This is a genomic window from Burkholderia sp. NRF60-BP8 (assembly GCF_001522585.2).
Lineage (GTDB): Bacteria > Pseudomonadota > Gammaproteobacteria > Burkholderiales > Burkholderiaceae > Burkholderia.
Genome location: NZ_CP013374.1, coordinates 171,551 through 402,236 on the forward strand (window position 1 = coordinate 171,551; position 230,686 = coordinate 402,236).

At 68.1% G+C, this 230,686-nt stretch carries 195 protein-coding genes and 3 pseudogenes (2 of these 198 cut by a window edge); 97 read left to right on the forward strand and 101 right to left on the reverse strand.

The window, feature by feature from the left end:
- The 10 genes and pseudogenes from WS54_RS30405 to WS54_RS30450 form a co-directional block, all read left to right on the forward strand.
- On the forward strand, nt 1-50 hold the end of the coding sequence (locus WS54_RS30405; RefSeq protein WP_059780005.1) for a Rieske 2Fe-2S domain-containing protein. Its footprint begins 1,309 nt before the window's first position; the window shows 50 of its 1,359 coding nt (coding positions 1,310-1,359); its start codon lies beyond the left edge, outside the window; it ends in the stop codon at nt 48-50.
- Complete coding sequence (benB, locus tag WS54_RS30410; RefSeq protein WP_059779950.1) at nt 47-535, forward strand: benzoate 1,2-dioxygenase small subunit; 489 nt, start codon at nt 47-49, stop codon at nt 533-535. Before WS54_RS30405 ends, benB begins: the two co-directional genes overlap by 4 nt.
- 39 nt (nt 536-574) lie before the next feature.
- Entirely contained in the window at nt 575-1,597 is a 1,023-nt protein-coding gene (gene benC / locus WS54_RS30415) for a benzoate 1,2-dioxygenase electron transfer component BenC (protein ID WP_059779949.1), read from the forward strand.
- Entirely contained in the window at nt 1,594-2,370 is a 777-nt protein-coding gene (gene benD / locus WS54_RS30420) for a benzoate diol dehydrogenase BenD (RefSeq protein ID WP_059779948.1), read from the forward strand. The genes benC and benD overlap by 4 nt, the downstream gene beginning before the upstream one ends.
- Nucleotides 2,371-2,478: 108 nt before the next feature.
- Entirely contained in the window at nt 2,479-2,877 is a 399-nt protein-coding gene (locus WS54_RS30425; protein WP_059779947.1) for a RidA family protein, read from the forward strand.
- Between the two features lie 196 nt (nt 2,878-3,073).
- Nucleotides 3,074-3,259, forward strand: a pseudogene (locus tag WS54_RS30430) (porin); the annotation flags it as partial.
- Between the two features lie 130 nt (nt 3,260-3,389).
- Nucleotides 3,390-5,237, forward strand: a complete 1,848-nt coding sequence (locus tag WS54_RS30435) for a tannase/feruloyl esterase family alpha/beta hydrolase (RefSeq protein ID WP_059780004.1) — start codon at nt 3,390-3,392, stop codon at nt 5,235-5,237.
- A gap of 102 nt (nt 5,238-5,339) precedes the next feature.
- Nucleotides 5,340-5,546, forward strand: a pseudogene (locus WS54_RS30440) (TolC family protein); the annotation flags it as partial.
- A gap of 151 nt (nt 5,547-5,697) precedes the next feature.
- Nucleotides 5,698-5,994 carry a type II toxin-antitoxin system RelE/ParE family toxin gene (locus tag WS54_RS30445; protein WP_059779944.1) on the forward strand — a complete coding sequence of 99 codons (297 nt, stop codon included), beginning with the start codon at nt 5,698-5,700 and terminating at the stop codon, nt 5,992-5,994.
- A gap of 2 nt (nt 5,995-5,996) precedes the next feature.
- Nucleotides 5,997-6,368, forward strand: coding sequence for an addiction module antidote protein (locus WS54_RS30450; RefSeq protein ID WP_059779943.1), 372 nt, complete (start codon nt 5,997-5,999; stop codon nt 6,366-6,368).
- A 94-nt stretch (nt 6,369-6,462) separates the two neighbouring features.
- Here WS54_RS30450 and WS54_RS30455 read toward each other — a convergent pair whose 3' ends face one another.
- Genes WS54_RS30455 through coxB form a run of 4 tightly spaced genes read right to left on the reverse strand, consistent with a single transcriptional unit; the run spans nt 6,463 to nt 12,173 of the window.
- Complete coding sequence (locus WS54_RS30455) at nt 6,463-8,073, reverse strand: cytochrome c (RefSeq protein ID WP_059779942.1); 1,611 nt, start codon at nt 8,071-8,073, stop codon at nt 6,463-6,465.
- Complete coding sequence (locus WS54_RS30460; RefSeq protein ID WP_059779941.1) at nt 8,064-8,465, reverse strand: hypothetical protein; 402 nt, start codon at nt 8,463-8,465, stop codon at nt 8,064-8,066. Before WS54_RS30460 ends, WS54_RS30455 begins: the two co-directional genes overlap by 10 nt.
- Complete coding sequence (gene ctaD / locus WS54_RS30465; protein ID WP_059779940.1) at nt 8,462-11,101, reverse strand: cytochrome c oxidase subunit I; 2,640 nt, start codon at nt 11,099-11,101, stop codon at nt 8,462-8,464. Before ctaD ends, WS54_RS30460 begins: the two co-directional genes overlap by 4 nt.
- 13 nt (nt 11,102-11,114) lie before the next feature.
- The gene (gene coxB, locus WS54_RS30470) at nt 11,115-12,173 is read right to left on the reverse strand and encodes a cytochrome c oxidase subunit II (RefSeq protein WP_059779939.1); all 1,059 of its coding nucleotides are present in this window, start codon (nt 12,171-12,173) and stop codon (nt 11,115-11,117) included.
- Between the two features lie 304 nt (nt 12,174-12,477).
- Here coxB and WS54_RS30475 point away from each other — a divergent pair, with 304 nt between their 5' ends.
- Nucleotides 12,478-13,461: an SDR family oxidoreductase gene (locus WS54_RS30475; protein WP_059779938.1), complete on the forward strand. Its 984-nt coding sequence runs from the start codon at nt 12,478-12,480 to the stop codon at nt 13,459-13,461.
- A gap of 5 nt (nt 13,462-13,466) precedes the next feature.
- Nucleotides 13,467-15,245, forward strand: coding sequence for a glycoside hydrolase family 15 protein (locus WS54_RS30480; RefSeq protein WP_059780003.1), 1,779 nt, complete (start codon nt 13,467-13,469; stop codon nt 15,243-15,245).
- A gap of 25 nt (nt 15,246-15,270) precedes the next feature.
- Here the strand turns inward: WS54_RS30480 and WS54_RS30485 are convergent, their stop codons facing one another.
- On the reverse strand, nt 15,271-17,106 hold the full coding sequence (locus WS54_RS30485) for a thiamine pyrophosphate-requiring protein (protein ID WP_059779937.1): 1,836 nt from the start codon (nt 17,104-17,106) through the stop codon (nt 15,271-15,273).
- A gap of 131 nt (nt 17,107-17,237) precedes the next feature.
- Between WS54_RS30485 and WS54_RS30490 the strand changes: the two genes are divergently transcribed.
- From WS54_RS30490 to WS54_RS30530, 9 genes are all read left to right on the forward strand, one after another.
- Nucleotides 17,238-18,338 (forward strand): enolase C-terminal domain-like protein, encoded by a 1,101-nt coding sequence (locus WS54_RS30490; protein WP_059779936.1) that lies wholly within the window; start codon nt 17,238-17,240, stop codon nt 18,336-18,338.
- A gap of 18 nt (nt 18,339-18,356) precedes the next feature.
- Nucleotides 18,357-19,208, forward strand: a complete 852-nt coding sequence (locus WS54_RS30495) for a hypothetical protein (protein ID WP_059779935.1) — start codon at nt 18,357-18,359, stop codon at nt 19,206-19,208.
- On the forward strand, nt 19,205-19,870 hold the full coding sequence (locus tag WS54_RS30500) for a gluconate 2-dehydrogenase subunit 3 family protein (RefSeq protein WP_059779934.1): 666 nt from the start codon (nt 19,205-19,207) through the stop codon (nt 19,868-19,870). Before WS54_RS30495 ends, WS54_RS30500 begins: the two co-directional genes overlap by 4 nt.
- A complete protein-coding gene (locus WS54_RS30505) occupies nt 19,857-21,527 on the forward strand; it encodes a GMC family oxidoreductase (protein ID WP_059779933.1) in 1,671 nt (556 codons plus the stop codon). Before WS54_RS30500 ends, WS54_RS30505 begins: the two co-directional genes overlap by 14 nt.
- Nucleotides 21,528-21,625: 98 nt before the next feature.
- A complete protein-coding gene (gene copM / locus WS54_RS30510) occupies nt 21,626-22,009 on the forward strand; it encodes a CopM family metallochaperone (RefSeq protein WP_059779932.1) in 384 nt (127 codons plus the stop codon).
- Nucleotides 22,010-22,120: 111 nt separating this feature from the next.
- Nucleotides 22,121-22,861 carry an FRG domain-containing protein gene (locus WS54_RS30515; RefSeq protein WP_059780002.1) on the forward strand — a complete coding sequence of 247 codons (741 nt, stop codon included), beginning with the start codon at nt 22,121-22,123 and terminating at the stop codon, nt 22,859-22,861.
- A gap of 160 nt (nt 22,862-23,021) precedes the next feature.
- Nucleotides 23,022-23,525 (forward strand): low affinity iron permease family protein, encoded by a 504-nt coding sequence (locus tag WS54_RS30520; RefSeq protein ID WP_059779931.1) that lies wholly within the window; start codon nt 23,022-23,024, stop codon nt 23,523-23,525.
- 181 nt (nt 23,526-23,706) lie between these two features.
- On the forward strand, nt 23,707-24,186 hold the full coding sequence (locus WS54_RS30525; RefSeq protein WP_059779930.1) for a BON domain-containing protein: 480 nt from the start codon (nt 23,707-23,709) through the stop codon (nt 24,184-24,186).
- Between the two features lie 111 nt (nt 24,187-24,297).
- Nucleotides 24,298-24,780, forward strand: coding sequence for a hypothetical protein (locus WS54_RS30530; protein ID WP_059779929.1), 483 nt, complete (start codon nt 24,298-24,300; stop codon nt 24,778-24,780).
- A gap of 10 nt (nt 24,781-24,790) precedes the next feature.
- Here the strand turns inward: WS54_RS30530 and WS54_RS30535 are convergent, their stop codons facing one another.
- Both WS54_RS30535 and WS54_RS30540 read right to left on the reverse strand, forming a co-directional pair.
- Entirely contained in the window at nt 24,791-25,228 is a 438-nt protein-coding gene (locus tag WS54_RS30535; protein ID WP_059779928.1) for an NUDIX hydrolase, read from the reverse strand.
- Between the two features lie 200 nt (nt 25,229-25,428).
- Entirely contained in the window at nt 25,429-25,629 is a 201-nt protein-coding gene (locus WS54_RS30540) for a hypothetical protein (RefSeq protein WP_059779927.1), read from the reverse strand.
- Between the two features lie 159 nt (nt 25,630-25,788).
- On the opposite strand from WS54_RS30540, the gene WS54_RS30545 reads away from it, so the two are divergent.
- The 3 genes from WS54_RS30545 to WS54_RS30555 all read left to right on the forward strand — a co-directional run bounded on the left by WS54_RS30545 (nt 25,789) and on the right by WS54_RS30555 (nt 30,494).
- Nucleotides 25,789-27,171, forward strand: a complete 1,383-nt coding sequence (locus tag WS54_RS30545) for an HlyD family secretion protein (protein ID WP_059779926.1) — start codon at nt 25,789-25,791, stop codon at nt 27,169-27,171.
- Nucleotides 27,172-27,256: 85 nt separating this feature from the next.
- On the forward strand, nt 27,257-28,849 hold the full coding sequence (locus WS54_RS30550) for a DHA2 family efflux MFS transporter permease subunit (protein WP_034209189.1): 1,593 nt from the start codon (nt 27,257-27,259) through the stop codon (nt 28,847-28,849).
- Between the two features lies 1 nt (nt 28,850).
- On the forward strand, nt 28,851-30,494 hold the full coding sequence (locus WS54_RS30555) for an efflux transporter outer membrane subunit (protein ID WP_059779925.1): 1,644 nt from the start codon (nt 28,851-28,853) through the stop codon (nt 30,492-30,494).
- A 67-nt stretch (nt 30,495-30,561) separates the two neighbouring features.
- On the opposite strand, the gene WS54_RS30560 is transcribed toward WS54_RS30555, so the two are convergent.
- A complete protein-coding gene (locus tag WS54_RS30560) occupies nt 30,562-31,272 on the reverse strand; it encodes a response regulator (protein WP_034209187.1) in 711 nt (236 codons plus the stop codon).
- 587 nt (nt 31,273-31,859) lie between these two features.
- Here WS54_RS30560 and WS54_RS30565 point away from each other — a divergent pair.
- Together WS54_RS30565 and WS54_RS30570 are read left to right on the forward strand one after the other, a co-directional pair.
- Nucleotides 31,860-32,192 (forward strand): hypothetical protein, encoded by a 333-nt coding sequence (locus WS54_RS30565; protein WP_059779924.1) that lies wholly within the window; start codon nt 31,860-31,862, stop codon nt 32,190-32,192.
- A gap of 23 nt (nt 32,193-32,215) precedes the next feature.
- Nucleotides 32,216-32,437, forward strand: a complete 222-nt coding sequence (locus tag WS54_RS30570; protein ID WP_034209185.1) for a hypothetical protein — start codon at nt 32,216-32,218, stop codon at nt 32,435-32,437.
- 21 nt (nt 32,438-32,458) lie between these two features.
- Here the strand turns inward: WS54_RS30570 and WS54_RS30575 are convergent, their stop codons facing one another.
- From WS54_RS30575 to WS54_RS30585, 3 genes are all read right to left on the reverse strand, one after another.
- The gene (locus WS54_RS30575; RefSeq protein ID WP_059779923.1) at nt 32,459-33,025 is read right to left on the reverse strand and encodes a GNAT family N-acetyltransferase; all 567 of its coding nucleotides are present in this window, start codon (nt 33,023-33,025) and stop codon (nt 32,459-32,461) included.
- A 335-nt stretch (nt 33,026-33,360) separates the two neighbouring features.
- Nucleotides 33,361-33,582 carry a hypothetical protein gene (locus WS54_RS30580; protein WP_034209183.1) on the reverse strand — a complete coding sequence of 74 codons (222 nt, stop codon included), beginning with the start codon at nt 33,580-33,582 and terminating at the stop codon, nt 33,361-33,363.
- Between the two features lie 64 nt (nt 33,583-33,646).
- Entirely contained in the window at nt 33,647-33,955 is a 309-nt protein-coding gene (locus WS54_RS30585) for an HPr family phosphocarrier protein (protein WP_236872844.1), read from the reverse strand.
- Between the two features lie 312 nt (nt 33,956-34,267).
- Here WS54_RS30585 and WS54_RS30590 point away from each other — a divergent pair, with 312 nt between their 5' ends.
- On the forward strand, nt 34,268-34,621 hold the full coding sequence (locus tag WS54_RS30590; RefSeq protein WP_442861327.1) for a zinc ribbon domain-containing protein YjdM: 354 nt from the start codon (nt 34,268-34,270) through the stop codon (nt 34,619-34,621).
- Between the two features lie 67 nt (nt 34,622-34,688).
- Complete coding sequence (locus WS54_RS30595) at nt 34,689-35,525, forward strand: hypothetical protein (RefSeq protein WP_059779921.1); 837 nt, start codon at nt 34,689-34,691, stop codon at nt 35,523-35,525.
- Between the two features lie 57 nt (nt 35,526-35,582).
- On the opposite strand, the gene WS54_RS30600 is transcribed toward WS54_RS30595, so the two are convergent.
- Both WS54_RS30600 and WS54_RS30605 read right to left on the reverse strand, forming a co-directional pair.
- Nucleotides 35,583-35,768 carry a ribbon-helix-helix protein, CopG family gene (locus WS54_RS30600; protein WP_006489181.1) on the reverse strand — a complete coding sequence of 62 codons (186 nt, stop codon included), beginning with the start codon at nt 35,766-35,768 and terminating at the stop codon, nt 35,583-35,585.
- A gap of 89 nt (nt 35,769-35,857) precedes the next feature.
- A complete protein-coding gene (locus tag WS54_RS30605; protein ID WP_059779920.1) occupies nt 35,858-36,616 on the reverse strand; it encodes a YoaK family protein in 759 nt (252 codons plus the stop codon).
- Nucleotides 36,617-36,851: 235 nt separating this feature from the next.
- Here WS54_RS30605 and WS54_RS30610 point away from each other — a divergent pair, with 235 nt between their 5' ends.
- The 3 genes from WS54_RS30610 to WS54_RS33810 all read left to right on the forward strand — a co-directional run bounded on the left by WS54_RS30610 (nt 36,852) and on the right by WS54_RS33810 (nt 38,704).
- A complete protein-coding gene (locus WS54_RS30610; protein ID WP_059779919.1) occupies nt 36,852-37,202 on the forward strand; it encodes a hypothetical protein in 351 nt (116 codons plus the stop codon).
- Nucleotides 37,199-37,411, forward strand: a complete 213-nt coding sequence (locus WS54_RS30615) for a twin transmembrane helix small protein (RefSeq protein WP_059779918.1) — start codon at nt 37,199-37,201, stop codon at nt 37,409-37,411. The genes WS54_RS30610 and WS54_RS30615 overlap by 4 nt, the downstream gene beginning before the upstream one ends.
- 903 nt (nt 37,412-38,314) lie before the next feature.
- On the forward strand, nt 38,315-38,704 hold the full coding sequence (locus WS54_RS33810; protein WP_156447918.1) for a hypothetical protein: 390 nt from the start codon (nt 38,315-38,317) through the stop codon (nt 38,702-38,704).
- Nucleotides 38,705-38,780: 76 nt separating this feature from the next.
- Here WS54_RS33810 and WS54_RS30625 read toward each other — a convergent pair whose 3' ends face one another.
- The 3 genes from WS54_RS30625 to hmpA form a co-directional block, all read right to left on the reverse strand.
- The gene (locus WS54_RS30625) at nt 38,781-40,085 is read right to left on the reverse strand and encodes a HipA domain-containing protein (protein WP_059779917.1); all 1,305 of its coding nucleotides are present in this window, start codon (nt 40,083-40,085) and stop codon (nt 38,781-38,783) included.
- Nucleotides 40,075-40,359, reverse strand: a complete 285-nt coding sequence (locus tag WS54_RS30630) for a helix-turn-helix domain-containing protein (RefSeq protein ID WP_059779916.1) — start codon at nt 40,357-40,359, stop codon at nt 40,075-40,077. The genes WS54_RS30625 and WS54_RS30630 overlap by 11 nt, the downstream gene beginning before the upstream one ends.
- Before the next feature lie 316 nt (nt 40,360-40,675).
- Nucleotides 40,676-41,887 (reverse strand): NO-inducible flavohemoprotein, encoded by a 1,212-nt coding sequence (hmpA, locus tag WS54_RS30635; RefSeq protein WP_059779915.1) that lies wholly within the window; start codon nt 41,885-41,887, stop codon nt 40,676-40,678.
- A 337-nt stretch (nt 41,888-42,224) separates the two neighbouring features.
- Between hmpA and WS54_RS30640 the strand changes: the two genes are divergently transcribed.
- The 9 genes from WS54_RS30640 to WS54_RS30680 all read left to right on the forward strand — a co-directional run bounded on the left by WS54_RS30640 (nt 42,225) and on the right by WS54_RS30680 (nt 49,343).
- Nucleotides 42,225-42,935 (forward strand): MgtC/SapB family protein, encoded by a 711-nt coding sequence (locus tag WS54_RS30640; protein ID WP_059779914.1) that lies wholly within the window; start codon nt 42,225-42,227, stop codon nt 42,933-42,935.
- Between the two features lie 71 nt (nt 42,936-43,006).
- Nucleotides 43,007-43,432, forward strand: a complete 426-nt coding sequence (locus WS54_RS30645; protein ID WP_034209175.1) for a CBS domain-containing protein — start codon at nt 43,007-43,009, stop codon at nt 43,430-43,432.
- A 26-nt stretch (nt 43,433-43,458) separates the two neighbouring features.
- Entirely contained in the window at nt 43,459-43,728 is a 270-nt protein-coding gene (locus tag WS54_RS30650; protein WP_179950239.1) for a DUF2934 domain-containing protein, read from the forward strand.
- A gap of 122 nt (nt 43,729-43,850) precedes the next feature.
- Nucleotides 43,851-44,132, forward strand: coding sequence for a hypothetical protein (locus tag WS54_RS30655; protein ID WP_059779912.1), 282 nt, complete (start codon nt 43,851-43,853; stop codon nt 44,130-44,132).
- Nucleotides 44,133-44,190: 58 nt separating this feature from the next.
- On the forward strand, nt 44,191-45,195 hold the full coding sequence (locus WS54_RS30660) for an SDR family oxidoreductase (protein ID WP_034209172.1): 1,005 nt from the start codon (nt 44,191-44,193) through the stop codon (nt 45,193-45,195).
- 200 nt (nt 45,196-45,395) lie between these two features.
- Complete coding sequence (locus WS54_RS30665) at nt 45,396-46,322, forward strand: TauD/TfdA dioxygenase family protein (RefSeq protein WP_034209171.1); 927 nt, start codon at nt 45,396-45,398, stop codon at nt 46,320-46,322.
- Between the two features lie 48 nt (nt 46,323-46,370).
- Nucleotides 46,371-47,402 (forward strand): ABC transporter substrate-binding protein, encoded by a 1,032-nt coding sequence (locus WS54_RS30670; RefSeq protein ID WP_034209170.1) that lies wholly within the window; start codon nt 46,371-46,373, stop codon nt 47,400-47,402.
- A 67-nt stretch (nt 47,403-47,469) separates the two neighbouring features.
- On the forward strand, nt 47,470-48,459 hold the full coding sequence (locus WS54_RS30675; protein WP_059779911.1) for an ABC transporter ATP-binding protein: 990 nt from the start codon (nt 47,470-47,472) through the stop codon (nt 48,457-48,459).
- Nucleotides 48,456-49,343, forward strand: coding sequence for an ABC transporter permease (locus WS54_RS30680; protein WP_059779910.1), 888 nt, complete (start codon nt 48,456-48,458; stop codon nt 49,341-49,343). Before WS54_RS30675 ends, WS54_RS30680 begins: the two co-directional genes overlap by 4 nt.
- A 245-nt stretch (nt 49,344-49,588) precedes the next feature.
- Here WS54_RS30680 and WS54_RS30685 read toward each other — a convergent pair whose 3' ends face one another.
- The 3 genes from WS54_RS30685 to WS54_RS30695 all read right to left on the reverse strand — a co-directional run bounded on the left by WS54_RS30685 (nt 49,589) and on the right by WS54_RS30695 (nt 51,632).
- On the reverse strand, nt 49,589-50,773 hold the full coding sequence (locus WS54_RS30685; RefSeq protein ID WP_034209485.1) for a porin: 1,185 nt from the start codon (nt 50,771-50,773) through the stop codon (nt 49,589-49,591).
- A gap of 36 nt (nt 50,774-50,809) precedes the next feature.
- The gene (locus WS54_RS33815; RefSeq protein WP_159086714.1) at nt 50,810-51,037 is read right to left on the reverse strand and encodes a hypothetical protein; all 228 of its coding nucleotides are present in this window, start codon (nt 51,035-51,037) and stop codon (nt 50,810-50,812) included.
- A gap of 274 nt (nt 51,038-51,311) precedes the next feature.
- Nucleotides 51,312-51,632: a hypothetical protein gene (locus tag WS54_RS30695; protein WP_034209167.1), complete on the reverse strand. Its 321-nt coding sequence runs from the start codon at nt 51,630-51,632 to the stop codon at nt 51,312-51,314.
- Between the two features lie 473 nt (nt 51,633-52,105).
- Between WS54_RS30695 and WS54_RS30700 the strand changes: the two genes are divergently transcribed.
- Complete coding sequence (locus tag WS54_RS30700; protein ID WP_059779909.1) at nt 52,106-53,368, forward strand: glycosyltransferase family 9 protein; 1,263 nt, start codon at nt 52,106-52,108, stop codon at nt 53,366-53,368.
- A 117-nt stretch (nt 53,369-53,485) separates the two neighbouring features.
- Here the strand turns inward: WS54_RS30700 and WS54_RS30705 are convergent, their stop codons facing one another.
- Nucleotides 53,486-54,328 (reverse strand): hypothetical protein, encoded by an 843-nt coding sequence (locus WS54_RS30705; RefSeq protein WP_059779907.1) that lies wholly within the window; start codon nt 54,326-54,328, stop codon nt 53,486-53,488.
- A gap of 464 nt (nt 54,329-54,792) precedes the next feature.
- Between WS54_RS30705 and WS54_RS30710 the strand changes: the two genes are divergently transcribed.
- The 5 genes from WS54_RS30710 (at nt 54,793) to WS54_RS30730 (ending at nt 59,614) form a co-directional block, all read left to right on the forward strand.
- Entirely contained in the window at nt 54,793-55,392 is a 600-nt protein-coding gene (locus WS54_RS30710) for a hypothetical protein (RefSeq protein ID WP_159086715.1), read from the forward strand.
- 578 nt (nt 55,393-55,970) lie between these two features.
- Nucleotides 55,971-56,177, forward strand: coding sequence for a type II toxin-antitoxin system VapB family antitoxin (locus tag WS54_RS30715; protein ID WP_059780000.1), 207 nt, complete (start codon nt 55,971-55,973; stop codon nt 56,175-56,177).
- Nucleotides 56,174-56,557, forward strand: coding sequence for a type II toxin-antitoxin system VapC family toxin (locus tag WS54_RS30720; protein WP_082725006.1), 384 nt, complete (start codon nt 56,174-56,176; stop codon nt 56,555-56,557). The genes WS54_RS30715 and WS54_RS30720 overlap by 4 nt, the downstream gene beginning before the upstream one ends.
- 564 nt (nt 56,558-57,121) lie before the next feature.
- On the forward strand, nt 57,122-59,167 hold the full coding sequence (gene tkt / locus WS54_RS30725; RefSeq protein ID WP_059779903.1) for a transketolase: 2,046 nt from the start codon (nt 57,122-57,124) through the stop codon (nt 59,165-59,167).
- A 132-nt stretch (nt 59,168-59,299) separates the two neighbouring features.
- Nucleotides 59,300-59,614, forward strand: coding sequence for a hypothetical protein (locus tag WS54_RS30730; protein ID WP_034209161.1), 315 nt, complete (start codon nt 59,300-59,302; stop codon nt 59,612-59,614).
- 374 nt (nt 59,615-59,988) lie between these two features.
- On the opposite strand, the gene WS54_RS30735 is transcribed toward WS54_RS30730, so the two are convergent.
- Entirely contained in the window at nt 59,989-60,276 is a 288-nt protein-coding gene (locus WS54_RS30735; protein ID WP_236872845.1) for a winged helix-turn-helix transcriptional regulator, read from the reverse strand.
- Between the two features lie 187 nt (nt 60,277-60,463).
- Between WS54_RS30735 and WS54_RS30740 the strand changes: the two genes are divergently transcribed.
- Nucleotides 60,464-61,318, forward strand: a complete 855-nt coding sequence (locus WS54_RS30740) for an SDR family oxidoreductase (RefSeq protein WP_059779902.1) — start codon at nt 60,464-60,466, stop codon at nt 61,316-61,318.
- A 209-nt stretch (nt 61,319-61,527) separates the two neighbouring features.
- On the opposite strand, the gene WS54_RS30745 is transcribed toward WS54_RS30740, so the two are convergent.
- The 10 genes from WS54_RS30745 to WS54_RS30790 all read right to left on the reverse strand — a co-directional run bounded on the left by WS54_RS30745 (nt 61,528) and on the right by WS54_RS30790 (nt 70,269).
- Nucleotides 61,528-62,424, reverse strand: coding sequence for an amidohydrolase family protein (locus tag WS54_RS30745; protein WP_059779899.1), 897 nt, complete (start codon nt 62,422-62,424; stop codon nt 61,528-61,530).
- A gap of 88 nt (nt 62,425-62,512) precedes the next feature.
- A complete protein-coding gene (gene rhaM / locus WS54_RS30750) occupies nt 62,513-62,827 on the reverse strand; it encodes an L-rhamnose mutarotase (protein WP_034209484.1) in 315 nt (104 codons plus the stop codon).
- 17 nt (nt 62,828-62,844) lie between these two features.
- Nucleotides 62,845-63,633: an SDR family NAD(P)-dependent oxidoreductase gene (locus tag WS54_RS30755; RefSeq protein WP_034209157.1), complete on the reverse strand. Its 789-nt coding sequence runs from the start codon at nt 63,631-63,633 to the stop codon at nt 62,845-62,847.
- Nucleotides 63,634-63,728: 95 nt separating this feature from the next.
- The gene (rhmD, locus tag WS54_RS30760; protein WP_059779897.1) at nt 63,729-64,907 is read right to left on the reverse strand and encodes an L-rhamnonate dehydratase; all 1,179 of its coding nucleotides are present in this window, start codon (nt 64,905-64,907) and stop codon (nt 63,729-63,731) included.
- A gap of 104 nt (nt 64,908-65,011) precedes the next feature.
- On the reverse strand, nt 65,012-65,947 hold the full coding sequence (locus tag WS54_RS30765; protein ID WP_052100410.1) for a dihydrodipicolinate synthase family protein: 936 nt from the start codon (nt 65,945-65,947) through the stop codon (nt 65,012-65,014).
- Between the two features lie 78 nt (nt 65,948-66,025).
- Nucleotides 66,026-66,910, reverse strand: coding sequence for a glycosyltransferase family 2 protein (locus WS54_RS30770; protein ID WP_034209155.1), 885 nt, complete (start codon nt 66,908-66,910; stop codon nt 66,026-66,028).
- A 154-nt stretch (nt 66,911-67,064) separates the two neighbouring features.
- Entirely contained in the window at nt 67,065-67,766 is a 702-nt protein-coding gene (locus WS54_RS30775; RefSeq protein WP_034209154.1) for a GntR family transcriptional regulator, read from the reverse strand.
- Between the two features lie 90 nt (nt 67,767-67,856).
- The gene (locus tag WS54_RS30780; protein WP_059506131.1) at nt 67,857-68,654 is read right to left on the reverse strand and encodes a maleate cis-trans isomerase family protein; all 798 of its coding nucleotides are present in this window, start codon (nt 68,652-68,654) and stop codon (nt 67,857-67,859) included.
- A complete protein-coding gene (locus WS54_RS30785; protein ID WP_059779895.1) occupies nt 68,651-69,895 on the reverse strand; it encodes a D-amino acid dehydrogenase in 1,245 nt (414 codons plus the stop codon). Before WS54_RS30785 ends, WS54_RS30780 begins: the two co-directional genes overlap by 4 nt.
- A gap of 23 nt (nt 69,896-69,918) precedes the next feature.
- Nucleotides 69,919-70,269, reverse strand: a complete 351-nt coding sequence (locus WS54_RS30790) for a RidA family protein (protein ID WP_179955230.1) — start codon at nt 70,267-70,269, stop codon at nt 69,919-69,921.
- Nucleotides 70,270-70,588: 319 nt separating this feature from the next.
- Between WS54_RS30790 and WS54_RS30795 the strand changes: the two genes are divergently transcribed.
- The 13 genes from WS54_RS30795 to WS54_RS30855 all read left to right on the forward strand — a co-directional run bounded on the left by WS54_RS30795 (nt 70,589) and on the right by WS54_RS30855 (nt 81,577).
- Nucleotides 70,589-71,689: an ABC transporter substrate-binding protein gene (locus WS54_RS30795; protein WP_059779893.1), complete on the forward strand. Its 1,101-nt coding sequence runs from the start codon at nt 70,589-70,591 to the stop codon at nt 71,687-71,689.
- Between the two features lie 36 nt (nt 71,690-71,725).
- Nucleotides 71,726-72,619, forward strand: coding sequence for a branched-chain amino acid ABC transporter permease (locus WS54_RS30800; RefSeq protein ID WP_059779891.1), 894 nt, complete (start codon nt 71,726-71,728; stop codon nt 72,617-72,619).
- Nucleotides 72,612-73,499 (forward strand): branched-chain amino acid ABC transporter permease, encoded by an 888-nt coding sequence (locus tag WS54_RS30805; RefSeq protein WP_082725005.1) that lies wholly within the window; start codon nt 72,612-72,614, stop codon nt 73,497-73,499. Before WS54_RS30800 ends, WS54_RS30805 begins: the two co-directional genes overlap by 8 nt.
- Nucleotides 73,496-74,281 carry an ABC transporter ATP-binding protein gene (locus WS54_RS30810; protein ID WP_059779887.1) on the forward strand — a complete coding sequence of 262 codons (786 nt, stop codon included), beginning with the start codon at nt 73,496-73,498 and terminating at the stop codon, nt 74,279-74,281. Before WS54_RS30805 ends, WS54_RS30810 begins: the two co-directional genes overlap by 4 nt.
- Entirely contained in the window at nt 74,278-74,997 is a 720-nt protein-coding gene (locus tag WS54_RS30815; RefSeq protein ID WP_059779885.1) for an ABC transporter ATP-binding protein, read from the forward strand. Before WS54_RS30810 ends, WS54_RS30815 begins: the two co-directional genes overlap by 4 nt.
- Nucleotides 74,994-76,391 carry an MFS transporter gene (locus tag WS54_RS30820; protein ID WP_034209146.1) on the forward strand — a complete coding sequence of 466 codons (1,398 nt, stop codon included), beginning with the start codon at nt 74,994-74,996 and terminating at the stop codon, nt 76,389-76,391. Before WS54_RS30815 ends, WS54_RS30820 begins: the two co-directional genes overlap by 4 nt.
- Before the next feature lie 109 nt (nt 76,392-76,500).
- Nucleotides 76,501-77,397, forward strand: coding sequence for a glucose-1-phosphate thymidylyltransferase RfbA (gene rfbA / locus WS54_RS30825; RefSeq protein WP_034209145.1), 897 nt, complete (start codon nt 76,501-76,503; stop codon nt 77,395-77,397).
- The gene (rfbC, locus tag WS54_RS30830; protein WP_059779881.1) at nt 77,394-77,975 is read left to right on the forward strand and encodes a dTDP-4-dehydrorhamnose 3,5-epimerase; all 582 of its coding nucleotides are present in this window, start codon (nt 77,394-77,396) and stop codon (nt 77,973-77,975) included. Before rfbA ends, rfbC begins: the two co-directional genes overlap by 4 nt.
- Nucleotides 77,972-78,856 carry a dTDP-4-dehydrorhamnose reductase gene (gene rfbD / locus WS54_RS30835; protein WP_059779879.1) on the forward strand — a complete coding sequence of 295 codons (885 nt, stop codon included), beginning with the start codon at nt 77,972-77,974 and terminating at the stop codon, nt 78,854-78,856. The genes rfbC and rfbD overlap by 4 nt, the downstream gene beginning before the upstream one ends.
- Entirely contained in the window at nt 78,853-79,869 is a 1,017-nt protein-coding gene (gene rfbB, locus WS54_RS30840) for a dTDP-glucose 4,6-dehydratase (RefSeq protein ID WP_059779877.1), read from the forward strand. Before rfbD ends, rfbB begins: the two co-directional genes overlap by 4 nt.
- A gap of 355 nt (nt 79,870-80,224) precedes the next feature.
- Complete coding sequence (locus WS54_RS30845; RefSeq protein ID WP_034209141.1) at nt 80,225-80,668, forward strand: Hsp20/alpha crystallin family protein; 444 nt, start codon at nt 80,225-80,227, stop codon at nt 80,666-80,668.
- 36 nt (nt 80,669-80,704) lie between these two features.
- Entirely contained in the window at nt 80,705-81,130 is a 426-nt protein-coding gene (locus tag WS54_RS30850; protein WP_034209481.1) for an Hsp20/alpha crystallin family protein, read from the forward strand.
- Between the two features lie 150 nt (nt 81,131-81,280).
- Nucleotides 81,281-81,577: a hypothetical protein gene (locus tag WS54_RS30855; protein WP_059779875.1), complete on the forward strand. Its 297-nt coding sequence runs from the start codon at nt 81,281-81,283 to the stop codon at nt 81,575-81,577.
- Between the two features lie 195 nt (nt 81,578-81,772).
- Here the strand turns inward: WS54_RS30855 and WS54_RS30860 are convergent, their stop codons facing one another.
- The 5 genes from WS54_RS30860 to WS54_RS30880 all read right to left on the reverse strand — a co-directional run bounded on the left by WS54_RS30860 (nt 81,773) and on the right by WS54_RS30880 (nt 86,866).
- Nucleotides 81,773-82,771 carry a transketolase family protein gene (locus tag WS54_RS30860; RefSeq protein WP_059779872.1) on the reverse strand — a complete coding sequence of 333 codons (999 nt, stop codon included), beginning with the start codon at nt 82,769-82,771 and terminating at the stop codon, nt 81,773-81,775.
- On the reverse strand, nt 82,768-83,613 hold the full coding sequence (locus WS54_RS30865) for a transketolase (RefSeq protein WP_059779870.1): 846 nt from the start codon (nt 83,611-83,613) through the stop codon (nt 82,768-82,770). The genes WS54_RS30860 and WS54_RS30865 overlap by 4 nt, the downstream gene beginning before the upstream one ends.
- Nucleotides 83,614-83,653: 40 nt before the next feature.
- Nucleotides 83,654-84,979, reverse strand: coding sequence for an MFS transporter (locus WS54_RS30870; RefSeq protein WP_059779868.1), 1,326 nt, complete (start codon nt 84,977-84,979; stop codon nt 83,654-83,656).
- Nucleotides 84,980-85,053: 74 nt separating this feature from the next.
- Nucleotides 85,054-85,803 (reverse strand): SDR family NAD(P)-dependent oxidoreductase, encoded by a 750-nt coding sequence (locus WS54_RS30875; protein ID WP_059779866.1) that lies wholly within the window; start codon nt 85,801-85,803, stop codon nt 85,054-85,056.
- A gap of 136 nt (nt 85,804-85,939) precedes the next feature.
- Nucleotides 85,940-86,866, reverse strand: coding sequence for a LysR substrate-binding domain-containing protein (locus WS54_RS30880; RefSeq protein WP_059779863.1), 927 nt, complete (start codon nt 86,864-86,866; stop codon nt 85,940-85,942).
- Between the two features lie 246 nt (nt 86,867-87,112).
- On the opposite strand from WS54_RS30880, the gene WS54_RS30885 reads away from it, so the two are divergent.
- Both WS54_RS30885 and dctA read left to right on the forward strand, forming a co-directional pair.
- Nucleotides 87,113-88,045 carry a LysR family transcriptional regulator gene (locus tag WS54_RS30885; RefSeq protein WP_059779861.1) on the forward strand — a complete coding sequence of 311 codons (933 nt, stop codon included), beginning with the start codon at nt 87,113-87,115 and terminating at the stop codon, nt 88,043-88,045.
- Nucleotides 88,046-88,079: 34 nt separating this feature from the next.
- Nucleotides 88,080-89,411: a C4-dicarboxylate transporter DctA gene (dctA, locus tag WS54_RS30890; RefSeq protein WP_059779998.1), complete on the forward strand. Its 1,332-nt coding sequence runs from the start codon at nt 88,080-88,082 to the stop codon at nt 89,409-89,411.
- Between the two features lie 24 nt (nt 89,412-89,435).
- Here dctA and WS54_RS30895 read toward each other — a convergent pair whose 3' ends face one another.
- Both WS54_RS30895 and WS54_RS30900 read right to left on the reverse strand, forming a co-directional pair.
- Complete coding sequence (locus WS54_RS30895; protein ID WP_034209133.1) at nt 89,436-90,218, reverse strand: substrate-binding domain-containing protein; 783 nt, start codon at nt 90,216-90,218, stop codon at nt 89,436-89,438.
- 55 nt (nt 90,219-90,273) lie between these two features.
- The gene (locus WS54_RS30900; protein ID WP_059779859.1) at nt 90,274-91,569 is read right to left on the reverse strand and encodes an MFS transporter; all 1,296 of its coding nucleotides are present in this window, start codon (nt 91,567-91,569) and stop codon (nt 90,274-90,276) included.
- Nucleotides 91,570-91,894: 325 nt separating this feature from the next.
- On the opposite strand from WS54_RS30900, the gene WS54_RS30905 reads away from it, so the two are divergent.
- Nucleotides 91,895-93,403 (forward strand): GGDEF domain-containing protein, encoded by a 1,509-nt coding sequence (locus tag WS54_RS30905; protein ID WP_059779997.1) that lies wholly within the window; start codon nt 91,895-91,897, stop codon nt 93,401-93,403.
- Between the two features lie 109 nt (nt 93,404-93,512).
- Here WS54_RS30905 and WS54_RS30910 read toward each other — a convergent pair whose 3' ends face one another.
- Nucleotides 93,513-94,412 carry a LysR family transcriptional regulator gene (locus tag WS54_RS30910; protein WP_059779857.1) on the reverse strand — a complete coding sequence of 300 codons (900 nt, stop codon included), beginning with the start codon at nt 94,410-94,412 and terminating at the stop codon, nt 93,513-93,515.
- 110 nt (nt 94,413-94,522) lie between these two features.
- Here WS54_RS30910 and WS54_RS30915 point away from each other — a divergent pair, with 110 nt between their 5' ends.
- On the forward strand, nt 94,523-95,386 hold the full coding sequence (locus WS54_RS30915; protein WP_059779855.1) for an SDR family oxidoreductase: 864 nt from the start codon (nt 94,523-94,525) through the stop codon (nt 95,384-95,386).
- Between the two features lie 263 nt (nt 95,387-95,649).
- Nucleotides 95,650-96,048: a cupin domain-containing protein gene (locus WS54_RS30920; RefSeq protein WP_034209128.1), complete on the forward strand. Its 399-nt coding sequence runs from the start codon at nt 95,650-95,652 to the stop codon at nt 96,046-96,048.
- Between the two features lie 28 nt (nt 96,049-96,076).
- Here WS54_RS30920 and WS54_RS30925 read toward each other — a convergent pair whose 3' ends face one another.
- The 13 genes from WS54_RS30925 to WS54_RS30985 all read right to left on the reverse strand — a co-directional run bounded on the left by WS54_RS30925 (nt 96,077) and on the right by WS54_RS30985 (nt 111,997).
- A complete protein-coding gene (locus WS54_RS30925) occupies nt 96,077-96,979 on the reverse strand; it encodes a GNAT family N-acetyltransferase (protein ID WP_059779996.1) in 903 nt (300 codons plus the stop codon).
- A 196-nt stretch (nt 96,980-97,175) separates the two neighbouring features.
- Complete coding sequence (locus WS54_RS30930) at nt 97,176-98,363, reverse strand: M20 aminoacylase family protein (RefSeq protein WP_059779852.1); 1,188 nt, start codon at nt 98,361-98,363, stop codon at nt 97,176-97,178.
- A gap of 69 nt (nt 98,364-98,432) precedes the next feature.
- Nucleotides 98,433-99,890, reverse strand: a complete 1,458-nt coding sequence (locus tag WS54_RS30935; protein ID WP_059779851.1) for an aldehyde dehydrogenase family protein — start codon at nt 99,888-99,890, stop codon at nt 98,433-98,435.
- On the reverse strand, nt 99,887-101,164 hold the full coding sequence (locus WS54_RS30940; protein ID WP_059779848.1) for an NAD(P)/FAD-dependent oxidoreductase: 1,278 nt from the start codon (nt 101,162-101,164) through the stop codon (nt 99,887-99,889). The genes WS54_RS30935 and WS54_RS30940 overlap by 4 nt, the downstream gene beginning before the upstream one ends.
- A 137-nt stretch (nt 101,165-101,301) precedes the next feature.
- Nucleotides 101,302-102,627, reverse strand: coding sequence for an NAD(P)/FAD-dependent oxidoreductase (locus WS54_RS30945; protein ID WP_034209124.1), 1,326 nt, complete (start codon nt 102,625-102,627; stop codon nt 101,302-101,304).
- A gap of 2 nt (nt 102,628-102,629) precedes the next feature.
- Complete coding sequence (locus WS54_RS30950) at nt 102,630-103,364, reverse strand: cupin domain-containing protein (RefSeq protein WP_059779846.1); 735 nt, start codon at nt 103,362-103,364, stop codon at nt 102,630-102,632.
- A gap of 126 nt (nt 103,365-103,490) precedes the next feature.
- Nucleotides 103,491-103,922, reverse strand: coding sequence for a helix-turn-helix domain-containing protein (locus WS54_RS30955; protein ID WP_034209122.1), 432 nt, complete (start codon nt 103,920-103,922; stop codon nt 103,491-103,493).
- 23 nt (nt 103,923-103,945) lie between these two features.
- On the reverse strand, nt 103,946-105,223 hold the full coding sequence (locus tag WS54_RS30960; RefSeq protein ID WP_059779844.1) for an NAD(P)/FAD-dependent oxidoreductase: 1,278 nt from the start codon (nt 105,221-105,223) through the stop codon (nt 103,946-103,948).
- A gap of 194 nt (nt 105,224-105,417) precedes the next feature.
- The gene (locus tag WS54_RS30965; protein WP_059779842.1) at nt 105,418-107,292 is read right to left on the reverse strand and encodes an ABC transporter ATP-binding protein; all 1,875 of its coding nucleotides are present in this window, start codon (nt 107,290-107,292) and stop codon (nt 105,418-105,420) included.
- On the reverse strand, nt 107,292-108,251 hold the full coding sequence (locus tag WS54_RS30970) for an ABC transporter permease (RefSeq protein WP_059779840.1): 960 nt from the start codon (nt 108,249-108,251) through the stop codon (nt 107,292-107,294). Before WS54_RS30970 ends, WS54_RS30965 begins: the two co-directional genes overlap by 1 nt.
- A gap of 31 nt (nt 108,252-108,282) precedes the next feature.
- The gene (locus WS54_RS30975; protein ID WP_034209118.1) at nt 108,283-109,236 is read right to left on the reverse strand and encodes an ABC transporter permease; all 954 of its coding nucleotides are present in this window, start codon (nt 109,234-109,236) and stop codon (nt 108,283-108,285) included.
- Nucleotides 109,237-109,315: 79 nt separating this feature from the next.
- On the reverse strand, nt 109,316-110,899 hold the full coding sequence (locus WS54_RS30980; RefSeq protein ID WP_059779838.1) for an ABC transporter substrate-binding protein: 1,584 nt from the start codon (nt 110,897-110,899) through the stop codon (nt 109,316-109,318).
- Between the two features lie 429 nt (nt 110,900-111,328).
- Entirely contained in the window at nt 111,329-111,997 is a 669-nt protein-coding gene (locus WS54_RS30985; protein WP_059779835.1) for a haloacid dehalogenase type II, read from the reverse strand.
- A gap of 483 nt (nt 111,998-112,480) precedes the next feature.
- On the opposite strand from WS54_RS30985, the gene WS54_RS30995 reads away from it, so the two are divergent.
- From WS54_RS30995 to WS54_RS31015, 5 genes are all read left to right on the forward strand, one after another.
- Nucleotides 112,481-113,341 (forward strand): GNAT family N-acetyltransferase, encoded by an 861-nt coding sequence (locus WS54_RS30995; RefSeq protein ID WP_059779832.1) that lies wholly within the window; start codon nt 112,481-112,483, stop codon nt 113,339-113,341.
- 12 nt (nt 113,342-113,353) lie between these two features.
- Nucleotides 113,354-114,280: a 2-hydroxyacid dehydrogenase gene (locus WS54_RS31000; RefSeq protein WP_034209113.1), complete on the forward strand. Its 927-nt coding sequence runs from the start codon at nt 113,354-113,356 to the stop codon at nt 114,278-114,280.
- 160 nt (nt 114,281-114,440) lie between these two features.
- Entirely contained in the window at nt 114,441-115,841 is a 1,401-nt protein-coding gene (locus WS54_RS31005) for an aspartate aminotransferase family protein (protein ID WP_059779830.1), read from the forward strand.
- Between the two features lie 85 nt (nt 115,842-115,926).
- Entirely contained in the window at nt 115,927-116,418 is a 492-nt protein-coding gene (locus tag WS54_RS31010) for an Lrp/AsnC family transcriptional regulator (RefSeq protein WP_006749694.1), read from the forward strand.
- A 109-nt stretch (nt 116,419-116,527) separates the two neighbouring features.
- Nucleotides 116,528-118,000 carry an NAD-dependent succinate-semialdehyde dehydrogenase gene (locus WS54_RS31015; protein ID WP_059779826.1) on the forward strand — a complete coding sequence of 491 codons (1,473 nt, stop codon included), beginning with the start codon at nt 116,528-116,530 and terminating at the stop codon, nt 117,998-118,000.
- A gap of 306 nt (nt 118,001-118,306) precedes the next feature.
- On the opposite strand, the gene WS54_RS31020 is transcribed toward WS54_RS31015, so the two are convergent.
- Complete coding sequence (locus WS54_RS31020; RefSeq protein WP_059779824.1) at nt 118,307-119,020, reverse strand: DUF4396 domain-containing protein; 714 nt, start codon at nt 119,018-119,020, stop codon at nt 118,307-118,309.
- 388 nt (nt 119,021-119,408) lie between these two features.
- Here WS54_RS31020 and WS54_RS31025 point away from each other — a divergent pair, with 388 nt between their 5' ends.
- Complete coding sequence (locus WS54_RS31025; RefSeq protein WP_011549124.1) at nt 119,409-119,642, forward strand: hypothetical protein; 234 nt, start codon at nt 119,409-119,411, stop codon at nt 119,640-119,642.
- 173 nt (nt 119,643-119,815) lie between these two features.
- On the opposite strand, the gene WS54_RS31030 is transcribed toward WS54_RS31025, so the two are convergent.
- A complete protein-coding gene (locus tag WS54_RS31030) occupies nt 119,816-120,478 on the reverse strand; it encodes a GntR family transcriptional regulator (RefSeq protein WP_059781809.1) in 663 nt (220 codons plus the stop codon).
- A 41-nt stretch (nt 120,479-120,519) separates the two neighbouring features.
- On the opposite strand from WS54_RS31030, the gene WS54_RS31035 reads away from it, so the two are divergent.
- The gene (locus tag WS54_RS31035; protein ID WP_059781807.1) at nt 120,520-121,686 is read left to right on the forward strand and encodes a pyridoxal phosphate-dependent aminotransferase; all 1,167 of its coding nucleotides are present in this window, start codon (nt 120,520-120,522) and stop codon (nt 121,684-121,686) included.
- A 173-nt stretch (nt 121,687-121,859) separates the two neighbouring features.
- Here the strand turns inward: WS54_RS31035 and WS54_RS31040 are convergent, their stop codons facing one another.
- Nucleotides 121,860-123,206: an MFS transporter gene (locus WS54_RS31040; protein WP_059781806.1), complete on the reverse strand. Its 1,347-nt coding sequence runs from the start codon at nt 123,204-123,206 to the stop codon at nt 121,860-121,862.
- Nucleotides 123,207-123,503: 297 nt separating this feature from the next.
- Between WS54_RS31040 and WS54_RS31045 the strand changes: the two genes are divergently transcribed.
- The 3 genes from WS54_RS31045 to WS54_RS31055 all read left to right on the forward strand — a co-directional run bounded on the left by WS54_RS31045 (nt 123,504) and on the right by WS54_RS31055 (nt 127,724).
- On the forward strand, nt 123,504-124,541 hold the full coding sequence (locus tag WS54_RS31045; RefSeq protein WP_082725097.1) for a LacI family DNA-binding transcriptional regulator: 1,038 nt from the start codon (nt 123,504-123,506) through the stop codon (nt 124,539-124,541).
- A 190-nt stretch (nt 124,542-124,731) separates the two neighbouring features.
- Nucleotides 124,732-126,513, forward strand: coding sequence for an IlvD/Edd family dehydratase (locus WS54_RS31050; protein WP_059781802.1), 1,782 nt, complete (start codon nt 124,732-124,734; stop codon nt 126,511-126,513).
- Nucleotides 126,514-126,545: 32 nt separating this feature from the next.
- The gene (locus WS54_RS31055; protein ID WP_059781799.1) at nt 126,546-127,724 is read left to right on the forward strand and encodes a fumarylacetoacetate hydrolase family protein; all 1,179 of its coding nucleotides are present in this window, start codon (nt 126,546-126,548) and stop codon (nt 127,722-127,724) included.
- Between the two features lie 208 nt (nt 127,725-127,932).
- Here the strand turns inward: WS54_RS31055 and WS54_RS31060 are convergent, their stop codons facing one another.
- Nucleotides 127,933-129,750: a methyl-accepting chemotaxis protein gene (locus tag WS54_RS31060; RefSeq protein ID WP_059781797.1), complete on the reverse strand. Its 1,818-nt coding sequence runs from the start codon at nt 129,748-129,750 to the stop codon at nt 127,933-127,935.
- 252 nt (nt 129,751-130,002) lie between these two features.
- Between WS54_RS31060 and WS54_RS31065 the strand changes: the two genes are divergently transcribed.
- Both WS54_RS31065 and WS54_RS31070 read left to right on the forward strand, forming a co-directional pair.
- Nucleotides 130,003-131,589: a methyl-accepting chemotaxis protein gene (locus WS54_RS31065; protein WP_059781794.1), complete on the forward strand. Its 1,587-nt coding sequence runs from the start codon at nt 130,003-130,005 to the stop codon at nt 131,587-131,589.
- Nucleotides 131,590-131,778: 189 nt separating this feature from the next.
- A complete protein-coding gene (locus WS54_RS31070; RefSeq protein ID WP_059781792.1) occupies nt 131,779-133,740 on the forward strand; it encodes a phosphatase PAP2 family protein in 1,962 nt (653 codons plus the stop codon).
- Here WS54_RS31070 and WS54_RS31075 read toward each other — a convergent pair.
- Genes WS54_RS31075 through WS54_RS31115 form a run of 9 tightly spaced genes read right to left on the reverse strand, consistent with a single transcriptional unit; the run spans nt 133,721 to nt 143,319 of the window.
- A complete protein-coding gene (locus WS54_RS31075) occupies nt 133,721-134,017 on the reverse strand; it encodes a hypothetical protein (protein ID WP_059781789.1) in 297 nt (98 codons plus the stop codon). The genes WS54_RS31070 and WS54_RS31075 overlap by 20 nt on opposite strands.
- A 55-nt stretch (nt 134,018-134,072) precedes the next feature.
- A complete protein-coding gene (locus WS54_RS31080) occupies nt 134,073-135,596 on the reverse strand; it encodes a UxaA family hydrolase (protein ID WP_059781788.1) in 1,524 nt (507 codons plus the stop codon).
- A complete protein-coding gene (locus WS54_RS31085) occupies nt 135,593-136,771 on the reverse strand; it encodes a D-mannonate oxidoreductase (RefSeq protein WP_059781786.1) in 1,179 nt (392 codons plus the stop codon). Before WS54_RS31085 ends, WS54_RS31080 begins: the two co-directional genes overlap by 4 nt.
- Before the next feature lie 31 nt (nt 136,772-136,802).
- On the reverse strand, nt 136,803-137,813 hold the full coding sequence (locus WS54_RS31090) for a zinc-binding alcohol dehydrogenase family protein (protein WP_059781784.1): 1,011 nt from the start codon (nt 137,811-137,813) through the stop codon (nt 136,803-136,805).
- A 22-nt stretch (nt 137,814-137,835) separates the two neighbouring features.
- Nucleotides 137,836-138,711, reverse strand: coding sequence for an amidohydrolase family protein (locus tag WS54_RS31095; RefSeq protein ID WP_059781782.1), 876 nt, complete (start codon nt 138,709-138,711; stop codon nt 137,836-137,838).
- Nucleotides 138,708-139,724: an aldo/keto reductase gene (locus WS54_RS31100; protein ID WP_059781781.1), complete on the reverse strand. Its 1,017-nt coding sequence runs from the start codon at nt 139,722-139,724 to the stop codon at nt 138,708-138,710. The genes WS54_RS31095 and WS54_RS31100 overlap by 4 nt, the downstream gene beginning before the upstream one ends.
- 36 nt (nt 139,725-139,760) lie before the next feature.
- The gene (locus WS54_RS31105; RefSeq protein ID WP_034209095.1) at nt 139,761-140,708 is read right to left on the reverse strand and encodes an ABC transporter substrate-binding protein; all 948 of its coding nucleotides are present in this window, start codon (nt 140,706-140,708) and stop codon (nt 139,761-139,763) included.
- 42 nt (nt 140,709-140,750) lie between these two features.
- On the reverse strand, nt 140,751-141,782 hold the full coding sequence (locus tag WS54_RS31110; RefSeq protein WP_011549867.1) for an ABC transporter permease: 1,032 nt from the start codon (nt 141,780-141,782) through the stop codon (nt 140,751-140,753).
- Nucleotides 141,775-143,319, reverse strand: coding sequence for a sugar ABC transporter ATP-binding protein (locus WS54_RS31115; protein WP_059781779.1), 1,545 nt, complete (start codon nt 143,317-143,319; stop codon nt 141,775-141,777). Before WS54_RS31115 ends, WS54_RS31110 begins: the two co-directional genes overlap by 8 nt.
- 233 nt (nt 143,320-143,552) lie before the next feature.
- Here WS54_RS31115 and WS54_RS31120 point away from each other — a divergent pair, with 233 nt between their 5' ends.
- A complete protein-coding gene (locus WS54_RS31120; RefSeq protein ID WP_034209092.1) occupies nt 143,553-144,254 on the forward strand; it encodes a FadR/GntR family transcriptional regulator in 702 nt (233 codons plus the stop codon).
- Between the two features lie 67 nt (nt 144,255-144,321).
- Here WS54_RS31120 and WS54_RS31125 read toward each other — a convergent pair whose 3' ends face one another.
- The 5 genes from WS54_RS31125 to WS54_RS31145 form a co-directional block, all read right to left on the reverse strand.
- Nucleotides 144,322-146,976, reverse strand: coding sequence for a glycoside hydrolase family 3 N-terminal domain-containing protein (locus WS54_RS31125; RefSeq protein WP_236872846.1), 2,655 nt, complete (start codon nt 146,974-146,976; stop codon nt 144,322-144,324).
- Nucleotides 146,897-148,063: an ABC transporter ATP-binding protein gene (locus WS54_RS31130; protein ID WP_059781775.1), complete on the reverse strand. Its 1,167-nt coding sequence runs from the start codon at nt 148,061-148,063 to the stop codon at nt 146,897-146,899. Before WS54_RS31130 ends, WS54_RS31125 begins: the two co-directional genes overlap by 80 nt.
- 72 nt (nt 148,064-148,135) lie before the next feature.
- The gene (locus WS54_RS31135) at nt 148,136-148,981 is read right to left on the reverse strand and encodes a carbohydrate ABC transporter permease (RefSeq protein WP_059781773.1); all 846 of its coding nucleotides are present in this window, start codon (nt 148,979-148,981) and stop codon (nt 148,136-148,138) included.
- Nucleotides 148,982-148,983: 2 nt separating this feature from the next.
- Nucleotides 148,984-149,904, reverse strand: coding sequence for a carbohydrate ABC transporter permease (locus WS54_RS31140; RefSeq protein ID WP_236872847.1), 921 nt, complete (start codon nt 149,902-149,904; stop codon nt 148,984-148,986).
- Nucleotides 149,905-149,938: 34 nt separating this feature from the next.
- Entirely contained in the window at nt 149,939-151,234 is a 1,296-nt protein-coding gene (locus WS54_RS31145; RefSeq protein WP_059781816.1) for an extracellular solute-binding protein, read from the reverse strand.
- 314 nt (nt 151,235-151,548) lie between these two features.
- On the opposite strand from WS54_RS31145, the gene WS54_RS31150 reads away from it, so the two are divergent.
- Nucleotides 151,549-152,607: a LacI family DNA-binding transcriptional regulator gene (locus WS54_RS31150; protein ID WP_034209088.1), complete on the forward strand. Its 1,059-nt coding sequence runs from the start codon at nt 151,549-151,551 to the stop codon at nt 152,605-152,607.
- A 300-nt stretch (nt 152,608-152,907) separates the two neighbouring features.
- Nucleotides 152,908-155,013 carry a TonB-dependent siderophore receptor gene (locus WS54_RS31155; RefSeq protein WP_059781771.1) on the forward strand — a complete coding sequence of 702 codons (2,106 nt, stop codon included), beginning with the start codon at nt 152,908-152,910 and terminating at the stop codon, nt 155,011-155,013.
- A 31-nt stretch (nt 155,014-155,044) separates the two neighbouring features.
- On the opposite strand, the gene WS54_RS31160 is transcribed toward WS54_RS31155, so the two are convergent.
- Both WS54_RS31160 and WS54_RS31165 read right to left on the reverse strand, forming a co-directional pair.
- Entirely contained in the window at nt 155,045-156,298 is a 1,254-nt protein-coding gene (locus WS54_RS31160; RefSeq protein ID WP_059781769.1) for an arsenic transporter, read from the reverse strand.
- 37 nt (nt 156,299-156,335) lie between these two features.
- Nucleotides 156,336-156,515: pseudogene (locus tag WS54_RS31165) on the reverse strand (MFS transporter); the annotation flags it as partial.
- 239 nt (nt 156,516-156,754) lie between these two features.
- Between WS54_RS31165 and WS54_RS31170 the strand changes: the two are divergent.
- Nucleotides 156,755-157,711 (forward strand): mannuronate-specific alginate lyase, encoded by a 957-nt coding sequence (locus WS54_RS31170; protein WP_059781766.1) that lies wholly within the window; start codon nt 156,755-156,757, stop codon nt 157,709-157,711.
- Here the strand turns inward: WS54_RS31170 and WS54_RS31175 are convergent.
- The 6 genes from WS54_RS31175 to xylA all read right to left on the reverse strand — a co-directional run bounded on the left by WS54_RS31175 (nt 157,609) and on the right by xylA (nt 164,785).
- Nucleotides 157,609-157,992 (reverse strand): hypothetical protein, encoded by a 384-nt coding sequence (locus tag WS54_RS31175; protein WP_059781764.1) that lies wholly within the window; start codon nt 157,990-157,992, stop codon nt 157,609-157,611. The two genes, WS54_RS31170 and WS54_RS31175, sit on opposite strands and share 103 nt — an antisense overlap.
- 39 nt (nt 157,993-158,031) lie before the next feature.
- A complete protein-coding gene (locus tag WS54_RS31180; RefSeq protein WP_059781762.1) occupies nt 158,032-159,243 on the reverse strand; it encodes a sugar ABC transporter permease in 1,212 nt (403 codons plus the stop codon).
- On the reverse strand, nt 159,240-160,799 hold the full coding sequence (xylG, locus tag WS54_RS31185) for a D-xylose ABC transporter ATP-binding protein (protein WP_059781760.1): 1,560 nt from the start codon (nt 160,797-160,799) through the stop codon (nt 159,240-159,242). The genes WS54_RS31180 and xylG overlap by 4 nt, the downstream gene beginning before the upstream one ends.
- A 65-nt stretch (nt 160,800-160,864) precedes the next feature.
- A complete protein-coding gene (gene xylF / locus WS54_RS31190; RefSeq protein WP_059781758.1) occupies nt 160,865-161,893 on the reverse strand; it encodes a D-xylose ABC transporter substrate-binding protein in 1,029 nt (342 codons plus the stop codon).
- Between the two features lie 86 nt (nt 161,894-161,979).
- The gene (gene xylB / locus WS54_RS31195; RefSeq protein ID WP_059781757.1) at nt 161,980-163,458 is read right to left on the reverse strand and encodes a xylulokinase; all 1,479 of its coding nucleotides are present in this window, start codon (nt 163,456-163,458) and stop codon (nt 161,980-161,982) included.
- A 4-nt stretch (nt 163,459-163,462) separates the two neighbouring features.
- Entirely contained in the window at nt 163,463-164,785 is a 1,323-nt protein-coding gene (xylA, locus tag WS54_RS31200) for a xylose isomerase (protein WP_059781815.1), read from the reverse strand.
- A gap of 250 nt (nt 164,786-165,035) precedes the next feature.
- Between xylA and WS54_RS31210 the strand changes: the two genes are divergently transcribed.
- Both WS54_RS31210 and WS54_RS31215 read left to right on the forward strand, forming a co-directional pair.
- A complete protein-coding gene (locus tag WS54_RS31210; protein WP_034209079.1) occupies nt 165,036-166,229 on the forward strand; it encodes a XylR family transcriptional regulator in 1,194 nt (397 codons plus the stop codon).
- Nucleotides 166,230-166,256: 27 nt separating this feature from the next.
- Nucleotides 166,257-167,345 carry an aldose epimerase family protein gene (locus WS54_RS31215; protein WP_059781755.1) on the forward strand — a complete coding sequence of 363 codons (1,089 nt, stop codon included), beginning with the start codon at nt 166,257-166,259 and terminating at the stop codon, nt 167,343-167,345.
- Nucleotides 167,346-167,499: 154 nt separating this feature from the next.
- On the opposite strand, the gene WS54_RS31220 is transcribed toward WS54_RS31215, so the two are convergent.
- Nucleotides 167,500-168,738, reverse strand: a complete 1,239-nt coding sequence (locus tag WS54_RS31220; protein WP_034209077.1) for an SfnB family sulfur acquisition oxidoreductase — start codon at nt 168,736-168,738, stop codon at nt 167,500-167,502.
- A 303-nt stretch (nt 168,739-169,041) separates the two neighbouring features.
- Between WS54_RS31220 and WS54_RS31225 the strand changes: the two genes are divergently transcribed.
- The gene (locus tag WS54_RS31225; protein ID WP_059781753.1) at nt 169,042-170,325 is read left to right on the forward strand and encodes an acyl-CoA dehydrogenase family protein; all 1,284 of its coding nucleotides are present in this window, start codon (nt 169,042-169,044) and stop codon (nt 170,323-170,325) included.
- A complete protein-coding gene (locus tag WS54_RS31230) occupies nt 170,322-171,722 on the forward strand; it encodes an LLM class flavin-dependent oxidoreductase (RefSeq protein WP_059781751.1) in 1,401 nt (466 codons plus the stop codon). Before WS54_RS31225 ends, WS54_RS31230 begins: the two co-directional genes overlap by 4 nt.
- Nucleotides 171,723-171,855: 133 nt before the next feature.
- Here WS54_RS31230 and WS54_RS31235 read toward each other — a convergent pair whose 3' ends face one another.
- The gene (locus tag WS54_RS31235) at nt 171,856-173,283 is read right to left on the reverse strand and encodes an MFS transporter (RefSeq protein ID WP_059781750.1); all 1,428 of its coding nucleotides are present in this window, start codon (nt 173,281-173,283) and stop codon (nt 171,856-171,858) included.
- A gap of 617 nt (nt 173,284-173,900) precedes the next feature.
- Between WS54_RS31235 and WS54_RS31240 the strand changes: the two genes are divergently transcribed.
- From WS54_RS31240 to WS54_RS31250, 3 genes are read left to right on the forward strand one after another with little or no spacing between them, the layout of a single operon-like run.
- Nucleotides 173,901-174,893 (forward strand): aliphatic sulfonate ABC transporter substrate-binding protein, encoded by a 993-nt coding sequence (locus tag WS54_RS31240; RefSeq protein ID WP_059781748.1) that lies wholly within the window; start codon nt 173,901-173,903, stop codon nt 174,891-174,893.
- A gap of 11 nt (nt 174,894-174,904) precedes the next feature.
- Entirely contained in the window at nt 174,905-175,762 is an 858-nt protein-coding gene (locus WS54_RS31245; protein ID WP_059781813.1) for an ABC transporter permease, read from the forward strand.
- Complete coding sequence (locus tag WS54_RS31250; RefSeq protein WP_236872848.1) at nt 175,759-176,643, forward strand: ABC transporter ATP-binding protein; 885 nt, start codon at nt 175,759-175,761, stop codon at nt 176,641-176,643. Before WS54_RS31245 ends, WS54_RS31250 begins: the two co-directional genes overlap by 4 nt.
- Here WS54_RS31250 and WS54_RS31255 read toward each other — a convergent pair.
- Entirely contained in the window at nt 176,597-177,505 is a 909-nt protein-coding gene (locus WS54_RS31255) for an alpha/beta fold hydrolase (RefSeq protein WP_108042046.1), read from the reverse strand. The two genes, WS54_RS31250 and WS54_RS31255, sit on opposite strands and share 47 nt — an antisense overlap.
- A gap of 86 nt (nt 177,506-177,591) precedes the next feature.
- Here WS54_RS31255 and WS54_RS31260 point away from each other — a divergent pair, with 86 nt between their 5' ends.
- Together WS54_RS31260 and WS54_RS31265 are read left to right on the forward strand one after the other, a co-directional pair.
- Nucleotides 177,592-177,978, forward strand: a complete 387-nt coding sequence (locus WS54_RS31260; RefSeq protein WP_059781744.1) for a MerR family transcriptional regulator — start codon at nt 177,592-177,594, stop codon at nt 177,976-177,978.
- A gap of 111 nt (nt 177,979-178,089) precedes the next feature.
- The gene (locus WS54_RS31265; protein ID WP_059781742.1) at nt 178,090-178,629 is read left to right on the forward strand and encodes a toxin; all 540 of its coding nucleotides are present in this window, start codon (nt 178,090-178,092) and stop codon (nt 178,627-178,629) included.
- A 22-nt stretch (nt 178,630-178,651) separates the two neighbouring features.
- Here the strand turns inward: WS54_RS31265 and WS54_RS31270 are convergent, their stop codons facing one another.
- Nucleotides 178,652-179,059 (reverse strand): VOC family protein, encoded by a 408-nt coding sequence (locus tag WS54_RS31270; RefSeq protein WP_179955231.1) that lies wholly within the window; start codon nt 179,057-179,059, stop codon nt 178,652-178,654.
- Nucleotides 179,060-179,406: 347 nt separating this feature from the next.
- Nucleotides 179,407-183,000 carry a YadA family autotransporter adhesin gene (locus WS54_RS31275; protein WP_059781740.1) on the reverse strand — a complete coding sequence of 1,198 codons (3,594 nt, stop codon included), beginning with the start codon at nt 182,998-183,000 and terminating at the stop codon, nt 179,407-179,409.
- 1,128 nt (nt 183,001-184,128) lie between these two features.
- Between WS54_RS31275 and WS54_RS31285 the strand changes: the two genes are divergently transcribed.
- Nucleotides 184,129-184,944: a response regulator transcription factor gene (locus WS54_RS31285; RefSeq protein ID WP_059781738.1), complete on the forward strand. Its 816-nt coding sequence runs from the start codon at nt 184,129-184,131 to the stop codon at nt 184,942-184,944.
- 22 nt (nt 184,945-184,966) lie between these two features.
- On the opposite strand, the gene WS54_RS31290 is transcribed toward WS54_RS31285, so the two are convergent.
- On the reverse strand, nt 184,967-187,138 hold the full coding sequence (locus WS54_RS31290; RefSeq protein WP_059781736.1) for a TonB-dependent siderophore receptor: 2,172 nt from the start codon (nt 187,136-187,138) through the stop codon (nt 184,967-184,969).
- Between the two features lie 275 nt (nt 187,139-187,413).
- Here WS54_RS31290 and WS54_RS31295 point away from each other — a divergent pair, with 275 nt between their 5' ends.
- From WS54_RS31295 to WS54_RS31300, 3 genes are all read left to right on the forward strand, one after another.
- Nucleotides 187,414-188,325 carry a DUF72 domain-containing protein gene (locus WS54_RS31295; RefSeq protein ID WP_034209063.1) on the forward strand — a complete coding sequence of 304 codons (912 nt, stop codon included), beginning with the start codon at nt 187,414-187,416 and terminating at the stop codon, nt 188,323-188,325.
- Nucleotides 188,326-188,496: 171 nt separating this feature from the next.
- On the forward strand, nt 188,497-188,667 hold the full coding sequence (locus tag WS54_RS34065) for a hypothetical protein (RefSeq protein ID WP_179949065.1): 171 nt from the start codon (nt 188,497-188,499) through the stop codon (nt 188,665-188,667).
- Nucleotides 188,668-188,942: 275 nt separating this feature from the next.
- Complete coding sequence (locus tag WS54_RS31300; protein WP_059781811.1) at nt 188,943-190,103, forward strand: glycoside hydrolase family 53 protein; 1,161 nt, start codon at nt 188,943-188,945, stop codon at nt 190,101-190,103.
- 42 nt (nt 190,104-190,145) lie between these two features.
- Here the strand turns inward: WS54_RS31300 and WS54_RS31305 are convergent, their stop codons facing one another.
- From WS54_RS31305 to WS54_RS31330, 6 genes are all read right to left on the reverse strand, one after another.
- Nucleotides 190,146-191,459: a sugar efflux transporter gene (locus tag WS54_RS31305; protein ID WP_059781733.1), complete on the reverse strand. Its 1,314-nt coding sequence runs from the start codon at nt 191,457-191,459 to the stop codon at nt 190,146-190,148.
- A gap of 4 nt (nt 191,460-191,463) precedes the next feature.
- Nucleotides 191,464-193,434 carry a beta-galactosidase gene (locus WS54_RS31310; protein ID WP_059781732.1) on the reverse strand — a complete coding sequence of 657 codons (1,971 nt, stop codon included), beginning with the start codon at nt 193,432-193,434 and terminating at the stop codon, nt 191,464-191,466.
- A 36-nt stretch (nt 193,435-193,470) separates the two neighbouring features.
- On the reverse strand, nt 193,471-194,322 hold the full coding sequence (locus WS54_RS31315; protein WP_034209473.1) for a carbohydrate ABC transporter permease: 852 nt from the start codon (nt 194,320-194,322) through the stop codon (nt 193,471-193,473).
- 11 nt (nt 194,323-194,333) lie between these two features.
- Nucleotides 194,334-195,251: a carbohydrate ABC transporter permease gene (locus WS54_RS31320; protein WP_034209060.1), complete on the reverse strand. Its 918-nt coding sequence runs from the start codon at nt 195,249-195,251 to the stop codon at nt 194,334-194,336.
- 79 nt (nt 195,252-195,330) lie between these two features.
- Nucleotides 195,331-196,569, reverse strand: coding sequence for an ABC transporter substrate-binding protein (locus WS54_RS31325; RefSeq protein ID WP_034209059.1), 1,239 nt, complete (start codon nt 196,567-196,569; stop codon nt 195,331-195,333).
- Nucleotides 196,570-196,632: 63 nt separating this feature from the next.
- The gene (locus WS54_RS31330) at nt 196,633-197,787 is read right to left on the reverse strand and encodes an ABC transporter ATP-binding protein (protein ID WP_059781730.1); all 1,155 of its coding nucleotides are present in this window, start codon (nt 197,785-197,787) and stop codon (nt 196,633-196,635) included.
- A 235-nt stretch (nt 197,788-198,022) separates the two neighbouring features.
- Here WS54_RS31330 and WS54_RS31335 point away from each other — a divergent pair, with 235 nt between their 5' ends.
- Nucleotides 198,023-199,036, forward strand: coding sequence for a LacI family DNA-binding transcriptional regulator (locus WS54_RS31335; RefSeq protein ID WP_059781727.1), 1,014 nt, complete (start codon nt 198,023-198,025; stop codon nt 199,034-199,036).
- 343 nt (nt 199,037-199,379) lie between these two features.
- Here the strand turns inward: WS54_RS31335 and WS54_RS31340 are convergent, their stop codons facing one another.
- Together WS54_RS31340 and WS54_RS31345 are read right to left on the reverse strand one after the other, a co-directional pair.
- Complete coding sequence (locus WS54_RS31340; RefSeq protein WP_108042063.1) at nt 199,380-204,602, reverse strand: beta strand repeat-containing protein; 5,223 nt, start codon at nt 204,600-204,602, stop codon at nt 199,380-199,382.
- Between the two features lie 298 nt (nt 204,603-204,900).
- Nucleotides 204,901-217,617, reverse strand: coding sequence for an autotransporter-associated beta strand repeat-containing protein (locus WS54_RS31345; protein ID WP_059781666.1), 12,717 nt, complete (start codon nt 217,615-217,617; stop codon nt 204,901-204,903).
- Nucleotides 217,618-218,350: 733 nt separating this feature from the next.
- On the opposite strand from WS54_RS31345, the gene WS54_RS31350 reads away from it, so the two are divergent.
- The gene (locus WS54_RS31350; RefSeq protein WP_034209056.1) at nt 218,351-218,809 is read left to right on the forward strand and encodes a (2Fe-2S)-binding protein; all 459 of its coding nucleotides are present in this window, start codon (nt 218,351-218,353) and stop codon (nt 218,807-218,809) included.
- Nucleotides 218,810-218,830: 21 nt separating this feature from the next.
- Nucleotides 218,831-221,323, forward strand: coding sequence for a xanthine dehydrogenase family protein molybdopterin-binding subunit (locus WS54_RS31355; RefSeq protein WP_059781669.1), 2,493 nt, complete (start codon nt 218,831-218,833; stop codon nt 221,321-221,323).
- A 314-nt stretch (nt 221,324-221,637) separates the two neighbouring features.
- Here WS54_RS31355 and WS54_RS31360 read toward each other — a convergent pair whose 3' ends face one another.
- The 9 genes in view from WS54_RS31360 to WS54_RS31400 are tightly spaced (at most 36 nt apart) and all read right to left on the reverse strand, a layout consistent with a single transcriptional unit that may run on beyond the window.
- A complete protein-coding gene (locus WS54_RS31360; protein WP_059781671.1) occupies nt 221,638-222,612 on the reverse strand; it encodes a type II secretion system F family protein in 975 nt (324 codons plus the stop codon).
- 36 nt (nt 222,613-222,648) lie between these two features.
- Nucleotides 222,649-223,626, reverse strand: coding sequence for a type II secretion system F family protein (locus tag WS54_RS31365; RefSeq protein ID WP_034209053.1), 978 nt, complete (start codon nt 223,624-223,626; stop codon nt 222,649-222,651).
- Between the two features lie 33 nt (nt 223,627-223,659).
- Nucleotides 223,660-225,027, reverse strand: a complete 1,368-nt coding sequence (locus WS54_RS31370) for a CpaF family protein (protein ID WP_034209052.1) — start codon at nt 225,025-225,027, stop codon at nt 223,660-223,662.
- An 18-nt stretch (nt 225,028-225,045) separates the two neighbouring features.
- Nucleotides 225,046-226,254 (reverse strand): AAA family ATPase, encoded by a 1,209-nt coding sequence (locus WS54_RS31375; RefSeq protein WP_059781673.1) that lies wholly within the window; start codon nt 226,252-226,254, stop codon nt 225,046-225,048.
- A 22-nt stretch (nt 226,255-226,276) separates the two neighbouring features.
- Complete coding sequence (locus WS54_RS31380) at nt 226,277-226,720, reverse strand: TadE/TadG family type IV pilus assembly protein (protein ID WP_059781675.1); 444 nt, start codon at nt 226,718-226,720, stop codon at nt 226,277-226,279.
- On the reverse strand, nt 226,717-227,250 hold the full coding sequence (locus WS54_RS31385) for a TadE/TadG family type IV pilus assembly protein (RefSeq protein WP_034209049.1): 534 nt from the start codon (nt 227,248-227,250) through the stop codon (nt 226,717-226,719). The genes WS54_RS31380 and WS54_RS31385 overlap by 4 nt, the downstream gene beginning before the upstream one ends.
- Before the next feature lie 13 nt (nt 227,251-227,263).
- Nucleotides 227,264-228,535, reverse strand: coding sequence for a pilus assembly protein TadG-related protein (locus WS54_RS31390; protein WP_059781677.1), 1,272 nt, complete (start codon nt 228,533-228,535; stop codon nt 227,264-227,266).
- 25 nt (nt 228,536-228,560) lie between these two features.
- On the reverse strand, nt 228,561-228,857 hold the full coding sequence (locus WS54_RS31395) for a hypothetical protein (protein WP_059781679.1): 297 nt from the start codon (nt 228,855-228,857) through the stop codon (nt 228,561-228,563).
- A 20-nt stretch (nt 228,858-228,877) separates the two neighbouring features.
- Nucleotides 228,878-230,686, reverse strand: partial view of a type II and III secretion system protein family protein gene (locus tag WS54_RS31400; RefSeq protein ID WP_059781680.1) — the 3' portion only. The gene runs 126 nt beyond the window's last position; only the last 1,809 of its 1,935 coding nucleotides appear in the window; the start codon falls outside the window, past its right edge; its stop codon occupies nt 228,878-228,880.

Below are 230,686 nucleotides of genomic sequence, written 5' to 3' on the forward strand. Positions count from 1 at the left end.
ACGTGATGCGCGATGCGCTGAAGAAGGAACGCGGGGAGGTGGCGGCATGAGCTTCGATTACCGGACGATTTGCGCGGCGCTGTATCGCGAAACGCGCCTGCTCGACGATCGTGCGTGGGACGAATGGCTGACCTGCTACGCCGAGGACGTCACGTACTGGATGCCCGCGTGGGACGACGACGATCGCCCGACCGACGATCCGACCAGCCAGATCTCGCTGATGTACTACGCGGATCGCGGCGGTCTCGAGGATCGCGTATTCCGGATCAAGACCGAGCGCAGCGGCGCGTCGACGCCCGAGCCGCGCACCAGCCACAACGTGACGAACGTCGAGGTGCTGGCCGAACGCGACGACGAGGTGGACGTGCGCTACAACTTTCACACGCTGAACCACCGTTACCGCGTGACCGATCACTTCTTCGGCACGATGTTCGTCACGTTGCGCAAGGTGGACGACGCGCTGCTGATCTCGAACAAGAAGATCGTGCTGAAGAACGATTACATCCGGCAGGTGCTCGACGTGTACCACGTCTGACGCCGATCGTTTCGACAGGAAGGAAAGGGAGGCGACGTCATGTCCACCTACAAGATTGCACTGAATTTCGAAGACGGGGTCACCCGCTTCATCGACTGCAAGGCCGGCGAGAAGGTGCTCGACGCGGCCTTTCGCGCGAAGATCAACCTGCCGATGGATTGTTCCGACGGCGTGTGCGGTACCTGCAAGTGCCGCGCCGAAAGCGGCCGCTACGACCTCGGCGACGATTACATCGACGACGCGCTCACCGAGGACGAGAAGGACGGCGGCCTCGTGCTGACCTGCCAGATGGTGCCGCAAAGCGATTGCGTGATCGCGGTGCCGACGTCGTCGGTCGCCTGCAAGACCGGGCAGAGCAGCTTTGCGGCGACGGTCGCGAAGATCGAGCAGCACAACGATGCGGCCGTCGTGCTCGAACTCGACGTCGGCGCGAGCGCGCCGGTGTTTCTCCCGGGCCAGTACGTGAACATCGGCGTGCCGGGCAGCGGCCAGCACCGCTCGTATTCGTTCTCGTCCGCGCCGGGCGACGCGAAGGTCGGCTTCCTGATCAAGAAGATTCCCGGCGGTGTGATGAGCACATGGCTCGAATCGGCGCGGCCGGGCGACACGCTCGAGCTGCACGGGCCGCTCGGCAGCTTCTATCTGCGCGACGTGCAGCGGCCGCTGCTGTTCCTCGCCGGCGGCACGGGCCTCGCGCCATTCCTGTCGATGCTCGACGTGCTCGCGCGAAGCGGCTCGCAGCAGAAGGTGCACCTGATCTACGGCGTCACGCGCGACCTCGATCTCGTGCTGGTCGACGCGATCGAAGCGCTCGCGGCGAAGCTGCCGAACTTCAGCTTCGCGACGGTCGTCGCCGACGCCGCGTCGAACCATCCGCGCAAGGGCTGGGTCACGCAGCACATCCCGGCCGACGCGCTGAACGACGGCGACGTCGACGTGTATCTGTGCGGGCCGCCGCCGATGGTCGATGCGGTGCGCCAGTATTTCGACGACGCAGGCGTGAAGCCGAACAGTTTCCACTACGAGAAGTTCACCCCCAACGTCACGGCAAAGGCGGCATGACCATGCAACGATTCTCCGGCAAGGTCGTCGTCGTCACCGGCGCGGCGCAGGGCATCGGTCGCGGCGTCGCACTGCGCGCGGCGGCCGAGGGCGGCAGGGTGCTGTTCGTCGATCGCGCGGATTTCGTGGCCGAGGTGGCCGCGCAAGCGCCGGGCGGCGATACGGCCGGCTTCGTCGCGGATCTCGAGACATACGAAGGCGCGCATGCGGCGATGGCGTACGCGGTGCAGGCCTTCGGCGGCATCGACATCCTGATCAACGGCGTCGGCGGCGCGATCCGCATGCGGCCGTTCGCCGAGTTCGAGCCCGCGCAGATCGACGCGGAAATCCGCCGCTCGCTGATGCCGACGCTTTATGCGTGCCATGCGGTGCTGCCGCATCTGATCGCGCGCGGCGGCGGCACGATCGTCAACATCTCGTCGAACGCGACGCGCGGCATTCGCCGCGTGCCGTACTCGGCCGCGAAGGGCGGCGTGAACGCATTGACGTCGGCGCTCGCGATGGAATACGCGGAACACGGCATCCGCGTCGTCGCCACCGCGCCGGGCGGCACCAGTGCGCCGCCGCGCCGCGTGCCGCGCAATGCGGCCGGCGATACCGAGCAGGAACAGGCGTGGATGGCCGAGGCCGTGCGGCAGGTGACCGAATCGACGTACTTCAAGCGCTACGGCAGCCTCGACGAGCAAATCGCGCCGATCCTGTTCCTCGCGTCGGACGAGGCGAGCTACATCACGGGTACGGTGCTGCCGGTCGCGGGTGGGGACACGGGTTGAAGAGCGCGCCCGCCGAGCTGCTTGCCTCACGGGGCAGGTGCCGCGGCCTGGCGCACGACGACCATGACATAACAGGCCGGCGCGGCAAGCCCGGCCATGGAGACACTCATGAGCAAACGCGAAGCGATCATCCCGGCCGGCATGGAGGCCGTATACGAAAAAATCGGCTATGCGCCGGCGATCAAGGTCGGCGATACCGTTTACGTATCCGGCCAGATCGGCCGCGACGCGGCGATGCAGTTGGTCGAGGGCCGCGAAGCCCAGATCGTGCAGGCGTTCGAGAACCTCAAGCGCGTACTGGACGCCTGTGGCGCGTCGTTCGACGACGTGGTCGACCTCACGACCTTCCATACCGACATGCGCGACCTGCCGCTGTTCATGCAGGTACGCGACCGCTATTTCCATGCGCATCCGCGGCCGGCGTGGACCGCGACCGGCGCGCACATGCTCGGCGGCTCGCCCGGCTATATCGTCGAGATCAAGGCGGTGGCGGTGCTGCGGCCTTAGTCGCGGCGGCGCATCGCCCGTCCGGTCGGTCGATGCGATCAATCAGCTCTACATATAAACAGAATCGACCATCAACAGGTTTGGAGACAGCATGAGACTTCGGCATCTCGTCGGCGGAGCATTGTTCGGAATCGCAACGACCGGTTTCGCGCAAGGTTCGTCGCCGATGACAGCGTTTGTCACGTGAACGTGTCCTGCCGAGATGCGCGCGCTGCGCGGCACCTATTTCCTGTCGAAACGAACCGCCGTGTACCTGCAGGGTGCGTACCTCGCCAACAGCGCGCACGCGGCATTCACGGTCAGCGCCGGCGGGGGCGGCACGACGCCCGCGCCGGGGCAAAACCAGGTCGGCGTGATGGCCGGAATCCGGCACATGTTCTGACCGGACGTGTCGGGCGACGCATGAGCGGCCCGGCATGCGATGCAATGCGATGCCCGCGGTTTTCGTGCGGGCATCGGCTTTCCCTGTACGCAAATCGATCGAGAGACAACGGAGGGATGCAATGGTGTCGATGCTCAACGGTAGAACCCGTCGTGGTGGATGGTGTTGCGGCATGGCTGTCGCGGCGTCCGCGGCCGCCATGCTGATTGTGTCCGGTTGCAACGATAACGAGGTCCGGAATGCTGGAGGCGGCACGGCCGACGCCGCGTTGACCTGCGATCAGACGATGAAGGCGCGATTCGCGCCGGATGCGAACACGACGGTGATCGCGGTGAAGTCGTTCAAGGCGGGCGATCCGCTGGCGCTCGATGCGTCCGCCGTCACATCGGCGACGCCCGTCGCCGGCAACGATCTGTGTCTCGTCAAGCTGAACGTCGGCCCCGGTAACACGGGCCCGTCGGGCGCGCCGTCGACGTCGGCCGGCATCGGAATGGAAATCTGGCTGCCCGCGCCGTCGAACTGGAATCGCAGGATTCACAACCTCGGCGGCGGCGGGTGGCAGGGCGGTGCGTACGGCGACCCGAAGAAGATCGCCAGCGCGGGCGGCACGCCGAGCGCCGCGACGATCGCGGCGTCCGAGGGCGCGGTGGTCGGCACGACGGATACCGGGCACACGATCCAGAACGGCTCGTTCGCGATGAATCCCGACGGCACGATCAACACGACGCTGTGGACGGACTTCGCGCAGCGCAGCCTGCACGAGCTGGCGCTGAAGACCAAGGCGCTGGCCGCCGCCTATTACGCGGCGCCGCAGAAGTATGCGTACTGGGACGGCTGCTCGACCGGCGGCCGGCAGGGCTACAACGAAGCGCAGAACAACCCGTCCGACTACGACGGCTACCTGACCGGCGCCCCCGCGTTCAACTGGTCGAAGTTCATCACCGGCGAACTGTATCCGCAGGTCGTCGCGCAAACCGATCTCGGCGGCGCGACGTTGACCGATGCACAACAGGCGTTGCTGTCGGGCGCGGCCGTCAGCGCATGCGATGCGGTCGCCGGCCAGCACCTCGGCTACCTGATGGATCCCGCGCAATGCCGCTACGATCCGACGCAGGATGCGAGCGTGCTGTGCGCGGGCGTGACGGTCGGCACCGTCACCGGAACGAATACGACTGCCGCGTGCGTGACGGCCGCGCAGGCGAGCGCGATGAACAAGACCTGGTACGGGATGACGCGCGACGGCTCGGTGCCGAGCCCGGCGCTCGACACCGGCACGGCGACGTCGCTCGCCGGCAACCAGATGTGGTTCGGGCTGATGCGCGGCACGGGCACCGGCGCGCTGGCCGGCGCGACCCCGTTCAGCATCTCGACCGACCTCGTCGCGCTGGAGCTGCAGGATCCGACGATCGCCGGCGCCGGCTTCGCGAACGCGACCGGCAACGGCGCGAACCAGTGGAAGCGCCTCGGCTATGCGGGTCTTGCGCATGCGTACGATCAGGGTATCGCGCTGCAGCCGTCGTTCGGCAACATCAATACGGACAACCCGGACCTGTCGGGGCTCGTGCGGGCCGGTGCGAAGGTCCTGCACTATCACGGTCTTGCCGATCCGCTGATCACGCCGTCGGGCAGCATCAACTACTACGAACGCGTCGCGAGCCGGATGGGCGGCATACCGGCGGTGCAGCAGTTCGACCGGCTGTTCCTCGTGCCAGGCATGGGGCACTGCAGCGGCTACGGGGGAGTGAACGGCACGGCCGGCCCCGCGCAGACGGCGAATACGGTGCCGCTGCCGCATGCGGACCGTCAGGATCTGTACGCGCGGCTGGTCGACTGGGTCGAGCACGGGCAGGCGCCGGCCCGCATCGACCTCACATCGGCGGACGGCAGTGCGAGCCAGCCCGTGTGCATGTATCCGACGAAGGCCACGTACAACGGCTCGGGGTCGATCAGGGACGCGGCGAACTACTCGTGCAAGTGACGGACGGGGGTGCCGCGGTGTGTCGCGGTTGCAGGTGCGTGTCGATGCGGGCGGCGCAGGCCGCCCGCGCCGCGTCAAGCGAGCCGGAATTTCTTGCGCAGGCTCGAATCGGCGCGGACCGCATCGTTTGCGGCTTACCAGAAAGGGGGCAGCCCGATCGAAGTGTTGCAGGCCGACGAAAGCCAGCTGCGCGCATCGGACGAACGCGTGCAGGCGCGAACCGAAGCGGCGCGCGCGGCGGTCGCCGCGTTCAAGGCGCTCGGCAGCGGATGGGAGTCGCCGCAAGCGCAGGCCGTTGCGAGCCGGTAGCGGTGGCATCGAAACCTGGTCGGTCGGGCCGGACAAGCGTCGAATGATCGCGGGTCGTGACGCCTTGTGCTGGGCGCGTTCACACTGCCAACGGATAGGGGGAGCAACGCAGAAAGTAGCGGCGATGTCCCCTATGGGTTACAATCGCTTCATGTTCAAAGTCCTGACCACTCCCCAATTTGACAAATGGCTCGATGGTCTTCGCGACCCGGTCGGCAGCGCCGCGATCAGCCTACGCATCGAGCGGGCGAAGCTCGGCAATCTTGGCCAGTGGCGTGCGATCGGCGACGGCGTCAACGAAATGAAGATCGATGTAGGGCCGGGGTACCGGGCCTACTTCGTGCGACGCGGAAAGATAATCGTCGTGGTGTTGTGTGGCGGGGACAAGTCGACGCAGAAGAAGGACATCAAGACGGCGAAGCAAATCGCCGCCGAACTGGAGGATTGAAGATGAAAATCAGCGAACTGGCCGAATTCGACGGCGCAAAGTACCTGAAGGACGAGGAAGCGATTCGTCACTACCTGGCGCAGGCGTTCGAAGATGGGGATCCTCGACTGATCCAGGTCGCGCTCGGAAACGTCGCGAAGGCGCGTGGCATGACGGCGCTGGCGCGCGAGTCCGGTGTGAAGCGTGAAGCGCTCTACCGTGCGCTGTCGGAAGGTGGGAACGCGGAGTTTGCAACGATCATGAAGGTGGTCGCCGCGTTGGGATTGCATCTGACCGTTGCGCCGACCACGCAGACCGCCGAAGCGGCAGCCGCGCCTGAACCGACCTCGCGCACGCGTTCGCGTTCGCCAGCACGGGCGGTGGCCCACGGGTGATGTCGTCAGGGCCGGGCGGGAACTTTCGCGCCGGGCCTGCCCGTATCGATCCGGCCGGCATCGCGCGAAGCCCTGCGCGCAGCGCAGCTCGACGCTACCGCTTGATTGCCCCCCGCAACCGCCTCACATCCCGCTCCGACACCGGCGCAGCCCGATTTCCCCACGCACCGCGCACGTAGCTGACCACCGCGGCGATCTCGCCGCTCGTCAGCGCGCCGCGCATCGCCGGCATCCGCTGCACCGGCCCTGGCTTCCCCGGCGTGGGCCGCGCACCTTCGACCACGATCCGGATCGTGCTGGTCGGATCGGCTGCGAGCACGATCGAACTGCCCGCGAGCGCCGGCCCGCGATCGGGGACGCCTTGACCTTCGGCCCCGTGGCAACGCGCACAGAACCCCGCATACACGCCGGCTCCCGGCGCCTGCTGGCCGCTTTCCGGACGCGGGCCGGCCACCGTCAGCCGCGGCACGCCGACCGCGAGCGGATTCGTCGCCGCAGTCGGTTGCGCCGGCAACGACTTCAGGTACACCGCCATCGCATGGCGGTCGGCATCGGTCAGCAACGCGGTGCTTTCGCCGACGACCGGCGCCATCGCGCCGAACACCGCGCCGCGCGCCGCATGGCCGCTGCGCAGGAACGCGGCGATGTCGTCGGCCGACCAGCGGCCGAGGCCGTCCGGGTCCGCGCCGGTCAGGTTCGGCGCGAACCAGTGATCGTTGATGCCGCCGGTGAGGAACGCGGGGCTGCGCTCGTCGTAGCCGCGTTCGTTGTAGGCCGGCCCGCGCGGCGTATGGCACGCGCCGCAATGGCCGAGCCCCTGCACGAGATAGGCGCCGCGATTCCACTCCGCCGATCGCGACGGCTGCGGCGCGAACCGCTCGCGGTTCGCGAATGCGAGGCTCCACAGTCCGAGCGCCCAGCGCTGGTTGAACGGAAACGGCAACTGTGTGAGTTTCGCCGCGTTCGGGGAGGGCGAGACGCCGCGCATGAAATACGCATACAACGCGCGCACGTCGTCGTCGCTCAGGTGCGCGAGCGACGGGTAGGGCATCGCTGGATACAGCCGGCTGCCGTCCGCGCGTACGCCGCGCCGCAACGCATCGTCGAACTGGCGCAGCGTGTAGTGGCCGATTCCGTGCGTCGGGTCCGGCGTGATGTTCGGCGCGTAGATCGGCCCGAACGGCGAATTCACCGGCTGGCCGCCCGCGTACGGCGTATGGTCGGCCGCGTCGTGGCACGCGGCGCAGTCGCCGGCGAGCGCGAGGTAGCGGCCGCGCGCGAGCGTCGCGGCATCGGCGCTCGCGGCAGCCGCGACGATCGCCGGGCGGCCGGCGGTCGAAGCGGATGCCGCATGCGGCGGCTGCGCGGCCGCGCCAGATGCGCCAGATGCGCCAGATGTGCCAGATGCGCCGGAATCCGCCGCCCCCGCCTCCCGCGACCGGGAAAGGCGTGGGTCGTTTCGCACACGAGCGGACATCGACGCGCCGGCATCGGCCGCCGCCGTGCGAATCCGCACGAACCGCCAGCCCGACGCGGGTTCAGGCGCTTGCGCCGCCGACGCGGTGTCGGCCGCATCGGCGGGTGCGGCGGTGTTGTCGTCATGCTGCATGTCGCATCCGCCGAGCGCGACGCATACCGCGAACGCGACCCCTGCGCGGTGGCCCGGAGCCCGGAACGGGAACGAAGCGAACGAGATCAGCGCCATGGGCTGCAAGGCCCCACGAAAGCGGTGACGATCCCCGTAAACACCAGACCGATCACGAAGCCGAGCGCGGCGAGCATCCCGCAGCGCGCGAGAAAGCGCGTACTGTCGTCGCGCGTCGCGGCGGGCGCTTCGGCATCGTGCCGGCGCCGCCACGCGTGCGCGAGCCACGTCGCGCAGGTCGCGGCCAGCGCGAACGCGCCCGCCGCGATCAGCGCGAGCCACACGCCGACGTGCGCCCAGCGCGGCGCGGCCTGCGCGACGCCGAGCGGATAGCACGCGGTGGACGCGAGCGTCTCCGACACGAGCATCTGCGCGAACCACAGCGCGGGCGCGCCGACGAGGCCGGCCGCGATCGCGAGCAGCGGTGTCCACGCGCGGCGTGTGTCGTTCATCCGGTACTCCTCAGCCAGAACGGCGATACGTACAGCGCGGTGAAGATGAACAGCCACACGATGTCGACGAAGTGCCAGTAGAGCCCGCCGACCGTCAGCGCGACGCGTCGCTCGCGGCCGAAGAAACCGGCGGCCGTCCACCCGGCGAGCAGCGAGAGGATCGCGAGGCCGGCCACGACGTGCGCGAGGTGGAACCCGGTGATCGTGAAGTAGAGGCTGCCGTACAGATGCGCGGTCGGGCCGTACGGATGGTCGCGCCATTCGTGCCACTGGACCAGCGCGAACGCGGCGCCGAGCACCAGCGCGACGACGAGCATCGCCACCGCGCGCGCCTGCCTGTCGGCGCGCACCGCGCGTTCCGCGAGCCACACGAACACGCTGCTCGACAGCAGCACGACCGTGTTGGCGGCTGCGAGCCCGATCTTCGGCATCCCTTCCGGCGGCCACGGTGCGGACCATTGCGACTGCAGGTAGAAATAGCAGAACAGCAGGTAGCCGAACAGCCCGGCCTCGGTCACGATCAGCGTGAGCACGCCCCACCAGCCGCCCGCGCGCTCGCCGCAACTGCCGACCGGCAGCGGCTCGATGCACGCAGCCGGCGCGCCGGCCGGCGCCGTCGCCGACGGCGGCTCGTCCGGATGCGGCCCGGCGGCCGCGGCGGGCGCCTGCGTGTCGGCGCGGGCCGGCAGGCGCGCGCGCTGCCCGAGCGTGCGGCGCGGCCATAGCCACGCGGCGGTGGCGATCGCGCATCCGGCGACGGCCGCGCAGACGAGGGTCGGCGAGCGCGCGAGCATCGCCGCGAACACGCCGGTCGCCAGCAGCGCGAGCATGAACGGCACGCAACTGTCTTCGGGCATCTTCAGGATCGCGCTGGGCGCCGCGGCGAGCGGCGTGACCGCGAGCGCCTCGCGCCCGTCCGCGAGCCGGTAGCCGACCCGCAGGCTGGTGCGCGCCGGATCGTCGCGCGTTTCCCACAGCGGATGCCGCGACGCGACGAGCGGCAGCACCGCGAAGTTGTACACGGGCGTCGGCGACGCGACCGACCATTCGAGGCCGGCGCCGCCCCACGGGTTGTCGCCGGCGCGCGCGCCGCGCCGCGCGCTCACCAGCGCATTGACGACGAACATCGCGATGCCGATCCCGAACACGAACGAGCCGATCGTCGTCAGCAGGTTCGACGTATCCCACCCCATCCCGGACGGATAGGTATAGATGCGGCGCGGCATCCCGAGCAGTCCGGACACGTGCATCGGGAAGAAGCCGAGATTGAAGCCGACCAGCACGACCCAGAAGGTCCAGCGGCCGAACCGCTCGCTCATCATCCGCCCGGTGAATTTCGGGAACCAGTACGCGACGCCGCCGAGCACCGGAAACACGTTGATGCCGAGCAGCACGTAATGCAGGTGCGCGACGACGAAGTACGTATCGGTGAGCTGCCAGTCGAGCGGCACGGCCGCGGTCATCACGCCCGACACGCCGCCGATCACGAACATCAGCACGAAGCCCGCGAAATACAGGAACGGCGTGCGGAACACGGGGCGGCCGGTCCAGATCGTCGCGATCCACGCGAACACCGCGACCGCGCTCGGAATCGAGATCAGCATGCTCGCGGCGCCGAAGAACGCGAGCGCGAGCGGCGCGATGCCCGTCGCGAACATGTGGTGGACCCACACCTCGAAGCCGATCAGCATCGTCGCGACGGTCGACACCGCGACGGCCTCGTACGCGACGAGCGGCCGCCGGCAGAACGTTGGCAGCGCGTCCGACACGATCCCCATTGCGGGCAGCACGACCACGTAAACCCACGGATGCGCGAACATCCAGAACAGGTGCTGCCACAACAGCGGCCGGCCGCCGTGCGCGACGTCGAAGAAATGCGTGCCGGCATTGCGGTCGAGCCACAGCAGCAGGAACGCGAGGCTCACCGACGGCACCGCGACCAGGTTCGCGACCGACGCGGTCAGCGTGCCCCACACGATGATCGGCAGCCGGTCGATCGACATGCCGTGCGCGCGCATCCGCAGCAGCGTGACGACGAAGTTCGCGGCGCCGCCCGTCGTCGAGATGCCGAGCAGGATCATCCCGAGCGCGTAGATGTCGATGTTCGCGCCGGCGCTGTAGTCGAGCGACGTGAGCGGCACGTAGTTGAACCAGCCGCCGTCCGGCACCGCGCCGAGCGGAAAGCTCGCGTACAGGAACAGCCCGGCGAACAGGAACGCCCAGTACGAGAACGCGTTGAGCCGCGGAAACGCCATGTCGCGCGAGCCGAGCATCAGCGGCCACAGGTAGTTCGCGAAACCGGACAGTACCGGCAGCGCGTACAGGAAGATCATCGTGACGCCGTGCATCGTGAACAGCGAATCGTATTGCGCGGGCGTGAGCAGCGTCGCGTTCGGCCGCGCGAGCTGGATGCGCATCACGAGCGCCTCGACGCCGCCGAGCAGCAGGAACGCGAACGCGGTGACGATGTAGCGCAGCCCGATGCGTTTGTGATCGACGGTGCCGAGCCAGCCGCGCCAGCCGGGTTCCGATTCCCACTGCTCGGCCAGCGCGCGCTCGTGCGCGGAACCGGGCGGCGCTTCGCCGAGATCGGGTACGCGGCTGAGCGGGGTGGGCGTGTCGCGGGCGATGGCCATCGGCATCCTCGGTTCAGTGCAGCGTCGCGAGATACGCGGCGAGATCGTCGGCGTCGCGCGGCGCGAGCGCGATCGACGGCATCAGCGATTGCGGCTTGAGCTGCTGCGCATGCGCGATCCAGCGGCGCAGGTCGTCGGGCGTGTTGTCGAGCGTGCCGGCCGCGAGCAGCCGGCGCGTGCCGACGTGCGTGAGATCGGGGCCCGCGTCGCCCGTTGCGTCGGTGCCGCGCACCGCGTGGCAGCCCGCGCAGCGCGCGGCGAACACGCGTTGGCCGCGGCGCTCGGCGCCGGCCGCGGGCGCCTGCGCCGGTTGGCGTTGCGCGGCGAGCCACGCACGAAACGCGGCCGGCGGCTCGGCCACGACTTCGAACGCCATGTGCGCATGCTGCGCGCCGCAGTATTGCGAGCACTGCCCGCGATAGACGCCCGGCCGGTCGGCCTGCAGCCACTGGCGATTGGTCTGGCCGGGAATCGTCTGGGTCTTGCCGGCGAGTTGCGGCACCCAGAACGCATGGATCACGTCGGCGCTCTTCAGTTCGATCGCGACCGGCTCGCCCACCGGAATATGGATTTCGTTCGCGGTGACGAAGGCCGGGCCGTCGGCATCGTCGGGATAACGAACGGCCCACCACCAGTCGTGCGCGGTTACCGCGATCGTCAGCGCGGGCGGGCGCGGCGGCGTCGCGATCGCGCCGAGCACGCGCAGCATGTAGACGAGCGCGCCGAACAGCAGCAGGATCGAGATCGCCGAGCCCACGGTCACGATCGTCAGCCCGCTGCCGTGGCCGCCGCCCGCCCGCGCGCGACGGCGAAACAGCGCGATCAGCAGCAGCACGGCGATCGCGACGCAGACGAACAGGCACAGCGCGAGCAGCGCCCAGCCGAGCACGAAGACCGGCTGCGCGGCGGGGCCGGCCGCGTGCACGACGTAGGCGAGCGGCAGCGGCGCGGTCGGATTATTGCCGGGCGCCGCAGGCTCGGCGGCCGCGCGCGCGACGAGCGGCGCGACCGCCCACGCGAACGGTGCGATGCATGCGATACGACGCGTTTTTCTGGACAACGGAACGAGCAACGCGACTCCTTGCCGATGGTGGCGGCATGACCAAAGCCGTTCGCGGCGGAGCAAGTTCCGTGCGTACGCGGCTCGCACGCAGGCGGCTGCGGCAACGCGCAATGGCGCACGCAACGCGCCGGTGCGTTACAGCCGGTTTGTAAATCGGGCGGCCGTTCACGGCGCGCGCCGGCGCGGTACGGTCCGCATGGGTCCGCATCGCCGGCGGCATGTCGTTTGCTGCGCCGATCGCGTTCCGGCACGCTGCGGCGCAAAAGCTGCGTCGGCATGCCGGCCCCTCATCGGAAAACGGGAGGAACCGACCGTGAAGACCGTCGCGATCACCGGCGCGAGCGCCGGCGTCGGCCGCGCGACCGCCCACGCGTTCGCGCGGTGCGGCGCGAACGTCGCGCTGCTTGCTCGCGACCCGGATGCACTGCACGACACCGCGTGCGAGGTGCGGGCGTACGGCGTCCGGGCGCTGCCGATCGCCGTCGACGTCAGCGATGCGGCCGCGCTCGACGCGGCCGCCGAGCGGATCGAACGCGAGCTCGGGCCGCTCGACGTGTGGGTCAACAACGCGATGGTCACCGTGTTCGCTCCGTTCGACGCAATTTCGCCGGAAGACTATGCGCGCGTGACGGCCGTGACCTACCTCGGCTGCGTATACGGCACGCGGGCCGCGCTTGCGCGGATGGGGCCGCGCAACCGCGGCACGATCGTACAGGTCGGCTCCGCGCTCGCGTACCGGTCGATTCCGCTGCAAGCGCCGTACTGCGGCGCGAAACACGCGATCCGCGGCTTTACCGACGCGCTGCGCTGCGAGCTGCTGCATGCGCACAGCCGTGTGCGCGTGACGATGGTGCAATTACCTGCGATCGACACGCCGCAGTTCGACTGGGCCGAATCCGCGCTGCCGCACGCACCGCGTCCGGTCGCGCCGGTCTATGCGCCGGAGGTGGCGGCCGATGCGATCGTGCATGCCGCGCGGCATCCGTGCCGCGAACGCTGGGTCGGCTGGTCGTCGCTCGCGGCGATCGTTGCGAACGGTATCGCGCCCGGCTTGTTCGACCGCTATCTCGCACGCACGGCGGTGCGCGGCCAGCAGCGCGCCGCGCCTGCCGGCCAGCGCCCGTCGAACCTGTGGACGAGCGTGCCCGGCGGCCATGCGACGCGCGGCGCGTTCACCGACGAAGCGTGCCGCACCGGCGTCGAGGCCGGGCTCGGCGCGTCGCGTGCGCTCGCGTTCGGCGTCGCGGTCGCCGTGCTCGCGACCGCGGTTGCCGTCGCGCGCAAGCGGAACCGGTGAGCGCGATGCGGATCGAGGATTACGCGCTCGTCGGCGACGGCCGCAGCGCGGCGCTCGTCGCCCGCGACGGCAGCATCGACTGGCTGTGCTGGCCGGACTTCGATTCGCCGCCGTGCTTCGCCGCGCTCGTCGGCACGCCGGACAACGGCCGGTTCCGGATCGCGCCGAGCGAGCCGGATGCGCGCGTGACGCGGCGCTATCTGCCGGGCACCGCGATACTCGAGACGACGTTCGACACGCCGTCCGGCTGCATCGCGATCACCGACTGGATGAGCTGGAACGCACGCGATCCGTGCCTGATCCGCAGCGTGTGCGGCGTGCGCGGGACGGTCGACGTCGACGTCGATCTCGGCGTGCGCTTCGACTACGGCGGCGCGCTGCCGTGGTGCCGGCGTTTCGGCCGGCGCTGGCGGATGATGACGGGCGGCGACGCGATGTGGCTCGACACGGATGCGCGGCTCGACGTGCAGAGCGACCGGCTCGTCGGCACGCGCCGGATCTCGGCGGGCGAGCGGACGGATTTCTGCATCAGTTACGCGCGTTCGTTCGACCCGGCGCCGGCCGTGCCCGACGCGTATGCGTCGCTGCGCGACACGCAGGCATTCTGGCGCGTCTGGTCGAATTGCAACGCGGCCGACGGCCCGTATCGCGACGCGGTCGAACGTGCGCTGATCACGATCAAGCTGCTGTCGAGCCTGCGCACCGGCGGCATCGTCGCGGCGCCGACCAGTTCGTTGCCCGAGCGCTTCGGCGGCGCGCGCAACTGGGACTACCGGTTCTGCTGGCTGCGCGACGCGAGCTTCACGCTGCGCGCGCTGGTGCGCTGCGGCTATCGCGACGAAGCCGCGCGCTGGCGCGATTGGCTCGTGCGGGCGATCGCCGATCATCCGTCGCAGCTGCAGGTGCTGTATGCGGCCGACGGCGGGCGGCGCGCGTCCGAATGGGAGGCCGCGCATCTGGCCGGCTACGAAGGCGCGCGGCCGGTGCGTTTCGGCAACGCGGCGGCCGACCAGTTGCAGCTCGACGTGTACGGCGAGGTGCTCGGCGCGCTGTATCAGGCGCGCCGGCACGGGCTGCCGCCCGACGACGACGCGTGGACGCTCGAGCGGCGCCTGCTCGAACATCTCGCGACGATCTGGCGCGAGCCGGACGAAGGCATCTGGGAGGTGCGCAGCGGGCGGCACCCGTTCACGTCGTCGAAGGTGATGGTGTGGGCCGCGGTCGAAAGCGCATACCGCTCCGCGCGCGCGTTCGGCCACCACGCGCCGCTCGACGTGTGGCGGCGCTGGGCCGACGCGGTGCGCGCGGAGGTGCTCGAGCGCGGCTACCACGCGCAGCTCGGCCGCTTCGTCGACCGTTTCGACGGCGACGGCATCGACGTCAGCCTGCTGCTGATTCCGCTCACCGGGATGCTCGACGCGACCGACCCGCGCGTGGTCGCGACGGTCGCCGCGATCGAGCGGGAGCTGGTCGACGACGGCTTGCCGTTCCGCTATCGCCCGCCGCGTTTCGCGGACGGCTGCGAGGGCGACGAAGGCGCGTTTCTCGCGGCCGGTTTCTGGCTCGTGCAGGTGTACCGGCTGCAGCGGCGCGACGACGACGCGCGCGCGCTCTTCGAGCGGCTGCTCGGCTTGCGCAACGACGTCGGGCTGCTGTCCGAGGAGTACGACGTGAACGCGCGGCGCCTATGCGGGAATTTTCCGTTCACGCTCGCGCAGGTCGGGCTCGTGAATGCGGCGCTCGCGCTGCACGGCGACGGGCGGGACGACGTCGACATCGACTAGCCGCGTCGTCCCGCGCGTGCCCGCCTTACGATTCGCCTTTCCCTCCGTTGCCGGCCTTGCCGCCGTGTTCGCCGTTGCCGGGCAGCACGGCCGACAGCACCTGCCGCGCGGTCTCGACGATCACGTTGGCTTCGCGCGCGTCGCCTTTCACCAGCATTTCGGCGAAATGCTTCGCCTGCTGCAGCGTCACGTGCGGCGGCAGCGGCGGCACCTCGGGGTCGCTCTTCACTTCGAGCACGACCGGCCGGTCGGACGCGAGCGCCTCGTCCCACGCGGCGCCGAGCTGCTCGGGATCGTCGACGTAGATGCCCTTGAGGCCGAGCAGCGTCGCGAAGCGGTAGTACGGCACGTTCGGGATCTGCTGCGACGCGTCGAACTTCGGGTCGCCCTCCATCACGCGCTGCTCCCACGTGACCTGGTTCAGGTCCTCGTTGTTCAGCACCATGCAGATCCAGCGCGGGTCGGGCCACTGGCGCCAGTATTTGGCGACCGTGATCAGCTCGGCCATGTTGTTCATCTGCATCGCGCCGTCGCCGACCATCGCGATCACCGGGCGCACCGGATGCGCGAATTTCGCGGCGATCGCATAGGGCACCGCGGCGCCCATCGACGCGAGCCCGCCGGACAGCGAGCCCATCATCCCGCGCCGCATCGTCAGGTCGCGTGCATACCAGTTTGCGCAGGAGCCCGAATCGCTCGTCAGGATCACGTCGTCGGGCAGGCGCGGCGACAGCTCGGTAAACGCGCGCTGCGGATTGACGCCACGCCCCGCGCTGGCTTTCGCGGCCGCGCGGGCCGCGAGCGTCTCGTGCCAGTCGTGGTTCCATTTCGCGATCCGGTCGCGCCATGCGGTATCGCGCCGCTCGTTCAACAGCGGCAGCAGCGCGCGCAGCGTCTCGGCGCTGTCGCCGACCAGATTGACTTCCATCGGGTAGCGCAGGCTCAGCATGTCGGCCTTCAGGTCGATCTGCACGCCGCGCGCCTGGCCCTCCTTCGGCAGGAATTCCGAATACGGAAAACCGGAGCCGACGATCAGCAGCGTGTCGCATTCGGTCATCAGCTCGTAGCTCGGCTTGGTGCCGAGCAGCCCGATCGAGCCGGTCACCCACGGCAGGTCGTCCGGCAGCGCGGCCTTGCCGAGCAGCGCTTTCGCGGCGCCCGCGCCAAGCCGGTCGGCCACCGCGATGACCTCGTCGGTCGCGTGCAGCGCGCCGGCGCCGACCAGCAGCGCGACTTTCGACCCCGCGTTGAGCACGTCGGCCGCACGCCGCAGGTCGTCCGCATACGGCACGACTTTCGGCGCCGTATAGCCGACCCCCGAATGCACGGTGCCGTGCGCGCGTTTCGGCGGCGCATAGTCGAGCTCCTGCAGGTCGTTCGGCAGCACGAGCGCGGTGACCGTGCGCGCGCCGAGCGCGGTGCGCACCGCGCGATCGACCAGATGGCGCACCTGGCCGGGCACCGTCGCAAGCTGAACGAATGCGCCCGCAACGTCCTTGTAAAGCGCCGGCAGATCCACTTCCTGCTGATAGTGGCCGCCGAGCGACGCGCGCGCCTGCTGGCCGACGATCGCGAGCACCGGCATGTGGTCGAGCCGCGCGTCGTACAGGCCGGTCACGAGGTGGGCGGCGCCGGGCCCCGACGTCGCGACGCATACGCCGAGCTCGCCTGTAAATTTTGCATGCGCGGACGCCATGAAGGCCGCCATCTCCTCGTGGCGCGCCTGGATGAATTCGATCTTGCCGTCGGCGCGGTTCAGCGCGCCGAAAAAGCCGTTGATGCCGTCGCCCGGGTAGCCGTAGATGCGGCGCACGCCCCACTCGTAGAGCCGCTCGACGATGAAATCCGCCACTGTCGCCATGCCGTTTCTCCTTGGTTCGGGATGAGTCGATGCGAGGCAGCCGCGCAAGGCACGTGCCGCGTCGCGTGCGTCGGGCACAGCGGTTGCACGGGTTCTCCGCAAGCAAAAAGCAAGCAGACCGGAGCGCAAAGATGGCCCTTTCCACCGCGCCGGCGATCGACGCCGTGCGCGCTCGCGCGTACCGCGTGCCGACCGACCGGCCCGAAGCCGACGGCACCTATGCATGGACCGCGACGACGGTCGTCGTCGTCGAGATCGACGCGGGGCCCGTGACGGGGCTCGGCTATACGTACACCGATGCGAGCGCCGTGCCGCTCGTCACGTCGCTGCTGGCCGGCGTGCTGCGCAACCGGCCGGCGGTGGACATCCCGGCCGCCGTCGACGCGCTGTGGCGCGCGGTGCGCAACGTCGGCCGCAGCGGGATCGCGGCGACCGCGATATCGGCGCTCGACGCCGCGCTGTGGGACGCGAAGGCGAAGCTCGCCGACGTGCCGCTCGCGCTGCTGCTGGGCCGCCTGCGCGAACGCGTGCCGGTGTACGGCAGCGGCGGGTTCACGACTTACGATGCGCCGACGCTCGCCGCGCAGCTCGACGGATGGCGCGCCGAGCGCGTGCACGCATGCAAGATCAAGATCGGCGTGCAGGATGCGCGCGATCCGGCGCGCGTGCATGCGGCGCGCGATGCGCTCGGGCCTGACGTCGACCTGTTCGTCGATGCGAACGGCGCGTACGCGCCGCGCACGGCGCTCGCGTTCGCGCAGGCGGCCGCCGATTGCGACGTTCGGTGGTTCGAGGAGCCCGTCAGCAGCGACGACGTCGCCGGGCTGCGATTCGTGCGCGAGCACGTCGGCGCGCGCATCGACGTCGCGGCCGGCGAGTACGCGTATACGCCCGACGATTTTCGGCGCTTGCTGGAAGGGCGGGCGGTCGACGTGCTGCAGGCCGACGCGACGCGCTGCGGCGGCGTCAGCGGTTTTCTCGCGGCCGCCGCGCTCGCCGATGCGCACCACGTCGACCTGTCCGCGCATTGCGCGCCCGCGCTGCACCGGCACATCGGTTGCGCGGCGCCGCGCCTGCGCCACGTCGAATGGTTTCACGATCATGTCCGCCTCGAGCGGATGCTGTTCGACGGCGCGCCGACGCTCGTCGACGGCGCACTGGAAATCGACGCGACGCGCGCCGGGCTCGGCCTCGAATTGCGCACCGCCGACCTGCTGGATTTCGCGCTTTAACCCCGACGAGGAGGAACGATGCGACACCGCCGACATCGCGCCGCCGAGCGCGACAGATTGCTGGCCGACGCCGCGCGGCTGCTGAATCGCAGCGCGTTGCTGCTGGCCGGCTCGGTGCTCGCCGACAGCGGCGTCGAACACTATCGCGGCACCTTTCACAATCGCGCGATGCTCGCGCCGCTCGCGATGTCGACGCTGTCGGTGATCGCGAGCGTGCACGGCCACGCGGACGATACGCCCATGCGTCACCGGCTGCGCGACGCGGTGCACGTCGCATCGGCCGCGGTCGGCGTCGCCGGTTCCGCGTTCCACCTGTACAACGTGACGAAGCGGCCGGGCGGTTTCAGTTGGCACAACCTGTTCTATGGCGCACCGCTCGGCGCGCCGTTCGCGCTGCTGCTGTCGGGCGCGCTGGGCGCGGCGGGCGAGCGGTTGCGCGAGAGCCCTGCCGATGCGCCGCGGCTCGCGGGGCTGCCGGCCGGGCGCGCGCTTGCCGGGCTGGTCGCGGCGGGGCTCGTCGGCACGCTCGGCGAAGTCGGGTTGCTGCATTTTCGCGGCGCGTTCCAGCATCGCGCGATGTTCGCGCCGCTCGTCGTGCCGCCGCTCGCCGCGCTGGCGACTGCCCGGCTCGCGCTGTCGCGCCCGCGCGCCGACCGGTGGCTCTGCCGCGGGTGGCTGCGCGCGACGGCCGTGCTCGGGTTCGTCGGCGTCGCGTTTCATGCGCGCGGCGTCGCGCGGCAGATGGGCGGCTGGCGCAACTGGTCGCAGAACCTGCTGTCGGGGCCGCCGCTGCCGGCGCCGCCGAGCTTCACCGCGCTCGCGATCGCGGGGCTGGCCGCGACCGCGCTCGCCGAACAGGAGGCGCCATGAACGATGCGAACCGCAAGCCGGTCGCGCTGCCGCGCTATCCGGGCTATGACGTGCTCGCCAAGCGCGACACGCCGTCGTGGAACGATGCGACGCGACGCGCGATCGATGCGCGCCTGCGCGTCGCGGCGAATGCGCCGCGTCATCTGGATGCCGAACGATTCGCGACGCTCGGTGCGTTGTGCGCGCGCATCGTGCCGCAGCAGCCGGGCGGGGCCGGCGCGATTCCGACCGCCGCGTTGGTCGATGCGCGGCTCGCGGCCGACGACGGCGACGGCTATCGCGATGCGCGTCTTCCGCCGCTGCGCGCCGCGTGGCAGACGGGTCTCGCCGCGCTCGACGCAATGGCGCGGCACGCGCACGGCTGCCCGTTCGCGGCGCTCGCCGCGCGCGACGCCGACGCGTTGCTGCACGCGGTGCAGAAAGGCGACGTCGATCGACAGGTGGAACCGGCTTGGGCCGGCATGGACCCGCGCACGTTCTTCGCGAAGCGCGTGCTGATGGATATCTGCGGCGCGTATTACGGCCATCCGTTCGCGTGGAACGAGATCGGCTTCGGCGGCCCCGCGAGCCCGCGCGGCTACGTGCGGATGGACTTCAACCGGCGCGACCCGTGGGAAGCGGAAATGCGCGTGGAGGAGGGCGATCGCGATGGCCGCCGATGAACCGCTGTCCATCCCGTCGCCGCGCGGCCGCGACGGCCGTGCGCCCGATCCGTTGCGGGTCGGCGGCTGGTCGCCGATGCGGATGTTCCGCGACGACGACGCGGTCGACTTCGTGATCGTCGGCACCGGCGCCGGCGGCGGCACGCTCGCGTGCAAGCTCGCCGAATACGGCTTCTCGGTCGTCGCGCTCGACGCGGGCGCATGGTGGCGGCCGCTCGAGGAATTCGCGTCCGACGAGACGCATCAGCACAAGCTGTTCTGGACCGACGAGCGGATCTGCGACGGCGCCGATCCGCTCACGCTCGGTACCAACAACAGCGGTCGCGCGGTCGGCGGCAGCACCGTGCATTTCGCGATGGTGTCGCTGCGGTTCCGGCCCGAGTGGTTTCGTTCGCGCACCGCACTCGGCTACGGCGTCGACTGGCCGCTCGACTGGCGCGAGATGTGGCGCTACTACCGCGAGGTCGAACAGGCGTTGAAGATCAGCGGGCCGGTGAACTACCCGTGGGGGCCGCCGCGCCCGCGCTATCCGTATCGTCCGCACGAACTGAACGCGGCCGCGCTCGTGCTGGCGCGCGGCGCCGAGGCACTGGGCATCGACTGGACGCCGACGCCGCTCGCGACGCTGTCCGCGCCGCGCGGCCGCGCGCATCCGTGCGTGTATCGCGGCTTCTGCATCGCCGGCTGCGCGACCAACGCGAAACAGAGTGCGCTCGTCACGTGGATTCCGCGGGCGGTCGCGGCCGGCGCCGAAGTGCGCGATCTCGCGATGGCGCTGCGGATCGAGGCCGACGGCGATCGCGTGACCGGCGTGCACTACGCGCGCGACGGCCGCACGCGGTTCCAGCGCGCGCGCAACGTCGTCGTCGCCGGTTATGCGATCGAGACGCCGCGCCTGCTGCTGCTGTCCGCGAACGGACGGCATCCGCAGGGGCTCGCCAACCGCTCGGGGCTCGTCGGCCGCTACCTGATGGCGCAGCTCAACCAGGCGTCGTGGGGGACGATGGACGACGAAGTGCGCTGGTACAAGGGGCCGCCGTCGCTGTCGATCACCGAGCACTGGAACTACGCGGACGAAGGCAAGGATTTCTTCGGCGGCTATTGCTGGATGAGCCAGGGCCCGCTGCCGATCGAATGGGCGCGCAAGGTCGCCGCGCGCGGGCTGTGGGGCGACGCGCTGAAGCGCGAGATGGCGCGCTACAACTTCCAGGCCGGCTTGAAGATCGTCGGCGAGACGCTGCCGCGCGCGGACAACCGCGTGACGCTCGCCGACGAACGCGACGCGTTCGGGCTGCCGGTCGCGCGCGTGACCTATTCGTACGACGACAACGATCGCCGGATGATCCGCCATGCGCTCGCGCAGATGGAGCGTTCGCTGGAGGCGGCCGGCGCGCGCGACATCTGGCACGAGGAGGACGACACGTGCCATCTCGCCGGCACCGTGCGGATGGGCGACGACCCGGCGACGAGCGTCGTCGATGCCGATTGCCGCAGCTGGGACATTCCGAATCTGTGGGTGTGCGACGGCTCGGTGTTTCCGACGGTGGGCGGCGTGAATCCGTCGCTGACGATCCAGGCGATCGCCTGCCGCACCGCCGACCGCATCCGGGCGCTGGTCGCACGCGGCGATGCGCATGCGCGCGGGCGATGGCGGTGAATCGCGCGGCGCGGCTCCGGCGGCGACCGATACGGCGTGTGCTTGCGCGCGAGGATGCCGCAAGCGAACCATTCACTTTCTTGTCGAGGAATCGTCTCATGCCAGCATTCAACCGTTCATTCCCGCGCCGTTGCGCCGCCTGCGCACTGCTCGCGGCGTGCGCGTCGACGCTGCCCGCGGCCGGGCAGTTGCGCCCCGCCAATCCCGTCAGCGTGCCCGACACGTCCACGCAGGCGTTCAAGCGCGCCGACCGAAAAATGATGGAAGCGATGGAGAGCGCACCGTACACGGGCGACGCCGACCGCGATTTCGTCGCGCACATGGCGCCGCATCACCAGGGCGCGATCGACATGGCGCAGGTCGAGCTCAAATACGGCAAGGACCCGACGCTGCGGCAACTCGCGAGCCGGATCGTCGCCGCGCAGCGCGACGAGATCGCGTTGATGGAGCGCTGGCAGAAGGAGCACGGCAAGACGCCGTGAGCCGCGATGCGATACGGCGATACGCAGCCGGCCGTACCGGTCGCGACGCCGTCGGACACGAGCCGCCGCGACGGCCGCGAATACGGGCAAAAGCGACAGGAGGCGCGAGACATGGACGGTGAGCACGAGGCGGCAGACCGCTCGGTCGACAGCGTGGCCGACTACATGGCCGTGATCGGTGCGCAGCGCCGGACGATGGCGCTGCGACTCTTTCGCGGCCAGTGCAACGCCGGCTGGCCGCTCGTGCCGGGCATCGCGCGGCAGCGCGCGTCGCCCGACGTCGAAGCGCGGATGCTCGACGAATTCACGCGGCGCGCGCTGCCGCATCTCGAACCCGGGCAGAGCCTCGATGCGTGCGACTGGCTGGCGCTCGCGCAGCAGCACGGGATGCGCACGCGCCTGCTCGACTGGTCCGGCAACGCACTGGCCGCGCTGTGGTTCGCGGTCCGGCGCGCGGGCGAATCGGGCGGAGACGGCGTGGTGTGGTGCCTGTCGCACGACGCCGACGACATCGCGACCGCCGCCGAACGGCGCGCCCCGCTGCAGGTCACGCGCACCAAGGTGTTCCGGCCGCGCCACGTGATGCCGAGGATCACCGCGCAGGACGGCTGGTTCACGATTCATAGTTACGACGCCGGCGCCGAGCGTTTCGTGCCGCTCGACGCGCACGCGGACCTCGCCGGCCGTCTCGTGCGCATCGTCGTGCCGGGCGCCCGGTTCGCGACGATCCGGCAGGAGCTTGCCGGCGTCGGCGTGAGCGTCGCGACGATCTTTCCGGATCTCGACGGCATCGCGCAGCTGACCGACACGCGCTATTTCCCGGACGACGAGGATACGCACGCGCCGCGGTGAAGACGCGGCCGCATGGGCGTGCGGGCCGGGCACGCGCGATGCTCGTCTCGACGGCGCGCGGCCGGGGCCGACCCGGCGGCCCACGCTTGCGTCCGCTTCGCGGCGGGCGCGACGCGCTTCATGCCTATTCAAACAAACCATCGAATCGGAGGAGGCTTTCATGCGCGAACCCAACGAACCACCGAGCGACCGTCGCGATACGGCGTGCGAGCCCGGCGCGAGTTCGAGGCCGGCCGGGCACGCCGTCACCCGCGCGTTCGAACGTTTTGCGTCGAGCGTGACCACGTGGGCCGGTTCGCCGGTGGCGTTCGGCAGCGCGGTCGCCATCACCGTGCTGTGGCTCGCGAGCGGGCCGGTGTTTCATTACTCCGATGCGTGGCAGCTCGTCATCAATACCGGCACCACGATCATCACGTTCCTGATGGTGTTCCTGCTGCAGCGCAACCAGAACCGCGACAGCGTGGCGTTGCACCTCAAGCTCGACGAGTTGCTCGCGGTCACGCGCGCGGCGAGCGACCGGCTGATCGGGATCGAGGATGCGTCGGAGGAGGAGTTGCGCGCGCTCGCGCAGACCTACGTCGACATGGCGCAGCGCGCGGCCGAGCGCGGCGAGGACGAGCCGGGCGGCAAGCGCGCGGAAACGGCCGGCACGCCCGAGCCCTGAGCTTCCGATTCTCCGATTTTCAGGTCGAGCGATGCGCGGCCCGATGATTTTTCAAACGCTTGTCGTTTCCGGCGGCGCATCGCGACGCGACGGCTTGCACGCGACGCTCGCACCGGGGAACGGCACGTGCTGCATGCCGAAACGAAGCCCGGCTGTCCCGGGTATTGCCTACGGTGCCTCCATGAACTCCAGAACCCCTTCGAATCCGTTGTTGAATCTTGCGGTGGCCGTTGCGTGCGGGGCGGCCGCGATGTACTTCCTCGATCCTTCGTCCGGCCGGCGGCGACGCGCTTATCTGCGCGACAAGGCGGTTGCGGGCCGGCATGGCGTGGTCGATTATGCGAATACGCAGGCGAAGCGGGCGGCCGACCATGCGCGCGGCGCGATCGCCGGCCTGCGGGCGGACTGGCTCGCGGGCGATGCGAGCGACGTGCAGGTCGCCGAGCGCGTGCGTGCCGCGCTCGGCCGGCTCGTCGGTCGCCCGCGCGACATCGACGTGAGCGTCGAGCGCGGCAACGTGTGCCTGACCGGGCAGGTCGAGGAGTCCGAACGGCAGGCATTGATCGACGGCGTCGCCGCACTGCATGGCGTGCATCACGTCGAGGACGCGATGGGCGCGCGCAGCGAATACAAGGCGCCGCCCGGCGGTCATGCGCACTGACGTGGCCGCGGCTGCCCGCACCGGCGGGCCGGCGAACGAATACGACACGCATTCGGCGCACGCACGGCTGCCGGCACGACGGCGGCCTGGCGCCCCAACCGGAGCAAGCCCATGACCGAACGCCAGCCCCCCGACACGACGCCTCCGCATCCGGAGCCCGGCGCGCATGACGCGCTCGAACACCTGCTCGGCAGCCTGCATCGGCACGGCTTCCTGCGCTTCGCGAACGAGGTGGTCAGCGCGAACGCGCGGCTGGCCGACACGTTCGTCGACGCGCTCGACAAGCCCGGCATGCAGAGCGGCATGCAGAATCTCGCGATGCTCGTGACGGCGCTGTCGCGCATTCCGCCGGAACAGTTCGGCCGCGCTGCGTTTGCGGCAGCCGACGCACTGCGTCACGTCGGCGCATGGCAGCCGGCGCAGCACGCGCACGTCGCGCCCGGCGTGCGCGGCATCTACCGGCTACTGCACGACGAGGCGCTGTGGGATGCGCTGACGCCGCTGCTGGAAGGGCTGAAGGTCTTCGCGCAAGGGCTCGCGCGCGATCCGCAGTCGCCGGTCGCCGGGCTCGGCAAGTCGACGAAAGACGCGTGACCGGCGCCGGTTACCAACCGCACGCGGCGTCCAGGTCCGCGAACTGGCGAATGATGCGCTGCGTCGGCGCGCTCGCCGGCCAGTGCGGCACCGCGTCGATTCGGACCCAGCGGCACAGCGCGATTTCCCGGCCCGGGCACGCGTGGGCGCCGCGCGGCAGGTTCGCGACGAATACGTGATGGCGTTTCACGCTTCCGTCCACGTAGAAGAAATACGCGAGTTCGAGATCGACGAGCCCCGTTTCCTCCCGAAGTTCGCGATGCGCGGCGTCGAGCGCCGATTCGCCCCGGCGAATCACGCCGCCCGGCAGCGTCCAGCGCGACGACGGTCCGCGCGCGACCAGCAGCACGCGCCGGTTGCGATGGCAGACGATCGTTGCACGTTCCTTCGCCAGCGGCGCGAGCGGCACCGCGCGCAGAGGGAAATCGGACGGGTCGGGGAGCGTCATGAAGGGCGGGCGACGGGTGATTGAAAGATCCATGGGCCGGTGTCGCAACATGCGTTCCTGCGTCGCCGCCGCGCCGGCCGTCGCATGAGCGTTGCGGGGAAGCCTGCCGGACCGCCTGTCCGCGATTTTTCAACGGCTTGTCATTTCTGCCGCCGCCTGTCGCGGCCGCCCGGGCGGCGCTTCCATGCGACGCGCGGCGGTCACGAATCGCCGTGTTCGCCCGATGGCGTGCGAGGCGGCGGCGTTCCGCCTTCCGGCTCGGCCGGCTTGCCTTCGGCCGGGTCGCGTGCGCTGCGCGGCGGCGGCGTGGCCGTGCCGCGGCGCTTGCCTTCGGGGCCGGGCGTGCTGTCGCCGCGATCTTCGTCGCGCGTGTCGGTATCGAGCGAGGTCGAGCGTGTCATGGTTCGCGAATCCTGTCGGGGCCGTCGAAGCGTACCCGTCGCGCATCGGGCGTGCCGGGTTCGGGCGAAGTACGTCGCCGGGTCCGCTGTTTGCTTGACCGCGCGCTTGAGGTCGGCGCGGGCAATGACGCTCGCGGCCGCCGCCTGGAGCCCCGTTTCATGCCCGATGCGATCCTGTGCCCGTTATCCGTTCGCGAGCGATTCGGCGTCGCGCTCCGGCGCGCGTCGACGCCCGGACGGCGCGGCGCCGGTGCGCCGGACGCGTTCGCGCCGGCGTTGCCCGATGCCGTGCCGTCGACGTCGCTGCCCGCCCGCTGGCCCACCGCCGTCATGCGTGCGGGCGACAGCCAGCCCGGCGGCGGGGGTTCGGGCGCCGCGCCGGACGGCAGCAGCGAGCGCCCGACCGACGCACCGGGCGGCGGTGGCGGCGACCACCGTCCGCACGACGATCGCGGCGGGCGCACCGGCGGCGACGGAGAAGGCGGCAACGGCGACGGCGAACGCAAGCGCCCCGGCAAAAAGCCGCTGATCATCCTCGGCGCGGTGGTGTTCGTGCTGCTCGTCGCCGGGTTCGTCTGGTGGTTCGCGACGCGCAACCAGGTCAGCACCGACGATGCGTATACCGACGGCAACGCGATCGCGGTCGCGCCGCACGTGTCCGGCTACGTGACGCGGCTGGCGGTCGACGACAACACGTTCGTGCGGCGCGGCGACGTGCTCGTCGAGATCGATCCGCGCGACTACCGCGCGCAGGTCGACGCGGCGCAGGCGCAGCTCGGTCTCGCGCAGGCGCAGCTCGACGCGGCGCGCGTGCAGCTCGATATCGCGCGCGTGCAGTATCCGGCCCAGTACCGGCAGGCGCGCGCGCAGATCGAATCCGCGGAAGCCGCGTACCGGCAGGCGCTCGCCGCGCAGACGCGGCAGCGCGCGGTCGATGCGCGCGCGACGTCGCAGCAGGCGATCGACGCCGCCGACGCGCAGCGCGCGACCGCCGACGCGAACGTCGCGATGGCCCAGGCGCAGGCGCGTACCGCGAGCCTCGTGCCGCAGCAGATCCGGCAGGCCGAGACGGCCGTCGAGGAGCGCCGCCAGCAGGTGCTGCAGGCGCGCGCGCAGCTCGAGACGGCCAACCTGAACCTGTCGTACTGCGAAATGCGCGCGCCGTCCGACGGCTGGGTTACGCGACGCAACGTGCAACTGGGCTCGTTCCTGCAACCGGGCACGTCGATCTTCTCGATCGTCACGCCGCGCGTGTGGATCACCGCCAATTTCAAGGAGTCGCAGCTCGAGCGGATGCGCATCGGCGACCGCGTCGACGTGTCGGTCGACGCGTATCCGGATCTCGATCTGCACGGCCACGTCGACAGCATCCAGCTCGGCAGCGGGTCGCGCTTCTCCGCGTTTCCAACCGAGAACGCGACCGGCAACTTCGTGAAGATCGTGCAGCGCGTGCCGGTGAAGATCGTGCTCGACGGTCCGCTGCCGACCCGTCCGCCGCTCGGTCTCGGCCTGTCGGTCGTGCCGACCGTCCATCTGAAATGACCGGCCGCCGTACCGCGGCCGGTTCCGACCGGAGCGATCCGATGCCCGATACCCGCATGCCGTTCCCGCCTGACGAGGCCCGCCGATGAACCGGCCGCCCGATCGCAGCGGCGCATCCGATGGCACGTGGCGTCCCGCCGCGAACCCGTGGCTCATCGCGATCGTCGTCACGCTCGCCGCGTTCATGGAAATCCTCGACACGACGATCGTCAACGTTGCGCTGCCGCACATCGCCGGCACGATGTCGGCGAGCTACGACGAGGCGACCTGGACGCTCACGTCGTATCTCGTCGCGAACGGCATCGTGCTGCCGATCTCGGGCTTCCTCGGGCGCATGCTCGGCCGCAAGCGTTACTTCCTGCTGTGCATCGCCGCGTTTACCGTGTGCTCGTTCCTGTGCGGCGTCGCGACCAACCTCGGCGAACTGATCGTGTTCCGCGTGTTGCAGGGGCTGTTCGGCGGCGGGCTGCAGCCGAACCAGCAGTCGATCATCCTCGATACGTTTCCGCCCGAGCAGCGCAACCGCGCGTTCTCGATCTCGGCGATCGCGATCGTCGTCGCGCCGGTGCTCGGGCCGACGCTCGGCGGCTGGATCACCGACCATTTCTCGTGGCGCTGGGTGTTCCTGCTCAACGTGCCGATCGGCGCGTTGACGGTGCTCGCGGTGATGCAGCTCGTCGAGGATCCGCCGTGGCGGCGCGGCGCCGAGCGCGGGATCTCCATCGACTACATCGGCATCGGGCTGATCGCGATCGGGCTCGGTTGCCTGCAGGTGATGCTCGATCGCGGCGAGGACGAGGACTGGTTCGGCTCGAACTTCATCCGCGTGTTTGCGGTGCTGTCCGCACTCGGGTTGATCGGCGCGACGCTGTGGCTGCTGCGCACGAAGAAACCGGTGGTCGACCTGTCGTGCCTGCGCGACCGCAATTTCGCGCTCGGCTGCGTGACGATCGCGACGTTCGCGGCCGTGCTGTACGGCAGCGCGGTGATCGTGCCGCAGCTCGCGCAGCAGCGTCTCGGCTACACGGCGACGCTCGCGGGGCTCGTGCTGTCGCCCGGCGCGCTGCTGATCACGCTCGAGATTCCGCTCGTGAGCCGGCTGATGCCGCACGTGCAGACGCGCTATCTCGTCGGGTTCGGTTTCGTGCTGCTGTGCGCGTCGCTGATCTATTCGCGCACGCTGGTGCCCGACATCGACTACACGCACCTCATGATGATCCGGTGTGCGCAGTCGCTCGCGATCGGCTTCATGTTCGTGCCGATCACGACGCTCGCGTACCTGACCGTGCCGCAGCGGCTCAACGACGACGCGTCCGCGCTGTTCACGATGTTCCGCAACGTCGCGGGCTCGATCGGCATCTCGGTGTCGACCGCCTTGATCCGCGAACGCACGCAGGCGCGCATGGCCCATCTGTCCACGCACATGTCGACGCTGTCGCAGAACTTCCAGGACGCGCTGCAGGAGAACGCGCGCGCGATCGCCGCGCTGACGGGCGCGCCGCCGTCGGCCGCGCTGCAGACGGCGAACGGGCGGCTGTACGAGACGTTCATCGCGCAGGCGACGATCCTCGCGTATATCGACGTGTTCGCGATCCTCGCGGTGTTCTGCGCGTTCAGCATTCCGCTGACGTTCCTGTTCACGCCGGCGAAGGCCGCGGGCGGCGCGGGAGGGCATTGACATGCACATGCATCGGGATCACCGCAACCGCCGCCTGATTCGCGCTATCGCGTGTCGCGCGGCGGCGATATTCATCGGATGCGCCGGTGTCGCCAGCTGCACCGTCGGGCCCGACTACCAGCCGCCGCACGCGGACGTCCCGGACACCTGGCATGCGATGCAGGCGGACGGCCGGGCGGCGGCCCCCGCATCCGGCGCGGCCGCACGGTCTTCGCCGACGATCGACGCAGACCCCGATCCGCGCTGGTGGCGCGCATTCGGCGATCCGCTGCTCGACCGGCTCGTCGAGCGCGCCGCGCACGACAACCTCGACGTGCAGGCCGCCGTGCTGCGCATCGCACAGGCGCGCGCGCAGGTGCGCGCCGCCGCCGCGCAGGGTTTACCGGACGTGCGTGCGACCGCGAGCTACCAGCGCGAACAGCTCGGCCTGCAAGGCATCGTCGAGGAACAAGGCATCGACCAGCGCGTCGATCGCCTCGGTGCGCCGGGCTCGCCGCTCGACCGGTTCGGGCCGGGAACCGGCGCGAGCGTGCAGCAAGGCGCGCGCGGCGCGCTCGATGCCCTTGAGGCGCCGGTCAACCTGTGGCAGGCCGGGTTCGACGCATCGTGGGAGCTGGACCTGTTCGGGCGCGTGCGCCGCTCGGTCGAAGCGGCCGGCGCGCAGACGAGCGCGGCGGTCGCGAGCCGCGACGACGCGCTGCTGTCGCTCGAGGCCGAGGTCGCGCAGACCTATCTGCAACTGCGCGGCGCGCAAGCGCAGCGCGCGCTCGCCGACGACCTGCAACGCGCGCAGCGCGAATTGCTCGACCTGACGCGCGAGCAGGCCGCGCATGGTCTCGCGAGCGATCTCGACGTGCGCAGCGCCGACGCGCGGCTCGCGCAGATTCGCGCGCAACTGCCGCAGTTCGACCAGCAGATCGTGCTGCTGCGCAACGGTCTCGCGTATCTGGTCGGCGGCGCGCCGGGCGCGCTCGACGACTGGCTCGCCGCCCCGCGCGCGTTGCCGGACGTGCCGCCGACCGTACCCGTCGGCCTGCCGTCGACGCTCGCGCGCCGGCGCCCCGACATCCGCCGCGCGGAAGCCGAGCTGCATGCGGCCACCGCCGACGTCGGCGTCGCGGTCGCGCAGTTCTATCCGGACATTTCGCTGACGGGGCAGGTCGGCCTGCGTGCGTCGCACGTGCGCGAGCTCGCGCACTGGTCGCATCTGTTCTATGCGTTCGGGCCGGCCGTGTCGCTGCCGATCTTTTCCGGCGGCGCGCTCGTGTCGAACCTGCGGCTGTCGCAGGCGCGCCAGGCCGAGGCGGCGCTGACCTACCGGCAGGCGGTGCTCGTCGCGCTGCGCGACGTCGACAATGCGCTGGCCGTGTACCGCACCGACCAGGCGCGCGCGGCCGCGCTCGACGATGCGGTGAAGGCCGAACAGGGCGCGCTGGACCTCGCGCGCGATCGCTACCGGAAGGGGTTGTCGCCGTTTCTCGACGTGCTGGACGCCGAGCGGCAATGGTCGGAGGGCCGGCAGCAGGCCGAGCAGGGTGCGCTGCAGACGACGACCGATCTCGTCGCGCTGTACAAGGCGCTCGGCGGCGGATGGCAGGCCGGCCCGGGCACGAATGCGGATGCCGGTGCGGCTCGCCCGCAATAGCCGCGAGCGCGCGCCGGACATCGCGGGCCGCGTTTGCACGATGCCGTCCGTCGGTCCACGCACGGCCTCAATCCCACGCGTGCTTGCTGAACTGATAGCCCTTGGAGCGGATGGTCTTGATCCGTTTCGGTTCGTTCGCATCGTCGCGCAGCTTGCGGCGCAGCTTCGAGATGCGGCCGTCGATCGAACGATCGAGGCCGTCGAACGCGATGCCGCGCAGCAGCAGCGTCAGGTCCTCCCGGCTGACCACCTCGCCCGCGCGACACACGAGGGCCCACAGCAGGTCGAATTCGGTCGACGTCAAACGTGGCATGCTGCCGTCGGGAAGATGCACGCGGCGATCGGCCCGGTCGATCGAGAACTTGCCGAACACGTATCGCTGCGGCGAATCCGGCACGGGGTCGCCCGCCGGCACGCGCGTGCGCCGCAACTGCGCCTTGATCCGCGCGAGCAGCAGGCGCGGCTCGACCGGCTTGCGGAGAAAATCGTCCGCACCGAGTTCCAGGCCGAGCAATTCGTCGAACGGTTCGTCGCGGCCCGTCACCATGATCACGATGCCGTCGTAATGCACGCGTGCCTCGCGGCAGATCTCGAAGCCGTCCTTGCCCGGCAGGTTGACGTCGAGCAGCACCAGGTCGGGGCGGCTCGCGACGATCGCCGGCACCGCGCCGGCGCCGTCGTACAGCGTGTCCACCTGGTAATGATGCTGGCGCAGATAGTCGGCGATCAGCGCGGACAGCGGGACGTCGTCTTCGACGAGCAGGATTCGGATCGGCATCGGTAAACGAAGGGGCAAAACGGGGAAGGTGGCGAGCGGTCAGGCCCAGTCCGAGCGCGTCGTAGCCGAAGCGACGTGGATGATACTGCGCAACATTCCGGCGGTATGTGACGAAATCTGAATCGTTCGGTGAACTGAGCTATGGGCCAATCGCTGCCGGAAGGGGGAAAGCGCGGGGCGGGCGGCGCCGGGCCGCGTGCGCGATTGAAACGGGGCGAGGCGAGATCCGGCGCGGCGCGCGCGGCGATGCGCGAGCGGGCATCCTTCAGACGAAAACGTTTGCGCCAATCCGGCGTCGCGAATCGCGTTCGCACCGGCCGAACCCAAGCCAGGCAAGGTTAGTCGACATATCATTACAAAATATTACCGACGTGGGCGCGTCCTGTTCCTACAATTCCCGAACCTGACTCACTCGCCTCGCATACTGCGGTGGCGTCCGTTTCCCGCCGCATCGACTGCCTGCGTCGACGACACGTCGAGTCATGCTGCGCGCGTGCGGGACCGGAGGCGCGCGGGTGGGACCGACGCCGCGCAGGCTCCCGGCGAGCGGGCAAGCGGACAGTGCGAATTATTCACGGGGAGGCGAAATGACGCCGTTGCAAGTCGTCCTGAGTCTCGAGTCGCTCACGCATGCGATCGAAGCAGCGGTGGCGCGTGCCGACTGGAGCGAGGCCGTCCGGGCTGCCGAGAGGCGTTCGGCGTTCATCGTTGCGCTCGCACCCGATCAACCGGACGAGGTCGTGTCGGCGCTGCTGAAACTGCAGGAGATCGACGTCCGGATCTCCACCGTCGCGCGCGACACGCTGGAGGCGCTCATCGCGGAAGGCTGGACGGCGTTGCACGCGGCCCGCGCGGCAACGAGCGCGCTGAGGGTGTGGCCGCGGTCGCTCGACACCGGTGCCGCGGCAACGCGACACTGAGATTCGTTTCTTTCGGTGGTGGCATGAAATTCAGAAAACGCGCCGGGCAGGTCGAGGCAACGCGCTGGTTCGCCGACGGCGACCATGAACGGGTAGAGCGCCGTCACGGCAGGTGGGCGGTCGCGACGCCGGAAGGCTGGCGCTCGGTGAAGCCGGGCGACTGGATCCTGCGCGACGAATGCGGCAACTGCTGGCCGATGGACGACGGCCTGTTCATGCATTGCTACGAACCGGTCGCCGATTGACCCGGCCCCGGCTCGCCCCGCTTAGCGACGCCTGCGCGAAAACATCAACGAATCGGCATCGTTGAAGCGGATGCGCTGCGGCTCGCCGTAACCGGCTTTCTCCGCGACCCGAATCGATGCGACGTTGGTCGGTGCGATCAGGCACACGCTGCGCTCGAACCGCTGCTGCGCGTCGAGCCATTCGAGCGCGGCAGCGAGCGCCTCGGTCGCGTAGCCGTTGCCTTGCGCCCATGTCGCCAGCGCCCAGCCGGCTTCCGGCACGCCGCGAATCGGCGGCTCGATGTTCCGGTGGAAATCCGCGAAGCCGAGATCGCCGACATAGCGGCCCGACGCCTTTTCGCGGATCGCCCAGTAGCCATAGCCGAGCAGCGGCCACAGCCCACGATACGCGAGCATGCGCATCCACGAGTCGCGCGGCTTGGAAGGCTCGCCGTTGAAGATGTGCGCGACGACGCCGGGTTCCGCCCACATCGCGGCGAGCGCGTCGAAGTCGCCGAGCGGATGGCCTTCGAGAATCAGGCGCGGCGTATCGAGAACGGGCGGGGACGAAACGGGGGGTACGGCGCTGAATGTCATCGGGCGTTCCATGAGGAAGGGGCGGCGACGCAGCGCGCCGCGCTTGGGCCTCGTACGATACCGCGTAAACGGCGATGTGGACGCAAATCCCCACCTGCATCGGTGCATGCGACCGCATCGCGCGGATGGCCGGGTCCGGCGCTGCCCGCACCAACCGGCCCGAGTGACGACGTCGCGGTCCGGCGCGTCCGCGGGGCGCTCGACGAATGCGGGCCGTTCGCCGCCCGATGGCGAATCCCCGTCGCGCATACCGACTGCGGCGAGCGGTCGGCCCGCTTCCCGACGGCGGCGCATCGATGCGCGCGCGTTGCGCACAACGCGGCATCGCGTCCGTGCCGAACGGCAGGTTACTTGCGGCTCTTCAGGAAATTGCGACCCTGCGCGGTGATCGACGCGCCTGAGCGTCCGTTCGCCGCATGGCTGACGAAGCCCGCGCCGACGAGTTCCTGTTCGATCGACCAGCCGAGCGCCGGCGCGTCGCGGCCGTAACGAACATCCGCGAGGCGTTCGAGCGCCCAGATCGCGGAGGCCGACAGGTTGGGGGTGTTGGACGTCAGGTTGTCGTTCATCGCTTCCTCTGGAAATGGCGTTTCGGTGGACGGCGCGCGGCCGCTGAATCGGCGGCGCCGGGCGTCAGCTTGCCTGGAGCAACGGCAGCAGCGCGTGCAGCGCCGCTTCCTCGTCGGGGCCGGTGGCGAGCACCTGGGCCGACGTGCCGCCGTGAACCTGGAGCGCCGCAATCGCGCCGCTGTCTTTTGCGTTGCTGCCGTGCCCGTTCGCGATCAACTGGATGTCGCTCTCGAAGCGGCGTGCCGCGGCGACGGCCGCGTCGCGCGCGGCGCGCCCCCGATTGCGGTTCCAGGCGGGGCCGATTTCAACGTACACGACGGTTGGCACGATGCTGGAAGCCTCCGGGCGGGTGGGCGCGGCAGCGCGCGACATGCACGGTTGCGCACGTGCTGCGGGACCTCGGGCGGCCGGCATCGACGATTTCCCGCAGGGTCGCGGGGCGCCGGCCGGGCGGATTGCATGCGCCATTCGGCGCGAACTTGCCGACATCCGCTGCAAAGGTGCATTCAAATTCGCGGATTGTCGAAAGTGGACGATTATAATGCATCGGCCTGATCATGTGAATTGCATTATAATGCCGTGTGCGCCGATGCCGGCTCGCGGTCCTGCCGCGGGCGCGTCGCCGCACCTCCGGGCGCGCAACCTGCTCGTCCGCATCCTCGATCGACCCGAACGCCTCCCCGAATGGAAACCGCAATGAACGCTCCCGCCTGCCCGCAATGCGCGATGGAAAACACCTATCCCGACGGCGCGCTGACCGTGTGCGCGGACTGCGGCCATGAATGGTCGGCCGACGCCGGCGCCGAGGCCGGCGACGAACCGGCAGGCGACGTCGTCAAGGACGCGAACGGCAACGTGCTGTCGGACGGCGATTCGGTCGTGCTGATCAAGGATCTGCGCGTGAAGGGTTCGTCGATCACGCTGAAGATGGGCACCAAGGTCAAGAGCATCCGGCTCGTCGGCGGCGATCACGAAGTCGACTGCAAGACCGACATGGGCGGTTTCATGCTGAAGGCGTGCTACCTGAAGAAGTTCTGAGCGCACGGTTCACGTGACCGTCGCATCCGCGTTTTCATCCGCCGAGTTTTCAGCCGAGTACCCGCGCATGGCCGAGGATCGAACTTCCTACGACGCGTTCGTCAGGTTCCTGGCGACGCCGCTGAACGACGGCCGGCCCTTCGTGCTGGAGACGCAGCACGCGCTCTCGCTGCACTTCGATCATTTCGGCACCCAAAGCTTCATGTCGCTGCGCGATCCGGTGCAGCTGACGCTCGGTTATACGCGCGTGATGATGGGTTTCCTGCTGCTGCAGGCCGATCCCGCACACATCTGCATGCTCGGGCTCGGCGGCGGTTCGCTCGCGAAGTACTGCTATCGCCACCTGCCCGGCACCGCGATCGACGCGGTCGAGATCAATCCTGACGTGATCGCGCTGCGCAACGTGTTCAGGATTCCTGCCGACGATGCGCGCTTGCGCGTGATATGCGCGGATGGCGCGGATCATCTGGAACGGGCGGACGTCCGCACGGACGTGATCCTGCACGATGCGTTCGTCGCCGACGGTATGCGCGGCCGCTGTGCGGGCCGCACCTTCCTCGACGCGTGCCGCGCGCGCCTGAGCGAATCCGGGGTGCTCGCGATCAATTTCATGGACGACGATCCGGCATTGCCGCAGCACCTCGAGCAACTGCGATCGGTATTCGGTTCGTCGTATGCGCTGGCGCCGTGCGGCGACGACAACAACTTCGTTGCATTCGCATGGAAGGACGGCAGCCGGCTGCCGTCGTTGCGTATCCTGCTGGAGCGGGCGCTTGCCTGCCCGCAGGCCGGCGAACTGAAGCTGGCGGCCACCGCGAGGCGCATGAAGCACGGCGAGGGCATCGATCCGCGCCGGCTGGTCTGGCGCGCGCAGTCGCACGAACGCTGGGAGATCGGCGCGTAACGGTCGTTGCGGATACCTGGGGGCACTGAGCGGCGGCGCGTGCCTTTGCGGCCGCGCTTATTTCACGCGCTTGCCGATCGCGCTCCGGGTCTTGTACGTGACGCCGTGCCGGTCGAGATATTCGCGGATCAACTGCCGCACGACTTGCGACGGCGTAAGATCCTGCTCCGCGCAGAGCATCTCGAAGGCTTCCTTCTTCGCGGGATCGATCAGGACGGTCAGGCGGGCGGTTTTCGTTTCCATGACGGGGCGAGGGTGGTCGGTATGTTAATCAAATTATAATCGATCCGCTTTCGGCGTTGCCGTGCGCAAGCGCCGCCCGTGGCGCACGGTCAGCGTCTGCTGCGCAGCAGCGCGAGCAGATCGTCGATCACCGGCACGATCGCGAGCGTGACGAGTATCGCCGCGAGCGGCACGGTCGATACGTAGCCCACATGCTTGAAACCGATGGCGCCGGCGAGGCCGCCGACGAAGAACGACGCGAGCATCGTCGCGTGAATCCTCAGTTTCGAACGGTTGGCGATCACCGCGTGCGCGTCGACGTCGATGGCCGAGCGGTTCCAGTAGAACAGCTTCCCGAGCTCGATGCCGAGATCGGTCACGATGCCCGTCACGTGCGTCGTGCGGATTTCCGCGCCCGACAGCTTCGTGATCGTCGCGTTCTGCAGCCCCATGATGAAGCACAGCAGCGTCACGGTCACCGGCACGAAGAAGGTTTCCCACAGCGCGAGGTGGCTGCCGAGCAGCCCGAACAGCAACAGCAGCGCGGCTTCGACTAGCAGCGGCAGCATGAACTGGCTGTGCAGCCCGCGGCGGCGCCCCCAGTTGACGAGGATCGCCGAGCAACTGGCGCCGATCAGGAACGACCCGAGCGAACTGATGCCGGCGAGCGCGAACCGTACGTCGCCGAGGGCCGTCTGGTCGGCGATTGCCGACACGATGCCGCTCATGTGCGACGTGTACTGCTTGACCGCGAGAAAGCCGCCGGCATTGGCCGCGCCGGCGACGAACGCGAGCGAAAACCCGAGCTGGCGGTTCGCGGCCGCACTGCGGTGTTTTCCCGTCAGGTTTCGGAAATACTGCGCTGGCATAAGGGCTTCGCTCTATCGTCGCGGATGCGCGGGTACAGGCGGAAAACCGGCGTGGGCAGCGTGGCGCGCACGCCGTCCGCGCCGGATGCCGGGCCGTCTATTCATGTGATGAACATGGTAATTCCATTATCATACTCTGTTGGCTGGATGGTGCTTTCAGTACAATGATGCGAGGCGCCGCCGGCTGGCCGTTTCTCCGCAGCGCGCGCTTGCGATCACTTCTGCTCACCGCTTCATGACCCCGATCAAGTTCATCCTTCGCTACACGGCGATTCCGTTCACGGCCATCGTCGCCGTGGTGATCTGGACCGTCATACCATCGTCGAAAGAGATCGATGCGAGACAATACGCGGCGCTGTCGCGCGCGTACGCGAGTTTCCCGCTGCCGTTCCGGCGCGAGATCTCCGACACGATGGAGCACGGCACGATCAACGACCGGCGCTACCAGGCACTCGTGCGCGATTCGCTCGGCAACGGCGTCGCGCTGGACTGGCCGGCGTCGGGCGTCGGCGGCGTCGCCGACGAGCGGCACAAACTGGCCGAACTGATTCGGGCCGATTCGGAACTTCAAAGGCAACGGCAATGAAAACCCTGCTGGTCTCTGTGGCATTCGCGATGATCATCGCGAGCCTGATCTTCGCGCTGTACTTCATGAATCACGATCGCGGCAAGTCCAAGCGGATGGCGTGGTCGCTCGCCGCGCGCGTCGGGTTGTCGGTCATGCTGTTTCTGTCGCTGCTGATCGCGTACAAGCTCGGCTGGATCGAACCGACCGGCTTGCCGATCGGGCGGTGAGCCGGTGGACGCCTCGCCGCATGCGGGGCGTTTTCGCAAACGCAGGTTTGATGGGTTAATGAAGCTATTGTGATAAGAATACTTATCCCGATAGATGTAGTGCAGATACCTCCGTGACATGGGAGCTTGGCGACCCAAGGACCATCTGTGACAGATCGGCCGCGGCGATGATCAAAATCGACCAGAGCCCGACCGAAAGCGAGGTGAAGCGCTCGCGGACGATTACCGCGCCAGAACCCGGCACCGCCGCGACCGTGGTCGCCGAACCGGGATAGATGGTCGATCCGTCCATCAACCGGCAAGCATCGTGCCATCGGATGTGCATCGGCACGCGTATCGAGTGTCTGCCGGATGCGCGAGCAATCCGCCAGGCATCCAACTGAGACGTGATCCCCCCACTAAATGCAAATACGAATCATTTGCATTTAGTGGGGGCAGGGATAGAATTGCCGGGCTGATCCTTATCGCAGGATCAGCACCGCCAATTTTTAGTTCAATCAAGCGAGGTGACATGTAATGTTCGCAGAGCTTACTAAAGAAGAAATCGCAGCTGTTTCCGGGGCGGCAGGAGAGGGAGCGCTGGTCGGTTCCGCTGTCGGATGGCTCGCTGGCCGAGTCGGTGGTGCAGAAGCAGGCGGCGCACTAGGGGCATGTATAGGATCAGTTGTTCCTGGTGTGGGTACTGTTGGAGGTGCAGTTATCGGAGCCGGCTTGGGTGCGATATATGGCCCGGGAGCAGGAGCGGCATTGGGCGGCTATATTGGCGGAAATATCCCGGATGGCATGTGGAAAGCCATCACGGGTAAAAACGGCCCCTAATATGACTTGAGGAAGGCGAAGCGGATATATGGATATATCCGCTTCCGTCTCTTTCATTATCAAATTGTTGAGGCCGCGTTGATCATGATGAATAGTCCTGAGAGTGGCATTGTCAAGATAATAAAAATCAATGCTGTTGCGTGTGTATTTGGTATAATTTTGATTGCCGTGTCAAAGCCGAATCTGGTTGCAAATTACATTGCATATGGACTATCTGGTGCGGTTTGCGTTTACCTCGTCAGCAGATATGTCATAGAGTCGATTAACTTCCTGTCTGAGAAGAAAATCTTTGCCTCCTCTTCGTTTTATACCGGGGCTGGAATATTGACCGCGTCAATGTCGACATTTGGGGTGGTCGGAACAGTCTTATTCGGGAAAATTTCAGGGTTGGCGTATATTTCGTTTGTTGTTATTGGTGGGGAGCTTGGCGAGTATAGGAAGATAATCGTCAGGGAAAGGTGCGGTAAATTGTGAATTAAAATTTCATGCCTTCGCTGATGTGTCGAAAGATTCGTTCAGCGAGGTGGGCCGGCCATCCGCGCATCGCCGTTTACCCGTGCGGGGTCCGCAGCACGCGCCCCATCTCCGCGATCGGCATGGCAACGATCGAATTCAGCAACCGCATTTCCCCGGCGTCCGGATGCGCGACGTTCCGCACGTCATCGAGCGTCTGCTCGACGTGACGATCGAGCGGTTCGAGAAAACGCTGCAGTTCAGTGGCGGCCGCTTTCTCCCTGAGCCCGAGCGCCTGACCGAACGCGACCAGCGCCTCCACGTCGATATCGGCGAACCGCGTCGCATGCCCGAGCGGCATCGTCAGCTCGCAGTGCGGCCAGTGATCGCCGCGATGGTCGGGGCGGTGCGTCGGCGTGTGATACGCGACCGTGCTGACGATGTCGTAGAACGGCGCGAGCCGGTAGCCGCGCGCATCGACGAAGAACGACAGGTTCTTCAGGTGCGCGTCGGCGTTGCCGACCACCACGTTGAACACGGTCCAGCGGAACACCGACAGGCGTGTCAGCGCGCGCGTGCTGGTGCGGTCGATCGCGCGGGCAAGCTCCTGCGCATTGGCCCGCTGGTATTTGAAACCGCGGTCGTAGTTCAGCAGTTGCATCGCGTCGATCGTATGCACGCGGCCGGCCGGCTCGGATGCGACGTCGCGGTCGAACCGGTCGATCACGTAGCAGGCGGACGGCGCGCGCAGGAAATGAACGTCGGGTACGTCGAGCCCCATCTTCTTCGCGAGCCGCATGCAGAAGAACTCGTTGATCGCCGAATGCGGATAGCCGGCCGCGCGCATGTCGGGTTTGAGCAGGTGCATCGACGGCTCGCTGCCGACCGGCTCGAACAGCGCGTAGTCGGGCGCATCGCCGCGCAGCACCAGCAGCAGCTTCTGCTGCGCGCCGGCCGCCGACATGCGCTTGGGCGCGGTGGCCGTCAGCGCGCGCTCGGGCATCGCCTGAATCCGGCGCTCGAGTTCGTCGAGCGGCAGCGGTTGCAGGCCGCCGGCCGCTTCGTGCTCGCCGTCGGCCAGCAGCGTCAGCGCGCCGGCCGATTCGCGGCCGAAGTACGCGAGCAGGCCCCATGCGTCCGCCGCATCGACCTTCGCCTCGCGCGCGAGCGACGTGCGCATGCCTTCCTCCGGCAGCAGGTTGTCGAAGAACCACTGGACCGGGCGATCGGTCGACGTGTCGGTGAAGACGCCGGCGCGAAGCGGGAACGCCGGCGACAGCGGATACGCGGCGGGCGATGCGAGCCAGTTCGCGTCGTACGCGAACGACCAGATGCCTTTGTCGTCGGTCAGCGTGCCCATGCGCACGCCGTTCGCGGACGCGATCAGCGTTCTAGCCGCCATGGCTGCTCCTGCGGCGTTGCGCGGCCTTCAGCGCGGCGGCTTCGGAAATCTCGATCGACGATTCGGCATACAGCCGCACACCCAGTTCGCCGAGCAACAGCATGACCTTGCCGATTTGCGCGGTCGGCTTGCCGGCTTCCACCTGGCTGATGAATTTCGGCGACAACCCGGTCGCGTTCGCGAGTTCGTCCCGCGTGAATCCCTGCTGGATCCGCGCCGCGCGAATGAGGTGGGCGAGCGTGCCGATCGTGTCGACGGACCGGGACTCCAACATGACGTTCTCCGTGCTTCGTATCTGATCGGGAACAGTATTGCATAACTCGCGGGCTCGGGCATCAATTCGTATTCGCACGGGAACGAACTGGGAATCGCGATGCTTGGGACGTCGTTTCGTATCCGATCGGGAACCGAATGTCGCGAAATGATTGCAGCGAGGACGTCGGTATCCGATCGGATACGGAGATCGAGGGCGCGCGTCGTGCGTGGGCACGCGTGCTCCGTCGGCCATGCCGACGAGGAGGTCCGGAAGATGGTTGCGGGCGGCAGTGAGTCCGCCGCCGCCGTCCCGCGCGACGAGCGGAGGCCCGCGCTCATTCGGCGAACAGATCCGGCCCGAACACCTCGTAGTGAATCCGCGCCTCGTGGATGCCGAGGTTCTTCAGCGCATCGTGCTGCATCCGCATGAACGGTACGGGGCCGCAGATGTAGTAATCGGCATCGGGCAAGAGGATCGCGCCCTTGATCGCGTTGACGTCGACCAGACCCTTCAGGTCGTAATCCGTTCCTTCGATGTCCTGCGGTAGCGGATCGTCGTAGAACACGACGAGATTGAAGTTCGCATACGTGTTCGCGGTCTCGCGCAGCCGGTCGCGCATCGCATGTACGCCGCTGTTGCGCGCGCCGTGCACGAACACCACCTGCCGCTGCGGATCCTGGATCGCGCGCTTGAGCATGCTGATCATCGGCGTCAGCCCGACGCCGCCGCTGATCAGCACGATCGGCGTTTTCGCGTTGACGTCGATGTGGAAGCTGCCGTACGGCGCCGCCACCTTGATCTCGTCGCCGACGTTCACGCGGTCGTGCAGCAGGCACGAGACATAGCCGGGCGGATAGGCGCCGCCGCTTTCGCGCTTCACCGAAATCCGGTACGTATGTCCGTTCGGCATGTCCGACAGGCTGTACTGGCGAATCTGCTGCAGGCCGAGCTCGGGCACGTCGACCGCGACGCTGATGTACTGGCCCGGCTCGAAGTTCGCGACCGGCTTGCCGTCGGCCGGTTCCAGGATGAACGAGGTGATCACGGTGCTCTCCGGCCGCTTCTCGCGCACGACGAAGCTGCGCCAGCCGGTCCAGCCGCCGAGTTGTCCCGACGACCGTTCGTACAAGCCGCTTTCCATGCCCATCAACACGTCGGCGAGGTTGCCGTAGGCCTGCGCCCACGCCGAGATGATGTCGTCGGTGGCCGCGTCGCCGAGCGTCTCCTTGATCGCCGCGAGCAGGTGTTCGCCGACGATCGGGTAGTGCTCGGGCCGCACGCCCAGGCTCGCGTGCTTGTTCGCGATGTTCTTCAGCACGGCCGCGAGGCTGCCCGGGTCTTCGATGTTTTCCGCATAGGCATAGACGGCGCGCGCCAGCGCCTGCTGCTGCTGGCCCTGTTCCTGGTGCGCCATGTTGAACACGTTCTTCAGCTCCGGATGCGCGTCGAACAGGCGCGTATAGAAGCATTTGATGATGTCGTAACCGTGTTGCGCGAGGACAGGGGCCGTGGCCTTGACGATGTCTTTCGTTTTCTGCGTGAGCATGGTCGAACTCCTTCGTAAGGGGGCGTATCGGGCAGGGCGAGCGTGGGCGGCGGTCGCCGCGGCGTAATCGGGCGTGCGGGGCACGATTCGGGCCCGTGCGGCACGATCGCTCGAATGCATTTTGTCCGGTCGTCGCAAAGCGCGGGCCAAAGCCGACGGCGGCCGTCGGTCGCTCTCCCGCGGTACGCGCGGTACGCGCGCAACGCCCCTTTCTACAATTCCGTCCGACTCGCTACACGCGCCGCCGCACCCCGAACGCGGGTCCGGTCCTTGCTCGGTCGAGCGTCGTCGGCGGCGTTCGCGCCCCGACACATGACGATTTGCATGGGAGGCGCGCATGGAACCGATGCCGGTCGTACTGCAGTGGCACGACGTTCTCGTCAGGATCCTGCTGGCGCTCGTCGCGGGCGGGCTGATCGGCGTCGATCGCAGCGAATCCGGCAAGACGGCCGGACTGCGCACGACGATCCTCGTCTGTCTCGCCGCGTGCCTGTCGATGCTGCAGGTCAATGCGCTGTTGCTGCAAGCGGGCAAACCGGAGGGCGCGTTCTCGGTGCTCGACCTGATGCGGCTGCCGCTCGGCATCCTGACCGGGATGGGCTTCATCGGCGGCGGCGCGATCCTTCATCGCGACGGCCTCGTGTCCGGCGTCACGACCGCCGCGACGCTGTGGTTCGTGACGGTCATCGGGCTGTGCATCGGCGGCGGCCAGTTGTCGCTCGGCGCGCTCGGGCTGGTGCTGGCGCTGCTGGTCGTCTGGCCGCTGCGGTTGGTCGAGCAGCGCTTGCGGCGCGTCAGGACCGCGCTGGTCACGGTCGAATATCCGCTGGGGTCGGTTGCGCGCGCCCGACTGGGCGAGCAACTGTGCGACGCGGGCTTCACGTGCCGGACGAAGCGTTTTCGCGAAACGACCGCATGCGCGGTGCGCGAGGAGGAAATGTTCGTGCAGTGGCGCGAAGCGCCCGACGCCGACGCGATGCTGAAGCAACTGATGCGGATCGTCGAATCGGCCGGCCTGACGTCGGTGTGCTGCTCGACGGAGGACTGACCCGCGCGACGGCCGGAACGCGCGATGCTCGTGAAGCAGGCCGCCGTGGGCGGCTTTCCAAGGAGCGAAACATGACACGTGTATCGGAAGTGATGACACGCGACGCCGCGACCATCGGCCCGACGCAGAGCCTGCGCGATGCGGCCAGACTGATGGACGACCTGAACGTCGGCGCGCTGCCCGTGTGCGACGGCACACGGCTGATCGGCATGCTGACGGACCGCGACATCGTCGTGCGCGCGGTATCGATGGGCGTGCCGCCGGACGAGGCGGTCGAGGGCGTCGTCAGCGGACCCGCGAACTGGTGTTACGAGGACGACGACGTTTCGGCGGTGCAAAAGAAGATGGAAGACGCGCAGATTCGCCGCGTGCCGGTGGTCGACCGACAGAAGCGGCTGGTCGGCATCGTCGCGCTGGGCGATCTGGCGACGGCCGCGGACGGCGCGATGTCGTCGACGCTCGGTGCGGTGTCGGCGCCGTCGCGCCCGGATCGGTGATCGCCATGGCAGACACGGAGAACGGCATGAACGAAGACAGGGAAACGCGGATCCGCGAGCGGGCGTACCGGCTGTGGCAGGCGGACGGCGCGCCGGACGGCAGCGCCGACGAATACTGGCGGCGGGCCGAGCAGCAACTCGATGCGGAAGGCGGCAGCGTGGACGGGCGCGCCGGGCAGACGGAGGATTTGCCGGCCGATCAGTCCGCGAAGCGCCGCATCCCCGGCGAGCCGCTGCAGGACGTCGATGCGGTACCGACCGGCGAGGTTGCGCACGAAAGGCGGCGCCGGCGGTGAAACGTGTCCGGCCGCGATCCGGCGACGGCCGTACCGGGACGAGCATGCGGGACACGCACGATGGCGGATCCCGTGCGCCCCGCGCGCGGTCGGCCCGACACCATCCGAACAGGGAGAGAGTCATGACCCAGGAAACTCGACGCAAGAACCCCGCGTCGCCCGACCCGGCACGCGAAGCGGCCGACGCGCCGGACCGGCGCAAGCCGACACCCGGCCGCGCATCGTCCGTGCGCTCCGGCCATGCGCCCGGCGGCGGCGAGCTGGACACGATGCCGGACGATCAGGCGCGCAAGGTCGTGCCGGACGATCCGCGCCAGGCCGAAGTGCGCGATCCGGCCGGCAAGCCGTGGCCGGACGAGCACGACGCACCCGACGATTCGGGCAACCGGCCGCGACCGCTGTAGCGGCGCCGCCGCCCGAATCGCGACGTTCCGTTTCGCCATCCACGCACCGGAGTCCATCATGTCATCAGACGAAGTTTCAGAATCCCGTCGCAAATGGGTGCAGGGCACGACGGCCGGACTGGTCGCCAGCGTCGCCCTGCCGACGATCGCGCAAACGGGCGGCCCGCCCGACGTCGGCGATACGGCGCCGCGCGATCCGCGCACGCTCTATCCGCATGCGCCGTTTCCGCAGCAGCACCAGCCGTGGCCGGGCCTCGCGGGCCGCATGACGCCGCGTCCCGATCACGGCGAGCGCAGCTATCGCGGCAGCGGCCGGCTCGACGGCCGCAAGGCGCTGATCACCGGCGGCGACTCGGGCATCGGCCGCGCGGTGGCGATCGCCTGTGCGCGAGAAGGCGCGGACGTCGCGATCGTCTATCTGCCCGACGAAGAGCCCGATGCGCGCGAAGTCGTGGACCTCATCCGCAGCGCGGGCCGCAAGGCGGTGCCGCTGCCGGTCGACATCCGCAGCGAAGGCGCGTGCAACGGGCTCGTCGAGCGGGCGGTCGCCGCGCTTGGCGGGCTCGACATCCTCGTGAACAACGCGGCTCGCCAGCAGAGCCACGAATCGATTCTCGACATCAGCACGGAGCAGTTCGACTGGACGCTGCGCACCAACCTTTACGCGATGTTCTGGATCACGCGGGCCGCGATTGCGCACATGCCGCCCGGTTCGGCGATCGTCAATACGACGTCGGTCAATGCGTATGACCCATCCGCGAACCTGCTGGACTATGCGATGACGAAAGCGGCGATCGCGAATTTCACGAAGGGGCTCGCGAAGCAGATGATCAAGCGCGGCATCCGCGTGAACGGCGTCGCGCCGGGGCCGTTCTGGACGCCGTTGCAGGTCAGCGGCGGACAGACGACGCACAACGTGGAGACGTTCGGCGAACAGGTGCCGATGGGGCGGCCGGGACAACCGGCCGAGATCGCGTCGATCTACGTCGAGCTGCTGTCGTCGCGCGCGAGCTACGTGACCGGGCAGATCTATGGTGCGTCGGGCGGCGCTGGGCAACCTTAGTTGGCTGGCGGTGTAGCGCAGCGCTGCGCGGCCGGACCTTCCCGCCATCGATGGCGATCGCCGATTTCGCCCGAATCGGCGCCGTATGCGCGAGCAGCGATCTTTATCACCGCAGCAGATAAACGTATCCGAATCGCTTCGTTGACGCCCGCCGGCACGCCCTCGTAGATTCGCGTTTTGACCGAATCAGGAGCCGTGCCGTGACGACTACCGCCATCCGCGACGCCGCAACGCTGTCCACCGGGCATCCCGCCGCGCGGCCGGACGGCTTGGCGCAGCACTTCGACATCGTGCCGTTCGATGCGCCGCTCGGCGCCGAAGTGATCGGCCTCGACCTGTCGAAACCGCTCGATGCCGACGATTTCGCGCGCATCCATCGTGCGCATCTCGATCACCACGTGCTGGTATTTCGCGATCAGCGCATCACGCCGGACGAGCACATCGCGTTCAGCCGCCGCTTCGGTCCGCTGCAGATTCACGTGCTGCACCAGTTCGCGCTGGCCGGCCACCCGGAAGTGCTGATCGTGTCGAACATCGTCGAGAACGGCAAACCGATCGGGCTCGGCGACGCCGGCCATTTCTGGCATTCCGACCTGTCGTACAAGGAAAAGCCGAGCCTCGGCTCGCTGCTGCACGCGCAGGAGCTGCCGGCGGAAGGCGGCGACACGCTGTTCGCGAACATGCATCTCGCATGGGACACGCTGCCGGCCCATCTGCGCCGCGCGGTCGAAGGGCGGCGCGCGGAGCATACGTATCTCGCGCGCTATGCGGAATTGCAGGCGCGCAGCCCGTGGCGGCCCAACCTGTCGCCCGAGCAGATCGCGCAGGTCGCGGCGGTCGTTCATCCGGTCGTGCGCACGCATCCGGAAACCGGCCGCAAGGCGCTGTTCGTCAGCGAGCATTTCACGACGCGTATCGTCGGGCTGCCCGACGACGAAAGCCGCGCGCTGCTCGACGAATTGTTCGCGCACAGCGTGCGCGCCGAACACCTGTATCGGCACGCATGGCGCGATCACGACCTGGTGTTCTGGGACAACCGTTCGCTGATGCATCTCGCCGCCGGCACGCCCGACCACCTGCGCCGCAAGCTGTACCGCACGACGATCGAAGGCGACGCGCCTTTCTGAGCCGCGCGCCGCGTCGTTCATTTCCGCCCCTTCCTGAACGGAGTTCCGATGTCGTTTTCGTTTTTGCCGGCGCGCCGCGCGCTGGCGGCCACGCTCACCGCCGCGCTCGCTTTCGCTGGCGCGGCGATCCCGCAAGCCGCGCACGCGGAGGGCCGCATCCGCATCGCCGAGCAGTTCGGCGTCGTCTACCTGATGCTGAACGTCGCGCGCGACCAGCAACTGATCGAGAAGGAAGGGCGCAAGGCCGGCCTCAACATCAAGGTCGACTGGGTGCGGCTGTCGGGCGGCGCGGCCGTGAACGACGCGCTGTTGTCCGGCGCGGTGGACGTCGCGGGCGCGGGCGTCGGCCCGCTCCTGACCGTGTGGGACCGCACGCGCGGCCGGCAGAACGTGAAGGGCGTCGCGTCGCTCGGCAATTTTCCGTACTACCTCGTGAGCAGCAACCCGAACGTGAAGACGATCGCCGACCTGAGCGCGAAGGACCGGATCGCGGTGCCGGCGGTCGGCGTGTCGGTGCAGTCGCGCGTGCTGCAGTACGCGGCCGCGAAGCAGTGGGGCGACAAGCAGTTCGACAAGCTCGACGCCCTCACGCAGGCGATTCCCCATCCCGACGCGACGGCCGCGATTCTCGCGAACAGCAACGTGATCACCGGTCACTTCGGCAATCCGCCGTTCCAGGAGCAGGAGCTCGCCGGCAACCCGAACGCGCACATCGTGCTGAATTCGTATGACGTGCTCGGCGGTCCGAGCTCCGCGACGGTGCTGTACGCGACCGAGAAATTCCGCGACGACAACCCGAAGACCTACCGCGCGTTCGTCGCCGCACTGGCCGATGCCGCCCGACAGATCGCGGCCGATCCGGAGCGGGCGGCCGATACCTATATTCGCGTGAACGCGTCGAAGATCGATCGCGCGCTGCTGCTGAAGATCCTGCGCAATCCGCAGGTGCAGTTCAAGACCGCACCGCAGAATACGCTGCCGCTCGCGCAGTTCATGCATCGCACCGGTGCGATCCGCAACGAACCGAAGTCGTGGCGCGACTACTTCTTCGACGATCCCGCGACGGCCGGCGGCAGTTGAGCGGCGCCGATGCTGCGACGCCGCGATCGACGCTTATGCGTCGGCGCGGTTTCGATATGCGCAATCGATGGTTGGTCCGCACGACGCCCGGCCGTATGTTGATGCTTTGCCCGCAAGAGATTCGATCGTGAACGCCACTTCTCCCCGAACCTGGTTGCCGCCGTATGCGGCGCGCGACGGCGCGTCGCCGGCCGCATCCGCCGCGCCCGACACACGCGCCGCCGGGCGGCCCGCGGCGGGCGTCGCACCCGCCGGTACGCACAGCGAACGCCTGCTCGCCATCGACGAGGTCAGCCTCGAATACCGCAGCGGCGCGCGGATCGTTCGCGCGACGCATCGGGTGAGCTTCGACGTGTACGGCAGCGACCGCTTCGTGCTGCTCGGCCCGTCGGGGTGCGGGAAGTCGACGCTGCTGAAGGCGATCGCCGGCTTCATCGAGCCCGTCTCGGGTTCGATCGCGCTCGACGGCCGGCCGGTACGCGGGCCGGGGCCGGACCGCATCGTCGTGTTCCAGGAATTCGACCAGTTGCCGCCGTGGAAGACGGTCGTCGAGAACGTCGCGTTTCCGTTGCGCACCGCCGCGAAGCTGTCGCGCGCCGAAGCACGCGAGCGCGCGCTGCACTATCTCGACAAGGTCGGCCTCGGCACGTTTGCGGACGCCTATCCGCATACGCTGTCGGGCGGCATGAAACAGCGCGTCGCGATTGCACGGGCGCTGGCGATGCAGCCGCGCGTGCTGCTGATGGACGAGCCGTTCGCCGCGCTCGACGCGCTCACGCGCCGCAAGATGCAGGAGGAACTGCTGCGGCTGTGGGACGAATTCCGCTTCACGCTGCTGTTCGTCACGCATTCGATCGAGGAGGCGCTCGTGGTCGGCAACCGGATTCTGCTGCTGTCGCCGCATCCGGGCCGCGTGCGGGCGGAACTCAACAGTCACGAGCATTCGCTCGACGACGTCGACACCGGCGACTTCCGCGACAACGTCGCGCGGATCCATCGCCTGCTGTTCGACACCGACGCACCCCACGCACCGACGACGGAGGACGCCGCATCGTGAGTACGCTCGATCCCCTCCTGCCGCCGCTGCCGCCCGTGCGAGCCGAATACACGCGCACGCTCGACGCGCTGCCCGACGCCGAGCGCGCGGCGCCGGCGCCGCTCATGCGCCGCATCGGCGGCGCCGCGTGGTTTCGCCGCAGCGTCATCGCGCTCGTGCTGATCGCCGCATGGGAGATCGTCGCGCGCATCGTCGCGAACGATCTGCTCGTCCCGACTTTCGGCGCGACGCTGGCCGCGTTCGTGCAAGGCATCGAGTCGGGCGAACTGCTGGTCAAGACCGGTATCTCGATGTCGGTGCTGCTGCGCGGCTATGCGCTGGGCGTGCTGCTGGCGTTCGCGCTGACGTCGCTTGCGGTATCCACGCGCATCGGCCGCGATCTGCTGACGATGCTCACGTCGATGTTCAATCCGCTGCCGTCGATCGCGTTGCTGCCGATCGCGCTGCTGTGGTTCGGGCTCGGCACCGGCAGCCTGCTGTTCGTGCTCGTGCATGCGGTGCTGTGGCCGCTCGCGCTCAGCATGTATACCGGCTTTGCCGGCGTGCCCGCCACGCTGAAAATGGCCGGGCGCAACTACGGGCTCACGGGGCTGCGCCAGATCGCGCTGATTCTCGTGCCGGCCGCGCTGCCGTCGATCCTGTCCGGCTTGCGCGTCGGCTGGGCCTTCGCATGGCGCACGCTGATCGCGGCCGAACTCGTGTTCGGCGCGAGCGCGGGGCAGGGCGGCCTCGGCTGGTACATCTTCCAGAACCGCAACGAGCTGTATACGGATCGCGTGTTCGCGGGTCTGGCGGCCGTCATCGTGATCGGGCTGCTGATCGAGAACCTCGTGTTCGATACGCTCGAACGCGCGACCGTGCGGCGCTGGGGCATCCAGCACTGACGGGCCCGGGCGCGGTCGGTCGCGTCGCATGCATCACGCAACCTGAAACCGGCTTCTCACGTGCGCCAGGGGCGCCCCGTCCCTATACGGCGAGGAAAACGGGAATCGGTCGTGGTCGAACGCATGTCGCGTACGGGAGCCGCGCGCAGGGAAGCGAGCATTTTCGGCAACCGGGCACGGCGCGGCAAACAACGATTGCAGCCTTGCGCATCGTGCTTGTCGCGCCGCGCCCGATGCAGGCGCCGTCAGAACTTCACGCGCAGCCCGCTGACGAACGCAAGCTGGCGGTTCGTCGACGACGCGCTGCCGATGTTCGAGATCGCCGCGATCTTGCGATAGCCGCCCGACGTCGCGGTGCTCGCATCGCCGGCCGCGAGCTGGTAGATCCCCGACACGTAGATATCGGTGCGCTTCGACAACGCATAGTCGAACCCGAGCGTGAACTGGTGCCAGCGCGGCTTCAGCGTCTGGCCGCGCGTGCCCGGCAAGCCGCTCGCGCGCCCGTCGGTAAACGTATAGACGCCGATCAGCGTCGCCGCTGGCGTGATCTGGTAGCGCGCGTTCACGTCGTAGTTGTTGAACTTGCGCGACGAGCCGTCGAGATAGTCGAGCTGCGTGTGGCTCCATGCGAAGCCGAGCGTCGTGCGGCCGAGCGCGTAGTTCGCGCCCGCCGCGCCGATCTGCTGCTTCAGTACGCCGCCGTTCAGCCCGTAGAAGAACGCGCCGCTGTAGTCGTTGCCGGTGGTCGAGGTCGCGCCGCCCACCGCGCCGCTCGTATTCGACGTCGCATTCGGATGGTTGAATCGCACATAACCGCCGCCGATCGACAGCGGGCCGTTCACGTAGTTCGCCGATGCACCCCACGCGTTGTTGTTCGAGAATCCGGTGCCCGCGCCGCCATTGGCCTGGTTGCTGAATGCATAAAGCAGGTCGGCCGTGAAGCCGGCGATCGCGTCGCTGCGGAACTTCACCGCGTTGTTCAGCCGGAAGCTCTGGTTCATGTTGTCGTTGTCGCCCACGTGCGTGGCCGGCGACCAGAAACCCGCCCCCGAGTACTGCGCGACGAGATCGGTGATCGGCTCGTACTGACGGCCGAACGTCAGCGTGCCGAGGCCTTGCTTGCCGAGGCCCACGTACGCGGATCGGCCGAACAGGCGGCCGCCCTGGCCGAGCCCGCCGTCGCTCGGCCGGAATCCGCTTTCCAGCGTGAAGACCGCCTGCAGGCCGCCGCCGAGATCCTCCGCGCCTTTCAGGCCCCAGCGGCTGCCGCTCAGCTTGCCGCTCGTCTGCTGGATGTTGCTCGCGCCGCCCTGGTTGTTCGTATACGCGATGCCGGCGTCGACCACGCCGTACAACGTCACCGAACTCTGCGCATGCGCGCTGACCGAACCGATCGAAACCAAACCCAGCGCTACCGTTTTTTTGATCATGACCATCCTCTGTTGTTATCAATACGTTTGTGAGGATCACGATGCTATTGACGACGAACGCGCCGACGAACGGCCGATCCGTGGTTTGTAAATCGCTGCGCGGCCGATTTGTAATGTGCGTTGCCGTCGGCCCGGCATGTGCGCCGCGATCTCGTCCGGCATGCCTGCTGCGGCGAACGCATCGCGCGGACCGCGAACGTTGCGTGCCGAAAAGGCACGTGCGCGGTCATATCGATCGATGAAATCGTTCGATGTACGCAACACCCGTCGTTCTCGTGACGATGCGTTTACGCAACGCCCCGCTAGGCGAGGGCCGACCGATGCGCTACGCACGTTCGCATATCGATTCCGCGAAACGTGGGTAGAGCGGGAGCGGGCCTGTTTGCCCGCATCGGCGTGTTGAACGGCCCGGCCCGTGTCGCGCCGTTGTGGGATACGTCGTTCGATCCGCTGGCTGCGGCGGGGTGGCGCGAGGAAACGGGAAGCGCTTGCCGATCAGTGGCGATGCGGGTTTTGTCGGACGGTTCGGGCGACCGGATCAGGAGAACGTCGTCGCGACCATGATGCCGAACACCACGCCGAGCGCGATCCCGCAGAGCCGGCCGTAGATCGATGCACGGAGATTGTCGTCGAGCTCGAAGGGCGAGCGCTTGTGCTTCCATACCGTGCTGAATGCGACCGGACGGGTCAGCAGCGCAACGCACGCGATCAGCACGGGCGTGGCGACGAGCATCGCGACGCGCGGGCCGTTCCAGTCGATACCGTGCATGGCCAGCGAAACCAGCACGGCAATCGGCACCTCGATGCACAGGCCCAGCAGCGAGCCGTTGACGAAGGAATCTCCCGGAGTCTGGAACATGATCGGTCCTGGGGTGCGGATGAAAGCGGTGCCGGGCGGGCGTCCAATAGAGAACGATCGATAGCCGATGCCCGACGATCGGTCGATCGTGTTCGACGTGAGTCGACATGACGGCGGATGTTAAGGGAAATCGTCGGCCCGTTGTCGGTCATTCAAGTTATTTGACAAATGTTCCCGGGCGGAGGGCTTTTATGTCGCGCGGGCAAAGTGTAAGGTTCGGCAAGTGACCGCGACGTCATAGCGGCATGCCGCCGACGGCCGGCCGTCTTCCTGTCGCGTTCGCGGATTGAGGTTGCGCGCGCAATCGGCATATTTCCGGCAGCCCGCGACCGCACGCGCCGGTACGGGTGAATCGCGTGGTGGTGGCCGATACCGGAAATGGCGACCGCGATACGTCGTCGTGCCGACGGCGCCCAAAATAAAACTCGATCGTATATAGAAACCGAATCACCGGAATTCCATGCGGGGATAAATTGACAAGCGATCAATTCGGGCTCGACGTTGCATACAACGCCTACCTTCGTGAGAAGTCCGCGAGCACCGGACTCGCGCTAGGTCGCGCGCTCAGGTTGTCGGGCCACGCGGAGGAAGCGATTCGACTGACGAAGGAGCTCGCGGATCGTATCGAAGCGCCATTCTTTCGCGCGCAGATCGGCATCGACATGAACTATCTCGGCCTTTTTTCGCAGGCCGAAACGCTATTGACTCAGGCCGTCGCCGAACTTGATCACGAGCCGGATCTCAGAATCGTGCAGGTCGAACTCGCGATCTCGCAATACGCTCAAGGTCGTTTTCGCGAAGCCCACGCCCTGAGCCGACGGCTGCGCGATACCTGGAGCCGAGCCGGTATCGTTTCCAACATCTATCGAAGCGATACCGTCGAGTACGAAAAAATCGTCGGCAAGCTTCTGCGATTCGACGAATCGGTCGCGGGAAAGCGTGTCCTCGTCGTTCAGGAGGGCGGGCTGGGCGACGTGATCATGTTTTCTCGGTATTTGCATCTCTTGCGGGACGAAGGGGCACAGGCTGTCGTGTTGCAGGCACCGAACACGCTGGCGGCGATATTTTCCGCATGGGATTGGATCACCGTCGTAGAAGATGCCCGCAGTGCAATCGACCAAAGTGATTGCGTCATCTGTACCTTCGACCTCTTCGTGCGCTATCAGGCGACGCCATACTTTCCCAGCTACACCGATTCCTACTTGCAGGCACCGGCCGGACGGGAAATGACGGCGCGGGTTGCCGACATTTTCAAAAATCGACGCCACGGCGTTCGCGAGATAGGCCTGATCTGGCGTAGCGGTACCTCGGTGCGCCACGAGCCCTATCGATCGATCCCGCTGGCGCAACTCGCGCCGTTATTCGGTGCGCCCGAGAGCCGCTTCCATGCGCTGCAGTTCGGCAAGATCACCGACGACGAATATGCGGTGCTCGATAAACATGGCATTGGCGTCATCAGTGAGGAGCTGAGCGATTTCGGCGACACGGCCGTCATTCTCGATGCGCTCGATTTGTTGATCACGGTGGATACGGGGCCTGCCCATCTCGCCGGCGCGCTCGGACGGCCAGTGTGGGTACTGCTGTCGGCGGCGTGCGACGAGCGTTGGTCCAACTGCCATCGGGACACGCCGTGGTACCGGTCGATGCAGTTGTATCGGCAAGCGACATTGGGTGACTGGAGCAGGCCGATATCGGAGATGGCGCAGGCGTTGTCCGGCGACGATGCAATCGGATAGGCGCTACCGTCCACATCCATCGTCAGCGCGCGTTCGTTCGAGCGGGCGGCGATTCGCCCGGATGCACCCGGTCGTGACGTTGCGGCCGCCGCGGCGGATACACGCCGCGCGCGTCCGTCACACGGCGAAAATCCGGCGCTGGTAGTCGAGGATCAGGCGATCGATGTCCTGATCGGAGCGTCGCGGCTGGCTTTTCGGCTCGAGCCAGAGCCACCGCATCATCCGGTAGCGCGCCTCGACGCACATCAGCCATGCGTCCCAGTCCGACCAGTGTCGCAGCAACGGGATGTTGCGAATGTCCCGCAGCCCGTCGCGGATCTCGTACACGTTGAAGTACTTGCTCGCGCGCTGACTCAATTCATCGAATGCGCGGGCGGCTTGCTCCGGGTCGGCAAGCAGGAAGTCGTGGATTTCGACGATGACGTGGCTGCCGGAGAGTTGCTCCAGCAACGCGTCGTCGAACAGGTCGAACTCGGCGCCTTCGATATCGCACAGGATGACCCGCCCGGCCGGCTCCCCGCCGTGCTCCGACAGGATCGCGGGCAGGTTGCGATCGGCCTTGCCGTAGACGGCGACGCGGTCTGCCAGCCCCATTTCCGCGGCGCGGTGCTGGATCGCGTGGCGGCGTTGCTCGTCCATCTCGAAGCACAGGCTGCGCGCAAAGACGTTGTTCCTGACCAGGCCGATGCCGAAAATGCCGTCGGCGGCCCCGAGATCGACCAGCACCTTTTCAGGCGATCCGAGCGCTTCCAGGATCGCGCAAACGGCGATCTCGTAGGTGCCGAGCAGATAGCCGCCGACCGCGACTTCCGCCCAATGACTGAAGCCGATCGGAAACCCGCGCAGGATGCCGTACTGGACGATCGAGCCCGTCTGCTCGCGCAGCAACTGCGATAGATAGTGCAGGCGAAGATTCGCGGCCTGGATCGAGCTTTGGTTGAAATACTGCGCGTGGTCCATTTTTATCGTTCTCTCGGGGTGAAGAAGCGCGTAGGGAAGGGCGGCGATGGCGGGAGGGTCCGGAATGGTCCTGCCTGGGACCAGAATATAACGCGTTGTCGGCTCGTTCAGGAAGCCGGCTTCCCGGGTGGCGGCGTCGACGTCGCATCGGTTGACGCTTGCCGGCCGCAGGTCTCGCCGGGATGTTCGGGGCGCGGCGACCCGCTTCGGCTATCGCCATAGGACCCGGTGAACGACAGGGAACGATCGCAAACCGACCGGCGCGAGTTGGCCGCCAAACGAACGTCAGTGTGGATTGGCGCGTTACACGCGTGCAGAACGATCTGTTCATGCTCGTCCGCCGTGAAAATCTTGTAGCATCACCAGCGTAACGGGTACGGCATGACACAGATGACCAAACACGTACAAAAGTGGGAAGTCAGGTCGTTCCGATGAACACGCCTCGATCTATTCGGGTATCTGTTATGCAGACCACATGGCGAACAATTAAGAGAGCATTATGTGGAGTGGTCCTCGGCGCTTTCAGTGCCGTCGCGATGGCACAAACACCGGAACCGCAGTTTGTACAACTGAGCACGGGACCGATTGTGCAGGAACATGCACACCGGCTGGTGGTGACCGACGCCCGGCATGGCAAGGTGCGGACCCTGGAGGTTCCTGGCGCGATACGGCGTGCATTGATGGCGTCATCGAGCGTCGCATTTCCCGCGGCGCGCTCCCGAGTGATCGATGGCCATGAATTCCTCATGGTGGTGATCAATCAATCGTCCAGCGACAATCCAATGGGCTACTGCGGGGCCGGCGAGGAAGGAACGCTTTATGTACTTCGCTTGGATGGCAAACGTGCAGAACCCATCTACTCGACGCTGGTGCAGAGCTGCATCGACAACATCGACTTGTTCACCGATTCGGGGAACAAGTCTCCCTATCTTGCGATCGCGTGGACCGAGGGGGGAGACGGCTTCCGTATTCGCTGGGCGAATTACGGGAAACCAGAACCTCTTGCTCGGCAGTATCGCTATACGAATGGCAACTTCATCGTCGATAGCGAACTACCCAACTGACCGGGACTCCTTCAGCACATTCTGCAGTTGCGCGGAATCCGCATGCGAGTCTTGATCTGCTGTCGGCGACGTCGCCGACCGGTGATACCGCCTGAAGGACCGAATCGATCTGATAAGTTTTCGGCGGGAGAATTGCGTCCCGGCAGTCGATCCCAAGTCGATAGTTTTTGTTTGACATAATACCTATTATCGTTTTATTAGGGTCGGAGTTAAAAGTTACAGTCCGGACTAGGCAAGCATGTCGGTTTCCGGCGACGCCGAAATAATACAAATAAGCCTTCGGTCGCAACGGCTTTCCAGTGCCGGTAATTTGTGCAGCAGCCCATTACACAATTATCGTGGTGGCACGACATGCTTGACGACACCTCACACCCGCCTTGGTGTGAGCATACAGATCGAAACGGTTGCCCATGTGTGCGCCAGCGACGTTCGCCAACTTCTAACGCCACCGTAGTCGGATCTCCTTGGCGAAAGCGTCACGTCCCCACTTCAGGCCGATTGGTGATTCGCTTATCAATGACTGAATCGCTGTTGAATTGATGCTAAAATTGATGCGGAAAAGCATCAAAGGAGCCATCATGCGTACCACCGTCACCGTCGACGACGCTCTCTATGCGCGCGCACTCGAACTCGCCGAACCTGGCATTCCGCCGGCCGAGCTATTCCGGGCGGCACTTGAAACCTTCGTGCGCGTCCAGGCCGGTCAACGCCTGGCCGCCCTGGGCGGTCGCGCGCCCGACATGGCAGATGTCCCGCGCCGCGCTCCTGAGGTCATTGCCCGATGAGTGTGTTGGTCGACACGTCCGTGTGGGTCGAGCATTTCCGGCGGTCACTACCAGCGCTTATCCAACTTCTGAGCGTCGATAACGTCCTTACACATCCACTGGTGATGCTTGAGCTCACGTGCGGGACGCCGCCCGAACCGCGGGCACGAACGCTGGGAGATCTCGCGTTATTGCGCCAAACGCGCCGCGCGACGCCAGGCGAAGTAGCGGACTGGATCGAGCGGGAACGGCTGTATGGGCGCGGATGCGGTGCCGTGGATTGCACGCTGCTTGCATCGGTGCTGTTGACCCCGAACACCCGACTCTGGACGCGCGATCGGCGGCTCGCGCAACTGGCAGAGCAATTCGGGGTTCACTACGAACCGCCTGACCTGCATTGAGCGAAGCAGTTGCGGACTTCTTTGCGCGGTCTGTCGCCGTGCCTAGGCGCGGTCCCGCTTCGCTCCTCGCGGTTAGGCCGCCCGCTTCTGGGCGGGCCGCCCATCCGTGCGGCAAGTGCCAGAAAAACCAGATTAGCCTACCGGCCTACCTATTCGTTGCACGTCCGCAGTGCGTGGCGTTGATAGGTCACGGCCCGTTACCAATCCAGAATGCCTTTTAGCGCCTGCTCCATCTCTTTCTGCTTTGGGGACATAGTGTGGTGGTCGACCCATCCCGGACGCTGCGTTAAGTTTCGCATGCGTCGAGCTGGTCGCGCGGCGGGCTGAATCGAACTGAACCGCTAGTAAAGCAGGGGCAGTTGGCGTGGATCTCGTGTGGATACCGAGACGAGGTCGACATCCTTCCCGACACGTTGCATCCAGGCAATGACGGGGACGCGCACCCCATCAACGATTAAGTCGAAGGCAAACGCTTCGAACATCTCCCCATATCCTCGCCATCGCCGAGAAGGTATGCATATTGCACCGTCGCCTCATCTTTCCCCAGCCAACATAGGAGAACCGATGAGCGATCCCACCGCAAATTCCGGGACGACTGCGAAAGCGGTGCCGTCCCCACGAGCCCCCCATCTGCGCGCGCTGGCGAACTGTATCCGCTTCCTCGCCATGGATGCAGTCCAGAAAGCCAACAGCGGCCATCCTGGTGCGCCAATGGGGTTGGCTGACGTCGCGACGGTCCTGTTCAAGGAGTTCATGCAATTCGATGCATCGGACCCTCACTGGATCGACCGAGACCGGTTCGTGCTTTCCAACGGACACGCGTCGATGCTCCTCTACAGCCTGCTCTATCTGACGGGCTATTCGGGCATGACCATCGACGAGCTGAAGCGGTTCCGGCAAGTCGGCAGCAAGACACCCGGTCATCCGGAGTACTCGCACGCCGATGGAATCGAACTGACTACCGGTCCCCTCGGTCAAGGCATCGCGGACGCCGTCGGCATGGCGTTGGCCGAGCGCGTCATGAATGCACACTTCGGCGACGATCTCGTCGATCACTACACGTACGTATTTCTCGGTGACGGTTGCCTGATGGAAGGCATCAGCCACGAGGCCATTTCGCTGGCCGGCCATCTCCGGTTGGGCCGACTGATCGCGTTCTGGGACAACAATTCTATTTCCATCGACGGCACCACCAGGCTCGCGGTCTCGGACAACGAGATCGAGCGTTTTCACTCGGCGGGATGGCACGTCCTGGAAATCGACGGCCACGACACGGACGCGATACGGAACGCTATCGAGACGGCCCGGACGACGCATGATCGACCGACCTTGATCGCATGCAGGACGGTCATCGGATTCGGCTTTCCGACGAAGGCTGGAACCGAGAAAGCCCATAGCGACGCCCCGGGCGAGGATGAAATCGCGGGCGCACGCCAGGCCCTCGATTGGCATTCGCCGCCGTTTGAAATTCCGGATGATCTGCTGAAAGCATGGCGAGAAATCGGGGCGCGCGGCCGCAAGACGAGACTCGCATGGGAGGAGCGGGTCCGCCAGGCGCCGCACGCGCTGCGTGCCGAATTCGACCGGCGCAATGCCGGAAGGCTTCCGGATAACTGGAAGGCGGCGATCGAGGCGGCACGGCAGGCGTTTATCGTCAGTGGCAGTGCAATGGCCACCCGCAAGGCCAGCGGTGAAGTGCTCGATCGTCTCGTCGACGCGATTCCGGAATTGCTGGGCGGCTCGGCGGATCTTACGCAGTCCAACAATACGAAGACGAAGAAGCAAATCGCGATCGAGCCCGGCCGGTTCAACGGTTCATACCTTCATTACGGCGTCCGCGAACACGGCATGGCCGCCGCCATGAACGGCATTGCTCTTCATGGCGGCCTCATTCCGTACGGTGGCACGTTCCTTTGTTTTTCGGACTACTGTCGACCGGCGATCCGGTTGAGCGCGATGATGCGGGTGCGGTCCATCTTCGTGATGACGCACGATTCCATCGGTCTCGGAGAAGACGGTCCGACTCATCAACCCGTCGAACACCTTGCCGCCCTTCGGGCCATTCCCCAACTCGCCGTCTATCGGCCGGCCGATCCAGTCGAGACGGCAGAGTGCTGGGAACTGATTCTCGAACAGCCCCGCCGGGCTGCCCTCCTCGCATTGTCGCGACAGCCGGTCCCGCTCCTGCGCAACGAGCCTGGAAACGAAAACAAGTCGGCACGCGGTGCGTATATTTTGCGGGAGGCCGATGGCGGACCGCGCCAACTCACGTTGCTCGCGACAGGTTCGGAGGTCGATCTCGCCGTCCAGGCGCGCGACGTCCTGCAGCACGAAGGCGTGCCGACGGCCGTCGTATCGATGCCGTGCCGCCTGCTGTTCGAGGAACAGCCACGCGATTACCAGCGGGCCGTGCTGGGCGCTTCTCCCGCGAGGGTCGCGGTCGAGGCGGCGGTCGAACTGGGATGGGAGCGGTACCTCGGTCCGGCAGGCCGGTTCGTCGGCATGCACAGCTTCGGCGAGTCCGGGAAAATCAAGGACGTGTACGACAAGTTCGACATTACGGTCGATGCGGTTGTTCGCGCGGCGCATCAGACATTATCCGAAGTGTGACGTTGCTGCGCTCCGGTCGAGATGCGATGACCTCGCGGGGCTCGTGGATAGGCTTGGAGAAGTGGGCGGCCTCGATTTTCGGTGGATTCTCGCGTAGCGTTAGAATAGCGCCCCTTCTCATGGGAGACGACAATGTCCTGGTTCGTTTACGAAGTGCCCGAATATCACGAAGACGCTGCGCGCATCGAGCCCTTCAGCGACCTGCGCAGCCGCGTGCTGCAAGTGAGTGGCGTGGCCATGGCCGACGAGTTGGAAAGCGTTCGCGAGAATGCCGCGGCAACGGCGGACACCCCCGATCGTCCGCTGCGTACGCCGGAAAATCCGCATGTCTTTCCCATTCCTTACGCCGACTCCATGATCCTCGTCGGATTCATCTTCGATCTGAAGCGCGAATTCCGGCAACTGGTCGTGTCGCCCGTGGAAATGCCCTGGCTGAAAGACGCGTAAAGCGTTGCGTCGGCGCGATCGTGCGGATCGATTGCCGCGAGCCGGCTGCTGGCCGGGCCGTTGAGCCGCGACCCGCTTGTGATGATCGTGGGCTGTGCGGTCCCGGTGCCGGTCTCGCCAACGTCATGCACGTCCTCTTCAGCATGGCCGGCGTCCTTCCGCGCCCAGCAGGTCCGGGGAGACGAACTGAATCCGCGGGACGCTCAATTTTCAAAAGCGCCGACGAAGAAGAGGCAAAGCGCGCCAAGCCCGTTCGTCTTCAGGCTATTGCTTCGCCCGGCGGGCAATGCGTCGCGTGAAATCGTTTCCCGAGCGCCCGCGATTTCCTCAACCCATCTCGTTGAAGCGCCGCCTCTCGGCCCCGTCGCGAATGGCTAGCGCGGCCGGTCGCGAAGCAGCAGACGCGACCCGACCTCCACGATCGACGTAATCGCCGGCAGCAGTTCCCTGCCCAGCGACGTCAATTCGTATTCGACGGACGGCGGCGACGTCGGCAACACGCTTCGCCGGATCACGCCCCGCTCCTCGAGATCACGCAACCTGCCGGTCAGCACCTTCGCGGTGATGGTCGGGTTGTCGCGCCGCAACTCCGAAAACCGGCGCGGGCCGTTGCTCAGGCACCAGATCAGTTCGGGCGTCCACAGGCCGCCGATCAACGCCATGCATTTCGACATCGGACAGCCGGGCAGCGGCTCCACCTTCTTTCGCATTCTCAAGCCCATCGTCGTCCCACCGAGGTTTCCATTTGGTTACTTGAAAATGATGGTAACCGATGGATAGGTGGTTTCCAATGGAAACCTTCATCCCTACACTTGGAACCTCACCTACCGATACACGGAGAGAACGAACATGTATGCAATAACGGGAGCATCCGGGCAACTCGGGCGCCTTGTGATCGACGCATTGCTTGAAACCGTGCCGGCCGACCGGATCGTCGCGGCGGTCAGGGATCCCGCGAAGGTGCGCGACCTCGAGGCGCGTGGCGTGGTGGTGCGCGAGGCCGACTACAAGCGGCCTGAAACGCTCGCCAGCGCGTTCGTCGGTGTCGACAAGCTCCTGCTGATCTCGTCGACCGAAGTCGCCGGCCGCGTGCCGTTGCATCGCGCGGTGATCGATGCGGCCGGACAGGCCGGCGTCTCGTTGCTCGCCTATACGAGCATGCTGCACGCGGACACTTCGCCTGCCCGGCTTGCGATCGAGCATCGGCAGACGGAAGAAGTCATTGCGGCGTCGGGCCTCCCCGCCGTCATCCTTCGCAATGGCTGGTACACCGAGAACCACCTGATGGCCCTTCCCGCGGCGCTCGAGCACGGCGCGTTCATCGGGGCCGCCAAGGCGGGGCGCTTCTCTTCCGCCGCGCGGAAGGACTATGCCGAGGCGGCAGCCGTGGTACTGACGACGGACGGTCACGCAGGAAAAACGTATGAACTCGCGGCCGACGATGCGTTCACGCTGGCGCAGCTGGCCGCGGAGGTTTCGCGGCAGTCCGGCAAGACCGTCGTCTACAACGATCTTGCGCAGGACGCCTATGCAGACGCGCTGACGAGCGCCGGGTTGCCGCCCGAGCTTGCCGGCATCCTCGCCGATGCCGACGTGGCCGCGTCGCGCGGTGCGCTGTTCGACGACGGCGGCGCCCTCGCGCGACTGATCGGTCGACCCACGACGCCGTTGGCGAGCGTCGTCGCGACTGCATTGCGCGGTTAAAGCGGGCAAGCTCCGGAGAAGCGCCGGCCAGCACCGCTCGACGTCGGGCAGTGTGGCCGGCGCCTGGACAGCCGCATCGATCTCGTCGGCCGCCCTGCTGCTCGCGGCCCGTCGGAACCGGCGGACGCGCGCGTTGCGGCGCGGTGCAAATCACGCCGAGCGACGACGCGCGCACTGCACGTCCGTTGACGTTCACGGTGGCACGTGGGTCACAACCGGTAAATTCGCAGCGCATTGTGGACGAACAGTGCGTCGCGCTCATCGTCGCGGGCGCCGGCGACGATCTCCGCATAGGCGTGCCAGAGCGCTGGATAGCCGGCATGGAGCCGATCGACCGGGAAATTCGACGCGAACATGCAGCGCGCCGCGCCGAACACGTCGATCGCCTCCAGCACGTACGGGCGGAAACTCTCGACCGACCAGCGATGGTCGAACATCGCGAGCCCGGACAGCTTCATCGTCACGTTCGCGCGCCGCGCGAGCCCGCGCAGTCCGTCGCGCCATTCGCGCCAGCCGTGCACGCTGCTCCGGTCGACGAACATACCCGTGTGATTGACGATCACGGGCGTGTCCGGGTGCGCATCGATGACGGCGAGCGCGGCGCCGACCTGGGCCGGGTACAGCTGCAGGTCGAACGACAAACCGAACTCGCTCAGCATGTCGAAGTGCTCGCGCCAGCGCGGCTCGGCCAGATAGTCCACGTCGACGTAGTTGTACCAGGGGTCCGGATGCCGGTTCAGCACCTGCCGGATGCCGCGCACGTTCGGATGCGCCGCCGCGTCGGCGAGCCGGATGCGTGCGTCCGGCGCGAACAGGTCGACGCCGGCGACGATGCCGTCCGGCATCCCGCCGCTCGCCGGCGCGTCGGCAAGCGCCTGCAGCCAGTCGACTTCGCTCGGCGTCGTCCACGCATCGTGGATCGCCTCGACATGCACGACCTTCAGCACGTCGAGATCCGCGCCGGCGTCCGCGCGCAGGTCCGCAGGCAGGTAGCGACGAGGCAAATCCGCCACCGCGCCGGAGAACGCCGGCTGGGCGCGATCGAGCCAGCCGTAACTCAGCGCGTCGGCGTCCCAGAAATGGACATGGGGATCGACAACCTGCATGTGAGCTCCGTGAGTTCATGCGACACGACGATTCGCTGCGACGGGTCGGCACACGTCGAGCGCTGCCGATCCGTCGAACGGGCCGGTCTCATTCCAGATGAAACATCGGCGCCAGCGCTTTCTCCACCGGACGTCCGTCCGGTCCGGTCGCCATCAGGTCGGCCATGTACGCCCACCAGCGACGCATCACATCCGTTTCGGCAAGTTGCGCGATCCGGTGATCGGCCGGCCGTTTGAGCACGGCGAACAGGTGATGGGTGTCGTCGTCGAGAAAGATCCAGTAGTCCGAAATACCTGCTGCACGAAGCGCGTCGGCCAGTTCCGGCCAGATCGCATCGTGCCGGCGCCGGTATTCGTCCTGCTTGCCGGGGTGCAGGCGCATCCTGAAGGCGATCGTTTCCATGCCCATGCCTCGCGGTGTCATTGCAGGTTCACGTACATGCCGCCGTCGACGAGCAGCGCGGCGCCATTCACGTAGCGCGCCATGTCGGACGCGAGAAACACGACGCAGTCGGCGACGTCGTCCGGCTCGCCGAGGCGGCCGAGCGGAATCCGGCGCTCGAAGTACTCGGTCTTGCCGGGCGCGGCGAGATCGTCGTCGTTGATTTCGGTGCGGATCGTGCCGGGCAGCACCGAATTGCAGCGAATCCGGTGCGGCGCGAGCGCAACCGCGCACGACTGCATCAGCGCATGGACGCCGGCCTTGGTCGGCGTGTAGTGCGTCTGCATGCCGCCGCCGACCAGCGCGCTGATCGAACTGGTCGCGACGATCGCGCCGCCGTGCCCTTGCGCGGCCATTTGACGTGCGGCGGCCTGGGTCATGTAGAACGCGCCGTGCAGGTTCACTGCCATCGTTCTTTGCAGCAGTTCGGGCGGCAAGTCCAGAAAGCCGTGGAACGGGCAGATTCCGGCATTGCTCGCCAGCACGTCGATCCGGCCGAATCGCTCGACCGCGGCCGCGACGAGCGCGCCGGCCGTGTCGGGCTGCGCGACGTCGCCCGGTACGGCCAGCGCATCGCGCCCCGTCGCGCGGACCGCGTCGACGAGCGCGTCGATCTCGTGATCGGCCTGCGCAGGCAGCAGCGGGTTGGTCCAGTAGTTCACGACGACGTCGGCGCCATGCCGCGCACACGCCAACGCGATCGCGCGGCCGATCCCGCGCGATCCGCCCGTCACGACGACGATCCTGTCCTCGAGCAACTTCGTCATTGCGCCCTCCTCCCTCTCGACCATCACGCGTTCGGCAGCGGCCGCCGCCGTGCGAGCCGGCCGGCCTCACGATGCGAGTGCACGCCTGCGCGCGCTCAGTGTTCGTACGGGCGCTGCATGCGCACGTCCGGATTCAGGCGCACGCCGAAACCGGGCGTGTCGGGCACCCTCATCCGTCCGCCGACCGGCACCGGCTCGTCGAGCAGCAGCGGATCGAACATCGGCACGACACGATCCGCCTGCGGCGCCATCATCAGGAATTCGGCGAACGGGCTGTTGTGCCGCGTCGCGACGAAGTGGTAGCTGTAGACCGACGAGCCGTGCGGAATCACCAGCACGCCGCGCGCGTCGGCGAGCGCCGAGATCCGGATCAGCTCGGTGAGCCCGCCGCACCAACCCACGTCCGGCTGAATGATGTCGCAGCACTCCATCTCGAGCAGCATCCGGAAGCCCCAGCGGGTCGCTTCGTGCTCGCCGGTCGTGACGAGCATGCCGCGCGGCACGTCGCGGCGCAGCTTCGCGTAGCCCCAATAGTCGTCGGGCGGCAGGCATTCCTCGATCCATTTCAAACCGAGTGCGTGCGCTTCGTGCGCGAGCCGCGTCGCATACGGCACGTCGAGACTCATCCAGCAGTCGAGCATCAGCCAGAAATCGGCGCCGACGCGCGAACGCATCTCGGCCAGCGCCTCGAGATTGCGGCGCAGACCGACCTCTCCTTCGGCCGGGCCGTGATGCAACGGCAGCTTGCCGCCGATGAAGCCCATCTCCTTCGCGAGATCGGGCCGCGCACCGGTCGCGTAGAACTCGAGCTCGTCGCGCACCTTGCCGCCGAGCAACTGATGCACGGGCTCCCGCCGGACCTTCGCGAGCAGGTCCCACAGCGCGAGATCGACGCCGGAAATCGCATTGAGTACGACGCCCTTGCGTCCGTAGTACAGCGTCGCGTAGAACATCTGATCCCACATCTTCTCGATGTCGGTCACGCGCTGCCCTTCGATGAAGCGCGCGAGATGCCGCTCGACGATGAACGCGCCGATCTCGCCGCCGGTCGTCACCGCAAACCCGACCGTTCCGTCACTGGCCTCGATTTCGATCACGAGCGTGCCGAGCACGTTGATACCGAACGACTGGCGGCTCTGCCGGTATTCGGGGTAGCGCGACATCGGCGTCGCAATGTGGTCGTCGATCCAGTGACCGGTATCCTGATCGTGATAGTCGGCACCGCCACCACGCACCGTCAGCGCGCGAACCGCGCGTATCGTCGGCATGCTCATTCTTCGGGTTCCTTGGTTGGGTTATCGCGTGCGAAGGCCGCCCGTACGCGTCGTGCGCACCGGCTGCGGCGGAAATCGGAACGTCGTGCCGCGCGGCGGCCGCGTCAGCGTGCCCAGCGCAGCACCAATGCGTCGAGCCGTCGCGCTATCTCGATCAGGCCCGCGCGCGTCGCCGGATGCAGCGGCGCGAGCGGACGGCGCGGCGCGTCCGATGCGATCACGCCGCCCTCCTTCATCAGCGCCTTCGCCGCCAGCAGGCCGGCCTGACGGTTCTCGTAATTGATCAACGGCAGCCATTGCTCATAGCGCGCGACCGCGTCGTCACGCTGCCCGGCCAGATACGCGGCGAGAATCGGCTGCAGCCCGTCCGGGTAGCCGCCGCCGAGGATGCTGCCGGTCGCGCCCGCATCGAGATCGGCGAGCAGCGTGATCGCTTCCTCGCCGTCGAACGGCCCTTCGATCGCATCGCCGCCGAGCGCGATCAGCTCGCGCAGCTTCGCCGCCGACTGCGGCACCTCGATCTTGAAATAGCGCAGATTCGGAATCGTGTGCGCGATGCGCGCCAGAAACGCGGCCGATACCTGCGTGCCGCTCATCGGCGCATCCTGGTACATGATTGGAATCGCGATCGCGTCGGAGAGCGTTGCATAGAACTGCTCGATCGCGGCCTCGCCGCAACGGATCGTCGCGCCGTGGTACGGCGGCATCACCATCACCATCGCCGCACCGGCCGCCTGCGCTGCGCGGCTGCGCGCCGCGCAGATCGTCGGATTGAAATGCGTGGTCGTCACGATCACCGGCACGCGCCCCGCCACGTGCTCGAGGATCGCCGCGATGAGCCGCTCGCGCTCGTCGTCGGTCAACGAAAACTGTTCCGAGTAGTTCGCGAGGATGCACAGGCCGTCCGCTCCCGCGTCGATGATGAAGTCGACACAGCGCTTCTGGCCCGGCATGTCGATCTCGCCCGACTCGGTGAAGATCGTCGGCGCGACGGAGAACGCGCCCGTATAGCGGCGGTGAATCGGCTTGGTCAAGCTCATCTGGAATCCTCTCTTGTAATAAGTTATCCGAATTTAATGGCGCGTGGGTCATGCGCCAATACCACGATCAATCACGCGTCACACGCGCCCGTACCGTCCTCGAAGCCCGTCCGTCACGCCGCAATAGATCGCCTTCAGCTTCAGACGCTTGTTGCGCGCATGCAGCAGCACGAACGCGACGTGCTTGAGCGTGATGAGATTGATCAGCAGCATCGCCGGATAGCGCCGCCAGTAGTCGCGTGCGACGAGGATGCAGTTGCGCGCCGCATAGTAGTGGCGCAGCGGGCTCTGGTCGAATATTTCGACACGCGGCCAGTGCTGCTGCGCGGACGGGCTGCCGAGTTCGTGGGGCAGCGACACGTCGGCGTTGACGCACACCGGCACGCCGTGCGCTTGCGCGCGCATGCAGTATTCGGCGTCGACGTGGTCGATGAAGAAATCCTCGCGAAAGCGACCGAGCGCGCGATACGCGTCGAGCGAGATCGCGGTGCCCGACGAGATGATGACCGAACACGACAGCAGGCCATGCGCGCCGCCGTGGATCGGCGTGATCTGCGCGGACCAGCGGCGCACCGTGAACAACGGCAGGTCGCGCTGAAAATTGCGGTTGAAGATCCGCGGCCCGACCAGGAAACGGCTGTCGCCCACCCGTGCGCAACCGGCCAGCATTCGGTCGAAATAGTCGTCCGGAACGTAAGAATCCTGATCGAAGATGAAGAAGACGTCGCAGCCGCGGCCGATCAGGAATTCGACGCCGGCGTTGAACGCCCCGGCGATACCGCCGCGATTGTGATTCGCGATCACGTCGACGCCGCCTTCGGCGAGCCGTGCATACAGCGCACGATCGGCGACGGGCGAATTGTCGACCGCGACGACGGCGGGGCTTTTCGCGGGCAAGGTCAGCAAATGCTCGATCTGCGCTGCGGACGGCTTGTACAGCGTGACCAACGTACCGTGTGTCATGACGGCACCTCGTGACGATCAAGTAGCGATGCGCCGCGCCGGTCGATCCGGGCGGCCCGTCCTCCTTTGCACGACTGCTTGTCTCGTCGACCGGCCCGCGCTGCCCGCTCGCATGCTGCGTGCGAGCGTCGCAAAATCCACGGCCGGTCTTGTTTTATCTTGCGTACAGCTTGACGACGCTTGCCTGGACGACGCGCGTGATCTCCTCCATCCGCCAGCGGATATGCGTGTCGGTCAGCGCCGCGCAACGTGCCGCATCGCGTTCCGCCAGCGCGTCGAGAATCTCGAGATGCTCGGTAAACGCCTCGTTGCGTCGCTGATCGACATCGACCCAGCGCACGTAGTGAATCCGTGCGTTGATCCCTTGCAGTACCCGGCCGATCTCGGCGTTGCCCGACAACGCGGCCAGCTCCAGGTGAAACTCCTCGTCCTTGACGACCAGCTCCGACGACGACATCCGCGCGGCATTCTTCATCACCTGCTTCCAGAAGCGTCGCAGCGCCTTGATGTCGTTGTCCGATGCGCGCTCGCACGCGAGCATCACCGCGGTCGTCTCGATCGAGCGACGCAATTCGAACAGATCGAACACATCCTTCCCCTCCAGTTCCCGAATGAAGAAACCGCGGTTCGGCACGAACACCAGCAGGTTTTCGGCAACGAGCCGGTTCAGTGCCTCGCGAATCGGCGTACGACTCACGTTGAAGCGCTCGGCGAGCTCCAGTTCGTTGAACCGTTCGCCCGGCCGGATCTCGTACAGCACGGCCATCTGTTTCAACTGCTCGTAAATCTCGTTGACCGTGAGGCCCGTGCGCATCGGCGCCGCGGTCTCCCGGCCAGCCATAACGGAAGTCGACATCTCGTCTCCTGGTTCCACCTGTTGTCACCGCGCGTCATTATCCACCGGCATTTCGCCCGCGCGCGTCTTGTTGCATGCACGAGCCATGCGTCAGCGCATCAGCAAGCTGCCGAAGCCCGGCACGGGATCGTCGATGCCCGCGAGCCGCAGCGCGTGCCAGGCGAGCGCGTGATTGCTCGACAATACGGGTTTGCCTGCGCGCGCCTCGATGTCGGCCAGCGCATCGACGATACGCAGGCTCGTGCACGACACGAACACGGCATCGACGGCCGGATCGGCGGCGAGCGTCAGCACCGCATGCTCGATCGATGCGCGCTCGATCCGGGCGACCTCGTTGTCGTCGCGGTGCTCGAACGAGCCGACCCGCACGATATCGACGCCGCGCGCGCGCAGGTACGCGGCCATCGCATCGTTGATCGTGCGTTCGTACGGCGTCAGCAGCGCGACGCCTCGCGCGCCTAGCGCCGTCAGCGCGACGCGCGCCGCGGTGATCGGCGTGGTGCACGCGACGCCGGGCCGCGCCTCGCGGATGCGCTCGAAGACACGCTCCTCGCCCAGCACCATCGACGCCGACGTGCAGCCGAATGCGACGACGTCGAGGCGCTCGCCCGGCCGGATCAATTCAACCGCGGCGCAGATCCCGCCGTCCATCTGCGCGAGCGTCTCGGCCGTGATCTCGGCCGAATTCGCGATCCGGCTTTCGTAGAACGCGACGCCATCGATCGCGAGCAGACGCCGCCACTCGTATTCGATCGTATGATCGGTCGCCAGCACGACGAGGCCGATCGCCGCGCGCCGCGCGATGCCGGCGTCGAGCGAGAAATCGAAGCGGGCGTAGGCGCCGACGCCCGGATCGGACGCCTCGGAGGGTGACAGAAGTTCGCTCATTGCAGGGTCATCCCGGTGATGTCGATGTCGGGCCGCTTGCCGTGGATCAGATCCGCCACGATCTTCGCGGTGCCGCACGACATGGTCCAGCCCATATGGCCGTGGCCGGTGTTGAAAAACAGGTTGCGGTGCCGGGATGCGCCGATGATCGGCGTGCCCTCCGGCGTCATCGGCCGCAGCCCGGCCCAGTACGACGGCTTCGCGTAGTCCGCGCCGTTCGGGAACAGTGCCTGCGCGGTCGCGAGCATGTGCGCGAAATCGTGCGGCGAATGCGTGGTGTCGTAGCCGCTGAACTCGGCGGTCGCCGTCAGCCGCAGCCGGTCGCCGAAGCGCGCCCATGCGACGAGCTGGTTCTCCTCGACGCCGCCGAGCGCGGGCGGCTCGTGCGTGTCGCCGATCGGCAGCGTGACCGAGTACCCCTTGACCGGATAGATCGGCAGCCGGTAGCCGAGCGTGCGCGCGACGAACGGCGAGTACGCACCGAGTGCGAGCACGTATCGATCGCCGGTCACGCGGCCCTGCGACGTCTCGACATAGTCGATCGCATCGGCGCTCGCGCGCACGCCGTCGATCGACGCGCCGAAGCGGAATTCGACGCCGAGCGCGCGGCAGCGCTCGGCGAGCGCGCGCGTGAAGAGGTGCGCGTCGCCGCTCTCGTCGCTCGGGCAATGGATCGCGCCGGCGATCCCGGCCGCCGCGTGGCGCAGCGCCGGCTCGCGTTCGACGGTGGCCCGCGCGTCCAGGATGTCGAGCGGCAGGCCGTTGTCGGTCAGAATCCGCATGTTCGCGACGCCCCGCTCGAACGACGCCGGATCGCGATACAGGTACAACAGCCCGCCGCTCGTCCGGTCGTACTCGAGCCGTTCGTCGCGCGTCGCCTGCTGAAGCCGCTGCTGCGCGTAGCGACACAGCCGCACCTTGATCGACGTGTTGCGCCGCGAGCGCTCGGCCGTGCAGTTCTGCAGGAACAGCGCGCACCAGGCCCACATGCGCCAGTCGGGCGTCCATTTGAGCCGCAGCGCCTGGCCGTCGGCAAACAGCGACTTGAAGAGAATCCTGGGCGCGCGCGGCGATGCCCAGGTATACGAATGGCCCGGCGCGATCAACCCCGCGTTCGCGAAGCTCGTTTCGAGCGCGACGCCGTCGCGACGTTCGATCACCGTCACCTCGTCGCCCGCCTTCGCGAGAAAATACGCAGTGGTCACGCCGACGATGCCGCCGCCGAGCACGATCGTCTTCATCGTCCGGTTCTCCTGTCCTGGTCCTAGCTCGCGGCGATCGCCGCGATCTCGACCGTGTACTGCGGAAACGCGAGCTTCGATTCGACGCACGCGCGTGCCGGCGGCTCGCCCTGCGGCACCCATGCGTCCCACACGCTGTTCATCTCGGCGAAGCTGCGATAGTCGGCCAGCCAGATGCTCGCTGACACGATCCGGCGCTTGTCGAGCCCCGCGCTTTCGAGCAGCCGGTCGATCTTGTCGAGAATCTGCCGGGTCTGCCCCGCAACGTCGAGCGACGTGTCGTCCGCCACCTGCCCGGCGACGAAAGCCAGCCCGCCCGCGACCACCAGCTGGCTCATCCGTTCACCTGCGCCGTATCGCTTGATCTCCACCATCTGACAGCCCTCCGGGAGTCGTGTCGAGTTGGGCTGATTTAAGCACTGCAATTCACCTCTGTATACACTTTTTTCAGAAATATTCGCCATTGCGCCAGATTGGCGCGCCCGTGCACCACGACTATCCATGCTCTTTATCGTCGTGCATAAATGCATGAAAACAGGGCGATTTTTCTGCTTCAGACAAGAATTCCGCAATTCCTCTCAGCGACTTGAAAATTTATTTGCAAACGATTTTTGATCTGTGATTCTGTCGACACTTCTGTATATCAAACCATGCCGCCAACCGTGCGGCCGACCATGCGACGGGAGAACGAAGATGAAGGCAAGTCAGTGGAGTGTCGGTGTCTGGATCGCGCTCGGTGCGCTTGCGTCGGGCGCTGCGCAGGCTGACATCAGCGTGGGCGCGGTGCTGCCGCTGACGGGCGCGAGTGCGTCCATCGGCGAAGACCAGCGGCGCGGCATCGAACTCGCCGTCGCGCAAATCAATGCGAAAGGCGGCGTGCTGGGTCAGAAGCTCGCCGTGCGCATCGAGGATTCGGGCGGCTCGGCCAATACCGCGCTCGACGCCGCGCGCAAGCTCGCGACCGTCGAACACGTGCCGGTCGTGCTCGGCGAGTTCTCGTCGTCGGTGACGATTCCGGTCGGACAGTTCCTGGTGCGTCAGGGCGACGTGCACATCAACATCGGCTCGTCGAGTCAGCAGGTGCGCAAGATCGGCGCGGGCTCGTTCAGCGTGATCGGGCTGGACGACCTGTCCGCGCGCTTCGCCGCGCAGGACGTGTACGCCCGCAAGCTGCGCCGCATCGCGCTGATCGCGCCGAACAACGGCTACGGCCAGGGCATCGCGGGCGAATTCAAGAAGCGTTTCGAGGCGCTCGGCGGCACGGTGGTGTCGACCGTGCTCTACACGGAAGGGCAATCGACCTATCGCCGCGAACTGGAGCAGGCATCGCGCGCGCAGCCCGACGCGTATGTCTACAGCGCCTATGGCCAGGAGGCCGCGACGCTGAACCGGCAGGCATTCGAGATGCGGCTCAACCAGCATCCGTGGTACGGCATCTACCTGACGATGTGCACGAGCGACACGCCCGCGCAGATCGCGCAAGGCCAGATCGGCCTCGAAGTCGCCGCGCTCGGCGCGGGCGCGAAAGCGTATGCGAGCGCCTATCAGGCCGCATACAACGAGGCGCCGCGCTCAGCGTTCGGCAGCTATGCGTACGACGCGACGCTGTTGTCCGCCGCGGCGATCGGCCGCGCGCAGTCCGTCGACCCGGCGAAGATTCGCACGGCGCTCGCGGCATTGGGCAAGTCGTATACCGGCGTGACCGGCGCGATTGCGTTCGATGCGGACGGCCAGCGGGAAGTCCAGCCGTACGAGAAGGTGGTCTACCGCCAATCGGTCGTCGCGCAGCAGTGACCGACCGCCCGCCTGGACGAACCCGAGGACACCGCCATGCTGTCATTCATTGTCGACGTATTGATTCGCACCGCCGATCTGCTGCTGGTGTCGGTCGGCCTGTCGACGCTCTATTCGCTGATCCGTTTTCCCAACATCGCCCATGTGCAGTACGCGATGCTGGGCGCATTCGCGACGCTCTGGCTGGAACGCGCCGGGCTACCGTTCGCGCTCGCGACGGCCGTGTCCTGCGCGCTGGTCGGCACGGCCGCGACGCTGCTGAACCTGCTCGTTTTCGCGCGGCTGCTGCGCTCCGGCAGCGCGGTAGCGATGATCGGCTCGCTCGCGATCTCGATGCTCGCGGTCGCGCTGGTGCTCGGCGTCGCCGGCTCGCGGCCGCAGCAGTATGCGCAGGACGTGCATCCGCCGATGGTGATTGCCGGCGTCGCGCTGTCCATGCCGCAGCTGGGCTCGATCGCATGCGGCGCCGGCGCGCTCGCGATCTTCGCGGCGCTGCTGTACCGCACCGGGCTCGGGCGGGCGATGCGTGCGCTCGCGTCGAATCGCGCGCTGGCGCTCGCGACCGGCATCGACGCGACGCGCGTGACCAACGTGATCACGTTCGCGAGCGGCGTGCTGGCGGCGCTCGGCGGCACGATGCTCGGCGCCACCGAGAGCGTGCATGTGAATCTCGGCTACGGATTGCTGATCCCGGTGTTTTCCGCGGCGATCCTGGGCGGTCTCGGCAACCCGCTCGGCGCCGCGGCCGGCGCGCTGTTGATCGCAGTGGCCGAAACCCTCGCACTGAACGTCGACTTCGGCGGGCTCGTCGACCGGCCGATGCAATTCTTTCCGGTCGAGTACGTCGGCGCGGTGTCGTTCGCGATCCTGCTCGCCGCACTGATTTTCCGGCCCTATGGCATCTTCGATCGGGAGGTGCGGCGTGTCTAGCTTCGTCATCCATCTGCTGACCGTCGGCTGCCTGTACGCGACGATGGCGCTCGGGTTGAACCTGCAGGCCGGCTATGCGGGACTCGTCAATTTCGGCTTCATTGCGTTCAGCGGGCTCGGCGCGTACGCGGCCGGCATCGCGTCGCAGCTCGGCTGGCCGTTGCCGTCGGCCCTGGCGCTCGCGCTGGCCGCCGCGGGTGCGTTGGCGATCGTCGTCGCGCGACTCGGGCGGCAGCTTTCCGCCGACTACTGGGGGATCGCGACGCTCGCGATCGCCGAGATCCTGCGCACGATCGCGCTCAACGAAAGCTGGCTCACCGGCGGCGCGCAAGGCATCGGTGGGATCGCACCGCTGTTCCCCGGGCTGCGCGCGCCGTGGGCCGATCTCGCGTTCCTCGCGGTCACGGCCGGCTGCCTCGCGCTCACCTATGCGGCGTATCGGCGCCTGACCGCGAGCCGCTTCGGCCGGGCGCTGAAGGTGATGCGCGAAGAACCCGCGCTCGCGGTCTGCTTCGGCTACGATCCGCTCGCGCTGAAGACGCGTGCATGCATCGCGGGCGCACTTCCCGCCGCGCTGGCCGGGGCGCTCGCCGCGTGGTACATCGGCTATGTCGGGCCGGACGCGATGATCGCGTCCGAGACCTTCGCGCTCTGGACCGTCGTGATGGTCGGCGGCCTCGGCAGCCACCTGGGCGTGCTGGTCGGCACGCTGATCGTGCAGGCCGTCTACGCGCTCGCGCCGTTTCTCAAGGATTGGCTCGACGTCGGCAGCGACCTGACCGGCGCGGTGCGGCTAGGCCTGGTCGGCGTGATGCTGCTCGCGTGCGTACTGTGGCGGCCGCACGGGCTCGTACCCGAACGCCTGGAGGCGCGGCCATGAGCGCGCTGCTCGATCTCGACGGCGTGACGATCCGCTACGGCGAGAACGTCGTCTTGTCCGGGGTCACGCTGTCGGTCGACGGCGGCGAGATCGTCGGATTGCTCGGCCCGAACGGCTCCGGCAAGAGCACCGCGCTCAATGCGATCACCGGCTTCGCGCCGCTCGCGGCGGGCGCCATCCGCTTCGACGGTCGGCGGATCGACACGCTGTCGCCGCACACGATCGCGCGACTGGGCGTACGCCGCACGTTCCAGTTGCCGTCGATGCCCGCGCGCATGTCGGTGCTCGAACTCGCGATGGCGGCTTCGTCCGCCCGCCACGGCATCGCCGCCGCCCTCTGGCGCGGCCGTGCGACGCGCGCGCTCGACGCCGATACCCGTGCACGCGCCGCCGCGTTGCTGGACGAACTGAAACTGTCCGGCGTCGCGCACCTCTCCGCCGCGTCGATTTCCGGCGGCCAGAAGAAGCTGCTGGGCATCGCGTGCGCGATGATGACCGAGCCCAAACTGCTGCTGCTCGACGAGCCGACCGCCGGTGTGCACCCGAACCTGCGCGGCGAACTGATCGACGAGTTGCAACGGATTCGTAAAACGGGCGTCACGCTGGTCGTCATCGAGCACGACATGCATTTCATCCGCGAGCTGTGCGATCGCTGCATCGTACTCGACCGTGGCGTGACGATTGCGAACTGCCGGCCGGCCGAGCTGGAGCGCAACCGTCGCGTACTCGACGCGTATCTCGGGCGTGCCCATGCCGCCCCTCGTCCGCTGGAGGCGTCATGATCGACGTGCGCGAACTCGTCGCCGGCTATACGCCCGAAGTCGACATCCTGCATGGCGTGTCGCTCGCGGTCGGCGCCATCGACATCGTGACGATCCTCGGCCCGAACGGCTGCGGAAAATCGACGCTGCTGAAGGCGATCGCGGGCTTCGTGCTGCCGCGCGCGGGCAGTGTGACGATCCAGGGCACGGACGTGGCACGCGTGCCGGTTCATCGAAAGATCCGCGAGTACGGGATCGGCTTCGTGCCGCAGACCGACAACGTGTTCGCGTCGCTGACCGTGCGGGAAAACCTGATGCTCGGCGGCCAGTCGATGTCCGCGTTTCCGCGCGAGGCGCGGATCGACGAGCTGTGCGAGCAGTACCCGGTCCTGCGGCGTCGCTACCGCTCGCTCGCGGGCGCCTTGTCCGGCGGCGAGCGGCAAATCGTGTCGCTCGCGCGTGCACTGATGCCGCGCCCGGTGTTGCTGTTGCTCGACGAGCCGTCGGCCGGCCTGTCGCCGAAGATGGTCGACGAGGTGTTCGACGCGATCGTCCGGATGCGCGACACCGAGCACATCGGCGTGCTGATGGTCGAGCAGAATGCGATCGAAGCGCTGCGCATCGCGGATCGCGGCATCGTGCTGACGATGGGGCGCGTCGCGCTCGAAGGCTCCGCGGCCGCGTTGCTCGACAGCGACGAGATGCGACGCCTGTACCTTGGCGGGAGAGCCGCATGAGCGGCGGGAGCGCCACGCCGGCCGCCGGCGCCTACCCATCCGCCGCGGCGCGCCCCGTGCTCGTGATGGTCGCGCTCGCGTGCGGCTTCGTGATGGCCATGCTCGACGTGACGATCGTCAACGTCGCGCTGAAGGCCATGGAAACCAGCCTGTCGATGTCGCTGACCGCGCTGGTGTGGGTCGTCGATGCGTACACGCTCAGCTTCGCCGCGCTGCTGCTGCTCGGCGGCGCGCTCGCGAACCGCTACGGGTCGAAGGCCGTCTACGTCGCCGGGCTCGCGCTGTTCGTCGGCGCGTCGGTGCTGTGCGCGGCCGCGCAGTCCAGCGGCGCACTGGTCGCGGCGCGCCTCGCACAGGGTGTCGGCGCGGCGCTCTTCATGCCGAGTTCGCTGAGCCTGCTCACGCTCGCGTTCCCGCCGGGGCCGATGCGCACGCGGATGATCGGCATCTGGGGCGCGCTGGTGTCGGCCGCGATGGCGCTCGGCCCCTGCGTCGGCGGCGTGCTGGTCGACGCGATCGGCTGGCGCGGCATCTTCTGGGTGAACCTGCCGGTCGGTGCGGCCGGCCTGTGGCTCACGTACCGGCATATCGCGCGGGCGCCGCGTCATCCCGGCCCGTTGAATGCGCTCGGCCATCTGTTCGGCGCGCTCGCGCTCGCCGCGCTGAGCTTCACGCTGATCGAAGGGCCCAGCGCCGGCTGGCGCTCGCCGTCGATCGTCGCCGGCGTGGCCGCGACGTTGGCCGCCACCGCGGCATTCGCGTTGCGCGAGCGCTACGCGCACTCGCGCATCCTGTCGCCGGCGCTGCTCGCGAACCGGCGTTTCGTCGCGGGCAGCACGTTGGGCCTCGCGATCAACTTCGGCATTCTCGCCGAGATCTTTCTGTTGAGCCTCTATTTGCAGAACGTGCGCGGCGCGAGCGCGCTCGTCGCCGGCTTCGAGCTGTTTCCGCTGATGGCGATGTTCGGCATCGGCAATCTCGCGTCCGCGAAGGTCAGCGCCCGGCTCGGCACGCGCCGCACGCTGCTCGTCGGGCTCGCGCTCGCCGCGCTCGGCAGCGTGGCGCTCGTCGGCGTCTCGGCGATGCCGTATCCGGTGCTGGCCGTCGCGGTCGGCCTCGCGAACTTCGGCGCCGGGCAGGCCATTCCCGCGATGAATCTCGTCGTGATGCAGTCGGCCGATGCCGCGGACGCGAATCTTGCCGCCGCGTCGCTGAACGCGAGCCGGCAGATCGGTTCGCTCGTCGGCATCGCGATCGCGTCGGTGATCCTGCACGTGATCGACGACCCGGACCGCGCGACGGCCGCCGGCTTCGCGGTGATCGCCGCGCTGTACGCGTTCGGCTTCGCGATCGTATTCCGTGCGATTCACGCCGGGGGCGCCGAGCAGCCGTAGCCGCGCGCGCACGGGTATCGACGGCCATCGGGCGCAGTCGGTGCAATCGAAGCATTCGGTGTATTCCGCGTATCACGCACGCATTTTTCCTCTTGCAGCGAGGGACCTCATGCAAACAGCGATTGGCCGTAAAGGACTGATTCTGGCGGGCGGCTCGGGCACCCGGCTCCATCCGCTCACGCATTCGGTGTCGAAGCAATTGATGCCGGTGTACGACAAACCGATGATCTATTACCCGCTCAGCACGATCATGCTGTCCGGCATCCGCGACGTGCTGATCATCTCGACGCCGCGCGATCTCGACGCGTTCCGGCAACTGCTCGGCGACGGCGGCCAGTGGGGCATGAGCTTTTCGTATGCGGTGCAGCCGAGCCCCGACGGTCTTGCGCAGGCGTTCGTGATCGGTGCGCCGTTCATCGGTCGCGACGCGGCGACGCTCGTGCTCGGCGACAACATCTATCACGGGCCCGCGCTGTCGTCGCTGCTGCAACAGGCCGCCGCGCGGACGACCGGCGCGACCGTGTTCGGCTATTACGTGCGCGATCCGGAGCGCTACGGCGTCGTGTCGTTCGACGCGGATGGCCGCGCGATCGACCTCGAGGAGAAGCCGCGCGAGCCGAAGTCGAACTATGCGGTCACCGGCCTCTATTTCTACGACAACGACGTCGTCGAACTCGCGAAGGCCGTGCGACCGTCGGCGCGCGGCGAACTGGAAATCACCGACCTGAATCTCGCGTATCTCGCGCGCGGCGCGCTGAACGTCGAGATACTCGGGCGCGGCTACGCATGGCTCGACACCGGCACGCACGAATCGCTGCTCGACGCGGCCAATTTCATCCAGGTGATGCAGGCACGGCAGGGCCTGCAGATCGCGTGTCCCGAGGAAATCGCGTACCGGCTCGGCTGGATCGATGCGGAGCAGCTCGAAACGCTCGCCCACAAGCTCGCGAAAAGCGGTTACGGCCGCTATCTGCTCGATCTGCTGAGCAAGGAGGTTGCGGCATGACGCGCGTGATCGAAACGCCGTTGCCCGGCGTGCTGCTGATCGAGCCCGGCGTGTTCGGCGATGCACGCGGCTTTTTCGTCGAAAGCTTCCGGGCAAGCTGGCTGCGCGACGCAGGCGTCGACGCGACCTTCGTCCAGGACAACCAGTCGCGCTCGCGGCGCGGCGTGCTGCGCGGGCTGCACTACCAGCGGGTGAATCCGCAAGGCAAGCTGGTGCACGCGGCGCGCGGGGCGGTGTACGACGTCGCCGTCGACATCCGGCGCGGCTCGCCGTTTTTCGGCTCCTGGTTCGGTGCGCGGCTCGACGACGTATCGCACCGGATGCTATGGATTCCGCCTGGCTTCGCACACGGCTTTTGCGTGTTGTCCGACGAGGCCGACTTCGCGTACAAGTGCACGCAGTACTACGATCCCGATTCGGATGCGGGCGTGCGCTGGGACGATCCGGAGATCGGCATCGACTGGCCGGATGCCGGCGCGCCGTATCAGCTGTCGGACAAGGATCGTCGGCAGCCTCCGCTCGCCGAGCTGGCCGCCGGCGCGCCGACGCTGCTGCCGGCATACGGGGAGGCGCGATGACGATCGTCGTGACCGGCGCGCTCGGCCAGGTCGGCCGCGAACTGGTGCTGCGCGCGGGTCGGCAGCCGCTCGTCGGGCTGTCGCGCGCCGCGCTCGACATCGTCGATGCAGGCGCGGTGCGCCGCGCGCTCGACGAACACCGGGCCGAACTCGTGATCAATGCCGCCGGATGGACCGCCGTCGATCGCGCGGAGGCCGAGCCCGATGCAGCCTGGCGCGCGAACCGCGACGGGCCGGCCGTGCTGGCCGACGCGTGCGCCGCACTCGGGATTCCGTTGATTCATCTGTCGACCGACTACGTGTTCGACGGCCGCACGCCCGGCCCGTATGCGGAAACCGACGCCGTCGCGCCGCTCGGTGCGTACGGCCGGAGCAAGCTCGCGGGCGAGGAAGCGGTGCGCGAGCGGCTGCCCGACCGTCATCTGATTCTGCGAGTCGCATGGGTGTTCGGCGCGCACGGCAGCAATTTCGTGCGCACGATGCTGCGCCTGGCGCGCGAGCGCGAGGTCGTCGGCGTGGTCGCCGATCAGTACGGCGGGCCGACGCATGCCGGTGCGATCGCCGACGCGCTGCTGACGATCGCGGCGCGATACCGGGCCGGCGAAGCGCTGCGCTGGGGCACCTATCACCTGTGCGGCACGCCCGTGACCACGTGGCACGGCTTCGCCGAAGCGATCTTCGCCGATGCGCGGCGCACCGGCCTCATCGATCGCGTGCCGTGGGTCCGACCGATCCGGACCGACGCCTATCCGTTGCCTGCGCCGAGACCGGCGAACTCCGCGCTCGACTGCAGCCTCCTGCGAGAACACTTCGGGGTCGAATCGCCTTCGTGGATCGCGGGTCTCACCGAAGTGTTTGCCACCTGGAAGCAACCCACATGAGCTATCGACCGAAACATGTTCTCGTGACGGGCGGCGCCGGTTTCATCGGCGCCAATTTCGTGCGTCATCTGCTCGAAAGCGATCCGCAGATCAGCGTCACCACGCTGGATCTGCTGACCTATGCGGGCAGCCTCGACAATCTCGGCGACGACCTGCCGGGCGCCGATCGTCATCGGTTCGTCCTCGGCGACATCTGCGACCGACCGCTCGTCGAGTCGCTGCTGCGCGACCATGCGATCGACACCGTCGTCCACTTCGCGGCCGAAAGCCACGTCGACCGCTCGATCGACGGTCCCGGCGAATTCGTCCGCACGAACGTGCTCGGCACCTGGACGCTGCTCGATGCATGCCGCCAGCTGTGGCTGAACGATCAAAAGCTGGGCAAGGCCGACGCTCACGCGCGCCGCCGCTTTCACCATATCGGTACCGACGAGGTGTACGGCTCGCTGGGCCCCGACGACCCGCCGTTTTCCGAAACGACGCCGTATGCGCCGAATTCTCCGTACTCGGCCACCAAGGCAAGCTCGGACCATCTCGTGCGCGCCTATTTCCATACGTACGGACTGCCCGTTACCACGACGAACTGCTCGAACAATTACGGGCCGCGCCAGCACGGCGAGAAGTTCATTCCGACCGTGATCCGTCATTGCATCGAAGGCACCGACATCCCCGTGTACGGCGACGGCGCGAACGTGCGCGACTGGCTGTACGTCGACGACCATTGCCGCGCGATCGACGCAGTCATCCGGCGCGGGACGGTCGGCGAGACGTACACCGTCGGCGGCTGCAACGAATGGCGCAACGTCGACATCGTCGCGCTGATTTGTACGCTGCTCGACGCGCGACGGCCCGAACACGCGCCGCATGCGCGCCTCGTGCGATTCGTCACCGATCGCGCGGGTCACGACCGGCGCTATGCGATCGACGCGGGGAAGCTCGCCCGCGAACTGCAATGGCGGCCGGTGGAGAGCTTCGAAACGGGGATCGTGAAGACGCTGGATTGGTATGTATAAGGGCGGCGGCGCACGGCACGTCGATGTCGCGCCGTGCTTCTGAACGAGGCCGACAGGCAAGCCCCGGTGGCTGCGGCACCAGCGAATCTTTCGATTTGAAAGCTTCGTATGCGGCCCGCCGGCTACGACTCGGCGCCGTCCGTTCGACCGCTGAATGCGATCGACGGGGCGGTCGGAATGACACCCTCCCCCCCTTGAAATTCACTCGACGTATCCTATTTTAGGTATCGCTCAAGGCAGTCGCGGTTGACGCGCTGCGTGTTTCGATTTGTTAGTCAGCGAGCTTCTCGCGGATGGACGAACTGGAGCGCGTGGTCCGGTTCGTCCCTTCGCAGGGGCACAACAGGAGCCAGTCATGAGCGATATCTTCTTCCCCACCGACCTGCTGGCGGAATTCGACCGCCTGCAACGGCAGATGGCCAGCGTGTTCACGGGCTTTCCGGCCAGTCTGCGCGCGCCGCGTCCCGGTGCATTTCCCCCGGTCAATATCGGCAGCACCGACGACACGATCGAGATCGTCGCGTTCGCGCCGGGTCTCGACCCCGCGAAGATCGACATCTCCGTCGATCGCCGGCTGCTGACGATCAGCGGCGAGCGTACGCCTCCGGACGACGGCACGACCGACGACGAACGACGCGTCTACGCGAACGAGCGGTTCATGGGCGCGTTCCGCCGCGTGGTCGAACTGCCGCAGCACGCGGACCCCGACAAGATCGAGGCACGCTATACGAACGGCTGCCTGACGATCAGCGTCGGCAAGTCGGAAGCATCGAAGCCGCGGGCCATTACCGTCCAGTAAACAGCACGACGTCACGAACGCATGACGGAGGACATCATGAGTGACACGAACACGACCGAACTGACCACCCGTCCGGCCGATACGCGAACGGCCGTGACGAACCGCGAATCGGCTCAGCGCGACACGCCGCGCACGCGGATTGCGCCGGCCGTCGACATCGTCGAGGACGCGCACGGCATCACGTTGTACGCGGACCTGCCGGGCGTGCCGCGCGACAAGCTCGACGTCCGCGTGCACGACGGCAACCTCGCCATCGACGCGGAGGCCGTCGTTCCGACGCCGGCGGGCTTGCGTCTGCAACACGGTGAAGTGCAGCATCCGCACTTCTCGCGCGCATTCACGCTGAGCCCGGATTTCGACGTGTCGCGGATCGACGCGCAACTGCGCGACGGCGTGCTGAAATTGAGCATCCCGCGACGCGAGGAAGCGAAGCCGCGGCGGATCGCGGTGACCGCGGGGTAAGTGGACGCGCGGGAGCATTTCGTCGACCCGCGGTCCGCGCGGCTTGCGCCGCGTCGGCCGTCGGGTGGACCTCCCGCGCTTGCGCTCGCGGCGTGACGTGCTGCGCCGGCGAGTCGTCGCCCATCTCGCATTTCCTGCAGGAGGCATCCGATGCATACCCACACGACGATCGAACATGGCGGCTATGCGGTCCGGGCCGTGGTGACCGATACGGAGACGGGCCGCTATTCGGCGACGGCGATCCTCATGGATCGCGACGGCGAAACCCGGGCGCTCGGCGTCGATGGCGACTTCGCCGATACCCGCGAAGCATGCGACCAGGCGCTCGAACTCGCGCTCGCATGGATCCAGCGACGGTCGGTCGTGTCGGACCGTTATGTGAGACGAAATCGAGCCGCGCCGAGCCGCGCTTTGGACAACGCACCGCGCGCACGCCGACACGCGTGACGCGGATTGCGGTTGCTATCGGCGACGGCCCGGTTGCCCGCGCACGCCGGCGCATCGGGTTGCCGTGCGCGGGCAGCCGGGTCGCTCGTCGGCGCTCGAACCGCCGCGCACTGGTCGGTATTTGACTGCCGGGCGCATCGCCGACCGGCGAGGTCTCGTTGCGCAGCGACACGCAGGTGTCGAACGACCGAACGCTCATCCGAGCCACGACCTGATATTCGCGCGCATCGCACCGGCCGAGATCCCGTAACGGTCGTGCAACGTCGGCAGCGCGCCCGCGGCGAGATACGCATCCGGCAGTGCGATCTGCCGGAACGGGACCGCGACGCCGGCGCCGAGCAACACGGTCGCGACCGCTTCGCCGAGCCCGCCGACCACCGTATGGTTCTCCGCGACGACGACCATGCGCCCTTTGCGCGCGGCCTCGCGGACGATGGTCGCCGTGTCGAGTGGCTTGATCGTCGGTACGTGCAGCACGGCGACGTCGACGCGATCGGCCTCGAGCGCCTTCGCTACCTCGAGCGCGCGCATCGTCATGATCCCGGACGAGATCAGCAGCACGTCGTTGCCGTCGCGCAGCAGCTTGGCCTTGCCGAGTTCGAAACGGTAATCGTATTCGTCGAGCACGACCGGCACGTTGCCGCGCAGCAAACGCGCGTACACCGGCCCCTTGTGCGCGGCGATGACCGGCACCATCTGTTCGATGTCCAGCGCGTCGCATGGGTCGATCACGGTCATGTTCGGCATCGCGCGCATCAGCGCCAGATCCTCGGCGGCCTGATGGCTCGGCCCGTAGCCGGTCGTGAGCCCCGGCAATGCGCACACCAGCTTCACGTCGAGATTGTCCTCGGCGATCGCCTGATGAATGAAGTCGTACGCCCGGCGCGTGGCAAACACCGCATAGGTCGTGACGAACGGCTGGGCGCCTTCGTGCGCGAACCCGGCGGCGGCTCCCATCAGCAGTTGCTCGGCCATGCCCATCTGGTAGTAGCGTTCGGGAAAGGCCTTCGCGAAGATGTGCAGGTCGGTGTACTTGCCGAGATCGGCCGTCATCCCGATCACGTCGCCGTTCGTGCGGGCAAGTTCGGTCAGTGCATGGCCGAACGGTGCGGAGCGGGTCGCCTGCCCTTCCGCCGCGATGGACGCGATCATCGCGGAAGTCTTCAGACGCGGCTTGTTGTCGACGGTGCTCATGCATGCCTCCCTGCTTCGAGTGCGTCGAGCGCGAGTTGCCACTCGTGCGCATCGACCCGGATGAAATGGCTCTTCTCGCGTGCTTCGAGGAACGGCACGCCGCACCCCATCTTCGTGTCGCAGACGATGATGCGCGGCTGCGGTGCGCCATGCCGGCGCGCCTGGTCGAACGCACGCTTCACCGCGTCGATGTCGTTGCCGTCGATGCGTTGCACGTACCAGCCGAACGCCTCGAGCTTGTCGACCAGCGGCTCGAACGCCATGACCTGGGATGACGGGCCGTCGGCCTGCTGGTTGTTCACGTCGACGATCGCGATCAGGTTGTCGAGCTTCCAGTGCGCGGCCGACATCAGCCCTTCCCAGATCGCGCCTTCGTCGAGCTCGCCGTCCGAGAACAGCGTGTAGACGAACGCATCGGAGCCCTTGCGCTTCAGGCCGAGACAACGGCCGACCGCGATCGTCAGGCCCTGTCCGAGCGAGCCGCCGGACATTTCCATGCCGGGCGTGTAGCTCGCCATCCCGGACATCGGCAGGCGGCTATCGTCGCTGCCGTAGGTTTCGAGTTCCGCGGCCGGCAGGATGCCGGCTTCGAACAGCGCCGCGTACAGCGCGATCGCATAGTGCCCGTTCGACAGCAGGAAGCGGTCGCGCCCTTCCCATTCGGGATCGTCGGCGCGATAGCGCATCCCGCCGAAATACGCGACGGCCAGCACGTCGGCGATGTCGAGCGCCTGGCCGACATAGCCCTGCCCTTGCACTTCGCCCATCAGCACGGCGTTTCTACGGATGCGGTACGCGCGCTCGGCGAGCGTGACCGCTTCATGGATGGTTTCGGTATCCATCGATAGCTCCTGTATCGGGTCGGAAGGAATGCCAATCGATTCATCGATTGACGGATCGCGGCACGAGGAACACCAGCAGCGCACCGGCCGCGATCGCGACGGAGATGAACACGAGCCCCGCGGTGGACTTGCCGGTCAGGTCGTTCAGCCAGCCGACGATCGCCGGCGAGAAGAAACCCGCGAGGTTCGCAAAGCAGTTGACCGCGGCAATGCCCGCTGCCGCCGACATCCCGCCCAGCAACGCGGTGGGCAGCGACCAGAACTGCGACGACGACGCGAGGATGCCGGCGGACGCGATGCTCAGGCATACGATCGACGCGCCGACGCTGCCGAGCATCGGCAACGTGGCGAAACCCGCCGCCGCGACCAGCATCGGCACCGCGAGATGGAAGCGGCGCTCGCGGCGACGATCCGCGCTGCTGCCGATCAGCGGCAGCGCGACGATCGCGCAGGCGTACGGAATCGCGGTGAACAGGCCGACCCACAGCGGATCGGCGACGCCGGCCTTGCGAATGATCGTCGGCAGCCAGAACGTGAGGCCGTACTGGCCGAGCACCACGCAGAAGTAGATCGCTGCCATCAGCCACAGGCGGCGGTCCGCGACGAACGTACGAATCGACAGGTGGGCGGTGGTGTGTTCGGCATCGGCCGACACGTTGCGCGCCAGCAAGGCTTTTTCGGCATCGGTCAGCCATTTCGCGCCGGCGATGCCGTCGTCGAGATACAGCAGGATCGCGAAGCCGAGCACGAACGAAGGCAGCGCCTCGAGCAGGAACAGCCACTTCCAGCCCGCCATCGACATCGTGCCGTGCAGGGAATGCATGATCGCGCCCGACAGCGGCCCGCCGACGATCCCGGCGAGCGGAATCGCCATGAAGAACAGCGACAGCGCCTTCGCGCGCCGCGCCGACGGGAACCAGTACGTGAGGTACAGGATCACGCCCGGCGCGAAGCCGGCTTCGGCGACGCCGAGCAGAAACCGCAGCACGTAGAACGCGGTGGGCGACTTGACGAACACGAAGCTCGCCGAGATCGCCGCCCAGGTCAGCATGATCCGCGCGAGCCAGCGGCGCGCGCCGACGCGATGCAGGATCAGGTTGCTCGGCACCTCGAACAGAAAATAGCCGAGGAAGAAGATGCCTGCGCCCATCCCGTAGACCGTCTCGCTGAAGCGCAGGTCGTTGAGCATCTGCAGTTTCGCGAAGCCGACGTTGACACGGTCGAGATACGCGCCGAGATAGCACAACATCAGGAACGGGATCAGCCGGCGGGCGACCTTCGCGTAGGTGGCCGCTTCGAACGTCTGCGCGTCGTCCCGTTGCAGCGGCTCGCCGTGGACCGGCGGTGCGGGGTACTTTGCTCTCATCTTTGTCTCCTGCCATGGCCCCGGGTTGTCCCGGGTGCATGAGGGTCGGCGCCGCGCTTCGGGCGGCGCCGTTGTCAGTGAATCAGCATTCCGCCGTTGACGTCGAGCGTGACGCCCGTCAGATAGCTCGACAGGTCGCTCAGCAGGAACAGGCACGCATGGGCGACATCGGCGGCATCGCCGAGCCGGCCGAGCGGAATGCCCTTGACGATGTCCTCGCGCATGTCGGGCGTCAGCTTGTCGCCGGTGATGTCGGTCTGGATCAGGCCCGGCGTGATCGAATTGACGCGGATGCGGTCGGCGCCGAATTCGCGCGCCATCGCCTTCGCGAGGCCGAGCACGCCGGCTTTGGCGGCGCTGTAGTGCGGGCCGCCGAAAATGCCGCCGCCGCGTTGCGCGGACACCGACGACATGCAGACGATGCTGCCGCTGCGCTGCGCCTTCATCGTGGGCAACACCGCTTGCGACATGTAGAGCGTGCCGCGCAGGTTCACGTCGACGATCGCATCGAAGTCGCGCGCCGAGATATCCAGCGTGCGCACGGGCTGCGTGATGCCGGCATTGTTCACGAGGCCGTCGATGCGGCCGAAGTGCGCCAGCGCCGCGCGGGCCGCGGCCACGCACGCGTCGTGGTCGGTCACGTCGCACGCGAGGCCGAGATGATCCGGACCGAGCTCGGCGGCGGCGGCCTCCGCGTCTTCGCGGCGAAGGTCGAGGATCGCCACGCGTGCGCCGTGCGCGGCCAGCGCGCTGGCCGTGGCCTTGCCGATCCCGCGCGGCGATGCGGCGCCGGTCACGATGATGGTCCTGTTATCGAGCAACATCGCATGTCTCCTGTGTTGATGTGTTGCCCGGAGTGTCCCCTCACCGGACACCCGCATCAACGCGGAAACGTTCAGCCATAGCTGAGAAAATTTCAGGTGACGGCGCGCGGCCCGTCGCCGATGCTGCGATGCAAAATCACGGATGCGCCGGCGGCCGCGCTGCCTGGCTCGCCCCGTCGTGACCCGCGACCTCCCGTTCGATCCACGCCAGGAAGCGCTTCACGCGAGGCAGCTCCGCGTTCTGCCGCGGGTAAACGAGATGATGCGCGCCGACTTCGACCGCATGGGTCGCGTCGAAGACCGGCACCAGCAGCCCTTCGCGGATCTTCACCGACGCGAGCATCAGGCTTTCGAGCGCGATGCCGAGGCCGAGCGCGGCGGTTTCGAGCGACATGTACGAACGATCGAACGAAAAATCGAAGGTCTTCTGGGCCGCCAGCGGCACGCCGGCGCGGCCGAACCACTGCTTCCACTGGACCAGCGGGGTTTCGGAATAGATCAGCCGGTGCGCGAGCAGGTCTTCAGGCGCGTTCACCGGGTGCCGCTCGAGATAGCGCGGCGACGCGAGCGGCGCGATGAACTCGCCGCGCACGGTCCGGACCTCGAGGTTGTCCCAGTTGCCGTAGCCGTGCCGGACGTCGATATCGTAGAAGCCGTTCGAGAACGACACGTTTTCGTAGGAGCACGCGAGGTTCAGCTGGATGTCGCCGTTCGCCTCCTGAAACGACGACAGCCGCGGCAGCAGCCACATCAGCCCGAAGCTCGGGCTCGAGTGCACGCGCAGGATGTCGACTTCGGTGCGGCTCGATGCGCGCTCGGTCGCGCGGCTCAGGTCGGCCAGCGAGCCGGTGACGTCGGCCAGGTAGCGTTCGCCGGTCGGCGTGAGAACGAGGCCGCGCCCCGAACGCTGAAACAGCGGCTGACCGATCTGCGATTCGAGGTTGCTGAGTTGATGGCTCACGGCGGACGCGGTCAGGCCGAGCTCTTCCGCCGCACGGTTGACGCTTTTGGTCCGGGCGACGCTTTCGAATGCGATGATGGCCTTGAGCGGCGGAATGCGCATGCTGGAATCCGTTGAAGAGAGCGACTCGCCTGACTGGCCGGCGCCAGCGCTGAATCGTTGTCGGGGCGAAAGCGATACGGTACATCAGGATGCGGCGTCGGGACGATCGATTCGCGGCGCGGCCCGCGAGACGCCGGCCGGGCGCCACACAGCGCCGCGCCGACGCTGCCGCCCGGACGACGCGCCACGCATGGCGCGGACGGAATCATGCACAATGCTGCGCATCTGAGTGGTGGAGAGAGACCGGTGGGCATCAATTTCGATTTGACCGACTTGCAGGCGTTCCGTGCGGTCGTGGAAACGGGCAGTTTCCGCAAGGCCGCCGAAGCGGTCAGCCTCTCGCAGCCTGCGCTGAGCCGCCGGATCGACAAGCTCGAAGACGCGCTCGGCGTGCGGCTCTTCGAGCGCACCACGCGCCGCGTCGCGCTCACCACCGTCGGCCGCGTGTTCGCGCAGAGCGCCGAACAACTGCTCGACGATCTCGACGCCGCACTGCTCGGCATCCGCGACGTGTCGTCGAGCCGCCTCGGCCATGTGACGATCGCATGCGTGCCGTCGGTCGCCTACTATTTCCTGCCGCCCATCATCGCCCGCTATCATCGGCGCTTTCCGCGCATCCGGGTCAAGCTGCTCGACGCCGGCGCCAACGACGTGCTCGGCGCCGTGATCAGCGGCGAGGCGGATTTCGGCGTGAGCTTCATCGGCAGCCAGGAGGCGGAGATCGAGTTCAAGGTCCTGCTCCAGGAACGGTTCGTCGCCGCCTGTCGCCGCGACCACCCGCTCGCGCGCAAGAAGCGCGCGACCTGGAACGAACTGTACGAACACGATTACGTCTCGGTGGACAAGACTTCCGGTAACCGCCTGCTGCTCGACCAGGCCTTGGCCGCCGTCGCGCCGCGCAAGCCGAGCGTGTGCGAGGCGCGCCACGTCACGACCCTGCTCGGGCTGATCGAGGCGGGCCTCGGCGTCGCCGCGGTGCCGTCAATGGCGATGCCGGGGCATGACCACCCTGTCCTCACGAGCGTGCCGCTCGTCGAGCCGGCCGTGAAGCGGCGCGTGGGCATCGTCAAGCGGCGCGGGCGCTCGCTGACGCCGGCCGCCGAGGCGTTTTACCGGATGGTCGTCGATGCGAAGAACGCGAAGCGCGGCGACGCCGGCGGCGGCGGCGCATCGGCATGACGACGACGGAACGCAAACGAAGGAAGACGGCATCGTGAGGTGGACCCGGCTGTTCAAATCGCTTTACGTGCAGGTCCTGCTTGCGATGATGCTCGGCATCGGCATCGGTCACGTGTGGCCGGCGGCGGGCGCGATGCTCAAGCCGCTCAGCGACGCCTTCGTCGCGCTCGTGAAGATGACCATCGCGCCGATCGTCTTCTGCACGATCGTGTCGGGCATCACGTCGTTGTCGAACGGGCGGGCCATCGGCCGCACGATCGTGCGGGCGCTCGCGCTCTTCTATCTCTTGACGGCCGCCGCGCTCGCGTTCGGGCTCGTCACCGCGTACGCGCTGCAACCGGGCGCCGGCATGCACATCGACGCCCGTCATCTGGATGCGAGCCTCCTCGCGCCCTATGCGAAGCATGCGGAGCCGCGCAGCCTGGTGGCGTTCGCGCTCGGCGTGATTCCGGACACGATGCTCGGCGCATTCGCGACCGGCGAAGTGTTGCCGGTATTGCTGCTGTCGCTGTTGTTCGGCTTCTCGCTGAATGCGCATCCGCGCGCCGCGCGGCCCGTGCTCGCGCTGATCGACGGCATCGCCCAGGTCGTGTTTCGCGTGCTCGCGATGATCATGCGGCTCGCGCCGCTCGGCGCATGCGGCGCGATGGCGTTCACGGTGGGCCGCTTCGGCATCGGCTCGGTCGGCTCGCTCGCGAAGCTGATGGTGTCGTTCTACGTGGCCTGCGTGCTGTTCGTCGCGCTGGTGCTCGCCCCGCTCGCGCGGCTGCACGGCTTCGCGCTGTGGCGGCTGCTGCGCTACCTGCGCGAAGAGTTGCTGATCGTGCTCGCGACGTCGTCCACGGAGCCGGTCCTGCCGCGCCTGATCGTCAAGCTGGAAGCGCTCGGCTGCGACAAAGGCGTCGTGGGGCTCGTGCTGCCGGCCGGCTATTCGTTCAATCTGGACGGCACCGCGATCTATCTGACGCTCGCGGCGTTGTTCATCGCGCAGGCTTGCGACGTCCCGCTTTCCGCGCCGCAGGTCGCGGCGATGCTCGCGATCATGCTGGTCACGTCCAAGGGGGCGGCCGGCGTGTCCGGCAGCGGGCTCGTCGCGCTGGTCGCGACGCTCGCCGTGATGCCCGACCTGCCCGTCGCCGGGGTCGCGCTGCTGGTCGGCATCGATCGCTTCATGTCGGAGGCGCGCGCGCTGACCAGCGTGATCAGCAACGCGTGCGCGGTCATTTTCGTGTCGTCGTGGGAAGGGGCGTGCGACCGGTCGCGTCTCGTGCAGCGGCTCGCGGCGGCCGGGCCGTCCTTGCCGGACGGGGCCGATGAAGACAGCGCCGCGGCAGACGGCGGCGGTCGCGACGGGAAGACGATCTGATGCGCGCCTTCCCGTCGATCGGGCTCAATGCGCGGATACGGAATCCAGGCCGGTCGATTTCACGTCGGCCTGCACGTCGGGCGACGCAAGATAGTCGAGCAGCGCCTTCGCTTCCTGCGGATGCTGCGCGCCGACCGGGATGCCGGCGGCGAAGCGCGTGACGGACTGCAGCGATTCGGGAATCTTGCCGACGAAGGTCGCGCCCTTGACGGGCAGCAGCTCGCTGACCTGCTGGAAGCCGATTTCGTAGTCGCCGTTCGCGACGACCGACGCCACTGGAATCCGCGGAATCATCTTCGCTTTCGACTTCACCTGCTCTTCGATCCCGAGCTTCTTGAACAGCTCGCGTTCGATATACACGCCGCTCGCGCTGTCCGAATAGGCGATCGATTTCGCGTGCAGCAGCACTTGCTTGAGGCCGTCGGCGGTGCTGATGTCGGGCTTGGCCGCGCCGTCGCGCACGACCATGCCGATGCGCGAGTCGGCCAGCTCGACGCGGGATTCGGGGATGACCTTGCCCTGCTTGATCAGATCGTCGAGCGCGTAGCCGACCATGATCACCGCGTCGGCGGGCTCGCCGCGCGCGAGCCGGTTCGGAATCGCTTCGGGCGACTTGCCCATCGACGGGCCGAGCGCGGTGGCCAGCGTATTGCCCGTCGTGGACGCGAACCGCGGGCCGAGCACCTTGTAGGCGGCGGTGAAGCCGCCCGAGCTCATCACGTGCAGTTCGGCGGCCTGGACATTGGCCGCGACCGCCGCGGTGGCGACGAGCGCGGTCGCGCAGAATTTCAGGAGCAGGTTTCTCATGGTCGTGGTCGTGCGGATGGGTGGGTGTGAGTGAGCGTTCCGGACGAGCTCGGCGTCAATGCGCGGGCGTCAACGTCGCCGTGCGATGACGATAGAGCGCGAACGTCGCGAGCAGCGCGCACACGGCGGCGAAGCTCATCCAGTAGCCGGGTGCGGCCTTGTCGCCCGTCGCGTGAATGAGCGCGGTCGAGATGGCCGGCGTGAAGCCGCCGAACACGGCCGTCGCGAGGCTGTACGCGAGCGAGAAGCCCGCGACGCGCACCTGCACCGGCATCACTTCGGTGAGCGCGACGACCATCGCGCCGTTATAGATACCGTACATGAACGACAGCCAGAGCAGCACGAGCAGCATGTTGGCGAACGACGGCGCGTGAGCGAGGAACGACAGCGCCGGGTAGGCGGTCACGACGGTGAGCATCGTCATGCCGACCAGCAGCGGCCGGCGGCCGATCCGGTCGGACAGCGCACCGCCGATCGGCAGCCACACGAAGTTCGACACGCCGACGCACAGCGTCACGAGCAGGCTGTCGGCGGTACTCAGATGCAGCACCGTCTTGCCGAAGGTCGGCGCGTAGACGGTGATCAGATAGAAGCTCGTGGTGGTCATCGCGACCAGCATCATGCCGGCGATCACGACGCCCCAGTTCTGGACCAGCGTACCGAACACTTCCTTCATGCCCGGACGATGCTTGCGGGCCTTGAACTCCTGGGTTTCCTCCAGGTTGCGGCGCAGCAGGAAAATGAACGGCACGATCATGCAGCCGACGAAGAACGGCACGCGCCATCCCCACGCGGCGATCTGCGATGCGCTCAGCCACTGATTGAGCGCAAAGCCGAGGGCCGCCGCGATGACGATCGCCACCTGCTGGCTGGCCGATTGCCAGCTCGTGAAGAAGCCCTTGCGGCCCGGCGTCGCGAGCTCGGCGAGATAGACCGACACGCCGCCCAGTTCGGCGCCCGCGGAGAAGCCCTGCAGCAGCCGGCCGATCAGCACGAGCACCGGCGCGAGCAGCCCGATCGTCGCGTAGCCCGGCACGAACGCGATCAGGATGGTGCCGCTCGCCATGATCGACAGCGTGACGATCAGGCCCTTGCGGCGGCCGACCTCGTCGATGTACGCGCCCAGCACGATCGCGCCCAGCGGCCGCATCAGGAAGCCGGCGCCGAACACGGCGAAGGTCATCATCAGCGACGCGAACTCGCTTTGCGCGGGGAAGAAGACGTTGGCGATCTGCGTGGCGTAGAAGCCGAACAGGAAGAAGTCGAACTGCTCGAGAAAATTGCCGGCCGTGACGCGAAAGATCGCGGCGGCCTTCGAGCGTTCGGCCGGAAGGCGGGACGAGGGATGCATCGGGGTGTCTCCTGAAAATCCTGGAATACGCGGGAGGGACTGGTCGATTGTCGTTTTCCGGCATGTTGGCGCGGGATCGGTCAAACGATAAGTGCAATTTTTGGAACGATTGATGCAGCAGCGTTATCAATCCACGCGATCCGCGCGCGTCCGGGCCGCGCTCGGGCCGTATCGCCGCACGGCCGCACACGTTTGCGTCGCCGAACCGGGCCGGGATCGTCGACGGGCGGCCATGCCGGCCTCGATTTTTCGTTAACCGTGCCGTTAACCGGGATTGGACCCGCGCCGGCGCACGTGCAGCCGGCATCTCAAAACGAGCGCGAGCATGCCCGCATTCACTTCGATCGAGAAAATCGCCGACTGGGCCGGACGCCACCCGTTCGTCGTCGGCGCGTTGGGCACGCTGATGTCGCTCGCGACGCTCGCGATCAGCGCGGTGACGCTGTGGGTGGCGCGCAGCGAAGTCGTCGAGCATGCGCACGAGACGTCGCGCAACGTCGCGGCCGTGCTCGCGAGCCAGATCGCGAGCACGGTCGAAACGTCGAACAACGCGCTGATCGCGCTGGCTGCCGATCTCGGCAAGCCGGACGTCCAGCGGATGGACGCCGGGCTGCGGCACGACCTGCTGTTCGAGCGAACCGCCGCGCAATTCGTGACCGGCATGGGCGTGACCGACAGTCGCGGCCGGCTGATCGACGGATGCTGCAGCACGGCCCACCGGTGGGACTTCGCCGATCGCGACTACTTCAAGGTCCATCGCGATGCGGACAACGTCGGGCTCTACGTCTCCCAGCCCTATCGCGCACGCTCGCGCGGCGGCAAGGAATCCATCGCGCTGTCGCGGCGCATCGAGCGGCCGGACCATACGTTCGACGGGATCGCGGTCGTCGCCGTCGATCTCGCTTACTTCGAGCAGTTGCTGTCCCGCCTCGACGTCGGGCCGAACGGGGTCAGCGCGATCGTGCGCGCGGACGGCACGATCCTCGCGAGAAACCCGTCGTTGAACGACGGCCAGATGAACCTGCTGCGTCGCTCGACATCCTTCAAGCGGATGGTGAACAGCGAATCGGGCTTCTATCCGGCGCGCTCGAGCATCGACGGCATCGTGCGGCTGTATACCTATCAGCGGATACCGGGCACGCCGCTGATCGCGGTCGTCGCGCCGGCCGAGAGCGACGTGCTGGCCGGCGTCCGGCGCCTGTCGTGGACGGTCGGCGTGTCGGCATCCGTGATCGGCGCATCGTTCTGCGCGGCGGTCTGGCTGCTTGCCTTCGCATTGCGGGACAACTTCCGCAAGCAGACGCTGCTGACCGATCTCACGCGCACCGATCCGTTGACCGGACTGCGCAATCGTCGCGCGCTCGATACCGCGCTGGCCGACGAATGGGCGCGGCTGCAGCGCGGCAGCGGCGGCAGTCTGTCGGTCTTGTTCATCGACGCCGATCACTTCAAGCAGTACAACGACCGGCACGGGCACGCGCTGGGCGACACCGCGCTGCGCTTTCTCGCCGAATGCATCCGCACGCATACGCGACGGCGCGGCGACCTCGCCGCGCGCTACGGCGGCGAGGAATTCGTCGCGGTGTTGCCCGATACGGACGAAAACGGCGCCGCGCAGGTGGCCGACGCGATTCGCCGCGAGGTGGAACGCAACCGGCTCGACGGGTTTGCGGAGACCGTTCCGCCATTCACCGTCAGCATCGGCTGTGCGACCGGCCGGCGCGCGCGACATGCGTCCGTGCACGCGCTGGCGCATCAGGCGGACATGGCGCTCTATCGCGCCAAGCGCGAAGGCAGGAACCGCGTGTGTTGCGCGCAGACGGAGCCGGCGTGAACGCCGCGGTTCGAATCGGACCGGTGGCGGCACGCGCGCTGCCGATCGCGACGGCATTCCGCTCGGGACACCGTGGCGATGCGCGTGCGCTGCCGCGCCCGCGGTCGTTTCACTGCCCGGGTTCGATATACGCCGCCAGTTCTTCCGGCTCGCCTGACGGAAACGCGTCCTTCAGGTGATCGAGAAACGCGGACACGCGCGCGCTCAATAATCGCCTGGACGGATACAACGCCCACAGGGCGATATCGGAGCCCGGCACGTCGCCCCAACTGACGAGCGCGCCGGCGGCGAGGTCGCGGCTCACGAGCGATATCGGCAGGCATGCCGCGCCCAAGCCGAGGCGGACCGTATCGCGCACCATGCTCAGCGACGACAGCCGCGCCACGGGCTCGACCGGTATGCGCTCCATCCCGGCCACGCCCGTGACCTCCCATGCGGCACGGGTGTCGTGCGCGCCGCGAACCACGGCCGGCGCGGGTGCGCCGCCGCTCGGCCGCGCCAGTTCGGGCGTCGCGACGACGACCAGCCGGTCGCGCAGGATCACGCGCCCGATCAGGCTCTCGTCCGGGTTCGGATTCACGCGGATCACGAGGTCGTACCCTTCTTCGATCATGTCGACGGGCCGGTCTTCGGTCGTCACCTCCAGCCGGACGTCCGGGTATCTCAGCGCGAACGTCGCCACCAGCTTCCCCATCGCGAACTGCGAAAACAGCATCGGCGCGCTGATCCGCAGGCGGCCGCGCGGCCGCTCGCTCCCCGCTGCGATCGCGGACGCGCTGTCGGCCAGCTCCGCGAGCAGCGCGCCCGTCCGCTCGTAGAGCGCGCGCCCTTCCTGCGTGAGCTTCACGCCGCGCGCGCCGCGCTCGAGCAGGCGCAGCGACAGACTGTTCTCCAGTTCCGCGACCCGACGCGACAGCGTCGCCTTCGGGCGATCCGCGACGCGCGCGGCCTCGCCGAAGCTGCCATGGCGGGCGACGAGATTGAAATCGGCGAGAGCGAGCAGGTCCATGTGTTCCACCAGTGAGACGGCATGTCTATTTATCACATCTTCCGGATCATGAGTGGATCACCTAATTTACGTGGGCAGTCCATCCCATCGTTACCTCAGGAGTGAACATCATGACCATTCTCGTTACCGGCGCCACCGGCCGCGTGGGCCGCCAGGTCGTCCGTCAACTCGTCGATCGCGGCGCCGACGTGCGCGTGCTGGTGCGCGATCCGGCCAAGGCCGATTTTCCGGCGGCCGTGACCGTCGCGCAGGGCGACATGCTCGACGTCGATGCACTGCGGGCGGCCTTCTCCGGCGTGCGCACGCTGTTCCTGCTCAACGGCGTCGCGGGCGACGAATTCACGCAGGCGCTGATTGCGCTGAACCTCGCCCGCGAAGCGGGCATCGAGCGCGCCGTCTATCTGTCGGTCCTCCATGCCGACCGCTTCGTGAACGTGCCGCACTTCGCGGTGAAATCCGGCGCGGAGCGGATGATCGAGCAGATGGGGTTCAGCGCGACGATCCTGCGACCCGCGTATTTCATGGACAACGAATCGATGGTCAAGGACGTGATCGTCGGACACGGCGTGTACCCGATGCCGATCGGCGGCAAGGGCGTCGCGATGGTCGACGTGCGCGATATCGCCGAAGTCGCGGCGATCGAGTTGATCCGCCGCAACGACGCGCCGGGCAAGCTGCCGGTCGAAACCCTCAACCTGGTCGGGCCCGACACGCTGACCGGCCCGCAACTGGCGTCGATCTGGTCGGACACGCTCGGTCGGCCGGTTGCGTATGGCGGCGACGATCCCGCGCCGTTCGAACGCAATCTGGCGCAGTTCATGCCGAAATGGATGGCCTACGAAATGCGGCTGATGGCCGAGCGCTACGTCAGCGACGGGATGGTGCCGGAGGCCGGCGACGTCGAGCGGCTGACCGCGATCCTCGGCCGCCCGCTGCGGACGTATCGCGACTTCGCGGCTGCGCTCGCGCGTTGAGTGAGATGCCGAGCGTTCATGCGTCGGGCGGCGGCGCAGGCGATCGCCGGGCCGTCGAACCGGCCGCGCCCGGCCGGTTCGTCCATTTGGCCGCCATGCAGTCGCCAGCGACGCGGCCACGCGGTGGCGTCGCCGCGTGCGCGGCGTCCGCACGTCCAGCAGCGAAGCGGCGCCGTCAATATAATCGGCTGGTCCTGCCGATCGGCGCCCGGCAGTCCGCCGGTTTCGATTTCGACTGCGTACAACAGCCCACTGGAGAAGAGATGACCTTGCCCGCCCTTCCGTTTGCCGAATCGTTCGACCTCGAAGCCGCTTTCGCCGACGTATCCGAATACTGGTCGCCGAAGGTCGTCGCGCAGGTCAACGATCAGTACGTGAAAGTCGCGAAAGTACGCGGCCAGCTCGTGTGGCACGACCATGCGCACGAAGACGAGCTGTTCTTCGTCGTGCGCGGTCACCTCAGGATCCAGTACGAAGGCGGTCGCGTCGCCGACGTGCCCGCCGGCTCGATGCACGTCGTGCCGCGCGGCACGCAGCACAATCCGATCGCCGACGACGAATGCTGGATCGTGCTGATCGAGCCCGTGCAGACCCGGCACACCGGCGACGTTCAGTCGCCGCTGACGCGCACGATCGACGAGCAACTGGGCCGCGCGCGCTGAATGCGTCGGGTGCGGCGGCGGCCGACGGCTACAACATCGCCTGACTGACCAGCCCGTACAGTCCGACTGTCGGATCGGCCGCACCGCCGTGCGCGGCGGCCGGCGCATGGCGAACCATCTTCGAACAGGTATCCACCTGTTTCAGTCCCTGTTCGCTCAACCAGCCCGGCAAGCTGCTCCCGTCAGGCACATCGATACGCACGAATTCGCCGTCGCGTTTCGTCAGCCAATAGCCGATCAGCGCTTTCGCGCGCGCATCGTCGCTCGAACGCGGCGCGACCACCGGCCCGATCACGTCACCGCGACCGAAGCGCCGCAGCACCGAAAAACCGACGACCTCGCCGTCGCGTTCGAGCACCACACTTTCTCCCCGCGTCTGCAACGCGGACAACAGCGCGTCGCGTTCGAGGCCGGACGCACGCGCGTCGAGTTCGACCAGGCGCGGCCAGTCGGCCGGCGAACCGGCACGCAACCGCTCGCCGTCGGGCACGGCAATCGCGGCGGGTCGATCCACGTTGCCCTGATATTGGCTCAGCGATCCGCACACGGTGAACCCCAGTTTCTCGTAGAGCGGCCGACCGGCCGGCGTCGCGTGCAGAAACGTGATGCGCGGACCCAGTTCGTCCAGGAGCGTCTCCATCAGTTTGCGGCCGATGCCCCGGCCCTGATGCGCGTCGGAGACGATCACATGCCCGATCGCCGCGCGGTCCGCACCGTACTTCCAGCACATCGCCGTGCCGATGACCACGCCGTTTTCCTCGGCCGCGAACGCGGTCGACGTTTCAGCGGAAAACTGCCAGTCTTCCGCCCGGAACGGCCAGCGAAGCGCGCTGGAAAGCGCATGGGCGGCGGGGACGTCCGCCGCGGTGAATCTGCGGTAGCGAAGCGCCGACGTCGCGCCTTGCTCCTTCGCTTCAGGTTCCTGGTTCATCAAGTAGTCCTGTCGAATAATGTAGTCGTGCAACACGGCACGTCGGAAAAAATACGCGGCGATCACATCGAAGCGACGATGGATTGCACGGTTCTCGCCGGCTGGCCTGGGCGCACGACGATCCGGAAGCACGCGTGCCCCGGACGCGGCACCCGATCGACCTGACGTCCACCGGTTTCCACGCCGCCCCGACGCATCACGGCGATCGCGCGAAGTAATGCTGCGCCAGCGCGACCCAATAGCGGACGCCGGCCGGAATGATGTCGTCGTTGAAGTCGTATTTCGGGTGGTGCAGCGCCGGAGCGGCCGCGCCGTCCCGCGCATTGCCGATCAGCACGTACGCGCCCGGCCGCTCCTCCAGCATGAAGCCGAAGTCTTCGGACGTCATGTTCGGCGGTACGTCGCGGTCGACGCACGCGTCGCCGAACGTGTCGCGAATCACCGCTTCGCACAGCGCCGTCTCGGCCGGCGTGTTGACCGTCGCCGGGTAGTACTGGAAAAACTCCACGTCGACCTGCGCGCCATAGGCCCCCGCGAGCCCCTCGCACGCGAGCCGCACGTCGCGCTGCAGCTTCTGCTGCAATGCCGACGACAGCGTGCGGATCGTGCCGCGCAGCTCGGCGGTGTCGGGAATCACGTTGTCCGTCGTGCCCGCATGGAACATGCAGACCGAAATGACCGCGGGATCCACCGGGTCCTTGTGCCGCGCGGCGATGGTCTGGCACTGCAGCACCATCGAGCACGCGAGCGGCACCGGATCGATGCCCAGATGCGGCTGTGCCGCGTGCGCGCCCTTGCCCGTCACCGTGATCCTGAAGCGCGAACCCGCGGCCATGATCGGGCCGGTGCGCAACCCGAAATGCCCGGCCGGCAATCCGGGCCAGTTGTGCATGCCGAATACCGCTTCCGTCGGGTATTGCTCGAACAGCCCGTCATCGATCATCCTGCGCGCGCCCGCGCCGCCCTCTTCGCCCGGCTGAAACACGAAATGAACGGTGCCGGGCAACTGCGGCAGCGCCTTCAGCACGCGCGCGGCGCCGAGCAACATCACGGTATGGCCGTCATGGCCGCACGCGTGCATGATCCCGTGCGTGCACGATGCATGCGCGAAGTCGTTGGCTTCGTGGATCGGCAACGCGTCGAGATCGGCGCGCAGCACGATGCCGCGGCGCGGATCCGCGCCGGGCAGGCTCGCGACGACGCCCGTGCCGCCGAGCCCGCGCGACACCGCATAGCCGAGCGCCTCGAGCTCGCGGGCGACGACGTCGGCCGTCCGGTGTTCTTCGAATCGCAACTCGGGATGCGCATGCAGGTCGCGGCGCAGTTTCGCCCAGTGCGCGTGATGCGCATGCAGCGACGAGTCGGGGATGACGGGGTTGTCCAATTTCGGTACCTCAGGCATGTAGCGGGCTTCCAACTGTACTGCGTGCGCGGATCGCGCGCAGCGGCTGCGTCAGTCGTAAAAGCCGACGATCGACTTGATCTCCATGTATTCCTCCATCCCTTCGATTCCGTACTCGCGGCCGTTGCCCGACTGCTTGTAGCCGCCGAACGGCGCCTGAGGGTCCCATGCCGGGTAGTTCAGATGCACCTGCCCTGCGCGGATGCGGGCGGCCACCGCGCGTGCGCGTGCCTTGTCGGTGCCCTGCACGTGTGCGCCGAGCCCGTAGACGGTGTCGTTCGCGATGGCGATCGCTTCGTCGACGGTGTCGTAAGGCAGGATCGCGAGGACCGGGCCGAAGATCTCCTGCTGCGCGATCGCCATGTCGGTGCGCACGTCGGAGAAAATCGTCGGCCGCGCATAAAAGCCGCGGTCGAGACCCGCGGGCCGGCCCGGGCCGCCGGCGATCAGCTTCGCGCGTTCGTCGATGCCCACGTCGATCATCTGCGCAACCCGCCCGAATTGCGCGCGATTGGCCAGCGGCCCGTGCGTCGTGGCCTCGTCGAACGGATCGCCGACCACGAGCGTTTGCATCGCCGCGACGGCCAGCGCCTCGACCGCGCCGAGCGCGTCGCGCGGCACGATCATGCGGGTCGGCGCGCTGCACGATTGCCCCATGTTGCGGAACGCGGCGGCCACGCCGGGCGGGATCGCACGCGACAGGTCCGCATCCGGCAACACGACGTTCGGCGACTTGCCGCCCAGTTCCTGCGCGACGCGCTTGACGGTCGGCGCGGCCGCCTGCGCGACGAGCACGCCGGCGCGCGTCGATCCGGTGATCGACACCATGTCGACCGCCGGGTGCGACGAAAGCGCGGCGCCCACCGTCTCGCCGCTGCCGCTCACGAGATTGAACACGCCGGCGGGCACGCCCGCATCGGCGAGCACTTCCGCGAACAGCAGCGCGCTGAGCGGCGACAGCTCGCTCGGCTTCAGCACTACCGTGCAGCCGGCCGCGAGCGCCGGGCCGACCTTCGCGGTGATCTGGTAGATCGGCCAGTTCCACGGCGTGATCAGCGCGCACACGCCGATCGGCTCGCGCGCGATCGCGGTCGTCCCGCGCCGCTCGACGAACGGGTAGCGCGCGAGGTTGTCGCGTGCGACGCGGATATGTTCGGCCGCGAGCGGCACGTGCGCGCCGCGGGCATAGCCGATCGGCGCGCCCATCTCCAGCGCGAGCGCGGTCGCGAACAGCTCGGCGCGCTCCAGCATCAGCGCATGCACGCGGTCGAGCAGCGCCGCGCGTTCCTGCGGTGAAGTCGCGGACCAGCGTTCGAACGCATGGCGCGCGGCCTGCACCGCGCGGTCGGCGTCGCGCGCGTTGCCGAGCGGGATCTCGCACAGCGTGTCTTCGGTGGACGGGCTGACGACCGCGAACCGGTCGCGGCCGTCCGGCAGCACCCAGTCGCCGTCGATGAAGAAACGATCCAGCCGGCCGGCTTGCATCAGGTGAACAACGGGGGAATTCATTGCAGCGTGTCCTTGAGTCGATACCAGGCGCCGACGAACGGCAGGAACCAGGGTTTGCCGAAGTGGCCCGGAATCGCGGGCCAGTCGAAATCCTTCCACGGGTTGAGGTCGGCGCGTCCGTCCATGATCTCGGCCATCAACGTGCCCATCAGCGTGGCCATGTGCGTGCCGTGGCCGCTATAGCCCATCGAGTAGTACACGCCGTCGCGCTCGCCCGCGCGCGGCAGCCGGTTGGCCGTCATGTCGACCATCCCGCCCCAGCAGTAGTCGATGCGTACGTCGGCCAGCTCGGGAAACACGGCGGCCATCTGCTGCCGCAGGATCGCCCCGCTCTTTTCGTCGGAACGCGGATTCGACGCGGCAAAACGCGCGCGCCCGCCGAACAGCATCCGGTTGTCGGGCGTGACGCGAAAGAAATTCACGAAGTTCTTCGTGTCGGTGACCATCCGGCGCGTCGGCAGCAAGCGGTCGAGCAGGTCGTTCGGCAACGGCTCGGTGACGATGATGAACGCGCCGACCGGCACGATCCTGCGGCGAACCCAGCCGAACGGTCCGACCTGCGAAATGCCGCTCGCGAGCAGCACCTGGCCCGCGCGGATCTCGCCGAGCGGCGTACGCACCGCGTAGGCGCCGCCCGCTTGCCGCTTCAGTCCGAGCACCGGCGCATGCTCGAGCACGTGCGCGCCGCGGGCTTGCGCGGCGCGCGCGAGGCCGCGCACATAACGGCCGACGTGCATCCCGGCGCTCTTGCCGAACAGCAGCCCGCCGTGATATCGGTTCGAGCCGATCTCGTCGCGCAGTTCGGCCTTCGTGATCAAGCGCGTGTCGGGGTCCACGCCCGCCGCGAGCAGCGCCTGGCTGCGCACGAGCTTGTCGTAGTGCTCGGGCTTCGCCGCGAGCTTGAGCTTGCCGCGGCGCACGAAATCGCAATCGATCGATTCCTCCCTGACCAGCCGCTCGACCGTGTCGACGCCCGCGTCGAACGCGAGATACAGACGATTGGCCAGCTCCGTGCCGATGCGCTGCGACAGCGACGCGTAATCCTGCGCGAAGCCGTTGTTGCACATGCCGCCGTTGCGTCCCGATGCCGCCTGCCCGACGGTGCCCGCCTCGCAGACGATCACGCGCGCACCCTTCTTCGCCAGCGCCAGTGCGGCCGCCGAGCCCGTGATCCCGCCGCCCACCACCGCCACGTCGCAACTTCCGCCGGGCAACGCCGGCGAGCGGCTCGCGAACGGCTCCGACGTATCGAGCCAGTAGGAACTGAAACGCATCAGAAACTCCCAAGCTGTCCATCGCACCGCGCTTCCACGCTGCCGAACGATCGCCGCGCCGATCCGGCCGCTCGCCCGCGATCCGGATCGAAGCGCCGCGTCGGGAGGCGGCCCCGCATCGGTACGACGGCCTTGCACTAGAAATCCGCGACCTTGCCCCATGCGGACTCGCTGAACCGGCCGGGCCGGTACGGCGTCGGGTCGACGAACGGTTGCGCACCGGACGCGAGATCGGCGATCAGGTGCCCGGCCCCCGGCCCGATCCCGAAGCCATGCCCGGAAAACCCCGCCGCGAGAATCAGCCCCGGCACGCCCGGCACTTCGCCGATGCCCGGCACGCCGTCCGGCGTGCTGTCGACGTACCCGGCCCATGCGTGCGTGATCTTCGCGTCGCGCAGTTCGGGCAACAGTTCGGCCGCGCGGCGATACGTTTCGGCGACGGTCGGCATGTCCGGCTTCGGATCGAGAATGCGTACCGCTTCCATCGGCGTCGGCGCATCGAGCCGCCAGCGCTTCAGCGTTTCATGGCCGCCGCGCACGCCTTCGAGGCCGCCCGGCAGCAGGTTGCGCCAGCGCTTCGCGAACATCGGCACGAATTGCGGCGCGAAGCGCAGGAACTGCGGCGTCAGGTCCACGCGCGCGCGGCCGCTGATCGCCAATGCGTAGCGTCCGTCGCTGCGGCGCGTGATGGACACGCCGGACGTGTACATCGCATCCGGCAGTGGCGTTTCGACGGGCGACACGCTCAGGATCGACTGACGGATCGACGCCTGCGGAAACCGGATGCCGAGCTGGCGGCAGAACGACGACGCCCATGCGCCGCCGGCCATCACGACCGTTCGGGTCTTGATGACGCCGGCCTCGGTGACGACGCCGGCGACGCGGCCGCCTTCGAGCTCGATGCCGCGCGCCGCGCAGTGCTGATGGACACTGCCGCCCAGCTTGATCAGCGCGGCGGCCACGGCCGGCGCGGCCTTGCCTGGATCGGCCGTGCCGTCGGTCGGCGAGAACACGCCGCCCTTCCACTGTCGCCCGGTCGCGCGTCCGCGCTCGGCCGCCTGCTTGCTGTCGAGCATGTAGGTGGTCACGCCCGCGGTCTTCGCGAATTCGCCCCAGCTCGCCCAGCGGGACAACTCGGCCTCGTCGTTGCTGAGATACAGCAGCCCGCAGCGATGAAAGCCGGTATCTTCGCCGGATTCGGCGGCGAAGCGTTCCCACAGATCGATGCTCTTGCTCGCCATCGGCAACTCGCGCGCGTCGCGGTTCTGCTGCCGGCACCAGCCCCAGTTGCGGCTCGACTGTTCGGCGCCGATGCGCCCTTTCTCGACGAGCGCGACCGATATACCGCGGCGGGCCAGATAGTAGGCGGTGAAGACGCCGATGATGCCGCCGCCGATCACGACGACGTCGGCCGCGGCCGGCGGCGTGGACAAGGTTTCGATATGGCGCAGCGGAGGGGACATGCTCAGTCTCGTTCGGTGGAGGGTTTGACGTTCTGCATCACGTAGAACTTCGCCACGCGTTCGCTGCTTTCCCACCCGATCGCCGCGCCGCGCGGCACGAACAGCGCGTCGCCGGTACCGAGCGACGCCACGCTGCCGTCGGGCGCCGCGAACCGGACGCCGCCGTCCAGCAGGAACATGAACTCGTTCGCGCGATGCGGCCGGACGAACCGGTGATACGGCGTCGAATCCCATGTGCCCGCGCAGTACCCTGCGCCGTCGTCGGTGAACACGTTGTCGCTGCGGCATTGCGGCGCGGGGCCGAGCAATACCTCGGCCGGCAGCGTGGCGGACGGCTTGAAGTCCGCGTCGGCGCGCAGCGCAAAGACGCCGCGTTTCGTCGGTTGCGCGCACGCTGCCGCGCAGAACATCAGCAGCACCGGCGATTGCGCGGCGATGCGCAGCGCCGTGCCGCAGCCGATGACGGCGCCTTGTCCCGGGCCGACCACGAGCGGTGCGGCCCCGGCCGCTTCGAGCGTCAGTTCGCCCTGGACGACGACGACGGTTTCGATGTGCGGAAAATTCGCCACGTCCAGTTCGCCCGCGAAGCCGATGCGCCCCGCGGCCATCGCGTCGGGGCCTTCCCACGCGATCTCGCGATGCGACGCGAACGGATCGCTCGCGCCGAACGCCTGCCGGCGGAACGGGGTGGAAGAAGGTGCGCCGTCGGCCCGGTGCAACACGAAAACTGCGGTCATTTCTGCTCCTGTGCAATGCGTGACGGATTCGTTCGGAAGCTGTCACGCGATATCGGAAATCGTCGTTGGCCGGCGCGCCTGCCGGACCTCCTCAGCGGGGCACGTCGTCCATGTCCATGCCCGTGCTTACGCCGCGTGATACGACGCATCGCGGCGTTCGCTGCGCACGCGCGTCGACGGCGCTCGCACCGGCGCGCCGCCCGTGCGGGCGACCACGTAGTCGCGCGGCGTGATCCCGAGCACGCGCCGGAAATGCCGGCACAGATGGCTCTGATCGAAGAAGCCGACGTCGGTCGCGACGACCGACGGCGCAAGACCGGCGCGCAACAGGTCCTGCGCCCGCCGTACCCGCACGAGACACAGATACCGGTGCGGCGACAGCCCGGTTTCGCTGCGAAAGCGCGCGGTGAAACGCGACACGCTCAGCCCGGCGACCGCCGCGAGCGTATCGAGGTTCAGCGGTTGCGCGAACGACGCGTCGATCGTGCGCAGCACGTCGCCGATCGCCGGCGAGACGGGCCGCGCGACACGCGGCGAGCCAACGAATTGCACTGTCATGTCGAATTCTCCCGGCGCTCGCTTCAATGCAGGAAATCCTGCATCCGGTAATACGCGCCGACGAGCGGCAGGAACCACGCGTGCCCGAAATGGCCCGGTATCGCCGGCCATTCGAGCTCGCGCCACGGGTTCGACGCGGCCGCGCCATACAGCACGTCGGCCATCACGCGGCCCATGTGCACCGACATCTGCACGCCGTGGCCGCTGTAGCCCATCGAGTAATAGAGCCCGTCGTGCTGGCCCGCACGCGGCAGCCGGTCGGCGGTGATGTCGACGAGGCCGCCCCAGCAGTAGTCGAGCCGCACGCCGGCCAGTTCCGGGAAGTAACCGGCCATGCCGGCGCGCAGGACGTCGCCGCTCTTCGCGTCGGAGCGCGGGCTCGACATCGCGAAACGCGCGCGGCCGCCGAACAGCAGCCGGTTGTCGGGCGTCACGCGGAAGTAGTTGCCGATCTGGCGCGACGTCACGTACGCGCGGCGATGCGGAAACAGCCGGTTCAACTGCGCGTCGGGCAGCGGCTCGGTCACCACGATGAAGCTGCCGACCGGCGCGATGCGTCGCCGGAACCACGCGAACGGCCCGTGCTGCGACGCGCCGGTCGCGACCAGCACGCGATCGGCGACGAGCGTGCCGCGGGTGCACGTGACCCGGTGGCGCTCGCCGTCGAGCCGGTCGAGTTGCGTGACGGCCGCGTGCTCGTACACGCGTGCGCCGGCCCGCACGGCCGCTTGTGCGAGCCCGACGCCGAACTTGCCCATGTGCATCTGCGCGCCGTTGCGCTGCAGGAGCCCGCCGTAAAAACCGTCGGATGCGATTTCATCGCGGATCCGCGACGGCTCGATCAGTTCGATGTCCGGATCGACGTCGCGCCGCAACGCGTCGAAGGTCTTTTCGAGTCCCGCGAAATGTTGCGGCTTCGCGGCGAGCTTCAGCTTGCCGGCGCGCCGGAAATCGCAGTCGATCGCCTGTTCGGTCACGATCGCCTCGACGCTCTTCACCGCGCTTTCGTACGCGAGATAAAACTGCTTCGCCTGTGCGGCGCCGATGCGCGCGGCGAGCGACGCGTAGTCCTGCGCGACGCCCGTATTGCACTGGCCGCCGTTGCGGCCGGACGCTTCGCCCGCGACCTGCGCGGCTTCGAGCACGACCACCGAGACGCCGCGCTGCGCGAGCGCGAGCGCCGCCGACAAGCCGGTGAAGCCGCCGCCGATCACGACCACGTCGGCGCGCCCTTCGACGGGGCCGACGCTACCGGCGCGAAACGCGGGGCGAGTATCCAGCCAGTACGATTCCAGTTTCATCGGATCCTTTGTGCATGCCGGCAACGACGATCAGCAACCATTCAATGCGAATCATTTAACCACTGGCAAAAACCGCAGTTGCCGCGTAATCGCGCGCGGCACGCGTACAAATTGCCGTTTTGCGCGACCGCCGCGGCACACTATGCGGCGGGCCGTCCACCGCACCGCGCGATGAACGGTTCACGCGGTGCGCACTACAGCTGCACCGGCGTGACGCCGGCGGAAACCGGCTCCGCCTGGAAGCGCGCGAGATCTTCCTCGCTGCGATGGCACAGCACCTGCGCACCGTTGCCGAGCGTGCGCAGCGACGGGGCCGTCCGGTTGCACACGCCGTCCACGCGCATCGCGCAGCGCGACAGGAACGGACACAGCTCGGCTTCGTTCTCGCGCTCGCCGATCGGCACCAGCGGCCGGTGACAACGCTCGGCCGCATCGTCGAGCCAGCCCGCGCGCAACTCCGGCGCGGACGACACCAACAAGTGCGAATACGGGTGATAAGGCGGCGCGCACAGCGCGTCGCGGCTGCCCGTCTCCACGCGGCGGCCCGCATACAGCACGACGATGTCGTCGCTGATCGCGCGCACCTTCGCGATGTCGTGCGTGATGAACACGTACGACACGCCGAGCTTCGCCTGCAGGTCGCGCAACAGCTCGATGATCGCGGCGCCGACCACCGTGTCGAGCGCCGACGTGACCTCGTCGCACAGGATCAGGTCGGGCTCGGCCGCGAGCGCGCGCGCGAGGTTCACACGCTGCTTCTGCCCGCCCGACAGCTCGCCGGTACGCCGCGCGGCCACTGCCGGCGGCAGCCGCACGAGCTCGAGCAGCTCGGCGACGCGCTGGCGTGCCCGCGCGCCCTTGATCCCGTGGTAGAACGCGAGCGGCCGCGCGAGCGTACGCTCGACGGTATGCACCGGGTTCAACGCGGTATCGGCGTTCTGAAACACGATCTGCACGCGGCGGTGCTGTTCCTTCGTGCGTTTGCCGATATCGAGCGCGAGCGGCTCGCCGTCGAGCAGGATCTGCCCGGCCGTCGCGGGCACGAGGCCCGCGATCACCTTCGCGAGCGTCGTCTTGCCGGAGCCCGATTCGCCGATCACGCCGACCGTCTGCCCGCGCCCGATGCGCAGGTCGACTTCATGCAGGATCACCTTCGCGGGCCAGCCGTTCGCGGTGCGGCCGCCGTAGCCCGCGATCGCGCCGCGCACGTCGAGCAGCGGCGCCGGCGCGGCCGGCTCGGGTGCCCGCACCTGCGCACCGCGTTCGGCATCGTTCGGCGTGACCGCCGCGATCAGGCTCTGCGTGTACGGGTGCGTCGGCGCATGCAGGATCTGTTCGGTGTCGCCCGCCTCGCGGATCACGCCGTCGCTCAGCACGACGATCCGGTCGGCCATCTGCGCGACCACGGCCAGGTCGTGCGACACGTACACCGCACTCATCCCGTAGCGCCGGATCACGCGCTTGAACGCCTGCAGCACGTCGATCTGCGTGGTCACGTCGAGCGCGGTGGTCGGCTCGTCGAGGATCACCAGCTCCGGATCGGTGATCAGCGCCATCGCGGCCATCAGCCGCTGCAGCTGCCCGCCCGATACCTGGTGCGGATAGCGCTTGCCGATCGTCTCCGGCTCCGGCAGCGCGAGCGCGCGAAACAGCTCGATCGCCTTCGCCTGCGCGTCGCGCTTCGTCATCGTCTTGTGGATCAGCGCGCTCTCGATCACCTGGTCGAGAATCGTGCGCGACGGGTTGAACGCGGCAGCCGCGCTCTGCGCGATATACGCGACCTTACGGCCGCGCAGCGCGGTCAGCGCTTGCGCCGACAGCTTGCACACGTCGGTGCCGTCGACCTTCACCGAGCCGCCGGCGATCCGGCATCCGGCGCGCGCATGGCCCATCAGCGACAGCGCGATCGTCGTCTTGCCGGAGCCCGATTCGCCGATCAGCGCGAGCACCTCGCCGCGCCCGATCTCGAAGTCGACGCCGTGGACGATCGTCGTTTCCTCGCCGCCCGGCCGGCCGCCGACCACGCGCAGCCCGCGCACCTCGACGAGCGGATTCGATTCGTGTCGCATCAGTGTCCTCCGGCGGCGCCGGCCGCGCCCTTGCGGCGGCCGCGATGCGGCAGACCGTCGATCATCAGGTTGACGCCCACCGTCAGGATCGCGATCGCGACCGCGGGCATGATCGCGACGGCCGAGCCGTCGCCGAGGCTCGCGATGTTCTCGCGCACGAGCGAGCCGAGGTCCGCATACGGCGGCTGCACGCCGAGCCCGAGAAAGCTCAGGCCGCTCAGCAGCAGCACGACGAACGTGAAGCGCAGCCCGGTATCCGCCAGCATCGGATGGATCATGTTCGGCAGCATCTCGACGCACGCGATGTACAGCGCGCTTTCGCCGCGCGCCCTGGCCACCTGCACGAACTCGAGCGTGCTGATGTTGACGGCCAGTGCGCGCGCGATCCGGTACGAGCCGGGCATGTAGCTGACCGCGGCGGTGAGGACCAGCAGCGGCAGCGACGAGCCGAACGCGGCGACGAACATCAGCGCGAACATCTTCGACGGAATCGACGTGAGCGCGTCGAGCAGCCGGCTCATCGTCTCGTCGACCGCGCGGCCCGACACGGTCGCGAGCAGCCCGAGCGTCGTGCCGGTCACCGCGGCGAGCAGCACCGCAGCCAGCGCGAGCAGCACGGTCAGCCGCGTGCCGTACAGGATCCGGCTCAGCATGTCGCGGCCGAGGAAGTCGGAGCCGAACGGCAGCTTCGCGCTGAACGGCGCGAACACGTCCGGCGTGACGATCGCGCCGACGTCGTGCGGCGCGAGCAGCGGCGCGAACACCGCGACGAACAGCATCAGGCCGGCCATCGACAGGCCGACGCGGCCGCCGGCGGTCAGTCCGATGCGTGCGCCGCGGCGCTTGCGCGGCTGGTCGGGGGACGGCGCGGCGGGCGGCGTCGCGCCTCCCCACGGCGAGCGCGGCTCGCCTGACGGCGGCAGCGCGCTGCTGCGATGAACGGGGTCGGTCGGGTGCATGGGCGGCATCTCGGAAGGTGGACGGGGGCGCTCAGGTCCGCAGTCGCGGGTTCGACACGATCGAGCACAGGTCGGCGAACAGCACGAGCGTCAGGTAAGCGACGCAGAAGATCAGCGTGCACGCCTGGACCAACGGGAAATCGCGATTGCTGACGGCGTCGACCATCAGGCTCGCGAGGCCCGGATAGTTGAAGATCGTCTCGACGACGATCACGCCACCGAGCAGATACGACAGGCTCAACGCGATCGCGTTGGCGATCGGGCCGATCGCGTTCGGCAACGCATGGCGCAGCACGACGCGCGCGGGACTCGCGCCCTTGAGCACGGCCATCTCGACGTACGACGCGCTCAACTGCTCGATCACCGCGGCGCGCGTCATGCGCGCCATCTGCGCGATCACGACCGCGCACAGCGTCAGCACCGGCATCGCATACGCACGCAGGAAATCGTGCAGGCTGTCGATCGGGCCGCCGTACGACAGCGCAGACAGCCAGCGCAGCTTCACCGCGAACACGAGCACGGCGACCGTCGCGATCAGGAATTCCGGCGTCGCGACGAGCGACAGCGTGCCGAGGCTGATCACGCGGTCGATCGCCGACTCGCGCCTGACCGCCGCGAGGATCCCGAGCAGCAGCGCGATCGGCACCGACACGGCGGTCGTGATCGCCGCGAGCGCGAGCGACTTCGGCAGGCGTCCGCCGATCAGCTCCGACACCGGCATGTCGCCGGACAGCGACCGGCCGAAATCGCCGTGCAACAGCCCGGCGAGCCAGTGCACGTAACGCACGTGCGCCGGCATGTCGAGACCGAACTGCTGGCGCAGCGCGGCGACCGTCTCCGGCGTCGCCGACTGGCCGAGCGCGGCCTGCGCGGCGTCGCCCGGCAGCAGGTTCGTGATCGTGAAGATGATCGCGGACACGATCAGCAGCGTCAGCGCGGTGACCGCGATGCGCCGGCCGATCAGCCCGATGAGAATTCGGTTCATGGAGCGTCACTCCCGAAAAAACCGCGCGTGGCCGGCGCGGTGATCCGCACCGGCCGCGCGACGGCGGCCAGCGACAACGTCATGCGTTCCACCACACGTTCTCGGCGAACATGAAGCCCATCATCCCGCCGGTCGGAATCGAACCGAGGCCAGCGAGCCGCTTGTCGTATCCGTCGAGGAAGCTGATGAACGCCGGAATGCCGACCCGGCCCTGCTGCGACACGATCACCTGCATGTCGCCGTACATCTGCTTGCGCTTCGCGTCGTCGGTTTCCGAGCGCGCGGCGAGCAGCAACTGGTCGAACTTCGCGTTCTTCCAGCCCGACTCGTTCCACGGCGCATCCGACTTGAAGAACTGCGTGAACAGCACGTCGGCGCTCGAGCGCGGGTTGATGTTGCCGAACGTGAGCGGATGCTTCATCCAGTGATTCGACCAGTAGCCGTCGGGCGACGCGCGGTTGACCTGCAGGTTCAGCCCGATCTTCTGGCCGGCCTGCTGCAGCAGCACGGCCATTTCGATCGACCCGTTCGCGTCGGAGGTCGCATAGATCGGCGGCAGCGTGGCGCCGAGCGCCCCCGCCTTCTGGAGCAGGAATTTCGCCTTGTCGGGATCGTGCGGCCGCTGCGGCAGCGATGCGTTGAAGTAGCGATGGCCCGGCGGAATCGGCTGGTCGTTGCCGATCACCGAGTAGCCGCGGAACACCGCCGAGCGGATCTGCTCGCGATCGAACAGGTACTTCATCCCTTCGACGAAATCGGGATTCGCGACGATCGGGTTGTCGCTGCGCGCGATCAGGTCGGTATAGAGGCCCGACTTGGTTTCCTTCAACGCGTAGCCCGGCGTCGACGAGACCCGCTGCGTTGAACGCGGATCGATCGCGTTGATCAGGTGCACGTCGCCCGACAGCAGCGCGTTCAGCCGCGCGGCGCTGTCGCTGATGCCGATCAGCTCGATCTCGTCGAGATACGGCCGGCCCGGCTTGAAGTAGCTGTCGTTGCGCACGCCGACGGTCGATACGCCCGGCTTGAACGATTTCAGCTTGTACGGGCCGCAACCGATGCCGGTCGAGAAGTCGGTCGTGCCGTCCTTGACGATCACGAGCTGCGGCGTCGCGAGGATCACCGGCAGATCGGCGTTCGCGCTCGCGAGCGTCAGCGTGACTTCGTCGGGGCCGGTCGCCTTCGCGTCGGCGAACTGCTCGGCGAGCGGCTTGACCTTCGACGCGGTGGCCGGGTTCTTGTGGCGCATCAGCGAATACACCACGTCGGCCGGGCCGACCGGCTTGCCGTCGTGGAACGTGACGCCCTTGCGCAGCTTGATGATCCAGGTCTTCGCATCGGTCGTCTGCAGCGACTCGGCGAGGTTCATCTGCGGCGTCAGGCTCGCATCGAGCTGCGTGAGGCCGCTGTAGAACATGAAGAAGCGCGTGTAGTCCGCGCCCGTCGAGCCCTTGGCCGGGTCGAGCGTATCGGCCGTCGAGCCGGATTCGTTCGCGACCCGGATCTTGCCGCCGCGCTTCGGCGCTGGCGCGGCGAATGCCGCGTCGGGGGTCATCAGCAGTCCGCCGGCACCGGCAGCCATCATGCCGCCCGCCGCCATGACCTTCATCATGTCGCGGCGCGTGAAGCCGCCCTTGCCGTCATTGTCGATATCGTCGTTCATCCGAACTGCTCCTGACTGTGGGAAGTGGGTCCAAGGGTCCAGCGTGGTTGTTCAAGCGCGCCGCGCCCGCTTGCTGGTGGCGGGTACGACGTCGTTCACATGCAATTCATTTAAGCATCGCCAAAATGGCGGTTGTCCCGATTCGAGGCGCCCTCACGATACGAATCGACCGTTTTGGGTAGCCTGCGCAGCATGATTTGCTGCATGCGCCGGGGACCGCCGGCGTGTGCCGGCCGCATGCCGGCGCGCGTGAAAGTTCAGAGGATTGTTCGCCGGCATCGCCTCGCTCATCCCGAACGCGCGGCGCGAATGTGCGCAGGCTGGCGCGACGTGGCGACGCCGGCAGCCCGCCGCCTGCGCGGAATTTCCCCGGGAAAGCGACGGGCGGCGGCGTGGTGTCCGCGACACCGCACCGGGGAAACGCGTCGCTTACAGCCCGAGCTGCGTCGCGAGCTGGCCGATGTCCGACACTTCGTAATAGTTGTAGAACGGCGTGCCCGGCTCGTGGCCGCGGTTCACGAACACCTTGTGCTTGATGCCGAGATCCTCGGCCGTCATCAGGTCGTAGCGCAGGCTCGACGACACGTGCAGCACGTCCTCCGGCTTGCAGCCCAGCTTGTCGAACATGTATTCGAAGCCCTGCATCCGCGGCTTGTACGATTGCGCCTGCTGCGCGGTGAACACGGCGTGGAACGGCGCGCCGAGCTTGTCGACGTTGCTCATGATCTGGTCGTCCATCGCGTTCGACAGGATCACCAGCTTGTACTTCGATGCCAGCCGCGACAGCCCGGCCGGCACGTCCGGGTGCGGCCCCCAGGTCGGCACCGCATGATAGAAAAGCTCGGCCTCGGCTTCGTCGAACTTCACGCCGAGCCGCGCACAGGTGCGACGGACCGCGTTGACCACGACGTCGCGGTACGGCTTCCACGCGCCGAGCACCTCGTCGAGCCGATAGGCGGCGAACGCGCGCACGAATGCCTCCATCGCGGCCGGCGACAGCCGGTCCGCATAGATTTCCCGCGCCGTCTCGGCCATCCGGAAATGGGTCAGCGTGCCGTAGCAGTCGAAGGTGATGTACTTCGGTTCAAACTGGATCATGGTGACGTCCTGTCGGTGTGAAGCCCCGGCAGGGCCGGGGATGGCTGGGTTCAACGAAATTGAATCAGGGCAAAAAGTCGTTCGCGCATCGTTCCGCGCCGCTCAAAACGCAGAATCGCCGCGTGTTGCCCGCCACATGCAGCACGATCTGCGGCGCGATCGGGCGCGGCGGGGCCGGCCGAGGGGCGCCTCGCTACCGCAGCAGGCTCGCCTGCCGGTGCGGCGCTTCGGCAGGCGGCAGCTGCGGCTGTGGCTGTGGCTGTGGCTGTGGCGTGCTTCATCGTAGTGGCATTCCACAGCACATGTGACCGGATCGACGTGTCGCGCCGGCACGATCCACGCGTTCGTTCGCGCCGATCGCGCCGGTTTGCATCGATCTCGCGGGCGCGCCCGCCGCCGCCGGAAAACAGGCGAATCGTCCTATCCGTGCCGCCACCGCGCTGGCAGAGTGAACGGATCGTTCCCACCCATCCGGAGTCCGGCGTGTCCGACCTCAATCCTTCCCGCACGCTCATCTATCGCCCGTTCGCCGAAGCCGACCTGCCCGCCGCCCATCGCCTGTCGGAGGCGGTCAAGTGGCCGCACCGGCTCGACGACTGGCGCTTCGCGTTCCAGCTCGGCGGCGGCTTCGTCGCCGAAGACGAAACCGGCGTCGTCGGTACCGCGCTCGGCTGGCGCTTCGGCGAATCGCACGCGTCGCTCGGCATGGTCATCGTGTCGCCCGAACGCCAGGGCTGCGGCATCGGGCGCGAGCTGATGACCCGCGTGGTCGACAGCCTCGGCACGCGGACCATTTTTCTGCATGCGACGCCGGCGGGCGAGCCGCTGTACGCGAAATTCGGCTTCGACGCGATCGATACGATCGATCAGCATCAGGGCGCGGCGTTCCAGCCTCCGCTGATCTCGCTGCCGCCCGGCGAACGCCTGCGCCCGCTCGGCACCAACGACGGGCCGCGCCTCGCCGCGCTCGCGTCGCGCGCGGCCGGCTACGAACGCGGCGCGGTGATCGACGCGCTGCTCGACGTCGCGAACGGGATCGCGCTCGATCGAGACGGCGAACTGCTCGGCTTCGCGCTGTTCCGCCGGTTCGGCCGCGGCCACGTGATCGGCCCGGTGATCGCGCCGGATGCGCTGCGCGCGCAAGCGCTGATCAGCCACTGGCTCGCGCTGCACGAGGGCATGTTCGTGCGGCTCGACGTACCGGGCGACAGCGGGCTGTCCGACTGGCTGCAGGGGCTCGGGCTGCCGCGCGTCGACACCGTCGTCGCGATGGCGCGCGGCGCGACGCCCGAACGCGACCCGGCGCTGCGCGCGTTCGCGATCGTGAACCAGGCGCTCGGCTGAGCGGAGCGCACGATGAGCTTTCTCTACAAGGCCGACCCGGTGCGCGGCGCGCAGTGGGCGGCGCGCTTCGCGCAACAGGCGCCGGATCTGCCGTTCCGGATCTGGCCGGACCTCGGCGACGCCGAAGCCGTCCGCTATCTCGCCGCATGGCAGCCGCCGGACGATCCGGTCGCGCTGCTGCCGAATCTCGAAGTCGTGTTCTCGGTCGGCGCCGGCATCGACCAGTTCGACCTGTCGCGCGTGCCTGCGCACATCCCTGTCGTGCGGATGATCGAACCGGGCATCGTCGAAGGGATGGTCGAATACGTGACGCAGGCCGTGCTGACGATCCATCGCGACCTGTTCGACTACGCGGCCCAGCAGCGCGACCAGGTGTGGCGCGAGCATCCGGTGCGCGCGGCCGCGTCGCGGCGCGTCGGCGTGCTCGGGCTCGGCACGCTCGGCCAGGCGGTGCTCGACACGCTGCGGCGCTTCGGTTTCCCGTGCGCCGGCTGGAGCCGCACGCCGCGCACGCTCGACGGCGTCGACTGTCATGCAGGCGATGCGGCGCTCGACGCGTTCCTCGCCCGCACCGACATCCTGATCTGCCTGCTGCCGCTCACCGACGGCACGCGCGGGCTGCTCGGCGCGCGCGTGTTCGACGCGCTGCCGGCCGGCGCGTCGCTCGTGCAGGTCGGGCGCGGGCCGCAACTGGATTCGGCGGCGCTGCTCGCGGCGCTCGCGAGCGGCCGCCTCGACAGCGCGATCCTCGACGTGACGGATCCCGAACCGCTGCCGGCCGGCCATCCGTTCTGGACGCATCCGCGCATTCGCATCACGCCGCACATCGCCAGCGCGACGCGGCCCGACACCGCGGTCGACGCCGTGCTCGCGAACCTCGCCCGCCATCGCGCGGGCCAGCCGATGATCGGCGTCGTCGATCGCGCGCGCGGCTACTGACGTGCACGCCCGGCCCGTCGGGCGCGCAGCAGAAAATGCCGAAGCGCCCCGCCCAAACGCCGCGCGCATACGTTTCGGGCCGCAAATTGAAGACGCATGCGGATTTCTCGCCCGGTAGCATGAACTCACCGCTGACACCTGACGAGAGTCCCGCCTTCCCATGAACCAAGCCGCGCTGATCGAAGCCGATCGTCAACACCTGATCCATCCCGTCGTCAACTACCGTGCGCACGAGGCGCGCGGCGTCACCGTGCTGGAATCCGCGGACGGCGTGTTCCTGCGCGACGCCGCGGGCCACACGCTGCTCGACGCGTTCTCGGGCCTGTGGTGCGTGAACGTCGGCTACGGCCGCGACAGCATCGTGAAAGCCGCCGCCGACCAGATGGCGAAGCTGCCCTACGCGACCGGTTATTTCCATTTCGGCTCGCAGCCGGCGATCGAGCTCGCCGAACGGCTCGCGGCGCTCGCGCCGCCGTCGCTGAACCGCGTGTACTTCACGCTCGGCGGCTCGGACGCGATCGACTCGGCGGTGCGTTTCATCACGCATTATTTCAACGCGACCGGCCGCCCGTCGAAAAAGCAGATGATCGCGCTGGAACGCGGCTATCACGGCTCGTCGTCGATCGGCGCCGGCCTCACCGCGCTGCCGGCGTTCCACCGTCACTTCGACCTGCCGCGCGCGGACCAGCACCATATTCCGTCGCCGTACCCGTACCGCCATCCGCTCGGCGACGATCCGCAGGCGCTGATCGCCGCGTCGGTCGCCGCGCTCGAAGCGAAGGTCGCCGAGCTCGGCGCGGACAACGTCGCCGCATTCTTCTGCGAACCGGTGCAGGGTTCCGGCGGCGTGATCGTGCCGCCGGCCGGCTGGCTCAAGGCGATGCGCGACGCGTGCCGGCGCCTCGGCATCCTGTTCGTCGCCGACGAGGTGATCACCGGCTTCGGCCGCACGGGCCCGCTGTTCGCATGCGAGGCCGAACAGGTCGACCCGGACCTGATGACCGTCGCGAAGGGCCTGACCGCCGGCTATGCGCCGATGGGCGCGGTGCTGATGTCCGACGAAATCTACGAAGGAATCGCGGGCGAGCGCGCCGATACGCCCGTGGTCGGCCACGGCCATACGTATTCCGCGCATCCGGTCAGCGCGGCGATCGGCCTCGAGGTGCTGAAGCTCTATCACGAAGGCGGGCTGCTCGCGAACGGCCAGGCGATGGCGCCGCGCTTCGCCGCGGGGCTCGACGCGCTGCGCGCGCATCCGCTCGTCGGCGACGCACGTTCGGTCGGCCTGCTCGGCGCACTCGAACTGGTGACCGACAAGGCCCGCAAGACGCGCTTCGACGCGGCGCTGAACGTGCCGGACAAGATCGCGGCCGCCGCGTACGCGAACGGCGTGGTGTTTCGCGCGTTCGGCGACGGCGTGCTCGGCTTCGCGCCGGCACTGAGTTTCACCGCGGGCGAGTTCGACCTGCTGTTCGAACGCGTGCGCAAGACGCTCGACGACGTGCTGGCCGACGCGGGCGTGCAGCGCGCGCTCGACGCCGCGCACGCGCTGCCGGCCTGACGCGCCAAGGGAAAGCCGGGCTTGTGGCCGCCATCGTTCGACTCTAAAGTAACCGGACATTCCATTTTTGCCCTTTCACGTGAACATGACGGACAGCAAGCTGGATCGCATCGACCTGCGCATCCTCTCCCAGTTGCAGAAGCGCGGCCGCATGACCAACGTCGAGCTGGCCGATGCGGTCGGGCTGTCGCCCAGTCCATGCCTGATCCGCGTGAAGCGGCTCGAGAAGGCCGGCTACATCGGCGGCTACGGCGCGCACATCCAGCTCGAGAAACTCGGCGACGTGCAGGTCGTGTTTACCGAGGTCACGCTGGCCGACCATCGGCGCGAGGATTTCGACCGCTTCGTCGCGGCGATCCGCAACGTCGACGAGATCGTCGAATGCCACCTCGCGAGCGGCGGCTACGACTATCTGCTGAAGTTCATCACGCGCAGCGTGAGCCATTACCAGACGATCGTCGAAGGGCTGCTCGAGCAGAACATCGGCATCGAGAAGTATTTCAGTTACGTGATCATCAAGTCGCCGTTCGTCAAACGGCACTACCCGCTCGAATCGCTGTTCGGCGAACGTCACTGACACCCGGCGTGCGTCGCCCCGTCACGCGGCAGTCGGCTGTCCGCGCGGGCGGAGTCGCGCCCGCCGCGCGCAGCCAGCGTCGCCGAACCGCTTCATTCAAGGAACTGTCATGCCGCTTACGCTGTCCCGAACCGAACTCGTTCGCACCGCCAACCTGATCGACGGCGCCTGGCGCGATGCGCTCGACGGCCGCCGCTTCGCCGTCACCGATCCGGCCACGCTGGAGACCGTTGCCCATGCACCCGACAGCGGCGCCGCCGACGCCCGCGCGGCGACCGACGCCGCGGCGCGCGCGCTGCCTGCGTGGCGCGCGACGCCCGCGCGCGAACGGGCCGCGATCCTGCGTGCCTGGCATGCGGCGATCGTCGCGCACACCGACGATCTCGCGAAGCTGATATCGCGCGAACAGGGCAAGCCGCTTGCCGAAGCGCGCGGCGAAGTCGCGTACGGCGCGTCGTACGTGCTGTGGTTCGCGGAGGAAGCGACGCGCACGTACGGCGACCTGATCCCGCAGCAGCAGCGCGGCAAGCGGCTCAGCGCGGTGAAGGAGCCGATCGGCGTCGTCGCCGCGATCACGCCGTGGAATTTCCCGCTCGCGATGATCGCGCGCAAGATCGCGCCCGCGCTCGCGGCCGGCTGCACGGTCGTCGCGAAGCCGGCGGAGGACACGCCGCTGACCGCGCTCGCGCTCGCGTTTCTCGCGCAGGAAGCCGGCGTGCCGCCCGGCGTGCTGAACCTGATCGCGGCGTCGCGCGAACGCGGCATCGACGCCGCGGCCGACTGGCTCGCCGACGCCCGCGTGCGCAAGATCACGTTCACCGGCTCGACGTCCGTCGGCAAGCTGCTCGCGCGCGAATCCGCGGCGACGTTGAAGAAGCTGTCGCTCGAACTCGGCGGCAATGCGCCGTTCATCGTGTTCGACGACGCCGAGCTCGATGCCGCGGTCGACGGGCTGATGGCCGCCAAGTTCCGCAACGGCGGGCAAACGTGCGTGTCGCCGAATCGCGTGTACGTGCAAGCCGGCGTCTACGACGCGTTCGCCGCGAAACTCGCCGCGCGCGTCGCCGCGCTGAAGGTCGCGCCGGCGACCGATCCGGCCGCGCAGATCGGCCCGATGATCAACGCGCGTGCGGTCGACAAGATCGCGCGCCACGTCGGCGACGCCGTCGAGCGCGGCGCACGCGTGCTGACGGGCGGCCAGCGCCTGAGCGAGCTCGGCCCGAACTATTACACGCCGACGGTGCTCGCCGACGCCACCGCCGACATGCAGCTGACCTGCGAGGAAACCTTCGGCCCGGTCGCCGCGCTGTTTCGCTTCGAGTCCGAGGACGAAGCCGTCGATGCCGCGAACGACACGCCGTTCGGGCTCGCCGCGTATTTCTACACGCAGGACGTGCGGCGCATCGCGCGCGTGTCGGCGCGGCTCGAGACGGGCATCGTCGGGATCAACGAAGGCGCGCTCGCGAGCGAGGCCGCGCCGTTCGGCGGCGTGAAGGAATCGGGCTATGGTCGCGAAGGCTCGCGTTATGGGCTCGACGATTATCTGTCGATCAAGTACCTGTGTCAGGGCGGGCTCGACTGAACCGGCGTCGCCGCGCGTCCGATTTCCCGTTGCGCTTTCCGCACCCGCCGGCCTGTCCTTGCGGGTGCGGGCGCCGCGAAGCGGTCGGCGCGGGCGTCATGCCGAATCATGCGTGCCCGACGCGCCGTCCCGTCGTCCGCGGCGGCCCCGCATTCGCTGCCCCGTGTAAAAACGCATTGCCAACCGGAATTTGTGTGCGCATCGTCGGCGGAAGCTTCGTCTATCGCCCCACTCGCCATGCATTCCGCTCCGCTGCCGAAGATGTCGCGCCACGGGTCGCCTTCGCCGTGCTTGCAGTCAAGATCACTACATTTTTTCCTTCATACCCGAATTGATCAGCCACCAGTTGACGGGATAGCTGGTGGCGAACCCTGCCAGCATCGCGAGCTGCATCGCGAACCAGAATTCGGGGCTCGCAACTTTCGCGATACCCCCATAAACCGGCTTGAACCACAGGAACTGAATGATGGCCATCAAGCCGTACATGCCTACCTGCCAAGCAGTAATCGACGCGATATCGGCTCTGACGGCCGCAATCAAACCTGCGCCTACCGAAAGCCCACGCATCGGTTTGATCGTGAAGTACTGGAAAACGATGCCGAACAGAAAGGCGGCGATGAAATCGGGGATCCAGACGGCAAACGTTTTTTCATTGAACACCGTGTGCCAACCGAACCAGACTGCCAAGGAGGGGAAGGCAAAAGCCGACCACTCGACGATGATGTCTCCGAGCGTACAGCCCGCGCCGCAGTGACTCGTGCCCTTCATCACCATCGCGACGAACGGCTGTTCGTCGGCGTCGTGTCCCGCGTCCGTGATATTCCGTCCCCACACGTAGTAGGCGGCAAACCACAAGACCGTCCCGAACAACGCCGTCAGGGGCCAGACGACGTTCATGATCCACATCTTCTGAGGATGCCGAACTTCGTCAACGACGATTGCAACGGCACAGACCGCACCCAAAATGATCCAGGTGACCGATAGCGTATGCAGCCAAGGTGGAAAGGTTCCGTAAATCATCGATATTCCTGCTGGCGAGTCAAATGCCGAACAGCCAGCAAGGCACGTTCCGTTCCGAGGGGAAGTTTTCCGTCGTCAGGGCGGCCGATTCACTTGGCCGAGTGTCGTCTCTTGGCCGGCTGCAGTCGGACGTGTTCGGCTGTTGCCGACCCAGAACGGCCCTTCAGATTTATCCAAAGCGGCCAATCGTTGTGACGTGCGGCGGGGTTTTATAGCCACGCTCGATGAGTATCTTGGCCTCGGCGCGACTGCGAAATCATTCCCGATTAAATCGCTTCTCCCGCAGCGTGCCGTTGGAACCTTCAACGGAGTCGTTCTGCCAAGGGCGGCAAGAACGGACACAGCGTGTACGATCTGGTCTTCAAGAAAACCATCCAAGGAGAGAGGAATGAATCCGGAACAGGCCCGAGCCGAAGAAACCCAGGCGATGGAGCGCATGGTGGCCGCCACGCTGCGCGTGCAGAGTACGTTCGCCTCGATGCAGAAGCAATTTCCGCCGCAAGGCAGCGGCGAGCCTTCGCCGTTCGCGCTGCAAACCTTTGATGCCGCCCTGCAGGAACTTGAAGACGCACAGGCCGCGTTCGATGCGCTGCTGAACGATCTGATCGACGGTAACCGCTAAAGGCTACGCCCGTATCCGCACCGATTGTCGACGATCTAAAAAGCTGTGTCGAACGGCCGTTCGTGGCCGCATGCCGCCCGACGCGTTTAGCTATAACCGTCCCGCAGAAGACGCGCGCCATTCCCGAAACCGGCTTTGAGACCGCTTGACGCTCCCGGGCGCGACCTGCCTCCCTACCGCCTGCACAACGCCTGAGCCAGCGCATCCCCCGCAGCCAGAATATGCGCGGACAGAGCCGCACACGCTGCGTCCACATCCCCATCACGTATTGCCCGAACGATATCCCGATGCTCGTCGTTCGAGCGATCCTGCCAGTCCAGTTGCTGCCACGTCGCATACAAATGCCGTGCGCTGGCCCGATGCATGTCGCCAATCGCGGCGATGAGCCGCGGCATCCCGCACCGCGCGGTCAATGCGCGATGAAACCTCAGATTCAGCGTACCCAGCACGGCTATGCCGTGCGCCGCCGCCTCCTGATCGAGGATCGCATCGAGTTCCTCCAGCGCACGTGCGTCGAGAGCAGGCATCGCCTCGCGCAGCGCCAGCGCCTCGAAAGCGGCGCGCATCTTGGCCATTTCAAGCACGTCCGCCGGCTCGAGCGGCGCCGCCCGCACGCCTCGTCGCGGTTCCACCACGGCCAACCCCTGCGCTTCCAGCCGTCTGAACGCCTCGCGCACCGGCACATGGCTCGCGCCGAACTCCGCCGCGATGTGGTCCTGACGCAGCCACTCCCCCGGCGCGATGACGCCCGAGATGATGCGGTCCGCCAATGCGGCAGCGATCCGATCGGCCAGCGAGCGATCGTCCTTGACTTCAACCTTCATGCCGACCACCATGCATATATTATCTATTAAATAGTAACAAGATCGGAGGCTCGATGCGCCACCACCGTCCTGTGCGTCTGCAGCACATTGCCGGCATCGGCGTCGATCGTATGGGTTCGATCGCCGATCGTGCCGACGTCGACCTCTTGCGACTCGAAAATCTCGATACCGACATCCCACCCACTTCGGAAGCGCTCGCCTTCACCCGAGACGCAATCCAGCGAGACTCGGCCAATTCATATTTGCCCTTCGTCGGTCAGGATCGGCTACGCGCAAGCGCTGCCGCTCACGTATCGGCGCTTTCGGGGCAACGCTTCACGGCCGACCAGGTGGTGGTGTCGGCCGGCGGACTCTCCGGCATTCTGAATACGCTGCTCGCCACCGTCGAGACCGGCGACGAAGTCATCGTCACCGACCCGACGTACGCGGGTCTGCTGAACCGCGTCCGCCTTGCAGGCGGTGTGCCCCGGCAAGTCCCGTTCGCCTTCACGCCGGGCGGCGAATGGAAGCTGGACCGGGCCGCGCTGCGGGCAGCGATCGGTCCGAAAACGCGGGCCATGCTGCTGATGTCTCCGTCGATGCCGTCGGGGGGCGTCTTCGATGCGTCCGACTGGCAACTGATCGCGAGCCTATGTGTGCAGAACGATCTGCTGCTGATCCTCGATAGCGCGATGGAACGGCTGCTCTTCGATGGACGCACGGTCATCCATCCCGCCGGCCTGCCCGGCATGGCCGAGCGTACGGTCACGGTCGGCGCCGCGTCGAAAGAGCTGCGCATGATTGGCTGGCGGGTCGGCTGGATCGTCGCGCCGGAATGGCTGATTCCCGATCTGGTGGCCGTGTCGCTCGCCAATGTCGTGGTGCCGGTCGGCATCGCTCAGGAGGCCGCGGCGGTTGCGCTCGAGCATTCCGCATCCGATCTGCCTGGCTACGTGAGCGAGCTCGAGAGGCGGCGGGATACCGTCGCCGCCGAACTGTCGGGACTCCCGTTCGGCATGCCGGCGGGCGGCTGGTCGATGCTGCTGCGCGTGTCCGATTTCGGTCTGACCGGATCGCAGATGTCGGAGCGATTGCTACGCCACGGCGTATGTGCAACGGCTATGACCGGATGGGGCGTCGCACACGGCGCGCAGTACGTGCGTTTCGTGTTCTCGAACGAACCGGTCGAGCGGTTACGCACGCTCGGGAGCAAGGTGCGCTTCGCACTGGAGGACGCATGACGCCCGCCCACGAGAAAGCGGCGTAGCGCGCCGGGCGTCCCTGGCTGGAGGTAGCCGGAATTCCGCGTGCGACGATCGAGCGAACTCACACGTGATCAATCCACGTGGCGTGATGCCTCCGGCGCCGGGCCGGAGCGATGTCCCGGCCCGGCATGTCATGTCGGGCGAACGCCCTACCGCCCCGCCGGCGGCCGCAGAATATCGCGCGGAATCGACGCGATCAGCACGCAACTGATCAGCAGACAAGCGCCCAGCGCATAGGTCCCGTTGTTGATGTCGCCGGTCATCTGCTTGGCGACGCCGGTGATCATCGAGCCCGTGAAGCCGGACAGGTTGCCCACCGAGTTGATCAGCGCGATGCCGGCGGCCGCGGCCGTGCCGGACAGGATCTGCCCCGGGAAGGTCCAGTAGATCGGCATCAGCGCGAGAATGCCGCACGTGGCGATGGTCAGGAATACGATCGACAGCGCGACGTTCCGCGCAAACGCCGCGCTCAGGATCAGGAATACGCCGCCGATCAGCGCGGGAATCGCCGCATGCAGGCGGCGTTCGCCGGTCTTGCGCGAGTGCGACGCGTTCCACACCATCGCAAAGATCGCCGTCAGGTACGGAATGGCCGTCAGCACGCCGATGTGCAGCGGACTGTGCACGCCCGACGCGCGGATGATCGACGGCAGCCAGAAGGCCAGCCCGTAGAAACCGGTATTGAACGTCAGCAGGATGAAGGTGAGCAGCCACACGCGCGGGCTGCGCAGCGCGGCGCCGATGCTGTGCGACTTGTGCGCGGCCTCGGATTCGAGGTTGCGCGACAGTACCGCCTTCTCGTCGGCGGACAGCCACTTCGCCGACTGCGGGCCGTCGCCGAGGCAGGCCAGCACGACGAACGCCACCACGATCGACGGCAGCCCTTCGAGCAGCAGCATCCATTGCCAGCCGCTCATGCCCGACAGGCCGTGCGTCTGCTCCATCAGCCAGCCGGACACCACGCTGCCTAGCGTCAGGCTCAGCGGGATCGCGACCAGGAAGCCCGACATCGCCACGCTCTGGCGGCGCGCCGGGAACCAGTAGTTCATATAAAGGATGACGCCCGGGAAAAAACCCGCTTCGCACAGCCCCAGCAGGAAGCGCAGCGTGTAGAACATCGTGGTCGTCTGCACGTGGAAGAACTGCGCGAGCGGCACGATGAACGCCATCGACGACGACACGATGCCCCACGTAATCATGATTCGCGCGATCCAGAAGCGTGCGCCGTAGCGGTGCAGCAGCAGGTTGCTGGGCATCTCGAACAGGAAATAGCCCCAGAAGAAGATGCTGGCGCCGAGCGCATAGACGCCGTCGCTCAGGTTCAGGTCGTCCAGCATCTGCAGCTTCGCGAAGCCCACGTTGACGCGGTCCAGGTAAGCCACGACGTAGCAGAGCAGGAGCAACGGCAGGATGCGCCGCATGACCTTGCGGTAAAGGGCGTCTTCGGACGAGTCGGCCGCGGCCGGTGCGGCAGCGGCCTGCGTAATGGATGGCATCGGTCTGTCTCCTGTTCGTGTAGGTCTTCTTCGTACCGGCGAGTGCGCTTGACGCATCGATGTTACCGATAACATCCGGTGGCAAAAAAAAGCCGACGAGGCGACGGGAGCGATCGGCAAGTTGATACCGGTAACAAAACTGAAGGTAGCACGCTGCGATACGCGCGTACAAGTGCCGCCGAACGCGTGGTTTCCCTAGTACGGACCTCACCGCGACGAGCACGCCGCGGCCGGCCTGCACGGTACGCCGCCCCGGTATGATGTAGCCTTTCCGGCTTTCTCCCGATCGCGATTCCGATGCCCAGTCCCACCGCCGTCCGGCCCGCCGGGCCGCCCCGCATGTCCGACGTAGCGCGCCTCGCCGGCGTATCGAAGATGACGGTGTCGCGCGTGCTCGCCGGTCACAGCGTGGCCGCCGAGACGCGTGCACGGGTCTGCGAGGCCATCGAGCAGCTCGGCTACGTGGCGGATGCCGCCGCCGGTGCGCTGTCGTCGGGGCGATCGGAATTCGTCGCGGTGCTGGTGCCGTCGCTGTCGAGTTCCAACTTCTCGGACACCGTGCGCGGCCTGACCGATGCGCTCGAACCGCATGGCCTCCAGTTGCTGCTCGGCGACACCGACTACGACCTGGAACGCGAAGAACGGCTCGTCCGGTCGATGCTGCGACACCAGCCGCGCTGCATCGCGCTGACGGGGTCGCAGCACACCGATGCGACACGCAAGGTATTGGAGCGCTCGGCGATTCCGGTGGTCGAGATGTGGGACCTGCCCACGCGCCCGATCGACACCGCCGTCGGCTTCTCGAACGTGCGCGCCGCCCGCGCGATGGTGCGCCACCTGGCCGAGCGCGGCTATCGACGCATCGGCTTTCTGGTCGGCGCGAGCGAACTGGATCGCCGCGGCCTCGACCGGCTCAAGGGCTACCAGGCGGAGATCAAGGCGCTGGGCTTGGGCGAACCGCGCGTCGTGCGGCTCGGCGAATCGCCGATCACGATGAGCCACGGCGGCCCCGCAATGGCAGCGCTGCTGGCGCAATGGCCGGATACCGACGCGGTGATGTGCGTGAGCGACATGTCGGCATTCGGCGCGATCATGGAGTGCCACCGGCGCGGGCTCGCCGTGCCGGCCGACATCGCCATCGCCGGCTTCGGAAACTTCGAAGTCTCGACATGCTGCCACCCGACGATCACGACCGTATCGGTCGATGCGTACGGCATCGGGCTGCGCACCGGCGAAGCGTTGCTGGCGGCGCTCCAGGCGCGTGACGGCGGCGAGCGGACCGACGCAAAAAGCATCCGTATCGACTACACGATCATCCCGCGGGAAAGCGCCTGACGAGCCGACGGCCGCGCGCATCCCGACACGCGACGCGCGCGGCTTCGTACCGGCCCCCTGCCCCACCCCATCGCCACGCGCGCACGAAATCCCTTCCGCTACGCAAAAAACCCGTGCTAACATCCAGGCGATGTTACCGGTATCATTCGGCACGCAAAATGAGAAAGGCCCCCTCAGGAGACAGCCTGCCATGTCACACACCCCTCGCCGTCTGCGCAGCCAGGAATGGTTCGACGATCCCGCGCACGCCGACATGACCGCGCTCTATGTCGAGCGCTTCATGAACTACGGATTGACGCGCGAGGAGCTGCAGTCGGGCCGCCCTGTGATCGGCATCGCGCAGACGGGCAGCGATCTCGCGCCGTGCAACCGCCACCACATCGAGCTGGCCGAGCGCACCAAGGCCGGCATTCGCGATGCGGGCGGCATTCCGATGGAGTTCCCCGTGCATCCGCTGGCCGAGCAGAGCCGCCGGCCCACGGCCGCGCTCGATCGCAATCTCGCCTACCTCGGGCTGGTGGAAGTGCTGCACGGTTTTCCGCTGGACGGCGTGGTGCTGACGACCGGCTGCGACAAGACCACGCCGGCCTGCCTGATGGCGGCCGCGACCGTCGACATGCCCGCGATCGTGCTGTCGGGCGGCCCGATGCTCGACGGCTGGCACGAGGGCAAGCGGGTCGGCTCCGGCACGGTGATCTGGCATGCGCGCAACCTGCTCGCCGCGGGCGAGATCGACTACGAAGGCTTCATGCAGCTGACCACGGCTTCGTCGCCGTCGATCGGCCACTGCAATACCATGGGCACCGCGCTGTCGATGAACAGCCTGGCCGAGGCGCTGGGCATGTCGCTGCCCGGTTGCGCGAGCATTCCCGCCGCCTATCGCGAGCGCGGCCAGATGGCTTACGCCACCGGCAAGCGCGCGGTCGAACTCGTTCGCGAAGACCTGCGCCCGTCGGCGATCATGACGCGCGCGGCGTTCGAGAATGCGATCGTCGTCGCGTCGGCGCTCGGCGCCTCGACCAACTGTCCGCCGCATCTGATCGCCATCGCACGCCACATGGGCGTCGAGCTGAGCCTGGACGACTGGCAGCGTTTCGGTGAAGCCGTGCCGCTGCTCGTGAACTGCATGCCGGCCGGCGAATACCTCGGGGAGAGCTTCCACCGCGCCGGCGGCGTGCCGGCCGTGCTGCGGCAGCTCGATGCGGCCGGCCTGCTGCGGCGCGACTGCCTGACCGTATCGGGCCGCGCGATCGGCGAGATCGCCGACGCCGCGCAGGATGCCGACCGCGACGTGATCCGTACGCCCGACGCGCCGCTCAAGCATGGCGCCGGCTTCATGGTGCTGTCGGGCAACTTCTTCGACAGCGCGATCATGAAGATGTCGGTGGTGGGCGACGCGTTCCGCCGGACCTACCTTGCCGAACCGGGCGCGGAGAATACGTTCGAGGCGCGCGCGATCGTGTTCGACGGCCCCGAGGACTACCACGCGCGCATCGACGATCCCGCGCTGAACATCGACGAGCGCTGCATCCTCGTGATCCGCGGCTGCGGCACGGTCGGCTACCCGGGCAGTTCGGAAGTCGTGAACATGGCGCCGCCCGCCGAGCTGGTGAAGCGCGGCGTCACGTCGTTGCCGTGCATGGGCGACGGACGCCAGAGCGGCACGTCGGCCAGCCCGTCGATCCTGAACATGTCGCCGGAAGCCGCGGTGGGCGGCGGCCTCGCGCTGCTGCGCACGAACGACCGCGTGCGCGTGGACCTGAATCGCCGCAGCGTCGACGTGCTCGTCGACGAGGACGAACTCGCGCGCCGTCGCGAGACCGCCAGCTTCACCGTGCCGCAGGCGCAAACGCCGTGGCAGGAACTCTATCGCCGGTTCGTCGGCCAGTTGTCCACCGGCGGCTGCCTCGAACCGGCCACGCTGTACCTGAAGGTCATCGAGCAGCGCGGCAACCCGCGCCATTCGCACTGACTCCACCGCCCCCGACTCTTGCCGAGCTGACCATGCGTACTCCTACCGTTTCCGACTGCCTGCCGCACGACCTCGCCCACGCGCTGCTGATCGGCCGCGTCTGGCGGCACGACACCGCCCACGCGGGCCCGAGCGTCGTCGCCGTGCGCGGCGGCGAAGTGTTCGACATCACGCGCACCGTGCCGACCACCGCGGACCTGTTCGACCGCCGCGATGCGCTCGCCATCGCACGCACCGCGTCCGGCGAATCGCTCGGCCGCGTCGAGCCGCTGTTGCAGGCGGCGCTGGACGGCACACCCGGCGCCACGCACCTGCTCGCGCCGTGCGACGTGCAGGCCATCAAGGCGTGCGGCGTCACCTTTGCGGTCAGCCTGATCGAGCGCGTGATCGAGGAACAGGCCGGCGGCGATCCGGCCAAAGCGGCCGAGGTACGCGACACCATCGCCTCGACCATCGGCACCGATCTGTCGAAGATCGTGCCGGGCTCGGAAGCCGCGCTGCGCCTGAAGGCGGAACTCGAGCGCCGCGGCGCGTGGTCGCAATACATGGAAGTGGGCATCGGCCCGGATGCCGAGGTGTTCTCCAAGTCGCAGCCGATGTCCGCGGTCGGCTTCGGCGCGGACGTGGGGCTGCTGCCCGTGTCGGTGTGGAACAACCCGGAGCCGGAAATCGTGCTGGCGGTCGCCAGCGACGGCCGGCCGGTGGGCGCGACGCTCGGCAACGACGTGAACCTGCGCGACGTCGAAGGCCGTTCGGCGCTGCTGCTCGGCAAATGCAAGGACAACAACGGCTCGTGCGCGATCGGCCCGTTCGTGCGGCTGTTCGACGACGGCTTCACGCTGGACAGCGTGCGGGAATGCAGCGTGTCGCTGCGCGTCGAAGGCGCGGACGACGGCTTCGTCCTCGACGGCATCAGCCACATGCGCGAAATCAGCCGCGACCCGGCGGACCTCGTCGCGCAGACCTGCGGCGCGCATCACCAGTATCCGGACGGCTTCATGCTGTTCCTCGGCACGATGTTCTCGCCGATCCAGGATCGCGACGCGCCGGGCGGCGGATTCACGCATCACCTCGGCGATCGCGTCACCATCTCCACGCCCGCGCTCGGCGCACTCGTCAACACCGTGCGGCTTTGCACGGAGATCGCGCCGTGGACCTTCGGCGTGCGCGCGCTGTATGCGAATCTGGCCGCGCGCGGGCTGCTTGCCTGAATGGAACGACAGCGATACCGGCCTGCCTGCGCGCAATCGAGCGTAGCCAGTCACGGCGTGAGCGACGCATCCGCCGATCGGCGCAGGATACGGGCGCGATCCCGCCCGTCGCCGGCGGGCATGCCGGCCGGACCGGCCGCACGGCGCCGCCATGTGCCTGCGGTGCGGCGCACGAAGCAGGCGCTCGCCGGCCCCGTCAACCGGACCGTCACGCCGGCACGGTGCGCTCCGCGAGCTTGAACTCGTCGACCGTCTGCGCGAGCCGGGCCGCCTGCTCGCGCAGCGACGTCGCGGCAGCCGCCGATTGCTCGACGAGCGCTGCGTTCTGCTGCGTCGTATCGTCGAGCTGCGACACCGCCTGATTCACCTGCTCGAGCCCCGTGCTCTGCTCCTTCGCGGCGACGCTGATTTCGGCGATCACGCTCGTGATGTTGCGCACGCCGTCGACGATTTCGTCCATCGTCGCGCCGGCCGTCTGGACGAGCCCGGAGCCGCCCTCGATCTTCTCGACCGACGCGTGGATCAGTTGCTTGATTTCCCGCGCGGCCTGCGCGCTGCGCTGCGCGAGCGCACGCACCTCGCCGGCGACGACCGCGAAGCCGCGGCCATGCTCGTTCGCACGTGCCGCCTCGACGGCGGCGTTCAACGCGAGAATGTTGGTCTGGAACGCGATGCCGTCGATCACGCCGACGATGTTGGCGATCTCTCCCGACGCCTGCGTGATGTCGTTCATCGTCGAGACGACCTCGCGCACGACCGTGCCGCCGCGCAGCGCGACATCCGACGCCGATTCCGCCAGACGGTTCACCTGGCTCGCCGCATCGGCCGAATTGCGGGCCGTGCCCGCGATCTCCTCGAGCGCGGCGGCCGTTTCCTGCAAGCTCGACGCCGCGTGTTCGGTGCGGGCCGACAGATCCTGGTTGCCCTGGGCGATCTCGGCGCTTGCGAGGTTGACGGACGTGCTGAACTCGCGGATCTGCAGCAGAATCGCACTGATCTTCTCGGCGAAGGCGTTGAACGCTCGCGCGATCTGCGCGGCCTCGTCGGCGCCGTCGGCGGGCAGGCGCTTCGTCAGGTCGCCGCTGCCGCTCGATACGTCCGTGAGCGCATCGCGCACCATCAGGATGCGCTTGAAGGCTGCGTTCGTCATCGCGCCGACGAGCGCGGCCGCGACGACGGCGACGATCACGATCGCCAGCAGCGTCGTCGTCGCGACGGCCCGCATGCCGGCCGTCACATCGCCCTTGTCGAGCGCGAGCACCAGCGACCAGTCGGTGCCGACGATCGGTTGCGCGCGCATCAGCTTGGCGGCGCCGTCGATGTCGACCGCGACGGGCGCGGACGCCGTCTGCAGTGCGCCGAGGCGATCGGCATCGAGTTCCGGCGAGAGACCGGTGGCCGGCTTCATGATCAGGTCGGTCTTGGCCGACGCGATCACGCGCCCGCTCTTGTCGACCAGAAACGCGAAGCTCGCCGGGGTCGGGTGAACGGAAGTCACGATCGAGCTCACGTTCTCCATGAACAGGCTGGCTGCCAGCACGCCCTTCACCGCGCCGTCGCGCACCACGGGCACCGCGAACGCCACGGCCGGCTTGCCGCTCGTCGCATCGCGGTAGAGCGCCGTCACGACCAGACGGCCCGCGCCGACGGCCTGCTTGTACCAGGGCCGCGCGGTCGGATCGTAGCCGGGTGCGAGCGGCACGTTCGAGAACGCCGTCTTGTCCGGCAGGCCGAGCGTCAGCACCGCGAAGCCGCCCGACTTGCCGAGCAGCTTCAACGCCGGCACCGGATCGCCCTCGCCGATCGCGATCGTGTCCGCGAGCGCCTGGGTTTCGCGCGCCCGGCTCGCCACCCATTCGTCGATCGCGAGCGCGTGGCCGGCGAGGATCGACTGGTGATTCTGGTCGATGGCCTCGTCGTTGTGGGTCTTGACGACGTAATAGACGAGCCCCCCGGTTACGGCCAGCGCCGTCACGACGATGGCGACACACGTCGCCAGTATCCGGGCGCGAATTGATGACAGCATGATGACTTGGGTCTCCGTTACCGCGTAATTGAACTGGATCGGTGAACAGGCCGATCCTGATCCATTTAACGGCACCGGGGACGGGAAGTTGAGCGCTGTCGGAACGCCGGCGTGATGCGGGCGGCGCACGGGCCGAATTTTTTCGATGGCCGGTCACGCGCAAACGATTGCCGCGGACGGCGGTCCTAAATTGTTCATTCACCATTCCGATAATAAGGAAAGCTATTTGATACTCACAACTGGAATTTCCCCATGAACGATCGACGGTTAACGGTTCGCACGAAGCTGATCATCGCTTTCGGACTGCTGACGTGCACGGTTGTGCTCGTCTCCCTCCTCGGCATCGTGTCGCTCGGCAACGCGAACGCGGCATTCGAGCATTACGTCAACGGCACCAACGCCCGCGCAACGCTGGCGGACAAGGTTCGCGTCGCGGTCGACCGGCGCGCGATCGCCGCCCGCAACCAGGTCCTGGCGACCGGGCCGCGCGATGCGGACGTCGAGAAGGAAGCGGCACTGCAGGCCGACCGCGACGTCGGTGCGCTGCTGGGCGAGCTGACGAACGCGGTCCGCGAAGGAAGCGGCGCGTCCGACAAATCGCGCGAACTGGTTCGGCAAATCGCGGCGGTCGAGGCGCAGTACGGCCCCGTGGCGCGCGCCATCGTCGATGCGGCGGCCAACAACCGGCGCGATCAGGCGATCACGATGATCAACGAACAGTGCCGCCCGCTGCTGGCCCAACTCGTCGCGGCCACCGACGCGTATGCGACGTACACGCGCTCGCGGGCCGCCCAACTGGTGACGGAATCGAACGACCGCTATACCTCGCGACGACTGATGTTGATCGCCATCTGCATTGCTGCTGCGGCGGCGGCGGCAATCTCGGGCGTCTTCATCACCCGCGGCTTGCTGCGCGCACTGGGTACGGAGCCTGCCGCGCTCAGCGAGATCGCCGGCCATATCGCCGCGGGCAACCTCGGCGCCGAATCCACGACCGGCGCCGCGCCGCCCGGCAGCGTCCTGGCTTCCATGCGCGACATGCAGGCGAACCTGATCCGCCTGATCTCGGAAGTCCGTACCGCATCGGGCAACGTCGCGACAGGCGCTGGCGAAATCGCGTCCGGCAACCAGGACCTGTCCTCCCGCACCGAGCAGCAGGCCGCATCGTTGCAGGAAACCGCGTCGAGCATGGAGCAGCTGACATCCACCGTGCGCCTGAACGCCGACAATGCGCAGCAGGCGAGCGGCCTGGCCAACAACGCATCGGAGGTCGCCCAGCGCGGCAGCGCGGCGGTCGGCCTGATGGTCGACACGATGACGGACATCAGCACGAGCTCCACCAGGATCGCCGAGATTACCGGCATCATCGAAGGCATCGCGTTCCAGACCAACATTCTCGCGCTCAACGCAGCCGTGGAAGCCGCCCGCGCCGGCGAGCAGGGTCGCGGCTTCGCGGTGGTGGCCAGCGAAGTCAGGAGTCTTGCGCAGCGTTCGTCGAGCGCCGCGAAGGAAATTCGCGAGCTGATCTCGCAATCGGTCCGGAAAATCCAGGACGGCTCGCATATCGCGAACAATGCGGGCGAGACGATGAGCGAGGTCACGCATGCGATCTCGCGCGTGACCGACATCATGGGCGAGATCGCCGCGGCGTCGAGCGAGCAGAGCCGCGGCATCGAGCAGGTCAATCTGGCCATCACGCAAATGGACGAAGTCACGCAGCAGAATGCGGCGCTCGTCGAGCAGGCCGCCGCCGCATCGAAGTCGCTCGAGGAACAGGGCAGCCGGCTTGCCGAGGCCGTATCGCTGTTCCGGCTCGACGCGCGTGCGGCCAACGCGTAGGCCGGCGTCCGCCGCCCTGTATCGGTGACGGGTGCACGCGTTCGCGCCGCCGTCACGTTAAGCATCGGAAATTAACCAGATAGTGGGAATTTGGTGCGTATCGACGACGACGCGAAACAATTCCGTAACGGCCGCGTAACGATCGCTCCCCACAATCCTCCATCTTCGACCATCAGGATGGAGTCTTGCATGTTTGCGTCACGAAGCCGTTTCCCGCTGCACGTCGCGGCATTGTCGAGTGCGATCGTACTGGCTGCCTGCGGCGGCGGCGACGACGTCACGTCGACCGGCACGATCGCCGCGGCCGTGCCCGCGCCGCCCGCCGACCCCGGCTTCGTCGACAGCGCGCCGATCCCGAGCGCGCCCGCTTTCGTCGACAACGTCGCGACCAACCAGCGCGGCGATGCGCGCTATGCGACGCTGTCGACCAACGCAGCGGTGCGCGTGTTGAGCCGCTTCCTCGATCTCTGGCAACCGTCGACGATGCTGGTCGACGCGGGCGTGTCCGCGCCGGCGAACGGCGCGTTCCCGGCCGTCTCGCCGTCGACCTGTTCCGGTCTGCCGAACAGCGGCGTGCCGTGCGGCACGATCCTGAACGATGCGGTGCTGTCGGCCAACGTGCAGTACGTGATCGACGCGACGACCGCGCGCACGCCGCAACAGGCCGATGCCGCGTACTACGACGACCGGCGCGGCAAGGGCTACAGCGTGACCGACGGCATGGGCCCGCTCACCGCCGCGTGGCGCACCGCGGCCCAGCAGACGACCAGCATCACCAGCGTGCCCGCCGATGCGACGACCGTGCTGTACAACGACGCCGGCAACAACGTCGGCGTCGGCAGCAGCGGCGGCAACGCCGGCTTCGGCAAGGTCGTCGACCTGCTCAACGAAATGGGCAACAACGCGTCGACCGAGCCTTCGAAGCGCTTCTTCAAATACGCGCGTCCGTACCGCTGGAGCACGAGCGTGATCGTCGCGCCGACGCTCGTGCCGGCCGAAAGCACGACGCCCGCGACCGACGGCGGCTTCATCAGCGGCCACACGGCCGAGGCGGTGCGCGATGCGACGACGATGGCGTGGCTCGTGCCGGAACGCTTCCAGGAAATGATCAGCCGCGGCCTCGAGCTCGGCGAGAACCGGATTCTGGCCGGCATGCATTCGCCGCTCGACGTGATCGGCGGCCGCATGCTCGCGCTGGCCGTCAGCGCGGCGAACCTGAGCGCGTACGCCGGCGACGCGCAGGCCGCCTACACGCAAGCCCATCAGACGCTGCAGCAACTGACGGGAACGAACGCCACGACGTTCTCCGCATTCGCGCATTCCGGCACGCCGGCCACCGACCGGTTCGCCGACTACACGGCGAACCGCGCCGCGTTCCTGCGCCGCATGACGTTCGGCTTCGGCGCGCTCGAATCGACGAACGCACCGCCGGTCGTGCCGAAGGGCGCAGAGATTCTGCTGCAGACGCGCTTTCCGTACCTGAGCGCCGACCAGCGGCGCGTCGTGCTGAAAACGACCGAGCTGCCGTCCGGCTATCCGGTCATGGACGACGCGGAAGGCTGGGGTCGCCTGAACCTGTTCGCCGCGGCCGACGGCTACGGCGCGTTCAACGGCAACGTGATCGTGTCGATGGATGCGTCGCAGGGCGGCTTCAATGCAGCCGACCTGTGGCGCAACGACGTCGCGGGCGCCGGCAAGCTGACGCTGCAAGGCAGCGGCACGCTGACGCTGGCGGGCAACAACGGCTATACGGGCGGCACGCAGGTGAATGGCGGCACGCTGGCGGCCGCGTCGACGACGGCGTTCGGCAAAGGCGACGTGTACGTCGGCCCCGGCGGCAGCGTGCGCATCGCGGCCGCCGCGCCGGTGACGATCGCCGCCCGCTACACGCAGCTCGACAATACGACGCTCGAACTCGACATCGACGGCAACGGCGGCGGACGGCTGCGCGTGGGCGGCCCGCTCACCATCGCGGGCGGCACGCTGCACGTGAAATTCGTGAACGGCTACGCGCCGAAGGCCGGCGACACCATCGCGCTGATCGACGGCGCGGCGGCGGCCGCGAAGTTCTCGACGGTGACGGTCGACGGGTTCAAGGCCACGCCGGTCTACACCGCGACGGGCGTGTCGATCACGCTGTCGGCGGCGTAGCCGACGGCGAAGATCGCGCCTGCAACGGCGCCGCCCACGGGCAAGACCGCGTACCGAAGCGCCGTTGCAGTTCGATGATCGTCGGCAGGTTGAAATCGTGAACATCCGGCGCGGCGGCGCCCTGCCGCCGGCTGACCTCGACACAGAGTTCCAGCGCCCGCGCACGCGTCTCGGCGAGCAGCCGCAGCGCCTCATCGAGCAATCCCTTCTCCAGTTCCGACGGCGAGCCGCCGTGGCCGGTTTCGCCGATCGCCGGCTCGCTCATGCGGGTTTCCATCGCGGCTTCTCCTTCGCTGTCCGATTGCGCACGCGCTCGCCCATCGCCTTTCGCGTCACATGACCGCGCCGCGCAGCCACGGCACGAACTCGCGTTCGCCGATGCCGTTGTCCTCGCTGCAAGAGCGTCGTCCGGACGCGACGTCGAGCATCAGCCGAAACAGCCGCGCGCCCGCTTCGTCGACCGTGAGCGAACCGGCGACGATCCCGCCGCTGTCGAAATCCATGTCCGATCGCATCCGCTCGAACAGGCCGGTCGTCGTCGCGATCTTGATCGTCGGCACCGGCTTCGACCCGAACACCGAACCGCGGCCCGTCGTGAAGCACACGAGATTCGCGCCGCCGGCGATCTGCCCGGTGGCCGACACCGGGTCGTAACCGGGCGTATCCATGAACACGAGCCCGGCTTGCCGCACCGGCTCCGCGTAATCGTAGACCGCGCGCAACGGCGAGCGCCCGCCCTTCGACACCGCGCCGAGCGACTTCTCGAGAATCGTCGTGATGCCGCCGGCGAGATTGCCGGGCGACGGGTTGTTGTTCATTTCGCCGCCGTGATCGGCGACGTAGCGCTCCCACCACTGCAACCTGCCGCGCAGACGCTCGGCTACGTCGCGCGAGGCCGCCCGCGCGATCAGCAGATGCTCGGCGCCGTAGATCTCGGGCGTCTCGGACAGAATCGCGGTGCCGCCGTTGCGGACCAGCAGATCGACTGCCGCGCCGAGCGCCGGGTTCGCCGTGATGCCCGAGTAGCCGTCGGACCCGCCGCATTGCAGGCCGACCGTCAGCCGCGCGGCCGGCACCGCGCTACGGCGCGCGCCGTCGGCCATCTCCAGCAATTCGCGCACGATCGACACGCCGCGGGCCACGGTATCGCGCACGCCGCCCTCGTCCTGAATGACCAGCGTGCGCACGGTGCCCGGCGCGGCCGCATCGAGCCGTTGCGCGAGCGCCCCAACCTGGTTGACCTCGCACCCGAGGCCGACGAGCAGCACGCCGGCGAAGTTCGGGTTCCGTGCATAGCCGACGAGCGTGCGTCGCAGCAGTTCGATGCCGTCCCCGGTTGCCGACATGCCGCAGCCGCTCTGATGGGTGATCGCGACGACGCCGTCGACGTGACCGAACGCATCGAGCGCGCCGTGCCGGTATGCATCGGCGATCGCATGACAGACGCTCGCCGAACAGTTGACGCTCGCGATCACGCCGACGTAGTTGCGGGTTCCGACGCTGCCGTCGGGCCGCACGAATCCGTCGAAGGTATCGGCGCGATCCGCCGGAACCTCGTGCACGTCGCCGGCACGTGCGTCGTCATGCGCATGCCGCTCGGGCATCCCGACGTTGTGCACGTGCACGTGCTCGCCCACGGCGATGTCGCACAGCGCGATGCCGATCGGCTGGCCGCATTTGACGATCGCGTCGCCGCGCGCGATCGGCGTCGTGGCGACCTTGTGGCCGGCCGGCACCGCGGCCGCCGGCCGCAACGGCGCGCCGCGCACGTCGATCGGCACGTCCGGCGTCAGTGCGTCGAGTGCGACGGCGACGTTGTCGTCGCCGTGAAGGATCACGATTGCCGGTTGCTTCACGATGCATGTCTCCCTGTCGTTGCGCCGGCCGCCGGATCGCCGGCCGCCGGGTCATGGCGGGCGACGAGTTGCCGCAACCGAGGTTGTTCGGCCGGCAGCGCCAGCGAATCCGCGAGCGCGAGCAACGGCTCGATCCGCCGCGCCACCTTCTCGCGATGGTTGACCGCGATATCGGCGATGCGATGCGCGAGAAACGGATTGAGAAAGCGCTCGCGCACGCTGTCGACGTACCGTTCCGCTGTATCGCGCAAGCCCAGCGCAACGAATACCGGCGCGACTTCATCGCGCCACACCGCCTCGAGGCCGTCGCGCAGCCGCGCATCGTTCATCGCGTCCAGTACCGTTTCCGATGCGTCGCGCCCCGCCGCGAGCCACTGCTCCGCGAGCCAGCTGTGCCCGAGATTGAGGAAGAACAGCTTCAGGCGCTCGTGGCTGCGCAAATCGTCGGTGACGACGATCTGCGCGTGCCGGCACGGCAGCGCCATGCCGGCACGCCGTTCGATCGCCCACAGCGCATAGGGCTCCGCGATCGCGCCGACCGGATGCAGCGGCTCGGACACGATGCGGTCGACGAGCGAATTGACCCACACGCAGCGGTTGCACAGATAGTCGGCGAACGCGTCGGACAGCCGCCACCGGCGCGCGAGGTCCAGCACGATGTCGCGCAGCGTGTCGCCGTTGTTCGTCACCAGTTCGCAAGGCAGGACGGAGATGCCGTCGTCGGGCCGCACCCGCCAGCGCGCATGCAGCAGCGCGAGCAGCTTCGCCGGAAAGCCGCTCGGGGTTTGCTCCGGCCGGTCGAGCAAGTCCGCGGCGTCGCGCGGATCGGCGCGATAGCCTGCATCGCCGGTGTTCGACACGATCGCGCGCACCGTCTCGATCGCGGCACGGCGGATCTCCGCCCAGTCGCGCTCGGCGTCCCACGCGCGCTGCACGGCGCGGCATTCGACGACTTCGTCGACGATGCCGCCGCGATCGCGCCCGCGAATCCGCACCGGATAACAACCGGTGGCGCGCAGCGCGTCGATGCGGGCGCGGCTCGCCGGATTGCCGGTCGTCTGCACGATGCCGATGCCGCCCATCGCGTTGCCGTCGTCCAGCGCCTGGGAGACGAACAGGTCGACGTGCGCCAGCAGGAAGCGGCTCGTGCCGAACTGCAGGATCGGCGGCGTCATCGCGTGCGCTCCGCGTGCCGGATTCGGTCGCTCAGCATTCGACGAGCGCCTTCACGACGGTCTGCCCCGCTTCCAGCAGACGCGGAAACGCGTCCGGCACCTCTTCGAGCCGCATTCGGTGCGTGTTCAGCGCGCGGTCCGGAATGCGTCCCGCGCGCATCGCGTCGAGCACCGTCGCGAAATCCTCGGCCGTCGCATTGCGGCTCGCGAGCAGCGTGGTTTCCCGCTTGTGGAATTCGGGATCCGAAAACGCGACGTGCCCGCGCACGATCGAGATCAACGTGTATTTGCCGCCGTGCGCGACGAATTCGAAGCCGCGATTCATCGCATCGAGGTTGCCCGTCGCGTCGAACACCGCATCGAAATACTCGCCGTTCGTCAACGACGCGAGACGCGCCGCGTCGTCCGCCCCCACCTCCACCGCCGCATCGACCGCCAGGTGCTGGCGGCAAAACGCCAGCCGGTCGGCCCGCGTATCGAGACACGTGACGTCGGCGCCGCGCAGCTTCGCGAAAATCATCGCGGCCATGCCGATCGGCCCGGCGCCGACGACCAGCGCCCGCTGCCCGGCCCGGACGTCGGCCCGCCGCACCGCATGCGCGCCGATCGCGAGAAATTCCAGCATCGCTGCCTGGTCGAGCGAAATGCCGTCGGCCTTGTGGACGAACTGCGCGGGGACGCTGAGGTATTCGGCGAGCGCGCCGTCGCGATGCACGCCGAGCACCTTGATGTTCACGCAGCAGTTCGTGTTGCCGTGACGGCATGCGACGCAGTGTCCGCACGACAGGTACGGCATCACGTACACCGCATCGCCGGCGCCGAGCCCCGACTCGGGTTCCGCCTCCACGACGACCGCGGAAAGCTCGTGCCCCATCACGCGCGGATAGTCGAGGTACGGCTGGTTGCCGGTGAAGATATGCAGATCGGTGCCGCAGATGCCGACGCGCTGCACGCGCAACAGCACTTCGCCGCTGCCGCGCACGGGCAGCTCGCGCTGCTGTACGCGCAGCACGCCGGGGGATTCGCAAATCACGCTGAGCATGTCGGGTTCCTTTCGTGATGGTTCATTCTTCGTGGCGTGCGGTGTCGATCCGGTAAAAGCGGCGTGCGTTGCCGCCGAAGAGGTCGGCCAGTGCGGCAGCGCCGAGCAACCGCGCGCAGTCGTCCTCGCACGCGGCCAGCCATTCGCCGTAGCCGCCGCACGCCGACGCCAGCCGCAACACCGGCCAGTCGCTGCCCCACATCAGGCGCGTCGGCCCGAACAGCTCGGCCAGCGCATCGACGTACGGCCGCGTGCGCGCGCGCACGACATCCGGGCCGGCCGACGGCCCGGCCTCCGTCCACAGGCCGGACAGCTTGCAATGCAGGTTCGGCAGGCTCGCGAGCCTGCGCATCGCCGACAGCCACGGCTGCAGCACGCCGCGCTCGACGAACGGCTTCGCGCCGTGGTCGATCACGATCGGCAGATCCGGATGGCGCCGCGCGAATGCATGTAGCGCATCGAGATGGCGCGGCATCACCAGCGCATCGAAACCGAGCCGATGCTCGAGCATCGCGGCGACCGCGCGATCCAGTCGCGGATCGTCGATCCACGCGTCGTCGGGCAGATCCTGCAGCATCGGTCGCAAGCCGCGCGCCTTCGGCGCGGAGGCGAACGCCGCGATCCGCGCCGGCGCGTCGTCGGCCTTCATGTCGACCCAGCCGACCACGGCGCCGACGCTCGGCGTGGCGGCCGCCAGATCGAGCAGAAAGCGCGTGTCGGCTTCGCTCGGCAGCGATTGCACGAGGACGGTGGTGTCGATGCGCGCGGCATCGAGCAGCGGCGCCAGATCGGCGGGATCGAAATCCCGGTGAATCGCGTCGAGTTCGGCCGGCGGCCAGCAGCCGGCCCGCGCGCCGATTCGCCAGTAGTGCTGATGAGCGTCGATGCGCGCGGTCATGCGCGTGCTCCCGGAACCGGCGCGTGCGCGTCGATCAGACCTTCGTCGCGCAGTGCATCCCATAGTTCGGCCGGCGCAGGGCGCTCGAACCATTCGATGTTCTGCTTCAGCTGAGCGACGCTGCGCGCGCCGACCACGCACGACACGACGGCCGGATGGCCGAACGGAAACTGCAGCGCAGCGGCGGGAAGCGGCACGTCGAAGCGGTTGCACAGCGCGCCGAGCCGCATGGCCTTGTCGATCACATCGGCGCTCGCGTCCGCATAGTTGAACTTGCCGTTGCCGGCGAGCAGGCCGGAGTTGAACACGCCGCCGATCACGATGCCCGTCCCTTCACGGGCGCACGCGTCGAGCAGCGGTTCGAGCGCCGTCTGTTCGAGCAGCGTGTAGCGGCCGGCCAGCAGCACGGCGTCGAGCGCCGCTTCGTTCAGCGCATCGGCCGCGACTTCCCATTCGTTCACGCCGAGACCGAACGCGCCGATCTCGCCGCCCGCGCGCAGCGCATCCAGCGCGCGAAACCCGCCGCCGCGAGTCAACTGCTCCCAATAGTGCGCGTGACGATCGCCGTGCGTCATCGCGCCGATGTCGTGCACGTACAGCATGTCGACGCGCGCGAGCCCGAGCCGTTGCCGGCTGTCGTCGTGCGAGCGCATGATCCCGTCGTAGCTGTAGTCGTAGACCGGCCGGAACGGCAAAGGCTCGGCCCAGCCGTCGTCGCCCGGCCGCACGCTCGCGTCGGCGCGCATCAGCCGCCCGACCTTCGTGCTGAGCGTGAAGGCGCCGCGCTCGCGCGAGGCGAGCGCCGCCCCCACGCGCCGCTCGGACAGCGTGTAGCCGTAATACGGCGCGGTGTCGAAGTAGCGCAGGCCGGCCGCCCACGCGGCGTCGACGAGCGCGGCGGCATCGACGGCCGACATCGGACGATAAAGGCCGCCCAGTTGCGAGCAGCCGAGGCCGAGCGCCGACATCGTCATCCCGCTGCGCGGCAAGCTGCGCGTGTCGTTTGCGTTCATGAGTCGTGACCCGATACGGGAAAGCGGCACGGCCGGTCAGTACAGGACATTCTTCGCCGCCTGCGAATCGAGGTTCTGCTTGTCGACCATCACGACGCCGGTATCGATCAGCTTCGGCGCGGGCTTGCGCGCGATGACGTCGAGCGCCGTGCGCACGCCCTGGTTCCCCATCTGCCACGAGCCCTGCACGGCGATCGCCTGCACGGTGCCGTCGCGCACGAAGCCCTGCAGGTCCTCGTTGCCGTCGAACCCGATCGCCACCACCTTGCCCGCCTTGCCCGACTGCTTCAGCGCGCGGCCCATCCCGACCGCGGTCGGCTCGTTCGCGCCGAAGATGCCCTTCAGGTCCGGATTCGCCGACAGCACGTCGGTCGTCTGGTTCAGCGCGGTCGCCATTTGCGATTGCGAGTAGTACGGACCGACGATCTGCAGCTTCGAATGGCTCTCGATATATTTGCGGAACCCGCCGACGCGGCTGACCTCGGAGCCCGCACCCGGCACGTACGACATGATCGCGATCTTGCCGGATTGCCCGACGCGATCGATCAGCGCTTTCGCGCACAGCGCGCCCGCCTTCTCGTTGTCGGTCGACAGGAACGCCTGGTAATACGGCTTGCCGGCGTCCGCGATGGCCGAGTCGATCAGCACGACGGGAATGTGCGCTTCCCACGCCTTCTTGATCGCGGGGACGAGTGCATCGGGGTCGGACGGCGCGAGCACGATGCCCGCCACATGGCGCGTGACCGCGTTGTCGACCATGTTGACCTGTCCGCTGATGTCCGACTCGGCCGCCGGCCCCTGGAACGTCATCGTGTAGCCCTTGGCCCCGTCGAGCGCCGCCTTCGCGCCTTTCTGCACGTTCTGCCAATAATTCGAATTGACCGTCTTGACGATCACGGCGATCTCGCCGCCCGCCGCCTGCGCGCCGCCGCTGCACACCGCGAACACGCATGCCGATGCCGCCAGCAGGATGAATTTGTTCATGTCTCGCTCCGCTTCTCGTTGGTAGGGACTGCTTGCTGCCGGTCAGGGCCGGCGATTGCGCAACTGGTCGATCCACACCGTGCCCAGAATCACGACGCCGATGATGATCTGCTGGATGAAGCTCGACACGCCGTTCATGTTCAGGCCGTTGCGCAGCACGCCGATCACGAACGCGCCGATCGCCGTGCCGGAAATCGTGCCGACGCCGCCCATCAGCGACGTGCCGCCGATCACCGAGCTGGCGATCGCGTCGAGCTCGTACATCACGCCCTCGTTCGGCTGCCCGGTGACGAGCCGCGACATCAGCACGCAGCCGGTCACGCCGGCAAGCGCGCCGGACAGCACGTAGGTGAACAGCTTCACACCCTGCACGTTCACGCCCGACAGCCGGGCCGCCTCCGCGTTCGACCCCACCGCGTAGATATGACGGCCGAGCGACGTCCTCGACAGCAAGACGGACACCACGACGAACAGCACGACCATGATCACGACCGGATACGGAATGCCGGGAAAGGTCGTGTCGGGGAACCCGTCCGCGCCGATGCGCGAGATCCGCAACAGCGCGCCGTTGCCGAGCGCGCCGAACGCGTCGCCGAGATCCGATACCGGCCGCGCGCCGGTGATCTGCAGCGCGATGCCGCGCGCGACCAGCATCATGCCGAGCGTCGCGATGAACGGCGGCAGCCCCATCTGCGTCACGCAGATGCCGTTGACGAGCCCGCACAGCGCGCCGACCAGGATGCCGGCCGCCATCGCGGCGGGTACCGGCACGCCGGCCTTGACCAGCAGCGCCGCGCACACGCCGGCCAGCGCGAGCACCGAGCCGACCGACAGGTCGATGCCGCCCGTGATGATCACGCAGGTGGCGGCCACGCCCAGATAGGCGATCGACGTAACCTGCAGGCCGACCGTCATCAGGTTGTCGACCGAGAAGAACGCCGCGCTCGAGATCGAGAACGCGAACACGAGCACGACGAGACTGCCCAGGGCCGCGAACTTCTGGATCAGGTCGCGTCGCCGCTGTCGCGCCGCCCGTTCGTCGGCCTGGCTTCGATCGGATGTCATTTCAAGCATGGGAACGCCCCGACGCGTAGTGCATGATCTCCTCCTGACTGGTGTGTTTCGTCTCGAGCAACGCGGTCAATCGACCTTCATGAAAAACGGCGATCCGGTCGGTCACGCCGAGCAGCTCCGGCAGCTCCGAACTGATCAGCACCACGCCGACGCCGTCGGCGGCGAGCCGGTCCATCAGCCCGTAGATCGCGAATTTCGCGCCGACGTCGATGCCGCGCGTCGGCTCGTCGAAGAACAGGATCTTCGAACCGCGGTACAGCCATTTGCCGATGACGACCTTCTGCTGGTTGCCGCCGGACAGGTTGCGCACGCGCTGGTGCACCGACGGCGTGCGAATCGCGAGGTCCTGCACGTAGCGGCGCGCCACGTTCAATTCGTCGTCGAAGCGCAGGAACCCGAGACGCGACGCGATGCCGCGCACGTTCGCGAGCGTGAGATTCGCCGCGACGGGCATCGACAGCGCGAGCCCCTCCTTCTTGCGGTCCTCCGACAGATACGCGATGCCGTGCCGGATCGCCTCGCGCGGCGAGCGGATCGTCACGGTCCGGCCGTGCAGCGCGATCGTGCCGCCGTCGGGACGGTCCGCCCCGAAGATCGCGCGCGCGATCTCGGTGCGCCCTGCGCCCATCAATCCCGCGAAGCCCAGGATCTCGCCGCGGCGCAACGCGAACGACACCGGCCCGAACACGCCGTCGCGGCGCAGGTCCCGCACGTCGAGCAGCACGTCGTCCGTCGGCGCCGACTGCCGCGACGGATAGGCGTCGTCGAGCGAGCGTCCGACCATGCGCGCGACGATGTTGTCGATGCTCACGTCGGCGAAATCGTCCGTCGAGATATGGCGCCCGTCGCGCAACACCGTCACGCGATCGACGATTTGCGCCATTTCGTCGAGCCGGTGCGAGATATACAGAATCGCCACGCCGTCTGCGCGCAGCTCCTCGATGAGGCGAAAGAGCTGCACCGTTTCCGCTTCCGTCAGCGACGACGTGGGTTCGTCCATGATCAGCACGCGCGCATCGAGCGACAGCGCCTTCGCGATCTCGACCATTTGCTGCTCCGCGATCGACAGCACGCCGACCTTCGTCGTCGGTGCGACGTTCAGGCCGATTCGCGCGATGCAGCGCGCCGCATCCGCATTCATGCGCCGCGTATCGACGAACGGCCCGCGCCGCGGCTCGCGTGCGAGGAACAGGTTCTCCGCCACGCTCAGGTGCGGGACGAGATTGAGCTCCTGGTGAATGATCGCGATGCCGGCCGCCTGCGCTTCGGAAGCCGAACGAAATCGCACCGGCGCGCCGCGATAGCGAACGACGCCCTCGTCGGGCAGGTACTGGCCGCTGATGATCTTCATCAGCGTGGATTTGCCCGCGCCGTTTTCGCCGCACACCGCATGCACTTCGCCGCGGCGCAGGTCGAGACGAATCCCGTCGAGCGCGAGGACGCCCGGAAAGCGCTTGCGAATCCCTTCCAGGCACAGGATCTCCCGGTTCGTTTCGTCCGGAGCGGCCTGACCGGGCAGATTGCGAGGCAATGCCATTGCGTCTCCTTGGAGTGGATCGACCTCGGCACCGTCTGGTCAGTCCAATTTAGACGAATTACAGCAATCAAACCAATTTTGGTCAAGCCAATTTAGCTATTCACATCTGATCTTACCAATAGTGAAAACCCGCACATCCGGATGAACGGGCCGCCGCAACGGGCGAAACGACGCGCGTGATAGACTCCGCGACACGCGCTTGCGCCGAAAGCGCATTGATCCCACTGCATCGGATGAAATCGACAGAACCCAAGCGGCTTTACCAATCGGTCGCGGCCCAGATCGTCGCGTTGATTCGCCAGGGCGAATTCGCGATCGGCGAGCGGCTGCCGCCGGAACGCGAGCTGGCACTGACGCTCGGCGTCTCGCGCCCGTCGCTTCGCGAGGCGCTGATCGCACTGGAAATCGGCGGTCAGATCGAGATCCGGATGGGCTCCGGCGTGTATGTGCGCGACACGGCGGCCGATGCGGTCGGCCCGATGGCCACGCTCGGCGACAGCCCGTCGGAATTGATGCAGGCCCGCGCGGCCGTCGAAGGCAGCGTCGCCGCATTGGCCGCCGCGCGGATGACGGCCGCGATGCTCGAGCGCCTGCGCCGCACCGTTCAGCGCATGAAGCGGCTCGCGGAGGCCGGCAAATCGCCGGTCGAAGCCGACCGGCAGTTCCACATGCTGATCGCGGAAGCCGCCGGCAACTCGGTGCTCACCCGCTTCGTCGGCGAGCTGTTCGACAGCCGCCACGACCCGATCGCGACGGCCATGCGCGGCCACGCGGAGAATCCTCAGACCTGGACCGCCGCCGTGCGCGAGCACGAGGACGTGCTCCTCGCGTTGCAGGCCGGCGATCCGATCGCCGCGCAGACGGCGATCCGCGCGCATCTGCGTGCGTCGGAAGCGCGGTGGATCGAAGGCGGGCTGAAAGCCGATCCGGATTGAGCGGCGCGGGCGCGGACATGCGTGGGCATCGCAACGCACCGGCCCTCGGCGCTTCTGTCACCGAGACTCAGCCCGCAGCGACCGGATTGCCTGCCGTGACCTCGCAGACCATGCGCCAGTGGCGATCGAGCGTCCGCGCGGTTTCACCGACCACGGTCGCACAACCGGCCAGATGGATGTCGCGACTGGAACTGCCCACCATGATGTCGAACTCGCCTGGCTCCACGATCCGCTCGCCCCGTTCGTCGGTGAAATTGAGCATATCGACGGGCAGCCGGACGTTCACCGTTCTGCGCGCACCGGCAGGCACGAACACGCGCTGGAAGCCCTTGAGTTCCCGTACCGGTCGCACGACCGACGCCACGCGATCGCGCACGTAGATCTGGACGACTTCCGTACCGTCGCGCGGCCCGACGTTCTCGACCTCGAACGAGAATTCGAAGACACCGTCGGAAATGCTTGCCCTTTGAGCGATCCAGTCGAGCGCGCCATAGCGGAATTGGGTGTAGCTCAGGCCGAAGCCGAACGGATAACGCGAGCCAAAATGATAGGCAATCGGCGTGCCGGCGCTTTTCAGCTTGTGGTTGTACACGTAGGGCACCGCGCCCGCGCTTTTCGGAATCGACAACGGCAATCTGCCGCTGAAGTCGGCCGCGCCGGAAATCAGCTTCACGAGCGCGTCGGCACCGCCCTGACCCGGCGCGAACGCGACGATATGCGCGGCCACGGCATCTTCCAGGCCGCCCAGGTTGTACGGACGCCCGCCGGTCTGCACGACGACCGTCCGCGTACCGCTCGCGACGACCGCGTCCAGCAGTGCCTGCTGGACGCCGGGCAAGTCGAGGCTGTCCGTATCCGATCCCTCGCCGACGGTTCCCGACTGAAACAGCCCGGCCAGATCGCCGACGAAGACGATCGCGACATCCGCGGATTCCGCCACCCGCACGGCCTCGGCGATCTGGTCGGTTTCGCGGCTGACGGGTGCCTGCCGGTCTTCGTCGATCGCGCGCGCCATGTCGACATCCCCCGGGAATACCGGCGTTCCCGCGCGGCGCTCGCGAAGAATCTCGCAACCCTTCGCGTAAAGCACCCGCTCGCCTCCGAAACGCTCCCTGAACGCCTGCAACGGCGTCTTCACCGGCGAACGCGCATCCTCGCCGGTCGTGATCAGATGCACCGGGAAGCTGTATCCGGCAAGCAGCGCGAGCGGATCGTCGGCCGTCGGCCCGATGATCGCCACGCGCGACGCACCGTCGGCTCCGATCGGCAACACGGCAGCGTTCTTCAACAGGACGATCGATTCGAGTGCGGCCCGATCCGCCACGGCCGCCGCATCGGCGCCGTTCACGTCGACACCGTCCGGATCCGCGTACGGATGCTCGAACAGCCCCAGACGGAATTTCTCGGTCAGCACGCGCGACACGGCCGCATCGATCACCCGCATCTCGATGTCGCCGCGCTCGATCGCCGCCTTCAGATGCAGCGCGCATTCGTGTCCCGGCAGTTCGACGTCGAGACCCGCATTGAACGCCAGCGCCGCGGCCCCCGCTTCGTCACGCGCGACGCCATGGTGCGTGAACAGCAGGTTGACGCCTGCATAGTCGGCAACGACCAACCCGTCGAATCCCCATTTTCCGCGCAGCGTTCCATCGATCAGCGTCGGATCCGCATGACACGGGATACCGTCGATGTCGTGGTAAGCCGGCATCACGGAGCCCGCATTGGTCAACTTGACCGCCATTTCGAAGGGCAGCAGGAAGACATCGTTGAATTCGCGCGGGCCGACATGGACGGGCGCGTGGTTGCGCCCGCCTTCGCTCGCCGAGTGCCCTGCGAAGTGCTTGAGCGTCGCCAGCAAGTCGCGGCGCTCGCCCTGCAGGCCGTCGACGTAACGACAGGCCAGCACGCCGACCAGATACGGATCCTCGCCGAGCGTCTCTTCGGTGCGCCCCCAGCGTGGATCGCGCGATACGTCGAGCACCGGTGCGAGCCCCTGATGGCAGCCGATCGATCGCGCCTGCCGGCCGATTTCCCGTGCCACGGCTTCGACCAGCTCCGGGTTCCACGTCGCGGCGTAGTTGAGCGGCGCTGGAAACAGGGTCGCGCCTTCGATCATCAGGCCGACGAGACACTCCTCGTGGGACATGACGGGAATACCCAGGCGCGTGTCCTCGATCATCCTGCGCTGCAGCGCGTTCAATGCGCGCACCCCTTCGCGGGCCTCGACCGAGTGCGTACCCAGCGGGCGCGTGATCTGTCCGAGGCCATGCTTCAGAAGTTCGTCGACGGTAATCCCCGTCTGGCGCTGAGCGAAATCGGCGAGCCTCCATGCATGGTTGCCGTCCGACGACAACCTCAGCCAACCGGCATGCAACTGTGCGATTTTTTCATCCAGGTTCATGCGGGCGAGCAGATCGGCCACGCGCGCGGGAATGGGCGCGTCGGGGTTGCGGTACAGCGCCGGTTGTTCTTCGATATCGATTGACATAAGGAATCCCAAATAAATGGCTGGATGGACGAATGGGTCAGCTACCCGTTTCAGTGCCCGACGCGAGCGGCGACATACACCGCGCCCGTCCGGTCGAATTCGATCCCGGGGCGATCGACGCGCATCGGCGAAGCCGACCGGGTATGCCGTGCGATCAAGCCGATCGCAGCGCGTAACCCTGTTGCCGTGCCGCGGCGAGGCGCGGCAATGCCATGCCGTCGGCATCGAAGACATGGCAGGCATCGGGCGAAACATGAAGCGCGACGGCCCGGCCGCGCCCGATGTCGACATCGCCGGCGAGCTTCGCGATCACGCCGGCGTCACGGCCCTCGCCAACGGTCGCATGCAGATACGTATACTCGCCGAAACGCTCGACCAGCCCGGTCGTCGCGTTGACGGCCTGACTGCGCGCGTCGCCTGCGGCAATGACGAAGTGCTCGGGCCGAACGCCCAGCGTGACGTCGGCGCCCACCTGCACGCCGCGTGCGTCGACCGCGGCCTGAATCAGCGCTCCCCCACGCAGGCTGAGCGAAAGCCCGCCTGAATCCGCCGCGACGATACGCCCCGGCAGGAAATTCATCCGCGGCGAGCCGATGAAACCCGCAACGAACCGGCTTCTCGGGCGGTGGTAAAGATCCAGCGGCGCTCCGACCTGGGCTACGCTGCCATGGCGTTCCATGTCGGCGCCGGCGTGCAGCAGCACGATCTTGTCCGCGAGCGCCATCGCTTCGGTCTGGTCGTGCGTGACGTAAATCGCGCTCGCCCGGTCGAACTCGCGGTGCAGGCGCGCAATCTCCGTTCGCGTCTGCACCCGCAGCGCGGCGTCGAGATTCGACAGCGGCTCGTCGAACAGGAATACGCCCGGCTCTCGCACGATTGCCCGTCCGATCGCGACGCGCTGGCGTTGCCCGCCCGACAGCGCCGCCGGCCGCCGCTCGAGGAACTTCTCCAGTTGCAGCGACGCCGCGGCCTGTCTGACCTTGCGGTCGATCGTCGCGGCGTCGATCTTCGCCTGCCGCAAGCCGAAAGCCATGTTTTCGTAGACGGTCATGTGCGGATACAGCGCATAGTTCTGGAACACCATTGCCACGCGCCGCTTCGACGGATGCAAATCGTTGACGAGCGCACCGTCGATTCGCAGTTCGCCGGCCGTGATGGTTTCCAGACCGGCGATCATCCGCAGCAGCGTCGATTTTCCGCATCCGGATGGGCCGAGGAACACGCAAAACTCGTTGGCGCCGATCTCGAGATCGACATCTCGAATGACCGGGGGATTCCCGGGGTACGCCTTCTGCACATGCTTGAGACTGATGCTGGCCATGATTCGCTTGACTGAATGAGTAAGTGGATCCCGGCGTCCCGCGATGCGTGCCGGGCTGCGGTCGAGCGGTCGCTATCCCTTCAGCGATCCGGCCATCATTCCCTTGATGATCCGTTCCTGCCCGAACGCGTAGGCGACGATCAACGGAAGCGAGGTGAGCGTGACGACGGACAGCATCGCGGGAATGTTCGATGCGTACTGCCCCTGGAAATCCCACAGCGCGAGCGGCAGCGTGCGGTGTTCCGGCGTGGAGGTCAGCACGTACGCAAAGATGAACTCGTTCCAGAGGGCGATCGCGTTGTAGATGGCCACCGTCGCCAGGCCGGGCATCGACAGCGGAAAGTAGATCCGCCAGAAAATCTTGAGCGGCCCGCATCCATCGAGACAGGCGGCCTCCTCGAGTTCGCGCGGGATCTGCTTCATGAACTCGGTGAGAATGAAAATCGAGATCGGCAGGCTGAACGCGACGTACGGGCCGACGAGCGCCAGCGACGTGTCGTACAGGCCGATGTTGCGGATCATCAGATAGATCGGCACCAGCGTCGCGTGAAGCGGCACGATCATCGATGCGACGACGAGTCCGAACAACGTCTTGTTGAAGCGGAACTGCATGCGAGCGAACGCGTAGGCGGCCATCGCGCTGAGCAGCACGACGACGATCACCGACAGGCCGACCACGAACAGACTGTTGCGCAGATACATGAAGAACGCGCCATGCAGCACGTCCAGATAGTTCGACAGGTCGAGCCGGGACGGCAGCGCCCACACCGAAGCCGAATAGGTTTCTTCCTGCGACTTGAGACTGGTGACGACCACGAACAGGAACGGCAGCGTGGTCACCGCGAGCCAGACGAGCGCCAGCAGGAAGATCGCGGGATGCCGTCGGCTGGCCGCCTGCCGGGCTGAACGAGCGAACATGGTCAGACCTTCTGTGAGTAGCGCTGCGTGGCGCGCAACGCGGCCGCCGCGACCAGCGCCACGATGATGAACATCGCCGAAGCGATCGTGCTGCCGTAGCCGAGCTGGAATGAACTGAACACGCGACGATACATGTAGGTGGCCATCAGCTCGGACGAATTCTCCGGCCCGCCGCCGGTCATCACGAAAATCAGATCGAAGTAGCGCAGCGATCCCAGTACCGCGAGGAGTGCGGCGGTCCGTACCGTGCCTTGCAGATGCGGCAGCTTGATGCGCCAGAAGATGGTCGGTTCCGACGCGCCGTCGAGCCGCGCGGCCTCGCCCAGTTCCGCCGGAAAGGACGACAGCCCGGCGAGAAACAGGATCATGTAGAAAGGGATGTTCTGCCAGCAGATCACCGCGATCGTCGCAGCGAGCGAGAAGCGCGGATCGCCGAGCCAGTCCTGCGCCAGCGCGTGCAGGCCGAGCGCGTGCAACCCGGCGTTCAGCGGACCGAAGTTCGGATCGTAGACGTTCTTGAACAGCACGCCGATCGCGACGCTGGACATCAGCAGCGGCAGGAAATACAGGATCTTCAGCAGCCGCGAGCCTTTGCCGGCCTTGTCGAGCAGCACCGCGAGCAGCAGCGCGACGGGCAACTGGATCACCACGGAGAACACGGCGAGCAGCAAATTGTTGCCGAGCGCCTTCCAGAACACGTCGTCCTGAGCCAGATGCAGCCAGTTGGCGACACCGACGAAACGCGCGTCGCTACCGAGCCCGTTCCAGTCGACCAGCGACAACCGGAAACTGTCGACCAATGGATAGAGCAGGAAAACGGCCAACAGCAGGACCGACGGCGCCAGCAACAGCGCCGCGGTCAACCGGTGCGGCGACATGCGGTGCGCTTTCGCGCGCGTCGCGATCATCGCTGTATCCACCATGACCTCCTTCACGATCGGTTCCACGCCAGCCGGCCTATCGGCCCGCCTCCGCCTTTGCCGCGTCTTCCATCTGTTGGGCCGCTGCCTCGGGCGTCACCGAAAGCCCCAGCAGCGCCTGCGAAATCTCCTTGTGCCGCTCGCCGAGACGCGGCGACAGTTCCTGGTCGTACCAGAGCTGGACGTTCGGCGCCTGCGCGACCAGTTCCTGCACGCGCTTCAGCATGGGATCCGCGATGGTCAGGTTCTTCACCGGCGGGAGTCGGGCATCGGCCAGTTTCGCGCGGACCGATTCGTCATCCGTCATCGTCCTGATCAGACGGAACGCCGCGTCGCGGTCGGAACACTGCGTCGATACGCTCAGGTAGCTGTCGCCGAGCGTTCCCACGACATCGCGAACATCGCCTTTGCCGCCAGGCATGGCCGGAAACGGAAAGAAGTCGAGCTTCTTGAAGAACGACGGATTTTCCTTCTGGATGGTCGACGCTTCCCAGCTTCCCATCAGCTCCATCGCGGCCCGGCCGGCGTACAGGAGGCGGCGGGACGCCCCGATGTCGTAGTCGAGCCCGTTGTAGCCGGGCGCGAATGCGCCGGCCTTGACGAGTTGCTGAAGATATTTGCCGGCGCCGACGAAGACGGGGTCGGCAAAACTGCCGCCCTTGTCGCGCTCGACGGCGCGACGAAAAACCTCCGGGCCGCCGAGCCGGTCGACCAGATACATGTAGTACATCGACCCCGGCCACTTGTTCTTGTTGGCCAGCGCGAACGGCGCGACCCCGTGAGACGTCAGCACCTTCACGACGTTCATCAGGTCGTCCCACGTCGCGGGCGGCGCGAGGTTGTATTGCCGGAACAGATCCTTGTTGTAAAAGATCACGGCAGCCGCCGTGTTCTCCGCCGGAACACCATAAATCCTGCCGTTATAGGTGACGGCCTTCCAGGACGCAGGCAGGAAGCGATCGCGATAGGCCGGATCCTTCTGCAGATAGGGCGTGAGGTCCACGACCTGACCTGCCTTGACGTACTCTCTCAGCGGCCCGCCACCCCACGTGTCGAACACGCAGGGCGGCTGCCCGGCGCCGAACGCCACTTTCAGCTTCGCCTTGTACGAATCGTTGAGCACGTGGGAATCCTCGACCTTGTATCCGGGGTTCTGTTTCTCGAACCGGTCGGCGGCGGCGCGTACGGTCCTGGGCCCATTGCCCTCCGTCTGGTGATCCCATTCGACGATGACTTTCGTCGACTGCGCATGACCGACGCCGGCCCAGAGCGCCGAGGCTGCCAACAGAGCCGTCGCGGCGCGCGAGAACCTTCGAACCTTGATCGAAAGCATCCACGTCTCCATCGTTGTAGGTCTCGTCAACGGATAGTTAGCGTTAACGTTATCGGATGTTAGGTTTGATTCGTCGCCATCGCTATCCGGGTATACCCATCGTCGAATTCGGTATCCCGCCGCGCCCGTCGAGCCGAACGAAAATGACTCGATCGCCAGGCAGAGAGCGGCTCCGGTCGAATCCGGCGAATCGGTTCAACTCCGGATCCGCATGTGACCTGTTAGAATGAACAGTAAAAACCGGACGTTATCGCTATCATCCATTGCGGAATGCGTGTGGCCGGATGACCACCCTCCACCGCACCACCTCGCCCATGAGCAAACAGAATCCCACTCTCGCCCATGTCGCGCGTATCGCGGGCGTGTCGCAGATGACCGCCTCGCGGGCGCTCAACGACCGCCCGGGCGTTTCGCAGGAAACGCGCGAGGAAATATTGAGAGTCGCGGCGAACATCGGGTATGTCGTCAACCGCAGCGCGCAGAAGCTGTCCGGCGGACGCAACGGCATCATCGGTATCGTGACGCCCACGCTCGACAACGAATTCGTCGGCGAACTGATTATCGGCGTGGGGCGCGCGGCGCGGGTAGCGGGGTACGAGACCTTCGTGTACACGGTATTCGACGAAGACCGTCACTCGCATCAGTCCGTGCTGGGGTTGATGAAGCAGTTCACCGACGGCGTCGTCGCCATCCTGCCGCGCGATTCGATCTACTTCGACGCGCTTGCCGCCGCGAACGTCCCGGTCGTCGTCATCGACCAGCGCGGCGCGCTCGCGGGGTTTCCGTCCATCTCCGTCGACAACTATGGCGGCGCATTGCGCGCAGTCGAACATCTGGCGCAACTCGGGCATACGCGCATCGCGTTCATCGGCGGCGACGAGTCCATCGAAGGCGTGCGCGACCGGCGGCGCGGCTATCTCGATGCGATCGCCCGACTGCGTCTGGCCGACGATCCCGGCTTGATCGCGCAGGGCGATCTGTCGCAGATGAAGGCATTCGACGCGGCATCGCAATTGCTTGCGCTGCCGGAACGCCCGACCGCGATCTTCGCTGCGAACGACCTGAGCGCGTTCGGCGTCATCGCGGCGGCAAGGGAAATGGGCCTGAAAGTCCCTCACGACGTCTCCGTCATCGGCTTCGACGACATTCCGATGGCCTCGCAGGTTCATCCGCCGCTCACGACGATACGCCAACCGTTCGCGCCGATGGGACGCGCCGCGGTCAATACGTTGATGGCACAGATCGACAGCAACGAATCGGTGGCCCCTCGAATCGTGCTGCCGGCCGAACTCGTCGTTCGACAATCGACCGGCCCCGCGCACGGCGCGGTCGCGACGAAAGCATCGCCCTCGCGCAATCGTTCGGCTAACTGATCGACGGACGCGACACCCGCCCCGGCCACGCGCCATTCAACGCCCTGCAACGCTGCCCGTTCGCTCGCCGTGCGGCACAACGGCAGCGTACGCCGCACCCGGCTCGTCACCCACACCGAGACGCCCCGACCGCGTTCGTGCCACGCACCGTTTCACTTCCCTCATCGGCGCTCAAAATTACGATTGCAAATGCCTCTCATTTGCATTAAATTGCCGCGCAAATGTACTGTTTGGAACACCGATGTCGGCGCGAGGCCGCCCGCCGTGCCCGAACGCGAAACACACCAAAAAGGGAGGAGTATGAGCAGGAGGAACTGGGCGGCCGCACCGATGGCCATCGTCGTCGGCACTGCCGGCATGGGCGCCGCCGACGCGCAGGAAGCGGCGCTGCCGACCATCGAGGTATCCGCGCAACGCGCGACGACGCCGTTTCGCACACGCGAATCGACGAGCGCGACGCGTAGCGAGGCGGACGTGATGGAGATTCCGTTCGCGGTCAGCAGCGTCGACACGAAGCTGATCCAGACCGTGGCCGCCACGCGCGGCGACGATCTTTACGACTGGGTCGCGGGCGTCTCGCGCCAGAACAACTTCGGCGGCCTGTGGGACAACTACGCGGTGCGCGGCTTCGCCGGCGACGGCAACACGTCCGGCACCGACTATCTGGTCAACGGCTTCTCGTGGAATCGCGGGATGAGCGTGCCGCGCGACACCGTCAACCTCGAGCGCATGGAAGTGCTCAAGGGGCCGGCGTCCGCGCTGTATGGTCGCGGCGATCCGGGCGGGATCATCAGCTACACGACGAAGCAGCCGCAGTTCGCACGCGCGAACACCATCGGCGTGTCGGCCGGCAGCTACGGCGCATTGCGCCAGACGCTCGATTCGACCGGCCCCGTCACGAAATCGCTGGCGTACCGCTTCGTCGCGATGAACGAGAACAACGGCAGCTTTCGCGACACGGTGTCGAGCAAACGCTACCTGTTCTCGCCGTCGTTCACCTGGGACATCGGCGCCGACACGACGCTCCACTACGAGTTCGAGAGCGCGCGTCAGCGCGCGCCGCTCGATCGCGGCGTGCTCGCGGTGAACGGGCAACTCGGCGCGATCCCCGCGTCGCGCTTCCTCGGCGAGCCGCGCGACGGCGACTACGACGTGCGCAACACGGGCCATCAGTTCACGCTCGAACATCGCATCGGTTCCAGCTGGTCGGTCAATGCCGGCGTCGCGCAACGCACGACCGATCTGTCCGGGCGCTCGTCCGAGGCGTTCGCATTGCAACCGGACGGCCGCACGCTGTGGCGCCGCTACCGGCAAGTCGCGTTTCACTCGAACGACCTGCAAGGCCGCCTCGAAACCACCGGCTCGTTCCGCACGGGCGGCATCGGCCATACGCTCGTGATGGGCGTCGATGCGTACCGCTTCAACTACGACCAGTTCGTCACGCGCTCCACGCCGACCGCCGCCGCGCCGTATGCGATCGACATCTTCGATCCGGTCTACGGCCAGCCCGCGCCGACGCCACGCACCGCGACCAACCTGCTCGAACGCGATGACGGTCAAGGCGTCTACGCGCAGGACACGCTCGCGTTCGGGCCGCACTGGAAGGTTCTGGCCGGGCTGCGCTGGGATCGCTTCCACCAGTCGATCGACAACCGCCTGAAGAGCGTGACGACGAGCCAGTTGCAAACCGCGCTGAGCCCGCGTCTCGGCGTCGTGTATGAAATGAGCCCGGCGTTGTCGCTGTATGCGAACACCGCGTATTCGTTCCGGCCGAACAACGGTGCCGACATCAACGGCCGCGCGTTCGATCCCGAAAAGGGCCACGGCTACGAAGCCGGCGCGAAATGGGCGGGCACGCGCTGGCTCACGACCGTCTCGGCGTTCTACGTCACCAAGCGCAACGTGCTCACCGCCGATCCGGCCAATGCCGGCTTCTCGCGCGCGGCCGGCGAAGTGCGCAGCCGCGGCGTCGAATTCGAATGGAGCGGCGACCTCGGTCACGGCTTGCGCGGCATCGCCAACTTCGCGTACGTCGACGCCGAGGTCACGCGCGATACCGTGCTGGCGCCCGGCTCGCGCCTCGTCGACGTACCGCGGTTGAGCGGCAGCGCGCTGCTCATGTACGAGACGACCCTGCCGTTCGCGGACAAGGCCGGCGCCGGTGCCGGCGTGATCTACGTCGGACGCCGCGCGGGCAACACGGCCAACACGCAGGACGGCTTCGAGCTGCCGGCCTATGCGACCGTGCAACTCAACGGCTATCTTCAGGTCAACAAGCACCTGCGTGCGTCGGTCGTGCTGAACAACCTGTTCAATCGCACGACCTACGTCAGCTCGTACAACAGCCTGTGGGTCACGCCGGGCGCGCCGCGCAGCCTGTTCGCGTCGCTCGCCTACTCGTTCTGAGTCGACCGGGGCGGCTGACCGGGATCTCGCGTCAGCCGCCGACCGCGAACCGCGCGCCCAGCGCGAGCAGCAGCGCCGGCGGCATCACGCACGCCCCGACCGCGAGGAACGTACGGAAACCGACCTGCAGCCCTTCGCGCCGCATCGCCGCCAGCCACAGAATCGTCGCGAGCGAACCGGTGACCGACAGGTTCGGGCCGAGATCCACGCCGATCAGGATCGCATCGACCACCGTTCGCGGGCTGTGCGCGGCCTGGATCGTCGAGCTCGCGATCAGCCCGGCGGGCAGGTTGTTGACCCCGTTCGACACCAGCGCGACCGCGACGCCAGCCGCCGCCGCGGCGACGTGCTCGCCGCTTTGCATCAGCGCGTGCAGCAGCCCCGCCAGTACGCGCACCGCGCCGGTCCGGTCGAGCGCCTCGACGACGACGAACAACCCCGCGACGAGCGGCAGCACGCTCCACGAAATCCCGCGAACGATCGGCACGCATGCCGCACGATCCCGCATCGCCACGCACGCGACCGTGACGACACCCGCCAGCGCGGTCGGCAATCCAAGCGGACGATCCAGGACCGACACCGCCATCAGCGCGACGGCCGTTGCCGCAATGCCCGCCAGCGTGATGCGCCCGCCGCGCGTCAGCGGCTGCACCGGCAGCCCCGACTCGCAACCGCCGGAAAACGCACGTCGCTGCACGATCCGCAGCATGACGAACGTGCACGCGATCGATGCGACGGACGGCGCCGCGAAGTGCGCGAGCCATGGGCCGAGCGACGGCATGTGCGCGCCATACAGCACCAGGTTCGCCGGATTCGAAATCGGCAGCACGAAACTCGCGGCATTCGCGACGAGCGCGCAGCTGTACAGCAGCGGCATCGGGTCGGCCTTCGCCCGGCGCGCGGCGGCAAGGACCGCGGGCGTCAGCACGACGGCGGTTGCGTCGTTCGACAGGAACGCCGTGGTGACGACGCCGACCCCGTAGATCAGCGCGAACAATCGCCGCGACGAACCCTGCGCGAGATTGACGACGTGCGTCGCGACCCAGTCGAACAGCCCCTCGCGACGGGCCGCCTCGGACAGCAGCATCATGCCCGTCAGAAAGAGGTACACGTCGCCGCCCTTCGCGACGGCGTCCAGCGCCTGCGCGACGGGCAACAGGTTCAACACGACCAGCAGCAGCGCGCCGCTCACGGCCCAGATGGCCTCGGGCCAGCCGAACGGACGCGTGATGACGCCCGCGGTGGCGAGCGCGGAAATCAGCCAGGCAAGCGAAACAGGATTCATGGGCAAGTCGACGGAGGCACGAGGATCGAAACGGCTTTCAAGACGACGTCGCCGACGAGTCGGCGGGTTTGCCGCACACGCTGCTCAGCGAGCGCGCATGACCGAGCCGCAGCGCGAGCGAGCCTGTCGACACGGCGCCCGGCACGACGAACGCGGCCGGATAGCCGACGTGCTGCGCGAGCACGCCGCCCGGCAGCGGGCCGAGCGCCGCGCCGAGTGCCCCGAGCATGACGAGTCGGGTGGAGAACGACGGACGCTTCATCGGAACGGGCCGGCAGTCGAGGACGACAGAATAGCGTATCGCCTGTCATGCGCAGCCGCCACGTGCGACGCATCGCACCGACGGCCCGCCGGGCCGGATCGGCAACGCCTCACCGTGGAAAGCCGCGCGAAAGCCCCGGGCGCTAGACTGCCTTCGGTCCTGCGTCCCGCCCGAAACTTCCCCGTCGAGCCCCCATGCGCGCCCTTTCCGTTCGAACCTTGTCCGCCGTCCTGTTCGCCGTCGGCACACTCGTCGGCACGGCCGCCGCCAGCCATGCATGCGAAGTGCCGCCTCCCGTGCGGACGATCGACCCGCCCGGCTACTACGACGACCCCAGCGGCTATGCGCGCGACGTGAAGCCGATGCGCGACTTCGTCGCGAAGCTGAACGCGGCGGCGGATCGCGGCGACTGGTCGTGCGCGTTGACGCTACTCGACGGTTGGGCGCAATCGGATGCGTTGATGGGCCCGATCTCCGGCTATCAGGGCGACTACGAGCGTTCGTGGGCCGGCACCGATTTCGCGATGGTGATCCTGCGCATGCCGTATGGGTTGCGCGAAGCGAATCGCGCGGCATTCAACGCGATCGACCCGTGGCTCGAACGCATCGCGATCGCGACCCGCAATGCCGAGGCGATCAACCATCTGCACAACAATCTCGTGTATTGGGCCGGGCTCGACCTGATCGCGATCGGCACCGTGACCGACAATGCAAGCCTGATCGATTCGGGCTTGCTGCGGGTGCGCGAAGGCATTCGCGACATCCGCCCGGACGGTTCGCTCGAGCGCGAGGTCAAGCGCGGCGACCGCGCGCTTCACTATCACACGTTCGCGCTGCTGCCGCTCGTGTTCGCGGCCGAACTCGTCCAGCGGCGCAACATCGATCTCTACCGCGAAAACGACGGTGCGATCGGCCGCCTCGCGAACCTCGTGATCGACGCGGTGGAAGATCCCGCGAGTTTCAGGAAGATCACGCCGATCAAGCAGGACCTGTTCCCGTGGACGTTCCGCGACGAACTGAGCTGGGTCGAGCCGTACTACGCACGCTTTCACGACCGACGCCTGCCGGCGATCATCGCGCCGCGCCGCCCGTTCGGCGAATGGCGGCTCGGCGGCGACGTGACGGCGGCATGGGGCGCGCCGCTGCCATGATGCGCGGCGCGGCGGGTCGCGGCGCGGCAACCCGGGTCGGCGGCGCGCATCGCGAACGCGAGCGCTTCGGCGAGCGCTTCTGCAAGCGCTTCTGCAAGCGCTTCGGTAAGCGCTTCGCCGAGCGCCTCGCAACGCTCGCGCAGCAGCGCGCGCAGTGCCCCCGCGATCACCTGCCGGTCGCGCCGATCATCCAGGCCAAACACGGACCCGGCCTCCGGCACCGCGAACGGCCCGGGCGCCGGCACGGAAACGTCCGACAAGCGCTTCGCGTTTCGCTCCATGGTCGTCCTCTTGGTCGACGCGCGGCCGACACGGCTTCGTCACCGCCGGTTCGACCGCGACACCACGTCGATCCACACCGCCAGCACGAGCACCGCGCCCTTGACGATCATCTGCCAGTACGCATCGACGTCCAGCATCGACATCCCGTTGTCGAGGCTCGCCATCACGAGCGCGCCGATCAGCGCGCCGTAGACCGTGCCCGACCCGCCGCGCATCGACGTGCCGCCGATGAAGCACGCGGCGATCGCGTCGAGTTCGCCCATCGAGCCGGCGGACGGCGACCCGGCCGCGAGCCGCGCCGTGTTGACGAGGCCGGCAAACGCGCACATCAGCCCCATCAGCGCGAAGATCGCGAGCTTCACGCGATCGGTGTCGACGCCCGACAGCCGCGTCGCCTCCAGGTTCGAGCCCACCGCATAGATCCGCCGGCCGAACACGGTCTGCGTCGCGATCCACGAGAACACGCCGAGCAGCACGAGCAGCAGCAGCACGGGCACCGGAATACCGCCGTAACGATCGAGCGTCGCGACGAACGCGAACAGCACCGCGCCGGCGCCGACGATCTTCGCGACGTCCTGCCACAACGGGGCGACCGCGAGCCGGTAGCGCCGCCGCGTGCCGCGCTGCCGCACCACCAGCAGCGTCGCGACCGCGAACAGCAGGACCGCGAGGCCGTCCCCGGCCAGACGCGGCAGATAGCCCTGCCCGATGAACACGAAACCGTCCGACACGGGCGCGATCGTCGAGCCGCCCGTCACGCCGAGCAGGATGCCGCGAAACGCGAGCATCCCGCCGAGCCCGACGATGAACGACGGCACGCGCCGATAGGTCGACCACCAGCCGTTGAAGAGCCCGATCAGCACGCCGAGCGCGAGCACGGCCGGAACCGTCGCCGCGACCGGCCAGTGGCGGTTGACGTCGAGGATCGCGGCGACGCCGCCGAGTAGCCCGAGCAGCGAGCCGACCGACAGGTCGATCTCGCCCGCGATGATGACGAACACCATGCCGCACGCGAGCATGCCGGTGATCGACATCTGCCGCAGCAGGTTCGACACGTTGCGCGGCGTGACGAACGCGCCGTCCGTCAGCACCGAGAAGAACGCCCAGATCGCGACGACCGCGAACAGTAGCGCGAGCACCTTGTAGCGCGTGAAGACGTGGCGCAACGGCAGCCGCGGCGCGCGGCCGTCCGGACGCCGCGCGTCCGCATCCGGCGTCGCCGGGGTCGAGGAAGAAAGTTCGGAATTCATGTCGCACTCGCTGCGGTGGGTTCGGCGGGCAGCCGCGCGGGCTTCAGCGCGGCGCCGAGAATCTGTTCCTGCGTGAGGCCCTGGTTGACGAAATCGCCGCGCAGCTCGCCTTCACCGATCACCAGCACGCGATCGGCCAGGCCGAGCACCTCCGGCAGTTCCGACGACACGACGATCAGCGCGACGCCGCGCTTGGCCAGCGCGAAGATCAGCCGGTAGATCTCGGCCTTCGCGCCCACGTCGACGCCGCGCGTCGGCTCGTCGAGGATCAGCACCTGCGGCTCGGTCAGCAGCATCTTCGCGAGCACCGCCTTCTGCTGATTGCCGCCCGACAGGCTCGCAATCGACAGGAACGGATGCGCGGCGCGCACCGACAGCCGCTGCATCTCGGTGCGGATCGCGTCGAGCTCGGCGGCCGCGTCGATCCGCCCGCGCGCCGCGAAGCGCTGCAGCACCGCCAGCGTGATGTTGTGCCCCACGCCGAGCTGCGGCACGATGCCGTGGCGCTTGCGGTCCTCCGGCACCATCGCGATGCCGGCGCGGATCGCGTCGGCCGGCGAGCGGATCGACAGCGGCCGGCCGTTCATCGTCACGCTCGCCGTGCACGCGCCCGGATACGCGCCGAAGATCGCCTGCATCAACTCGGTGCGGCCCGCACCGACGAGCCCGGCCACGCCGACGATCTCGCCGCGCCGCACGCTGAACGACACGTCGTCGACGCGCTTGCGGCGCGCGTTCGTCACGTCGCGGCACGTCACGTGGCGCACGTCGAGCACGACGTCGCCGATCTCGTGCGGCTCGCGCGGATACAGGTCGCGGATCTCGCGGCCGACCATCATCGCGATGATCCGGTCGGTCGTCAGCGCATTCATCGGCTCGGTCGCGACATGGCGGCCGTCGCGGATCACGGTGACCGTATCGCATACGGCCGCCACCTCGTCGAGCTTGTGCGAGATGTAGACGCACGCGACGCCACGGCGCTTCAGGTCGCGCACGATGTCGAGCAGGATGCGCGTCTCCGACGCGCTCAGCGACGACGACGGTTCGTCGAGGATGAGCAGCTTCGCGTGCTTGTTCAGCGCCTTCGCGATCTCGATCAACTGCTGGTGGCCGCCGCCGTAGTTCATCACCGGCTGCGCGACGTTGATCGTGTCGATCCGCAATTCGTGCAGCAGCTCCTCGGCGCGCCGCACCATCGCCGCGAAGTTCATGCGCCCGCCCGGCAGCGTGATCTCGTTGCCGAGGAAGATGTTCTCGGCCACCGACAGCTCGGGCACGAGCATCAGCTCCTGATGGATGATCGCGATGCCCGCGCGCTCGGTGTCGCGCACGCCGGACGCCACGAGCGGCGCGCCTTCCCAGCGGATCTCGCCGTCCCACGTGCCGTGCGAGTACACGCCCGACAGCACCTTCATCAGCGTCGACTTGCCCGCGCCGTTCTCGCCGCACAGCCCGACGCATTCGCCGGGCCGCACGGTCAGGTCGATGCCGTCGAGCGCCTTCACGCCGTCGAAGGCCTTGACGATGCCGCGCATCGTCAGCAAGGGTTCCGTCATTCGTTCATGCCTCGCAGTAAGCGCGGCCGCCGTCGCGGCGACCGCGCGTCGCGCCCGTCGTACGCTTACTGGCTCGCCAGCTGGGCCTGGGTATAGAAGCCGTCCTTCACGACGACGTCGACGTTGCGCTTGGTCAACAGCGTCGGCTGCAGCAGCACCGTATCGACCTTCTTCTTGCCGTTGTCGTATTGCGCGTTGAACGCGGGCTTCGTGCCCTTCGCGAGATCGACCGCGAGCTTCGCGGCTTCGCTCGCGATCAGCTTCAGCGGCTTGTAGACGGTCATCGTCTGCGTACCGGCGATCACGCGCTTGACCGCGGCCAGATCGGCATCCTGGCCGGACACCGGCACCTTCCCGGCCAGATGCTGCGCGGCGAGCGCCTGGATCGCGCCGCCGGCCGTGCCGTCGTTCGACGCGACGATCGCGTCGATCTTGTTGTTGTTCGCGGTCAGTGCGTCCTCCACGATCCGCAGCGCGGTCGACGCGCTCCATTCGGGCACCCACTGCTGGCCGACAACCTTGATGTCGCCGCGGTCGATCGCGGGCTTGAGTACCTTCAGTTGCCCTTCGCGCAGCATCTTCGCGTTGTTGTCGGTCGGCGCGCCGCCCAGCAGGAAATAATTGCCCTTCGGCTTCGCGGCGAACACGCCCTGCGCCTGCAGCTCGCCGACCTTCTCGTTGTCGAACGAGATATAGGCGTCGACGTCCGCGTCGAGGATCAGGCGATCGTACGACACGACCTTGATGCCGGCCTTGCGCGCTTCGGCGACGACGTTGCCGAGCGTCTTCGAGTTGAACGGCACGATCACGATCACGTCGACGCCGCGCGAGATCAGGTTCTCGATCTGCGAAATCTGCCGCTCCTCGCTCGCATCGGCCGACTGCACCGACACCTTCGCGCCGAGCTTCGTCGCGGCCGCGACGAAATAGTCGCGATCGCGCGACCAGCGCTCGACGCGCAGGTCGTCGATGCAGAAGCCGATCTCGGGCTTGTCCTTGCTCGCGTGGGCGAGCGGCGTGCCCAGCGCGAGGATCGCCAGCGCGGCGGCGCCGGCAAGCGAACTCAATACGGTACGACGCGTCACGGATTTCATGTCTCCACTCCTTGTTATGGAACCACCTCACGAACCGCGGGCGGCCGCCGGATTGCACCGCCCGCATCGAATCACGGCGACGTGCGTCAGGCGCCCGTCGCAAACACCGGTTCGAGCGCACGATACAGCGCGCGAAACGTCGGCCGCCGCACGTCGCGATACCACGCGTGCCGCGCGGAGTCGGGCTCGCGCACCGCGACGACCGGCGGTTGCGGACACACGTCGGCGAGCGCCGCATCGGGTTCGAGCGCGAGATGTGCGAGACGCGCGGCGCCGAGCGCCGGCCCCACTTCGCCGCCCGCGCGCAGCGTCAGCGCACGGCCGCTCAGGTCCGCGAGCATCTGCGTCCAGTACGCGCTGCGCGAGCCGCCGCCGATCACGGTGATGTTGTCGGGCGCGTGCCCGGCCGCATGCAGCGCGTCGATGCCGTCGAGCAGCGCGAAGCCGACGCCTTCGAGCGTCGCGTTCGCGAGATCCGCGCGCCGCGTGTCCGGCGTGAGCCCGTAGAACACACCTTTCGCGTTCACGTCGTTGTGCGGCGTGCGCTCGCCGCTCAGGTACGGCAGGAACCACGGGCGGCTCGCGCGTGCGTTCGTTTCCGCATCGTCGAGCAGCGCCGCGACGCCGTCGTAACCGGCCAGTTGCGCGGTGAAGTCGACGCAGCCGGCCGCGTTCAGCATCACGGACATCAGGTGCCACGTATCCGGCAGCGCATGACAAAAGCTGTGCACCGCCGATTCGGGATTCGCGCGGAACCCGTCCGACACCGCGAAATACACGCCCGACGTGCCGAGCGACAGCAGCGCGTCGCCGGGCCGCACGATCCCGACGCCCACCGCGCCGGCCGCGTTGTCGCCGCCGCCGGCCACCACCGGGATCTCGCGCAGGCCGAGCGCCCGCGCGACGGCCGGCAGCAGCGTGCCGGTGATGCGATTGCCCTCGAAGACGGCCGGCATCTGCGCGCGCGACAGCCCGCAGGCCGCGAGCAACGTGTCGTCGTAGTCGCGCTTCGCGACGTCGAGCCACAGCGTGCCGGCGGCGTCCGACGGATCGGTCGCGAACGCGCCGGTCAGCCGGTAGCGCAGATAATCCTTCGGCAGCAGCACGTAGGCGATGCGCGCGAACACGTCGGGCTCGTGACGGCGCACCCACAGCAGCTTGGGCGCCGTGAACCCCGGCATCGCGATATTGCCGGCCACCGTGCGCAGCGCGGGCGCGAGCCGTTCGAGTTCCTCGCACTCGGCATCCGCGCGGCCGTCGTTCCACAAGATCGCGGGGCGCAGCACGTCGCCGTGGGCATCGAGCAGCGTCGCGCCGTGCATCTGTCCGGTCAGGCCGAGCGCATCGATGTCGCGCGGGTCGATGCCGGCCGTGCGCGCGTCCGACACGAGTGCGGCGAGCGCGCCGCATGCGGCGTCCCACCAGTCGCGCGGCGCCTGCTCGGACCAGCGCGGCTGCGGCCGGCTCACCGCGAGCGGGCGGCCCGCGCTTGCGCGCACCGCGCCGTCGCGGTCGAGCAGCACCGCCTTCACGCCCGACGTGCCGAGATCGAGTCCGATGTACATGGCGTCAGCGCAGCCCGTAGATCGCCTGGTTCACGATGTTCTCGAGCCGCTCCTGCGCGCCGCTTGCATGCCGCGGGTTCACGCCCCGCGCGAGCGCGTCGGTCGCCAGCGACTCCAGCGTATAGCCGCCCGACAGGATCTTGCGGCCGAACTCGCTGTCCCACTGCGCGTAGCGCTGCCGGCGCAGTGCGTCGAGCCGGTCGTTCTCGACCAGCACCGCCGCGCGTTCGAGCGCGAGCGCGAGCACGTCGATCGCACCGACGTGACCGTAGAACAGGTCTTCCGGATCGATGCTCTGGCGCCGCACCTTCGCGTCGAAGTTCATCCCGCCGGTCGTGAAGCCGCCGTGGCGCAGGATCTCGTAGAACGCGAGCGTCAGTTCCTCGACACTGTTCGGGAACTGGTCGGTGTCCCAGCCGTTCTGCGGATCGCCGCGGTTCGCGTCGACGCTGCCGAACACGCCGAGCGCGAATGCGTTCGCGATCTCGTGATGGAACGAATGGCCCGCGAGCGTCGCGTGATTGGCCTCGATGTTCACGCGGATCTCGTTCTGCAGTCCGTACTGCACGAGGAAGCCGTGCACCGTCGCCACGTCGTAGTCGTACTGATGCTTGGTCGGCTCCTGCGGCTTCGGCTCGATCAGCAGCGCACCCTTGAAGCCGATCCGGTGCTTGTGCTCGACGACCATCGACAGGAAGCGGGCGAACTGGTCGCGCTCGCGCTTCAGGTCGGTATTGAGCAGCGTCTCGTAGCCTTCCCGGCCGCCCCACAGCACGTAGTTCTCGCCGCCGAGCCGATGGGTCGCGTCGAGCGCATGGCGTACCTGGGTCGCGGCCCACGCGAACACGTCGGGGTTCGGGTTCGTCGCGGCGCCGGCCGCGAAGCGCGGGTGCGAAAACAGGTTCGCGGTCCCCCATAACAGCCGCACGCCGGTTGCCTGCTGACGCTCGGCGAGATAGTCGACCATCCGCGCGAAATTGGCCGCGTATTCGCGCAGGCTGTCGCCTTCCGGCGCGACGTCGGTGTCATGAAACGTATAGAACGGCGTGCCGAGCTTCGTGAAGAACTCGAATGCGGCGTCGGCCTTCATCCGCGCGCGTTCGAGCGCGTCGCCGGGCTGCTGCCACGGCCGCTGAAACGCGCCCTGCCCGAAGATGTCGTGGCCGGGCCACACGAACGTGTGCCAGTAGCAGACCGCGATCCGCAGATGCTCGGCGAGCGTCTTGCCGAGCACGCGCCGCTCGGGGTCGTAATGGTGATAGGCGAGCGGGTTGTCCGACTGCGGGCCTTCGTAGCGAATTGCGGGAATGTGTTCGAAATACGACATGGCGTCTCCGTGCAGGTTCTTGTTGCAGCGCAACGCACGTCGGGATGACGCACGCGGCCGAATTCGTTGGCTGGATCGTGCCCGCGCGCCTGCCGGCCGGCAATTGCGAAATTGCGCAGCACGCTTGATGTTTCTTGCCAGCCGCGTTCGCGCGGCGCAGGTTCCGTCCTACAATCGCCGTACACCGCGCGCCGCCTCCATGAGCGCGCCCCGGAGACAACGGCGCCCGACGCGCTCACCCGACACCGAGATGACACGCGCCCCATCCGCCCAGACACCGCACCGCATCGCGCTGCTGTTCAATGCGAACAAGGTCTACGACCGCGAGATCATCAGCGGCATCGGCCAATATCTGCACACGACGCGCGTCGTGTGGGATCTCTTCCTCGAAGACGATTTCCGCTGCCGGCTCACCGGGATCGAGCGTTTCGACGGCGACGGCATCATCGCGGACTTCGACGACCCCGCCGTCGCCGACGCGCTCGCCGGTTCGCCGCTGCCGATCGTCGCGATCGGATCGTCGTACGAGGATCCGGCGCAATACCCGGAAGGCGTCCCATATATTGCGACGGACAACCCGAAGCTCGTGTCGCTCGCCTATACGCACCTGATCGGGGCGGGACTCGCGCATTTCGCGATGTACAGCCTGCCGGTCGCGCAGGAGAACCGCTGGGCGCAGCAGCGCGAACTGGCGTTCGACCGGCTCGCGCGCGCGGACGGGCTCGACGCGCCGATCTACCGCGGGCTGTCGACGAGCGCGTCGGGCTGGAATCACGCGATCGAACAACTGATCGACTGGCTGCATGCGCTGCCGAAGCCGGTCGGCGTGATCGCGGTGACCGATGCGCGCGCGCGGCACCTGCTGCAGGCGTGCCTGATCGCCGGCATCGCGGTGCCGGAACAGGTCGCGATCATCGGTATCGACAACGATCCGCTCACGCGCACGCTGACGCGCATTCCGTTGTCGTCGGTGATCCAGGGCACCGAGGAAATGGGCCGCACCGCCGCGCACCTGCTGCACCGGATGCTGCGCGGCGCGCGCTTTCCTGGGCAGCGGATTCTCGTGCCGCCGGTCGGCATCAACGTGCTCGAATCGACGCGCCACCAGCCGCTCGCGAGCCCGCACGTGATGCGTGCGCGGCATTTCATCCGCCAGTACGCGTGCCAGGGGATCAAGACCGAACAGGTCGCCGACTATGTCGGCGTATCGCGCTCGCTGCTCGAGGAGCACTTCCGGCGCGAACTGCAGCGCACCGTGCACCAGGAGATCCTGCGCCACAAGCTCGAAGCCGCGCAGGCGCTGCTCGCCGGCCGGCAGGCGTCGAGCGCCGAAGTCGCGATCCGTTGCGGGTTCACGTCGCTTCAGTACATGTACGCGGTGTTCAGGCGCGAACTCGGCTGCACGCCGCGCGAATATCAGGAACGCGCGGCCGCCACGAACTGACGCCCGCCGCCCATCCGACATCCACTCATGCACATCGATACCGATTCCTCATACCTGACGCCCGGCGTGGCCCGCGTGCATGCCGAGCCGTGGGGCGCGTTGCCCGACGGCGAGCCCGTGCGGCGCTATACGCTGCGCAACGCGCACGGGATGCGCGTCGTCGTCAGCGACCTCGGCGCGACCGTCGTGTCGTGGCTCGCGCCCGACCGCACGGGGCGCTTTGCCGATATCGTGCTCGCGCACGACACGCCGGCCGAGTACCTCGAATCCGGCGTCTATCTCGGCGCGACGATCGGCCGATGGGCGAACCGGATCGCCGGCGCGCGCTTCACGCTCGACGGCGTCGACTACCTGCTCGACCGCAACGAGAACGGCAACCTGCTGCACGGCGGCGCGAACGGATTTCATCGTGCACGGTGGGACGTGCTCGACGATAACGGCGGGCTGACGCTGCGGCTCGATTCGCCGGAAGGCGACGCGGGATTCCCCGGCAACGTGAGCGTGCAGGTTCGCTACACGCTCGACGACGACGGCACGCTGACGATCGACTATACGGGGTGGACCGATGCGCCGACGCCGCTGAACCTGACGAATCACAGCTACTTCAACCTGAACGGGCGCGCGGGCAGCGACGTGCGCGGCCATCTGCTGCACATCGACGCCGACGCGTTCCTCGAAGTGGACGATGCGCTGATCCCGATCGGGACGGCCGACGTGACGGGCACGGCGTTCGATTTCCGGCAAAGCGCGCCGCTCGGCGCGCGCCTCGACTGGCCGCATGCGCAACTGGCGCGCGCACGCGGCTTCGATCACTGCTTCGTCGTGGGCAACGGCGCGCGCGAGGTCCGGCCGGTCGCACGCGTCTACGATCCGGAGAGCGGCCGCGAGTTGACCGTGTCGACCGATCAGCGCGGCCTGCAGCTCTATACGGGCAACTATCTCGACGACGTGCGCGTGAGCGGCGGCACGCGGTGCGCCCGACACGCGGCACTGTGCGTCGAGGCGGGCGGCTTTCCGGATCAGGTCAACATGGACGGCTTGCGCGACGAAGCGATCGTGCGTCCGGGCGACGTCTATCGGCAAACCACCCGGTATCGGGTGGGGGTTCAGGCATAGCTCGCGCACGGGACGCGCGAGCCGCGTCGTCGCGCGTCAGGCGGCGTCGACGTCGCGCCGGGCGACTGCCGCGCCGGCGACGGCGATCGGCGCGATCGGCGCGCCGGGTTTCATGCTCGCCGGCAGCGCGCTGCCGGCGTCCGACCGCCGACGCTCAATTCCACGCATGGCGCGCCGGGCGCGCGCCGTTCAGGTAGTAGTTGCCGACGAGGTGATATTTCCAGCGCACCGGATCGTGCAGCGTATGCGTGCGCGCGTTGCGCCAATGCCGGTCGAGGTTGTGCTCGGCGAGCGTCGACTGCGTACCGGCCAGCTCGAACAGCTTCTCGCCCGCGAGCAGCGCGACCTCGGTCGTCAGCACCTTCGCTTCGCCGACCGCGACGGACGCCCGCGCGACATCGTCTTCGGTCACGTCGCCCTTTGCCGCGATCTCGTCGAGCGTGCGCGCCGCGCGTTCGAGCAACGCGTCGGCCGCATGCAGCTGGATATGCAGGCCACCGATTTCGCGAATCGTCAACGGATCGTCCACCGCCCGCTCGACGCCGCTGTCGACCCACGGCCGCGTGCGGGTCCGCACGAACGCGAGCGTATCGTCGATCGCCGCCTTCGCGATACCCGCGTCGATCGCCGCCTGGATGATCTGCGACAGCGGACCGTTGAGCGTCGGCACGTCCGACACGCGCTGCGCGGGCAGCACGTGCGATGCCGGGATGCGCACCGCGTCGAGCACGACCGTGCCGCTCGCGGTCGTGCGCTGCCCGAATCCCGACCAGTCGTCGATCACGGTCAGCCCCGGCGTCGGTTGCGGCACGTACGCAAGCCATGCCTGGCGCGCGTCGTCGAGCCCGAGCACCGGCACGTAATGCGCGAACAGCGCGCCGGTCGAATAGAACTTCGTACCGTCGACGACGTAGTCGTCGCCGTCGCGGCGCACGCGCGTCTTCAGGTCGAGCACGTGCTTCGTGCCCTTCTCCGAAAACCCGTTGCCGAACCGCTTGCCGCTCAGCACTTCGGCGAAGAAATGACGCTTCTGCGCGTCGGTGCCGACGAGCGCGATCACGTCGACCAGCCCGAAATGGTTCTGCGGAAGCTGCCCGAGCGACGCGTCGGCCGCGGCGACGATCTTGATCACCTCGGTGAGCGTCACATGCGATACGCCCGCGCCGCCGTATGCCTTCGGCACCGTGATCGCCCACAGCCCCGACTGCGAAAACCATTCGATTTCCTCGCGCGGCAGGCGGCGCTCGCGATCGCGCTCGGCGGCCCCTTGCGCGAGGCGTTGTGCCAGCGCGTGCGCGACCGCAAGCGCTTGCGCATCGTCGGCGATCACGTTCGCCGCCTGCGCCGGCGCGTCGGCCGGCCGCTCCTGAATCGTCGCGCTCGTGTCTGACATCGGTCTCTCCTGTCGAATGGCGAAAGCATTCAATCTAGCAGCGCCACGTGCACCGGAAAACCGAGCGATTCTCGAAACGATATTCCTTGGGAGAACAAACGACGTCGAGCCCGACGCAGGCGAACCGATGTTTCGGCGTCGCAACGGACGCGAGAACGTCGATGCGCCATCACCCGGTCGCGGTCGCAGCCCCGGTAATACGCAGCGACGATAACGATCCGAGAATCCGTTATTGGAACGCTCGCGTCGCGCTTCCTATACTGGGCTCCCGGCGCACACGGCCCGTTTTTCGAGGAATACCGCATGACTTCGTCGCACGCAGCCTCCGACCTTTCCACCGGTACCGACTACGATGCGCTCGCGAGCCGGTTCCGGCCGATCTTCGCGCGCATCGCCGCCGGCACCGCCGAGCGCGAACGCCGCCGCGAACTGCCGCACGAGGCGATCGGCTGGCTGAAATCGGCGGGCTTCGGTGCGATACGGCTGCCGGCGAGCGCCGGCGGTGCCGGCGCGTCGCTGCCGCAGTTGTTCCGGCTGCTGACGGAGCTGGCCGCCGCCGATTCCAATTTGCCGCAGGCATTGCGCGGGCACTTCGCGTTCGTCGAGGACTGGCTGAACGCGCCGGACGGCCCGCAACGCACGACCTGGCTCGACCGCTTCGCGAGCGGCCAGCTCGTCGGCAACGCATGGTCGGAAGCCGGCGACGTCCCGCTCGGCCAGACCGTCACGAAGGTGTCGGAGCGGCATGGCCGGCTCGTGCTGAACGGCCGCAAGTTCTACAGCACCGGCAGCCTGTTCGCCGACTGGATCGACGTGTTCGCGCAACGCGCGCACGACGGCAGCGACGTGATCGTCGCCGTGTCGACCGCGCAGCCGGGCGTGATCCGCGAGGACGACTGGGACGGCTTCGGCCAGACCACCACCGGCAGCGGCACGACGCGTTTCGAGGATGCAGCGGTCGACGCGGAGAACGTGATCGATTTCGCGCGCCGCTTCAAGTACCAGACCGCGTTCTACCAGCTGTTCCACGTCGCGACGCTCGCCGGCATCGGCCACGCGATCGTGCGCGACGCGGGCGAGCTCGTGCGCAACCGCACGCGCGTGTACAGCCACGGCAATGCGCAGCGCGCGGGCGACGACGCCCAGCTGCAACAGGTGATCGGCGAGATCGCGTCATGGGCGTACGCGGCCGACGCGCTCGCGCTGCGTGCCGCGCAACCGCTTCAGCAGGCGTACGAAGCGCGCTTCGGCGGCGACGAAGCGGCCGAGCAGGCCGCGAACGTCGCGGCCGAAATCGAATCCGCGCAGAGCCAGCTCGTCGTGTCCGAACTCGTGCTGCGCGCGGCGACGCGCCTGTTCGACGCGCTCGGCGCATCCGCGACCCGCAGCACGACCGCGCTCGATCGCCACTGGCGCAACGCGCGCACGGTGTCGTCGCACAATCCGCTCGTCTACAAGGCGCGCATCGTCGGCGACTGGATCATCAACGGCCGCACGCCGCCGTTCGTCTGGCGCGTGGGCAGCGGTGCGAGCGCCCATGCGGACGCCGGCGCGCGAGCGGAAGCGGAAACGGGAGCGGCGCAATGAGCAAGACGATCCGCTTCAACGCGTTCGAGATGAACTGCGTGGGCCACCAGTCGCCCGGCCTGTGGGCGCATCCGCGCGACCGCTCGTGGCAATACAAGGATCTCGACTACTGGACCGACCTGGCCCGCGTGCTCGAGCGCGGGATCTTCGACGCGATCTTCATCGCGGACGTGATCGGCTACTACGACGTGTACAAGGGCAGCAACTATCACGCGCTGCACCAGGCCGCGCAGATCCCCGTCAACGATCCGCTGCAACTGGCCGCGCCGATCGCGATGGCGACCGAGCATCTCGGCATCGGCATCACCGCATCGACGACGTTCGAGCACCCGTACACGTTCGCGCGCCGGCTGTCGACCGCCGACCATCACACGAAGGGCCGGCTCGCATGGAACATCGTCACGTCGTACCTGGAGAGCGGCGCGAAGAACGTCGGCGATCGCGGGCTGCGCACGCACGACGACCGCTATGCGGTCGCAGCCGAATACGTCGAGGTGCTGTACAAGCTGTTCGAAGGCAGCTGGGAGGACGGCGCGGTGGTGCGCGACCGCGCCGGCCGCGTGTTCACGCATCCCGAGAAAGTGCACGAGATCGGCCACAAGGGCCGCTTCTTCGACGTGCCCGGCTATCACCTGTGCGAGCCGTCGCCGCAGCGCACGCCGGTGCTGTTCCAGGCCGGCGCGTCGGGCCCCGGCAAGGCGTTCGCCGCGCAGCACGCCGAATGCGTGTTCGTCGCCGCGCCCACCCGCGATCAGCTCGCGCGCTACGTGGCCGACGTGCGCGCGCAGGCCGCCGCCGCCGGACGCGACCCGGCGAAGGTGCTGATCTACAACCTCGTCACGGTGATCGTCGACGAGACCGACGAGCGGGCGCAGGCCAAGTTCGACGAGTATCGGCGCTACGTGTCGTACGACGGCTCGCTGGTGTTCATGTCGGGCTGGACCGGCATCGACTTCGGCCAGTACGCGCCGACCGATCCCGTCAGGCGCGTCGAAACGAATGCGATCGTGTCGGCGGTCGAGCACCTGTCGGGCGGCGACACCGCGTGGACGATCGAGGCGTTGGCCGCCTGGGGCGGCATCGGCGGGATGGGCCCGGTATTCGTCGGGTCGGCGGCGACCGTCGCGGACATCCTGCAGGAATGGGTGGCCGCGACCGACGTGGACGGCTTCAATCTCGCGTATGCGGTCGCGCATGAAACCTTCGAGGATGTCGTACGCCACCTCGTGCCCGAACTTCAGCGCCGCGGCGTGTATCCGACCGCGTATGCGCCGGGCACGCTGCGCGAAAAGCTCTTCGGCGGCTCGGCGCGCCTGCCGGACGAGCATCCGGCCGCGCGGTATCGCGACATCGAACAGGTCAAGCGCGAGGCCGAGCGGGAAACGGTCGACGCGTAATCGACGCGTAACGGCAACATGTCGAGGCCGGTCCGTCCGCATCACGCGGCGACCGGCTTCAGCGCAAACGGCTTCGTGCAGTCCGACGAAGCCGTTCGTGTTTGGCGGGGAACGCGAGCGTCCCCGCCGGCGCCTACGCGACGCTTTCGTCGTCGATGTCGTGCGCCGTCGGTTCGTACCGCACGATCAGCAGAAACGCGATCGGCGTGACCGCACTGACCGCGACGACCCAGAACATGTCGGTGCCGAGCCGGGCCTGGAGAATCGGCAGCACGAACAGCGCGAGCGCCTGACCGATGCCGCACAGCGACCGCCCGAAGCCGACGCCGGTGCCGCGAATCGCGGCCGGATACGACAGCGTCGGATAGATCATCATCTGCGCGCCCGGCCCGAATCCTTCCGCGAACAGCCACGTGCCGAGCATCAGCAGCACGACGCCCACCGCCAGCGCGCCGTGCGGATGCCCTGCGAGCGCCAGCGCGACGAGCGCGACCGTTTGCAACGCGAACCCCGCGATCGCGACATGACGCGACGGATAGCGATACGCGAGACGCATGCCGAGCAAGCCGCCGGTGAACGCGAACAGCACGTTCAACGCCAGCGATGCGGCGATCGTCTCGAACACGCCCGCCCCCAGAAATTGCGACAGGATCGACGGCAGGAAGAACGCGATCGCCGTGTATTCGAACGGGATGCACAGGTTCATCACGCTGGCGACGATCGTGCGCCCCAGATACGGCCGCTGAAACAGCACGCGAAGCCGCACGGGCGGCGGGCTCGGCTCGCGTCGCGCGTCGTTTGCTTCGTGCGCGTGAATGCCGTACGACTCGCGCAGGATGCGCGCGGCATTGGCCAGATCGCCCTGATTCGCGGCCCACAGCGGCGATTCGTTCATGAAGCGGTTTCGGAACAGGATGATGACGAGCGCCGGCACCGCGCCGAAGATCAGCGACGCGCGCCACAGCCATCCCGCATGCTCGGCCGGCAGCAGGAAATACAGGCCGAAAATCAGCAGGAAGCACACCGACGACGCGACGTACCACATCGGGCACCATGCGGCGAGCCGGGACGCCTTGTTGCCGCGGCCGTTGAACTTCGAGAATTCCGCGAGGAACGCCATCGCGACGGGCAGGTCGATGCCGACGCCGAGCCCCATCACGAAACGCGCGGCGATCAGCACCCAGACGTTCGGCGCGAGCCCGGCCGCGATCGCCGCGACCACGAAGAACAGCATGTCGGCCATGAATACCTGATAGCGGCCGATCCGGTCGGTCAGCCAGCCGCCGATCAGGCTGCCGAAGATCGTGCCGATCATGATCGCCGACCCGACCAGGCCGGTCAGCGCGGGCGTCAGCCCGAATTCGCGCGCCACGTCGTCGATGCCGTACGACAGCGTCGTCAGGTCGTACGCATCGAGAAACACGCCGCCGAGCGCCAGCAGCACGATCATCCGCGCATGGCTGACCGAACTGTCCACCGTGTTGATGAGGCGCGCGACGTCGCTGGCCGAGCGGATGGGGGAAGAAACCGGCGTGACCGGGCTCAGATCGATCGAACTCATCGGATTCCTTAGTTTGATGCCGAGTGCACGGCAAGGTCGTCGTGAAGCCGGGAACCGGGAAGGTGCCTGCGCGACCCGCGCGGCGTCGAGCGAATGCGGCCGTGCGATCGCCGGGTTCCGGCAGCGGAAATTCTGTTCCTCCGCTCTGGCAATCCCAAGCGATATAAAGCGATAAATTAATCGGCGTGCGTCATAAAGTTGCGCGAAGCGCGCTTATCAGCAACGTGCATGTTCAATCGCGGATTTCTTCGTTAACGGATCGCCTGCGCTTCGTTACATTAGGGTCTGTTTACATATGGAACGCACATGCGAATGCCCGAAATCGCTCGTAGGGCAAGGAGTGAGGAGCGCCGTTTGGCCGCGCCAAACAAGCGACGAACGACGCCGCCATACGGGCGATTTCGGGCATTCCCGTGACATGATTTTTAATTTGGGGTTGCCACGAGAACGGCCGCTCGCCGTGTTGCGCTCCTTGCGAATACGTCAGTATTCGCGGCGTCGCGCGCCTCGCGAGCGGCCGTTCTCGTGGCAACGCATGCGCGTTCCATATGTAAACAGACCCTAGCCCTCTTCCCAGCCTGTTCGCGGCGCATTGCCGCTCTTCCGGAGAATCCCCGATGAAGCCGTTCTGGTCCCGCGTGTGGCAATCCGCGGCCCTCGTCGTTGCCGCGCTTGCCGGCCTCGCGTCGATGCACGCGCACGCGGCGACGCCCGCCGAAATCCGCGTCGACTATGCGTACTACTCGCCCGAGAGTCTCGTGGTTCGCCACTTCGGCTGGCTCGACGACGAATTCAAGGCCGACGGCACGGCGATTCGCTGGGTGCTGAGCCTCGGCAGCAATCGCGCGCTCGAATACCTGAACAGCGGCGCGGTCGATTTCGGCTCGGCCGCGGGGCTGGCGTCGGTGCTCGCACGAGCGAACGGCAACCCAATCCACACCGTCTACGTGTTCTCGCGCCCCGAATGGACGGCGCTCGTGGTGCGCAAGGATTCGCCGATCCGCTCGCTCGCCGATCTGAAGGGCAAGAAGATCGCCGCGACGCGCGGCACCGATCCGTTCCTGTTCACGCTGCGCGCGCTGCACACGGTCGGCCTGACGCGCGACGACGTTGAGATCGTCAACCTGCAGCATCCCGACGGCCGCACCGCGCTCGCGAACGGACAGGTCGACGCATGGGCCGGGCTCGATCCGCACATGGCCGCCGCCCAGCTCGACGACGGCGCGCGCCTGCTGTACCGCAATGTCGCGTTCAACACGTACGGGTTCCTGAATGTTCGCGATGCGTTCGCCAGCCAGTATCCGCAGGCGGTGACGCGCGTGCTGAAGGTCTACGACCGCGCGCGCCAGTGGATCGTCGCGCATCCGGCCGAGACCGCGCAGATCGTCGCCGATCAATCGAAGGTGTCGCTGCCGGTCGCGAAACTGCAACTCCAGCGCAACGACTTCGGCGACCCGGTGCCGGGCGACACGCAGCGCGCGGCGCTGAAGGCCGCGGCGCCGGTGCTGACGGCCGAACAGTTGACCAAGCCGGGCGTCGATCCCGCGAAGATCGTCGATACGCTGATCGATCCGTCGTTCGCGCGCCCGATCGCCACCGCGTCGCATTGAGCGTGCCGCCGATGACGGACACCGCCGCGCGCAGCGGTGCGCGCGCGTCGCACCCACCCGCTTCGCCGCCCCGTGTTGCCCGGCGCGACCCGCTGCGCGCATGGCGTATCGCGGGCCTCGCGCTGCCGTTCGTCGCACTCGTGCTGCTGGAGTTCGTGGTGCGGCGCGGCTGGCTGCCGGATCATCTCGTGCCGGCGCCGAGCGAGATTCTCGATACGCTCGCGCGGATGGGCGCCACGCGGCTCGCCCGTCACGTCGGTGCGAGCACGCTGCGCGTCGCGGCCGGCTTTGCGGCCGGCGCCGGGCTCGCGCTCGTCGTCGGCGCGGCGATGGGCCTGAGCCGCCGGATCGATGCGCTGTTCGAACCGACGTTCCAGGCGCTGCGAGCGATTCCATCGCTCGCATGGGTGCCGGTGCTGCTGCTGTGGCTCGGCATCGACGAGGCGCCGAAGATCACGCTGATCGCGATCGGCGCGTTCTTTCCGGTTCACCTCGCGGTGGTCGCCGGCATTCGCGACGTGGACCGCAAGCTCGTCGAGCTCGGCACGGTGTACCGGCTCGGCCCGCTCGCGCTGTTCCGTCGGATCCTGCTGCCGGCCGCGCTGCCGCAGATCGTCACCGGTCTGCGGACCGGCCTCAGTCTCGCGTGGATGTTCATGGTCGCCGCGGAGCTGATCGCGGCCACGCGCGGCCTCGGCTTCCTGTTGAGCGACGGCCGCGAAACCGGGCGCCCCGATCTCGTGTTCGGCGCGATCCTGCTGCTCGCGTTGCTCGGCAAGCTGACCGACGGCGCGATGCGCCGCATCGAGTCGCGCTGGCTCGGCTGGCGCGATGCGTTCGGCGGTGCGTCGCGCGAGGGCGGGCAATGAGCGCCTACCCTTCCATGCGCCCGACCGCCGGCGTCGCCACGCCGCTGCTCGACCTGCGGATCGCCCGCAAGCCGTACGGCGATCGCACGATCCTGGCCGACATCGCGTTGCAGGTCGCGCGGGGCGAGATCGTCTGCGTGGTCGGCCCGAGCGGTTGCGGCAAGAGCACGCTGTTGCGGATCGTCGCGGGCCTGGACCGGGATTTCCGCGGCAGCGTAACGCTCGACGGCCGCGCGCTGGCCGGGCCGTCCGCGCGCGTCGGCGTGATCTTTCAGGAACCGCGGCTGCTGCCGTGGCTGTCGATCGCGGACAACGTCGGCTTCGCGTCCGGTGCGCGGGGCGGACGCGATCCGAGCGTCGCACGCTTGCTCGACGAAGTCGGCCTGGCCGGCGTCGCGCGGCAACTGCCGGCGACGTTGTCGGGCGGGATGGCGCAGCGCGCCGCGATCGCGCGCGGGCTGTTCGGCGAGCCGGATCTGCTGCTGCTCGACGAACCGTTCAGCGCGGTCGACGCGATCACCCGGATGCGCTTGCAGACGCTGCTGCTCGATGTCGTCCAGCGGCACCGGATGGCCGCGATCGTCGTCACGCACGATCTCGACGAAGCGCTGTATCTCGGCGATCGCGTGCTGATGCTCGCACCGAACCCGGGCCGCATCGACGACGTAATCCACGTCGACGTCGCACGGCCGCGCGATCGGCGCGATCCGTCGCTGGCCGCGCAGCGCTCGCGGCTGCTCGATGCGTTCCAGCGCTTTCACGATCGCGCGGCGGGCCACGGCCGGCATGCCGGTCGCGCCGGCCTGACGTCGCCGGCCCGCGCGACACCCGACTTCACGGCGAAGACGCCGACCGGACGAACGCGGCCAGATCGCGATTGAACCGCTCGGCTTCCTCGATGAACGGCGCGTGCCCCGATTCCGCGTACACCTTGCTGACCACGTGCGGGTTCAGCTCGGCCGCGCGGGCCAGCGTCGCGTGCGTATCGACCAGCGCGTCGCGGCCGCCGTAGACGAAGAGCAGCGGCACGCGCGCGTTGCCCAGCCCCGCGGCGGCGAACACCGACATCGTCGGGATGGCCTTTTGCATGTCCCACGACGCCATCGCGGCGTTGGCGAGCAAGCGCTCGAACGTGGCGGCGTTCGGCCGACGGTTGAAGCACAGACCGACGAACGTGCGCTCGCCGTCGAGATGCGTTTTCAGATCCGCCGCATTCATGTCTCGGTACACGTCCGGATGATCGACGATCTGGCCCGGCGCAAGCTCGACCACGCCGTCGACGTACACCGCGCCCGCGATCGCGCGATCGCCGTATTTGGCGAGGTAGTTCGAGATCACCACGCCGCCGAGCGACCAGCCGACCACGACCGGCTTGCGCGCATGCGCGCCTTCGATGACCGCGGCGAGATCGTCGCCCCAGCGGGTGCCGTCGCGATACGGCTGCGCGCCGGACGGCTTGTCCGACAGCCCGTGGCCGCGCAGATCGTACGTGATGATCCGGAATCGGCGCAGTTCGGGGCTGTCGACCTGCGCGTCCCAGTTCAGGCGGCTGCCGAGCAGGCCGTGAATCAGGATGACCGGTACGCCGTCGGGGTCGCCGCTTTCCTGAACGGCCAGCTTCACGCCGTCCGTCGACGTGACGGTATAGCTCAGCGGCGCGGCGGCCGCGTCGTGCGCCAACGCGAACGGCGTCAGCCACCCGATCGCGACAAGCAACCAGCGGATCAGCACTCGGGTATTCACGATTGTTCCTCCAGGCATGAACGGACGCCCAGTCTCAACCCTCACACTGATGTGAGAGTCAAGCGAATCGTGTTAGCCTGCCTCTCATGAAAAACCCGCCTGCTTCGCCCCCGCTGACCATCGGCAAACTCGCGCAGCTCACCGGCGCGAGCGTGCGCTCGATCCGGCACTACGACGAGCACGGCCTGCTCGCGTCGGTGCGCGCGGCCAACGGCTATCGCCTGTTCCCCGAAAAAGCGGTGACGCAGGTCAAACAGATTCAGCGCATGATCGCGACCGGTTTCACCCTCGACGACATCCGCGGCTTTCCGGACTGCATGCTGCTGATCGACGGCGCGCGTTCGTGCGATCAGATCACCGACGTCCAGCGCGAACGCCTCGAAGCGATCAACCGCCAGATCGCCGATCTCGAAAAGCGGCGCGCGCGGCTCGTCAAGATGTTGCGGGACGGCGCGGTGCCGCCGCTCGATTGATCGATGCGCGGCGGGTTCGCCGGCGGCCCGCCTTTTCCGCCACGGATACCGGTCCGCCCGCGCGCTTCGGGCACAATACGCACCCTCACCTTTTTGCCCGTGGTCACACACATGCGCGTCATCGTCGTCGGAACGAGCGGATCCGGGAAATCCACCTTCGCCAGCGCGCTGGCCGCCGCCGCGGCCTGCCCCTGCATCGAACTCGACCGGCTCTACTGGGGCCCCGGCTGGACCGCCGTGCCGCCCGCGCAGTTCGAGCGGGAGGTGCGGGCGGCGACGGCCGGCGACCGATGGGTCGCCGACGGCAACTACAGCGCGGTGCGCGACGTGCTGTGGTCGCGCGCCACGCACGTCGTCTGGCTCAACTTCGGGCGATGGACGGTGTTTTCCCGCGTGCTCCGGCGCACGATCGGCCGCGGGCTCATGCGCACCGAGCTGTTTCACGGCAACCGGGAATCGCTGCGGATGGCGTTCTGCTCGCGAGACTCGGTGCTGCTGTGGTCGTACACGACATTCGCGAAAAACCGCGTCAAGTTCGCCGGCTTGCGCGACGACCCGAAATACGCGCATCTGCAATGGACGGAGATCACCCAGCCGTCGCGTACCCGCGCGGCCATCGAGACCCTCGCCCGCGTCGGCTGTCGCGATTGACGGCGGCACGAACCGCGTCGCGTCAATCGTCGAAGGTGCCGCGATATTCCGGCGCGGCATCCGCGCGCGTGTTCAGTTCGAACATCACGCCGCCCGGCGCGCGGCAAAAGAAGCGCGAGCCGCGCCCGTTGTTGAAGACGCCGGTCTCCATCGCGACGCCCTCCTCCTTGAAGCGCGCGAACAGCGCCTGGACGGCATCGAGGCTCGGCAGTTCGAAGCCGACGTGGAAATTTGTCGGCCACGCGGGCACACCGTCGCCGGCGTGATCGATCACGACGTCGAATCCCGGGCGTTTGAGGATCCACGATTTGTCCCAGCTTCCCGCGATCGTGAAGCCGAGGTATCGCTCGAAGAAGCGGGCCGTCGCCAGTGTGTCGGCGGAAGGAAAGCTCAAGTGGTTGAGCTTCATCGTGGGTGTCGTTTCGTTCATGATCGCGCTCTCCGATGCGGTGATGGGCGCAGGCCCCATGCCGTGCCGCCCGATGACGTCAGAATACGAGCGCGGGTTCGCATCCCACAACTCGCATTGGACGTTCCGCCGCACGGGCGCGAAACCCTTGCGGGGCCGAGCGCGGCGGGATGACGACGATCACGGCGAAAGGCGCCACTCGCATTTGCGACGGGTACCGTCGATGCGGAATGCCCGAGCGGACGGCGACGCGAAACGACGACGGCCCGGGATTCGCGAACGAACCCCGGGCCGCCGATCGGCCGCAGGTACCGGGCTTCACATGCGTTGCCCGGCACCACGCATCGCTCAACGCTACGCAAGCTGCATCAGAACTGATAACCCGCGCCGACCACCGCGCCGAAGTCCGACCGCGCGTTGCCCGTTACCGATGCCTTGACGACCCAGCGGTTGTTCTCCGTCACGTACGAGTAGCCGGCTGCGAAGCCCTGCTGGCCGTGATAATTCGACGTCGCCGCCGACACCATCGAGCGCCCCGCGCCGGTCGGCTGCGGCAAGCCGGCCACCGCCATCGCCGACGCGACGCCGCCGTACATGTCCTTCTTCAGGTCGTTGAACGAGTTGTACACCTGCCCGATACGCTGGTCGGTATATCCCTTCGCCTGCGTCGACGCCGTCGCGAGGTTGTCGTTCAGCTGCTGCACGTTCACCGCGTCGGTCGGCGCCGTGCCGGCCGCGACGTTCGTGATCTGGCGCTCGCTGCCCTTCGCGCCGACCGAGAACGAGTTGTCGCGATCGGCGACGGAGCCCTGGCCGACCGCCACCGCGTTCTTGCCGGTCGCGGTCGCCGTCGACCCGATCGCCCCCGCGTCGGCGCGCGCGATCCATGTCGTGTTCGCATCGGTCGCGGCCGCGCGGATCTTGTCGTTGGCCGCCACGTTCTTCAGCGCGTTGTTGAACTGCCCCATGTTGACCGCGTCGTTGTCGTTCACGCCCGCCGCGACACCGGTCAGCACGCGGTCGCCCGCCGTGCCGGAGAAGTTCACGCTCGCGCCGCCCGAATCCTTGCCGACCGTGATCGCGCCGTTCGGGTCCTGCTGCTGCACGAGGCCGGCCTTGCCGTTCGCGATGTTGGTCACGCTGCCTTGCAGGTTCGAAATGTCGGTGGTGTTCTTCGCCACCTGCTGGTTGGTCGCGTAGAGCTGCGAACCGTTCACCGCGTCGGTGCTGGTCGCGCCGAGCGTGCCGGCCTGCACGTTGGTGATGCGCGTGCCGCCCGCACCGCCGAGCGTGATCGTGCTCTTGGACCCATCGTCGTACTGCACCGCGAGCGCGCCGAGCTGGTTCAGGCTCGACTGCACGTCCTTCAACTGCTTCACGTTCACCGCGTCGGTGTCGCTGGTGCCCGCCGCGACGTTCTTCAGCACGACCGCCGACGTTGCGTCGCCGCCGACGAGCGACACCGAATTCAGCCGGTTGCCGCTCGCGTCGACGTCGTACTTGACGACGTTCTTCACGGCTTCGCCGGCCTGGTTCGACACCTGCGTGATCTGCTGTTCGAGCGCGGTCTTCACGCCCGACAACTGGCCGCCGTTCACCGCATCCGTGCTGCCCGCGGCGAGGTTGCCGTCGGCCACGTTCGTCAGCTTCGTCGGCGCACCGCCGCGCGCGGCGTTGAACGCACCGAGCGTCGGGTCGAATTGCAGCGCGTCCTGTTGCAGCCCGGCAATCGCGGCGGTGTTGCCCGCGATGTTCGTTTCGGCATTGCCGATGCGCGTTTCGTGATTCGCGAGCGTCGTCGTGTTGCTGCCGACGCGGCCGTCGAGGTTCGTCAATGCGTCGCCGACGTTGTCGAACGCGCTGCCGCCGATCTTGTAGTTCGGTGCGCCGATCGAGCCGTCCGGGTTCGCTGTCGCGCCGCCGCCGAGCGCGGCCGCGGCGCCGTCGGTCGCGCGGCGCAGTTGCGCGCCGTTCACCGCATCGGTGCTGCCTGCCGCCACGTTGCCTTCCGCGACGTTGGTCACGCGCACCGGGCTGCCGCCGTTGCCCGCGCCGAGCGACACCTGCCGCTTGCTCGGATCGTCGTATTTGACCGCGAGCGCATCGAGCTGGCTCGTCCCGTCGTGAATCGCCGCGTTCAGCTGATCGACGTTGACCGCGTCCGTTCCGCTCTTGCCTGCCGCGACGTTGCTGATGAGCTGCGGGCCGTGGCCGCCGTGGCTCGCATCGTACGCGCCGAGGGCCGGGTTCCATTGCAGCGCGTCCTGCTGAAGAGCCGCGATGTTGCCGGTGTTCGTCGTCACCTGGTTGCCGACAGTCGCGATCGACTGGTTGAGCGTGTCGGTCGCCTTGCCGAGCTGGCCCACGTTCACCGCATCGCCTGCCGCCACGCCGTCCGCGACGTTGTGCAGGCCGACCGGCGCCGCGGCGCCCTGGCCGCCGAGCGTGACGCCGCCGTGCGCATCGTCGTCGTACTGCACCGCGTTCTTCGTCGCGGTGCCGATCTGGCTGGTAATCGACGTGCTCAGGTTGCCGAGCGTCGTGCTGAGGTTGTTCGTCACGCTCGTGCTGAGCGATGCGAGGCCGCCCGTCAACTGGCCGACGTTGACGGCGTCGTGGACGTCCTTGCCGTCCGCGACGTTGTGCAGCGTCGTGCCGTTCGGGCCGGCGAACGTCACCGAGTCGAAGCCGCTCGCGCCGTCGTACTTGACGTTGCGCGTATCGGCCGCTTGCAGGTTGACGATGTTCGACGCCGCGGTGCTCAGCGACCCGTTGATGCCGGTCACGCTGTTCTGCAGGTTCGCGATGTTCGAAGCCGCCGTCGAAACGGACGTCTGCAGCGGCGCGAGGCTGCCCTTCAACTGGCCGACGTTGACGGCGTCGGTATCGGCGACGCCGGCGGCCACGCCGCCGATCGTCGTGCCGGTGGCGCCGTCGAGCGCGATCGCCGCATGCGAGTCGTCGGTGTATTTCACGACGTTCTGCGTCGCGGTGACGATGCTCGTGCTGAGGCTGTTGCCCACGCTGGTCACGCGCTGGTCGACGTTCGAGATCGAGGTCGACAGCGCATTGCCGACCGACGTCACGCGTGCGTCGACGTTGCCGATGGCCGTGCTCAGCGTGCCGTTGACGTTCTTCAACTGCTGGACGTTGACGGCGTCCGTATCGGCCGCGCCCGCCGCGACGTTCTTGAGCTGGCGCTCGCTGCCGAGCGCGCCGAACGAGACCGCGCCGCCGACCGGCGCGGCCGTGCCGCCGAACACGGGCGTGCCGCCGTTGTTCGCGCCGACACTGCCCGAGCCGATCGCGACCTGGTTGTTGTCGTTCGTCTGCGCGCCTGCACCGATCGCCACGGACTGCGTGCCGGCCGCACGCGTCTGCGTGGCCGCATCGTACGATGCGCCGGCCGATACGCCGTCGCTCGACGTCGGGTTCGCGCCGCCGATCGCGACCGAGCGGTCGCCGCTGGCGAGCGCCGAATGGCCGAGCGCGATCGAGCTCGTGCCGTGCGCATCCGCGACGTTGCCGAGTGCCATCGAGAAATCGCCGACCGCCGCCGACTGGCGGCCGATCGCCAGCGCCGTGTTGCCCTGCGCGACCGCCACCGTGCCGATCGCGGTGGACGAGTTCGCCAGCGCCTGCGAGCCGACCCCGATCGCGATCGCGCCGCCGCTGCTGCTGCCGCCCTTGCTGCTCGCATTCGACTGGTCGCCGATCGCGATACCGCTGGCGCCTGCTTTCGCATTGGTGCCCTGCGTCACGTTCGTGGTACTGACTGCGACGTAGCTGCCGTTCTTCGTTGCCACGCACAGCGGGTTGGTGCCGTCGATGCACTGGCCGTTCAGCGCGTTGTCCGGGTTGCCGCGGTCGACGAAATTGTCCGCGTGCGCGGCGCCGGCGATCAGCACACCCGCACCCGTGAACATCGCGGCGGCAAGCGCCGAAATCTGCTTCCTCTTCATGGTCTTCTGCTCCGTTGTGTAGCGTCTGGTTTGAATACGGACTACTTACTTTTATTGACAGCTTCGACTTCGATTGCGACTTCGGTTCGGACGCGGGTTCCGGCGCCGTGCGAGCCATGCCGACACGACACGCGTCGATCACCCGTTTCGACCGGGCGGTCGAACGCCCGGGGCGCGCCGTCGGCCTGACGTCCCGCTCCGTTAATTCGACAATTGCATTAGGAATACGTATTGATTCTCATGGACGAGTCTTTCCCCGGCCGAATCCGGAGATTCAACCCGTCGCCATGTACTTCCCCGATTTGTCGCCGCGCCGATCGCGACCCACACTGCTTCTTTTATTTCATCCCGGCAACCCGGGTTTCACTCCGCGCAGCGAGCATGTGCCTGGACAGTCATCAATTGATGCGCCGGCCCCGGATCAGGCAACGTCCGTCACCGCTTGCGGCGCTTTCGCTGCCCTGCCACCCGTTACTCAAAGTTCGGACGAATTATGAGACACGGAATTAAATTATTAAAGGCGACATTCTTTATAGATTGTAAAATTCCAAATATTCAATGACTTACGGAAAATCAACCCATTCCGCAAACGATTTCGCGCCAGCACCTTCATTCAAGATCTTTTGCCGAGCGGATAAATACTTTGCCAAAGCGGATTCCAATAATTCTTTTCCCTAAAACGCGATCCAAAAACCAGCCGGCCGCACGACTTCTCACTCGATATACGCGTAAACCACGAGCAATGATGCACGTCGACGTTTCACGTTCCTGTCGAAAACCGCCATTTTCGATAATCACGAAGATGGAATGGTGAGAATGGATCCATCATGTCTGGCCGGATTCCCAATATGCTCCTACAATTCCGCTCGCATCGATTCCGGCAGCCGCGATCGCCGTCCATGCGAGCACGGCGATCCGTCGCGTCCTGCCGATTCGGCGATCAAGACGACGTACGCCGCGCGATGCGTCGAGCGGTTGCCGGCCGCGCGGTTCCGCGTCGTCCGGAATCGATGCGAGCGTGCGATGCGTCGTGATGCATCGCCACGCAGCGGCGTCCCACGTTTCCCGCTCACCGGGCAGGCCACCCGCGGAAAACGCAGCCAACCGCCTTTTCACAACAGGTGCACGATGCCTTCATCGATCTCCGCATTGCGCGACGCGCATATCCTGATCGTCGACGATCAACCCGACCAGCTCCGTTTGCTGACCGACATGCTGCGCAGCACGGGATGCAGGATCAGCGTCGCATTCGACGGCGCGCAAGCGTGCCAGCGCGCGCAGGCGCTGATGCCCGACCTGATCCTGATGGACGTGCGCATGCCGCGCATGGACGGCTTCACCGCGTGCCGCCTGCTGGCCGCCGATCCGCTGACGGGCGCGATCCCGATCATCTTCCTGACCGTGGCCGGCGCGTTGCACGAACGGCTAGAGGGGCTGGAGATCGGCGGCGTCGACTATGTGGTGAAGCCGTTCGAGCCGGCGGAGGTGATCGCGCGGATTCGCGTGCAGCTTTCGCGCGCGAAACGCGAACGGGCCACCGGGACGGAGCCGGCGGAAAGCCCGTTCGCGAGCGGCAACGACGACGACATCATCGTGCGCGCGGCCATCCGCCACCTGTCGCGCACGCTGAACGATCCGCCGACGGTGGAGGAGCTGGCGCGTGCGGTCGGCACGCACGAAAAGCGCTTGTCGCGCGCGTTTCGCGACAATCTCGGCCAGACGGTGTTCGAATATCTGCGCTACGAGCGGCTGCGGATCGCGCAGGATCTGCTGGACTCCACGTCGCTCAGCATCGCCAGTATCGCCAAGGAAATCGGCTTTTCCACGCCGGCCAATTTCGCCACCGCCTTCCGCGAACGTTTCGGCATCACGCCGACCGAATGGCGCCGGCAGGGCCATGCCGGCGCGCGCACCGCTCGCCGGGAGCCGCAACGCCGCGTGTAGGCCGGATGCGACACGCTCGCGCTCACCAGTTGTATTTCGCGCTCGCCAGCACGGTCCGCTCGTTGCCGAACACGCACACGGCGTACGACTGACAGCCGCTGACGTAGCGCCGCTCGAACAGGTTCGCGACGTTCACCGCGAAACGCCAGCGCGGCAGCTCGTAATGGATCGCGAGGTCGTAAAGCGTCGCGCTCGGCACCGTCAGCGAATTGTCCGGCGCGCCGGCCGATGCGCTCTGGTAGCGCACGCCGCCGCCGATGCCGAAGCCCGCCAGCGCGCCCGTGCGCCAGGTCCAGTCGGCCCACATCGACGCCATCTGCCGCGGCAGCGGGACCGACACCGGCCAGTGGTTCAGCGACGCGTCGTTCGCCTGCACGTTCTTGACGTCCTGATAGAGATACGACGCGACGATCGACAGCTCGCGCGTCACCTGGCCGACCGCGCTCAGCTCGATACCTTGCGAGCGCACCTTGCCGGTCTGCACCGACGTCGTCGCGGTCGGGTCGAGCGCGACCGGCGTCGGCGTCACGACGTTGGTCTGGTCGATCCGATACACGGCCGCATTCAGCATCAGGTTCCGGCCGGCCGGCTGCCAGCGCAGCCCGGCCTCCGTCTGCGTGCCGCGGGTCGGCTTCGGCAGGCCGCCGCCGTACATGCGCACGCCGATGACCGGATCGAACGACGTCGAATAGCTGACGTACGGCGACAACCCGGCGTCGCCGCGATAGGTGAGCCCGACCCGCCCGGAGAACGCACTGACGTCCTGCTGCGCATGCGTGCCGGCGGCCCGGTCGTCGAACCGCGCATTCACGACGTCCTCGCGGCCGCCGAGCGTCAGCGTCCAGCGCCGCCAACGGATCTGGTCCTGCGCATACACGCCGACCGCGTTCATCGCGGTGTACTGATCGACGTGGCCGAGCGACGTCGGACCGGAGAAGATCGCGGCCGTCACGGGCCGATAGACCGGGTGATACAGGTCGAGCGACGGGGCGAGCGCAAGCAGCACGCTGTTGGTCGTCGTCTGCCGGTCGAACTGCAGGCCGAACAGCAGCGTATGTTCGAGCGGCCCCGTGCCGACGCGCGCCTGCGCACGATTGTCGATGTCGAGCCGGCTGTAGTTGAGCTGGAACAGCCCCGCGAAACGCATCATGTTCGTCGTGCTGCGGGGCGCGAAGCCGTTGCCGAACACCGTCGCATCGTCGAGCGACAGGTGCGACCAGCGCACGTCCTGATGCAGCGTCCAGATCGCGTTCACGCGGTGTTCCAGCGCGTAGCCGAGCGACCATTGCTTCTTGCGGTAGTCGTTGAACGACGGGTCGCCCATGTAGATGTCCTGCGACAGGCGGCCGTTCGGGTTCGGCAGCACCGTGCCTGACGCGGGCAGGAAGTTCGACGAGATGTCGCCGCTGTCCTGCAGGTACGTCGCGGCAAACGTCAGCGACGTGTCGGCGTTCGGCCGCCACCGGAACGACGGCGCGAGCGCGACGCGCCGGTCGCCGTTCGGGCCGGTCACCGCGTTGCCGTCGCGCGCGACGCCGACGAAGCGGTACGCAGCCTTGCCGTCAGGGTCGAGGCTGTCGCCGACATCGAGCATGGCCTGCTTGCGCGCATCGTTGCCGAGCTGCACGCCAGCTTCGCGCACGCGCGCACCGTCGGCGCGCTTCGTCTGCGCGTCGACGATCGCGCCCGGCTCGCCCGCACCGTACAGCACCGACGTCGGCCCGCGCAGCACCGCGATCGAATCGATCGTGTACGGATCGACGCGCCAGTTCGCGATCACGGCCGTGTTCGGCGCCGGCAGGCCGTCGACGTACAGCGTCGGCGTGAAGCCGCGCAGCGCCGCATACCAGTCGGTGCGGCTGTCGGCGCCGAACGTCGCGAAGCCGGGCACGTAGCGCAACGCCTGGTTCAGGTCGGTCGCGCCGGTCATCTCGATCTGTTGCGCGGTGACGATGTCGATCGTTTGCGGAATCTCGTCGATCGGCGTGTCGGTCTTGGTGCCGGTGGCGGTGCGCCGCCCGACGAGCCCGACGGCCGAAGCATCGGCCGGCCCTCGCACGTCGATGGCCGGCAGCACGGCCGCCGCCCCCGGCGCCGATGCCTGCGCGTGCGCACCGCCCGCGGCGGCCGCGCACCACGCTGCGCCTGCCGCGATCGCCATTGCGCGCCGCCCCGTCCCTGTCTCCGTCCACATCGTCTCGATACTCCGTCGTGCTGGGTTGGCCCGTTCGGCCGGATCGACGAACCGCGTATCGCCCGGGTCCGTCCGGTGGTGTCGTGATTGCCGTGCCGGCGAAGGCAGTGAAGCGTGAATCGGTACGCACCGACCGATTGCGCCGTTCGCGAGCGCAGCGATCATACCGGCCGAACGTGGCGCGGTCTTTAAAAAAGAATTGGACCGACGGCGGCGGCACGCATCTTGCGCGTCGCCCGAACCGCATCAGGGACCCGGCGCAGCCGGGCATCGACGTGACACGCACATCCGGCAGGATTCACATCGGCATTTCAGGCTGGCGCTACCCGGGCTGGCGGGGGACGTTCTACCCTGCCGACCTGAAGCAGGCCGGCGAGCTGCGGTATGCAGCGGGCCAGATGCAGACGATCGAGATCAACGGCACGCACTACAGCCTGCAAGCGCCGGACAGCTGGCGGCGCTGGTATGCCGAAACGCCGCCGGGGTTCGTGTTCAGCGTCAAGGGTTCGCGCTACCTCACGCACATCCTGCGTTTTCGCGACGAGACCGCCACGGTCGCGTGCGCGAATTTTTTCGCCCAGGGGCTGTTCGCGCTGAAGGAGAAGCTCGGGCCGCTGCTGTGGCAATTCCCCCCGTCGCTGCGTTTCGACCCGGCCCACATGGAGCGCTTCCTGAGCCTGCTGCCGCACGATACGGAAGCCGCGCTCGCGCTCGCCCGCCGGCACGATTCGCACGTCCGGGCGCCATATCTGGAGATCGACCGCAAGCGAGCGTTGCGTCACGCGGTGGAAGTGCGACACGACAGTTTCGTGGATCCGGCGTTCGTGAAACTGCTGCGCCGCCACAAGGTCGCGCTCGTCGTGTCGGATTCGACCGAGGCGTGGCCTCAGTTCGAGGATCTGAGCGCGCGGTTCGTGTACATGCGGCTGCACGGCACCGAAACGAAGTATTCGGGCGAATACGCCGACGCGGCGCTCGAGCGATGGGCACGCCGGATCGACACGTGGAGCCGGGGCGCGCAGCCCGACGATGCGCGTCTCGCCGCACCGGCGCTGCACCCGCCACGCGCTGCGACGCGCGACGTGTACTGCTATTTCGACAACGACACGAAAACGCAAGCGCCGTTCGACGCCAGGCGGCTGATGGCGCGGCTCGGGCTGCACGCGCATGACACGGCGGCCGAATGAAGCGGCCGGCAAACTGCACGCCGAACACGCCGCCGGAAACCGCGAGGCCGGGCGCGAAAGATGCTCCGGTGCTGCCGGATCGCACGTCCTCGTCGCGCGCACCGCGCGCCCGGTAAATTTTTCACGACCGGCAACCGGCGCCATGGGCCAACACTGCAAGGAGAAAAAGCGATGACCCTGCTCATCTACCTGGTCGGATGGATCATTTTCATCGGCGGCGTCGTCTGGGGTTTGATGACGCTGCACGTCGCCCAGCACATCATCGAGATCGTGGCCGTCATCCTGTTCGGCATCGCGGTCATCACCGGCGCGACGCGCGCCCGGAATCGCGACCGCTCGTAGCAGGGCGCCGGCGCGTGCCCGCCCCGCACGGTCGGACGGCATCGTCCGGATTCCTCACGTACGTCGCTGGCCGTTTCGTACGCACGGCGGGACGCCGGGAAAGCGGGCGCCTCCGCGCCTCACCAGATAGTAGGCAACGCATGCGTCCTTTGCGTCGGCGGCAGCGGTTGCGCTACGCTCGATTCGGCCTCGTATCGGGGCTTGAAATTTAAGCGCTTAAACTTTTGATGTCGGCGATCCCGCACCCGACGGGATCCCTCACCTGGAGGATGACGATGAACAGACGATCGATGCTGAGCTGGAGCGTTTCGACCGCGGCACTTGCCTGTCTCGACCTGGCCGGCCCGCTGCCGGCCTTCGCACAGGCCGTCACGCGTGCCGCAGGCAGCGCCCCGTTCGCGATGGGCGCCGACGTGTCGACGCTACCGGAACTCGAGGCGCACGGCGCGCAGTACTTCGACCGCGGGCACCCGCGCGACTGCCTGAAGATCCTGCACGCGCACGGCGTCGATTCGATCCGCATCAAGGTATGGAACGATCCGGGCAATCCGGACTTCTTCCCCGCGAACCAAAGCGCCCCGGCCGGCTACAACAACGCGGCTCATGTCGTTGCGCTCGCCAGGCGCGCGGCCGCGCTCGGAATGCGCATCCTGATCGATTTCCACTACAGCGACTGGTGGGCCGACCCCGGCAAGCAATACCCGCCGCATGCGTGGGCCGGCAAGAATCTCGCCGATACGTGCGCGCTGCTGTCGGCTTATACGACCGACGTGCTGCGCCAGTTGCAGCGCGCCGGCGTGCGGCCCGAGTGGGTGCAGATCGGCAACGAGATCACGGGCGGCATGCTGTGGCCGCTCGGCCGCTACGACCAGTGGGACAACCTCGCTCAATTGCTGAAGGCGGGCCGCGATGCGGTGAAGGCCGTCGACCCGCGCATCAAGGTGATGCTGCACATCGACAGCGGCGGCGACAACGCGAAAAGCCGCTGGTGGTTCGACAGCGCGACGCAACGCGGTGTCGCATTCGACGTGATCGGCCTGTCGTATTACCCGCAGTGGCAAGGCGCGCTCGACGACCTGCGCAACAACGCGAACGATCTCGCGGTGCGCTACGACAAGGAACTGATCGTCGTCGAGACCGCGTATCCGTGGACCACCAGCGACGGCGACTCCGAGCCGAACGCGATGACGAACACGGGCTCGACCGCGTTCCCGCCGTCGCCGGCCGGGCAGGCGCAATTCCTCGCGGCGGTCGTCGATATCGTGAAGGGGGTGCCGGGCCGTCGCGGCGCCGGCGTGTTCTGGTGGGAGCCGGAGTGGATTCCGACGCCGGGCGTCGGCTGGAAGGTCGGCGCGGGCGACCAGTGGGACAACAACACGTTGTTCAATTTCCACGGCCACGCGCTGTCGTCGCTCGACGCATACCGCCAGCGCTGACGCGGCACGGCCGACGGCATCACCGCACCGGCGTATCGCGCGTCAGTGCGGTGCATCGACACGGCGGCGCGCAGGCGCCGCCGTGTCGCTTGTGCCGCTCGTGCCGCTTGCGCCACCGGCCCGGCCGCGCTCGCCGCGCGCATCCCGGGCGAGCAGCGCGAACGCGACGAGCGCGAGCCCGCAACAGCCCGCGAACGTCGCGCGATAGCCGAACAGGTCGACGCACGCGCCCGACAGCACGCCCGACGCAATCGAGCCGACGCGCGCGGTGCTGAAGAACATCGCGGTGGCGGTGCCGGGGCGCGTGGGCATCAGGTCGCATACGCGCGTCATCCCGAGGCACGACGTAATCGCGACCACGCATGCGCTCAGCAACTGCAGCGGCAGGATCGCGTCGACCCGCGACACCGCCGCGAGCCCGACGAAATACGCCGCATGCACGAGCGCACACGCCGTCAGCCAGCGCGCCTTGTCGAGCCGCGTTGACCGGATGCCGAGCCACAGCATCATCGGAATCTCGAGCAATGCGGCCAGGCCGAGCGCCGCCGATACGTTCGTCGGCGTGCCGCCGAGTCCGCGCACGATGTAGAGCGGCAGCACGATCATCGTCGCGTTCGCCGCGAGCCCCATCAGCGTGAGCGCGACGAGAGTCCGCAGCACGCGCGCGCGCGGCGCGACGACGGCCGCCGTCGCGTCGTCCGGCGCTGCCGCGGTGCGATCGACTGCGCGCGCATGCGTCGCCGTGGGCCACCGCACGGGCTCCGGAATCCGCGCGACGATCGCCGCGCATGCGACGAAGCCGGCGGAAGCGGCGAGAAAGAGTCCGGCGAAACCCGTCTGCGCGAGGATCAGCGCGCCGAGCGCAGGACCGAATACCCATGCGATCGACAGCATCGTGCGCAGCGCGGCCGACGCGAGTTCGCGCTGCGCGTCGTCGGCGACGGGCAGCACCGCGCGCGCGAACGAGAAGATCTGCGACAGCGACACGGCGCCCGCGCCGAGCAGGATCGTGCCGGCGGCGATCACCGGCCCGTGCGCCCGCAACATGCACAGCAGCGCGAAGCCCAGCGCGGCCGCCGCGAGCGACACGACGAGCAGCGGCCGGTGCCGGTCGCGGCGATCCGACCAACGCCCGGCCCACGTGCTCGCGACGACCCCGCTCGCCGCGATCAGCGTCATGAACACGCCCGCGAGCAGCGGCGACATCCCCGCCGCTTCCACGCCGAACAGCGACAGGTACGGCGCGGTGAACGACATCGCGACGCCGAGCAGCAGCGCCGCCGCGGACAGCGGCACGAAATGCGCGATCCCCGCCAGGCGCGCGACATGCAACCGCAGCGACCGCAACGACTGCATCGCGTCAGTCCGGCTCGACCCACGCGGCAACGTCCACCGCGCCAAGTTCCCGGCCGCCGAGGACGAAGCGCGCACCGTCCGGCACGGGCAGCGTGCACGGCGCGTCGCCGTAGTTGAACGCGAACGTTACGCGCCCGCGTCGACGCAACCGCACGCCGTCCGGCAGCGCGCGCATCGAAAGGCCGGCATCGCGTGCGCAGCGGGCAACGATCGCGCGCAACAGCGTCCGGTCGAAACAGGCCGTCGCCATCGTGACGCCACCGCGCCGCACGAGCACCGGCACACCGTCGTCGCATGCGGCGAGCACGTCGATGCCGGCCGTCGATTCCATGTCGATGTGATCGTGCCATTTCAGCGCATGGCCGTCGACACCGTCGAACGACACCCGCGGCGCGAGCGACGGCCGCAGCGATTCGACCTGGCCGATCCGCACCGGCAGCACGTCGCGCAGCTTGCCCGGCGCGAGACCCGGCGCGATCGCGAATTCCGCGGTGCGCGAGCCCGTGCGCGGCCCGAACAGCCAGTGCGCGCGTCCGCTCGCGGCCTGCTCGACGATGCGCTCCGTCACGACCGGCAGCGTCGGCGCGACGACGAACGCATAACGCGACACGTCGGCATCGGCCGCAACGATGTCGACGTCGAGACCCAGCTCGCGCAACGCGCGATACCAGTCGAACGCGTGCTGCTGATAGTCGAAATCGGCGCCGTGCGGCTGGATCCGGATCATCCAGTCGGCCTCGTAGTCGAACAGCAGCGCGACGCGCGCCGTCTCGCGCTCGCCGACGACGAGCGCAGGATCCAGTGCGGCGATCTCGCGTGCGACGCGCGCCACTTCATGACCGCCCGGCGACAACCGGTCGTCCGGTGCGTTGAGCCCCGAGTGCAGTTGCTCCTGCGCGTGCGGATACTGTCGCCAGCGGAAATACGACACGAGTTCCGCGCCGTGCGCGAACGCTTCCCACGTCCACATCCGCACCGCGCCCGCGTGCGGCACCGGGTTGTACGGCCCCCAGTTGACGGGCCCCGCCTGTTGCTCCATCACCCACATCCGGCCGTTGCCGACGCCGCGATACAGGTCGTGCGAGAACGCCGACACGTCCGGATGCCCGGTGCGGGCCCAGCGTCGCTTGTCGGCTTCGTCGAGCGGCAACACTTCGGTACGCGGCACCGGATAGCTGTCCCACGCGGCGACGTCGAGCCCGCCTCGCGCGAACGCGTAGTGGTCGAACTCGGCGAAAAAGCCCATGAAGTTGTGCAATACGTCGCGGCCCGGCGCGTGCGGACGGATCGCGTCGACCTGCGCGGCATGGAACCGCGCGACCGCGTCCGACTGATAGCGCCGGAAGTCGAGCAGATGCGCGGGATTCGCGTCGGTCGGCGTATGGCGCGGCAGTTCGATCTCGTCGAAGCCGCGATACTCCATGCTCCAGAACACGTTGCCCCACGCGCGGTTCAGCGCGCCGATATCGCCGTAACGCGCGGCGAGCCACGCGCGAAAGCCTTCGAGCGCCGCCCGCGTATAGCTGGGCAGCGTGTTGTGGCAGCCGAGTTCGTTGTCGGTCTGCCACGCGATCACCGCCGGATGTGCGCCGTAGCGCCGCGCCATCGCGTCGGCGATGCGCACGCAGTGCTCGCGATACACGGGGCTCGCGATGTCGTAATGGCGACGCGAGCCGAACTGCCACACCGCGCCGTCCGCGCCCACCGGCAGAATCTCCGGGTGGCGATCGACGAGCCACTTCGGCGGCGCGGCGGTCGGCGTGCCGAGCACGATCTTCAGCTGCCGGCGCGCGAGCGTGTCGATCGCGTCGTCGAGCCACGCCCAGTCGTAGCGGCCCGGCTCCGGCTCCATCCGGCTCCACGCGAATTCGGCGATCCGCACGCGGGTCAGGCCCAGTTCGGCCATGCGCCGCGCATCGCGATCCCATTGTTCGCGCGGCCAGTGTTCGGGGTAGTAACAAACGCCGAGATGCATCGTGGATTCCTTGCTGAAGAAAGAGGATGGGACGGATCAGCCCTTGGTCGCGCCGAACGTGAGCCCCGCGACGAAGTGCTTCTGCATCGCGAAGAACATCGCGACCGACGGCAGCGCGGCGAGCACCGAGCCGGCCGACACGATGTTCCAGGCCGTCGTCCACTGCCCTTTGAGCGCGGCGACGCCGACCGTGATCGGCGCCGCGTCGTCGCCTTGCGTGAGGCACAGCGCCCAGAAGTAGTCGTTCCACACGAACGTGAACACGAGGATCGCGAGCGCCGCGAGCGCGGGCCGCACGAGCGGCAACACGACGCGCCAGTAGATCGCCCACTCGGACGCGCCTTCGACGCGCGCGGCCTCGATCAGCTCGAACGGCAGCTCGCGGATGAAGTTGCGCAGGAACAGCGTGCAGAAGCCGGTCTGAAACGCCGTATGGAACAGCACGAGCGCCCACACGGTGTTGTAGAGCCCGACGCCGAGCATGATCTGGCGCACCGGAATCATCAGAATCTGGATCGGCACGAAGTTGCCGGCGACGAACAGCCCGAGCAGCACGAGATTGCCGCGGAAGCGGTAGTTCGCGAGCGCGTGTCCGGCGAGCGACGCGAGCAGGATCGACGCGGCGACCGACGGCACCGTGATCAGGATGCTGTTCGCGAAGTAATGCAGCATCGGCGTCTGCGTGAGCGCGGCGCCGTAGTTGTCGACCAGCGCGAACTGCTTCGGCCAGTCCCAGTAACGACCGGCCGCGATCTCGTCGGTCGAGCGGATCGACGTGACGAGCACCGCGAGCAGCGGCACGAGCCACAGCACGAGCGCGCACGGCAGCGACAGCCGGTACAGCAGACGGGCGGGACGTCCCCAGCGGGACACGGGCATCGGATACATGTTGGTCATCCTTACGACTCGACGCGCACCAGCTTGCGAAGCTGCCACACGATATAGACGAGCATGATCGCGAACAGCACGACCGCAATCGCGGCCGAATAGCCTTCGCGGTAATACTTGATCGCCTGATCGACCATGAAATACGCGAGCACGGTCGAGCTGTCGAACGGGCCGCCGCCCGTCATCACCGAGATCAGGTCGAAGCTGCGCAGCGCGCCGATCACGGTCAGCACGACCGCCATGAACGTCGCGGGCCGCAATTGCGGCAGGATCACGTGCCACAGCAGCGTGAAGCCGCGCGCGCCTTCCATCCGCGCCGCTTCGACGATCTCGCCGTTGATGCCGGTCAGCCCGGTCAGGTAGAGAATCATGCAGAACGGAATCTGCGGCCACAGCGCCGCGGCGATCACGCCGTAGGTCGCATAGCGCGGATCGCCGAGCACCGGGATCCCGTGCCCGACGATCAGCTTCAGCAGCCCGAACGTCGGATCGTAGAACCACGAGAACACGAGCCCGACCACGACGCCCGGCAGCACGAACGGCGCGAAGAACAGCGACTTCACGAGCCGGATGCCGAACACGTTCTGGTTCAGGTACAGCGCGAGCGCGAGGCCGAGCGGCGGCGCGGCGAGAAACAGCACGAGCCACAGCACGTTGTTCTTCAGCGCGACGTAGAACGTGTCGGACTGCAGCAGCTCGCGATAGTTGTCGAGCCCGGCGAACGTCATCGGCGTCATCCCGTCCCAGTGATGGAAGCTCAGCCAGATGCTGCTGACGATCGGGTACAGCACGAACACGGTGAAGAGCGCGAAGCCCGGCAGCACGAACCACAGGGCCGCGCGGTTGCGCCGTCGCGCGAGCGACGCGCGCGCATGCCGCCGCGGGCCGGCATCGCGGCGCGCGGCGCTTTCTGACAGGCTGGTTGACATGAGGTGACCTTCGACGAAACGAACTTAAAGGTGGCGACGAAGCGCCGGACCGGCCGCGCCGGCCCGGCCGCGCGGCGCATTACTTGCGGTAGATGCGCTTGCGGGTCTGCTCGAGGCGCTGCAGGATCGCATCGAGCTGCGTCGGATCGGACAGGAACTGCTGCATCGCCTTCATCCCCTCGTCGGCCATTTCCTTCGTCATGTCGCGGTCGTAGAACTGCGCGATTCCGCCCGGCGTCGTCGCGAGCGTGCGGAAGCCGATCTTCGAGATCGGATCCTGCGGCTCCGGCGCCTTGTTGTTCGACGGCAGTTGCCCCATCCCCTTCGCGAACTCGCCGCTCACCGCCGGTTGTCCCATGAACGCGAGGAAGCGGCGCGCATCGGCCTTGTTGTGCGCCTTCGCGGGGACGATCAGCACGTTGACCGGGCCGTCCTCCGCCAGCGGCACCGATGCGTCGATCGCCGGGAAGCGGAAGAAGCCGATCGGGTTGCGCGTCGCGCTCAGCAGTCCTGCCGAATACCAGGTGCCCATCAGCGTCATCGCGGCCTGGCCGTTGACGATCAGCGGGCTCAGCGAATCGACGTCGTAGGACAGCGCGTTGTCGATGAAATACTTGTCGTCGATCAGCTTCTTCCATGCCGCGTACACCGCCCGCACGCGCGGATCGGTATAGGCGACGTCGCCGGCCATCAGCTTCTGGTGGAACGCATAGCCGTTGATCCGCAGGTCGAGGTAGTCGAACCACGCGGCGAGCGTCCACGCATCGCGCGCAGCCACCGCGATCGGCGCGATGCCGGCCGCCTTCAGCTTGCGGCATGCGTCGAGAAACTGCGGCCAGTCGGCCGGCTCGCCGTGAATCCCCGCCTTCTCGAACAGATCCTTGCGGTAGAACAACCCGTACGCGTCATAGCCGAGCGGCAAACTGTAGAGCTTGCCGCCGTAGGTCGACGACTGCTTGACCGACGCATACGTGTCGTTCCAGCCGTTCTTCTGCCAATCCGCGCTCAGGTCCTCGATCAGCCCGCGCTTCGCGAAATACGCGAGCCGTTCGCCGTTGTTCCAGCTCAGCACGTCGGGCGGATCGGTCGCGAGCCACCCGGACATCTGCACCTTGTACGCCTCCTCGCCGACGTAGCTGACCTTCAGGTCGATATCCGGATTCGCCTTGTGGAACTGGTCGAACGCTGCCTGCCACGTCGCGCGCTGGTTGCCGCGCGCGGCGACGTTCACTTTCAGCGTGCCCGCGTCGGCCATGCCCGCGGCGCACGCCGCGGCAGTCGTCAGGGCAAGCAGCAGTCGGCTCGCACGAAGTCTCATCGTTGTCTCCTGGTATTGGTGTATCGGATGCCGCGTCGCACGCGGCGGCTCGGCATTGCGCCGTTACGCGAACGCCGCTTCGGCGTGAAGGGCCGGCAATGCGATGCCGGCTTCGTCGAAAAGGTGACAGCTCGACGGCGGCACGCGGAACGCATGGCGCTCGCCGCGCCGCAACGCGGTCTGCCCGGGCAGTTTCGCGAGTAGCGGCACACCGTCGGGCTGGTCGAGATGCACGTACGCGGCTTCGCCGAGGTGCTCGACGAGCGCGACGTCGCGGACGATCGACGGCCAGCCGGCCTCGCCGGACGCCGCGAGCGTCAGGTGCTCGGGACGGATCCCGAGCGTCACGCGCGCGCCGCGGCCGACGTGGCGCGGCAACGGGCGATCGCGCAGCGTCAGCGTTTCGCCGGTGCCTTCCAGCGTCAGCCGGCAGCCGTGCGCATCGCCCGCGTCGACGATCGCCGGCAGAAAGTTCATCCGCGGCGAGCCGATGAAGCCCGCGACGAAGCGGTTGGCCGGCCGGTGATACAGCTCGAGCGGTGCACCGGCCTGCGCGATGCTGCCGAAGCGCGCGACGTCGTCGCCCGCGTGCAGCAGCACGATCCGGTCGGCCAGCGTCATCGCCTCGATCTGGTCGTGCGTGACGTAGACCGAACTCGATTGCGTGAAGCGCGCGTGCAACCGCGCGATTTCGACACGCGTCTGGCCGCGCAGCGTCGCGTCGAGGTTCGACAGCGGCTCGTCGAACAGGAACACGCGCGGCTCGCGCACGATCGCGCGGCCGATCGCGACGCGCTGCCGCTGCCCGCCCGACAACGCCTTCGGCTTGCGATCGAGCAGCGCTTCGAGCTGCAGCACGCGCGCGGCCTCGATCACGCGGCGGCGGATCTCGTCCTTCGGCGTGCCGGCGATTCGCAGTCCGAAACCGATGTTGTCGAACACGGTCATGTGCGGAAACAGCGCATAGCTCTGGAACACCATCGCGACGCCGCGCTCCGCGGGCGGCGTGTCGTTCATCCGTGCGCCGCCGATCCGCAGCTCGCCCTCGGTCACGTCCTCGAGCCCGGCGATCATCCGCAACAGCGTGGATTTTCCGCAGCCCGACGGACCGAGAAACACGCAGAATTCGTGCGACGCGATCTCGAGGTTCACGTCCCGCAGCACCGGCGCATGGTCGCCGTAGCGCTTCGAGACATCCTTCAATGAAATGGCGGTCATCGCGCTCTCCTTTCGCCGGTCACACGCATCGGACCGAAAAATTTAAACGCTTAAATTTCTGTGGCGCGATTCGCCCGGTTCGCCGTACCATGTCGTCTCCTTCCTCTGATGTGTCGAGAAATTAGCGTATCGGCCGTCCCTGTGCAACTTGTGGGACGCACTCCCAGAATATGAGCAGACACTTCCCCGCCTTACTGTCGTCGCGCGGCGCTGCCCGACCGGCCGGAGCCCGCGCATGGTGACGCTCGCGCAAGTCGCGCGGCGCGCGAACGTCACCGCGGCGACCGTCTCGAACGTGCTGCGCAATCCGCAGAAGGTGAAGCCGGCGACCGTCGAGCGCGTGATGGCCGCGATCCGCGAACTCGGGTATCGGCCGAACCTGACCGCGCGCGCGCTCGCGGAGGGCCGCACGTCGACGCTCGCGCTGATGCTGTCGAACATCACGAACCCGTTCTATCCGGAGTTCGTGCTGGCCGCCGAACGCGAGGCGCGCAAGCGCGGCCATTACCTGCTCGTGTCCAATACCGACGACGATCCGGCGATCACGCGCAACTACCTCGAGCGGATCGCGGGGACGCTCGCGGCCGGTGCGATCGTGATGAACACCGATCTCGCCGAAGCGGAACTCGCCGACATCGCCCGTCACGGCGCATCGATCGTGCTGTGCATGTGGGAACACGTGCATGCGTCGCGCACGCTGCCGTGCGTGACCGTCGATTTCGCGGCGGCGGGCGCGCTGGCGGCCGCGCATCTGTCCGGTCTGCGGCATCGCACGTTCGGCGCGCTCGTCGGCAAGGGGTCGGGCGGGCCGCAGTCGGTGCGGCTGCGCGGTTTCGCCGACGAACTCGCGGCGCGCGGCCATCCGGCACATGCGCTGACGACCGTGTCGGCGCACGACTCGATCGAAGGCGGCTACGAAGCCGCCGCCGCGCTGCTGCGGGAGCAGCCGGGCCTTACCGCGCTGTTCGCGACCAACGACCTGATGGCGATCGGCGCGATGCAGGCCGCCGCCGATCTCGGCCTGCGCGTGCCGGCCGATCTGTCGGTGGTCGGCATGACCGATATCCAGCTCGCCCACCAGTTCCGCCCCGCGCTCACGACCGTACGGTTCCCGACCGCGCAGATCGCCGCGCGGTCGATCGCGCTGACGCTCGACATGATCGACGGGATCGAGCCGGGCACGGCCGTGCATACGATCGGCGCACCCGAGCTGGTCGTGCGCGAATCGACCGGGACGGCGCCGGACTGATGGTTCGATGTCCACACGTTTGCGGCTGCGGCGTGCGGCGTATGCGTCGGGAATGAACGAAGTGGCGTCGGTCCCGCGGTTGCCGTTTTCTCGTTCGACGAAGGCGGAAACGTACATCGCTCCCGTCGACGCGCGGCGAACCGATGCAGACGGGAAGAGGTCGGGAAGCCCGAGATGGAGGCATCCGACGCAACGGCTCCCCGAAACGCAAAATGGCGCGTCACCGGCCAACGCCGCGCGAGTCGACACGATTCGTCGGTCGGCCGGCGTTGTGAATGACGCGCCTGAGGTGTGAAGATGCGCGACCGCCCGGAGCATGCAGCGGCCGCGATATCGACGTCGCCTACTTCTTGATCACCGGAACGGTGAGCGAAGTGACGAGCGACGTCACGGGTGCCAGCAAACCACCCGACGAACTGCCTCCGCCTTGCGCGGAATTGCCGTTCAGCGAAACCGCCAGCGCGGGGACGACGCCGGCCACCGACCCGACCGCCGAACCGACCGATTGCACCGCCGCGTTGGCGATCGTCGCGCCGCCGGAGATGAGCGCCCCCGCGGCGTTCGTGACACCGCCGACCGCACCGGCTGCCGTACCGCCATTGAGCGCGACACTCAGTGCCGGAAGGGTCCCGGCGACCGCGCCGGCGGTGCCGGTCACGGTGTGCGCGAGCGAACCCGCCAGGCCTGTGGTGACCGTCGCGAGCGAGCCCGCCGCACCGGTTGCGCCGGAGAGCGCACCGGATCCGGAGCCGACGACGTTGCCAGCGCCGCTTGTGGCGGATCCGATCAGCGACGTGACGGTCGATGCGATCGGTGCGATCGCCGCGGTGCCGCTGCCGGCGAGGCCGGTTACCGCGCCGGACGCTGCGCCGATCGCACCGGTGGCTGCGCCGACCGGCAACGAGCCGCCGAGATTGCCGACGATGCTCGTGATCGGCGTGATCAGCGCGCCGCCGTTGCCCGCGACACCGGTGACGGCGTTGACGACGCCCGTGCCCGCGTTGGCGACCGTGCCCACGAGGCCGCCGAGACCGCCGGCCGCGCCGCCGGCACCGCCCACTGCGCCGGCCAGCGTTCCGACTGCACCGGTGGCCGTGTTGCCGACCGTGCCCACGACGCCGCCGAGACCACCGGCCGCGCCGCCGACACCGCCCACTGCGCCAGCCAATGTTCCGACTGCACCGGTGGCCGTGTTGCCGACCGCGCCCACGACGCCGCCAAGACCACCGGCCGCACCGCCGACACCGCCCACTGCGCCAGCCAATGTTCCGGCCGCACCGGTTGCCGAGTTGGCTACCGTGCCTACGATGCCGCCGAGACTGCCGAGGCCTCCGGTCGCACCGCCGCCGACACTACCCGCTGCGCCGGCCAGCGTTCCGACTGCACCGGTGGCCGTGTTGCCCACCGTGCCCACGATGCCACCGAGACTGCCGGTCGCACCGCCGACACCATCTGCTGCGCCGGCCAACGTCCCGACTGCACCAGTTGCCGAGTTGGCCACCGTGCCGACGATGCCGCCAAGACCGCTGGTCGCGCCGCCAGCACCGCCCAGCGCGCCGGCCAGGGTTCCGACTGCACCGGTGGCCGTGTTGCCCACCGTGCCCACGATGCCACCGAGACTGCCGGTCGCACCGCCGACACCACCTGCTGCGCTGGCCAACGTCCCGACTGCACCGGTTGCCGAGTTGGCTACCGTGCCCACGATGCCGCCAAGACCGTTGGTCGCGCCGCCAGCACCGCCGACTGCGCCGGCCAATGTCCCGACTGCATCGGTTGCCGAGTTGGCTACCGTGCCCACGATGCCACCGAGACTGCCGAGGCCTCCGGTCGCGCCTCCGCCGACACCGCCCACTGCGCCGGCCAACGTCCCGACAGCGCCTGTTGCCGAGTTGCCGACCGCGCCCACGATGCCGCCGAGACCGCCGGCCGCGCCGCCGGCACCGCCCACTGCGCCGGCCAGCGTTCCGACTGCACCGGTGGCCGTGTTACCGACCGTGCCCACGATGCCACCGAGACCGCCGGTCGCACCGCCAGCACCACCCAGCGCGCCAGTCAACGTTCCGACTGCACCAGTGGCCGTGTTCGCTACCGTGCCGACGACGCCACCGAGACCACCGGTCCCGCTACCGACACCGCCCAAAGCACCAGTCAGCGTTCCGACTGCACCCGTCGCCGTGTTCGCGACCGTGCCGACAACGCCACCGAGACCACCGGTCCCACCGCCGACACCACCCAGCGCACCAGTCAGCGTTCCGACTGCACCCGTCGCCGTGTTCGCTACCGTACCGACAACGCCACCGAGGCCACCGGTCCCACCGCCAACACCGCCCAAAGCGCCAGTCAGTGTTCCGACTGCACCCGTGGCCGTGTTCGCTACCGTACCGACAACGCCACCGAGGCCACCGGTCCCACCGCCAACACCGCCCAAAGCGCCAGTCAGTGTTCCGACTGCACCCGTGGCCGTGTTCGCTACCGTTCCAACGACACCGCCGAGGCCGCCGGTCCCGCCACCACCGATGCCACCCAGTGCGCCGGTTACCGTACCGACCACACCGCCAAGACCGCCAGCCGGATCGCCAACTCCACCCAAGGCACCCGTCACCGTACCGACCGCGCCGCTTGCCGCATTGCCCACCGTTCCGACAACGCCACCGAGACCACCGGTCCCACCGCCGACACCACCCAGCGCGCCAGTCAGCGTTCCGACTGCACCCGTCGCCGTGTTCGCGACCGTTCCAACGACACCGCCGAGGCCGCCGGTCCCGCCACCACCGATGCCACCCAGTGCGCCGGTGACCGTGCCAACCACGCCACCAAGCCCACCGGTCGGATCACCAACTCCACCCAAGGCACCCGTCACCGTGCCGACTGCGCCGCTTGCCGCGTTGCCCACCGTTCCGACAACGCCACCGAGACCACCAGTCCCGCCACCGCCGACACCACCCAGCGCGCCGGTCAGCGTTCCGACTGCACCCGTCGCCGTGTTCGCGACCGTGCCGACAACGCCACCGAGACCACCGGTCCCACCGCCGACACCTCCCAGCGCACCAGTCAGCGTTCCGACTGCACCCGTCGCCGTGTTCGCGACCGTGCCGACAACGCCACCGAGACCACCCGTCCCGCCGCCAACACCGCCCAGTGTGCCAGTCAGCGTTCCAACTGCACCCGTTGCCGTATTCGCGACCGTGCCGACAACGCCACCGAGGCCGCCAGTCCCGCCGCCAACACCACCCAACGCGCCAGTCAGCGTTCCGACTGCACCCGTCGCCGTGTTCGCGACCGTGCCGACAACGCCACCGAGACCACCGGTCCCACCGCCGACACCACCCAGCGCACCAGTCAGCGTTCCGACTGCACCCGTCGCCGTGTTCGCTACCGTACCGACAACGCCACCGAGGCCACCGGTCCCACCGCCAACACCGCCCAAAGCGCCAGTCAGTGTTCCGACTGCACCCGTGGCCGTGTTCGCTACCGTACCGACAACGCCACCGAGGCCACCGGTCCCACCGCCAACACCGCCCAGCGCGCCAGTCAGCGTCCCGACTGCACCCGTGGCCGTGTTCGCGACCGTGCCGACAACGCCGCCGAGACCACCAGTCCCGCCACCACCGATGCCACCCAGTGCACCGGTTACTGTGCCAACCACACCACCAAGCCCGCCGGTCGGATCGCCGACACCACCCAAGGCGCCCGTCACCGTACCGACCGCGCCGCTTGCTGCGTTGCCCACCGTTCCGACGACGCCACCGAGACCACCGGTCCCGCCGCCAACACCGCCCAACGCGCCAGTCAGCGTTCCGACTGCGCCCGTGGCCGTATTCGCTACCGTGCCAACAACACCGCCGAGACCGCCGGTCGGATCGCCGAGACCACCCAAGGCACCCGTCACCGTACCGACCGCGCCGCTTGCTGCGTTGCCCACTGTCCCGACAACGCCACCGAGTCCACCAGTCCCGCCGCCGATGCCACCCAGCGCGCCGGTTACCGTGCCAACCACGCCACCAAGCCCACCGGTCGGATCACCCACTCCACCCAAAGCGCCCGTCACCGTACCGACTGCGCCGCTTGCCGCGTTACCCACCGTTCCGACGACGCCACCGAGTCCACCAGTCCCGCCACCACCGATGCCACCCAGAGCACCGGTTACCGTGCCAACCACACCACCAAGCCCGCCGGTCGGATCGCCGACACCACCCAAGGCGCCCGTCACCGTACCGACTGCGCCGCTTGCTGCGTTACCCACCGTTCCGACAACACCACCGAGACCGCCAGTCCCGCCACCACCGATGCCACCCAGAGCGCCGGTTACCGTACCGACCACACCACCAAGCCCACCAGTCGGATCGCCGACACCACCCAAGGCGCCCGTCACCGTACCGACTGCGCCGCTTGCCGCGTTGCCCACCGTTCCAACGACGCCACCGAGACCACCGGTCCCACCACCGACACCGCCCAAAGCGCCAGTCAGCGTCCCGACTGCACCCGTGGCCGTGTTCGCTACCGTGCCAACAACGCCGCCGAGACCACCAGTCCCGCCACCACCGATGCCACCCAGTGCACCGGTTACTGTGCCAACCACACCACCAAGCCCGCCGGTCGGATCGCCGACACCACCCAAGGCGCCCGTCACCGTACCGACCGCGCCGCTTGCCGCGTTGCCCACCGTTCCAACAACGCCACCGAGACCACCGGTCCCCCCGCCAACACCGCCCAAAGCGCCAGTCAGCGTTCCGACTGCGCCCGTGGCCGTATTCGCTACCGTGCCAACAACGCCGCCGAGACCACCCGTCCCGCCACCGCCGACACCACCCAGTGCACCGGTTACCGTACCGACCACACCACCAAGACCGCCAGCCGGATCGCCGACACCACTCAGGGCACCCGTCACCGTACCGACTGCGCCGCTTGCTGCATTGCCTACTGTCCCGACAACGCCACCGAGACCACCAGTCCCGCCACCACCGACGCCACCCAGTGCGCCGGTCACCGTGCCAATCACACCACCGAGACCACCCGTCCCGCCACCACCACCGCCGACACCACCCAACGCCCCCGTCACCGCACCGACCGCACCGGTTGCCGTGTTCGCTACCGTCCCGACGACATCACCAAGCCCGCCAGCCCCGCCACCACTTCCGCCAAGGCCGCCCAGCGCACCCGTCACCGTGCCGACCACACCACCGACACCACCTGTCCCACCGCCGCCACCACCACCGACACCACCCAACACCCCCGTCACCGTACCGGCCACGCCTGCGACCGGCTCGAGCAATCCGCTACCGATATCGATGGTCGCGCTTCCCGTCCCCGTCCCTGCCAGCCCGATCGAGATACCGCCCGCATTCGGGCTGCCGACCGTCACCACCCCGTTCCCCCATCCCGTCACGGTGCCGACGAGTTCCCCGGGCGCGGGGGATCCGCCTGCGACGATGAGACCGTCGGATTTGCTGACACTTCCCACCGGGGAAGCCAGTACCCCCGCCTGAGACGCCGAGGCGGCCAGGCCGAACAAAGCCGCGACCGACAAGGCGATGCCTGTCAATTTCACGTTCGCTTTCGTTTTCATGAATAACCTCATTTCGGTTGGACAACCGCGGAACGGCTCGAGCGATGACGCGTGGACCCTGCCGCTGCGAAGGCGGCGCGAATCGTTCGCGGATTGCCCGATACGGCAAAGCGTTGAAACAGGTTTAAACAGGCCGATGCAACGGGACACCAGACATCAAGCGACGCACTTCATGAAAATTGATTCGCATCACGAAACTTAAGCGATGCGAACCTGACAACCGACCATCATCGAACCATCGATCGACGATTGACCGCTCACGACGATACCTTCCGTCGCGAGCGGCCCCCGCCTCCCTTTAGAACTTCCACAGCAGATTGCCGTACAGCGCGTGGTCGCTGATGCTGCCGCCGATCTGGCCGCTGTAGGACAACCCGAGCGACAGGTTCTTCGTGACGGCCGCGTCGACACCGACCTCGAGCACCGCGGCGTCACGCGCGACCGGCACACCGACCACGCTGAACGGCGAACCGCCGCTCGCGAACGACAGCCTCGACGCCGGCTGCGTATTGCCGAACGCGTGCCGCCAGCCGACCGTGCCGAACGCCGTGACCTTGCCCTTCGTCGTGACCGCGACGTCGGTCGAGGCCCGCACGCCGAGGGTCGAGAAGCCGAGGCCCGTCGTGTCGGAATCGCCCTGCAGGGCAGCCGCGCCGCCGTTCTCCTTGAAGCCGTCGGTGTGCAGGCTCGCGTACCCGAGCCCGACGAACGGTTCGAGCGCGACGTTGCGAATGGCCGTCGAGTAGCCGATCTCCGTGAACACCTGCGTCGCGTTCGCGTCGTAGCTCGCGGTGTCGTGATCGGAGAAGCTGCCGAACGACGGATTGCGCTCGCTATGCACGCGGTACCACGACTGCGACACGCCACCGCGCACGTTCCACGCGTCGTATCGGCCGCTGGCGTACAGCGCGATCGTCTCGCCGTTGACCTTCGCCGACTCGTTCTGGTCGGTATTGAGCTGGCTGCGCGACGCGCCGCCCGCGATACCGACGCGCCAGTGGCTGCTGACTTCCGCGTCCGTACCGACGACGAAGCCGTACAGGTTGCGATCGATCGAAGCGACGCCGTCGCCGTCGAACCGGCTATGCGAACCGTACAGCCGGCCCCACACCGCGGGCTTGAACGACTTGGCCGGCGTGCAGCCGTTCTCCGCGGCCATGCGCCGGTCGAGCGCCGCCGAGTGATCGTCCGCCGACACCGGCGCCTCGCATCCGCAGAGCGCCCCGCCCGGCTGCGAACCGAGCCGTGCACGATCGAGCACCGCGTCGCGCACGTAGCGGCTATCCGACAACAGCACGCTGCGCGTACTCGGATACAGGTCGCCGGCCAGTTGCGTGAACGCGCGGTTCGCGGTCGGCGCATCCGTCGTCAGCACCGTATCGAACAGCGGGTTGCCGGCACCGAGCGTGCCGACCGCGCCCGCCACCGCTTGCCCGTCGGGCGTCGTCGCGACCGACGTGAACGGCGTGCCGTTCGGCGCCAGCGACATCAGCACCTGCGCCGGGTTGTACGTGAGCGTCGGCGTGAGGAACGCATACGTCGAGTTCACCGCGCTGAACTGCCCTTGCACGCCCGCGCCGGCATTCACGATGGTGTAGAGCTTGCCCGGCTGATATTGCCCGGTCGCCGCGACGACCTGTACCGACCCGCCGTTGAGCGTGGCGGAGCCGGTCACGTCGAGGGCGCCGCTCTGTTGCGGCGTGGCGCCGACCTGCAGCGTCGAACCCGGCTGGAAGGTCGCGTTGCCCGCGACCTTCAGCGGCTGCCCGAGCTGGAGGACCGATGCGGTACCGCCGCCCGACACGACCAGGCCGCCGATCGTGCCCGTCCCGGTGACGGTCGCGCCGTTGCCGACGGTCACCGGCGAGTTGGCCAGCGAACCGGTGACCGCGAGCGTGCCGCCCGTCACGGTGGTCGGCCCGGACAGCGTGCTGGTCCCGCTCAGCACCTGTGCGCCCGTGCCGGCCAGCGTCAGCGGGCCGGTACCCGACAGCGTGCCCGCGAACGAGCTGGTGCCGGCGGTATTGACGGTCAGCGGCGTCGCGCCGAGGTTCACGTTCGAACCCGTCGTGCCCGACAGCGTGCCGATCGATTGCGGTGCGGCCGAACCCGTGAGGTCCAGCGTCGCGCCGCTGCCGGCGAGCGTCACCAGGCTCGTCGGCGCAAGGCTGCCTGCGCCGGCAAGCGCGAGCATGCTGCCGCTGCCGATCGTCGTGCCGCCGGTGTACGTGTTGACGCCGGTCAGCGTCTGCGTGCCGCCGCCCTGCACCGCGAAGCCGCCGGTACCCGCGATCGTGCCGCCGAACGAACCGCCCGTCGGGCCGGCCACGGTCAGCGTGTTGCCGCCGAGATTCACGGTCGAACCCGCCGCGCCCGACAGCGCGCTGGCCGTCTGCGGCGTCGTCGTGCCGCTGACGTCGAGCGTCGCGCCGTTGCCGGCCAGCGTCAGCGCACTGCCGGCCGACAGGCTGCCGTTGCCGCCGACCGCCAGCGTGCTGCCGTTGCCGATCGCCGTGCCGCCCGTGTACGTGTTCGCGCCGCTGAGGGTCGTCGTCGACGGGCCGCTCACCGCCAGGTTGCCGCCGCCCGAGATCGGGCCGCTCAGGCCGAGGTTGTTGGCGCCGCCCACCGTCAGCGTCGAACCCGTGCCGAGGTTCACGGCGTTGCCGAGCGTCGTGCCGGGCACGCTGGTCCCGAGCGTGCCGCCGTTGCCGCCGACACTCAGCGTGCCGCTGCCGAGTGCGGTCGGCGTGCCGGCGACGAGCGTGCCGCCGCCCGTGACGCTGGTGCCGCCGGTGTACGTGTTGGCGCCGGACAGCGTCGTCGTCGCCGGGCCGTTGAGCGCGAGTGTGCCGCTGCCGGAGATCGGGCCGCTCAGACCGAGGCTGTTCGCACCGCCCACGGTCAGCGTCGAGCCCGTACCGAGGTTCACCGCGTTGGTCAGCGTCGTACCCGGCGTGCCCGCGGCCAGCGTGCCGCCTGCGCCGCCGGTGTTCAGCGCGCCGGTGCCGAGCGCCGTGTTGCTGCCCGCGACCAGCGTGCCGCCGCCCGTCAGGTTCGTGCCGCCCGTGTACGTGTTGTTGCCGGTCAGCGTTTCGGTGCCCGGGCCGGCCAGCGTGAGGCTGCCGCCCGCGCCGGCGATCGTGCCGCCGTACGTGCTGCTGCCCGTGCCGCCGAGCGTCAGGTTGTTGCCGCCCAGGTTCACCGTCGAGCCGGCCACGCCCGACAGCGTGCCCGTCGTCTGCGGCGTGGTCGCGCCGCTCAGGTCGAAGGTTGCGCCCGCACCCGTCAGGCTCACCGGCGTCGTCCCCGACAGGCTGCCGCCCGCGCCGATCGCCAGCGTGCCGCTGTTGATCGTCGTCGCGCCGGTGTACGTGTTCGCGCCCGTCAGCGTTTCGGTGCCCGTGCCCGACAGCGTCAACCCGCCCGTGCCGCCGACCGTACCGCCGAACGTGCCGTTGCCCGACCCGCCGAGCGTCAGCGTGTTGCCGCCGAGGTTCACAGCCGAACCCGCTGCGCCGGACAGCGTACCGGTCGTCTGCGGCGACGTGGCCGCGCTCACGTCCAGCGTCGAGCCCGCACCGGTCAGATCGACCGCGCTGCCCGCCGACAGGCTGCCGCCCGCACCGACTGCGAGCGTGCTGCCGCCGCCGATCGTCGTGTTGCCGGTGTACGTGCCGGCGCCGGTCAGCGTCGTCGTCGACGGGCCGGTCACCGCCAGATTGCCGCTGCCCGAGATCGCACCGCCGAGGCCGAGATTGTTCGCACCGCCCACCGTCAGCGTCGAGCCCGAACCGAGATTGATCGCATTGGTCAGCGTCGTGCCGGCCACGCTCGTGCCGAGCGTGCCGCCTGCGCCGCTGGTGTTCACCGTGCCCGTGCCGAGCGCCGAGCCGTTGCCGGCGAGCAGCGTGCCGCCGCCGCTCAACGTCGTGCCGCCCGTGTACGTGTTGTTGCCGGTGAGCGTTTCGGTACCGGTGCCCGACAGCGTCAGGCTGCCGCCCGTGCCGGCGATCGTGCCGCCGAACGTGCCGCTGCCCGACCCGCCGAGCGTCAGCGCGTTGCCGCCGAGGTTCACCGTCGAACCGGCGACGCCTGCCAACGCGCCCGTCGACTGCGGCGACGTGGCCGCGCTCAGATCGAGCGTGGCGCCGGCGCCGGCCAGATCGACCGCGCTACCCGACGACAGGCTGCCGCCCGCGCCGACCGCCAGCGTGCTGCCGTTGCCGATCGTCGTGTTGCCGGTGTACGAGCTCGCGCCGGTGAGCGTCGTCGTCGACGGACCGCTCACCGCGAGGTTGCCGCTGCCCGAGATCGCGCCGCCAAGGCCCAGATTGTTCGCGCCGCCGACCGTCAGCGTCGAACCCGCGCCGAGATTCACCGCGTTGCCGAGCGTCGTGCCGGCCACGCTGGTGCCGAGCGTGCCGCCCGCGCCGCTCATGTTCAACGCACCCGTGCCGAGCGCCGAGCCGTTGCCCGCGATCAACGTGCCGCCACCGGTCAGGCTCGTGCCGCCCGTGTACGTGTTCGTGCCGTTCAACGTTTCGGTGCCCGTGCCGCCCAGCGTCAGGCTGCCGCCTGCCCCGGCAATCGTGCCGTCATACGTGCCGCTGCCCGTGCCGCCGAGCGTCAGGTTGTTGCCGCCCAGGTTCACCGTCGAGCCGGCCACGCCCGACAGCGTGCCCGTCGTCTGCGGCGTGGTCGCGCCGCTCAGGTCGAAGGTTGCGCCCGCACCCGTCAGGCTCACCGGCGTCGTCCCCGACAGGCTGCCGCCCGCGCCGATCGCCAGCGTGCCGCTGTTGATCGTCGTCGCGCCGGTGTACGTGTTCGCGCCCGTCAGCGTTTCCGTGCCGGTGCCCGACATCGTCACGCCGCCCGTGCCGGCGATGTTGCCCGCGTAAGTGCCGTTGGCCGAGCCGCCGAGCGTCAGGTTGTTGTTGCCCAGGTTCACGGTCGAGCCGGCCACGCCCGAGATCGCGCCCGTCGATTGCGGCGACGACGCGCCGCTCAGGTCGAGCGTCGCTCCGGCCGCCGTCAGGCTGACCGGGCTGCTCGACGACAGGCTGCCGTTGCCGCCGATCGCGAGCGTGCCGCTGTTGATCGTCGTCGCACCGGTGTACGTGTTGGTGCCCGTCAGCGTTTCCGTGCCGGTGCCCGACAGCGTCAACCCGCCCGTGCCGCCGATCACGCCTGCGTACGTGCCGCTACCCGAACCGCCGAGCGTCAGCGTATTGCCGCCCAGGTTGACGTTCGTGCCCGTGCCGCCGGACAGCGCGCCGCTCGTCTGCGGCGACGTGGCCGCGCTCAGGTCGAGCGTGGCGCCGGTGCCGGACAGGTCGATCGCGCTGCCCGACGACAGGCTGCCGCCCGCGCCGACCGCCAGCGTGCTGCCGCCGCCGATCGTCGTGCTGCCCGTGTAGGTGTTCGCGCCCGACAGCGTCGTCGTCGACGGACCATTCACTGCGAGGTTGCCGCTGCCCGAGATCGCGCCGCCGAGGCCGAGATCGTTCGTACCCCCGACCGTCAGCGTCGAACCCGCGCCGAGGTTCACCGCGTTGCCGAGCGTCGTGCCCGGCGTGCTCGCGGCCAGCGTGCCGCCCGCGCCGCTCGTGTTCAGCGCACCCGTGCCGAGCGCCGTGTTGCTGCCCGCGATCAGCGTGCCGCCGCCCGCCAGGTTCGTGCCGCCCGTGTACGTGTTGTTGCCGGTCAGCGTTTCGGTACCCGTGCCCGACAGCGTGAGGCTGCCGCCCGCGCCGGCGATCGTGCCGCCGTACGTGCCGTTGCCCGTCCCGCCGAGCGTCAGGTTGTTGCCGCCGAGGTTCACCGTCGAACCGGCCACGCCCGACAGCGTGCCCGTCGTCTGCGGCGTGGTCGCGCCGCTGACGTCGAACGTTGCGCCCGCACCGGCCAGGTTCACCGGGCTGCTCGCCGACAGGCTGCCGCCCGCGCCGATCGCCAGCGTGCCGCTGTTGATCGTCGTCGCGCCGGTGTACGTGTTGGTGCCCGTCAGCGTTTCGGTGCCCGTGCCCGACAGCGTCAACCCGCCCGTGCCGCCGACCGTACCGCCGAACGTGCCGTTGCCCGACCCGCCGAGCGTCAGCGTGTTGCCGCCGAGGTTCACCGCCGAACCCGCTGCGCCGGACAGCGTACCGGTCGTCTGCGGCGACGTGGCCGCGCTCACGTCCAGCGTCGAGCCCGCACCGGTCAGATCGATCGCGCTGCCCGACGACAGGCTGCCGCCCGCGCCGACCGCCAGCGTGCTGCCGCCGCCGATCGTCGTGTTGCCGGTGTACGTGCCGGCGCCGGTCAGCGTCGTCGTCGACGGGCCGGTCACCGCGAGGTTGCCGCCGCCCGAGATCGCGCCGCCGAGGCCGAGATTGTTCGCGCCGCCGACCGTCAGCGTCGAGCCCGAACCGAGATTGATCGCATTGGTCAGCGTCGTGCCTGCGACGCTCGTGCCGAGCGAGCCGCCCGCGCCGCTCGTGTTCAGCGCGCCCGTGCCGAGCGCCGAGCCGCTGCCCGCGATCAGCGTGCCGCCGCCCGTCAGGTTCGTGCCGCCCGTGTACGTGTTGTTGCCGGTCAGCGTTTCGGTGCCCGTGCCCGACAGCGTGAGGCTGCCGCCCGCGCCGGCGATCGTGCCGCCGTACGTGCCGCTGCCCGCCCCGCCGAGCGTCAGGTTGTTGCCGCCGAGGTTCACCGTCGAACCGGCCACGCCCGACAGCGTGCCCGTCGTCTGCGGCGTGGTCGCGCCGCTGACGTCGAAGGTCGCGCCCGCACCGGCGAGATTCACCGGGCTGCTCGCGGACAGGCTGCCGCCCGCGCCGATCGCCAGCGTGCCGCTGTTGATCGTCGTCGCGCCCGTGTACGTGTTGGTGCCGGTCAGCGTTTCCGTCCCCGTGCCGGCCATCGTCAGCCCGCCGGTGCCGCCGATCGTCCCCGCATAGCTGCCGTTGCCGGTACCGGCCAGCGTCAGCGTGTTGCCGCCGAGGTTCACGTTCGTACCCGCGACGCCGGACAGCATCCCGCTCGTCTGCGGCACGGTCGCCGCGCTGATGTCGAGCGTCGCGCCCGTGCCGGCGAGATCGAGCGCGCTGCCCGACGACAGGCTGCCGCCCGCACCGACCGCCAGCGTGCTGCCGCCGCCGATCGTCGTGTTGCCGGTATAGGTGTTCACGCCCGTGAGCGTGGTCGTCGACGGGCCGCTGACCGACAGGCCGCCGCTGCCCGAGATCCCGCCGCCCAGCCCGAGATCGTTCGCACCGCCAACCGTCAGCGTCGACCCTGCGCCGAGATTGATCGCATTGCCGAGCGTCGTGCCGCCGACGCTCGTGCCGAGCGAGCCGCCCGCGCCCGTCACGTTGAGCGCGCCGGAACCCAGTGCGCTGCCGTTGCCGGCAATGAGCCCGCCGCCGGCGAGCGTGGTGCCGCCCGTGTACGTGTTCGTGCCGGTGAGTGTCGTGGTGCCCGCGCCGGTCTGCGCAAGGCCGCCGCTGCCGGAAATCGTGCCGCTCAGGCCGAGATCGTTCGCGCCGTTCAGGCCGAGCGTCGCGCCCGCGCCGAGCGTGACCGCATTGCCGAGCGTCGTGCCGCTCACGCTCGCGTTCAGCGTGCCGTTGCCGGTCACGTTCAATGCGCCGGAACCGAGCGCCGTGTTGCTGCCCACGCTCAGTCCGCCGCTGCTCAACGTCGTCCCGCCGCTGTAGGTGTTCGCGCCGCCGAGCGTGGTCGTGCCCGAGCCGGACTGCACCACGCCGCCCGCGCCGGAAATCATGCCGTTCAGGCCGAAGTCGAACGCGCCGCCGAGATTCAGCGTCGAACCGGCGCCCAGATCGACGGCGTTCGCCAGCAGCAGGTTGGCCGTGCTCGCGCTGAGCGTGCCGCCGCTGCCGGTGACGCCGAGTGTGCCCGTGCCGAGCGCCGTGTTGTTGCCGACCGACAGGCTGCCGGCGCTCAACGTCGTGCCGCCCGAGAACGTGTTCGCACCGAGCAGCGTCGTCGTGCCGGTGCCGGTTTGCGCGAGACTACCGGCGCCGGAAATGGTCCCGCCGAGGCTCAGGTCGGCCGCGCCGTTCAGGCCAAGTGTCGCGCCCGCGCCGAGATTCACCGCATTGCCGAGCACCGTGCCGCCGATATTCGTCGCGAGCGAGCCGCCCGCGCCCGAGAGATTCAGTGCCCCGGTGCCGAGCGCCGCGCCGTTGCCGGCGATCAGCGTGCCGCCGCCGGTCAGGTTCGTGCCGCCCGTGTACGTGTTGGTCCCGTTCAGCGTTTCGGTGCCCGTGCCCGACAGCGTCAGGCTCCCGCCCGCTCCCGCGAGCGTGCCGGCGAACGTGCCGCTGCCCGTGCCGCCCAGTATCAGGCCGTTGCCGCCGAGGTTCACCGTCGAACCGGCCACGCCCGACAGCGTGCCGATCGCCTGCGGCAGTGCTGCCCCGCTCAGGTCGAACGTCGCGCCGGCGCCACCCAGATTCACGGCGCCGCCCGCGGCCAGGCTGCCGCCCGCGCCGATCGCCAGCGTGCCGCTGTTGATCGTCGTGCCGCCGCTGTAGGTGTTCGCGCCGGTGAGCGTCTCCGTGCCGGTGCCGGCCATCGTCAGCCCGCCCGCACCGCCGATCGTGCCGCCGAACGTGCCGTTGGCGGCGCCGCCGAGCGTCAGCGTATTGCCACCGAGATTCACCGCCGAGCCGGCTGCGCCGACCAGCCCGCCCGTCGCCTGCGGCGACGTGGCCGCGCTCAGGTCGAGCGTCGCGCCCGCGCCTGCCAGATCGAACAAGCTGCCGCCGGACAGGCTGCCGCCCGCGCCCACCGCGAGCGTGCTGCCGTTGCCGATCGTCGTGTTGCCGGTGTAGCTGCCCGCCCCCGTGAGCGTCGTGATCGACGGGCCGTTCACCGCGAGGTTGCCGCCGCCCGAAATCGCACCGCCCAGGCCCAGGTTGTTCGCGCCGCCGACCGTCAGCGTCGCGCCCGCGCCCAGGTTCACCGCATTGCCGAGTACCGTGCCGCCGACGCTCGTGCCGAGCGAGCCGCCCGCGCCCGTCACGTTCAGCGCCCCCGTGCCGAGCGCCGCGCCGTTGCCCGCGATCAGTCCACCGCCGGCGAGCGTCGTGCCGCCCGTGAACGTGTTCGCGCCGAGCAGCGTCGTCGTGCCGCTGCCGGTTTGCGCAAGCCCGCCGTCGCCGGCAATCACGCCGCCGAGGCTCAGATCGGCCGCGCCGTTCAGGCCGAGCGTCGCGCCGGCGCCGAGGTTCACCGCGTTGCCGAGCAAGGTACCGGCGACGTTCGTCGCGAGCGTGCCGCCCGCACCGCTGACATTCAGCGCACCGGTGCCGAGCGCCGCGCCATTGCCGGCGATCAGTCCGCCGCCGCTCAACGTCGTGCCGCCCGAGTACGTGTTCGCGCCGAGCAGCGTCGTCGTGCCGCTGCCGGTTTGCGCGAGGCTGCCGTTGCCGGCGATCGTGCCGCTCAGGCCGAGATCGTTCGCGCCGTTCAGCCCCAGCGTGACGCCGGCCCCGAGATTGACCGCGTTGCCGAGCGTCACGCCCGGCACGCTCGCGCCGAGCGAAGCCGAGCCGTTGACGTCGAGCGCGCCGACGCCGAGCGCCGCACCGCTGCCGACGAGCAGGCTGCCGCCCGTCAGCGCCGTGCCGCCCGCGTACGTGTTGTTGCCGGTCAGCGCCTGCGAGCCGGTGCCGGACAGCGTGAGCCCGCCCGCACCGCCGATGTTGCCGGCGAAGACGCCGCTGCCGCTGCCTGCCAGCGTCAGGTTGTTCGAACCGAGATCGATCGTCGAACCCGCGACACCCGACAGCGTGCCGATCGACTGCGGCGTGGTCGCACCGGCGATGTTGAACTGCGCGCCGGCGCCCGTCAGGTTGACGGGGCTCGACGCGGCGAGGCTGCCGCCCGCGCCGATCGCGAGCGTGCCGCTGCCGATCGTGGTGCCGCCGGTAAACGTCTCGGCCGCGGTGAGCGTCGTCGTGCCCGGGCCGCTCACGGTCAGGCCGCCCGCGCCGGAAATGATCCCGCCCAGCCCGAGATCGTTCGCACCGCCAACCGTCAGTGCCGCGCCCGCGCCGAGCTGGATCGCATTGCCGAGCACCGTGCCGCCGACGGTCGTGCCGAGCGTGCCGCCCGCGCCCGTCACGTTCAGCGCCCCCGTGCCCAGCGCGGCGCCGTTGCCGGCGAGGATTCCGCCACCGGCGAGCGTCGTGCCGCCCGAGAACGTGTTCGCGCCGGTCAACGTCGTGATGCCCGAACCGATTTGCGCGAGGCCGCCGGTACCGGCGATCACGCCGTTCAGGCCGAGATCGTTCGCGCCGGTCAACGCGAGCGTCGCGCCCGCGCCGAGGTTCACCGCATTGCCCAGCGTCGTGCCGCTCACGCTCGCGCCGAGCGCGCCGCCCGCGCCGGCGACGTTCAGCGCGCCGCTGCCCAGCGCCGTATTGCTGCCGGCGAGCAGCGTGCCGGCGCTCAGCGTCGTGCCGCCGCCGAAGGTGTTCGCGCCGGACAGCGTCGTCGTGCCCGTGCCGCTCAGCACGAGACCGCCGGTGCCGCCGATCGCGCCGCTCAGGCCGAGGTCGTTCGCGCCGTTCAGCGTCAGCGACGCGCCGTTCAGGTTGATGCCGTTCGCGAGCGCCGCGCCGGCCGCCAGATCGGCGCTCAGCGAACCGCCCAGCCCGCTCACGTTCAACGCGCCGCCCACGCCGAGCGCCGAGTTACCGCCGACGATCAGGCTGCCGCCGCCCGTCAGGCTCGCGCCGCCCGTGAACGTGTTCGCACCGGACAGCGTCGTGGCGCCGGTGCCGCCGAGCGCCAGGCCGCCCGCGCCCGAGATCGCGCCGCTCAGGCCGAGATCGGCCGCGCCGTTCAGGCCGAGCGTCGCGCCCGCGCCCAGGTTGACCGCATTGCCGAGCACCGTGCCGCCGACGTTCGTCGCGAGCGTGCCGCCCGCGCCAGATACGTTCAGCGCGCCCGTGCCCAATGCCGCGCCGCTGCCGGCGATCAGCCCGCCGCCGCTCAGCGCCGTGCCGCCCGAGAACGTGTTCGCGCCGAGCAGCGTCGTCGTGCCGGCGCCCGATTGCGCGAGGCTGCCGCTCCCGCCGATCGCACCGCCCAGGCTCAGGTCGGCTGCGCCGTTCAGGCCGAGCGTCGCGCCCGCGCCCAGGTTGACCGCATTGCCGAGCAGCGTGCCGCCGACGCTCGTCGCAAGCGTGCCGCCCGCGCCGGATACGTTCAGCGCGCCCGTGCCGAGCGCCGCGCCAGTGCCGGCGATCAACCCGCCGCCGCTCAGTGCGGTGCCGCCCGAGAACGTGTTCGCACCGAGCAGCGTCGTCGTGCCGGTGCCGCTTTGCGCGAGGCCGCCGCTGCCGGCGATCGTGCCGCCGAGGCTCAGGCCGGCCGCGCCGTTCAGTCCCAGCGTCGCGCCTGCATCGAGATTCACCGCATTGCCGAGCAGCGTGCCGCCCACGTTCGTCGCCAGCGAGCCGCCCGTGCCGCTCACGTGCAGCGCGCCCGTGCCGAGTGCCGCGCCAGTGCCGGCGACGAGCCCGCCGCCGCTCAACGTCGTGCCGCCCGTAAACGTGTTCAGGCCGAGCAGCGTGGTCGTGCCCGAGCCGGTTTGCGCCAGCCCGCCGTTGCCGGCGATCACGCCGCCCAGCCCGAGATTGGCCGAGCCGTTCAGACCCAGGGTGACGCCGGTGTCGATGTTCACCGCGTTGCCGAGCACCGTGCCGCCGACGCTCGTACCGAGCGTGCCGCCCGCGCCCGTCACGTTCAGCGCGCCGCCGCCGAGCGCCGTCGCGGTGCCGACGAGGAGCCCGCCGCCGCCCGTCAGATTCGTTCCGCCCGTGAACGAATTGGCGCCGTTCAGCGCCAGCGTGCCGGTGCCGCTCACGTTCAGCGCACCGGCGCCGCCGATCGCGCCCGACAACCCGAGCCCGGTCGCGCCGTCCACCGTCAGGCCGCCGGTCAGCGTCACGTTGTTGAGCAGGTTCACGCCGGCCGCGCCGGCCTCGAGCGTGCCGCCGCCGCCGACGATCGTGCCGGTGCCCAGCGCGCCGGCGCCGTGGACGATCGCGGTGCCGCCGGTCAGCGACGCGTTCGTCGCGGTCGATGCGCCGGTGATGTCCCACGTGCCGCCCTGCACGGCGAGGTTGTTGAAATTGCCGTACGTATCGACCGCAATGGCGCCGTTCGCCGCGCCGCCGGCGGCCGTGTTCAGCTGCAGGTTGAGCGTGTTGTTGCCGCCCAGCCCGGCGTCGACGCCGAGCCCGACCGACGACCCGGTCAGCGCGTTGAACGTGTTCGATGTGCCGAGGGCCGCGCCCAGCGACACGTTGCCCGTGACGGTGCCGGCGTTCGTGAACGTGTTCCCTGCGCCCGGCGTGCCGCTGGGCGCGAGCGCCACCGAACCGTTGATCGTGCCGCCGCTCGCGTTGGTGAAGTTGGTCTGCGCACCGCCCGACGTGGTCACGACCTGCGCGGTCGGCCCCGCGCCGAAGCCGAGCAGGCCGGTCGTACCGATCGTGCCGGCATTCGTGATGTTCGTCGTGCCGCCGATGCCGTTGTTGACCGTCAAAGCCGGCCCGTTGACCAGCGAGCTCGTCGATCCCATCATCACGCCCGTGCTGGCGTTCGTGACGTTGACGGTGCTCGCCGACGCGCTATTGCCGACCACCGTGCCGTTCGACACGACGCTCAGCCCGGACAACGCGGGGTCGATCCGGCCGTTGTTGGTCAGCGTGACGCCGCTGCCCGTCAGCGACAGCGCGGTGCCGCCGAACAACGGCACCACGGAAATGGTCGCGCCGGGCTGGACGGTCAGGTTCAGATTGTTCGTGCCGTTCGAATAGGACGTGCTGGCTCCGGTGCAACTGACGGTCGTCGTTCCGGTGCAGGCAGCCAGGGCGTCGGCGGGGACGATCCCGGCGCCGACCAGCGCGACCAGCATGCCGGTCGGGACGAGGAGTTTCGGACGTGCTTCCGCGCGCTTTTTGTTCGAGCCCATGCGCATACGCATAATCACACCTTCCCATGAGAGAATCGACGACACCGGGCATTCGCCGGCGCATTCAAAATGCCGGGGATAAATACCGGAATGCGTTATTCGACGTTTTTCGGAAAATACCGTCCCATCACCAATCCAAAGCGGCTGGCTGGATTAAAAACAAACAAGAACGAATCGACGAGAATTATTGAATCGGCATATTTTACTTTTAACCCCCTTCGTCACCCGGTAAATTTTCCACTAATCAATAACAGTTGTTTTAACGACACCGGAAACGTTGCCTCGACGAGCACAGCTCATCGCACGTCCGTCCATACAGGCCAACAACGCATCCATGCCGAAACCCCGCCCGTACGGGGCTTCCCGCCCCACAATCAAACGCCGCCCGCTCCCGTCGGATAACCGCGCGCCTGTTGCCCCGCATACCGGTTCGTCAGTGCCTGCCGCCCGATCCGCCTGTCTCCCGGCGTGATCGCGAGTCAAATATAGGCCCGAGTCGCAAACGTTTTCCATCGGCCGGGTATTTTTTTGGCAAAACTCAATATTCTTTCATTCACATTAATTCATTGGCACGCGAGATGAAAATGATTCTCTTTAAATAAATCACGAAAATCATTAAGAAAGGCAAAAAAATCAAATTCCCCGGTGCAGGTTTTTTAGCGAATCTGCTTTAATTGGTTCAGATTCGCTGCATTGCCTTTCCGTCTCGCGGGCGATAACGAGGTATCCAACGGAGAACTTCACGATGGTGACGTTGAACATCAACAACCGGCCGGCCGAGATCGACGCCGATCCGTCGACACCGGTGCTCTGGGTGCTGCGCGACAACCTCGGGCTGACCGGCACCAAGTTCGGATGCGGCACCGGCGACTGCGGCGCCTGCACCGTTCACGTCGACGGCCGCCCGGCCCGAAGCTGCACGCTCGCGCTGTCGGCGGTCGGCAGCGCGCGCATCACGACGTCCGAACATCTCGCCGACGATGCGGTCGGCAAGGCCGTCCTCGACGCATGGATCCGGCACGACGTCGCGCAATGCGGCTACTGCCAGAGCGGCCAGATGATGAGTGCGGCCGGCCTGCTGCGCGGCAACAAGGCGCCGACCGATGCCGACATCGATCGCGCGATGGCCGGCAACCTGTGCCGTTGCGCGACCTACCAGCGCATCCGCGCCGCGATTCACGATGCGGCTCACGCGCTCGCCTGAGCCTGCCCGGAGACTGTGACCATGCGTATCCGCACTTTCGGGCGCCCGGCAAGCGCCGACACCGCCCATCGCGACGCGCCGCCCGCCACTGGAGCCGATGCTCCGATGCTCGGCCGGCGCGGCTTCCTGAAGCTGACGATGGCGGCGAGCGGCTGCCTCGCGCTCGGCATCGCGCCGACGCGCGCCGCGGCGCAAGCGGGCACGACCTCGCCGGCTTCGCCACCGCAAGCATTCCTGATCATTGCACCGGACAACACCGTGACCGTCGCCGTCAACCGGACGGAATCCGGCCAGGGCGTCAGCACCGCGCTGCCGATGGCGCTGGCCGACGAGCTCGACGCCGACTGGCGCAACGTGCGCACCGTGCTCGCGCCGGCCGGCGAGCCGTACAAGGATCCGGTGACGGGCATCCAGATGACGGCCGGCTCGACGTCGGTCAATCACTCGTTCGCGCAATACCGCGAACTCGGCGCGTCCGCCCGCGCGATGCTCGTCGCCGCGGCCGCGCAGCGCTGGAACGTCGATCCCGCCACGTGCCGGACCGCGAATGGCGTCGTGACGTCCGGCAGCTACCGCGCGACCTACGGCGAGCTCGCACCGGCCGCGATGGCGATGCCGGTCCCGCAGCGGGTGCCGTTGAAGTCGCCGGACCAGTTCCGCCTGATCGGCAAGCCGACACCGCGCGTCGACGCGCGCGCGATGCTCGACGGCACGCTCAAATACGGGATGGACTGGCGCCTGCCGGACACGATGGTGGCCGTGGTCGCGCGCCCGCCGCGCTTCGGCGGCAAGGTCGCGAGCTACGACGCGGCGGCGGCCCGGGCCGTCAAGGGCGTGGTCGAGGTCGTCGAGATCCCGACCGATCGCGGCGGCACCGGCGTGGCCGTGATCGCGAACGGCTACTGGCCGGCCAAGCTCGGCCGCGATGCGCTGAAGGTGACGTGGAAGGACGCCGGCTCGACCGTCACGTCCGCCGAACAGATGCAGGCGTACAAGCAGCTCGCCGGCACGCCGGGGACCGTGGTGCGCACGGCCGATGCCGGCAGCGCGCCGCCGGCGGCGACGCGGATCCAGAAGGACTACGAATTTCCGTATCTGGCGCATGCGGCGATGGAACCGCTCAGCTGCACGGTCGACGTCGGGCCGGCGAACTGCGCGTGCGGGATCAAGATCTGGGGCGGCTCGTCGCTGCAGACCGCCGACCGCGCGGCCGTCGCGAAGGCGCTCGGCGTCGCGCCGGAGAAAGTCCAGATCTTTACGCTGACGACGGGCGGCGACTACGGCCGGCGCTCGACGCCCACGTCGGACTACGTGGTCGAGGCCGCCCGCGTGTCGTCCGCGTACCTCGCCGCCGGCCATCTCGGCCCGGTCAAGACGATCTGGACGCGCGAGGACGATCTGCGCGGCGGCTATTACCGCCCGATGGTGCTGCATCGCGTCGACATCGGCGTCGACGGGAGCGGCGCCGTGCGCGACTGGCAGCACGTCGTCGTCGGCCAGTCGGTGCTGAAGGGCTCGCCGCTCGAGCGCACGGCGATGCTCCGGCGCGGCACCGATCCCAGCCTGACCGACGGCGTCGCGAACAGCCCGTACGGCTTCCCGATGCAGGTATCGGTCCATCAGACCGATGTCGACGTGCCGGTCCAGTCGTGGCGCTCGGGCGGCCATACGCATACGGCGTTCGTGATGGAAACGCTGGTCGACGAACTCGCGCACGCGGCGCGCCAGGACCCGGTCGCGTACCGGATGGCGCGGCTGGCCGGCCCCGAGCACGCGCCGTATCGCCAGGCGCTCGCGCTGGCCGTCGACAAGTCCGGCTACGGCACGCGCACGCTGCCGGCCGGGCACGCATGGGGCGTCGCGATGCACGAAACGGCCGGCTCGGTCGTCGCGTACGTGACGGAGGTGTCGATCGAGGCGCAGCAGCCGCGCGTGCATCGCGTGACGGCAGGCGTGTATGCGGGCCGCATCGTCAACCCGACCGGTGCGGAAGCGCAGATCCAGGGCGGCGCGCTGTTCGGTCTCGCGACGACGAAGCCGGGTTTCGCGATCGACGTCGACCATGGCGCGGTGCGCAACGCCGGTTTCGCCGACTATCCGCCCGTGCGCATGCAGGAAGCGCCGCCGGTGGACGTCTTCTTCGTGCCGTCGGACGCCCAGCCGACCGGGTTGAGCGACGCCGGCGTACCGCCGATCGCGCCGGCGGTGGCCAACGGTGCGTTCGTGCTGACCGGCGAACGGATGCGTGCGTTGCCGTTCGCGCCGATGCTGGTCGCATCGGCCGCGCCCGCGATGCCGGAGGCGCCCGCAGCGGCGGCCGACGAGGATCCGTACGGCGACCTGCCGGCCGGCGGTTGCCGGATTCCGCACAAGGTCAAGCGGGCCGCGTTGAAGCCCAGGAGCGACCAAAGCCACGCAGGCGTCGGCCAGGCACCCGCCGTGCCGAAATTCCTGCGGCCGAAACGGCGCGCCGGGATTCCGTGCATCGAGGATCTGAAGAAAGGCACGGTGTGACGTAGACGATCCGGCGCGCGATCGATACCGGCAGTCGTTTTCAGTGACGCGCCGCGCGCCGGCCGCCCCGATACGGGGCGCCGCCGCTTCGAGCGGTTAGCAGTAGGGGGCAGCCGCGAAGGCGGTGGACTACGGCTTGTTCCATGGCCGACCATGGGTCCAGGATGCATCGACGCCGCTATGGTCGACCTGTCTCGCGGCGCCGCCTGGGGAGGAAGCCTCCATGAAGCCTGTTGCCGTGCCGGCCGCCGGATCGCCCGGGGCCGGCACGCAAGATCGCGATCGATGCCGGTAAAGCCGCTGCGCTCCGCCGTTCACTGCGCGATGCCGACGAACGTCGGCAGCAGCACGCGATAGACGTGAATCATCGCCGGGCCGAGCAGCACCATCATCAGCGCGGGGAAGATGCAGAAAATCAGCGGGAACAGCAGCTTCAGCGCGATCTTCGCCGCGCGTTCCTCCGCGCGCATCCGGCGCCGCGTGCGCAGCATGTCCGACAGCACGCGCAGCGATTCGCCGATGCTCGTGCCGAACCGGTCGGCCTGGATCAGCATCGCGCAGAACGATTCGATGTCCTCCACGCCGGTGCGCAGCGCGAGATTGCGCAGCGCCGTCTCCTTCGTGAAGCCGGAGCGCATCTCGAGCAGCAGCAGGTCGAGCTCGCTCGCGACCACCTCGCTGCGAAACCGCAGCTCCTCGCTCACTTTCATCAGGGCTGCGTCGAGCCCGAGTCCCGCCTCGACGCACACCGTCAACAGGTCGAGCGCGTCCGGGAAATCCTCGAAGATCTTCTGCTGGCGCACCTTGGCCCGTTGCGACAGCACGACGTTCGGGATGTAGTAGCCGATGCCGGCGAGCGCCACGAGGATCACCGACAGCAGCGCACGCTCGTCGCCGAGCGGCGTCGTGATCAGCGCCAGCAGCGCCGCGCACGGCAGGCCGAGCGCGAGCATCGTCTTCGCGGTGAAATACAGCGCGGCCGCGCTCTGGTTGCGCCAGCCGGCGTTCATCAGCCGGATGCGCAGCGGCGAATTCTCCCACCCCTCCTTCGGCACCGACAGCTTCGAGATCGGGGTGGACAGCTCGACCAGCTTCGCGACCCAGCGCGACGCCATGTCGTCGCCCTGACCCGGGCCGGCGACGGCACCCGCCCCGGCCCCGCCGGCCTGCTGGATCCGGCGCTGGATGCCGCGCGGCGCGAACAGCAGCATCGCGACGAGCACGCCGCCGGCCACGACGATGAACAAGCCGCCCAGCATCACGGCCTGGACCACGCTCAGGTTTTGCATGACAGCCTCGCAACGGTTCGTTATTCGGCTCGCGCGTCAGACGCGAATACGGACGATACGACGGATCCAGAACAGGCCGAACAGCATCGACACCAGCATCGTGCCGACCATCCGGATCCCGGCCGGATCCTCCCAGAGCACCGACAGGAACTCGCGGTTCAGCAGCGCCATCACCGCCGCGGTGCCGAACGGCAAGAGCCCGAGAATCCAAGCCGACAGCCGCCCTTCCGCCGACAGCACGCGCACCTTGTCGAACAGCTTGAAACGCTCGCGGATCAGCCCGGCGATGCTGTCGAGCAGCTCGGCCAGGTTGCCGCCCGTCTCGCGCTGGATCAGCACCGCGATCACGAAGTAGCGCAGATCCTGCACCGGTACGCGCGTCGCGAGATTCATCAGCGCGTCGTGCAGCGACACGCCGTAGTTGACCTCGTCGAACGTGACGCGGAACTCGCCGCCCATCGGCTCGGAAAACTCGTCGCCGACCATCCCGAGCGTGCTCGTGAACGAATGCCCGGAGCGCAGCGCGCGCGCGATCATGTCGCAGATCTCCGGCAACTGCCGCTCGAGCTTGCGCAGCCGGCGCGCGCGGCAGCGCAGCACGTACATCATCGGCATCCACCCTGCGAACAGCGCGATCGGCACCGCGGCAAGTTGCGGCAACCGCGCGAAGCTCGCCACGAACCATGCGAGCGCCGCGAACGTCGCGCCGAGCGTGATCAGCTTCGGCAGCGTCCAGTCGAGGCCCGACTGCTGGATCACGAGATCGAGCGCGTGCACGCGCGGCACGCGCAGCAGCAGCCGGTCGAACGGTTTCGACTCGTCGAGCATCCGCTTCTTCAGGATCGACAGCCGCTCCTGCTGGACGTTGCCGCCGGCCGACATCGCGCGGATGCGCGATTCGATCCGGCGCGCGGCGGCGCCGTGCCGCGCGTTCCACCATTGATAGACGCCTTCGATCGACAGCACGACCGCGACGAAGGTGAGAATCACAAAACCGTAAAAGATCGCATTCATGAGGCCTCCCCGGCAGCGCACGGCGCCCTGGCGTCAGTCCGTCTCGTAACGCACGGACGGGTCGTACAGCGAATCCGGCAGGTCGATGCCGAACGCCTGCAGCCGCTCGACGAACTTCGGCCGCACGCCGGTCGCGCAGAAGTGGCCGCGCACCGACCCGTCGCGGTCCACGCCCGTGCGCTTGAACGTGAAGATCTCCTGCATGTTGATGATGTCGCCTTCCATCCCGGTCAGTTCCTGGATGCTGACGATCTTGCGCTTGCCGTCCGTGAGCCGCGCCGCCTGCACGACTACCGAGATCGCCGATGCGATCTGCTGGCGCATCGTCTTCGGCGGCAGCGTCAGGCCGGACACGCTGACCATGTTCTCGAGCCGCGTCAGCGCATCGCGCGGCGTGTTCGCGTGGATCGTCGCGAGCGATCCTTCGTGGCCGGTGTTCATCGCGTTGAGCATGTCGAGCGCTTCGGCGCCGCGCACTTCGCCGAGGATGATCCGGTCCGGGCGCATCCGCAGCGCGTTGCGCACCAGCGTGCGCTGCGTGATCTCGCCCTTGCCTTCGATGTTCGGCGGCCGTGTTTCGAGCCGCAGTACGTGCGGCTGCTGCAGTTGCAGCTCGGCGGCGTCCTCGATCGTCACGATCCGCTCGTTGCGCGGAATGAAGCCGGACAGGATGTTGAGCAGCGTCGTCTTGCCGCTGCCGGTGCCGCCCGACACCAGCACGTTCACCTTCGCGCGCGCCAGCGCGTCGAGCAGTTCGGCCATCGGCGGCGTCAGGCTGTGGAAGCGCACCAGGTCGTCCATCTTCAGCGGGTTGACCGCGAAGCGCCGGATCGACATCAGCGGCCCGTCGATCGCGGACGGCGGGATGATCGCGTTCACGCGCGAGCCGTCCGGCAGCCGCGCGTCGACCATCGGGCTCGATTCGTCGATACGGCGGCCGACGCGCGACACGATCTTCTCGATCACCTTCATCAGGTGCGCGTCGTCGTAGAACGTCACGTCCGTCAGTTCGAGCTGCCCGCAGCGCTCGACGTAGACTTGCCGGCAGGTGTTCACGAGGATGTCGGAAATGCCGGGGTCGCGCAGCAGCGCTTCGAGCGGGCCGAAGCCGAACATCTCGTCGTACACGTCGATCGCGAGCTGCCGCCGCTCGATGTCGTTCGCGGGCAGCCGTTCCTCGTCGAGGATGCGCGCGATCAGCGCGCCGATTTCCATGCGGACCTGGTCCTGATGCAGTCGCGACAGGCGCTCGAGCTCCACGCGCTCGAGCACGGCCAGGTGAATTTCGCGGCGCAGCTTCTGGTATGCGTCGCGCACCGACGAATGGGCCGGGCCGGCCGGCTCGCCGCCCGCCGCCATCGGCTGGGCCCGGTGCAAGGACATCTGTTCGCGCAATGACATGACGGTTCCCCGAAAGAATTACATCGACTTGAGCTTCGGCGTGGCCTTGCGGCCGAACAACCGGGACATCAACGGTTCGGTGCGCGTCGCGCTGCGTCCCGCGCGCACTTCGCCGTCGACGAGTTGCTTCGCATAGCCCTGCAATGCCCGTGCGACCGCCGAACCGCGCGCGAGCCGCGACACCGGGTGGCCCTGGTTGATCGCTTCGAGCACGGTGTCGGCGTCGTCGGGAATCGTGCAGGCCGCATGCAGGCCGAGCACTTCCTCGAGCGCGGTGCGGGTCCGCTCGCTCGCGCGCGTCGCGCGGTTCACGATCAGCCGCAACTGGTCGGTCGAATAGCCGAGCGACACGAGGATCTCCAGCAGCCGGCGGCCGGCGCGCACGTGCGGCATCGCGGGCTGCAGCACGATCTGGATCTGGTCGCTGCGATCGAGCGCGACCATCGACAGCGGGTTGATGCCGACGCCGACGTCGAAGATCACGAAGTCGTAGCGCGGCGCGGCGACCCCGAGAATCCATTCGAGCGCGTCCTCGCGCACCTCGGCGGCCTTGACCGGGTCGCCGGCGCCGGCCAGCACGTGAAAATTTTCCGTCACGTGCGCGACGCTCGCGTCGAGAAACGCGCTGTCGAGCCGCTCGATCTGCGCGCACAGCTGCGGTAGCGTCGACGGCGGGGTTTCGTCGCTGACGAGGAACGCCGCGTCGGCGAACTGCTGGTTCACGTCGATCAGCAGCACGCGGCGCTTGAAGCCCTCGGCGATCTCGAACGCGACGTTGCCGGCCGCGAAGCTCGTGCCGGCCCCGCCCTTGCACGACATGAACGACACGATCCGCGTGTCGTCGGTATCGCGCCGCGTGCTTTGCGCGGCCGCCCGTTCGAGCGCGTTGCCGAGCGCCTGCAAATCGAGCGGCCACTGCAGCACGTCGCGCGCGCCGGCGCGCATCGCGTCGAGCAGCACGTGCGGCGATGCGTCGGCCGTCACGAGGATGCAGGTCAGGCTCGCGTGCGCGCGGCAGATGCGCTCGATCGCCGCCAGCTCGAACGGGTCGAGCGACGTGCCGTCGATCAGCAGGACGTCGAACGCGTCGAGCCCGTCGGTGCGATGTTCGATCTGCGACGGGCGGCCGGTGGCGCGCGTCGTGCGATAGCGTCCGCTGTCGGCCACGAGCCGCGCGATCTGCGAAAGCCGCGCGGTATCGTCGGAAGCGACGAGGATATTGATCATGTCGTGTGCCTCGTGTGTTCGATCAGTTGCAGGCGGAGCCGCCCGTCGCGGAGTTCAGGCTTTCGCGCGGCAGCGTCGTCGTGAACGGCGGCATCGTGACCGTGATGTTCACGAACGGAATCATGGTCTTGACGGTGACGTTCGTGACGCTCACCGTCACGAACGAGCACGTGTTGATGTCGCAACTCGACGGCGTGTAGTTGACCGAGACGTTCGCGTTCGACAGCAGCGGCAGCAGCGATCGCACGCGCTTCACGACGCCCGCGGCGTTCACGTCGCAGACCACCGCCGTGCGTGCGCCGAGGCGCACGGCTTCGCTCGCGGTGTTCCAGTAGAACAGCACGCGGCCGAATTCGAAGATGCCGATCAGCAGCACGATCAGCACCATCGCGATGAGGGCGAACTCGACGATCGCCGCGCCGCGCTGCGCGCGCCGGCGCGACCGCGGAAATTGGCGCGCGTTCATGACACCTGCCTCATCACGGTGACGATGTTGCCGAAGGTGATCGACGGCAGCGCCGGATACGCGGGAATCGGCTGGTACTTGTAGCCGCTGATCTTCACTTCGACGACGTTGATCGCGCCCGTGGCCGTCCCGCTTGCCGTGTTGTTGTCCGCGTCGTAGGTCGGCAGGTTCGCGAACTGCGCCGGGTCGGACGCATCGCTGCAGCCGGTCGTGCGCTGGGCGTCGCAGATCGTGACCATCGACGTCGTGAGCCCCGGCACCAGCTCGGTGCCCGACGTACCGCACGTCGTGCTGCCGTACACGACCAGACACTGCGCCTGCGACACCGGATACGCGCTGTCGGTCGGCAACCAGACCGACAGGTAGCGCGCCGCATCGCGGGTCGCCTTGGTCAGCGTCTCGTACTGGTAGATCGCCCGGCCGAACTCGGCCACGCCGGTCGCCAGCAGAATCATCGGCATCAGCACGAGCGCGAACTCGACGGCGACGGCGCCCCGGGTGCGCGAACGACGAATCGGCAGCTTCTTCATGACCGTCTCTCCGCTATTGAACGAGCATCGGCACCTGGGTGCCCGACGCGCTGCCGCTGCCCGGCAAGCCGTGCGTCGCGCACGGGTTGTTGCCGGAGACCGACGAGCCGAGGTATTCGAGATGCGCGACGACCGTGCCGCTGCCGGCGCTGAACGGAAGCGGATCGAGCATCAGCACGCAATCCCATTGCGTGACGTGGACCTTGCCGCTGTTGCCCTTCAGCGTCGAACAGTCGCCTTCCGGCGCGAGCGCGAGGCGCCGGTCGCCGCCGTACGTCGTGTAGTTGCTCGCCGTCGCCGTGCCGTTGGTCGCGATGCCGCTGCCCGACGGCGGTGCGCCGTCGCCCTGGTACGACTTGAAGCTCGCGCGGTCGGCCACGAACTGCGTGTACGCGTCACCCTTGATGCCCGCCGTTCCCGGCGGCCCGTAGTTCGGCCCGACATAGGCGTAGCCGGTGAAGTCCGGCTGGCCGCTCGAGCCGTTCGCGCCGTTCGTATAGATGCCGAAACGCGTATTCCACGCGCGCTGCGACGCCGACTTCAGGCCGGTGGTGCTCAGGTCCGGCGGGCTCGTGATGTTGCAGGTATTGCCCGACAGCTCGCTCGCGAGCGTCGTCTCGCTCGTCGACCCGTCGAGCGCCGCCCAGCCGAAATTGCCGGGCCCGTAGGTCGACGACGACCCGGACGGCGACGAGATCCAGTCGCCGACCTTGTAGGCCGGATCGGACGGGCCACGGCACACGAACACGGGAATCGCACAGGTCGTCTGCCCGCCGCCGACGGTCGCGATCGCGCTCGCCGACACTTCCGCCGCATTCGCGAGCTTCGTGCCCGGCAGCACGTTCAGCACTTCGATGAACCAGTGGGCGATGTTGCTCAGCGTCGCGGTGCACTGCACATACTTGATGTTCGACGGCTTCGTGACCGCATTCTTGGCCAGGAACGGGTCGCTCAGCGAATCGCTGAACGTGACGTTCGCGTTCGTCGACATCTGCACCGACTTCTTCTGGAAAAACACGAAATTCAGGTGGCCGGCCGCGATGCCGTCGGCTTCGGCCACCGACAGGCTGATCGCCGTCGTCAGGTCGCGCGCGGCGGACAGCGCGCAGGCATCGGCACTGTTCTGCAGTTCGCTGCGCGTGACGTACAGCTTGCCGAGATCCAGCGCGAGCCCGACGAATCCGATCATCACCGCCAGCGAAAGGCCGACGATGATCGCGACGGCACCGCGCTGGCGGTGCAGGCTGCGACGCGCGACTTTCGGATAGCGGGCTGCGCTGTTCATGGCGTTCTCCCTGAGCGTGCCGTCGTTACTGGGTGGACTTGCCGATGCCGATCACGAACGCATTGGCGGGCGGCAGGGTCTGCTTGAACGACTTGTCGTAGTTGTCGAGCGCGGCCGCGGCGGCGGCGCCGTCGATCCCCGACGCCGACGCCGGATGTTCGCCGGCATGCGGATCGATGATCTGGGCGTGCATCACGGTGCGGACCGAGTCGCCGAAGCGGCTGTCCCACACCGGGGTCGACGACATGCAACCGGCAAGCGCGAACGCGAGCGGGACGGCAAGCGCCGCGCGGCGCGCGAATACGAGGTAGGCGGATTTCATGAGCTTCCCCTTGGATGGCTTCAACGATCGGTGGACTGGGGTTCGGCGGCCGCACGCGCAATCTGCGCCTTGGGCGCCGCCGCGATCCGGTGCTTCGGTCGCGCCGCCGGCTGGGCCGACGGTTCGGGGGCCGCGGCCGCGAGGCGCGCGGCGGCGGCTTCGATGCGCGCGACACGCGCCGCGGTGGCCGGGTCGGACTGCGGCGCGGCGGCCGCGACCGGCGCCGGCGCCTTCGGCGGCTCGGCCGGTACCGGCGGCTGCACGTCGGCGTCTTGCGGCGCGCGCGGCGCGGGCAGCGCGGCCGGTGCGACCGGTGCTTCCGATTGCGGCGCCGGAGCGGGCGCCGGCGCCTGGGCCGGGGTCTGCGGGGCGGCGGCCGCGCCGTTCGCGGGTTGCTTCGGCTGTGCGCCTGCCTTGCGCACGCCGCCGCGGCCTTCCATGTTGCCGGTCGCATACACGTCGGCTTCGTTCGGTTTCGAGAAGCTGTCGGTCGGCAGCGCGACGTCCGCGGTCTGCAGCGGCTTCACCAGGTGCGGCGTGATCAGGAAGATCAGCTCGGTGCGATCCTGCTGGAACGACGTGCTGCGGAACAGCGCACCGAGCACCGGCACTTCGCCGACACCCGGGATCGCCTTCAGCGCGCCGGTCGCGTTGTCCTTGATCAGCCCGCCGATCGCGAACGATTCGCCGTCGCTCATCTGCACCGTCGTCGACGCGCGCCGCGTCGTGATCAGCGGCAGAATCGACGTGCCGCCGATGTTGGACGCGCTCAGCGTGACGCCCGTCTGCGACAGCTCCGACACTTCCGGCGCGACCTTCAGGCTGATCCGGCCGTTGGCCAGCACCGTCGGCGTGAACTTCAGCGCCACGCCGAATTCCTCTTCCTGCAGCGTGATCGACGAGACGCCGTTGCTGCCGCTCTGCGGGATCGGAATGAAGATCCTGCCGCCCGCGAGGAACGTCGCTTCCTGGCCGCTGATCGTCACGAGGTTCGGCTCCGCGAGGATCTTGACGAGGTTGTCGGTGTTCTGCGCGTCGGCCGCGATGCTGAACGGCTTGTTGTTCGCCTTGTTGAACACGGCGCCGCTCGCGACGCCCGCGAGCAGGTTGCTGACCAGCGCGCCGCTCCACGAACCGAAGCCGCCCTGGATGTTGAACGCGCTGCCCATCTGGTTGATCAGCGTCTTCGACACCTCGGCCACCTTCACCTCGAGCATGACCTGCTGCGGCGACGTGACGTTCAGCATGTTGAGCACGCCGCCGCCCTGCTTGCCGCCGCCCGCCGCATCGCCCGCGCTGTCGCCGTACGCGTGGGCGATCTGCACGGCCTGCTGCGCGGCCTGCGAACTCGACACCGTGCCGGCGAGCACGATCGTGCCGGCCGCGGTCGACACATGAATGTCGCGCTCGTTCGGCATCAGTTGCAGCAGCGACGCCTGCAGGCCGCCGGCGTCCGCGCCGACCGCGACGTCGATCACGCGGCATGCGCCGCTCCTGCCCTGCACGATCATGTTGGTCGTGCCGACCGCGAGCCCGAGGATGTACAGCGTCTGCGGCGACACCATCGTCGCCTGCGCGACGGCCGGATTGCCGATCGTCCGGTTGCGGATCGGCTCGGGCATCGGCACCAGCAGCGACTTGCCGAGCGGCACGGCGACGCTGGTCGATTCGCGCACGGCGCCGACGCAGTTCGGCCCGCGCAGCGGCCCCGCCGACGCGGCGGGCGCGGCGGCCGGCATCGGCGCCATGCTGATCGTCATCTGCATCGGCCCCTTGCCGACCGCGGCCGGCGCGCTGGCGCCGCCCTTCGTCAGCACCGCCGATTCGAC

Bases quoted from the DNA above. Each gene is read 5' to 3' on its own strand.
- WS54_RS30770 (WP_034209155.1), bottom strand. From the start codon at position 66,910: ATGACACACGGTACGTTGGTCACGCTGTACAAGCCGTCCGCAGCGCAG.
- WS54_RS30630 (WP_059779916.1), bottom strand. From the start codon at position 40,359: ATGTTGGAGTCCCGGTCCGTCGACACGATCGGCACGCTCGCCCACCTC.
- WS54_RS30695 (WP_034209167.1), bottom strand. From the start codon at position 51,632: ATGTTCCAGACTCCGGGAGATTCCTTCGTCAACGGCTCGCTGCTGGGC.
- WS54_RS30915 (WP_059779855.1), top strand. From the start codon at position 94,523: ATGACCATTCTCGTTACCGGCGCCACCGGCCGCGTGGGCCGCCAGGTC.
- WS54_RS31015 (WP_059779826.1), top strand. From the start codon at position 116,528: ATGCCGCTTACGCTGTCCCGAACCGAACTCGTTCGCACCGCCAACCTG.
- WS54_RS31275 (WP_059781740.1), bottom strand. From the start codon at position 183,000: ATGAAGAGGAAGCAGATTTCGGCGCTTGCCGCCGCGATGTTCACGGGT.
- WS54_RS30860 (WP_059779872.1), bottom strand. From the start codon at position 82,771: ATGAGCACCGTCGACAACAAGCCGCGTCTGAAGACTTCCGCGATGATC.
- WS54_RS30675 (WP_059779911.1), top strand. From the start codon at position 47,470: ATGGTTGGTCCGCACGACGCCCGGCCGTATGTTGATGCTTTGCCCGCA.
- WS54_RS31335 (WP_059781727.1), top strand. From the start codon at position 198,023: ATGGTGACGCTCGCGCAAGTCGCGCGGCGCGCGAACGTCACCGCGGCG.
- WS54_RS30585 (WP_236872844.1), bottom strand. From the start codon at position 33,955: ATGTCGCGCGCTGCCGCGCCCACCCGCCCGGAGGCTTCCAGCATCGTG.
- WS54_RS31210 (WP_034209079.1), top strand. From the start codon at position 165,036: ATGACACGCGCCCCATCCGCCCAGACACCGCACCGCATCGCGCTGCTG.
- WS54_RS31305 (WP_059781733.1), bottom strand. From the start codon at position 191,459: ATGCAGTCGTTGCGGTCGCTGCGGTTGCATGTCGCGCGCCTGGCGGGG.
- WS54_RS31055 (WP_059781799.1), top strand. From the start codon at position 126,546: ATGCGTACTCCTACCGTTTCCGACTGCCTGCCGCACGACCTCGCCCAC.
- WS54_RS30905 (WP_059779997.1), top strand. From the start codon at position 91,895: ATGCCCGCATTCACTTCGATCGAGAAAATCGCCGACTGGGCCGGACGC.
- WS54_RS30865 (WP_059779870.1), bottom strand. From the start codon at position 83,613: ATGGATACCGAAACCATCCATGAAGCGGTCACGCTCGCCGAGCGCGCG.
- WS54_RS30495 (WP_059779935.1), top strand. From the start codon at position 18,357: ATGCGACACCGCCGACATCGCGCCGCCGAGCGCGACAGATTGCTGGCC.
- rfbA (WP_034209145.1), top strand. From the start codon at position 76,501: ATGCAAACAGCGATTGGCCGTAAAGGACTGATTCTGGCGGGCGGCTCG.
- WS54_RS30625 (WP_059779917.1), bottom strand. From the start codon at position 40,085: ATGGCGGCTAGAACGCTGATCGCGTCCGCGAACGGCGTGCGCATGGGC.
- WS54_RS30765 (WP_052100410.1), bottom strand. From the start codon at position 65,947: ATGAGCTTGACCAAGCCGATTCACCGCCGCTATACGGGCGCGTTCTCC.
- WS54_RS30610 (WP_059779919.1), top strand. From the start codon at position 36,852: ATGACCCCGATCAAGTTCATCCTTCGCTACACGGCGATTCCGTTCACG.
- WS54_RS30545 (WP_059779926.1), top strand. From the start codon at position 25,789: ATGCCCGATGCGATCCTGTGCCCGTTATCCGTTCGCGAGCGATTCGGC.
- WS54_RS30580 (WP_034209183.1), bottom strand. From the start codon at position 33,582: ATGAACGACAACCTGACGTCCAACACCCCCAACCTGTCGGCCTCCGCG.
- WS54_RS31370 (WP_034209052.1), bottom strand. From the start codon at position 225,027: ATGTCATTGCGCGAACAGATGTCCTTGCACCGGGCCCAGCCGATGGCG.
- WS54_RS30745 (WP_059779899.1), bottom strand. From the start codon at position 62,424: ATGCAGGTTGTCGATCCCCATGTCCATTTCTGGGACGCCGACGCGCTG.
- WS54_RS31245 (WP_059781813.1), top strand. From the start codon at position 174,905: ATGACGGACACCGCCGCGCGCAGCGGTGCGCGCGCGTCGCACCCACCC.
- WS54_RS30505 (WP_059779933.1), top strand. From the start codon at position 19,857: ATGGCCGCCGATGAACCGCTGTCCATCCCGTCGCCGCGCGGCCGCGAC.
- WS54_RS31100 (WP_059781781.1), bottom strand. From the start codon at position 139,724: ATGAACGCAAACGACACGCGCAGCTTGCCGCGCAGCGGGATGACGATG.
- WS54_RS30515 (WP_059780002.1), top strand. From the start codon at position 22,121: ATGGACGGTGAGCACGAGGCGGCAGACCGCTCGGTCGACAGCGTGGCC.
- WS54_RS31105 (WP_034209095.1), bottom strand. From the start codon at position 140,708: ATGAACAAATTCATCCTGCTGGCGGCATCGGCATGCGTGTTCGCGGTG.
- WS54_RS31030 (WP_059781809.1), bottom strand. From the start codon at position 120,478: ATGGTGGTCGGCATGAAGGTTGAAGTCAAGGACGATCGCTCGCTGGCC.
- WS54_RS30685 (WP_034209485.1), bottom strand. From the start codon at position 50,773: ATGATCAAAAAAACGGTAGCGCTGGGTTTGGTTTCGATCGGTTCGGTC.
- WS54_RS31050 (WP_059781802.1), top strand. From the start codon at position 124,732: ATGTCACACACCCCTCGCCGTCTGCGCAGCCAGGAATGGTTCGACGAT.
- ctaD (WP_059779940.1), bottom strand. From the start codon at position 11,101: ATGGCCATCGCCCGCGACACGCCCACCCCGCTCAGCCGCGTACCCGAT.
- rfbC (WP_059779881.1), top strand. From the start codon at position 77,394: ATGACGCGCGTGATCGAAACGCCGTTGCCCGGCGTGCTGCTGATCGAG.
- WS54_RS30590 (WP_442861327.1), top strand. From the start codon at position 34,268: ATGGAAACCGCAATGAACGCTCCCGCCTGCCCGCAATGCGCGATGGAA.
- WS54_RS30895 (WP_034209133.1), bottom strand. From the start codon at position 90,218: ATGAGAAACCTGCTCCTGAAATTCTGCGCGACCGCGCTCGTCGCCACC.
- WS54_RS30550 (WP_034209189.1), top strand. From the start codon at position 27,257: ATGAACCGGCCGCCCGATCGCAGCGGCGCATCCGATGGCACGTGGCGT.
- WS54_RS31240 (WP_059781748.1), top strand. From the start codon at position 173,901: ATGAAGCCGTTCTGGTCCCGCGTGTGGCAATCCGCGGCCCTCGTCGTT.
- WS54_RS31215 (WP_059781755.1), top strand. From the start codon at position 166,257: ATGCACATCGATACCGATTCCTCATACCTGACGCCCGGCGTGGCCCGC.
- copM (WP_059779932.1), top strand. From the start codon at position 21,626: ATGCCAGCATTCAACCGTTCATTCCCGCGCCGTTGCGCCGCCTGCGCA.
- WS54_RS30815 (WP_059779885.1), top strand. From the start codon at position 74,278: ATGATCGACGTGCGCGAACTCGTCGCCGGCTATACGCCCGAAGTCGAC.
- WS54_RS30640 (WP_059779914.1), top strand. From the start codon at position 42,225: ATGGAACCGATGCCGGTCGTACTGCAGTGGCACGACGTTCTCGTCAGG.
- benD (WP_059779948.1), top strand. From the start codon at position 1,594: ATGACCATGCAACGATTCTCCGGCAAGGTCGTCGTCGTCACCGGCGCG.
- WS54_RS30945 (WP_034209124.1), bottom strand. From the start codon at position 102,627: ATGTCCCCTCCGCTGCGCCATATCGAAACCTTGTCCACGCCGCCGGCC.
- WS54_RS30985 (WP_059779835.1), bottom strand. From the start codon at position 111,997: ATGATCCAGTTTGAACCGAAGTACATCACCTTCGACTGCTACGGCACG.
- WS54_RS31380 (WP_059781675.1), bottom strand. From the start codon at position 226,720: ATGAACGCGCGCCAATTTCCGCGGTCGCGCCGGCGCGCGCAGCGCGGC.
- WS54_RS31385 (WP_034209049.1), bottom strand. From the start codon at position 227,250: ATGAAGAAGCTGCCGATTCGTCGTTCGCGCACCCGGGGCGCCGTCGCC.
- WS54_RS30910 (WP_059779857.1), bottom strand. From the start codon at position 94,412: ATGGACCTGCTCGCTCTCGCCGATTTCAATCTCGTCGCCCGCCATGGC.
- WS54_RS31140 (WP_236872847.1), bottom strand. From the start codon at position 149,904: ATGGTGGATACAGCGATGATCGCGACGCGCGCGAAAGCGCACCGCATG.
- WS54_RS31040 (WP_059781806.1), bottom strand. From the start codon at position 123,206: ATGCCATCCATTACGCAGGCCGCTGCCGCACCGGCCGCGGCCGACTCG.
- WS54_RS30600 (WP_006489181.1), bottom strand. From the start codon at position 35,768: ATGGAAACGAAAACCGCCCGCCTGACCGTCCTGATCGATCCCGCGAAG.
- WS54_RS30810 (WP_059779887.1), top strand. From the start codon at position 73,496: ATGAGCGCGCTGCTCGATCTCGACGGCGTGACGATCCGCTACGGCGAG.
- WS54_RS30535 (WP_059779928.1), bottom strand. From the start codon at position 25,228: ATGACGCTCCCCGACCCGTCCGATTTCCCTCTGCGCGCGGTGCCGCTC.
- WS54_RS30650 (WP_179950239.1), top strand. From the start codon at position 43,459: ATGAACGAAGACAGGGAAACGCGGATCCGCGAGCGGGCGTACCGGCTG.
- WS54_RS30645 (WP_034209175.1), top strand. From the start codon at position 43,007: ATGACACGTGTATCGGAAGTGATGACACGCGACGCCGCGACCATCGGC.
- WS54_RS31155 (WP_059781771.1), top strand. From the start codon at position 152,908: ATGAGCAGGAGGAACTGGGCGGCCGCACCGATGGCCATCGTCGTCGGC.
- xylB (WP_059781757.1), bottom strand. From the start codon at position 163,458: ATGTACATCGGACTCGATCTCGGCACGTCGGGCGTGAAGGCGGTGCTG.
- WS54_RS31330 (WP_059781730.1), bottom strand. From the start codon at position 197,787: ATGACCGCCATTTCATTGAAGGATGTCTCGAAGCGCTACGGCGACCAT.
- WS54_RS31285 (WP_059781738.1), top strand. From the start codon at position 184,129: ATGCCTTCATCGATCTCCGCATTGCGCGACGCGCATATCCTGATCGTC.
- rfbB (WP_059779877.1), top strand. From the start codon at position 78,853: ATGAGCTATCGACCGAAACATGTTCTCGTGACGGGCGGCGCCGGTTTC.
- WS54_RS31150 (WP_034209088.1), top strand. From the start codon at position 151,549: ATGAGCAAACAGAATCCCACTCTCGCCCATGTCGCGCGTATCGCGGGC.
- WS54_RS31085 (WP_059781786.1), bottom strand. From the start codon at position 136,771: ATGACGCCGCCGATCCTGCAGTTCGGCACGAGCCGCTTCCTGCTGGCG.
- WS54_RS30780 (WP_059506131.1), bottom strand. From the start codon at position 68,654: ATGAGCGAACTTCTGTCACCCTCCGAGGCGTCCGATCCGGGCGTCGGC.
- WS54_RS30560 (WP_034209187.1), bottom strand. From the start codon at position 31,272: ATGCCGATCCGAATCCTGCTCGTCGAAGACGACGTCCCGCTGTCCGCG.
- WS54_RS30800 (WP_059779891.1), top strand. From the start codon at position 71,726: ATGCTGTCATTCATTGTCGACGTATTGATTCGCACCGCCGATCTGCTG.
- xylA (WP_059781815.1), bottom strand. From the start codon at position 164,785: ATGTCGTATTTCGAACACATTCCCGCAATTCGCTACGAAGGCCCGCAG.
- WS54_RS34065 (WP_179949065.1), top strand. From the start codon at position 188,497: ATGACCCTGCTCATCTACCTGGTCGGATGGATCATTTTCATCGGCGGC.
- tkt (WP_059779903.1), top strand. From the start codon at position 57,122: ATGAGCGATCCCACCGCAAATTCCGGGACGACTGCGAAAGCGGTGCCG.
- WS54_RS31010 (WP_006749694.1), top strand. From the start codon at position 115,927: ATGACGGACAGCAAGCTGGATCGCATCGACCTGCGCATCCTCTCCCAG.
- WS54_RS31235 (WP_059781750.1), bottom strand. From the start codon at position 173,283: ATGAGTTCGATCGATCTGAGCCCGGTCACGCCGGTTTCTTCCCCCATC.
- WS54_RS30925 (WP_059779996.1), bottom strand. From the start codon at position 96,979: ATGAACCAGGAACCTGAAGCGAAGGAGCAAGGCGCGACGTCGGCGCTT.
- WS54_RS30970 (WP_059779840.1), bottom strand. From the start codon at position 108,251: ATGCACCCGACCGACCCCGTTCATCGCAGCAGCGCGCTGCCGCCGTCA.
- WS54_RS30660 (WP_034209172.1), top strand. From the start codon at position 44,191: ATGTCATCAGACGAAGTTTCAGAATCCCGTCGCAAATGGGTGCAGGGC.
- WS54_RS31035 (WP_059781807.1), top strand. From the start codon at position 120,520: ATGCGCCACCACCGTCCTGTGCGTCTGCAGCACATTGCCGGCATCGGC.
- WS54_RS31220 (WP_034209077.1), bottom strand. From the start codon at position 168,738: ATGTCAGACACGAGCGCGACGATTCAGGAGCGGCCGGCCGACGCGCCG.
- WS54_RS31060 (WP_059781797.1), bottom strand. From the start codon at position 129,750: ATGCTGTCATCAATTCGCGCCCGGATACTGGCGACGTGTGTCGCCATC.
- WS54_RS30670 (WP_034209170.1), top strand. From the start codon at position 46,371: ATGTCGTTTTCGTTTTTGCCGGCGCGCCGCGCGCTGGCGGCCACGCTC.
- rhaM (WP_034209484.1), bottom strand. From the start codon at position 62,827: ATGGAAACGATCGCCTTCAGGATGCGCCTGCACCCCGGCAAGCAGGAC.
- WS54_RS30880 (WP_059779863.1), bottom strand. From the start codon at position 86,866: ATGCGCATTCCGCCGCTCAAGGCCATCATCGCATTCGAAAGCGTCGCC.
- WS54_RS30555 (WP_059779925.1), top strand. From the start codon at position 28,851: ATGCACATGCATCGGGATCACCGCAACCGCCGCCTGATTCGCGCTATC.
- WS54_RS30500 (WP_059779934.1), top strand. From the start codon at position 19,205: ATGAACGATGCGAACCGCAAGCCGGTCGCGCTGCCGCGCTATCCGGGC.
- WS54_RS31000 (WP_034209113.1), top strand. From the start codon at position 113,354: ATGAGCTTTCTCTACAAGGCCGACCCGGTGCGCGGCGCGCAGTGGGCG.
- WS54_RS30525 (WP_059779930.1), top strand. From the start codon at position 23,707: ATGAACTCCAGAACCCCTTCGAATCCGTTGTTGAATCTTGCGGTGGCC.
- WS54_RS31375 (WP_059781673.1), bottom strand. From the start codon at position 226,254: ATGATCAATATCCTCGTCGCTTCCGACGATACCGCGCGGCTTTCGCAG.
- WS54_RS30450 (WP_059779943.1), top strand. From the start codon at position 5,997: ATGAAAATCAGCGAACTGGCCGAATTCGACGGCGCAAAGTACCTGAAG.
- WS54_RS31270 (WP_179955231.1), bottom strand. From the start codon at position 179,059: ATGAACGAAACGACACCCACGATGAAGCTCAACCACTTGAGCTTTCCT.
- WS54_RS31110 (WP_011549867.1), bottom strand. From the start codon at position 141,782: ATGCTTGAAATGACATCCGATCGAAGCCAGGCCGACGAACGGGCGGCG.
- WS54_RS30445 (WP_059779944.1), top strand. From the start codon at position 5,698: ATGTTCAAAGTCCTGACCACTCCCCAATTTGACAAATGGCTCGATGGT.
- WS54_RS30980 (WP_059779838.1), bottom strand. From the start codon at position 110,899: ATGAACGACGATATCGACAATGACGGCAAGGGCGGCTTCACGCGCCGC.
- WS54_RS30605 (WP_059779920.1), bottom strand. From the start codon at position 36,616: ATGCCAGCGCAGTATTTCCGAAACCTGACGGGAAAACACCGCAGTGCG.
- WS54_RS30655 (WP_059779912.1), top strand. From the start codon at position 43,851: ATGACCCAGGAAACTCGACGCAAGAACCCCGCGTCGCCCGACCCGGCA.
- WS54_RS30845 (WP_034209141.1), top strand. From the start codon at position 80,225: ATGAGCGATATCTTCTTCCCCACCGACCTGCTGGCGGAATTCGACCGC.
- WS54_RS31360 (WP_059781671.1), bottom strand. From the start codon at position 222,612: ATGCAAAACCTGAGCGTGGTCCAGGCCGTGATGCTGGGCGGCTTGTTC.
- WS54_RS30855 (WP_059779875.1), top strand. From the start codon at position 81,281: ATGCATACCCACACGACGATCGAACATGGCGGCTATGCGGTCCGGGCC.
- WS54_RS30755 (WP_034209157.1), bottom strand. From the start codon at position 63,633: ATGACGAAGTTGCTCGAGGACAGGATCGTCGTCGTGACGGGCGGATCG.
- WS54_RS31320 (WP_034209060.1), bottom strand. From the start codon at position 195,251: ATGTCAACCAGCCTGTCAGAAAGCGCCGCGCGCCGCGATGCCGGCCCG.
- WS54_RS31170 (WP_059781766.1), top strand. From the start codon at position 156,755: ATGCGCGCCCTTTCCGTTCGAACCTTGTCCGCCGTCCTGTTCGCCGTC.
- WS54_RS30960 (WP_059779844.1), bottom strand. From the start codon at position 105,223: ATGAAACTGGAATCGTACTGGCTGGATACTCGCCCCGCGTTTCGCGCC.
- WS54_RS30570 (WP_034209185.1), top strand. From the start codon at position 32,216: ATGAAATTCAGAAAACGCGCCGGGCAGGTCGAGGCAACGCGCTGGTTC.
- WS54_RS30870 (WP_059779868.1), bottom strand. From the start codon at position 84,979: ATGAGAGCAAAGTACCCCGCACCGCCGGTCCACGGCGAGCCGCTGCAA.
- WS54_RS30785 (WP_059779895.1), bottom strand. From the start codon at position 69,895: ATGAAGACGATCGTGCTCGGCGGCGGCATCGTCGGCGTGACCACTGCG.
- WS54_RS30720 (WP_082725006.1), top strand. From the start codon at position 56,174: ATGAGTGTGTTGGTCGACACGTCCGTGTGGGTCGAGCATTTCCGGCGG.
- WS54_RS30435 (WP_059780004.1), top strand. From the start codon at position 3,390: ATGCTCAACGGTAGAACCCGTCGTGGTGGATGGTGTTGCGGCATGGCT.
- WS54_RS30875 (WP_059779866.1), bottom strand. From the start codon at position 85,803: ATGTTGCTCGATAACAGGACCATCATCGTGACCGGCGCCGCATCGCCG.
- WS54_RS31315 (WP_034209473.1), bottom strand. From the start codon at position 194,322: ATGTATCCGATGCCCGTGTCCCGCTGGGGACGTCCCGCCCGTCTGCTG.
- WS54_RS31260 (WP_059781744.1), top strand. From the start codon at position 177,592: ATGAAAAACCCGCCTGCTTCGCCCCCGCTGACCATCGGCAAACTCGCG.
- WS54_RS31070 (WP_059781792.1), top strand. From the start codon at position 131,779: ATGTTTGCGTCACGAAGCCGTTTCCCGCTGCACGTCGCGGCATTGTCG.
- WS54_RS31395 (WP_059781679.1), bottom strand. From the start codon at position 228,857: ATGAAATCCGCCTACCTCGTATTCGCGCGCCGCGCGGCGCTTGCCGTC.
- WS54_RS31225 (WP_059781753.1), top strand. From the start codon at position 169,042: ATGACTTCGTCGCACGCAGCCTCCGACCTTTCCACCGGTACCGACTAC.
- WS54_RS30485 (WP_059779937.1), bottom strand. From the start codon at position 17,106: ATGGCGACAGTGGCGGATTTCATCGTCGAGCGGCTCTACGAGTGGGGC.
- WS54_RS31340 (WP_108042063.1), bottom strand. From the start codon at position 204,602: ATGAAAACGAAAGCGAACGTGAAATTGACAGGCATCGCCTTGTCGGTC.
- WS54_RS30975 (WP_034209118.1), bottom strand. From the start codon at position 109,236: ATGAACCGAATTCTCATCGGGCTGATCGGCCGGCGCATCGCGGTCACC.
- WS54_RS30425 (WP_059779947.1), top strand. From the start codon at position 2,479: ATGAGCAAACGCGAAGCGATCATCCCGGCCGGCATGGAGGCCGTATAC.
- WS54_RS30460 (WP_059779941.1), bottom strand. From the start codon at position 8,465: ATGAACGACACACGCCGCGCGTGGACACCGCTGCTCGCGATCGCGGCC.
- WS54_RS31125 (WP_236872846.1), bottom strand. From the start codon at position 146,976: ATGTCTTCGATGCCGACGGCATGGCATTGCCGCGCCTCGCCGCGGCAC.
- WS54_RS31065 (WP_059781794.1), top strand. From the start codon at position 130,003: ATGAACGATCGACGGTTAACGGTTCGCACGAAGCTGATCATCGCTTTC.
- WS54_RS31310 (WP_059781732.1), bottom strand. From the start codon at position 193,434: ATGCATCTCGGCGTTTGTTACTACCCCGAACACTGGCCGCGCGAACAA.
- WS54_RS30965 (WP_059779842.1), bottom strand. From the start codon at position 107,292: ATGCGACACGAATCGAATCCGCTCGTCGAGGTGCGCGGGCTGCGCGTG.
- WS54_RS31175 (WP_059781764.1), bottom strand. From the start codon at position 157,992: ATGGAGCGAAACGCGAAGCGCTTGTCGGACGTTTCCGTGCCGGCGCCC.
- WS54_RS30575 (WP_059779923.1), bottom strand. From the start codon at position 33,025: ATGGAACGCCCGATGACATTCAGCGCCGTACCCCCCGTTTCGTCCCCG.
- WS54_RS30730 (WP_034209161.1), top strand. From the start codon at position 59,300: ATGTCCTGGTTCGTTTACGAAGTGCCCGAATATCACGAAGACGCTGCG.
- WS54_RS30710 (WP_159086715.1), top strand. From the start codon at position 54,793: ATGCAGACCACATGGCGAACAATTAAGAGAGCATTATGTGGAGTGGTC.
- WS54_RS31350 (WP_034209056.1), top strand. From the start codon at position 218,351: ATGGTGACGTTGAACATCAACAACCGGCCGGCCGAGATCGACGCCGAT.
- WS54_RS30540 (WP_059779927.1), bottom strand. From the start codon at position 25,629: ATGACACGCTCGACCTCGCTCGATACCGACACGCGCGACGAAGATCGC.
- WS54_RS31180 (WP_059781762.1), bottom strand. From the start codon at position 159,243: ATGAATTCCGAACTTTCTTCCTCGACCCCGGCGACGCCGGATGCGGAC.
- hmpA (WP_059779915.1), bottom strand. From the start codon at position 41,887: ATGCTCACGCAGAAAACGAAAGACATCGTCAAGGCCACGGCCCCTGTC.
- benC (WP_059779949.1), top strand. From the start codon at position 575: ATGTCCACCTACAAGATTGCACTGAATTTCGAAGACGGGGTCACCCGC.
- WS54_RS31120 (WP_034209092.1), top strand. From the start codon at position 143,553: ATGAAATCGACAGAACCCAAGCGGCTTTACCAATCGGTCGCGGCCCAG.
- WS54_RS31265 (WP_059781742.1), top strand. From the start codon at position 178,090: ATGCGCGTCATCGTCGTCGGAACGAGCGGATCCGGGAAATCCACCTTC.
- WS54_RS30940 (WP_059779848.1), bottom strand. From the start codon at position 101,164: ATGCGTTTCAGTTCCTACTGGCTCGATACGTCGGAGCCGTTCGCGAGC.
- WS54_RS30775 (WP_034209154.1), bottom strand. From the start codon at position 67,766: ATGTCGACTTCCGTTATGGCTGGCCGGGAGACCGCGGCGCCGATGCGC.
- xylF (WP_059781758.1), bottom strand. From the start codon at position 161,893: ATGAAATCCGTGACGCGTCGTACCGTATTGAGTTCGCTTGCCGGCGCC.
- WS54_RS30900 (WP_059779859.1), bottom strand. From the start codon at position 91,569: ATGCATCCCTCGTCCCGCCTTCCGGCCGAACGCTCGAAGGCCGCCGCG.
- WS54_RS30520 (WP_059779931.1), top strand. From the start codon at position 23,022: ATGCGCGAACCCAACGAACCACCGAGCGACCGTCGCGATACGGCGTGC.
- WS54_RS30480 (WP_059780003.1), top strand. From the start codon at position 13,467: ATGCGGATCGAGGATTACGCGCTCGTCGGCGACGGCCGCAGCGCGGCG.
- WS54_RS31005 (WP_059779830.1), top strand. From the start codon at position 114,441: ATGAACCAAGCCGCGCTGATCGAAGCCGATCGTCAACACCTGATCCAT.
- WS54_RS31045 (WP_082725097.1), top strand. From the start codon at position 123,504: ATGCCCAGTCCCACCGCCGTCCGGCCCGCCGGGCCGCCCCGCATGTCC.
- WS54_RS31095 (WP_059781782.1), bottom strand. From the start codon at position 138,711: ATGACCGCGCGCATCGACGCTCATCAGCACTACTGGCGAATCGGCGCG.
- WS54_RS30595 (WP_059779921.1), top strand. From the start codon at position 34,689: ATGGCCGAGGATCGAACTTCCTACGACGCGTTCGTCAGGTTCCTGGCG.
- WS54_RS31090 (WP_059781784.1), bottom strand. From the start codon at position 137,813: ATGCTCAGCGTGATTTGCGAATCCCCCGGCGTGCTGCGCGTACAGCAG.
- WS54_RS33810 (WP_156447918.1), top strand. From the start codon at position 38,315: ATGATGAATAGTCCTGAGAGTGGCATTGTCAAGATAATAAAAATCAAT.
- WS54_RS30490 (WP_059779936.1), top strand. From the start codon at position 17,238: ATGGCCCTTTCCACCGCGCCGGCGATCGACGCCGTGCGCGCTCGCGCG.
- WS54_RS31365 (WP_034209053.1), bottom strand. From the start codon at position 223,626: ATGAATGCGATCTTTTACGGTTTTGTGATTCTCACCTTCGTCGCGGTC.
- WS54_RS30565 (WP_059779924.1), top strand. From the start codon at position 31,860: ATGACGCCGTTGCAAGTCGTCCTGAGTCTCGAGTCGCTCACGCATGCG.
- WS54_RS30950 (WP_059779846.1), bottom strand. From the start codon at position 103,364: ATGACCGCAGTTTTCGTGTTGCACCGGGCCGACGGCGCACCTTCTTCC.
- WS54_RS31115 (WP_059781779.1), bottom strand. From the start codon at position 143,319: ATGGCATTGCCTCGCAATCTGCCCGGTCAGGCCGCTCCGGACGAAACG.
- WS54_RS30530 (WP_059779929.1), top strand. From the start codon at position 24,298: ATGACCGAACGCCAGCCCCCCGACACGACGCCTCCGCATCCGGAGCCC.
- WS54_RS30705 (WP_059779907.1), bottom strand. From the start codon at position 54,328: ATGGACCACGCGCAGTATTTCAACCAAAGCTCGATCCAGGCCGCGAAT.
- WS54_RS31145 (WP_059781816.1), bottom strand. From the start codon at position 151,234: ATGCTTTCGATCAAGGTTCGAAGGTTCTCGCGCGCCGCGACGGCTCTG.
- WS54_RS30455 (WP_059779942.1), bottom strand. From the start codon at position 8,073: ATGGCGCTGATCTCGTTCGCTTCGTTCCCGTTCCGGGCTCCGGGCCAC.
- WS54_RS30935 (WP_059779851.1), bottom strand. From the start codon at position 99,890: ATGAATTCCCCCGTTGTTCACCTGATGCAAGCCGGCCGGCTGGATCGT.
- WS54_RS31160 (WP_059781769.1), bottom strand. From the start codon at position 156,298: ATGAATCCTGTTTCGCTTGCCTGGCTGATTTCCGCGCTCGCCACCGCG.
- WS54_RS30820 (WP_034209146.1), top strand. From the start codon at position 74,994: ATGAGCGGCGGGAGCGCCACGCCGGCCGCCGGCGCCTACCCATCCGCC.
- WS54_RS30740 (WP_059779902.1), top strand. From the start codon at position 60,464: ATGTATGCAATAACGGGAGCATCCGGGCAACTCGGGCGCCTTGTGATC.
- WS54_RS31230 (WP_059781751.1), top strand. From the start codon at position 170,322: ATGAGCAAGACGATCCGCTTCAACGCGTTCGAGATGAACTGCGTGGGC.
- WS54_RS31345 (WP_059781666.1), bottom strand. From the start codon at position 217,617: ATGCGTATGCGCATGGGCTCGAACAAAAAGCGCGCGGAAGCACGTCCG.
- benB (WP_059779950.1), top strand. From the start codon at position 47: ATGAGCTTCGATTACCGGACGATTTGCGCGGCGCTGTATCGCGAAACG.
- WS54_RS30920 (WP_034209128.1), top strand. From the start codon at position 95,650: ATGACCTTGCCCGCCCTTCCGTTTGCCGAATCGTTCGACCTCGAAGCC.
- WS54_RS30955 (WP_034209122.1), bottom strand. From the start codon at position 103,922: ATGACAGTGCAATTCGTTGGCTCGCCGCGTGTCGCGCGGCCCGTCTCG.
- WS54_RS31300 (WP_059781811.1), top strand. From the start codon at position 188,943: ATGAACAGACGATCGATGCTGAGCTGGAGCGTTTCGACCGCGGCACTT.
- WS54_RS31250 (WP_236872848.1), top strand. From the start codon at position 175,759: ATGAGCGCCTACCCTTCCATGCGCCCGACCGCCGGCGTCGCCACGCCG.
- WS54_RS31025 (WP_011549124.1), top strand. From the start codon at position 119,409: ATGAATCCGGAACAGGCCCGAGCCGAAGAAACCCAGGCGATGGAGCGC.
- xylG (WP_059781760.1), bottom strand. From the start codon at position 160,799: ATGACGGAACCCTTGCTGACGATGCGCGGCATCGTCAAGGCCTTCGAC.
- WS54_RS30735 (WP_236872845.1), bottom strand. From the start codon at position 60,276: ATGGCGTTGATCGGCGGCCTGTGGACGCCCGAACTGATCTGGTGCCTG.
- WS54_RS31325 (WP_034209059.1), bottom strand. From the start codon at position 196,569: ATGAGACTTCGTGCGAGCCGACTGCTGCTTGCCCTGACGACTGCCGCG.
- rhmD (WP_059779897.1), bottom strand. From the start codon at position 64,907: ATGAGCATGCCGACGATACGCGCGGTTCGCGCGCTGACGGTGCGTGGT.
- WS54_RS31290 (WP_059781736.1), bottom strand. From the start codon at position 187,138: ATGTGGACGGAGACAGGGACGGGGCGGCGCGCAATGGCGATCGCGGCA.
- WS54_RS31130 (WP_059781775.1), bottom strand. From the start codon at position 148,063: ATGGCCAGCATCAGTCTCAAGCATGTGCAGAAGGCGTACCCCGGGAAT.
- WS54_RS31020 (WP_059779824.1), bottom strand. From the start codon at position 119,020: ATGATTTACGGAACCTTTCCACCTTGGCTGCATACGCTATCGGTCACC.
- WS54_RS31135 (WP_059781773.1), bottom strand. From the start codon at position 148,981: ATGTTCGCTCGTTCAGCCCGGCAGGCGGCCAGCCGACGGCATCCCGCG.
- rfbD (WP_059779879.1), top strand. From the start codon at position 77,972: ATGACGATCGTCGTGACCGGCGCGCTCGGCCAGGTCGGCCGCGAACTG.
- WS54_RS30790 (WP_179955230.1), bottom strand. From the start codon at position 70,269: ATGGTGGAGATCAAGCGATACGGCGCAGGTGAACGGATGAGCCAGCTG.
- WS54_RS30615 (WP_059779918.1), top strand. From the start codon at position 37,199: ATGAAAACCCTGCTGGTCTCTGTGGCATTCGCGATGATCATCGCGAGC.
- WS54_RS30850 (WP_034209481.1), top strand. From the start codon at position 80,705: ATGAGTGACACGAACACGACCGAACTGACCACCCGTCCGGCCGATACG.
- WS54_RS31075 (WP_059781789.1), bottom strand. From the start codon at position 134,017: ATGGAAACCCGCATGAGCGAGCCGGCGATCGGCGAAACCGGCCACGGC.
- WS54_RS31355 (WP_059781669.1), top strand. From the start codon at position 218,831: ATGCGTATCCGCACTTTCGGGCGCCCGGCAAGCGCCGACACCGCCCAT.
- WS54_RS31390 (WP_059781677.1), bottom strand. From the start codon at position 228,535: ATGAACAGCGCAGCCCGCTATCCGAAAGTCGCGCGTCGCAGCCTGCAC.
- WS54_RS30795 (WP_059779893.1), top strand. From the start codon at position 70,589: ATGAAGGCAAGTCAGTGGAGTGTCGGTGTCTGGATCGCGCTCGGTGCG.
- WS54_RS30715 (WP_059780000.1), top strand. From the start codon at position 55,971: ATGCGTACCACCGTCACCGTCGACGACGCTCTCTATGCGCGCGCACTC.